Source organism: Telluria sp. BA11, assembly GCF_056680305.1.
In genome coordinates, this window is the sequence record NZ_CM155275.1 from 57,672 (window position 1) to 287,444 (window position 229,773).

The following is a 229,773-nucleotide window of genomic DNA, read 5'->3' on the forward strand; positions in this document are numbered from 1 at the left end:
GCGAAGATACCGAACACCACGCCACCGATAATCACGTTGTGGAAGTGTGCGATCAGGAACAGCGAGTTGTGCAGCACGAAGTCGGCCGCAGGAATCGCCAGCATCACGCCGGTCATGCCGCCGATGGTGAAGGTCAGCATGAACGAGATCGTCCACATCATTGGCAGTTCGAAGCGGATCTGGCCGCGGTACATCGTGAACAGCCAGTTGAACAGCTTCGCGCCGGTCGGGATCGAGATGATCATCGTCGTGATACCGAAGAACGCATTGACGCTGGCGCCCGAACCCATCGTGAAGAAGTGGTGCAGCCAGACCAGGTACGACAGCACCATGATGACGCAGGTCGCGTAGACCATCGAGGTGTAGCCGAACAGGCGCTTGCCGCAGAAGGTCGAGACCACTTCGGAGAAGATACCGAAGGCTGGCAGGATCAGGATGTAGACCTCGGGGTGACCCCAGATCCAGATCAGGTTCACGTACATCATCGCGTTGCCGCCACGGTCGTTCGTGAAGAACGCGGTGTCGAACAGGCGGTCCATGCCCAGCATGGCCAGCACGGCGGTCAGGATCGGGAAGGTCACGACGATCAGGATGTTGGTGGCGAGCGAAGTCCAGACGAAGACTGGCATCTTCATCAGGCCCATGCCCGGTGCGCGCATCTTGATGATGGTGACGATCAGGTTCACACCCGACAGCAAGGTACCCACACCCGCGATCTGCAATGACCAGATGTAATAGTCGACGCCTACCCCCGGACTGGCAAGGATGCCCGACAGCGGCGGATACGCGAGCCAGCCGGTACGTGCGAATTCACCGACGAACAGCGATGCCATGATCAGCACGGCGCCCATCGTGGTCATCCAGAACGAGAAGTTGTTCAGGAACGGGAATGCCACGTCGCGCGCACCGATCTGCAGTGGCACCACGTAGTTCATCAGGCCCGTCACGAACGGCATCGCCACGAAGAAGATCATGATCACGCCGTGGGCGGTGAAGACCTGGTCGTAGTGGTGCGGCGGCAGGAAGCCGGCGTTGTCGCCAAAGGCGAGCGCCTGCTGGGTACGCATCATCAGGGCGTCGGCGAAGCCGCGCAGCAGCATGACCAGACCGAGGATCATGTACATGATGCCGATTTTCTTGTGGTCGATACTGGTGATCCAGTCTTTCCACAAGGAGCCCCACAGGCGGAAGTAGGTCAGGATGCCCACGAGGGCAACACCGCCTACGATCACACCTGCGAAGGTAGCAAGCAGGATCGGCTCATGGAAGGGAATCGCGTCCCAGCCAAGCCGACCGAAGATAAACTTCGTCAAGTCGAAAGTGTCTTGCATGGTTACTTCTTCACAGTGTTAAAAGGGGCGACGCACATTTCCAGCGCCTCGGCCAGCATGGATTTGCCATCCTTCGGCAACTGGCGGATGGCCGCGGCCATTTCGTTGCGCTTGTGATCCTCGTGCATTTGCTGATTCATGCACATGGTGCCTTCAGCAACGCAGCGGTTCAGGATGCGGTTGAACAGCGCAGGCTCGACCTGTGCGTAATGGCGCACCGGCTCCTTGGCGGTCGGCTTTTCGAGCACCATGTAGTCAGCGCGATCGAGCACTTCGGTACCGGTCTTCATTTCCTTGACCCAGGTGTCGAAATCGGCCTGCGTCACGCCCTTGTAGGCAAACTTCATGTGCGAGAAACCGTCGCCGCTGAAGTTGGCCGACAGGCCGCGATAATCGCCGGTCTTGTTCAGCACCGCGTTCAGTTCCGTTTCCATGCCCGGCATCGCGTAGATCATGCCAGCCAGGGTCGGGATGTAGAACGTGTTCATCACGGTCGACGACGTGATCTTGAAGCGCACCGGCACGTCGATCGGGGTCACCAGGTGATTGACCGACGCAATGCCCTGTTCTGGATAAATGAACAGCCATTTCCAGTCCAGCGCCACCACTTGCACTTCAAGTGGCTTGACGGACGCAGCGAGCGGCCGGTTGGCGTCGATGCGGTCGAGCGGACGATACGGGTCGAGCTTGTGGGTACTGACCCAGGTAATCAGGCCCAGCACGATGATGATCAGGAGCGGTGCGCCCCAGATGATCAGTTCGAGCTTGGTCGAATGGTCCCAGTCAGGTTCGTAGGCCGCGTTGGCGCCCTTGCGGTAGCGCCAGGCGAACCAGACGACCAACAGCATCACCGGAATGATGATGATCAACATTAATAGAACCGATATTACGATCAGATCGGCCTGCTGCTTTGCTATATCGCCGGTGGGATTCATTACGACGGTATTGCAGCCAGCAAGCGCTGCAAGAAGAAGTAATGGCAGTCCGCGGCGGACAATTTGTGGAATCATGCTAGGTATCTAACGTTACATGGAGGGAGAGCATGCTACTGTACTGCCAACGGTCGTCAAAGAACATTGGACAGTTTGTCCCACCCTTTGCCATAATGCAATTTTAACAATAGTGTTACCCACAATAGTGGCGACCGCGACACGACTTTTGGAGAATTAACCATGCACAGCACTACCCACGGCAGCGACGACGCCGCTCCAATCACGAGCCCGAACAGCGGCGCACGCAATATCAACGCCCGCGACGAACACATTTCCCCCGGCGACATCGCCGTCGGCGTCATTGTCGGTCGTTCGGCGGAGTACTTCGAGTTCTTTGTGTATGCCATCGCTTCGGTGCTGGTGTTCCCGTCGATCTTCTTCCCGTTTGCCGATCGTCTCGAAGGTACACTGTACGCCTTTGTCATTTTCGCGTTCGCTTTCATCGCGCGTCCGTTCGGCACCCTGCTCTTCATGTGGATCCAGAAACGCTGGAGCCTCGACATGAAACTGCTGATCGCCCTGTTCATGATGGGTACCTGCACCGTCGTCATCGCCCTGCTCCCGAGCTACAGCGAAATCGGCGGCGCCGCCATCGTGATGCTGGCGCTGCTGCGCATCGGCCAGGGTATCGCCCAGGGCGGTTCGTGGGATGGTCTGCCGTCGCTGCTGGCGCTGTCCGCGCCTGAAGGCAAGCGCGGCTGGTACGCGATGCTGGGTCAGCTCAGCGCACCGCTTGGCTTCGTCATCGCCGCCGGCGTCTTCGCCTACCTGATCGGCAACCTGTCGCAGGAAGACTTCCTGACCTGGGGCTGGCGCTTCCCGTTCTTCGTCGCCTTCGCCATCAACGTCGTTGGCCTGTTCGCCCGCCTGCGCCTGGTCTCGACCACCGAATACGCACGCCTGCTTGACAGCAAGCACATGACGCCTGCCCCGGTTGGAGAACTGATGCGTAATCAGGGCACCAACATCGTCATCGGCGCCATGACCGCGCTGGCCAGCTACGCGCTGTTCCACCTGGTGACCGTGTTCCCGCTGTCGTGGATCCAGCTGTATGACACGCGTCCGGTCGAGTCGTTCCTGCTGGTCCAGATGGGCGGCGCCGCCCTGGCCGCACTGGGCATCCTTGCCTCGGGCTACATTGCCGACAAGGTCGGCCGCCGCACGACGCTCGGTACGCTGGCTGCACTGATCGCGCTGTTCTCGGTCTTCGTGCCATCGCTGATCGATGGCGGCACCGCTGGCCAGAATACCTTCATCCTGGTCGGCTTTACTCTGCTGGGCCTGTCGTATGGCCAGGCAGCGGGCGCCACGACGTCGAACTTCCAGAAGCAATTCCGCTACACCGGTGCGGCGCTGACGTCGGATCTGGCATGGCTGGTCGGCGCGGCGTTCGCCCCGCTGGTTGCCCTGGGTCTGTCGGCCAACTTCGGCCTGGGCTACGTCAGCCTGTACCTGCTGTCGGCAGCCGTGGCCACGCTGGCTGCGCTGAGCCTGAATCGCAAGCTGGAAATTCGTGACTGATCTGCCCCGCTCTTTTTGGCAGTGACAACGACGGCCCTTCGGGGCCGTTGTTGTTTTTGGCTGCGCGCACAGGACATGAACCGTTTAAGTTATTCAATACAACATTGCATTCCAACCAGCAATGTTTGCCGATGGTATTATCTTTCCATCTGGAATGTGTGCGCCTCGCCGGCCCGCGCTACAGTGACCTGTTCGCGCATCCATCGACGGATGGCGACGCTGGCGCACTGGCCCGACCGCTAACGCGCGTCCGGCCTGTCTGCCGCATGGCACGACATCACGGAGCCCAGCCCGGTCTCGGGACGTGGCCGTATTTCATCCTGTTCTCACGATCGCACAACCATGAATCTGCATCTGTCACTGCTGGCTGGCGCCTTTCTCGTCACGCAAGCGGCCGTCGCCGCCCCACCTGCCTGCTACAATTTTTCACCGGTCAATCAATTCAATGTCCAGGTCTCGGCCAGCTTCTGGAATCCGATCATCAGCTACGTGTCGGCCCGCAGCAAGGTCTGCATGAAGCTCAAACTGGGGCGCACCTCGGCCGACACGACCAGCTTCGTGCTGGCCCGCGAAGTCGATTTCGCGTTCACCAATCACCTGTTCAGCCCCGACCGGGAAAAGATGGGTTGGACCGTGTTCGGGCGCCGCAACTCGCCGCCGGTGCACGCGCAGATCGTGGTGCCGGTCGACTCGCCGATCAGGGACATCAAGGAACTGGCCGGCGCCGCCGTGAGTTTTCCGGGGCCCGAAGCACTGGTGGCCTACAAGGTCAATTATGCGCAGCTGCTGCGCGCCGACATCCCTATTAACGTCGTATTCGCCGGCAACCAGGACGCTGCGTTCACGCAGCTGTTCGCCGGCATGGTCAAGGCCGTCGGCGCCAATTCACAGCTGGTGGCCAACTGGCGCGGCCGCGAAGGCAGCGCGTTTCGCGTGCTGTGGACGTCGGCGCCGTTCAATGATCTTGCGCTGATGGCCTCGCCACGCGTGCCGGCGGACCAGGTACGCGCCGTCGCCAATGCCTTCCTCACGATGCACAACGACCCGGAAGGCAAGCGCGTGCTCGCCGAATCGGGCGCACTGATCCATGCCCCCGTGCCGCTGTCGTTCGTCGCCGCCAGCCAGGCCGACTACGCCAGCTACCGCACGTTCTACGCCGATGCGCCGGCCAGCCTCCGGTGACACTCCACGCCATGGTATTTGCTCCGCTGCGCCTGCTCAAGCGCGTCTTCCTGCCGCGCTCCCTGATGGGCCGTGTATTCGGCGTGTTCGCAGCCACGATGCTGCTCCTGCTGGTGGCTGGCCTGGGCATGTTCTACCGCTACCAGTACCTGCAGCATATTGAAGAGACGCAGGACAATGCGCTGATGCTGCTCGAGGCAGTGATCCAGCCGATCGAAGAAAGCGTCGTCATCGGCGATTACGACACGGTCAAGCGCACGCTGGGCAAGATGCTCGTCAAGTCACCGTTCCAGCGCGCCCAGTTCCTCGAAGTCGGTGGCGGTGCGATCAGCCTGGAGGCGCAGGCAAGCCAGCATGCAGCGCCGCCCGACTGGTTCACGGCGCTGATCGTCGAGCGGTTCTACGATGTCAACCGGGTCATCACGGTCGGTGGCAAGGACTATGGCGTCATACGCCTGTCGTTCGATGTGACCCGACTGGCAGCCCAGCTCTGGCAGCTCATCATCGAAACGGCGGCGGTCGCCCTGGTGCTGGCCTCGGCCAGCCTGCTCATGATGCGCGTGCTGCTGCGCCGCTGGCTGGACCGTCTCGGTGGCCTGCGCGCGTTTGAGCATGATGTCGCCGCGGGCCTGGTCACTGCCGAGGCGCCGCTGCACGACGATGCGCCGCTCGAGATCCAGGAAGCGATCCTGGCCGTGAACCGTGGCACCGCCAGCCTGCGCGTGCAGTATGGCGAGCGCATCGAGCTCCTGATGAATTCGCTCGTCCAGCACAAGAGCGCGATGGACCAGGCCGCGATCGTGTCCGAGATCGATGTTGACGGCCGCATCGCCGTCGTCAACGACCAGTTCATCGCCAACAGTGGCCTGTCCCGCGACGAGGTCGTTGGCCAACCCCTGGCACACCTGACCATCCCCGACCTGGCGCCGGCCTGGACACCCGGGCCGCACGTCTGGAAAGGCGACGTCACGATCGCCGGGCGCGACCGTACGCTGCAATGGCACCGCACGATCGTGCCGATGTTCGATGCGGGCGGCACGGTGCGCTATATCTGTATCGATATCGACATCACCGAGCGCAAGGCCTTCGAGCGCACGATCCTGGCCACGGCGCGGCGCGAGAACCTGATCGCCGAGCTGGGCCGCGTGGCCCTGACAGCCACCGACCTGCAGCACGTGTTCCGGGAGGCGATTCAGGCTGCTGCGGGCGGCCTGGACGCGCCGAGCGCAGCGCTGTTTTCACTGGAACCGGCGCCGATCGGGCGCTCACTGGTGATCCAGGCGGGTAGCGGCGCCCTGGCCTCGGCCACCGGCTTTGCCCTTGACTGCCCGCTGGGTCCGATGCCACAACAAGAGCCGGCCGACCTGCTGCGGCCGCTGTTCGCGACCGTCGGCGCTGCCTACCAGGTCCGCAGCAGCGTCGATGCCTGCGTGATTTGCACGGAAAGCCCGTTCGGCGTGCTGGGTGTGTTCACCGACGACGACCGCCAGTTCGGGCCGGACGACCGCAACTTCTTGCGCAGCATCGCGCACATCCTGGCCACCACGATCGAGCGCCACACGGCCCAGCAGCGCCTGACCTATCTGGCGCAATACGATGCGTTGACCGACCTGCCAAACCGGCGCTACCTGTCCGAATCGCTCGACCTGGCCATCGGCGCGGCCGCCGCGCAGGCACGCCGCGCCGGCGTCATGTTCATCGACCTCGACCATTTCAAGAAAGTCAACGACATGCTGGGGCATGGTGTCGGCGACCAGCTGCTGGTACTGGCCACCAAGCGCCTGCAAGCCTGTGCCCGGCCCGGCGATCTGGTGGCGCGGCTCGGTGGCGACGAATTCGCCCTGATCCTGCCCGACGTCGTGGAAGACGGCGACATCGCCACACTGTGCACCAGCATCATCGATGCGCTGGCGGCGCCCTTCCTGCTGCAGGGCCAGCAATTGTTTGTCTCGGCCAGCATCGGCATCGCACGCTACCCGGAAGACGGTGCCAATGCGGAGGCGCTGCTCAAAAGCGCCGATACGGCCATGTATGCGGCCAAACACAATGGCCGTGGCAATTTCCAGTTCTTCAGCGCGGCCATGCACGATGCAACCACCCAGCGCATCAAGCTCGAAGCCGAGCTGCACCAGGCGCTGGCGCGTGGCGAATTCCTGCTCCACTACCAGCCCAAGCTGGACCTTGCTACCGGCAGGACGAGCGGCTTCGAGGCTTTGCTGCGCTGGAACCACCCGCAGCGCGGCCTGGTGCCGCCGCTCGAATTCATCTCGGTCCTCGAAGACACGGGCCTGATCATCGCGGTCGGCGAATGGGTCGTGACGGAAGTCTGCCGCCAGCTTGGCGCCTGGCGCGCGGACGGCTTCCCCGTCGTGCCGGTCGCGATCAATCTGTCAGCGCGCCAGCTCGAGCAGGACGACCTGGCAGCAACGATCGAGCACATCGTGACCGCCAGCGGCATCGCGCCGGCACTGCTCGAGTTCGAGCTGACCGAATCGATGCTGATGGTGAACCCGGACGCCGCAGTGGCAATCCTGGGACGGATCAAGGCGCTGGGCATGCGCCTGTCCATCGACGATTTCGGCACAGGCTATTCGAGCCTCGCGTACCTGAAGCGCTTCCCGCTGGATGCGCTGAAGATCGACCGCACCTTCGTGCGCGACCTGCCGCATGACAGCGACGACGCCGCGATCACCCGCGCCGTCATCAATCTGGCGCACAGCCTGAATCTGAAGGTGGTGGCAGAAGGCGTGGAAAATCTCGAGCAGTTGTGCGAGCTAAAGCGCTTTGGCTGCGACGAAATCCAGGGCTATTATGTCGATCGGCCGCTGGTGCCAGCCCGCTGTTTCATTCGTGCTGACAGCGCGTCACCGATGGGAACGCAGCGCAACGCCGCACTGGTGATGTAATCGGGTGCATAGCGGCCTGCAGCAATGCGGGCGGGTTTTGGGCCAGCCGATCAGGCCAGCGCCGTATCGAGTACCGTCATCACAATGAACCCGATGACCAGCGCAATGCTGGCCTGGGTCCCATTCCCCGACTGGCGCGATTCGGGAATCACGTCGTTGACGATGACGAGCAGCATGGCGCCGGCAGCGGCGGCCAGCGCATACGGCAGCAGGCCGGCTGCGATCCCGATGAGCGCGACGCCGAACACGGCAGCGATCGGCTCGATCAGCCCGGATACGATGCCCATGCCCACCGCTGCAAGGCGACTGTAACCGACGGAATGCAGCGCCAGCGCCACGACCAGGCCCTCGGGCACGTCCTGGATCGATACACCGGTGGCCAGTGATGTGGCTTTTTCCAGGTCGATGCCAGCGAAGGCGACGCCAATGGCCAACCCTTCTGGCAGGTTATGCAGCGCGACGGCCCACACGAACAGCCACGCGCGCCGCAGCGAAACCTGGTCGGGATCGGTAGAAAGGATGCCGTCGGTATGAACCGCGCGGCTCATCAGGAGAATCGCGCCGGCGCCGGCCAGAATACCCGCGCCCACCATCAGGCTGGATTCCCAGCTGCCCGCCCCGGCCGACGAGGCTGCGTTCAGGGCCGGAATCACGAGAGAAAACGCAGTGGCGCCCAGCATGACACCAGCGCCGAAACCAAGGAATGAGTCGTAGGTGCGGCGAGAAAAATTCTGTGCAAACAAGACTGGCAACGTGCCAAGCGCAGTGGCCGCTGCCGCCGCACTACCGCCCAGCAAGGCGGCCAACATCTTCGGGTTGGCATTCATGAACTGCTCGATCATGCTGCCGATCAGGACAAACAGAACCAGGGTGCAAATACCGAAACCGATCGCGCGACGTGGGGTAAGCCAGCTCGGCATGCCACGGTGTGGTGGGGCTTTCTCGACTTGACTATCCATGCGGCTTCCTGATAACTGAATGCCGCCTGCCACAGATCATGCGGCAGGCGGCGTGGGCAGATGCTGTGCCTGTTGCTTGGGTCGTTTTGCTTACGTCGTTTTTTTGACGCTGGCCTTCTTTTTCTTGGCAATGCCGGTGTCGTCGAGCGGGCCGCCGCGCGAGGCCACGGTGGGCTCGCCCATTGCGTTTCCGCTACTGCCACCTATCGTACCACCGGATGCAGATTGCATCATGCCCAGTTCGGAACCGGTGCGCGGCATGGCCATTGGATCCGACAGCGTGCGCGCCGCCATCATTTCCAGCACGTCGATATCCTCCGTTGGCAGCGCCACTTCGGCGTCGCCCGCACCGCCATCGACGGCCATCTGCTTGTCGCGGTCACTGATGAAGTCCCAGTCGGCGCCCTGGTTCCACGCGCCGCGCACTTCGCCCTCGCCCTGCGACATATTGTAGTAGACGCTGGCAAACGCCGGCACGACGGGCATTTTCCCGGGCGGGAAGTTCGGCTCCATTGCGTACAGCGCTTTCTCGAACGACTTCATGTGCGCCACTTCACGCGTCATCAGGAAGCCCAGTGCTTCTTTGACGCCCGGGTCGTCGGTCAATGAAATCAGCCGCTCGTAGACGATTTTGGCGCGTGCTTCGGCGGCGATGTTCGAGCGCAGGTCGGCGCTTGGCTCGGTGATCGAGTCGATGTAGGCGGCCGTCCAAGGCACCCCGGCCGAATTCGTCAGCGGCACACCGGCGCCATACAGGACCTGCGTAATATGACTATCGTTACCGGCGCCGGTGATGCTGCGGTAGGTATCGGCTTCCATATCGACGCCCTCGGCCAGGCGGCCTTTGGCGCCCTTGTTGAGCATCGCAACGATGTTGCCGATGACTTCGAGGTGGCTGAGTTCTTCAGTGGCGATATCGAACAGCAGGTCCTTGCGGCCTGGATCGTCCTCGGCAACGGCCTGGGTGAAGTAGCGCATGGCGGCGGCAAGCTCGCCCTGCGGGCCGCCGAACTGTTCAAGCATGAGGTTCGCCAGGCCGGGATTGGGGCCGCTGACGCGGACGGTGTACTGCAAACGCTTATTGTGAGCAAACATGGATAGTGTCCTCGATAAGGTTGTTCATCCTTTCGGCACGCGTGGTGCGTGACCATCCAGGACGGGCCAGCGCCGGGACCGGCAGGCCAGTGGACACATGATCGCATGACAACTGTCGGTAGCTCGTCAGGGGTAATCCCGAGTTCGTGTAGGACTAATGTGACAAGTAGTTATTTCAATTCAACATGAATAGAGGGCTGGAAAAACTGCCTCGTGGTTCTGACCGATCTGGAACGGCACTGACACGACCTCGGCGCACAGGCCTACAGCCATTTGACAAGGACTCCTTCACGATGTTGATCAAACAACCACGAACGGGGGTACCACCATGTTTAACCTGAAACAACTGAGCCCAACCATCACCGACATGATCCGCTTCGATCACTCGCACGTCATGGTGACCTTCCATCAATACTCCAGCGACAAGAGCCCGACCGTCAAGAAGGCGCTGGCCGACACCATTTGCGATGCACTGGAAATCCATGCAACGCTGGAAGAAGAGATTTTCTATCCTGTGATGCGGCGTCAAGATGCGAAACAGCCGTTTATCCACGAGGCCGAACCGGAACATGACGAGATGCGCCGCCTGATCGCCCAGCTGCGCCGCACCAGCGGCGCTGATCCGCGCCACGATGATCTGGTCATGGAATTGATGCGCGACGTGATCCACCACGTGGCCGATGAAGAAACCCGCCTGCTGCCCGATGCCGAGAATATCCTGGGCAAGGCGCGCCTGTCGGAACTGGGCGCCGCGATGACGCGTCGGCGTCTGCAGCTCGTCGGGCCAAAGGCCGGCAAGCTGGCCAAGGAACATCTGGTCGGCTTCTCGGGCAGCAGCGCGGCGCTGGCCGTCGGCGTGGTTGGCGCCCTCATTGCCGCCTTCGCGCTGGCGCCAAAGACAACCTCGAACGACAAGTCGGCAGACGCATAACGCGCCGCCGACGTTGCGCAACAGCGCTCTCAAGCACCGTCCCCGGCAACGGCGACGGTGTTTTTTTTTGCGTTTTACAGGTCGGGATAAAACACGGGCATCGGGTCAAGGGTCGATTTCGCGCCGAGGTGCGCGCCGTTTTCCTTCAGCCAGGTATCGGCCGAGGCCACGCCAAGATCGTGCAAATGCTGCAGGAACGGCATCTCGGCGCTGAATTTGGCGGAAATGCCATGCGCCGCCAGATGCTCGTTACCGCTGATCAGGTGCAGGAACTTGGCGGCAGGCGTCGCCCCCGCACCGCGCATCTCATCCGTGGCGCTTCCCAAAAACTGCAGCGCGCTGACTTCACGAACGAAACTGATATTGAACGCGATCTCGTTGGCGCGATTGGCGATGTCGGCCACCGTGCGTGGCATGTCGGGACGCGCGATGGGATTGTTCTGGATGATCACGACGTCCGTTCCGTCGCCATGCGCCATCAGCGGCGCGAGCGGTGGATTAGCGACATAACTGCCATCCCAGTACATCTCGCCATCCACCTCGACTGCGGCGAACACGGTCGGCAGGCAGGCCGAGGCCAGCAGGCGCTGGACATCCATCTCGTCGCGCCGGAACAGCTTGCCCGTACCGGTGCGCACATTGGTCGCGGCAATGAACAGCTGCAGCTCTTCACAGGCGCGCACCCGTTCGAAGTCGATCGTCGCTGCGAGAAAGTGGCGTAGTGGATTGAGGGTCAGCGGCCCTTCGAGCGTTGGACCGGCCATGGCGCCTGCCATTTCCAGCAAGTGGTACACCGGCGAAAATGCCATCGTGAAGTGCGGCGCCATGCGGTCGAGCGGCGTGCGCTGCAATGGGCTCATGGATGCGGCCGTGCCGATCGCACGCCAGAATTTGTCGAGTGCCCGACGCGCACCTTCGCGGCCGCCGCCGCGTGCGTAGCCGTCTGCGACCACGACCGCATTGACCGCGCCGGCACTTGACCCGCTGAGCGCATCGATCTGCAACCCCGGCTCCTGCAGCAGGCGGTCAAGCACACCCCACCCGTAGGCGCCATAGCTGCCACCGCCCTGGATAGCCAGACTGATTGTTGTGTGGTCGGTCACGATCTGCTCCGTGGGTTGGTCAAAACGTTAGCGTAATCGGTGCGCCGATTGTGCGGCGCAGCGCAGACCGTCAGCCTACCCAGCGCGTCACGAGCGGCACCAGCCAGGGAGCAAGCAGCGCCGTCAACGCGCCATTCAGCCCCATCGCCAGCCCAGCGAACGCCCCCATTTCAGGACTGAGCTGGAAAGCACGCGCCGTGCCGATCCCGTGCGCGGCCAGCCCCATAGCGAACCCGCGCGCCGCGTCCGAGCGCACGCGCAGCCCATGAAACAGCCAGGTCGAGAATATGGCGCCAAAGATGCCCGTGCCAATCACCAGCGCGGCGGTCAGGGAAGGCAGGCCGCCCAGCCGCTGGGCCACGGCCATCGCAATGGGCGACGTGACCGACTTGGGCGCGAGCGTCGCGATCAGCGCGGGCGTGGCGCCCAGCCACTGCGCCACGACGACCACCGAGACAATGGCCGTCACGCAGCCAGCGAACAACGCTGCCGTCAGCGGCAGCCAGTGCTGGCGCAGGCGCGGCAGCTGGCGCACCAGCGGCACGGCCAGCGCCACGGTCGCGGGGCCGAGCAGGAAGTGGACGAACTGCGCGCCAGCAAAATACCGCTCGTACGACATGCCGGACAGGCTCAGGATGCCCACCACGATGGCAATCGCGATGGCGACCGGGTTGGCGATTGGCGCGCCCTTGCACCAGGCGCCGATACGCTGCGCGGCCAGATAGGCGCACAGTGTCATGGTCAGCCCCAGCAGGGGCGAGGCCGCCAGATAGACCCAGAACTGATGCAGGCCGGCGAAATCAGGCATCGTGATCTTTCGTCGGTTCACCTTTCATGCCGCGCAGCAGCAGGCCCGTGACGGCCAGCGCCAGCAGCGTGCTGACGACAACCGATGCAATAATCGCCAGCCAGTGACCACTGCCGCTGGCGGCAGCTACCACGATGCCCACGCCGGCCGGAACGAACAGCAGCGACAGGTGGGCCAGCAGCGCATTGGCCGCCTGTTCGACCAGCAACTGCAACTTGGGAAAGACGATCAGCGCAGCTACCAGCAGCAGCATGCCAGCCACGGGGCCGGGCAGCGGCAGGCGCAGCACGAACACGAGGCCCTCCCCCAGGCATTGGAACAACAACAGGACCGCAAACGCCGCCAGCATGCTTTCTCCTTTACGCAAGACGGCGGCCAGGGGCCGCCGCAAACACGCAGGATAGCAAATTACCGATCAAGCGGCGGTGGTTGCCTCGCTGGCGGCGCCGAGAGCGCCGCGCTTGACCTGGTCGCGCTCGATCGACTCGAACAGCGCCTTGAAGTTGCCTTCGCCGAAGCCGTCGTCGCCCTTGCGCTGGATGAATTCGAAGAACACGGGGCCCAGTTGCGCCACGCCGAAAATCTGCACCAACAGGCGTGCCTTGCCGTCCGTGACCGTGCCATCGAGCAGCAGGCCGCGCACCTTGAGCTGCTCGGCATCTTCGCCGTGGCCCGGGATGCGCTCGTCAAGCATTTCGTAATACGTCTCGGGCGGCGCCGTCATCAGCGGCACGCCGGCCGCGCGCAGGCTGTCGACCGTGGCGATCAGGTCGTCGCTCAGCAGTGCGATGTGCTGGATGCCTTCGCCGTTGAACTGCATCAGGAATTCCTCGATCTGGCCACCGCCCGCCTTGCCTTCTTCGTTCAGCGGGATGCGAATCATGCCGTCCGGCGCCGTCATTGCCTTCGAGGTCAGGCCCGTGTACTCGCCCTTGATGTCGAAGTAGCGGATCTCGCGGAAGTTGAACAGCTTCTCGTAGAAGCCGGCCCAGTACGACATGCGGCCGCGGTACACATTGTGCGTCAGGTGATCGATGATCTTCAGGCCGTGGCCTTCCGGGTTGCGCGGCGCGCCATCGATGAACTTGAAGTCGATGTCATAGATCGATTTGCCGATGGTGTCGCCTTCGTCGAAGCGGTCGATCAGGTACAGCGGCGCGCCGCCGATGCCGCGGATCGCCGGCAGGCGCAGCTCCATCGGGCCGGTCGGGATCTCGACCGCCTGCGCGCCCAGTTCCAGCGCCCTGGCATAAGCCTTGTGCGCATCGCGCACGCGAAACGCCATGCCGCAGGCCGACGGGCCGTGCTCGGCCGCGAAGTAGGCGGCGTAGCTTTTCGGCTCGTTGTTGATGATGAAGTTGATGCCGCCCTGGCGATACAGCGCAACGTCCTTCGAGCGGTGCACGGCCACCTTGGTGAAGCCCAGCGCCTCGAAAACGGGTTCGAGCACGCCCGGGGTTGGCGAAGCGAACTCGACGAACTCGAAGCCCATCAGGCCCATGGGATTGTCAAACAGGTCTGCCATTGTCTCTTCCTTTTATTCGTCCTACGTTGACGGTCATTCCGCGAACACGTCGGCCAGCAAACCGCGCAACCACACATTGCCCGGATCCTGGTTGAAGCGGCGGTGCCAAAAAATATTCGTTTGCAGCGGCGGCAGATCCAGCGGCGGCGTTGCCCATTCAAGTGCGAACGGCAGGCCGGCCCGTTCGGCCAGTTTTTGCGGCACCGTCACCACCAGGTCGCTCGAGCTGACGATGTACGGCACCGCCGTAAAGTGCGGCACCCGAAAGCGCGTCGTCGGCGCGATCCCGGCCCGGGCCAGCACCGCGTTCACCCGGTCGTACGGGCTGTCGGCCGCATCCACCAGCAAGTGCTCGGCCGCCGCGAAGCGTGCCAGCGTCAGCGCGCCCTTGCCCAGTGGATGGCCCTTGCGGAACATCGTCACGAACGGCTGGCGAAACAAATGCCGCTGGTACAGCGCATCGGACACATCCTCGAACGGGCCCACCGCCAGGTCGACCCGCCCGCCTTCCATTTCTTCCTTCAGCGTCGCCGCGCCCACGCGCACCGAGCTGAGTTCCACGTGCGGCGCCACCTGCCGGCAGCGCTCGATCAGCGTCGGCATGAAGTACACCTCGCCGACATCGGTCATCGCCAGCACGAAGCGGCGGCTGCTCGTGCCCGGCTCGAACCGGCTGCGCTGGTTCAGCGCCAGCGCCACCTGCGCCATCGCCGCCCCGATCGGTTCGGCCATCTGCGTCGCCAGCGGTGTGGGCTGCATGCCACTTGCCGTGCGCACGAACAGCTCGTCGCCAAAGGCGCGCCGCAATCGTGCCAGCGCATTGCTGACCGCCGACTGGCTCAGGCCAAGGCGGCGGGCAGCACTGGAAATCTGGCGCTCCCGGTAGACTTCCTGGAACACGGACAGCAGGTTCAGGTCGATGGTGCGAGGTTCGATCATGGGTTTTCAAGGTTGCCGGCGCATTGTCCATGCGCGGTGGTAGTGGAGGCCAGCAGTATTCATGGAATCAATAGTCTACATTTTTCTATTCATCTCGTAAAACCGGGCGGATTATTCTAGAGTGGCGCCATCGACCAATCGCACCACACCACCAGTTTCAGGAGACACCGCATGGCCCACCCGTCAGGTTACCTGTCCGGCTTCGGCAACGAATTTGCCACCGAAGCCATGCCCGGCGCGCTGCCGCAGCATCGCAATTCGCCGCAGCAAGTGGCGTATGGCCTGTATGCGGAGCAGTTGTCCGGCACCGCATTCACCGCGCCGCGCAGTCATAACCGGCGCTCGTGGCTGTACCGGATCCGCCCGGCCGCCGTGCATGGCAGCTTCGTGCCGCTGGACGCCCCACGCCTGGTCAGCCGTTTCGACAATGCCGCGCCGCCGAATCAGTTGCGCTGGAGTCCGCTGCCGATGCCGACGACCCCGACCGACTTCATCGATGGCTGGGTGACGATGGCGGGCAATGGCTCGGCCGAGGCCATGACAGGCTGCGCCGTGCACCTGTACGCGGCCAACCAGTCGATGGACGGTCGCTACTTCTACAATGCCGACGCCGAACTGCTGATCGTGCCCCAGCTGGGGCGCCTGCGCATCGCCACCGAACTGGGCGTGCTGGACGTCGAGCCGCAGGAAATCGCCGTGATTCCACGCGGCGTGCGCTTCCAGGTGACGCTGCCCGATGGCGAAGCGCGCGGCTACCTGTGCGAAAACTTCGGCGCTCTGCTGCAACTGCCCGATATGGGACCAATCGGCTCGAACGGCCTGGCCAATCCGCGCGACTTTCTGACGCCGGTGGCGCAGTACGAAGATATCGAAGGCGATTTCGAGCTGGTCACCAAATTCGGCGGGCGGCTATGGCGGGCACCGATTGGCCATTCGCCGCTGGACGTGGTGGCGTGGCACGGCAACTACGCGCCCTATAAATACGACCTGCGCCACTTCAACGCCATTGGTTCGATCAGCTATGACCACCCGGACCCGTCGATCTTCCTCGTGCTGCAAGCGCCATCGGATACGCCGGGCGTCGACACGCTCGACTTCGTCATCTTCCCGCCGCGCTGGCTGGTGGCCGAAGACACGTTCCGGCCGCCCTGGTTCCACCGCAATGTGGCCAGCGAGTTCATGGGCTTGATTCATGGGGCCTACGACGCCAAGGCCGACGGCTTCGTGCCGGGCGGCTCCAGCGTGCACAACTGCATGAGCGGGCACGGCCCGGACGCCGCGACCTTCGACAAGGCCAGCAGCGCGGACACACGTCAACCGCACAAGGTGGGCGACACGATGGCATTCATGTTCGAAACGCGCAATGTGCTGGTGCCCACCGAGCAGGCGCTGGCGTCACCGCAATTGCAGGGGGATTATCAGGGGTGCTGGGCCGGCATTACCAAGCGCTTTCGCGCCACGCCTTGAGAGGCCCCCGCCTGTCGTCAGGGAATGGTCCAGTCCAGGCCAAGCTTGCGGACCAGTAACAGCGTCAGGTAGCCCAGCACCGCGAGCAGGACCACGAAGATGAGGACGACTTTGGCGACGCCCAGCACCAGCGTGCGCCGGTCCATGCCGTTCTTTTTCTTGCCCTGGTCATAGTGCCATTTGATGGCGAAAAACATGCCCGTGCCGAGCACGAGCGCTTTGAACGTGAAAAAAACGATCGGGAACCATTCCATTTTTTGGGTATTTCCAAGCTGTGAGTAAAGCCAGTGGCCGCCAGAGTGCGCCAGGGCAGTCTGTCAGGATACTCCTTAAGCGCGCTGTTCATACCCGGACAAAATGTCCCAGTCGGGACCGATGGCACGGTCGATCATACGAGTACCCCGCCATCGTCCATGCTGTCCCCCACGTTTTTGTCATTTATGCCATGATTCCGCCGTACGCCATTGTGGCGGACCCGGCCACGGCCCGGAATGCCCGGCCATAGGCCTTCTGCTAGTCATGTCAGATATATTGATCATCCTCGTTCTGATCCTGCTGAACGGGGTGTTCGCGATGAGCGAACTGGCGCTCGTCTCCGCAAAACGCATGCGCCTCGAACGGCGCGCGCAGGAAGGCAGCCGCGGGGCGCGCAGCGCCATCGCACTGGCCGACAACCCGAGCCATTTTCTTTCCACCGTCCAGGTCGGCATCACGCTGATCGGCATCTTCACCGGTGCATTCGGTGAAGCCTCGCTCGTCACGCGCCTGCAGCCGCAGATCGAAATGGTGGGCTTCCTGGCCCCCTACGCTTACGAAATCTCGCTGTTCATCGTGGTGCTGGCCATCACGTTCGTGTCGATCGTGCTGGGCGAACTGGTCCCGAAACGCATCGCGATGCGCCATCCCGAGACGATGGCAACCCTGATCGCCCCGCCGCTGTCGGCCCTGTCGCTGATCATGTCGCCGTTCGTCAAGGTGCTGTCGCTGACGACCGAAGCGATCGTGCGCCTGTTCGGCATCCACGACGCCAAAGAAGAAGCGCCGACCGAAGAAGACATCACCGGCATGTTCAAGGAAGGCACCGACGCCGGCCTGTTCGAAAAGACCGAATACGACATCGTCTCGCGCGCGCTGCGCCTGGACGACCGGCATCTAAAAGCGCTGATGACGCCGCGCGTCGACCTGATCATGATCGACCTGGACGCCGAGCGCCGCGACACGCTCGAACTGATCGCCTGCCATACCTACAGCCGCTTCCCGGTCTACCGTGGCGACCGCGCCCAGATCCTCGGCTTCGTGAAGGTACGCGACCTGCTGGCCCAGTCGGTACGCCACGGCTCGCTCGAGGCGGTCAATATCGAACATGCGGTGCAGGACGTGCTGTTCGTGCCCGAGACCGTGGGCGCGATGGTGCTGCTCGAACTGTTCAAGAAAAACCGGGCCGAGCTGGCGCTGATCGTCGACGAGTACGGCGACATCCAGGGCATGGTTACACTGTCGGATGTCATGAGCGCGCTGGTGGGCGACGTCACCGTGAATGGCGAAGAAACCGATCCCGACGCCGTCCAGCGCCAGGATGGCAGCTGGCTGCTCGATGGCGGCGTGGATCTGGACCGCTTCCGCGACGTCTTCAACACCACCGAGCGCTTCCCGGACGAAGAACTGGGCGCATACCACACGCTGGCCGGCTTCGTGCTGTACCAGTTCGGATATATCCCGAAAGCGTCCGAGTCGTTCGACTGGAATGGCTACCGTATCGAAGTGGTCGACATGGATGGCAACCGGATCGACAAGCTCCTGATCGAGCAACTCGCGCTGCCCGACCCGGCGCCGGCCGAAGAATGACCCAGGCGCGCTGAAGCAGATGGACGCCATCCGGCTGGGGCCGCTGTACCTTCCGATCGCGGTCGCCCTGTCGCTGGCGGCGGTGCTGGCGGCCGTGCTCGTCGCAGAATGGTTCCGGCGCCGGCGCGGCATCGATCCGGGCGGCGCGCTGTGGTACATGATCGTGGCCGGCTTCGTCTCGGCCCGTCTCGTGTTTGTCCTGAAGCACCATACAATCTACCTGGCCGCGCCGCCCAGCGTGTTCGACATCCGTGACGGCGGCTTTGAAACGGTCGCCGGCCTGATCGCGGCCTGCGTGGTCGGGGCCGAGCTGACGCGCCGCCGGGCGGCACTGCGGCGGCCCGTGCTGGCCTGCATGCTGGCCGGCTGCGCGGTCTGGTTTGGCGGCACGCTGCTGAACCAGGCACTGACGCCGGCCCACACGCCCATGCCGGACGTGATGGTGCGCCAGCTTGACGGCCGTGAAGTCGCGCTGCGCAGCTTCGCGAACCGCCCTGTCGTGCTGAACCTCTGGGCCACCTGGTGTCCGCCCTGCCGGCGCGAGATGCCGGCCCTGATGGCGGCGCAGGCCAACCACCCGGAGATCGCGTTCGTGCTGGTCAACCAGGGCGAATCCGCCGCCACCGTGGCAGCGTACTTCGAGCGCGAGCGTCTGCCGGTACCAGCGCAGTCGAGCATGATCGTGCTGGACCCGGGCAGCCAAGCCGCCGCGCGCCTTGGCGCGGCCGGCATGCCGACGACGCTGTTCTACGATGCGGCGGGCCGTCTGCGCACGCGCCACGTGGGTGAACTCTCGCCGGCGACACTGGCCGACAAGCTGGCCGCGATCCGGCCCTGAGCCACGTTTGTGGTACAACAGGGCGCTACCGAGGAACCCATCATGCAACTCAATCCCATCCAGCTGTTCGACGCCGAGTCGTCCACCTTCACCTACATCCTGGCCGCGCCCGGCGCTGTCGACGCGGCCATCATCGATCCCGTCGACCGCCATTTCGAACGCGACCTGGCGCATCTCGAACGCCTTGGGCTGCGCCTGACGCACGTGTTCGAAGCGCACGCGCATGCCGATCACGTCACGTCGGCCGGCCGCCTGCGGGCGCACACGGGCGCGAAAGCCTGCGCGCCGGGCGGCTGCGGCATCGCGCCGGCAGAAATCCAGCTGCAGGACGGCGACCGCATCGCGTTTGCCGACGGCGAAGAACTTGCGGTGATCCACACGCCGGGCCACACGGCCGGCAGCATGTGCTACCTGTGGCGCGGCAACCTGTTCAGCGGCGACACGCTGCTGATCGGCGGTTGTGGCCGCACCGACTTTCAGGGTGGCAGCGCGGGCGACCTGTACGACAGTGTCACCGGCAAGCTGTTCACGCTCGATCCCGCCACGCGGGTGTGGCCCGGCCACGACTACAAGGGCCAATCGGTCTCGACCATCGGCTGGGAACGCGCGCACAATGCCCGCCTTGCCGGCCGCTCCCGCCCTGACTTCATCGCACTGATGGCCGCGCTCGACCTGCCACGGCCCGGCCTGATGGATGTCGCGGTACCGGCCAACCGCAACCTGGGACTGAGGCACGGCGTGTAGTTGCCATCGGCAAAAAAAAAGCGCGGCCGAGGCCGCGCCTGTCGAACCGTCACCCGATGAGTGACAGTTCTTGCTTCGGTGCTTAGTAACGCCAGGTCTTCTTTTGCGCGACCGGACGCTTCATGACCTTGGTCTGAAACTGTTTCCACAGCAGGCCCGCCAGGGCCATCATGATCATCTTGCGCATGCTTGTCTCCAGTGAGTGTCGGCGAATTGCCATCACCACCAGCATAGCGTGACAAGCAAAACCGTGGCGCGAGTTTGCCACGCCCCGCCAATGCAGTAGAATCCCTGTCTTTATAGCAAGATCAAGAAACCGACGATGGACGACGGGCACCACCAACTCAAGCGCGGGCTCAAGAACCGCCACATCCAGCTGATCGCCCTGGGCGGCGCCATCGGCACCGGTCTGTTCCTCGGCATCGCCTCGACCATCCAGATGGCCGGCCCGTCGGTGCTGCTCGGGTATGCCATCGCCGGCGCGGTCGCCTTCCTGATCATGCGCCAATTGGGCGAGATGATCGTCGACGAACCGGTGGCCGGCTCATTCAGTCACTTCGCCGACAAGTATTGCGGGCGCTGGGCGGGCTTCGTGTCGGGCTGGAATTACTGGGTCATGTACATCCTCGTCAGCCTCGCGGAACTGACGGCGCTGGGCATCTATATGCAGTACTGGTTCCCGGAACTGCCGACCTGGGTCTCGGCACTGGGATTCTTCGTCCTTGTCAACCTGCTCAGCCTGTTGAACGTGAAGGCGTTCGGCGAGCTGGAATTCTGGTTTGCCGTCATCAAGGTGGCGGCCGTGGTCGGCATGATCGTGTTCGGCCTGTACCTGTTGATCGGCGGCGGGGCCGGCCCCGAGGCGGGCGTGTCCAATCTGTGGCGCCACGGCGGCTTCTTCCCCAATGGCGTGGGCGGCCTGGCCATGGCCATGGCGGTGATCATGTTTTCGTTCGGCGGGCTGGAGCTGATTGGCATCACCGCCGCCGAAGCGGACGACCCGTCGCGCACGATTCCGCGCGCGACCAATAACGCGCTGTACCGAATCCTGATCTTCTACATCGGCGCGCTGGCCGTGCTCCTGATGCTGTTCCCATGGCAGAAAGTCGTCACCGGCGGCAGCCCGTTCGTGCTGATCTTCGCCGCGCTCGACAACGGCTGGGTCGCCAACGTCCTGAACCTGGTCGTGCTGACGGCCGCGCTGTCGGTCTACAACGGCTGCGTGTATGCCAACAGCCGCATGCTGTTCGGCCTGGCCGCGCAAGGCAATGCGCCGCGCGCGCTGATGCGCACCAATGCGCGCGGCGTGCCGCTCAATGCGCTGGCCGTGTCGGCCGTGGCCACCGGTTCAGCGATCCTGATCAATTACTTTCTGCCGGAAGAAGCGCTCGGCATGGTGATGAGCCTGGCCGTCGCTGCGCTCGTCATCAACTGGGCGATGATTTCGTGGAGCCACCTGCGCTTCCGGCGCAGCAAGGACCACGCGGGCGAGACGACGCTGTTTCGCAGCCCGTGGTTCCCGCTGTCGAATTACGTATGCCTGGCGTTCGTCGCCATCCTGCTCGTGATCATGGCGATCACGCCGGGGCTGCGCATCTCGGTGATCCTGATCCCGATCTGGCTGGCGCTGCTGGGCCTGGGGTTCTGGCTGCGCGAGCGGCGCGCCGCGTTGAAGGGATAAGAAGGGGTTCGCTGTGCCCTCGAGGGCCCAGCAACGCCTGTTGTGCTTGCACAGGAAGCCCTCCCGATGACAGGGAGTGTGGCGAAACTGGTATTTACAGCGCGCAGAAAAACTGTACAGTGATTGGCTGCTCTCCCCAGTAGTTCCATCGCTAAAGGACTGCCATGAACCAGCCTTTCAAGACGCGCTACGTCACGTATCTCACCGCACTCCTGCTGCTGATCCCGTTATCAGCCGCCGCCCAGGACGAGGCAGGCTTCTACGCCAGCGCTTACGGGGGCGTCCCCGCCGCGCCATCCACAAGCTTTTCCGAGTTCCGTCCTACCGGTCCTGGTGTAGGCGGCACGGCCAAGTTTGGTGGCGGTCTTGGCTTTGGCGCCGCCGTGGGGCGTCGCTTCGGTAACGGGTGGGCCGTCGAACTGGCGTTGGACGAACGTGGCAATTATCTCAGGCGCGTCGGTGGTGTCGAAGTCGATGGCAACATCTTTTCGGAACTGGTCCTCTTGAACGCGTACTACCGCTTCCCGGCCCGGGGTGCGTTACGTCCGTTCATCGGCGCCGGCCTGGGCTACGTCGTCGCGCTCGATATCGACGTTGACCGCAACGGGTCGGAGCAGGAGTATTCACGCGAAGGCGGCGTGGCAGTACAAGCCATCGTGGGCGCCGAATACAGCCTGTCTCCCCGCTGGCGCCTGAGCGGCGATGCCCGTTGGAGCAGCGTCGACAGCGGCACATTCAAGGCATCTAGTGCCGGCAATATGCTGATCGGCAAGCCGAAATATCGACCTGCCTCGCTCAATTTCGGCGTCACCTATCTGTTCTAAGCGGCCTGAGGCAAGTCCGACCGCCTTTCAGCGGCCTGCTTCGCTCGATGAATTTGCTGCATAGCATTTAAGCACCACCTTCCCGCTTCAGCAGGTTGGCGCTTCTGGGCCTGGGGTTCTGGCTGCGCGAGCGGCGCAGCCGGGGCCTTGTTGCGCCCGGCGCTGGCTGAGGGGAACCCGGGGCCTACGCTGCGCCCCTCTGGTCGGCACTTCGGTACACTCGGCTGCATCTACGTAGCCAGGCGCAATTATGTCGAAAATTGTCCTTGTCGGAGGTTCAGCCGGTGCGGTCAGCGCGCTTCAGGTCATCCTTCGATCACTGCCCGAAGATTTTCCTGCGGCCATTCTCGTTGTGCTCCACAGCGGGCCGGAGAAGAGCGTCGTTCCCCACATCCTGAACGGGTGTTCGGCGCTGCACGTTCGCCATGCGGTGGATGGCGAACCGATCATCGCCGGGCGTGTGCTGATTGCACCGCCCGATGAGCATCTGACCGTCGTCATGAAAGACGGCACGGCCTGCGCGCGGCTCATACATGGCCCAAAGGAAAACCACTGTCGCCCGGCCATCGATACCCTGTTCCGGTCGGCCGCAGCGGCAGTTCGGGACAATGCCATAGGCGTCGTGCTGAGCGGTCATCTCGACGACGGCACGGTCGGCTTACAGGCAATCAAGGCCGGGGGCGGCCTGGCCATCGTACAAGACCCGATCGAAGCCGAGATCATGGATATGCCGGCCAGTGCGCTTGAGCATGCGGACATCGACCGGGTTCTGCGCGCGGCCGAGATCGGCCCCGCGCTGGTCAAACTGGCTGGCAGCCACGCCAGGCCAGCCGGCACGCTTCCACGCAGCCTCGCATCGAGCCTGCCCGAATGGATCGATATCGAGAATCGGATCGTTGGCAGAGCCAGCGATATGGAAGATATCGAAAAGATCGGCAAGCCCTCGTCGATGACGTGTCCGGAATGTGCCGGCGCCCTGTGGGAAGTCACGACCAACGCCCCCGTACGGTATCGTTGTCACACCGGCCATTCGTATACTGCGAGGGTGCTGCAGATGCTGCAGCACGACGTCGTTGAAAACGCCATCTGGGCTGCGGTCCGGGCGCTGCATGAGCAGGAACGCCTGTTTATCAGGCTCGGTGAAACAGAACGCGGGGCAGACCGTGCGGTACAGGCCGCCGAGTACGAGGCCAGGGCGGCCCGCGCCAGAGCGCATTCCAAGACGCTGCGAGAGGTGATTTCATTGTGCTCGCTGACCGGCAAGGGCGAGGACGCCTGACAGACAATGCCTGGCCTACAGAAAAAATGACCTTGACCTTGATGTTGTAACTCACCGCTGGATGGCCCCGCGTCATGGGGAATCGATCGATTGCCATGGCATGGCATGGCAATCATTTGGCAGCATCGTTGCACAGACCAGTTGGAGAGCAAGTGAATACCAGAGAAGAAGATACACCTGTTCCACCGGCCGGTCTTTCCTCGGCGATCCGCTGCCTGCGTGAATGCGTGCTCGATCAGTGGCGCGCGCGAGTGACAACCGAGATCCCGGCAGCAGCATCGCTTGCCGAACCGGTGCTGGTCAATATGGTGCCTGAACTGTTCGAAAAAATTGCCGAAGCGTTGTCATGGGATCCGGCCTCATCGGCGATTGCCAAGACCAATCTTGCCAGTGCTCATGGGCGCGAGCGTGCGAACATGACGAATTATTCACCGTACGATGTTCTGCACGAGCTGCATATTTTTCGTGAAATACTCTTTTCCTTGACCAAAGAACATGGGCTGGAACTGAGCAAGCACGATGCAGAGGCAATCGGTCACACCATCGAGGCTGCAGCCCGTGAATCGGTGAGCGGCTTCAGTGAGGCCGACCGGGAAAAAAGTGTCGATTTCATTGCAACCCTGTCACACGATTTGCGAAATCCGCTGCATGTGGCCAACGCCAGCGCGCAGTTGATTCAACTGAAATCGACGGATCCCGGCATTCTCAATCTCGCGGCCCGCATCTGCAAGAAAATCGCCGAAGCCGACGCGATGATTCAAACCTTGCTCGATGCTTCGCTGCGGCAAGGGAGAATCAAGCTTAAGCTCAGTCCGGATCACTTCAACATGATGACGCTGATCGAAGAAGTGTGCGCCGACCTCCCCTTGCTCGGGCAGCGCATTCGCGTCATGGGCGAACCGGTGACCGGCTACTGGTGCCGGGCGTCAATGAAGCGGGTTCTTGAAAACCTGATCAGCAATGCGCAAAAATACGGCGATGCCGCCGAACCGATCACCCTCAGTACACGCCACGAACATGACTCTCTCGTCTTGTCGGTGCATAACAAAGGCACGCCGATTCCGTGGGCAGAAATGGACCGGCTGTTCAAACCTTACCAGCGGATGGAAGACACGAGCGTGAAGGGTTGGGGCCTTGGTCTGCCATTTGTTCAAAACGTCGTGGAGAGCCATGGCGGTACCGTCGTCATCGACAGTGATGTGGCCAGAGGCACGACATTTACCGTCAGCCTGCCGGTCGATGCACGTCACTACATCGACAATTAGCGCTGTGCTGAAACGCTGGCCTGCCGGCGCTGGCCAGGTAGCGCTTCGACGACCGGCACAGGGCCACGCATCGGTTCAATATTCCGGCCCTGTCGAACGTTAACGTACCGAATTGAAATGCTGCATCGCATTTCTGGCATGAACTTCCTGCGCAGCAAGCTGACACCTGACGCCCAGGCGGCTTCGCGCGCGCGACGCGCGCCCTTATGGTGCATAGCAATATGAAAATAACTCGCCGCAGTTGACGTAAACGTCAACTAGCACGTTATGATCTTCATGCTGCACAACACCTCACAAGGGAAGCACATATGAGCCAGAGCAATCCTCTGTCGCTGCACGTACCGGAGCCTACCGGCCGTCCGGGCTGCAAGACCGATTTTACGTACCTCCAGTTGACCCCTGCCGGCGCTGTCCGGCGCCCGCCCATCGATGTGGCCCCGCTCGAGACGAGCGACATGGCCCAGCAACTCATCCGCGTGCTCGACGAGCATGGCAACGCCGTCGGCCCTTGGGCCGAAGCGCCCGACCGCGAGCTGCTGCGCTTTGGCCTGCGCACGATGATGAAGACCCGTATTTTTGATGCGCGCATGGTCATCGCCCAGCGCCAGAAGAAAATGTCGTTCTACATGATCAGCCTTGGCGAAGAAGCGATCGGCACCGCCCATGCGCTCGCGCTGCAGGACGGCGACATGAATTTCCCGACCTACCGCCAGCAAAGCCTGTTGATGGCGCGCGAAGTGCCGTTGGTCGACATGATCTGCCAGCTGCTGTCGAACGAGCGCGATCCCCTCAAGGGCCGCCAGTTGCCGGTGATGTACTCGGTGCGCAGCGCCGGGTTCTTCACGATCTCGGGCAACCTCGCCACCCAGTACCCGCAAGCGGTTGGCTGGGCCATGGCCTCGGCCATCAAGGGCGACACCAAGATCGCATCGGCCTGGATCGGTGACGGCGCCACCGCCGAATCCGATTTCTCCACCGCCCTCACCTTTGCCCACGTATACCGCGCGCCGGTCATCCTCAACGTGGTCAACAACCAGTGGGCGATCTCGAGCTTCCAGGCGATTGCCGGCGGCGAGAGCGTGACCTTCGCCACCCGCGGCGTCGGCAGCGGCATTGCGTCCCTGCGCGTCGATGGCAATGATTTTCTGGCCGTACTGGCCGCCTCGCGCTGGGCCGCCGAACGGGCGCGCAGCAACCTGGGCCCGACGCTGATCGAATGGGTCACCTACCGCGCCGGCCCGCACTCGACGTCGGACGATCCCGCACGCTACCGTCCGGCCGACGATTACGCCCGCTTCCCGCTGGGCGACCCGATCGCCCGCCTGCGCCAGTACCTGACGAACCTGGGCTGGTGGTCGGACGAAGAGCACGACGCGACGCACACGGCGCTCGAAGCCGAGATCCTGGCCGCGCAAAAAGAAGCGGAGAGTTTCGGCATCCTGGGCGACGAGCGCGCACCGAGCGCTGCGACGATGTTCGAGGACGTTTATAAAGACATGCCGGAGCACCTGCGCCGTCAGCGTCAACAGCTGGGGGTATGAGCATGGCACGTGACGATTTACCAAAAGATGCGGCCACCGTGCCGATGACCATGATCCAGGCGCTGCGCTCGGCCATGGACGTGATGATGGAACGCGACGACAACGTGGTCGTCTACGGCCAGGACGTCGGCTACTTCGGCGGCGTGTTCCGGGTTACTGACGGCTTGCAGGCGAAGTACGGCAAATCGCGCGCGTTCGACGCGCCGATTTCCGAGGGCGGCATCGTCGGCACCGCGGTTGGCATGGCTGCGTATGGCCTGCGCCCGGTGGTCGAGATCCAGTTTGCCGATTATTTTTATCCGGCGACCGACCAGATCGTGTCCGAAGCCGCGCGCCTGCGCTACCGCTCGGCCGGCGAATTCACGGCCTCGATGGTGATCCGCATGCCTTGCGGCGGCGGCATCTATGGCGGCCAGACCCACAGCCAGAGCCCGGAAGCATTCTTCACCCACGTGTGCGGCCTGCGCACCGTGATGCCGTCGAACCCGTACGACGCCAAGGGTTTGCTCATCGCGTCGATCGAGAACGACGATCCGGTGATCTTCCTGGAACCGAAACGCCTGTACAACGGCCCGTTCGACGGCCACCATGACCGGCCTGTCGTGCCATGGTCGGGTCACCCGAAAGGCGACGTCCCCACCGGCTACTACACGGTCGAGCTGGACAAGGCGGCCATCGTCCGTCCCGGCAATGACGTCACCGTCATCGCCTACGGCACCATGGTCTGGGTGGCTGAAGCGGCCGCCCGTGAATCGGGCGTCGATGCCGAAGTGATCGACCTGCGCAGCATCTGGCCGCTCGACTTGGACACGCTCGTCAAGTCGGTGCAAAAGACCGGCCGCTGCGTCATCGTGCACGAGGCCACGCAGACGAGCGGCTTCGGCGCCGAACTGGCCGCGCTGATTCAGGAACACTGTTTCTACCAGCTGGAAGCGCCGATCGGGCGCGTGGCCGGCTGGGACACCCCGTATCCGCATGCGCAGGAGTGGGCTTATTTTCCGGGGCCCGACCGTGTCGGCGCGGCCCTGAAACGCGTGATGGAGGGTTGATCATGGGGATTCATGTCATCAAGATGCCGGACCTGGGTGAAGGCATCGCTGAAGTGGAAGTCGTGGCCTGGCACGTGCAGCCGGGCGACACGGTGCGCGAAGACCAGGTGCTGGCCGACGTCATGACCGACAAGGCGACGGTGGAAATTCCGTCACCGGTCGCCGGGACGATCACGAGCCTGGGCGGCGCGATCGGCCAATCGCTGGCCGTGGGCGCAGAACTGATCCGCCTCGAAGTGGCCGGCGCCGGCAACGTCAGCGCCGACAAGGCCCGCAAGGAGCCCGTGCAATCTGGCGCGGCCACCGCGCCGGCCGAAGAAGTGGCCGAACCGCAGCTCGAGGCCGTGGCGGCGCATGCGTCAGCCGCGCCAGCGCCGGCCGCTGCACCGGCAAAACCGACACCCGCTCCGGCAGCCAAGCCAGCGCCAGCCAGGTCCGGGGCCGGAGCCGGCGCACCACTGCGCGCCGACGGCGAAAAACCGCTGGCCCCGCCGGCCGTGCGCCAGCGCGCCTGGGATCTGGGCGTCGAGCTCCAGTTCGTGCCCGGTAGCGGGCCCGCAGGCCGCATCACGCACGCCGACCTGGATGCGCACGTGGCCGGCCGCCGCGGCGGCGCGGCCAATGGCGCGATGGACGAGCGCTATGCCGAACAGCACGGCGAACACGCGACGCAGATCATTGGCCTGCGCCGCAAGATCGCCGAGAAAATGCAGGAAGCCAAGCGCAACATCCCGCACTTCACCTACGTCGAAGAAGTCGATGTGACCGAACTCGAAGCGCTGCGCCTGCAACTCAATGCCCGCTATGGCCAGGAACGCGGCAAGCTCACGCTGCTGCCGCTCCTGATGCGCGCCGTGGTGCTGGCGCTGCGCAGCTATCCGATGATGAGCGCGCGCTACGACGACGAGGCCAATACCCTGACGACCTACGACGCGGCCCATATCGGTATTGCGGCGCAGACCGAATCGGGCCTGATGGTGCCGGTCGTGCGCCACGCCGAATCGCGCGATCCGTGGTCGAGCGCCGCCGAGATCGCGCGCCTGGCCGAAGCGGCCCGCAGCGGCAAGGCCACGCGCGACGAGCTGACCGGCTCGACGATCACGATCACGAGCCTGGGCGCGCTGGGCGGCATCGTCACGACGCCCGTCATCAACCGGCCCGAGGTCGCCATCGTCGGCGTGAACCGGATCGTCGACCGCCCGGTCATCCGTGACGGCGCGATGGTCGCGCGCAAGATGATGAACCTGTCATCCTCGTTCGACCACCGCGTCATCGACGGCATGGTGGCCGCCCAGTTCGTGCAGTCGATTCGGGGCTACCTCGAATTTCCTGCCACCCTGTTCGTGGAGTAAGCGATGGAGACGATCAATACGACACTGCTGATCATCGGCGGTGGCCCGGCCGGCTACGTAGCGGGCATCCGCGCCGGCCAGTTGGGCATCCCTACCGTCCTCGTCGAAGGCGCGCAACCGGGCGGCACCTGCCTGAACATCGGCTGCATTCCGTCGAAGGCGCTGATCCATGCGGCCGACGAATACGCCAAGACCGTGCACTACGCGGCGCAAACGTCGCCGCTGGGGATCAGGGTCGAGGCCCCCAGCATCGATCTCGACAAGACGGTGGCCTGGAAGGACGGCATCGTCAAGCGCCTGACGGGCGGCGTGGGCGCGCTGCTGAAGAAACAGGGCGTGCGCGTGGTGCGCGGCTGGGCGCGTGTCCTCGACGGCAAGACCGTCGAAGTGCAGCCGCATGAGGGCAGCGGGCAGGAGCCGGTGCGCATCCGCTGCGAACACATGCTGCTGGCGAGCGGATCGCACGCGGTCGAACTGCCGTTCATGCCGTTTGGCGGTCCGGTCATTTCGTCGACCGAGGCGCTGTCGCTGAGCGAAGTGCCGCGCCGCATGGTGGTGGTTGGCGCCGGTTATATCGGGCTGGAACTGGGTACGGCGTTTCGCAAGCTGGGCAGCCAGGTCACGGTCGTCGAGGCGGCCGAGCGCATCCTGCCAGCCTACGATGCCGATCTGGTCAAACCGGTTGCCAGTTCACTCGAGCGCCTCGGTGTCGAGGTACGCCTGGCGACGTCGGTGCTGGGCATGGAGGGAGAGCGGGTCAAGGTGCGCGACGCGTCCGGCGTGGAAGCCTATCTCGAGGCCGACCGGGTGCTGGTGGCCGTGGGCCGCAAGCCGGCAACCACCGGCTGGGGTCTCGAACACCTGATGCTCGACATGGACGGGCGCGCCGTGAAGGTCGACGAGCAATGCCGCACGTCGATGCGCAACGTCTGGGCGATCGGCGACCTGACCGGTGAACCGATGCTGGCGCACCGCGCGATGGCGCAGGGCGAGATGGTGGCCGAAATCATCGCCGGCAAGCGGCGCTGGTTCCATCCGGCGGCCATTCCGGCCGTCTGCTACACCGATCCCGAGATCGTCGTGGCCGGCATGTCCCCTGGCGAAGCGGCAGCGGCTGGCATCGATGCCATCAGCGCGAGCTTCCCGTTCAGCGCCAACGGGCGGGCGATGACGATCGAGAGCACCGACGGTTTTGTCCGCGTCGTCGCGCGCAAGGACAATCACCTGATCCTGGGCTGGCAGGCGGTGGGCGTCGGCGTGGCCGAACTGGCGGCGGGCTTCACGCAGTCGATCGAACTGGGGGCACAACTGGAAGATGTGGCAAGAACGATCCACGCCCATCCTACCCTCGGTGAAGCGGTGCAGGAAGCAGCGCTGCGCGCGCTGGGCCACGCACTGCATATCTGATGCAGGCGCCGTCCCGCACAGGGATGGCGCTTCTGCCCGGCTTTCCTTTTATTGACGGTGACTGGTTACGCGCTGCTGGCTGGCGCGACGCGCGGCCGCTTGGACAGTGCTGTGCCAAGGCGCAGCGCTGCCGCGACTGCCTCGTCGATCGGCGGCTTGTAGTCGCACGCGATCCAGCGCATCGCAATATGGATCACGCCGCCAATGACGCCTGCCTGCAGTAACTCGTCGTCCAGCAAATCCGGCGCGACGAGACGCGTGACAGCCAACCCGAATTCATGGAGCGATTCATCGAAGGTACGGTCCACCGCAGCACTCACGCCACGGATTTCGACGAGAAATACCCGTGCTGAACGGGGATCGCGCTGGATCGAAGAGAAATAAGCGTGGAGCATGGCTCGCGAGCGGGCAATCCTGCCGCCGCGCGCCGATTCCCCGGCAAGCAACACTCTTTCACGAACCAGATCGGTGATGAAAGTGTAGCTGGCGATCAAGAGCATTTCGCTGTTCGCGAACGATTCGTAGAAGTAGCGCTCGGTGAGACCCGCGGCATCGCAGACCGCCTTGACGGTCGCATTATGATAGCCGCGCTCACCATACACACTGATGGCGCCGGCAATGAGGCGGTTACGCCGGTCGGCGCGACGCTGCTCCGGCGTCTGTCCGCGATAGGAGCGAGTGTTTGAAAGCTCTTGAGTCATTGCAACATTCTGACACATTATCACTAATAATGATGACAATCTGCCATGTCAGTCATTGCAACTGGGTCAAGGGCGTGACACTCCCACGGGCATCCGATGTTCTCCCGCGGACAGCAGGGAATTGACGCACCTGCTGTTCAATTTCTCTATGCAAACAGGGTAATGGCACCGCGCCCGATGGGCAAATCTGAGCCGGATCGAATCGAAGGCGCCAGCAGTTGGCATCATGCTCTCGGTTGTGGCCAAACACCGTTATCTGGCAGACAAGGTGACCAGATCCATTCTAGTCCACCCGCGCCACGCCGGCGAGCCTTAATGGAGATCTCGCGTGGCGCCGGCGAACGCTGCAACGCGATTCGCCAGCACAGCAGCAGGTCAGTGCTTATTTGTTGTCCGCCCCTTTGCCAGCGCGGTCGCTGTTTCCGGCAGCGGCGGCCTGACTGCCTTGCGTGCCATTCTCATCGGTCTTTCCCTGGAAACCTTCATCGGTCTGCTCTTCGGTCGAGCCGCCTGCGAGCAGATCATCGGTGCGACCAAGCTGTTGCAACCCGCCGCCCGCCGTTTCGTTCTCGCTTTCGCTATTCGTACCCGGCGCTGCCTGCTTGCTGCCGCTGCCGGCGACGTCGCCGGTCGAACCGGCACCCATGGTTGCCACACTTGTCGTGCCGGTGGTGATCTGGTCCCAGTTACGGCCCTTGACGTCCTGATCCTTGTTGTCGTTATCGATTGGCATGCGGTACTCCTGATATGTGATGGATGCAGCCATCTTATGCCGATCGTGCGCCGCCGCCATAGGCGCGTGCGCCCGTTTGCTGTAGGACTGGGAGCGCACGGCATGCATCATCGAGGCCATATGGCAATCAGCACCACTACCGAGTTGCAGTTTTGCCGCACGGCAACATTTCTTCAGCGTGTCGCGGTATACTGCGACGAACCTCATGCCCGGCGCCGCCCGTGCAGGCGTGGTTTGCGCATTCCATCATCAGCAGTCCGGTATCCGGCACTCCACCACCGATTTTCAGGATCATCCCCATGAAGAACATACCTTTAGGCGCTCGCCTCGGGCTGGGCTTTGCCATTGTGCTGGCGCTGCTCGTTGCACTGAGCGCGACCGCCCTCACCCGCATGGACGAAGCAGGCAGCAAGACCCACCGCCTCGTCAACACCAGCATGAAGAACCAGCGCAATATCGCCGAATGGCGTCGCAATATCGAAGTCAACACCGCGATCAACGAAACCGTTTACCACGCGCCCGATGCGGCGGTCCTCGACGTCATCGCCGCCCGTCGCGCTGCGATCACCGCGCGCTCGAACGAACTGCAGCAGGAGATTGACGCGGCACTTGCCAACCCGGGCGTGCGCGAACAGTTCAAGACCGTCAAGGCAGAGCGCCTGGCGTATATGGCCGCGCGCGATGCGCTGTTTGCGGCCAAGCGCGCGGGCGACCAGGCCCGGCTTGACGACGTCTACCGCACCCGCGTGACACCGCAGACGGACTCGTACCTGGCAACGGTACGCAAGTTCGCCGACATGCAAAGCGCGGCCACGAGTGTCATTGCAACGACCATCCTCGATTCGTACGCCAGAACCAGGGTCATCCTGTTCACGCTCGCCGGTGCTGCCCTGCTGCTGGGCATTGGCTGCGCCTGGTGGATCACCCGCTCGATCACTCAGCCGCTGCGCAGCGCGGTCGCGGTGGCCGAGCGCGTTGCCGCGGGCGACCTGACCAGCCGCATCGAGACAGGCCGGCGCGACGAAGTCGGCCAGTTGCTCGATGCGCTGGGCCGCATGAACGGCAACCTCGCCGGTATCGTCGGGCAGGTACGCGACGGCACCGCGACGATCGCGCACGTCTCGGGCGACATCGCCAGCGGCAACCAGGACCTGTCGGCCCGCACCGAGCAGCAAGCCGGCTCGCTCGAAGAAACGGCTGCTTCGATGGAAGAACTGACGTCGACCGTCCGCCAGAATACCGAACACGCCCACCGCGCCAACAGCCTGGCCGCCACTGCTGCCGGCGTGGCCGGTGACGGCGGACGCATCGTGGGCGACGTGATCGGCACGATGGGGCGCATCGACGCCTCGTCGCAGCGCATCGTCGACATCATCGGCGTCATCGACGGCATTGCATTCCAGACGAATATCCTGGCGCTCAATGCGGCCGTCGAGGCAGCCCGCGCCGGCGAGCAGGGTCGCGGCTTCGCGGTCGTTGCCGGCGAAGTGCGTACGCTGGCCCAGCGGTCGGCAGCCGCGGCCCGGGAAATCAAGGGGCTGATTGACGATTCGGTTGCCCAGGTACGCGAAGGCACGCGTCAGGTCGACCTGGCCGGCACGACCATGCAGCAGATCGTGCACAGCATCGGCCAGGTCACGGTGATCGTGAGCGAGATCGCCGCCGCCAGCGAAGAGCAGAGCGCCGGCATCGAGCAGGTCAATACCGCGCTGGTCGAGATGGACCGCGTCACGCAGCAAAACGCCGCCCTCGTCGAAGAAGCCGCAGCGGCGGCCGACGCGATGCGCGAGCAGGCCAGCCAGCTCGCGTCGGTCGTGGCCACGTTCCGCCTCGAACCGGCCACGGCGCGCGGCGTGCGTCTGGCGCCGCCGGCGTCCCGTCTCGCTTTGGCAGCCTGAGCCGCTGCTAGAATGCCCGGCTGACGGGATCACGGGAAGGGACAGGCATGGGTATCGGTGTGTTGTGCGGTTTGCTGGCTGGCGCCATGTGGGGCATCGTGTTCGTTGCGCCGGCCTATCTGGCCGCGTTCACGCCGCTGCAACTGACCGTCGGGCGCTATCTGGCCTACGGCGCCATCGCCCTCGTGCTCCTGGGCCCGCGCCTGCGCGCCCTCCTCGCCAGTTTGTCCCGGGCCGACCTGTACGCGCTCGCGCGCCATGCGCTGGCCGGCAACCTCGTGTATTACGTGCTGCTGGCGTACGGCGTGCAGTATGCGGGCGTCGCGCCCACCTCGCTGATCGTCGGCATGGTGCCGCTGGTGGTCACGTTGCTCGGTCGCCATGACCACGGCGCCGTGCCGCTGCGGCGCATGCTGGCCCCGCTGCTGCTGGTCGCAGTTGGCATCGCCTGCATCAACATCGACACCTTCATGCATGCGCCGCCCGCAGCATCCGGCATCGCCATCGCCGGCGGTGTGCTGTGCGCCACCGGCGCCTTGCTGTGCTGGAGCTGGTACGCGCTCGACAATGCGCGCTACCTGAAGAACAACCCGCGTTTTGGCAGCGGCGAATGGTCGGCGCTGTACGGCCTGGCCACGGGCGTGCTGTCCCTGGCGCTCGCACCGTTCGCGTTCTGGGATGCCGGCGGGCCAGTGGCCGGCGAGCGCGACTGGACCGTATTCTGGGCCTGCAACGCTTTGCTGGCGCTGGGCGCATCGGTCATCGGCAACCATTTCTGGAACGTGGCGAGCCGCCGCGTGCCCGTCACGCTGACAGGCCAGCTGATCCTGTTCGAAACGCTGTTCGCGCTGCTGTATGGCTGCATCTATCGCGGCGCCGGACCACGGCCGCTCGAACTGGCGGCAATCGCGCTGATGATCGCCGGCGTGGCCTGGTCGGTCAGGCTGCACGGCGCCGTTGGGAATGACAAAATCATCAGTCCTGGTGCCGAGCTTCATTGACGGATTACTCAGTCAACACGCTGACCGTTGCGTACAGGTGTCATTTTTGTTCAATTAACTTCCCGGGACTATTTCGCCTCGGGATGTACTGCTAGACTCTCGGGCGTGGAATTGCTCAGCGCAATTAAATTTGCCACAAAGAACAACATTGGACATGCGTTGCCCAGGACGGGCACGTATCCGTCCCACCGGGAGTCGTATCAATGAAAGCAACACCAGTCCGCCCAGCGCACACGCTGCTGGCCGCGGCCGTATCCAGTATCGTCTGCAGTATCGCCAGCGCGCAAACCGCGCCCACCCTGCACAGTGGCCAGGACAGCGGCCAGGCCGTGCCGGAAGTCGTCGTCACCGCCCAGCGCACCGAATCCCTGGCGTCCCGTACGCCGCTTGCGATCAGCGTCCTGTCCGGCGAGCAGTTGCGCGACCTGGGCGCCGACGGCGCTGCCACCATCGGCCCGCGCCTGCCGAATGTCTACATCGACCAGGCGTTCTCGGGCCTGCGCCTGACGATCCGCGGCATCAGCAACAGCGACACCACCGACAAGGGCGACCCGTCGGCCGCCTTCATGCTCGACGGCGTGTATATCGCACGGCCTGCCGGCCAGAGCGGCAATTTCCTCGACGTCGACCGCATCGAAGTGCTGCGCGGCCCACAGGGCACGCTGTATGGCCGCAACACGACTGCCGGCCTGGTCAACGTGATCTCGAACCTGCCGACCGACCGTTTCGAGGGCGCCGTCGGGTTCGAAGCAGGCACCTATGACCGGCGCAAGATCGACGGCGTGATCAACGTGCCGGTGAACGACATGCTGGCGCTGCGCGCTGCCGTGAGCAAGCTGACGCATGACCCTTACCTGAATAACGGCCAGGGCACGCTGCTGCGCCCCGGCATGGACCAGGACGACCGTGACGCGCGCCTCAGCGCGAAACTCGCACTGGGCCGCGACGCCACGCTGGTGCTGCGCTACGATCATGGCCAGGCCAAAGGCAATAACGACCGCTTCGTGCCGGACACGAATTTTTATACCGGCGTATCCAGCGGCAAACCCGCATACCGCGACAGCACGACCGACGAACGCCTGACCAACAGCTTCCGCCCGCCGAACATGACGCCCGTGCAGGGCTGGCAAGACCGCGTGGCCCAGGGCTGGTCCGCCGACCTGCGCTGGGATCTCGGTCCCGCGACACTGTATTACCTGGGCGCGCGCCGCAAGCTGGACCAGGAACTGCGCCAGAACTACTACTACCGCGTGGCCCCGCAGCTCGCCCTTGGCGTGATCAACAACTACGACGGCCACAACGAGCAGGATTCGCACGAACTGCGCCTGGCGACCAATGGCGCCGGCCCGCTCAGCGCCCAGGGCGGCTTGTACTACTTCAGCGAAACGTCCGACACATCGTATGCGTTCCAGGGCCTGCAGGCGGTCGGCTTGCCGCCGTACTACGCGTTTCCGCTCGTGACCGAAGCGCGCAGCCGCGCCGTGTTCGGCCAGCTGACCTGGCGCGTGATCGACGGCCTGCGCCTGACTGCCGGCGCGCGCCGCACCGAGGACGACAAGGACCGCGTCGGCTCCACCGATTTCCGGCAAGGCCCCGTGTTCAACGCCGCGACTGACCGGCGCCTGCTCAACGCGGCCGAATTGCACACCGCGCGCACGACCTGGCGTCTGGGCCTTGACTACGACCTGCTGCCCACGACGCTGCTGTATGGCAGCCTGGCCACCGGCTACAAGGCGGGCGGCTTCAACGATGGCTGCATCGCCGGCACCACTGCGCTGGGCATCGCGTGCCCGGCGGCGGTCGCCGTGCCGGAGAGCGCGCTGTACTACCAGCCGGAAGAACTGCGCGCGTACGAAGCCGGCGTCAAGTCGCGCCTGTGGGGTGGCCGCGTCACCGTCAACGCCGCCGCCTTCGTGTACGACTACACGAATCTGCAACTGAGTGGCACCGCCATCGTCTCGGGCGCCCCGCGCATCCTGACCGGCAATGCCGGCGTCGCCCGCTCGCGCGGCCTGGAACTCGACGGCGACATCCGCGTCGGCAGCAACGGGCGCCTTGGCTACAGTGCCACCGCGCTCGACGCACACTACGTGTCGTACAACCCGACGCCCACTGTGTCATGGGCCGGCCGCAAGCTCGATCGGGCGCCGAGCCATGTCTATACGCTCGGCTACGAGCACCGCTTCGGCGTGTTTGGCGGGCAGCTGCATGCGGGGCTGTTCTCGCGCCGCAGCGCCGAGTATGTGATCACCATCCCGAGCCAGCTGCTCGAATACCGGATTCCCGCGCACACGACCACGGATGCCACGCTGCGCTACGCCCCGGCCGGCGGCACCTGGAGCCTGCTGGCGCGCGTGCGCAACCTGGAAAATTCGGTGCGCCCGTCGCTGATCGACAGCTTCGGCATGACCACGCCGACGGCGCCGCGCACGGCCGACGTGCGCCTCGATCTGCGCTTCTGATCCACCGCTGGAACCCTGCCTCCCCTTACCTCACGAGGAACGCCGATGGATCGCATTGCACCCGGGTTGCTCTGTCCAACGCTGCGCGCCGACCCGCCCGCCGATGACACCGTCGCGCGGATGCTGGCCGGCGCCAGCGGGCCGGGCGAGCTGTCGGCGCGCATCGCGCAGATCAACGGCGAACTGGCACGCTGGCAAACCAATGGCGCGCTGGCGGCCTGGCAGCCCGGGCCCGGTCTCGATCCCCGCGCGGCCGAGGCGTTGACCGATTACCTGGCCACCTGCCAGCATTTGCCGGCGTGGACCGACCGGGCGGCCACCGCGCGCGCCGAGACGCTGTTCATGGACATGAGCATGCTCTCGTGCACGCTGCTGTTCTGCGCCAGCCTGCCCGAATGCTATGTGCTGCCCGACCTGTCGGCGGTGCTGCACGCGGCCGGCCAGCTCGAGGCGCACACCGATTACCGCGTGCGCTCCACGGCCGCCATGATCTTCCCGGTCATGCTGGCCGGCGGCCTGACCACGCCTGGCGGTGGCGGCGTGGCCCAGGCGCTCAAGGTGCGCCTGATTCATGCCACCATTCGTTATCTGATCCTGCGCGGCACGCCGAATGACGCCGTGGACGCCCCACCGGTGCCGCCACTGGCGCCGGCTGGCGGCGGCATCCATCACACGCTGTACGCGCACGGCTGGGACACGTCCGTCAACGGCCTGCCATGCAATCAGGAAGAACTGGCCTATACGCTGCTCACGTTCAGCTACGTGTTCGTGCGGGGCCTGCGCACGCTGCGCCTCGCGCTGCCCCCGCAGGATGAAGAAGCCTACCTGCACACCTGGAACGTGCTGGGCCACGTGCTGGGCATCGAACAGGGCTTGATGGCGACGACGATGGCGCAGGCGCAGCACGATTTCGAGGCCATGCAGGCGCGCGCCCGCCTGCTGGTACGCAGCCCCGATCCGCGCCCGCTGCTGGCGGCGGACCTGATGAAGGCGATGGAAAACGAGATCCCGATCCGGCTGCTGAAACCCGTGCCGACCCTGCTCACGCGCCTGCTGTGCAAGGGCGACGCCAGGCGCGTTTTGGGCCTGGACGCCCGCGTGCCACTGCTGGCGCGGGCCGTGTTCGCGCTCGGGCTGGCAGCCGTGCGCTGCATCGACGCCGTGGCGCGTGTGTTCGTGCCCGGCTTTTCGCTCAGCCGCATGCTCACGCGCGCGCTGGGCCAGCGTTTGGTGACGCATTTCCTGCTCGACCTGACCCGGCCGCTGCGCCTGCCCGACGCGCTGCTCAATGACGTCAACGACGCCGCCACCGCCTGGCGCACGGACCCGAAGGCGTCGCACTGGATGCGTCGCCTGGAAGCGCGCCTGGCCGGGCGCACGCCATCACGCCCGGCTCAGCCCCTGTAACCAGGGCATCGGCGTCATGGCCAAGCCCCGGACGTGCAAAAAAGTTACACCCAAGAATCACAATGCTGTTGCTTGCAGGGACGACCTGCTAGACTGTCAATATCGCAACATCCCCCGTCAACACACGGGCGCCGACGTCATTTCGACCAAACAGTTTGCGCCTCGCACCGATGAATCCGAAGATGATGCCCACGCCTGCTGTCTCGTCCCGTCTTGCTGCAGGTCTCGGCGGCGCCGCCCTGCTGGCGCTGCTGCTGCGCGGCTGGAACGCCGGCACACAGTTGCTGGTGGCCAGTTCGGTGCTGATGTTCATGGCATGCCTGGCCAGCGCAGCGCGTGTGCTTGGCGTGCGTCCAGCCATCTACCTGGTGCTGATTGCGCTGCCGATCGGCTGGTTTGCCGAAGAAATGGGCGCCAGCTACGGCTGGTTCTTCGGCAGTTACCACTACACGCCGGTCCTCGGCCCGCAACTGGGCAGTGTGCCCGTGGTCATTCCGCTGATGTGGTTTGCTCTGTCGTACATCGGCTATGTGATGGCCAACCTGATCGTCTGGCAGGTTCCGGCCGATGGCACAACGTCGATCCGCCGCAGCATCGTCATGGCCTGTCTTGCCGCGCTGATCGTGACTGTCTACGACCTGGGCGTCGATCCCTACATGGTCTACAAGCTCAAGGCCTGGATCATGGCGCAGGACGGTGGCGGGTGGTTCGGCGAGACACTGCAGGGCTTCGCCGGCTGGATGCTGGTGGCGTTCTGCATCGTTCTGCTGTTCCGCCTGCTGTTGCGCCGGGCCTCGTTTCCCGCGGCGCCGTCCGCGCACGTGCGCGATGTCCTGGTCCCGCTCGGTCTGTACGGTGCCTTGATGCTGTTTGAAGCCACCCAAGGGGTGCCTGTCGAAACCCGCACCATCGCCCTGTTCGTGATGGGCATGCCGCTGTTTTGCGCTGCGTGCGGGCTGTATCGCTGGCAGCTGCTGCCTGCCTTTGCAGTCGGGAGTGCGGCATGACGCACTGGATGAGGCGCGGCGCATGCGCGGTGATGGCGTCCTTTGCTCGCCTGGCAGCGCTGCTCGTGCTGGGCCTGCTGGGTCTGCTGCACACTGCGCCCGCCATGGCCCAGACCTTGCAACTCACGCGCGACGCCAACGTCGTCGATGCCTGGCCGGCCGTGACGACCCTGACCGATCCGGCCAACGCGCTTGACGCACCTGCCGCACTGGCCGCCGGCGCGCGCTTTACCCGGCCAGCGACCGCCGACGCCAGTCTTGGCATGCTGCCGGGGACAACCTGGGTCCGGATCCCGATTGCGGTGGCGCGCGACGCCACCAATGGCTGGGTGATGCAGATCGACTTCGCACTGCTCGACGAGGTCGACGTCTGGGTAAAATTCCCGAACGGCTTGCGCAAGATCGCCAGCGTCGGGCGCATGCAGCAGCAGTCGGGCGATGCGCTCAAGGGCCGCGTGCCCGCCGCCGTGCTGCGCCTGACGCCGGGCACGGACTACACCGTGCTGCTGCGCGTGAAGACGGTGGGCCCGAAGATCCTGCCGATCAGCTTCAGGCAGCCTGACGCCGTGCTGTCGGCCGAACTGGGCGAGCAGCTGATGCAGGGCATCCTGCTGGGCCTGCGCCTGACGCTGATCCTGTACGCGCTGGGCCAGTGGTATTCGCTACGCGAGCCGCTGTTCGGCAAGTACGCGCTGCTGGCCACCGGCGTCACGCTGTATTCGGCCGCCTGGTTCGGCATCGCCGGCCAGTACCTCTACCCGGGCAATGCCTGGCTGCTCGAACACGGCGCGGGCCTGGCCTCGATCATGGCCTCGTGCGGCGCCTACCTGTTCGTCGAGCAATCGCTCGCGCGGCCTGGCCAGGACCGCATCTTCAGCCGCATGATGAAGACGCTGGCCGCGCTGTGCCTGGTCACCGCGATCGGTTTCGCTGCCGGCGTCATCAACCACAAATTCCTGGTCCTGATCGTCGGCACGCTGGGCATCATGCCGATGCTGCTCGGCCTGCCCGGCGCTTACCGGCGCGCGCGGGCTGGCGACGCGGTCGGTATTTACTTTTTGGCCGGCTGGGCGGTGGCATTCGCGGCCGCATTCGTCACCGCGCAGCTCATCAACGGCAAGCTCCCGGCGAACTTCTGGACCATGCACGCGCTGGTCTTTGGCAGCACCTTCGACATGCTGGTGTTCATGCGCATCCTGGCGCTGCGCATCGAGGCGATGCAACAGGCGATGCTGCGCGCCGAAGCCAGCACGCGCATGAAATCGGAATTTCTGGCCAATATGAGCCATGAAATCCGCACCCCGATGAACGCCATCATCGGCATGAGCCGGCTGGCCCTGATGAGCGAGCCGGCGCCGCTGCTGCGCAATTACCTGAGCAAGATCCTGGGCGCCAGCGAGCACCTGATGGGGATCATCAACGACATCCTCGACTTTTCCCGCATCGAGGCGGGCAAGCTGCAGGTGGAAGCGGTGCCGTTCGACCTCGACGAGATGCTCGATCATCTGGCGAGCCTGACCGGCGTGAAGACCGACGCCAAGGGCATCGAGCTGATCTTCCGCATCGGCCCCGGCGTGCCACAGCGCCTGATCGGCGACCCGCTGCGCCTCGGCCAGATCCTGATCAACCTGACCGGCAATGCCGTCAAGTTCACCGAGCGCGGTGAAATCGTGGTGGCCGTCGAAGCGCAGCAGGCCGACGACAGCAACATCGTGCTGGCCTTTACGGTCAGCGACACCGGTATCGGCATGACGCCCGAACAGCTCGCGCGCCTCTTTGTTTCGTTCAGCCAGGCCGACAGCTCGACCACGCGCAAATACGGCGGCACGGGCCTGGGCCTGTCAATCTCGCGCCAGCTGGTCGAACTGATGGGCGGCGAGATCACGGCGCGCAGCACGCCGCACGTCGGCAGCAGCTTTACCTTTACCGTGCGGCTGGGGATCGCCGAAGGGTATGCCGCCGCCAGCGCGGTGCGCAAGGCGCTCCTGCTGGACGTGCGCGCACTGGTGGTCGACGACAGCGCCACCGCGCGCGGCGCGCTGGCCGAAATGCTCGCCAGCCTGGGCGTGCACGCCGATATGGCCGCGTCGGGCGAAGAGTGCCTCGCGCTGCTGGCGCAGGCCGCGCGCGACCGGAACCCCTACCAGATCGTGCTGATGGACTACCTGATGCCGGGCCTGGACGGCATGCAGACCATCCACCGCATTCACCGCCACGCCGAGGAACAGGGCGACATGACGCCGCCGCCGGCGATCCTGATGATCTCGGCCTGCACGCGCGAGACCGTGATGCACGAGCAAGGGCAAAGTGAGCTGCCGATCGACGCGTTCCTGCACAAGCCGGTCGGCCCGGCGCTGCTGTACCACAGCCTGTTGCAGGTGCTGCACCCGCAACTGGGCGCCGTCGAGACGGTCGACAACTACCTGCCGGCCCTGGCCGACCTGCCGCGCCTGGATGGCGCGCGTATCCTGCTGGCCGAGGACAACGACAACAACCGCGAAGTCGCCCTCGACTTCATGGCCGCCGCGCGCATGCAGGTCGATGTCGCCTTCAATGGCGTGGACGCGGTGCGCATGGCGCTGGCCGGGGACTATGACCTGGTCCTGATGGACATCCAGATGCCCGAGATGGATGGCTTGACGGCCACGCGCGAGATCCGGCTCGACCCGCGCCTGCGCGCGTTGCCGATCGTGGCCATGACGGCGCACGCGCTGCCCAGCGACCGCGCGCTGAGCCGCCTGGCCGGCATGAACGACCATGTGACCAAGCCGATCGACCCTGACCTGCTGTTTTGCACGCTGCTCAAATGGATCGATCCGGCACGCCTGGCAGGCCGCGTGGCGCCGCCCGCCATGCGGCACGCCCCGTCCACGGTGCAGCAATCGTCCGGCCGGCCGCTGCCGGCAGTGCCGGGCATCGACTGGCGCATGGCGCTGGAGAATGTGAATGGCCAGCGCAGCCGTCTGGAAAAGCGCGCCGGCAGCTTCATCCGCGAATACGCCAGCGCCCCGCGCATCCTGCGCGAAGCGCTGCAGGCGGGCGACCACCCGCGCCTGCAAGCGCTGGCGCACAACCTGAAGTCGAGCGCCGCCTACGTGGGTGCGTTTGAACTGAGCAGCGCGGCCGCGCGTCTCGAGCAGGATCTGCGCGCCGGCCAGTTCGACCGCGTCGGCATCCAGGTGCCGGCCCTCGTGAATGCGGCCGACACGGTATTGTCCGGCCTGGCCCAGATGGCAGCGCTGGCATTGCCGACAGCGGGCGATCCGGAAGCGCTGTCGCTGGTGATCGCGCGCCTGGACGGCTACCTGCGTACCGACGACGCGCGCGCCGAAGACGCCCTGGCGCAGCTCGATGCGCTGCTGGGCGCCGGGACCCACGCCGATCCCGTCGAACAGGCACTGGGCGCCGTACGGCGCGCTGTGGCCGAGATCGAGTATGCGGCGGCGCTGGGGCCGCTGGCGGCCCTGGGCGCACAACTCGATCTCAGCCTGGAAGGCAGCCAATGAATATCGATCAGTCGCAGAAAGTGCTGGTGGCCGACGACGACGCCATCAACCGCGAAGTGCTGGGCGAACTGCTCAAGCCCGACTATACGGTGCTGCTGGCCCGTAACGGCGCCCAGACCCTGGAACGCGCCGGGCGCCACCTGCCCGACCTGATCCTGCTCGACGTGATGATGCCGGACATGGACGGTTACGAGGTATTGCGCCGGCTGCGCGGCGATCCGCAGACGGCGCACATCGCCATCATCTTCATCTCCGGCCTGGACCGGCCCGAAGACGAAGCCAATGGCCTCAAGATGGGCGCGTCGGACTACATCGTCAAGCCGTTCAACCAGACCGTCGTGATGGCGCGCGTGGCACTGCACCTGCAGGTCGTGCGCCAGCGCCGGATGCTCGAGCGTCTCGCCAATATCGACGGCCTGACCGAACTGGCCAACCGGCGGCGCTTCGACGAAGTGTATGAGCAGGAATGGCAGCGCGCCTGCCAGAGCGGGCTGCCACTGTCGCTGGCCCTGCTCGACATCGACGCCTTCAAGCAGTTCAACGACCGGTATGGCCACCCGGCGGGCGACCGCGCGCTGCGCTCGGTGGCGCGCACCGCCGGCGCGGCCATGCACCGGCCGGGGGACCTGGCGGCGCGCTATGGCGGCGAAGAACTGCTGCTCCTGATGCCCGAGACCGATGCCCAGTCCGCGCATGCGGTGGCCGAAGCGCTGCGCGCAGCCATTGCCGGCCTGGCGATCCCGCACGAAGCATCGAGCGTTGCACCGGTGCTGACCGTCAGCATCGGCGGCGCCACGTTCGACCCGGCCGGCAACGAACAACCGTTCGAACTGTTCGAAGCGGCCGACGCCCAGCTCTATCGCGCCAAGCAGGCCGGGCGCGATCAGGTGTGGTGGCGCGCGCTGGCGCTGGTGGCGGCGTCCGCCTAGCCGGCAAGCCGGCCTGGCCTGGCCTGGCCAGCAGCCATGAACGGTTCAGGTCTTGCTACGCGACTTGAATGTCACCACGCGGTACAGATACCAGCCGAGCAGGCCGATCAGGACTGCCTTCGATACCGGATCGACATACTCGGCCACGCGCTCGTACTGGCTCTCGAGTGCATAGCCGGCGCCGGTCAGGATGCCGGTCCAGATCAGCGAACCGATCGTCGAGAACAACAGGAACTGGCCCATCGACATCTTGGCCAGGCCGGCCGGCACCGAAATCAGCGTGCGGATCGCCGGAATCAACCGCCCCAGCAGGACCACTTTCTTGCCGTGCTTTTCGAAGGCGTCCATCGCATGCTCGATGTCGCCGTGGGTGACGGTCATCCAGCGCGCGTGCTTGTCGGCGAAGGCTTCAAGCCGCTCCTTGCCATACACCCTGCCGGCGTAATACCAGGGCAAAGCGCCTGCTACCGATCCGGCGGTGCCGGCCAGCAGCACGCCGATCACGTTCAGGTCACCGCGCGCAGCGACAAATCCGGCAAACGGCATGATCAGCTCGGATGGAATCGGAGGAAAAATGTTTTCCAGCGCCATCAGCGCGAAGACGCCGAGATAGCCGCTCTTTTGCATGAACTCGGTGATGAACTCGAACACGGGACGTACTCCATATGATTGGGCAGCCCGTACGATACCAATTTTCAAAACCAGGCATCTGTTCTGCTGCGCACGCATGGCGCGCGCGCCAGCCAACCATGGCGACAGAATCAGACTGCTATTTTCGCCCCGGGGGCTTGGTGGCACCCGCGCTTGCCGCTACCATGGCTGAATACCGATTCCAGGATGCCTACTTGCTCAAGCTCAGCCTCGACGCCCTTCAGATCATCGACACCATCGCCCGTCGCGGCTCGTTCGCGGGCGCGGCCAAGGAATTGTTTCGCGTGCCGTCCACCATCTCGTACACGGTGTCCAAGCTCGAGGACGACCTGGGCGTGCGCCTGTTCGACCGATTCGGGCCGAAGGTCACGCTGACGCCGGCGGGCCAGGCGTTGCTCAAGGACGGGCGCTACCTGCTGCGCGCTGCCGGCGACCTGGAGTCGCGCGTGCGGCGTGTGGCCTCGGGCTGGGAAACGGACTTTGCGATCGGAATGGATTCGGTGCTGGGCGCGGGTGGCCTGCAGCCGGACATTGAAGACTTTTACCAGGTCGCCGACCACACGCGCCTGCGCATCGTGCGCGAGTCGCTGGGTGGCACCTGGGACGCCCTGCTCGACCGCCGCGTCGACCTGCTCGTGGGCGCCGCCGGCGACGGGCCGTCAGGCGGCGGCTACACGGCTGAACCGATCGGCACGAGCAGCTTCGTGTTTGCGGTCGCGCCGCACCACCCGCTGGCAGCGCTGGATCACGCGCTCGACAAGGCCGATCTGCTGCCGTACCGGGCGATCACGGTGTCGGATTCGGCGCGCGTGCTGGGCGCGCGCACCGTGGGCATCCTGTTCGGACAGGCCACGCTGGCCGTGCCCGACATGCGCACCAAGTACGAATTCCAGGTACAGGGGCTGGGCTTTGGCTTTTTGCCCGAGGCCTGGGCCAGGCCGGCCATCGCGCGTGGTCAGCTCATTGAAAAACAGGTGGTGGAACCCAAGCCCGACGAAACCTTTTATCTGGCCTGGCGCAGCACCGAGGATGGCGCGGCGCTCACCTGGTGGATCGACCGGATGCGCACGAGTTCACCGTTCGCGCGCATGACCGCCGATCCCTGTGCGGCCTTGTAAACGACACACACGACACGCCGCCCCCGGCTGGGGCGGCGTTGCTGCCATGCTGCCTGCGCGTGTTACTGCGGCAGATCGAACACCAGGACTTCGGCCGCTTCGGCCTGGCCCAGCGTCACCGCAGATTCACCGGTGATCTTCAGCGCGTCGCCACCGCTCAGTGCTACGCCGTTCACCGTGATCTGGCCACGAATCACGTGGACATAGGCCTGGCGGCCATCGGCCAGCGCATGGGTCGCCCCATCGGCGCCGTTGAAGATGCCGGCATAAATCGACGCATCCTGGCGGATCGAGACCGAACCATCGCGGCCGTCGTTCGACGCCACCACGCGCAGCTTGCCGGTCTTCGAGGCCGTGTCGAAGTGCTTTTCTTCGTAGCGCGGTTCGGCGCCGATCTCGTTCGGCTCGATCCAGATCTGCAGGAAGTGCACGCCTTCGGTTTTCGAACCATTGAACTCACTGTGCACGACGCCCGTCCCGGCGCTCATGACCTGCACGTCGCCGTAGCGCAGCACCGAGCCGTTGCCCATGCTGTCCTTGTGCGCCAGGGCGCCTTCGAGCACATACGAGATGATTTCCATATTGCGGTGACCGTGCGAATCGAAGCCGCGGCCTGCCTCTACATGGTCATCATTGATGACGCGCAGCGGGCCAAAACCCATGTGTTTCGGATCGTGGTAGTGGCCGAACGAAAACGAGTGCTGCGAGTTCAGCCAGCCAAAACTGGCGCCACCACGTTCATTGCTTTTACGGACGTTCAACATCATGTGCTCCTTTCGTGATTGGATCATCGAGCTGCTCGAATCTTGATGCCGTTGCGGGCATTTACTGATTCGCGCTTTGTTCTCGATGCGATGACGCTATTATGCGCGCCACCGGCCATGATGAAAAACGAGTTATCTATCGCCCTATGATCGATATTTTCGATTATCCAATCTGCGTCTCGGGCTGGATCGAACTCATAGCGGCAATCAAGCGGCTGGCCCGCCACGGCCAGCCGCCCGACGTTTGACGCCCGATGCCGCGGATCAGAACTTCACGGCCGCGCGCGCATAGTAGTAACCGCCGTTGATGCCATACGGCGAAAAGCCCGGGTAGATCGTCACCGCACCGTTGTCCAGATTGGCGCGCTGCTCCGCCAGCGTCAGCGCGTTGACCTTGTCCGGGTACTCGTTGAACAGGTTGTTCGCACCCAGCGACAGGCTCCAGGCCTTGCTGATCTGGTAGCTCACTTCCAGATCGGTCAACAGGCTGGCCTTGATCCGGTTTTCGCGGTACACCGCGCCGTCGGTCGAGAACTGTTCGGACGATTTGCCGAAGTAGTTCTCGCGCAGGTTCACGGTCCAGTCACCCATGCGCCACAGGCCGCCCAGATTCACCCGCACCTTGGGCGAGGCCGTTTCCAGATGCGAGATCGCGGTGGCGTCGAGGAGCGTCTGCGCACCCAGCTGCGTTGGTGCCTGGTTGATCTTGATGACCTCGACCTTGTTGTAATTGGCCGCTGCCGACCAGTCCACGCGCCCGTATGCGCCGTAGTTGCTGCTCAGGGTGGCGACGATTTCGGCGCCGCGGCTGCGGGTGTTGACCGCATTGGTGAAGATGTTGATACCGGTTTGCACGACGGTCGGGTCGAGCACATTGCCATTGGCCAGGATCGCCGCCGTGACGGCCGGCGAATTGATCGCGCCGCCCGAACCGTACAGCGAGCCGCTGCCGACAATGCGGTCGCGGATCGTGATCTGGTAGGCGTCCAGCGTGACGGACATGCCGGCCACCGGATTAAGCACCAGGCCCGCGCTGATATTGGTCGATGCTTCGGGCTTCAGGCCGTCGATGCCCACCAGGCGCGCGCCCGGCGAATTCGGCGCCAGTTGCACGAAGGCGCTGCGTGGCGACACGTTGGTGGCCGAATAGAACGATTCGGCCAGCGTCGGCGCGCGAAAGCCGTTGCTGTAGGTGGCGCGCACGGCCACGTCCGGCGTGAAGTCGTAGCGACTGGTGAGTTTGCCGACCTTGGCGTTGCCGAAGTCGCTGAAATCCTCGAAGCGTCCGGCGATGTCGACCGTCCAGCCGGTCACGGGCTGCACGGCGATATTCGCGTAGACCGCCTTGTTGTTGCGGCTGTGTTTTCCGGCGTCGGTCAGCGAGAAGCCCGGGAACGATTGCGCCCCTTCCTTGTAGCGCGATGCGGCGTCTCCGGCAACGATTGCGTAGGTGTCGCGGCGATGCTCGAGGCCCAGCGCCAGCGTCAGCGGCGTGGCCATGCCGGCGTCGAACTCGCGCCGCAGGTCGAGGTTGTTGGTCCACTGGCTGGCCTGGAACTCACCGGCCTTGAAGGACAGCGGTGTCGCGCCCGTATCGGCGAACAACGACACATTGGCCGAATTGGCCACGCCCAGCTTGGCCACGTCCTTGCCGTAGGTGCTCGACAGATCCCAGTTCCAGTTGCCGAACACCTTGCCCTTGATGCCGAACGTGAACGCATAGTCTTCTTCGTCGAACGTCTCCTGCGGGCTGAAACCCAGCGGGTAGATCGCGGGCAGGCGGTTGGGCATGCGGTAGTTCTCGAAGGCGCGCGCTTCCTTCTTGCCGTAGGTGGCAAAGCTGTACAGCTCGGTGTCGCCGCCCAGGTCCACGCCGAAGTTGGCGGCGAAGATGTGCTGGCGGTACTGGGCGTCGCCCTGGATCTTGTTCAGGTACGGGTAGCCGGGCGCATTGACGAGCGACGGCATCGCCGCCATCGTGGCCGGATCGACGACGCGCGGATCGATCCCGCCGCGCTGCGAGAAGCCGTGGTATTTCGTTTCCGCCGTCAGCGACAGCCAGGCATCGGTGAACGGGGTCAGGCCGATATTGGCCATGCCGTCGCCCGTGTGCCCGCCACCGTCCATGTAGCCGCCGCCACTGACGTTGGCGCTGCCGCCACGGTAATTGGACTTGAGGATGATGTTGATGACGCCGGCGATGGCGTCGGTGCCGTATTGCGCGGCCGCGCCGTCCTGCAGCACTTCGACGCGTTCGATCGCCGCCACCGGAATGAAATTCAGGTCGGCTGCGGCGCCGCCCTGAAAGGCGCCGGCCAGCACGGCCAGGTTGGCGGTGCCGTGGCGGCGCTTGCCGTTGACCAGCACCAGCGTGTTGTTCGGGGACAGGCCGCGCAGGCGCGCCGACAGCGTCATCGCCGCCATGTCGCTGCCGAAGGCCTGGGCATTGAGCGACGGCAGGTTCTGGGCCAGGGCCTGGATCAGGTCGGGCTGGCCGGTGCGGGCCAGCGACGACGCGTCGAGCACCTGGATCGGCGAAGCGCTGTCCTCGACCGTCAGGCCGGCTGCGCGCGTGCCCGTGACGATCACGACGCCGGTACTGGCGATCGCGGGGGCATCGGGCGCGACCGCCGCCGCCGCCGCGGTGTCGACAACTGAGTCGACAGCGGGATCGACCGCCTTGTCGGCGGCGTGGGCCGCCACGCCCCACGACAGCAAAGCGGCTGCGACACTGGTATGAATGATGGTCTTGTACATGGTGGTTCCCTGGTTGGCGTGATCTGTTATAGGTATGGTTGGCGTGGCCCGGCACGGGCCGCGCCGCTTACTTCTTTGCTGCCACGACTTCGATTTCCACGAGCCAGCCGGGATTGCTCAGGCCCGCCACCTGCATCACCGCGCGCGCCGGCAGGTTGGGCTGCGTACCGCCGAAGAACTGGGTGTAGCCGGCCATGAAGCCGGTGACGTCGGCGCGCCCTTTCTGCGCGGGATCGCCCACCAGAAACACCTGCATCTTGACGACGTCGCCCATGCCCAACCCCATGCCGGCGAGGATCTCCCTGATCTTCTGCAGCACGCCGACCGTCTGCGTTTTGGTATCGCCAAAAGCCGCGATGGTGTCGGGCCCGGCGGCCTTGTCGACGATGGGCGGCACCTGGCCGCTGATGAAGTGGATCGTCGCGCCGGGCGGCACCGACACGGCCAGGGCAATGGGAAAATCCGAGTTCGGGATCTTGTGGCGCACGATGTCCGTGGCTGTGGCGCTGGCGATGGCCGGCGCCAGCAGCAGCGCGGCGGCCAGGCATGAGGTGGAGCGGAAAGCGGCAAATGTCATTGGATCGTCTTTCATGGGCATGGGAAGGAAAAGAAAGGAAAGGAAGAGCCTCAGTGCTTGTTGCCGAAGCGGCTGTCGCCCGCCGGTGCGACCTGCAGCGCCGCGCGCCGCATGGCGACCTCGGCGCCGGCGATCGGCGGCGCGCGGTTGCCCCAACTGCTGCGCGCATAGGTCAGGACGGCAGCGATATCGGCATCATCCAGGCTGGTACTGAAATCGGGCATGCCCCCGCGCCCCTTGAGCAGCACCTCGGCCACGGCGTCGGCCGGCCCGATGGCAACCGGGCTGGCGACGAGCGCCGGGAACGCGCCGGGAATGCCGCGCCCATTGGCCTGGTGGCAGGCCGCGCAGTTCCTGGCAAACAGGGTCTTGCCGTCGGCCGGTGCGGGAGCCTGGGCCTGGACAGCGCCAGCCCATAGAACGGCGCTTGCCAGCGCAAGGATCGGGGTCTTCATGCGCTGGCCCTCCGGTGCAGCGCTTCGACCTGCTGCCATGCCGATTCGATGGCGCCGGCTTGCCAGCCCGTCAGGTAGCTCAGGTGTTCACCGGCCAGCAGCACCCGGCGCTCGCCATCGAGCAGGATCGGGTAGGCGCTCTTGCGCGCGGCGTCGGTCCATTCGGCCCAGCCGCCCAGGCTGTACTGCACGCGATGCCAGGCAACCGAGAAGCTGCTTTCGTAACTTGCGCGGTAGGCAGGAAAGATCTTTTCGCCGGCTGCGAGTGCGAACTCGGTCCGTTCGCTAGGGGTCATCCCGCTCACTTCAATGGCGTCGAGCGCGTAGTGGTAGTAGCCCAGCACGACACCCTTTTTCTGCTGCCAGCCACCGGACGGCAGCGAGATCGTGTTGATCCCTTTCAGGTCGGTAAGCACGTGGCCGCCGTAGATATGGTCGTCTTCTTCCCAGAAGCGGCGCTTCATCTGCAGGCCGATCTTGCCGACCGGCGCGTAGGGGACGGCCTTGATCGCGGCCTTGAATCCGTCGGAGAAATCGGTGTCGATCATGCGCAGCACCGACAGCGGCACCGTGCACAGGCAATAATCGGCCGTGACGCGCGAGAGCGCGCCGCTGGCCGTGTCGCGCACGTCGATCGTGACCTTGTCGTCGCCCTGGCGGATGCGCTGGACTTCGGCGTGGTAGCGGATGCGGCCGCCCAGCCGGCTTGCGAAGGCGCGCGGGATCGCGTCCATGCCGCCGACCGGCTGGAACATCGTGGCGTGCATCGGGAACTCCTGCACGGCGCTGTAGACCTTGCCGACCCGGGCGGCCAGCAGATCGTGAAACGCCAGCGGATCGGACGGCGTGCCGGCGCCCGGCACCAGCCCCGCGCCGGGGTTGGTGGCAAAGCCACGGCCGCTGCGCCCCTTGTAGGCCAGGTCGCCCGCGTCCAGCGCCCCTTCGCGCTTGAGGTAATCGAGCAGCAGGCGCTGGTCGTCGCCGGTCAGTTGCGTGTCGAGCGCGTGGCCGGTGACCGACTTGGCCAGCAGCTCGGCGACGTGGCCGCGCATGTCGGCCTTGATCTGGGCGCCGCGCAGGCGCTGCTTCGACAGCGGCCCGCCATCCTCGAGGTACACATACGCATGGTCATTCTCGTTGACCATCACTTCGAGCGGCACCTTGAACTGGCGCGCATAGTAAAGCGTGGACTGGTGATCCAGCGGGATGCGCCACGGGCCGTGGTTGATGTACTGGCCCGCGTCGAAGCGGCACTGCTGGGCCTCGCCGCCCAGTTCGTGCAGCTTGAAATCCTTGCGCGCGGTCTGGCAGCGCCCCCCTGCGTAGGGCCGCGCTTCGAGTACCTGGACCTCGTAGCCCAGCTTGCCCAGTTCATAGGCTGCCGTCAGGCCGGCCAGACCGGCGCCCAGCACGACGACTTTCTTCCCCTTGCCAGAGCCAGCGAGTACAGGTGGCGTCGTGGTCCGGGAAGCGATCCCCATGCCCCAGGCATTCATCGAACCCATCAACAGCGCCGAACCGCCAACGGCGGCGGCGCGGTACAAGAACTCACGTCGGGTCAGCGACGGTGTCAAACGTTTCATTTCTACCTCCACTTGGCGTTACTGAAAGACCTTGCAACTAGTGGTCTATCAGCAATACCTGTGCCAAGTGGGCGGTACAATCGTCAATACGCCTCGAATTAAAATAAAGTACAGCGGTAGCTTTACCGAACGTAAGCCTGACGTAAGCGTCTTTATGCAAACAAGATTCAGGGCTGACGCTTCTTCGTACGTATTGACAAAGGTGACGCGCTTCGCCCGATGCCGGGCGCATGCTGCGTCGAGACTTTATTTTTTCTGACCCGTTCGGGATCGTGCACGGACGGCGTAGCAACGCCGCGCACGCGCCGCGAGCATGCCAAATCGACATTGCACCGTTGTGGCGTAACGACGCACTTCAATGGGTGCGGTCAACGCCGTCGCGTTCCAGCCAGTAGTTGAACTGGCCATAGCTGGGAATGGCGCCGGGCGGGCAATCGGCGAAGTGGTCACGCAGCATCTGGCGATACGCGGCCGGCCGCGAAAAGCGCGGATGGGTAGCGGCAAAGTGCGCAGCAGCGGCCAGGAATAACGCCCGCAGCGCGGTGTCGGTGTTGGTGCCCGCGTTGGCGCTGCTCGTTGCACCATTGCGCGGGCGGCCGCGCTTGACACCGGCGCTGGCCACCCGCGTCTTGCCACGCGCACCGGAGTTGGCGTAATCGGGCAGCAGCGCGTCGATCGTCTGGCCCCGCTCCCAGTAGCGGCGCAGGTAGCGCATGAGGCTGGCGACGGAGATCCCGTGGGCGCGACTGTAGGCGCTGAGCAGAGCCCCGCGCGGACGCGGCAGATAGAGTTGCGGCAGGTCGCGATGCAGCGCGCTCACCGCATCCCACGCCTTCATCTGCAGCAGGTGGTGCTTGCCGGATGGGGCGTCGACGCGCGGTGCGCGGCAAGGGTCAGTGAGCAGCAACCGGGCACGCCGGGTCGACACGTCCGCTACCAGCACGTGCAGCGGCGTGCTGCGTGGTGTGGCGCTCGGACGGCGCAGCGCAAAGGTATAGGCCACGGAATCTGCCACGTCGATCCAGAGAATCCGCACCAGATGGCCGGGAGGATCGAGGTATTCGATGACATCGTTGTGCAAGAACATCGGCCGCTCCTGGCGTTGAGTTCATTGCTTATATGCAAAGAACGCGCCAGGTACGGTCAGGGCGGCCGGGACTGGGGCCGCCAATGGGTCATTTCTGCGCCAAGATCCATTTCGCCAGGACCTTGGCATCGGCTTCTGTCACTTGTGGATTGGCCGGCATCGGGATCGGGCCCCAGGTACCGCTGCTGCCTTTCTGGATCTTCTGGATGAGGCGCGCTTCGGCGCCGGCATCTTTTGCATACTTGGCCGCGACATCCTTGTAGGCCGGGCCGACCAGCTTGGTGCCGACGGCGTGGCAGGCCATGCAGGCCTTGGCCTTGGCCAGGTCGGCGTTCGCGTGGGCGGCGGGAATGGCGGCGACGGCAACGGTCGCTGCCAGGGTCAGGGTCAGGTACTTCTTCATGATGCTCCAGTGGCTGGGTTGATCGTAAGGCGCAGGCGCCTTGGGCGGGCACCGCCTGACATCATAGCGGGAAACCCCAGTGGCATGGGCAGCACGGCATTGCATGAACAGCATCCGACACGCCCGTCATGAAATTTGAATGGGAATGATTCGCATTAACCATTAGAATGGCGCCATTCTGCGATCTTTGCCTCGTTTTACGTCTTTACGCAGAGCTTTGTTTCAAATTATAAAAAGGATGCCTGAACAATGACTGACCGTTTGCCTGCCCTCCAATTTGCCCGCACCGTATTGAGCCTGGCCATCGGCGCGCTGCCGCTTGCCGCTGTTGCCGGTGTTGCCGCTAATGCGATTGCTGACGATTTGCCGGCGACCATGCCGACCGTGGTCGTGACCGCGGCCGGCTTCGAGCAGACGATCCGTGAAGCGCCCGCCTCGATCACGGTGCTGACCCGTGAACAGCTGCAGAAAGAGCGCTTCGGCAACCTGGCGCAGGCGCTCGAGAGCGTGGAAGGCATCGACGTGGGCGCGGCCGGCGACAAGACCGGCGGCATGAACATCAGCATCCGGGGCATGCCAAGCGACTACACGCTGATCCTGATCGACGGCCGGCGCCAGAACGCGGCCGGCAACGTTACGCCAAATGGCTTCGGCGGCACCTCGACCAGCTTCATGCCGCCTGTCAGCGCCATCGAGCGCATCGAAGTCATCCGCGGTCCGATGTCGACGCTGTATGGCTCGGACGCCATGGGCGGCGTGATCAACATCATCACGCGCAAGGTCGGCAAGCGCTGGGCCGGTTCGGTGGCAGCCGACTACACGCTGCAGGAAGACAGCCAATTCGGTGACGTCAAGGGCGCCAAGTTCTACCTGAGCGGTCCGCTCAAGACCGATGTGCTGGGACTCTCGCTGCGCGGCAGCACCCTGCGCCGCGACGAAGCCAGCATTGCGTATGACGGGATCAACCCGGCCCGGCCACTCACGCAGAACGCCAACCCCGTCAAGCAGCAGATCGACAACGTCGGCGCGCGGCTGGCGTTCACCCCCAACCGCAACCACGAACTGGTGCTCGACGCCGACAGGACGCGCCAGACGTATGACAACACGCGCGGCCAGCTTGGCACGCTGGGCACGGGCGGCTATGGGCCGCAACAGAAATACAACCGCGAGCAAACCACGCTGTCGTACAAGGCGCGCCTGCCGTTCGGCACCTGGGACAGCAGCTATATGGTGAACAACACGGAAACCATCGGCCGCACGATTCCGCCGGGTACGCCGGGCGCAGTCCCCGGCACGCCCCGCACGCTGGAAGTCGAGAGCAAGGTCTTCGACACGAAGCTCCTGCTGCCATGGGGCACGCACCTGACCACGATCGGCGCCCAGCACTGGGATGCGGAGATGATCGACGGCGTCGCGCCGCAAGCGTTCGCGTTCACGCAAAAAGCCCTGTTCGTGGAAGACGAGTGGCGCCTGCACGACCGGGTTTCGCTCACAATCGGTGCGCGCTACGACGACCACAGCATCTTCGGTGGCCAGACGAGCCCACGTGGCTACCTGGTCTGGAGCGCCTCGCCCCGCTGGACCGTCAAGGGCGGCGTGAGCAAGGGCTACAAGACCCCGCGCGTCGAGCAGCTCACCCCCGGCATCAACGGCTTCGGTGGCCAGGGCACGATCCCGCTCGTGGGCAGCCCGAACCTGCAACCCGAAACCAGCGTCACCACCGAACTGGGTGCCTACTTCGACGATGGCGCCGGCTGGACCGCGAACGCCACGCTCTTCAACAACGACTTCAAGGACAAGATCACCAGCGGTACTGGCCTGATTAATTGCACCTACCGCCCGGCACTCAACCGGCCGGGCTGCGTCAGCTTCGGCAACTGGCCGAACGTCGACGCCTTCGGCCAGTCGATCAACGTCGACGAGGCCGTCACGCGCGGTGTCGAACTTGCCACGCGCTTCCCGCTCGCCGCCGGCTGGGCCGCCAGCGCCAACTACACGTACACCGACAGCGAACAGGAAAGCGGCGAAAATGCCGGCAAGCCGCTGTCCGACACACCGAAGCACGCGTTCAATGCGCGCCTGACCTGGGACGTGTCGCCAGACTGGAACACGTGGCTGCGCGCCGAATACCGCAGCGAGCGCTTCCGCGATCCGGGGACGTCGGCCGCCACCCGCGCGGCGCGGGACGCGCTGGGCGACTTCAAAGGTTATACGATGCTGCACCTTGGCACCAGCTACCAGGTCACGCCAGCCATCACGCTCAATGCCGCGATCTACAATCTGCTGGACAAGGACTTCATCGACTACCGGCCGTATCGCGCAACGCCAGCGGCCGCGCCGACCTACAGCAGCGTCTACGTCAACAACCTCGACGGGCGCCGCCTGTGGCTGTCGATGAACGTGGACTTCTGAGCGGCGGGTGAACCGGCGTCAGGCATCCGCCAGGCGCAGGTCGGGGTCGGCCTCGAACACACCGGCCAGCCAGCTGGCAAACGCCTGCAGGCGCGGATTGGCGATGCGCCCGCGCGGATACAGCAGGGAGACGGGCATCGGCGTCGGGCACATGGCGGGCAGCACGACGGCCAGCGCGCCCTGCGCCACGTGCGTGCGCACCTGGTAGCGGGCCAGTTGCGCCAGTCCCAGCCCCTGCAGCGCGCACAGCAGGTTGGCCTCGGCATCGTTGACGGCGATGCCGCCATCGATGGCCACCCGGACCACGCTACCCGCGCCCTCTTCCTTCTCTTGATCGGCGAGCGTCCACTCGAATGCACGGCCGGTCTTGCCCGAGAAATGCACGATCGCATCATGCTGGCCCAATGCATCGACCGTTTCAGGCGTGCCCCGTTCCGCCAGATAGCCGGGCGTGGCGGCGATCACGAAGCGCATCAGGCCGATCCGGCGCGCGACCAGGCTCGAATCGGGCAAGTCGCCCACGCGCAACGCGCAATCGATGCCTTCGGCGGTCAGGTCGACCAGGCGGTCGCCCAGGCTGATCGTCAGGTCAAGCGCCGGAAACGCCTGGCGAAACTCACCGATGTGCGGCAGCACGATGGCGCGCCCGAGCGCGCCCGGCAGGTCAATGCGCAACCTGCCCTGCATGCGCCCGGCGTGCTCGCCCAGAAAGTCGGCTTCGGCATCGTCGATGGCGGCCAGGATGGCATTGCAGTGGGCGTAGTAGCGCTCACCCTCGGGCGTCAGCGACAGCCGGCGCGTCGTGCGCTGCAGCAGTTGCGCGCCCAGATAACGTTCGAGATTCTGCAGCGTCGCCGTGAGCGACGCACGCGGCAGGTCGAGCGACTCGGCAGCGCGCGTGAAACTGTTCGCTTCGACGATGCGCACGAACGTCTGCATCGCTTTCACCTTGTCCATGATTGTTCATATAAAGTGAATGGTATAAGCGCATTATGCCCTGATTATCTTCGCCGGCGAACTGGCTACCATGGGGTCATTCCCTCATTCACTCCCATGGAGTTCGCCATGAACACCCCCAGGTCATCATCCATCTCGTCCGGCATGGTCATGCTGCTGGCCGCTGCAGCCGGCATCATCGTCGCCAACCTTTATTATGCGCAACCACTCGTCGGCCCGATTGGCGCCGCGCTGGGCCTGCCGCCCGCGGCGGCCGGACTGATCGTGACACTGACCCAGATCGGCTACACGCTGGGCCTCCTGTTCATCGTGCCGCTGGGCGACCTGGTGGAAAACCGGCGCCTGATCGTCACCGGTCTTCTTGTCACGAGCGCTGCCTTGCTGGTCGCGGCCACCGCAACCACGGCGTGGGCATTCCTGCTGGCCGCGCTGACCATCGGCCTGGGCGCCGTGGTGGCCCAGGTGCTGGTGCCGTTTGCCGCGCACCTGGCGCCGGAAGCCACGCGTGGCCAGATTGTCGGCAAGGTGGTCAGCGGCCTGCTGCTGGGGATCATGGTGGCGCGGCCGGTGGCGAGCGTGCTGGCTGGCCTGGGCAGCTGGCACACCGTGTTCGGGATCGCCGCCGCGCTGGTGGCACTACTGGCCGTGGTGTTGCGGTTGAAGCTGCCGCTGCGCCAGCCAACGGCGACACAACCGTACCGGCGCCTGATCGGCTCGCTATGGCCGTTGCTGGCCACGACCGTGGTGCTGCGCCGGCGCGCGCTGTATCACGCCGGCCTGTTCGGCGCCTTCAGCCTGTTCTGGACCGTGGCGCCGCAGGCGCTGGCCGGCCCCGCCTTCGGCCTCACGCAAAATGGCATCGCGCTGTTTGCCCTGGTCGGCATGGCCGGCGCGGTGGCCTCGCCTGTCGCCGGGCGCCTGGCCGATGCTGGCCACACGCTGAAAGCCACTGCCGCCGCCCTGGTCGTCGGCGCGCTGAGCTTCTTGCTGCCCCTGTTTGCACCGTCGTCAAAACCGGTTGCGCTTGGCTTGCTGGCCGTGGCCGCCATCGCCCTCGATGCTGCCGTGGCCGCCAACCTGGTGCTGGGCCAGCGCGCGCTGTTCGCGCTGGGCGCGGACATGCGCAGCCGCCTGAACGGCCTGTACTTCGCGCTGTTCTTTGCCGGTGGTGCGGTCGGTTCCGCGCTGGGCGGCTGGGTGTATGCCGCACATGGCTGGCACGCGGCGCTGCTGGTCGGGATGCTGCTGCCGGCGCTGACGCTGCCGGTCTGGCTCCACGAAGCCACCGAGGATGCGGCCGCACGCCAGAGCGCCTAGACCACGCGCCGGATTAAGATATGTTTTAATCAACCTTTATCCTGATCCGGAGTACGCAATGCACACGAACGACCAAGCGGCGACGCCGACCAAAGCCGAACTGGACGAAGCCGCGCTCAACATGGCGCGCAATATGTTCCAGTACGCGCGCTCGGGCGATGCCGACCATCTCGCCGCCTTCCTGTCGCGCGGCCTGCCGCCGAACCTGCGCAACGAAAAAGGCGACAGCCTCTTGATGCTGGCCAGCTACCACTGCCACCTGGACGCGACGCGGGTCTTGCTCGAGCACGGCGCCGATCCGCACCTGATCAACGATGCGGGGCAAACGCCGTTGCACGGCGCCGCATTCAAGGGCGACCTGGCAGTCACGACGCTGTTGCTCGACAAGGGCGCACTGCCGGACTTCGCCGGCCCGTCCGGCCGCACGGCGCTGATGTTCGCCGCGATGTTCAACCGGGTCGCCATCGCCGAACTGCTGATGGAACGCGGCGCCGACCCGGCGGCGCGCGACGCGTCGGGCGTGACTGCGTACGACGCGGCGCTGAAGATGGGCGCAGCCGACACCGCCGCCCTCCTGGCGCCGGCGAACTGACGGCGCTGCCCGTGCGTCAGGCGATGCTGCGCGCCGGCCGCTGACGGCGGCGCGCGAACCAGGCTGCCACCAAGCCAAGGCCGACGATGGCGCCCGTGGCCGGCTCCGGCACCTCGATCGTTTCCTGCGCAGCAGCCACCAGCATGCCGCTGGCGCCGCTGCAGTCGGGGTACTGCCAACCGCAGCCAAACGGTTCGTCACTGTTGGCGGCCACCACGCTGAACAGCGCGCCCTGGCTCTCCATCTGGAAATCGGAATTGCCGTCCGAGGCAAAGATACTGCCGCCGAGAAGTCCACCCGCCAGGAATGTCAGGTCCATCACGATGTAGTCGTAATAATTGCGCGGCGGGGTGCGGTAGTCGTAGTCGATCAGGTTGTGCTGGCCACCGATGTACGGGTCGTCAAACCAGTAGCGCAGGGACAGCAAACTCGACTGCGGATCGAGGCATGGCGGACCGATGTCGCATTCGTTGTGGATATCCAGTGACAACCGGCCGGCGGTGACAGCCTCATCGGAGAATGCCAGTTCCAGGTTGAGGCCGGTCGGCATCGAGCTGGAGGCACTCACTTGCTGCCAGCTGTAGGTGACTGCGGCTTGCGCCGGCATCGCCAGGGCGGCGGCCAGCAGTAAGGCGACGGGGGCAATGCGCGTCATCGATGATCTCCTCGGAAAGTTCCTACAATACGTCAGCAAGAATTACGCCCGTGGATTTAATGCCAGCATCCCATTGATTCTAAACAACATTCATGATCGGTGGTTCGTCTGCGCAGACGAGGTGTCAAATTCGTCGACACAACATGTCACCGTTGCGATGCTCTGCACTGTTGCTGCGGTGACCTCATGTGTCAGCCCCTGCGCCCGGCACATCCCCTATAATCGTGAGCGCCCTGACGCCAGGGCGCAATTTTCAACTACCCGAAAGTCCCGATGAAAGCCCTGTCCCTGCCCGTCCTCATGGTTGCCCTGCTGACTGCCAGCGGCACTGCACTTGCCGACGATGCCGCGCTGCTCAAATGCCGTACCCTGAGCGACATACCGGCGCGCGTGGCCTGCTACGACGCGATTCCGGTCGGCGCCGCCGGTCCCGCCGTTGCGCCTGCGCCAGCACGCACGCCTGAGCAGAATTTCGGCCTTGAAGCAGTCAAGCAGCGCGAAGCGCAGCCGGCATCGATCCGCAGCACGGTCGTGGGCGACTTCGATGGCTGGGGCCCCGGCTCGCAGATCCGCCTGGCCAATGGGCAGGTCTGGCGCGTCATCGACGGCAGCGACGCCGTCCTGCCGCGCACGAAAGATGCGGCGGTGACCATCGAACGCAATGTGTTTGGCACGCTGTTCCTGAAAGTCGATGGCGGTAACAGCTCGGCCAAGGTGCGCCGGGTGCAATAAAGGTCAGGCGGGCGTACGCACCATGTACAGCGCGCCGGGCGGATAGGTATGCAGACCGGCGTCGTGGGTTGATGCAGCGCGCCAGCCCAGCGCGTGCCAGAAGCGCTCGCTGTCCTGCACCGACACCAGAGCCGCATGCGCCAGTCCCAGCGTGCGCGCCAGGTGCAATGCTTCGTCGACCAGTGCGTGCGCCAGGCCACGCCCCAGCGCACACGGCGCGATTGCCAGGTCGTGCAGGTACAGCGTGTCCGGCCGCTGCGCTACGTTAAACGGTGCGTTCAGATCCGTCACCAGCCCGATGCGCGACGGATAGGCGAACAGGTAACCGCGCACGATGCTCTCGTGAATGCCAACCATGCAGGTGCCGTGCGCCGCCGCCATCCGGGCCGCGACGACCGCAGCCGGCTCCTGCATCGGGGCCGGATAGCAGGCGGCCTGGATACGCAACACGGCATCGAGATCGGTGGGCAGCATTGGACGAAGGGAGATCGACATGAGAGATGGTCGGGCGAAAAAAACGCGCATCGTAGCATGCGCTTGACGCCCGTCGTGGCATCGCGCATTCTAGCTGTCTTGACAACATCGCCTCATCACCGACAGGAACAAGCATGCGCAGCACCAGCGAAGCCACGCCGCCAACACGCCCCGAATACATTCTCCACGCCAGCTGCCCGGCCGGCATCGGCATTGTCGCCGCCGTGGCGACCTTCCTGGCCGAACGCGATTGCTATATTTGCGCACTCGAACAGTTCGACGACGATTCAACTGCACGCTTCTTCATGCGCGCCGTGTTTCGCCAGCAGGACAAGTCGCCGACCATCGACACGATCCGCGCAGAATTCGACAGCACGGTCGCCACGCGCCTGGACATGGGCTGGAAAATCTACGATCCGCTCGACCCGGTGCGCACCGTGATCATGGTCTCGAAGACCGATCACTGCCTGGACGACCTGCTGTACCGCCGCCGCACGGGCGAACTCAATCTGTCGATCACGGCGGTCGTGTCGAATCACCTCGACCTGCGCCCGATGGTCGAGCGCGAAGGCATCCGCTTCATCTTCCTGCCGGTGACAAAGGACAACAAGGCGCAGCAAGAGGCGCGCCTGCTGGAAATCGTCGACGAGACCGACTCCGAACTCGTGGTCCTGGCGCGCTACATGCAGATCCTGTCGGATGGGCTGGCGCGCCGCCTGGCCGGCAAGTGCATCAATATCCATCACTCGTTTTTGCCCGGCTTCAAGGGCGCCAAGCCGTATCAGCAGGCATTCGACCGGGGCGTCAAGCTGATCGGCGCAACGGCCCATTACGCGACGCCCGATCTGGACGAAGGCCCGATCATCGAACAGGTGCTCACGCGCGTGGATCACAACTACCGCGTCGACCAGCTCACCCGCGTGGGGCGCGACAATGAATGCCTGGCGCTGGCCACGGCCGTCAAGTTCCATATCGAGCGCCGCGTGTTCGTGGATGGCAACAAGACTGTTGTGTTCCGCGGGCCGTAATGACATTGGCAACAACGTTGACTTATACTTAATATAAGTGCGTCATCTAACCGTCGCAAATGTAACAGGACGTTATGTTCATACCTTCTCACAGAGGGGAAGAACATGGAACATCAACAGCAGCATCCGGTGCGCCTGCGCATCAACGGCCAGGACCGGGAATTCAACGTCGAATCGTGGGTAACGCTGCTTGACCTGCTGCGCGAGCGCGCAGGCATGACCGGCACCAAGAAGGGCTGCGATCAGGGCCAGTGCGGCGCCTGCACCGTGCTCGTGGACGGCAAGCGGATCAACTCGTGCCTGACGCTGGCCGTCATGCAGGACGGTCGCGAAATCACCACCGTCGAAGGCCTGGCCACCGGCGAAGACCTGCATCCGCTGCAGCAGGCGTTCATCGACTGCGACGCGTTCCAGTGCGGCTACTGTACGCCGGGCCAGCTGTGTTCGGCCGTGGGCCTGATCAACGAAGGCCAGGCCACCTCGCGCGACGACGTGCGTGAGCTCATGAGCGGCAACCTGTGCCGCTGCGGGGCGTACCCGCAGATCGCCGATGCGGTCGTGAAGGTTCTCGACATGCGCGACACGAAAAAAACCACCGAAGGCTTCACGACCGGGGCGGTGCTGTCATGAACCCGTTCGCCTTTACCCAAGCCACGGACGTCGACGCGGCGCTGGCCGCCCTGCTCGACCCTGACACCCGCCCGATCGCCGGCGGCACCAATCTGCTCGACCTGATGAAGGAAAGCGTGATGAAGCCGTCACGCCTGGTCGACATCAACAACCTCGGCCTGGACCAGGTTGAGGAAAAGGACGGCGGTCTGCTGCTTGGCGCCCTCGCCCGCAACGCGGACACGGCCTATAACCCGGTGGTGCGCGAGCGCTATCCGCTGCTGTCGTCGGCGATCCTGGCCGGCGCCTCGCCGCAACTGCGCAATATGGCGTCCAACGGCGGCAACCTGATGCAGCGCACCCGCTGCGTCTACTTCTACGACGTCGGCACCGCCTGCAACAAGCGTGAACCCGGCACCGGCTGCCCGGCGCGCGAAGGCCTGAACCGCCAGCTGGCAATTCTGGGCACCAGCGAAAGCTGCATCGCCACCCACCCGTCGGACATGTGCGTCGCCCTGCGCGCGCTCGACGCAACCGTGCACGTGCGCTCGATGAGCGGCGCGCGCGAAATCCCGTTCGCCGACTTCCACCGCCTGCCAGGCGACACGCCCCAGATCGACAACACGCTGCAGCCGGGCGAGATGATCACCCACATCACCGTGCCCGGAGCCGACCGCTTCATCGACCACAGCGCCTACATCAAGGTGCGCGACCGCCTGTCGTACGCGTTTGCGCTGGTGTCCGTCGCTGCTGCGCTGGACCTCGATGCCGACGGCACGATCCGCGCGGCGCGCATCGCGCTTGGCGGCGTGGCCCACAAGCCGTGGCGTGTCGAAGCAGCCGAACAAGCGCTCGTCGGCCAGGCGGTCGGCGAAGCAGCCTTCCTGCAGGCCGCCGAAACGATCCTGCAAGGCGCCCAGGGCTTCGGCCAAAACGATTTCAAGCTGCCGCTGGCGCGCAACGCCATCGTGCAAGCCTTGACCACCGCTGCGCGTGGCACCGACCATGCGCGCGGACTCGATGCACAAGGAGAACAAGCATGACCGACCTGATTCCAGAACTGCGCGCACCGAGCGCGCCGGCCGGCACCGGCCGTGTGAAAAGCGGCATGCAGGTCTCGCGCATTGATGGCCGCGCCAAGGTGACCGGCGAGGCGCAATACGCTGCCGAATACTTCGCTCCCGACCTGGCCTATGGCGTGGTCGTGAGCGGCACCGTGGCCAAGGGCCGCATCACCAGCATCGACACGGCCGAGGCGCTAGCCGTTGCGGGCGTGCTGTCCGTGATGACGCACGAGAACCGCCCCAAGATGCGCTCGTTCGACCTGGCGTGGAAAGACATGACGGCTCCGGCCGGCTCGCCATTCCGCCCTCTGTTCTCGGACGAGATTTTCTACAGCGGCCAGCCGGTGGCGCTGGTGCTGGCCGAAACCTTCGAAGCGGCGCGCTACGCCGCATCGCTGGTGCGCGTGCACTACGATGTCGATGCGCACGAAACCAATCTGCTCGAAAGCCTGGACCAGGCTTACGAGCCGCGCAAGATGAAGGCCGGCTTCGTGCCGCCAAGCTCGATCGGCGACGGTGAAAAGGCGTTCGAGGCAGCCGAAGTACGGGTCGACTCGCAGTACTACAACGGCGTCGAGCACCACAATCCGATGGAGATGTTCGCCTCGACCGTGATTCGCGCTGAAAACGGCCACCTGACCATCTACGACAAGACGCAAAGCTCGCAGAACAGCCGCTGGTATGTCTCGCACGGCTTTGGCCTGTCGAGCGACGAGGTCACGGTGCGCAACCCGTACGTGGGCGGCGCCTTCGGTTCCGGCCTGCGTCCGCAATACCAGCTGCCGCTGGCCGTGATGGGCGCGCTGCAGCTCGAGCGTTCGGTGCGTGTCGTGCTGACGCGCCAGCAGATGTTCAGCTTCGGCCACCGTCCGGAAACCTGGCACCGCATCCGTCTGGGCGCCGCGCCGGACGGCACGCTCAAGGCGATCTGGCACGAAGCGATCCAGGAAACCTCGCGTCTCGAAGATTACGTCGAAGTGATCGTCAACTGGTCGGGGCAGCTGTATGCGTGCAGCGACATCAAGCTCGGCTACCAGGTGGTTGCAAACGACCGCTTCACGCCGCTGGACATGCGCGCCCCGGGCGCCGCCCACGGCGTGCACGCCATGGAAGTGGCGATGGACGAGCTGGCCTACAAACTCAAGATGGATCCGCTGGCGCTGCGCCTGAAGAACTACACCGAGATCTCGCCGATCGAGGACAAGCCATTTTCGAGCAAGGAACTGCGCGAGTGCTACCGCCAGGGCGCCGAGCGCTTCGGCTGGGACAAGCGTCCAATCGAGCCACGCTCGATGCAGGACGGCGACGAGCTGGTGGGCTGGGGCATGGCAACTGGCATCTGGGATGCCCTGGTCATGGTAGCGCGCGTGAGCGCCGTGATGCACAGCAATGGCCGCCTGGTCGTGAGCAGTGCGGCCACCGATATCGGCACCGGCACCTATACCGTGATGTCGATGATTGCCGCCGAGGCCATGGGCTTGCCGATGGAGCTGGTGACCTTCCAGCTGGGCGACTCGACGCTGCCGATGGCGCCGATCGAGGGTGGTTCGTCGCACGTGGCCACCGTGGGCTCCGGCGTGTTCGGAGCCTGTGAAAAGCTCAAGAAGTCCCTGCTGAAGATGGCGGTGAAGATGCCTGATTCGCCACTGGCCAAGGCACGCATGCGCGACGTCGAATTCGGCGACGGCGCAGTCTTCCTGAAAACCGATCCGTCGCGCCGCGTGGAGCTCACCCAGGCGCTGGCCAATGCAGGCGTCGACCAGGTGGAAGAAAAATACTTCATGACGCCGCAGATGCTCAAACAGCGCAAGTACGCGCGCGCCGTGCACTCGGCCGTGTTCTGCGAAGTGCGCGTCAACGAAAAGCTCGGCATGGTGCGCGTCACGCGCGTGGTCAGCGCGATTGCAGCCGGCCGCATCATCAGTGGCAAGACAGCCGCCAGCCAGATCAGCGGCGCGGTCGTCTGGGGCATCAGCCAGGCACTGCATGAAGAAACCCATACCGATCACAAGTACGGGCGCTTCATGAACCACAATTTCGCCGAATACCACGTGGCGGCCAATGCCGACATCCACGACATCGACGTGATCTTTGTCGAAGAGGACGACCGCATCGTGAGCAAGCAGCTGGGCGCCAAGGGTGTGGGCGAGATCGGCATCGTGGGCGTGGCGGCGGCGGTCTCGAACGCCATCTTCCATGCCACCGGTACGCGCCTGCGCACGACGCCGATGACGCCGGCGAAGTTGCTCCTTGGCGACCGGGAACTCCCGGTGCAGCCGCCGGTCTGACAGTACGGCGCTGCAGCGACCAAAAACGCCATCTTCGGATGGCGTTTTTTGTTTTCGGATTTGCGTTTTCTCGCTATTCGTTTTTGCTGAAAAGAGCGTCATGCAAACCACATACGTGTTTCCACGTAGTTGCACAACAATATGTTTGCTGGTAAAACATCTGGTGCGTAAGACAACGCCGCAAGGGAGCACGGCACAGAAATAGTGCCGGTTGCCAAACCAAACCAAAAAGAGATACGAGGACGACACCATGAAGCTCAAGATGCTGTGCGCAGCCGCCTGCCTGACCGCTTTCGGCACGGGCCTGGCCCATGCCCAGGCCTACCCGACCAAGACCATCACCATGATCGTGCCGTTCGCGGCCGGCGGCCCGACCGACACCGTCGCGCGTCTCGTGGCGCAGTCGATGGGCAACACGCTCAAGCAGCAGATCATCGTCGAAAACGTCGGCGGTGCCGGTGGCACGATCGGCGCCGCGCGCGCCGCCAAGGCCGCGCCTGACGGCTACACGCTGTTCCTGCACCACATCGGTCAATCGACCGCGCCGGCGCTGTACCGCAAGCTGCCGTACGACGCGATCACCAGCTTCGAGCCGATCGGTCTGATCACCGACGTGCCAATGACCGTCGTCGCCAAATCGAACTTCCCGGCCAAGGACATGAAAGAGCTGATCACGTACGTGAAAGCCAACAAGGACAAGGTCACCTACGCGCACGCCGGCCTGGGTTCGGCATCGCACCTGTGCGGCATGCTGCTGCAGACCGCAATGGGCGTCGAACTGACCACCGTGCCGTACAAGGGCACCGGCCCGGCGATGAACGACCTGCTGGGCGGCCAGGTGGACTTCATGTGCGACCAGACCACCAACACCACCAGCCAGATCAAGGGCGGCAAAATCAAGGCCTACGGCGTGACGACCAAGACCCCGGTCGCCTCGCTGCCGAACCTGCCGACGCTGGACAAGGCTGGCCTGCCAGGCTTCGAAGTCGGTGTCTGGCACGGCCTGTACGCGCCAAAAGGCACGCCGAAGCCAACCGTCGACGCGCTGTCGAACGCTCTGCGCACCGCACTGCGTGATCCGAACGTGGTCAAGCGCTTCGCCGACCTGGGCACCGAGCCGGTCCCGACCAACCAGGCCACGCCGGAAGCGCTGCGCACGCACCTGAAGCAGCAGATCGACCTGTGGGGCCCGATCATCAAGAAAGCCGGCGCCTTCGCCGACTGATGCCCTGTTGACGACCTCGCGCCGCACCGGCCTGTCCGGCTGCGGTGCGGCGTTGTCGCATCTGGAGCCCGCCCGGCGTCGTTGTCATCGTCGTTGCGCGGGCTGCATCTGTGATCTGCATTCACGCTTTTCGAACCACTGCATCTGCATCTGCATCACCGCATCTGCCACACCATAAAGGGGACCACCACCGTGCCAGCATTTATCCGCCATCCGAAAGACTTTTGGAGTGGCATTGTCTTTCTATTCTTCGGTCTGAGCGCCGTGTACATCGGCCAGGAGTACGAAATGGGCAGTGCCGGCCGCATGGGTCCGGCCTACTTCCCGATCGTGCTGGGCGCCCTGCTCTCGCTGATCGGCGTTGCCTCGTTCGTGCGCTCGTTCTTCCGTCCCGGTGAGGCGATCGGCCGCATCTATTATCGCGAACTGATCATCGTGCTGGCCGCCGTGCTGCTGTTCGGCTTCCTGGTGCGCAATGCGGGCCTGGTGCCTGCGGGCTTCCTGCTGATCCTGATCAGCTCGTACGCCAGCGATAAATTCGAATTGAAGAAGTCACTCGCGCTGGCCGTGGGCATGACGTTGTTTGCAGTTGGTCTGTTCGTCAAGCTGCTTGGCTTGCCGATGCCGATCATTGGCCCTTGGCTCGGTGGGAATTAAATCATATGGAAATTTTCAGTAACCTCGCACTGGGCCTCGAGACGGCCCTGTCCATGCAAAACCTGTTCTACTGCCTGGTCGGCGTGTTTGTCGGCACCGCAGTGGGCGTTCTGCCGGGCCTTGGCCCGATCGCCACCATCGCCATGCTGCTGCCGGCCACGTTCGGCCTGCCACCAGAATCGGCGCTGATCATGCTGGCCGGTATCTACTACGGCGCGCAATACGGTGGCTCGACCACCGCCATCCTGGTCAATCTGCCTGGCGAATCCTCGTCGGTGGTGACCGCACTGGACGGCTACCAGATGGCGCGCAACGGCCAGGCCGGCAAGGCGCTGGCCACTGCGGCGATCTCGTCGTTCTTCGCCGGTACCGTTGCCACGGTCCTGCTGGCCCTGGCCGCGCCGCCACTGGCCGATCTGGCACTCGAATTCGGCCCGGCCGAATACTTCTCGCTGATGGTGCTGGGCCTGGTAGCGTCGGTCGTTCTGGCCAGCGGCTCGCTGCTCAAGGCCATTGGCATGGTGCTGCTCGGCCTGCTGCTGGGCGTGGTCGGTACCGACGTCAACTCAGGTTCGGCGCGCTACACCTTCGACATGCCGGAGCTGGCTGACGGCATCAACTTCGTCATCGTCGCGATGGGCATGTTCGGTATTGGCGAAATCATCCGCAATCTCGAGCACAACGAAGACCGCAATCTGGTGATGAAGAAAGTCACCGGACTGATGCTCAACAAGGAAGACTTCAAGCGCATCATGTGGCCGGTCATCCGCGGCACGGGCCTGGGCTCGCTGCTGGGCATCCTGCCGGGCGGTGGCGCAATGCTGGCCTCGTTCGCGTCGTACTCGCTCGAGAAGAAAGTGTCGAAGAACTCGGCCAACTTCGGCAAAGGCGCCATCGAAGGCGTTGCGGCGCCGGAAGCGGCCAACAACGCCGGCGCGCAGACCTCGTTCATCCCGATGCTGACGCTGGGCATTCCGTCGAACCCAGTGATGGCGCTGATGATCGGCGCGATGATCATCCAGGGCATCCAGCCTGGTCCTGCCGTCATGACCGAGCAGCCTGGCCTGTTCTGGGGCCTGATCGTCTCGATGTGGGTCGGTAACCTGTTCCTCGTCGTGCTGAACCTGCCGATGATCGGCATCTGGGTGCGCATGATCATGGTGCCGTACCAGATGCTGTATCCGGCCATCCTGATGTTCTGCGCGATCGGCGTGTTCAGCTTGAACAACAGTACCTTCGACGTCTATCTGATGGCGCTGTTCGGTCTGCTCGGCTACCTGTGCGCCAAGCTCGAACTGGAGCCCGCGCCAATGCTGCTCGGCTTCATCATCGGCCCGATGATGGAAGAATACCTGCGCCGCGCCCTGCTGCTCTCGCGCGCCGACCCAATGGTATTCATCGAGCGCCCGATCTCGGGCGTGATGCTGGGTCTGGCCGCCGCCGCAATGATCGTCGTGCTGCTGCCATCGCTGCGCAAGAAACGCGAAGAAGCCTTCCAGGAAGACTAAGGCGCCAAGCCAACGTCAACCCGCATTATCCGCACCATCCGCGCCGCCCGGCGCCGGCCTCAAGGCCGGCCCGGGCGGTCGCCGTTTACGCGCGAGAAAACGCCCCCACCCCATCCACCAGATACTGAACAATTAGGGTCAGAGTCGACTTATTGGGCAATTCCTCAATGTTGTCAAACAATTCGACTCCGACCCCAATTGGAAAGCAAGCGCCGCGCGGAATGCTGCCTGAAGGCATTGCACACGGGCCATGTAGAGAAGTTTATTGCTCAATAATTCGACTCTGACCCTAATTGAGTCTTCGTGCTGAGCTGTGGCGATGCGGTGCGATTATTCGCGGCGTTCGGTGTGCAGGGGGAGGAGGACGGTGAAGGTGCTGCCCTGGCCGTCGCCGGGGCTGTGGGCGGTGACGGTGCCGTCGTGGGCTTCGACCAGGTTCTTGACGAGGGCCAGGCCCAGGCCGAGGCCGCCGCCGGTGCGGTCGGCTGAGCGTTCGGCCTGGACGTAGAGGTCGAACAGGCGCGGCATCAGGTCGGGCGCGATGCCCATGCCGTTGTCAGTGATCCGCAGGGCTGCCATCCTGCCCCGTTTTTCCAGGGCGACGTGGATGATGCCGCCACTGTCCGTGTAGCGAATCGCATTGGTGAGCAGATTGCTGGCCACCTGGATCAGGCGCGTGCGGTCGCCCAGCACCAGTAGGCTGGGTACGCCCGCTGCCTGCTCGATGCGATGCCGTTTCTGGTTTGCGGCCGACTGCACCTGCTCGAGCGCGGCAGCGATCACGTCCGCCAGCTCCACCGGCGCTTTTTCCAGTTGCACCAGGCCGCGGCTCACGCGCGAGACGTCCAGCAGATCCTCGACCAGCCGGCTCATGTGCGTGACCTGGCGCCGGATCAGTTCACCCATCTGGTTGGCGCGCTGCGACGTGACGGCCTCGGGCAGCAGCATGCTCGCTGCCATGGCGGCGGCCGACAGCGGCCCGCGCAATTCGTGGCTCAGTGTGGCAAGAAATTCGTCCTTGCTGCGATCGGCTTTCTGCAGCGCGGCAGCCTTGTCGTCCAGCAGATCATTCAGGGCTTCGATATTGCGGTTGCGCTCTTCGAGGCGGGTCGAGACGAGTTGCAGTTCTTCCTGCCGCGCCTGCAGCGCGCTGAGTGCGTCGGCCAGTTCACGGTTCTGGTGGCGCGCTTCCGACAAGGCCGCGTGATTGGGCAGCGTCTCGAACTGCGCCACGAGCGGGCCGAACCCGTCAGCGCTGATGAACCCGGCGCTGGCAGGAAAGCGCTTGCCGACCGTGATCCGGGTGCCGGATGGCCCGCTGGCGATATCAAATTGGTCCATCAGCCGGCGCGCCGACAGGATGCCGACACCCATGCCGGATGTCGACCGGTATGCGCCCGACAAGACGTGCCCGACATCGGCGATGCCGGGTCCGCGGTCGACAAACGTGATGGAAAGATGCTGCGGCGCCATTGCGCCTTCGGCCACGAAGGAGACCGAACCGGCGCCGGCATAGTTGAAGATATTGCGCGCCAGTTCGGACACGACCGTGCCGATACGGGCCTGATCGACGGAACCGAACCCGCAGGCACCGGCGATCTGGCGCGCACGCTGGCGCGCGGCGATCACGTCGAATTCGGTATCGACATTGAGCGTCAGGATGGCCTGCGTCATGCGCGCTGGGGAAAGATCATGGTGTCACTCTACAGAGATAAGTGGCATCTGAAGAGTGCAGAGGCCGGTGGCGGGCAGCATTATACCCCGCCACGACGGCGCATTATCCTACAAATTGTTACACCTGATCCCGCCGCAACGCGACACTGCCAATTACACGCCCACCATCGAGACGGCCTTCGTGTTGAGATACGATTCCAGCGCTTCCGGTCCGCCTTCCGAGCCATAGCCCGAATCCTTGATGCCGCCAAATGGCAGCTCGGCGCTCGGCGTGGCAGGCTGGTTAATCCACAACATTCCCACTTCGACACGGTTCATCAGCAGATGCGCGTTCTTGATCGAGCGCGTGAATGCGTAACCCGCCAGGCCATACGGCAAACGATTGGCTTCCGCAATCATGTCTTCCAGGCTGTCGAAGCCGCGGATGCCGGCGATCGGGCCGAACGGCTCGTCGTTGAACATGCTGGCATCCAGTGGCACGTCGGCCAGGATGGTCGGTGCGAAGAAGTTGCCGCTGGTGCCCACGCGCTCACCGCCCGTTGCCACCGTGGCGCCGCGAGTGCGCGCATCGTCGACCACCTTAGCCATCGCATCCAGACGGCGCGCGTTGGCCAGAGGCCCGAGCGTCGTGCCATCGGCCATGCCGTCGCCCAGCTTGAGGCTTTCGGCGTGCTGCACGAGCGCGCGCGTGAACTCGGCCTTGACCGCGTTATGCACGAGGAAGCGGGTCGGAGAGATGCAGACCTGGCCGGCATTGCGGAACTTGGCCGCGCCCGCCGCCTTGACGGCCAGCGCCACGTCGGCATCCTCGGCGATGATGACCGGCGCATGGCCACCCAGCTCCATCGTCGCGCGCTTCATGTGCGCGCCGGCCAGCGCGGCCAGCTGCTTGCCCACTGGCGTCGAGCCGGTGAAAGTGACCTTGCGGATGATCGGGCTCGGAATCAGGTAACCCGAAATCTCGGCAGGGTCGCCAAACACCAGGCCGACGACGCCCGGCGGCAGGCCGGCATCGACGAAGCACTGCAGCAGCGCCGCTGGCGAAGCCGGCGTTTCTTCCGGCGCCTTGCACAGGAACGAGCAGCCGGTCGTGAGCGCTGCCGCGAGCTTGCGCACGATCTGGTTGATCGGGAAGTTCCAGGGTGTGAACGCGGCGACCGGGCCGACCGGCTCTTTCAGCACGAGCTGCTGCGCGGCCGGATTGCGCGACGGGACGATGCGGCCATACACGCGCATGCCCTCGGCGGCGAACCAGTCGATGATCTCGGCGCCGGCCAGGGCCTCGCCCTTGGCTTCGGCCAGCGGCTTGCCCTGCTCCTGCGTCAGCAGGCGCGCGATGTCGCCAGCGCGCTCGCGCAGCAGCGTCGCGGCGCGGCGCATGATCGCGGCGCGTTCGGCGGCAGGCACGGCGCGCCAGGTCTCGAAGCCCTTCTGGGCGGCGGCCAGCGCGCGATCGAGGTCGGCGATGCTGGCGTGGGCAACCTTGCCGATCGGCTGGCCGGTGGCCGGATTGATCACGGGAATGGTCTTGCCGCCGCTGGCATCGTGCCATTCGTTGGCGATGAGGAGACGGGTATCGGGGTAGCTGGAAGTCGTCATGGTAAGTGGTCCTGTGGTAAGGACGACAATCTTACCGTGGATGGCGACTCCCTGCAGAGGACCCCACCGCTTCGACGGCGCCCGCCTCGGCCATCGAACGGATGCGCGCGGCCATCGCCTCCATCGAAAACGGCTTGGTCAGCACCGCCATCCCCGGATCGAGATAGCCGTTGTTGAGCACCGCATTCTCCGCGTAGCCGGTGATGAACAAGACCTGCAGCCCGGGCCGGCCCGCGCGCCCAGCGTCGGCCATCTGGCGTCCGTTCATGCCGCCGGGCAGCCCCACGTCCGTGACCAGCAGGTCGATCCGCGCATCCGATTGCAGCATCTTGAGTCCCGCCGCGCTGTCGGCGGCCTCGATCCAGCCAAAGCCGAGATCCTGCAGGATGTCGATGACGAGCATGCGCACGGTCGGCTCATCGTCGACAACCAGCACGGTCGCCACCTGCCCCGACTGCGTCAGCGCGGTGGGCGCCGCGACGTCAGGCTCCAGCTCGGTAGCACCAGCGCCGTAATGCCGCGGCAGATAGATGCTCACGGTGGTGCCCTGCCCCACTTCGGAATAGATCCGGACCTGGCCGCCCGACTGCTGCGCGAACCCATAGATCATCGACAGCCCGAGGCCCGTCCCCTGGCCGATCGGCTTGGTCGTGAAGAAGGGCTCGAACGCGCGCGCCACGACGTCCGGCGCCATCCCCACACCCGTGTCGCTGACGGACAAGGCCAGGTACTGGCCCTGCGCCATGTTCTGCTGGCGCGCGACGCGCTCGTCGATCCACTTGTTGGCCGTTTCGACCGTGATGCTGCCACCATCGGGCATGGCGTCACGCGCATTGATGCACAGGTTCAGCAGCGCATTTTCGAGCTGCGACGCGTCGACCAGCGCCGGCCAGGCATCGGCAACGCACACCACCTCGATCCGCACGGCCGGCCCCACCGTGCGCTGGACCAGCTCCTGCATGTCGGTAACGAGCCGGTTCACGTTCGTCGGTTTGGGCATCAAGGTTTGCTGGCGCGAAAACGCCAGCAGGCGATGGGTCAGGGCCGCGGCCCGCTTGGACGCGCCAAGCGCCGTCGCAATGTAGCGGTCGAACTCGTTGTAGCGGCCCTGCTGCATGCGCATCTGCATCAGCTGCAGCGCACCGGAAATACCGGCCAGCAGATTGTTGAAATCGTGCGCCAGGCCACCGGTCAGCTGGCCGACCGCTTCCATTTTCTGGCTCTGGCGCAGGGCATTCTGCATCGCCTCGAGTTCGGCCAGTTGCTCCTGGTCACGCGTGATGTCGCGGCCCACCGCGTTGATCATCGCATCGTGTGCACGCGTGGACCACGAGATCCAGCGGTAACTGCCATCCCGATGGCGGTAGCGGTTGTCGAACCGTTGATGGCCGATCCCCTCCGACAACTCGCGCGCCCCGGCAATCGTATGCGCCATGTCATCCGGATGAATCAGGTCGAACAGATTCGATCCGACCAGCTCGTGCTCGCGCCAGCCCAGCACGGACGACCAGGCCGGATTGGACGCCGTGATCACCCCATCGAACGTACAGCGCAGCATAATGTCCGACGACAGCGTCCACAGCGCATTGCGATCCTGCGCCCGCTCCGCCACCTGGCGCTCGAGATCGAGCAGTATCCGCTTGCGCTGGTCGATGTCGTCGAACACCATAATGATGCCGGCCTGCGCGCCGGCACTGTCGATCAGCGGAACGGCGCTGACAGCGACCCAGGTTTCCGCGCCGTCCGCTGCGCGCCGCAAGAATTCGTCGCCTGGCGTGACGAGCTCGCCCCGCAATGCGCGCGCACTCGGATAGTCGTCGGGCGCCAGCAAGCGACCTTGCGCATCGAACCCGCGCCAGTGTTCCCAGGCGCGCTGCAGGCCATGCGCTGGCGAGAAATCGGGGACAAAGGTCCGGAATACGGGGTTGTTCAGGATGGCTTGCCCATCCATGTCGAACAGGCAGATACCCACTGGCAGGTGCTCGATGACGGTGGCGAGCCGGCTGGCCGCCTCCCTGCGCGCCACGATCTCCTGCTCCAGCGTGATATTGCGCTTGATGAGCTGGGTCTGCGCGGCATCGCGCTCTCTGGCGGCAATGACGCCGGCCGTCGTTTCAGTGGCGATATTGAGAAGGCCAGCAATGTGGCCCTCGCTGCGCAGCGGGCTGTACGCGAACGACCACCACGTCTCTTCTTCGTAGCCACTGCGCGTCATGACCAGCGGTAGATCGGTAAAACTCACCGCTTCGCCGGCCATCACGCGCGCCACCAGCGGACCGATATCGTCCCATATTTCCGACCAGACGTCGGGCAACGGTCGCCCCAGCGCGCCTGGATGGCGTTTGCCGAGAAACGGCACGTACGCCGCGTTGTAGAGCAACGTCTGCTCCGGGCCCCAGGTGGCGCACATCGCCACCGGCGTTGCCAGCATCATGCCGAAGACGGCTTCGAGTGCCGCGGGCCAGGCTGCGCGCGCACCCAGTGGGGTCCCGCTCCAGTCGAATGCCGCGATGTCGGCGTGCGCCGCGTTCACGCCCCTTCCTCAGTGACACGTGCCAGGGTGAGGGGCGCTGGGCGACGGTTGACGAGCATGTAATGACCTTGGCGCATGTAAATATGTAGTGTGAAGCGACATCAATGACCACCGGAATTTTTGCACAATTTGGTGGTTCGCGTTGGACCGTTACGCTCAGCAGTACCGCCGACGCAACGGCGCGACAGGGGACGGCACGCATCAATTTGTTAATCATGCGACAATTCGCCACCGAATTTTCCGGCTGTATGTACCAAGACCCTTTCAAGAGAGTGCCGCCCATGTCACCGCCCAAGCCACGCCACGGTTCCCCGCTGTTATTGCTCCCGATCGCGCTGATCATCATCGCGCTGGCCGTCCTCTTCGCCTGGATTGGCGGCTGGTTCGGCAACAAGAACGTCACGCCGCAGACGATGGTCAATACCGCCGAAGCCTCCGGCACACAGCAACCAGGCGTGCGCCGTGCGCATGCCAAGGGCATCTGCATCGTCGGCACCTTCGCACCGACGCCCGCCGCCGCGCAGCTGTCCACGGCGCGCGTGTTTTCGCAGCCATCAACGCCCGTCCTCGGCCGCTTTTCCAGCCCTGGCAACGACCCGCATTCGCCCGACAACAAGGCGGCCGTGCGCGGCATGGCGCTGCAGCTGAAAACGGACGACGGCCAGGAATGGCGTATGGCGATGAACAGCTTCCCGTTCTTTGCCGCATCCACCCCCGAAGCCTTTCAGGCGCTGAACGCTGCCCGCCTGCCCGACCCGGCGACCGGCAAACCGGATCCGGCCAAGATGGACGCCGTGCTGGCTGCCCATCCGGAAATCAAGAAATTCATGGCGTGGTCCAAGAGTGCGCCCACGCCCGACAGCCTGGCCAACACGCGCTTTAACGGCGTCAATGCGTTTCGCCTGACAAATGCTGCCGGCGCGACGCGCGCCGTGCGCTGGTCGATGCGCCCGCACACGCCGTTCGTGGCGGCCGACCCGGAGCAGCTGAAAACCGCCGACCGCGATTTCCTGGCGGCCGACCTTGATCGCCGTCTGGCGGCCGGCCCGCTGAAATGGGACATGGTCATGCAATTCGCCGAACCGGGCGACCCGATCGAAGACCCATCCAAAGCCTGGCCGGAGACGCGGCCCGAAACGCTCGCCGGCACGCTGACGCTCGTGCGCGCAGAGCCGCAAGTCGCCGGCCCATGCCTCAATCTGAACTTCGATCCGCTGATCCTGCCGAAGGGGATTGCAGGCACCGACGATCCCGTGCTGCATGCCCGTTCGTCGATCTACTCGGTCTCGTTCAACCGCCGCGAGCGTGAAATCAGCACGGGCAACCTCCACACCGGGAGCGTACGATGAACCGTCCACGCCACTTCAACCTGCTGGCCCGCGTACTCCACTGGTCGATGGCCGTCGCGATCCTGGCGATGCTGTTCGTCGGCGCTGCCATGGTGGTGTCGCTGCGCCACCGCGAATTCCTGCTCGACCTGCACCGCCCGCTGGGCCTGGCAATCCTGCTGCTGGCAATCGTGCGTCTCGTGAATCGCTTGCTGAACGCACCACCGCCACTCCCGGCCGATCTGCCACGCATCCAGGTGTGGGCGGCCACCGCGTCGCACTGGGCGCTGTACGCGCTGATGCTGGCCATGCCGCTGATCGGCTGGGCCATGCTGTCGGCCGGCGGCTATCCGATCGTGCTGTTCGACGGCGTGAACCTGCCAGCGATCCTGCCGCACAGCCCCGCGATATACGGCTTCCTGCGTCCGCTGCACGGTGTGCTTGCGTATGTGCTGTTCTTCACGATCCTGGCGCACCTGGGCGCGGCGCTCTACCACGCGTGGGTCCGGCGTGACGAGGTGTTCGGGCAAATGGCAAAGGGCGACTGAGTTATCGGTGCAGCACCGCACCGAGCCCGGGGAGCTCGCCACGTATCGTATTGACTCCATCTGCAGCAGGCGCACGGGCGCCGCGCTGCGGATTCACTTTTCAAGCGAGACGTTCATGCAAAAATACACAGCAGCCATCGTGGGTGGCTTGATCGCAGGCGTGGTCACGACGGCCGTCATGGTCGCAGGCCGCAAATCCGGCGTGCTCACCAAAACGCTCGACCGGGATGCGGTCGACTGGATTGACGACGTGACGGGCTCGCGCGCCGTCATCGGCGACGCCGGCACCAGCGCCGTGGAATTCGTCAATCACCTGGGCGCCTCGGCCGCATTTGCCGCCGCCGTCCCCAAGCTGCGCGAACTGGCCCCAAGCCTGTCGCCGGCCGCCATCGGCACGCTGTACGGCACGGCGCTGTACGCCGTGAACATCGGCGCCATCGCGCCGGTCCTGGGCATTACCGAGGGTGAAGTCCAGGCCGGCCCGCGCAAGGCTGGCGAGCGCTGGGCGATCCACGTGCTGCAAGCCGTCGTCACCGCCGTCCTGGCCGACCGTTTCACCGGTCCTTCGCGTCGTCGTTGATCCGGCTGGACGCGGCACACGTCCTGCGTCCTCAGTCGAAGCGGCGCTGCAACACCAGCAGCGCCGCGCCACCCAGCCCCACCCACATCACGATCCAGAACAGGTCCTGACCTGCCAGCAGGCCGGCTTGCCGTGCCAGCTCGGCCCCGCCGTCGGCCAGCCTTGATGATTTTTCGGCCAGGCGCGACGCATGCAGCGCCGTGCGCTCCTGCAGCCCGATATTGGTCATGCCCACGCCCAGCGCAAGGCCTGCCTGCCCCAGCATGTTTTTAAGTTGCTGGGCATTCGAAAACACCACATTGTCCGCCTGCAGCTCCTTGAACGCGTGGATCGCCGTCGTCGCCATCCCCAGCGTCAGAAAGCCGCCGAACAGGCCAAGCCAGAAGATCACCGCGTCCCACGCATAGGCGCGCGGGTCGAGCGTCGCGAAGCGCCAGCCGAGCAAGGCCAGCATCAGAAAGCCGGTGACGAAAAACTTGGTCGGATGCGGGCGCCGCTTGACCAGTTCGAGCATCACGAAGAACGCGATGACCATGGCCAGCAACCCCGTTCCCTGCAGTTCGCCGGCCTGCTCCAATCCGACGCCAAGGCCCTTCTGCACCACCTGCGGCAGCAGCGTGTTGACCATGCCGAGCATCGCGTAACAGACGCTGAAGATGACGAGGCCCAGGCGATAGCGCGGGCTGCGCAGCACGGCCAGGTGCAGGAACGGCGCACTGCGGCGCGCATGCAGCAACCCGAACGCAGCCAGCAGCGCGAGCCCCAGCACCAGGTGCGCCAGCAGCGATGCGCGTTCGCCATGCCAGTCATACGTCAGGTGCTGCAACGCGTACAGCGTGATGGCCGCGCCGGCCGCCAGCAGCATCGCATCGATGGCATGCATGCGCGATGGCGACCCGCCGGAGGCGCGATCGAGCGTGACGGCGTCCTGCGGCATCCAGCGCGCGGCGATCAGCGCGCCAAGGGTCGCGAGCGCGGCCAGCACCAGAAACATCCCGCCCCACGCTTCGTGGCCCAGCATCTTCGCGGCCACCCAGGGCCCGAGCGCCAGCCCGCCCGACAACGCTGCGCCATACGCGGCAATGCCCTGCAGGCGCTGCGGCGATGGCGGGATCAGGTTGACCATCATGCGCGAGACTGTCATGAACACGCCGCCGCCCAGCGCCATCAGCAGGCGGCCGCCGGCAAAGCCGGCCACGCTGGCGCTCGTGGCGCACACCCACGCACCGAGCAGGTAGAACAGCACGGCGCCCAGCAGGTAGTTGCGCCAGCCGAGGCGCTGCAGCAGCACGGTCATCTGCGAAATCGCCAGCACCGCCACCGCGGCGTACAGCGCCGAGACCGTCGCGTACTCTTCGGGCGAGGCGCCGATATGGCCCATGATCGCGGGCGCAGCCAGCACCGTCATCCCGGTCGACAGAAATTCGATCAGGTTGAACACGAAGATGGCGCCCAGCAGCGCCGGGCGCGGCGTCGGGCTGCCGGCGATTGCGTTCAACGCGCCACCACGGCCGCTGGCGCGCCAAGCGCGCGGCGGATCGCCGCGTCGGCGCCAGCCGACTCCGCCTCGAACACGACGGTCTCGTACGAATGGCGCACCGCACCAGCCTGCAGCAGGCTCGGACCATCCGCGCGGCTGGTATCGATCGCGACGTGCATCGACAGGCCCAGGCGCAGCGGGTGGCGCGCCAGCTCCTGCGCGTCGAGCGCGATGCGCACCGGCACCCGCTGCACGACCTTGATCCAGTTGCCGGTCGCGTTCTGCGCCGGCACGGCGGCAAACGCGCTGCCGGTACCGGCTTCCTGACCGACCACGCGGCCGTGAAACACGACGTCGGCGCCGTACACGTCCGACGTCACGGCCACCGGCTGGCCGATGCGCACGTCCTTCAGCTGCGTCTCTTTCAGGTTGGCCGTGACCCACATCTGGTCGAGCGGGACGATTGCCATCAGCGGCGCGCCTTGCGCCACGCGCTGGCCGATCTGCACATTGCGCCGGGCGACAATGCCGCCCACCGGCGCGGCCAGCGTCGTGCGGGCCAGGCCCAGTGACGCGTCGCGCACGCCGGCAATCGACGACAGCACGTCCGGATGCTGCTCGAGCGTCGTGCCGTCGACCAGCGCCCGCGCCGCATCCACCTGCTGGCGCGCGGCGTTCAAGGCAGCGCGGGCGGCGCCCACGGCATCGTCGGCGTGACGGATGTCTTCGCCCGACACGGCGCCCGTATCGGCCAGCTGACGGCGGCGCGCCAGATCGCTCTCTGCCCTGGCCAGGTCGGACTCACGCTGCACGACAGTTGAGCGCAATTGCCCGACGCCGGCCAGTTGCGAGCGCACCTGGCGCGCCGACCTGGCCAGCGCCGCTTCGGCGCGGTCCAGCGCCAGCCGGGCGTCGACGTCATTGAGCTGGACCAGCACCTCGCCCGGCCGCACGAAATCCGTGTTGTCCGCTGCGATGCGCGTGACGGTGCCCGCGACCTGCGGCGTGACGTGCACCAGATTGCCCTCCACGTAAGCGTCTTCGGTCTGCTGGCTGTCCCAGCCGATGCCCAGCACCCCGGGCGAGGACCAGGCAATGCCGGCGGCAGCGGCCAGCACGGCGGCGCAAAGGCCAAGCGCCAGCTTGCGCCGGCTTTGCGGCGCCTGATTGGTTTGTTCAGTCATGGGATGATTCCAACGTTCTCAATGGATGGCGGCCTGAAAGCCTCCGCCGAGCGCCCGCACGAGATGCACGTCCAGCGTGTAGGCACGGGCCGCGAGGTCGGCCTGGCCACGGCGCTGCGCGACGACCTGGGTTTCGGCAATCAAGACCTGCACGAAGTTGCCCAGGCCCGCGCGGTAGCGCTGCTCGGCCAGCGCATAGGCTTCTTCGGCCGCGCCAAGCGCCGCGTCCTGCTCGCGCCGGCGTTCGCCCAGCCAGCGCAGCGACGTCAGTTGCGCACTCACGTCACGCAGCGCTTCGAGCACGGCGCCGTTGTACTGCGCGACGGCGAGATCGTAGTCGGCGTTGCGCGCCGCCAGATTGCTGCGCAGGCGCCCGCCGTCCAGCAGCGGCAAGGTCACGAGCGGACCGGCCGCAAACGTGCGGCTGCCCCCCTGCACCAGCCGGTCGAAGCCCAGGCTGGCCAGGCCACCCGAGACAGTCAGGTTCACGGTCGGATAGAACTGCGCTTTGGCGACGTCGATGTCGCCGCTGGCCGCTTCGACCTGCCAGCGCAGCGCCACCAGCTCCGGCCGGCGCCCGAGCAGCGCGGCGGGTATATCCGCCGGCACGCCCGGTGGCCGGGCCGGCGCCAGGTGCGGCCGCGCGATCGTCGCACCGGCATCCTGCCCCTGCCCGCTCAGGGCCGCAAGCTGGCCGCGCGTCAAAGCCAGCGCTTCGTCGAGCGCCGCGATCTCGCCGCGCGCCGCCGGCACGCCGATCTCGGCCTGCCGGAGCTCCGCTCGGCTGTCCAGTTGCGCCGCCACGCGCTGGCGCACCAGGTCAGCGATGCGGGTACGCTGGCGCAGCTCCTGTTCGGCCAGGTCGCGCCGCGTGTACAGGTGGTCCAGCTGCAGATAGGCTTGCACGACGGCGCCGGCAACGGCCAGACGCGCTGCCTGCGCTTCGGCCTGGCGTGCATTCACACGCCCGGCGGCAGCGGCCACGCCAGCTGCGTTCTTGCCCCAGAAATCCAGGTCGTAGCCGAGGCTGACGCCGAGGTCGTTCGCCCACTGCCAGCTGCCTGCAAGGGGTTTCGGTACGCTGCCGTTGTCGCTGTAGCGCTGGCGCACTGGATGCGCCGTGGCGCTGGCCTGCGGCGCCAGTGCAGCGGCCGCCAGGCCTTCAAGGGCGGCCGCCTGGCGCACGCGCGCCAGTGCGGCAGCAATCGTGGGGCTGGCCTCGCGCGCCCTGTCGACCAGTTGGTCGAGCTGCGGGTCGCCGTAGGCGCGCCACCAGTCCTGTGCGGGCCAGGGTGCAGGTGCAGATGTCGACAGCGCACGCATGGAATGTGCCGCCGCGTCGACATTCAGGCGCGCGGGCGTGGGCTGCGGCCCCATCGACACGCAGCCAGTCAGTAACAGGACCGCACCGCCCAGGGCCAGGCGGCATGCGCCCCGGCCCGACGTGCGTGTGGGTTGAAGCATGGTGTGCCTCGGCTTTTTCGGGAAGGCCGAAGCTTACGCGGCGCCGCCCGTGCCGGCCATGCCGCCAGGTGCATGCAGGTCATGCAGATTCTGCATGACCTGCATGCACCTGCTGCCTCAGGCGTCTGCGGATGCCGGGTCCGACGCCGTCAGCGTGGAGCGCACGAACGCGCGCAGCCACACATTGGCAGGATCGCGATGACTGCGCTCGTGCCAGTACAGCGCCAGATGCACGGGCGGCAGGTCGATCGGCAGGCGCGCCAGCACGAGGCCCAGGTCGCGCGCCAGCGGCCGGGCCAGGCGCAGCGGAATGGTGGCAATGGCGTCGGTATGCAGCGCGATGTGGGCCGCCGAGGTGTAACTGGGCACGTGACACAGGATGCGCGACGGTGCAAGCAGCGTCTCCAGCTTGCGCGTGACGGCCCCGTTGTGCTGGCTCGTCTGCTCCATCTCGATCAGCACGTGCCGGTGCGTCAGGTAGGCATCGCGATCGAGCTGGCCGGCGCACGGATGCCCGGCCCGCATCACGCACGCGTACTCGTCGGTCCAGAGCTTGCGCCGGCGAATATTGTTGACCAGTTGCGGGAAGCGGCCGATGGCCAGGTCAATGTGACCGCGTTCGAGCTGCGCCTCGATCGCACCGGGGTCGATGTGCACGCTGCGCAGTTGCAGGCCGCTGGCCCCATCTTCCAGGCGCGCCAGCCCGGCCAGCAACTGCGGCAGGATGTTCACGACGGCGCCGTCGACCATGTACAGGCCGAATGAGCGCTGCGCGGTGAGCGGATCGAAGACAGCAGGACCGCTGTCGAGTTCGCGTGCGGCGTCGAGCACGGCAGCGATCGGACCGGCCAGTTCCAGCGCGCGCGTCGTCGCGACCATGCGCTGGCCGGTGCGCACGAACAGCGGGTCGTCGAAGTGGGTACGCAAGCGGGCCAGCGCGCGGCTGACCGTGGGCTGGCTCATGCCAAGCAGTTCGGCGGTGCGGGTAAGGCTGCCCTCGCGCAGCAGGCTGTCGAGGATCAGTAACTGGGACAGGTCGGGAATCACGGCCGCATCATAGCACCGGGCCTGTGCGACGTGATTCCCCGTGGCTGGCTTAACCGCCCAGCACCTTGCGCAGCGTGCGCGACAGGTCTTCGGCCGAGAACTTGGCGACGTAGGCGTCGGCGCGCACGTTCTTGACGTGTTCCTCGTTGGTGGTGCCCGACAGCGACGAGTGGATCACCACCGGCAGGTTGCCGAAGCGCTGGCTCGACTTGATGTTGCGGGTCAGCGTGAAGCCATCCATCTCCGGCATCTCGAGGTCGGTCAGCACCATCGCGACGCGGTCGTAGACCGTACGGCCTTCGGCTTCGGCGGCAGTGGCAATCGCCCCCAGCTGATCCCAGGCTTCCTTGCCGCTCTTGGTCATGATGAACGGCAGACCCATCGCATCCAGACCCTGCTCGATCAGTGCGCGGGCGACGACCGAATCGTCGGCCGCCAGGATGACGCTTCCCGGCTTGATCGAGATCTTGTTGCCGACGGCCTGCGACAGGTCCTGGCGGTCCTGTTCCGGATTCAGACGGCGCAGGATGGTTTCCACGTCGAGCACCTGGGCCAGACGAGCCGGCTGGCCCTCGGCTTCCGGCAGGCGGGCAATGCTCGTGACCATGCCGGTGCCGGCGGTATTCTCGGCCGTCATCACCTGGCTCCAGTCGAGGCGCACGATTTCTTCGACGCTCTCGACGGCAAACGCCTGCGTGGTGCGCGCAAATTCGGTCACCAGCATGATGTTCAGACCCGTCTTGGGCGTGACACCGGTGATGCCCGGCAGGTCGAGCACCTGGATGATGTGGCCACGCAGGTTGACCACGCCCAGCACGTGCTGCGGGGCGCCGGCGACGGCAGTAATTTCAGGCATCGCCACGATCTCGCGGATCTTGAAGACGTTAATCCCGAACAGTTCGTTATGATTGCCCTCTGCATCGCCGCCGAGGCGAAACAGCAGCAATTCGAACTTGTTCGTCCCCGTCAGGTTGCTGCGCTCATCGACTTCTTGTTGTACCGATTTCATGGCTGATCCTGTCAAAATAGTGCTGTCCGGAAATCATTGTAGACGGGCTGCAGGTCCTTGGGCCATTACAGACCGAAAGCGTCGCAGATTTAGCGCCGGCCGGTGCAAAAAAACCACGAATTGTCACACCCGCCGTTCCGGACCGCCATACAGTCGCTCGCCGTCCGGTGGCCATGTGGCGAAGAATACACCCGAACCTGTGCGCATGCGCCCCCAGTCACCGCGCCTGCGATCACGCGCAACCGAGCACCGCTAGCGGACTGCCCACACCGGACAACGCAGTATTGACAGGAGATTTAGAACAGCGCCAGTATCGTCTGGAGGCGGATCAGGGATGGCGATTGCAGCACCCATTAGCGAACTCGTTGGTGGAAGGGACAACGCATGCATCTATATGGCAAATTCACCGTGTCAGCACTTGCCGCGACGCTCACGCTGTCCTCATGCGCCCAGCGACCGGCAGCTGTCGCTGGGCCGGCGGGATGGACCATACCGTGGCCAAACACGTTGACGCCCCTCGGCGACGGGTATCCAGCATCCGGTGCGCCCTGTCGGCGCGTCGGTGAAAGCGCGGCCACCATCGATTTCCTTGACCACACCACCATTCTCATCGGGTGCCCGACGCAAGACGACGCGATACAGCTCGGCGGCAAAGTGATCGCGACCGTCGACGGCATCACGCTGGTGTCGATACCGCTGCGCCCATGACAAGTGTATCCGGAGGCCCCATGCCGCATGCTCTTTTCGCTGCACTGTACACCATCTCCCTGCTGCTGGCAGCGCCCGCCACTGCGCAACAACAGACCGATGTCGTGTTTGCCCCTGGCCGCCATACCGTCACCCTGACCGGCGCGATCAAGGGGGATGCCGACCACGGCTACCTGGTCGCGGCGCGCGCAGGACAGATGCTGACGGTGGATTTCAAGCCGACCAATGCATCGGCGTACATCAACGTCATTGCGCCGGACAGCACCGGCGAAGCGCTGTTCGTGGGCTCCTCAAGCGGCAACCACTTCGCCGCGCCGGTGCCGGCCGACGGATCGTATCGTGTGCTGGTCTATCTGATGCGCAATGCCGCGCGCCGCAACGAGGTCGCCCGTTACACGCTGCGCATCGATCTTCGCGATGCGTCAGCAGCCGTCATGTCAGCCGCCAGCATGCCAGCCGCCACTGCGCCGTCCGCTGGCGACGCGCTGGTTCCCGGCACCCCCTACCACGCGACAGCAGACATCACCTGCACGACGTCGGCCGGCAGCAGGCCCGGCCCCTGCAAGGCAGGTGTCATTCGTCGCGCGGGCGGCACCACGACCATCGAGCTCACCACGCCCGACGGGGGCCACCGACGCATTTTCTTTAAAAATGGGCAGGCAACGGGCAGCGATGCCGCCGCCGGCCTGGATGTGCGACGACAAGGCGACCTCCAGATCATCCGGATCGGCGCCATCGAAGTCTATCGGGTCCCGGACGCGTTCGTCGTCGGCGGGTAAGCGCGCCGGCCATCGCAGCGTGCCTCAGTGTGCTTCACTGTGCTTCACTAAGCTTCACTGAGCTTCACTGAGCCACCGCCAGCGACTGCCAACCACTGTGGGAGAAGCGACATGAAACACATACTCCGTACTCTGTTCGCCTTGGCACTGACGTTCTGCTCGGGGTCGTGGGCGCTGGCCGCCCCCGCCGCAAAGGCCGCTATCGGTCAATGGGGTGTCGACACGGCCGGCCTGTCGACCACGGTGCAACCGGGCGACGACTTCTACCGCTATGTGAATGCCGGGTGGCTCAAGACCGCCACGGCCCCGCCCGGTCTGCCTGCCATCGACTCCTTCGTCGAAGTCTATTTGTCCACCGAACAACGCGTGGCCGGCATCGTCGCACAGGCGCGCGAAACGACGGGGGCGCCCGGCAGCCCCGAGCAGCTGATCGGCGACTTCCACCGCTCGCATGCCAACCGGGAGCGCCGCGACGCGCTGGGCATCACGCCGATTGCCAGCACGCTCTCGATCATCGCAGGCACCACCGACAAACGGGATCTGGCCCGGATCATGGCCTATCCCTGGATCGACGGCTTCTTTCCGGCCGGCCCCATGACCGATGCGGCCGTCCCGACGCGGCAGATTGCGGCGCTCGGCGTCGGTGGTCTGACCATGCCGTCGCGCGACTACTACCTGACCGAGGCCGAGCCGTATATCGGTCACCGCAAGGCCCTGCTCGACTACATCGCCGGGAGTTTTCGCCGCGCCGGTTTTGCCGACGCCGATGCCCGCGCCAGCAAGGTGCTGGCGCTGGAAACCGCGATCGCCAGGCGACACTGGACCGTGGCGCAGCGCCGTGACGTGGTCCGGATGAACCGTGTCATGACGCCAGGCGAACTGAAGAAATACGCGCCCGGCTTCCCCTGGGACACGTATCTGGCAGAACTGCAGTACAACAAGCAGCCCAAGTTCAAGGTCACCACCGATACGGCAGTGCGTGACCTGGCCCGGCTGTTCGCCGCCACGCCAGCCGCCGATCTCCAGACCTTCCTCGTCTTCAAGACGCTCGATGCATGGGCCGATTCGCTGTCGGAACCGTGGGTGCAGGCGCATTTCGATTTCCACAGCAAGCGGCTGCAGGATACGCCCCAGCGGCGGCCGCCCGAACTCGAAAGCATCATGGCGGTGGGTTCCGCGCTGGGCGAAGAGATCGGGCGTATCTACGTCGCCCAGTATTTCGGGGCCGCGGAACGCGCGCAGGTCGAAGAGATGGTGACCTATCTGCGCGCCACCTACCGCGACCGTATCAGCAAGCTCGACTGGATGGATGCGCCAACCCGCGCCGCGGCGCTGAACAAACTCGACAAGGTCACGCGCTACATCGGTTATCCCGAACGCTGGCATGACCGTTCAAACGTCCGCATTGCCGCCGACGACCTCGTGGGAAACTACCGCCGGCTGTTCGACTGGATGCGCGCCGATGACCTGCAAAAGCTGAATGAACCGACACGAAATTGGGAGTTTCCCTACAGCCCCCAGGAAATCAATGCGGGCTACACGCCATCGGCCAATTCCATCACGTTCCCTGCCGGGATACTCCAGCCGCCCTTTTTCGATCCGAACGCTGACGCAGCAGTGAACTTCGGTTCGATCGCGGCCGTCATCGGCCATGAATTCGGCCATGGGTTCGATGACCAGGGCAGTCGCTCTGACGGCGACGGGAAGCTGCGCGAATGGTGGTCAAAGGCGTCGCGCCGCCAATTCGAAAAGCGCACGCAAGATCTGGCCGTCCAGTTTGACGGGTACGAGGTGCTTCCCGGCCTGAAGATCAACGGCCGCCAGAACCTGGGCGAAAATATCGGCGACCTGGGCGGCCTGTCGGTTGCCTACGCGGCCTACCGCAGTTTCGTGCAAGAGAAACAGGGCGGCAATGCACCGATTCTCGATGGCTACACCGGCGACCAGCGCTTTTTCCTCGCCTGGGCACAACTCTGGCGCAACATCACGAGCGAGGGTGAAACACGCCGCCGCACGCTGGCCGACCCGCACAGCCCTGGCGAGTTCCGCGTCAATGGCATCGTGCGCAATATCGACGCCTGGTACAAGGCATTCAATATCAAGCCAGCCGACAAGCTGTATCTCGCGCCGGAAAAACGGGTGAAGATATGGTGAGCCGGATCTGGTGAACCGGATCTGGTGAACTACCCGATGCACTGGCTTTCTTTGACAGATGATTCCCGGGAGATCGCTGATGACGAAAACGATGAAGCAGCTTGTCGTGGCATGCGTGGCATTGGCCACTGCCGTGACGCCAACAGTGTCCATAGCCGCCAGCGCCGACGCCCTGCGCGATCTGGTAGGCGCCCGCGCTGCAGGTGGCGAGAGCGAACTCGAATCGAGGGGCTGGGTGTCGATCACCGGCCACCAGTCGGGCAGCGCTTCGTATACTTATTGGTGGAATGCCTCGCGCAAGCAGTGCGTGATGGTCAGGACCAGCGATGGCCGGTTCGCGGCAATCTCCGACGTGGCCAACGGCGACTGCAACCAGAAAGGTGACAGTAACAATGCGGCAGTCGCGATCGGCGCCGTCGGCGCCATCGCGCTCATCGCTGCGCTCGCGTCGCACAAGTCAGGTCACCACGACAATGGCCAGCACTACTCGGACCGGGAGCAGGAAGCCGATTACGAGCGCGGTCACAACGATGGCATGTACAACCAGCCGTACCACAATTATTCACGCACGGATGCCTACAGCGCCGGCTACGAAAGCGGCGTCCGGCAACGCGGCCAGAATTCATCCTACCGTGACGATCACCGCTGGGGCGGCGGTTATGCGCCGTCAGTGGATGTGTCCGACCTGAACGGCGCCCGCGCTTCGGGCGCCGAGAACAGCCTTGAGTCGCGCGGGTTCATCCGCGTCGATGGTTTCCAGTCGGGCGGCGATGGCAAAGGCACGATCTGGTGGAATGGCCGTACCCGACAGTGCCTTCAGGCCATCACCGTGGATGGCCGCGTCGACAGCCTGTCCGATATCGGCAGCCATCGGCGTTGTCGTTGAGGGTGCGGGGGCATCGGCATGGTTGCAGCACCTAGAACAACGCGCCCTGCCCACTGGTCAGATGGCGCGTGAGGTTTGCAAAACTGTCTCCCAAAAACGGCAGGATCGCGTCCGCGATGGGCTCGAGCTGGCGCGTCAGGTAATGCTCGTAATCGATCGGCGAGCGGCGCAGTTCCAGCGGCTCGGGCCCATCGTGCGTCATCACGTAACGGATCCAGCCGCCCTTGCGGTACAGCGCGTGGCGGCCATTACGCAGGTGGTGTTCGTCGGCCATGCGCGCCGCGCGCACGTGCGGAGGCACATTGCGTTCGTAGTCGTCCAGCGCCCGCCGCAGGCGCTTGCGGTACACCAGGTCGTCATCGCACTCGCCACGCAGCATCCGCGCCACCAGCTCGCGCACGAAGTCCTCGTACGGTTCGCCCTTGAAGATCCGTTCGTACAGGCCTTGCTGGAACTGCTGCGCCAGCGGCGTCCAGTCGCTGCGCACCGTTTCCAGGCCCTTGTAGACCATCTCGTCACCACCTTCAGGCGTGGTGGCCAGGCCGGCGTAGCGCTTCTTGCTGCCCTCGTCCGAACCGCGCACGGTGGGCATCAGGAAGCGCCGGAAGTGCACGTCGTATTCCAGTTCGAGCGCGCTCTCGATGCCCAGTTCATCTGCCAGATGCGTCTTCCACCAGCCGTTGACATGCTCCACCAGCGTGCGCCCGATGCGGCGCGCATCGTCTTCGGTATGCGCTCTGCCCAGCCAGACGAAGGTCGAATCGGTATCGCCGTAGATGACCTGGTAGCCCTGTTCTTCGATCAGCGCGCGCGTGCGGTGCATGATGTCGTGGCCGCGCATCGTGATCGACGACGCCAGGCGCGGGTCGAAAAAGCGGCAGCCCGTCGTACCGAGCACACCGTAGAAGGCATTCATGATGATCTTGAGCGCCTGCGACAGCGGCGCATTCTGCGCCTTCTTGGCCGCTTCCCTGCCAGCCCAGACTTGCGTGACGATGTTCGGCAGGCAGTGCCGGGTGCGCGAAAAGCGCCCGCCCCGGTAGCCGGGCACCGTGGTCTCTTCGGGCTCGCGCAGGCCCTCGATCAGGCCCAGCGGGTCGATCAGGAAGGTGCGGATGATCGACGGGTACAGGCTTTTGTAGTCCAGCACCAGCACCGAGTCATACAGGCCCGAGCGTGAATCCATCACGAAGCCACCCGGGCTGTCGGCGCCCTCGACGTCGCCGATATTCGGCGCCACCCGGCCCTGGCGGTGCAGCAGCGGCATGTACAGGTGCTCGAACGCGGCCACCGAACCGCCGCTGCGATCGGCCGCCAGCCCCGTCACGCTGGCCCGCTCGAGCAGGAAGTCCAGCAGCCGGGTCTTGTCGAAGATGCGGGTGACCAGCTCGCAATCCATGACGTTGTAATAGGCCAGCGCCGGCTTGTCCTCGTTGAACATGCGGTCGATTTCGGCCATGCGGTCATGCGGATTGTCGATCGCCTTGCCAACGCCCAGCAGCGTGCGCGAGACGTTTTCAAGGCTGAACGACGGGAAGGTCCAGGTGGCCGAATGCAGCGCATCGATACCATCGATGACGAGGCGCCCGGCGATGCAGATGAAGTAGTGTTCCTGACCGCTACCTTTACCACCGCCTTTGCCACCAGCTTCGCGCCACTCGATCGCGCTGCCGTCGCGCCCCAGCCGCAGCGGACGCTTCATGCCCTCGGCATGGCGCTGCAGCACGCGCATGTCGAACTGGATCACGTTCCAGCCGATGATCGCGTCGGGGTCGTGCTGCACGAACCACGCTTCCATGCGATCGAGCAGTTCGCGCCGCGTGGCGCAGTAGGCGAGATCGTAATCGCGCGGGCCATCGATGCCATTCGGTGGTCCCAGCATGTACACCTGGCGCTGCCCGCAGCCTTCGAGCGCGATCGAACGCAGCTCGCCCTGGAACGTGGTCTCGATATCGAGCGACACGGTGCGGATGGTCGGTCGATAGCCGGGCGCGGGCTTCATCACGCCATCGACCAGCAACTGCGGATTGCCCTCCACCGGCTGACCTGCAAACACGACGGGCGCGGTGATGAAACGCTCCATCAGGTAGCGCTCGGGCGGGCGCACGTCGGCCTCGAACACGTCCAGGCCATGCTGGCGCAGGCGCCGCTCGATCTGCATCAGCTGGCGGTATTTGCGGCAGTACAGGCCGGCGACGGGCCGGTGTTGAAAATCGAGCAGGTCGAGCGGGCGCAATTCCCAGCCCCGTTCATCCTGCAGCAGCTGTTCGACCGTGCCGCGCTGCGCTTCGGGAATGAAGGCGACCGGGGTCTGCACAGGAATGCGCACGCAGCGCGGCCCGGCGTCGGTCGCGAGCCAGAACTCGACTTCGCAGCCGGCAGGCGTGTCGCGCCAGTGGCGCGTCAGCAGAAAGCCGGTGCTGTCCGACGCCGCATCGTCCATGTCAGCGATAGCGTTCCAGCTCGGCCTCGGAAAAGCCGGCCGCACGGCGCCCTTCAATATTGAATGGGCCCTTGAGCACGGGCGCCTTGTAGCGCACGGTGAGTTCGTCGTAGGTGGCGATCGGCTCGAGGCCGCGTGCCAGGCACAGTTCGAGGTACCAGCGGTTGCCGATTTCGACGTGCCCCACTTCGTCGACCAGCAGGCGGTCGAGGATCAGCGCCGCAGCCAGGTCGCCCGCCTGTGCGATCTTCTTGCGCAGCGGCGGGATCGCGTCCAGGCCGCGCGCTTCGAGCGTGCGCGGCACCAGCGCCATGCGCGCCAGCACGTCGTCACTGGTCTTGGCGACCATTTCCCACAGGCTGTCGTGGCCCGGGAAGTCGCCATAGGCGTAACCGAGCGTGCCCAGATGGTTACTGAGCATCGTGAAGTGCAGCGCCTCTTCGTCGGCCACCAGCAACCAGTCGAGATAGTATTGCTCGGGCATCCCGTCGAAGCGCCACAGGGCATCAAGCGCCAGATTGACGGCATTGAACTCGATGTGCGCCAGCGCGTGGACCAGCATCGCGCGCCCTTCCGGCGTGCCCATCGAGCGGCGGCCCACCTGCAGCGGCGGCACCAGTTCAGGGCGCAGCGGACGGCCAGGGATGCCGGGCGGCGCCGTCATGACGGCCTGAGTGTCGATGGCGACCTGGCCGGCCTTGCTCGCAGCAGACAGCGCGGCGACCGCCCTGGCTTTGGCGGCGGGGTCGGCGTCGAGCAGTGCGTGCAGCGCGGCGGCGCGGAGTTCCATGGTGTGGCCTAGCAAATCGAGAGCAGCATTTTACTCAATCTACCGTCGTTGATGGTTCCCAATTCATCCGCAACCATGGTTTGGGATACTCCACATCGAGAAACTGCCGGGACATCTACAACATATGCGCTTCTGTCTCTACATTGTCCTGATCGCAGCCTTGCTCGCCGGCTGTCGCGATTCTGTCGAAGACCAGGCAAACAAGCTCGGTGACCGTGAGCTTACAACGGATGTCTGGGCCACGGCCTCTAGCTTGCAGCGCGGAGAGATGACGGCATCGCTGCTAAAGAAACATGATTTGAAGCGGGCGAACGGCAGTGACATCGTGGCACTGCTTGGCCGCCCTACTGGCTACTACGACGATGACACCAACCCTGCATACGTCGTCGGGCCAGCAACCGTCGAGAGCGTGTATACAAAAGGCTATTTGCTGGTGTTTGAAACCGACAAGGACAACGGCAAGGTCGAGCGCATATTCTTCGTGCCGGCCGTCGCGTGATGTCGCAGCGCCAATCCCGCTACATCTGTCTGAACAGATGCGCATACACCGGACTGACACGCGGCTTTTCGGGCCGGCCGCGCAACGTCAGCATCACCTTGCCCAGATCATCCCGCACCGCACTGGTCACGCATCCCATATTGACCACCGTGCTGCGGCTCACCTGGCGAAACTGCGCGCTGTCGAGCTGCGGAAGCAATTCCTTCAGCGGCACCCGGATCAGCGCTTCGGCGTCCGCGGTGACCACATTGACATACTTGTCGATTGCCTGGAAGTACACGACGTCGGGCACCGGAATCATGCGCACCGCGTTGCCGACCGCCGCCCGGATCGTCGTCAGGCGCTCGCCTGGTGCAGCGCGTGGCGCCAGCGCCTGCAACTGCCCGAGCAACTGGCCCAGTGCATCCGGCGCCAGCGCCGTGCGCGCGGCCAGCGCCCCACGCAGGCGTTCCACGGTCTTGCCCAGCCGCGCGCTGCTGACCGGCTTGAGCACGTAGTCGAACGCCGCGTGCTCGAATGCCTGCACCGCGTAGTCATCAAACGCGGTGACGAACACGATGTGCGGAAACGGCGCCGGTCCCTCCCAGCGCTCGGCCAGTTCTTCGGCCACTTCCAGACCGCTCTGGCCCGGCATGCGGATGTCCAGGAACAGCACGTCCGGTCGCAGCGCCAGGGCCTGCTCCACAGCGACCACGCCGTTGGGTGCGGTCGCGACGATGTCGAGGCCGTGCCACAGGCCCTGCAGTGTCCTGGCCAGCGTGGCGGCCAGGATCGGTTCATCTTCGGCAATCAGTGCACGGGTCATTGTTCGAACTCCAGAGGCAGGGTCAATCGGGCCAGCGTACCTTGCGGCTGCGCCGGATTCAAGGTCATCGATGCGCGCTCACCATACAGGGCGTCGAGTCGTTCACGCGTCGTGGCCACGCCGACGCCGCTGCCACGCCGCGCATGCGCGTTGCCAAGCCCCAGGCCGGTATCCCGAACGTCGAGCACCAGGCTGTCGCCTTCGATCGCCGCGCTGATGGTGATCTCGCCGCCATCGATCTTCGGCTCCACGCCGTGCACGATCGCGTTCTCGACCAGGGGCTGCAACAGCATCGTGGGCAGGCGCGCGGTGCGCAGCGCCGGCGGCAGGTCGAGCCGGTAGCGCAGCCGTTCACCCATGCGCACGCCCATCAGGCCCAGGTACGCCCCCATTGCGGCAAATTCCTGTTCGAGCGTCGTGGTCTCGCTGCGCGATACGCTCAGCGTGGCGCGCAGATACTGGATCAGCTGGTCGAGCATGTCGCTGGCCCGCGCCGGGTCGAGCGCGATCAGCCCCTGCAGATTGGCCAGCGTATTGAACAGCATGTGCGGCTCGATCTGCGCCTGCAGCAGGCGCAGCTGCGCCTGCAACGCTTGCCGCTCGATGATCTGCGCGCGCAGGTGCGCCTCGGCCTGCTCTTCCTGGGCACGCCGCATCCGTTCGCGGTTCCTGATCAGCACGACCATCAGTGTCGTGCCCAGGAAGGTGAAGATGATCATGCTGATGCGGTCCACGCTCGGATATTCCGCCAGCGTCGGCGTACGTATGCCGAGCAACAGCCCGGCCGTGTACAGGCCGGTGAAATGGGCAACTGGCGCTGCCAGCACCGCCAGCACGCCGAACATCGCCCATTCGCGCAGGCGCCAGACCGGCCGCTTGATGAACAGCAGGCGCCCGCCATACACGATCGTGAAGGCCACGATGCCGATCAGGACCGACACCAGCATGTTTTCGAGGAAGCGCCCCGTGACCAGACTGATGAAACACGCCAGCAGCACGCTGATGCCGATCGACAGCGGCAAATCGGTCAGCAGGCGTCGCAGGCGCGCACGTCGTTGCTGGTGGATCGGCGGGGAGAGGCTGGCCATGCGGACTCGCTTCAAAAAATAACGGTAATTAGCACAGGGACAGTCCATTGTGCCGAGACGGCGTGCCAGCGGCAAGAGGCGGCGCGACGAACTGGCGTAAGGCGGGAGTGAACCCGGCCCCACAGAGCGCGATGGCCCGATTCGCTAGCGTGCCCATCATTCCATTCCGCAAATTCATTTATGCTGGCCGCATCCATCCACGACGCTATAAGGACGCCATGCACCAGTTATTCTCGCCATTCAAGCTCGCTTCTCTTTCCCTCGTCAACCGTATCGTGATGGCGCCCCTGACCCGGGCGCGTGCGCCGGACGACGTCGCCACTGAAACCGTGGCGCTGTACTACACCCAGCGCGCCACCGCTGGCCTGATCGTCAGCGAAGGCACGCCCATTTCCCGCGAAGGCCAGGGTTACCTGTTCAATCCCGGCATCTACACCCCGGCGCAGATCGCCGGCTGGCGCCTGACGACCCAATCCGTGCACGCCGTCGGCGCAAAGATGTTCGCGCAGCTCTGGCACGTGGGCCGCGTGTCGCACCCGAGCATTCAGACCGATGGCATCGATCCGGTCAGCGCCAGCTCGAAAACCGCGCAAGGCGCCATGGCCTACGGTGTCAAGGATGACGGCACGCCGGGCATGGTGGCCACCACCCAACCGCGCCAGCTTGCGACCGGCGAGGTGGCGCGCGTGGTGCAGGATTTTGCCAACGCCGCCGCCAATGCCATCGAGGCCGGTTTCGACGGGGTCGAGATCCACGGCGCCAATGGCTATCTGCTGGAGCAGTTCCTCAACCCGCTGGTCAATGACCGCGACGACGAGTACGGCGCGGCCACGATGGACAACCGCCTGCGCTTTGCCCTGGCCGTCGTCGACGCTGTCGTTGCCCGCATTGGCCGCGAACGCGTGGGCATCCGCCTGTCGCCCTACGGCCGCCTGTTCGACATGCCGCTGTACGACGACATCGACGCAACCTATACGGCGCTGGTCGCCGCGCTGGGCGAACGCCGCATCGCCTATGTCCACATCATGGACCAATCCGGCTACGGCATGGGCGACAAGGCGTCTGGACCAACCGTCTCCGACAAGATCCAGGACTTGCTGCGCGCCTTCCGGCCCACGCTGCCCGACACTGCACTGATCCTGGCTGGCGGCATGACGCGCGAACGCGCCGACAAGATGATCGACGATGGCGTGATCGACCTGGCCGCGTTCGGCCAGATGTTCATCTCGAACCCCGACCTGGTGGCGCGCCTGCGCCACGGCTGGCCACTGGCCGAGCCGGACCGCAGCACGTACTACGGTGGCGACGCCAGGGGCTATATCGATTACCCGCCGTACGCTGCCCAAGGCTGATCGCATGGTGGGCTGAAACGGGATGCGCCATCGCGGCGCTCTCACCGGGTGGATGCACATATCACGGTTGACCCAATTCCCCCCACCATGTCATATTGCCATCCTCATCAATCCACGGAAGTCCTCGCATGCGTCACCTTGCCTCCGCGCTGTCCATTTCCATCGCCCTCGCCCTGACCGGGTGCGCCACCTCGGCCCAAGGGCCGCAGGCTTCAGGGCGCGATGCGCTGACCTCCAGCATCTCGGCCGACTCGCTGCGCGGCCACCTGTCGTTCCTGTCCTCCGACCTGCTCGAAGGGCGCGGCACACCGTCGCGCGGTGTTGACCTGGCAGCCGAATACATCGCGGCGCAGTTCCGCCGCGCGGGGCTCGAGGCAGTTGGCGACGACGGTTACTTCCAGACCGCGAACTGGCAATACGCCAAGCGCAGCCCGCAGGACATCGCCTTGACCGTGACGGTCGGCGGCAAGACCATGACCCTTGACGGCACGGGCGTATCGGCCAACTTCGTCGATCCAGTCACGCTGGCGCGCACCCCTGCCGTCTTCATGACCTGGCAGGCGGCGCTGGACGATCCGGACAAGGCCAATGGCAAGGTACTGGTCGTACCGGCCGCTGCGATCCCCGGCGCGGGCGCCGCGCTGCAAGCCAAGCTGAAAAGCAAGCCGGCGCTGATCGTGCTGATCGACCGCGAACGCCGTCAGGCCCGCACACAGGGCGGCTGGCTGATCGACCCGGGCGTGGCAGTGACAAAAGGCGGCGCGCCGGTCGTGCTGGTGCATGCGGCCGATGCCGCGACCGCACTCGAACAGGGCGGCGCCACCGTCGCCGCGAAGATCGTCGCACCCGAGATCGCGCCGACCAAGCTGCGCAACGTGATCGGCGTGCTGCGCGGTTCGGACCCGGCCCTGAAAAGCACCTACGTGATGCTCAGCGCGCACTACGACCACCTGGGCATCCGCGATGGCGAGATCTTCAACGGCGCCAACGACGATGGCAGCGGCACCGTCTCGGTCATCGAGATCGCCGCGAGCATGGCGGCGCAAAAGGAACGCCCGCGCCGCAGCATCGTGTTCGTCGCGCTGTTCGGCGAAGAACTGGGTCTGCTCGGCTCGCGCTACTATGCAAAGCATCCCGTGTTCCCGCTGAAGGACACCGTGATGAACCTGAACCTCGAGCAGCTTGGCCGCACCGACGACAGCGAAGGCCCGCAACTGCGTTCGGCCACGATGACCGGCTTTGACTATTCGACCGTGGGCACGACGCTGCAACGCGCAGGCGAGCAGACCGGCATCCGCTTCTGGAAGCACCCGACCAACAGCGACCGCTATTTTGCACGCAGCGACAACCAGGCGCTGGCCGATGCCGGCGTGCCGGCCCATACGCTGTGCGTGGCGTTCGGCTTCCCCGATTACCACGGCAAGGACGACACCTGGGACAAGGTCGACTACGACAACCTGGCCAGCGTGAACCGCATGATCGCCGTGGCGCTGCAGGACATCGCCAACGATCCGGTCAAGCCGGCGTGGACGGCCGTGCCCAACGCAGCCAAGTACCGCGCCGCGGCGGCGGCACTGCAAGCGCCGAAGTAACGCTGACCGATGATGGTGACCCGGTGAAGCTGGCCAGCCTGTCGCTCCGTCCGACTGGCAGCGCCGCGCCGCAGGCGGTCGAGCGACTCGTGCTCGTGGCCGGCGCGGGGATCGATGGCGACCGCCACCGCGACCCGGCTTCACCGCGCCAGCTGCTGCTGGCGAGCAGCGCGACCTATGCTGATTTGAATCTCGCTCCCCACGCGCTGCGCGAGAACCTGCTGTTCGATACCCCCATCGACGCCCTGCCCTCCGGCACCGTGCTGCAGATCGGGGACGGGGCGCAGCTACGCCTGATGTTCGCATGCGAAGCATGCGGCCGGCTCGACCTGCACGGCGCGCACGTCGCCGCCAGGATTGGCGCCCGACGTGGCGTGCTGGCGCGCGTCGTGCAAGGCGGTGTAATCCGTGCCGGGGATACCGTACGCGACCTGGGCCCATTGCTGCCCGCGTGGTCAGATGACTGGCACGAACGCGTGGCCCAGGTGATCGACGCAATGCCGCCCGACACCGTGATCGACTACGCGCTACTGGCGCGCCTGGCCGGCATCCAGTCGACCTACTGCCGCGCGTTCCCACGCTTCTTGGCGTCACTTGGGCCGGCGTATGCGGCCCGGGCTGTTCCGGCGCGGACCATCTCGCCCTTGCCGCGCTGGGATGGCCACGGCTTGTTCGACGCCGTCATGCCGACGCCCGTTTCGGTGCAGCCGTCGCCGCCGGCGTCGCCTTCGGCTTGAGCCGCGCCACACCCAGGATCACCAGCGCCAACCCGCCCAACTGGAATACTGACAACGGCTCTCCCAGCAGCAGCCACGAAGCGAACACCGTCAGTACCGGGCCGAGATTGCCGATCGCCGCCGTCCGGGATGCGCCGAGGCGGGCAATCGCCAGCGACAGCCAATAGATCGGCACCACGGTCGATACGACGGCCATCAGGCTGCTATTGAGCCAGACCGCTGGCGGCAGCGTCGTGAGGGCGGCGCGATTGCCGGCCAGCGCGAAATGCAGCAGGACGAACAAGCACGATGCGCTGCCTGCCAGGCCTGCCAGGCGCATCGCGCCGATCCGCTTGACGACAGCGCCGGTGCCGACGAAGTACAGCGCGTACGCTACGGCACTGGCAAAGACCCATGCAGCACCGGTCAGGAGCTCGCCGCTCATGCCGGTCACGTGCAGGTCGTGGATGAAGCCGACGCCGAGGCCCAGGTAACAGATGCCCAGCGCCTGCAAGGTACGGCTCGACGGGTACTGCTTGGTGAGACAGACCTGGAACAACAGCACCAGCGTCGGGTACAGGTACAGGATCAGACGTTCCAGCCCGGCCGTGATGGTTTCGAGGCCGTAGAAATCGAACAGGCTCGCCAGGTAATAGCCGAAGAAACCCAGGGTTGCGATGTGCAGCCAGTCCTTCGGCGTCAACCGCGCTGCCTGCGGATCGCGCGCCATCCAGGCCAGGCCCAGGAACAGCGGCAGTGCAAAACCCATGCGCAGCGCCAGCATGGTCAATGCATCCACCGGCGCGGCTGCGTAGCCCAGCTTGACGAACACCGCCTTCATGCTCATTCCCGTGGCGGCCAGAATCGCATACAGCCGGCCGTCCTGCGCCCAGCGGCGCACCCGTGTCCAATCACTCATCGTCGTCGCAGCCGTTGTCACCACATCCTCAAGACCTTATTCTGCCGCGAAACAAGACGGGCTAGAATGCGCCAATACTGAACCAGGCCTTCGCCGAACGAGAAACCCCATGCACATCGACCTGACCGACCTTCGCCTGTTACTGGCCATCGAGGCCGCTGGCAGCCTGAGCAAAGCCGCCGAACGCTTCCCCATCGCCCTGTCCGCGGCCAGCAACCGCCTGCGCGGGTTCGAGCAGGACACCGGCATTGTCGTATTCACTCGCTCGGCGGCCGGCATGACGCCCACGCCCTCAGGGCGCTTCATCCTCGAACGGGCCGCGCGCATCGTCAATGAAACGGAGCAGTTGCGCGAGACCGTGCGCGACCTGCGCGGCGGGCGCCGCACGTCGGTGCACCTGGCCGGCACCACAGTGGCGATCAGCACCTTCCTGCCAGCGGCCCTTGGCGAGTTTCTGGCCGATTACCCTGAAGTCGATCTGCAACTGGACGAACGTGCCAGCCGCGATATCGTGGCGGCGGTACGTGCCGGCGAGATCGAGCTGGGCATTTTCGATGGGAACGTGGCGACCGGCGAGATGATCTCGCTGCCGTTTCGCAGCGATCGCCTGGTGCTGCTGGTGCCGGCCGGCCATGCGCTGGCGCAGCGCGCGACGATGAAGCTGCGGGACGCTTTCGAATACGCGTTCGTGTGCCTGCCGCCGGAACGACCGATGCAGCATTTTATTGAAGCGCGGGCGGTCCACAATGGCCGGCCGTTGAAGGTGCGGGTACGGGCGCCGAGCTTCGACGCCATCGCCCAGCTGGTGGCACGGGATGTCGGCATCGCCATGCTGCCCGAGGTGGCCGCCATCCGCTTTGCCCGCGAACTGTCCGTCGCCATCGTCGCGCTGGACGACGCATGGGCAAACCGGGAACTTCGCGTCTGTGTCGCCGATCCCACATCATTGTCGCCACACGCTGAATTGTTGTTAAGTTATCTAGCGCACAGCCGATGAGTTTCGGAAATGTTTTAATACGTTTGTCGCGCACGATTGCGGTCGGGGCGTGAGTCAAAGAATTAGCAGCTGGTGTAAGCTAAACGACAACATTTAATTTTAAGGAGCACCCCATGAAAACCACGATTACCATTTCTGCCCTGATGCTGAGCGTCGCGATGCTGGCCGGTTGCAACAAAAACGACAATATGGGCCCTGCACAGGAAGCCGGCGCTGCCGTCGACAACGCAGGCGCAACCGTCGCTCAAGAGTCGAAAGAAGCCGTCGCCGCTGCTGATGCAGCTGCTGAACGCGCTGGCGACAAGCTGGAAGTTGCAGCTGACAAAGCTGAAGCCAATCTGGACGCTGCTGGTCAGCGTATCGACGCCGCTACTGACCGTGCCGGTGCACGTATCGAAGCTGCTGGCGCCGAAGTGCGTCAGGAAAGCCGCGAAGCTGCTGCTGCCGCTAAAGAAGCCACCAGCGACGCAACCGCTGCTGCTGGCCGTAGCGTCGAGCGCGCTGGCGAAAAAATGCAGGACGCTTCGAAGTAATTCATCTGAATTAGTTCGATCAGCAGTCGTGTAATGCGCAAGCCGCGACCCGGGCAACCGGTGTCGCGGCTTGTTCACATTCAGCCGTTCAAACGGGGAATGGCGTCTCGGCGATCCCCTGCACGCCCGGTCGCAGGATGACGACCGAACCGGCGTCGCCACCAGGATTGCCTGTCCCTGCCGGATCGATCGACGTCACGAGCAGCAGATCCAATGCCGGGCCGCCAAATGCGCACATCGACGGCTTGGCCATCGGCAGCGCAATTTCACGATCGAGCTTGCCTTGCGGCGTGAAGCGCTGCACCACACCGCCATCGTTGGCGCAGCTCCAGTAGCAGCCATCGACGTCGACCGCCGCCCCGTCGGGCCGGCCCCGTTGCCCCGTCAGGTCGAGAAATACGCGTTGGTTGCTCGGCAGGCCGGCATCGGGATCGTAATCGTAGGCCCACACGAGGCGCCGCTGCGGATGCGAATCCGACAGGTACATCGTGCGGCCATCGGGAGACCAGGCCAAGCCATTTTGCGTCAGCAGGTTCCGAACGACAGGCCCATGCAGGCCTTCAGCGGTGCTGTAGCGATACAGCCCGCCCACCGCGCGCGCGGCGCCCATGTCCATGAACATGGTGCCGCTCCAGAACCGGCCCTGGCGGTCGCAGCGCCCGTCGTTGAAACGCATGCCCACGCCCAGTTCCGCCTCAGGTGGCGCGGCCAGGCGGCGTGCATCGACCGTTCCATCGGCCCCCAGCGTCAGGCGAAACACGCCCGTTTCCATGCCGGCGATCAGGCCGCCGTTGCTGTCCGCGGCAATGCAGGCCACCATTTCAGGCGCCGTCCAGTGCTGCAAAGCGCCGCTGGCATGGTCGCTGCGCCAGATGCGGCGCGCAGGGATGTCGACCCAGTACCAGGCAGCCTGCTCCGCATGCCACAGCGGGCTCTCACCGGTGGCGCAATGCACGTCCCCGACGCGTTCGACTTCAGCCGACATCGATTACAACCCCTTGATTTCACGGTGCTGCGGCACCAGCATTTTCATGACTGTCCACGCCACCAGATAGGCCACGGCGCAGATCGAGAACATGATCATATACCCGGTCTGCAGCTGGCCGAGCGCGCCGTAATGGTCGAACAGCCAGCCACCGAGCTTGGTGAGCAGCACGCCGCCCAGGCCACCGGCCATGCCGCCGATGCCGACGACCGAGCCCACGCTGTGTTTCGGGAACATGTCCGAAACGGTCGTAAACAGGTTGGCCGACCAGGCCTGGTGCGCCGAGGCGCCAACGCCGATCAGGATCACCGGCACCCAGAAGCCCAGGTACCCGAGCGGTTGCGCCAGCAGCACGACCAGCGGGCACAGGGCGATGATCAGCATGGCTTTCATGCGGCCATGATAGATGTCGGCGCCCCGGTTCAGGAACCAGGTCGGCAACCAGCCGCCGCCGATGCTGCCTACCATCGTCATGCTGTACAGCACCGCGAGCGGGATGATCATGTCGGTGGCCGACATGCCGTATTGCGCCGACATGTATTTGGGGAGCCAGAACAGGAAGAACCACCAGACGCCGTCGGTCATGAATTTGCCGAACGCGAAGGCCCAGGTCTGACGGTAACCCAGCAGCTTGAACCACGAGCCCTTGACCGGCTTGCCGGTGGGCGCCGCCACCACGCCGGCGTCGCTGTTGATGTAGGCCAGTTCAGCCGCCTTCAGGCGTGGCTGGCGTTCCGGTGCATCGTACAGCCAGATCCAGAGGCCCATCCACAGGAAGCCAATGCCGCCGATGACGATGAACGCCGACTGCCAGCCCCAGTGCGCAGCGATCAGCGGCACGGTCAGTGGCGCCAGGATCGCGCCGACATTGGCGCCCGAATTGAAGATGCCGGTGGCGAACGAGCGCTCGCGTTTCGGGAAGTATTCGGCGGTGGCCTTGATCGCTGCCGGGAAGTTACCGGCTTCGCCGATGGCCAATACCGCGCGGCCGATCATGAAACCGGCCACCGCCACGGGCACCACGGCCAGGCCGATGCTGGTGAATACCGTGTTGACCGCTTCGCCGATGCCGATTGCGTACGCGTGGCCGATGGCGCCCAGCGACCAGACGACGATCGCCAGCACGTAGGCACGCTTGGTGCCCATGCGGTCGATCACGCGGCCGGCAAACAGCATCGAGATCGCATACACGAACTGGAAGGTCGCCGTGATGTTGGCGTAGTCGGTGTTCGTCCAGTTGAACTGCTCGGTGAGCACCGGTGCGAGCAGGCTCAGGACCTGGCGGTCCAGGTAATTGATGGTGGTGGCAAAGAACAGCAGCGCGCAGATCGTCCAGCGATATCTGCCCACCACCGACTGCGCCGGTGTTACGTCGATGACTTGCTGATTCATGATGATCAGTTCTTTTCAAGTTGGGTGACAGCCGGCGTCTCCTCCGGCTGGTGCTGCATCAGTCCTGGTACGTTACTTCCCCCCGGCTGCCTGCAACGCGCCGTCCTGCAGGCGTGCCAGGCCCAGCGGGTTGTCGTCGCGCAGTGCCTCGGGCAGCAGGCTGCCCGGTACGTTCTGGTAGCACACCGGCCGCAGGAAGCGGTCGATCGCGCTGGCGCCAACGGACGTCGTACGGCTGTCGCTCGTGGCCGGGAACGGGCCGCCGTGCACCATTGCATGCGCGACTTCGACGCCGGTCGGGAAGCCGTTGAACAGCACGCGGCCTGCTTTGCGCTCCACGATCGGCAGCAGCGCAGCAGCCAGATCGAGGTCGCCTTCGCGTGCATGGACCGTGACGGTCAGCTGCCCGTGCAGGTGTTCGGCTGCCTGCAACATTTGGGCGGCGTCGGTAAAGCGCACCAGCACCGCGCACGGACCGAACACCTCGTCTTCGAGCGCCGGGTTGCCCATGTACGTGGCGGCGTCGCACACATACAGCGCAGCCTGCGCAGCGCAGCCGCTGCCTTCGGTCGTGCCTTGCGCGACCAGTTGCAGGCCGTCGACGGCACCGAAGGCGGTCACGCCTTTCGTGTAGGCCTCGTGGATGCCGGCGGTGAGCATCGTGCCGGCGCCCTTGGCGCCCAGCGCCGCAGCGCTCGCATCTACGAAGGCATCCAGTTCGGCGCCGGCCAGGGCGAACACGAGGCCCGGGTTGGTGCAGAACTGGCCGACGCCGAGCGTCAGCGAATCGACGAAGCCCTGGGCCAGCGTCGCGCCGCCGGCCTGCAATGCAGCGGGCAGCAGGAACACGGGATTCACGCTGCTCATTTCGGCGTACACGGGAATCGGTTCGGCACGCGCGGCCGCGGTGCGCAGCAGCGCCAGGCCACCCTGGCGCGAGCCGGTAAAGCCCACAGCCTTGATCGCCGGATGGGCCACGAGCTGCTGGCCGACCGTGCGGCCGTCGCCGAACAGCATCGAGAACACGCCCTCCGGCAGGCCGCTGGCCTTGACGGCGCGCTGCACGGCGCGTCCGACCAGCTCGGACGTGCCGGGGTGGGCGCCATGCGCCTTGACCACGACCGGGCAACCGGCGGCCAGCGCCGACGCCGTATCGCCGCCCGCGACCGAGAACGCCAGTGGGAAGTTACTGGCGCCGAACACGACGACCGGACCGAGGCCGATTTTGCGCAGGCGCAGATCGGGCCGCGGCGGCGTGCGCTCCGGCATGGCGCTGTCGATGGTCGCGTCCATGAAATACCCGTCGCGCACGACTTTGGCAAACAGGCGCAGTTGGGTGACGGTGCGCATGCGCTCACCTTCCAGGCGCGCCTGCGGCAGGCCCGTTTCCAGTTGCGCGCGCTCGATCAGCTCGGGGCCGATCGCCAGGATTTCTTCGGCCACCATCTCGAGGAACGCAGCGCGCGCCTCGAGCGGCAGCGCGCGGTACGGGTCGAACGCTTGCGCGGCCAGCGTGCAGGCGCGCTCGACATCGTCAGGCGTCGCCTGGCCAAAGGCCGGCTCGAGATTCGTGCGGGTGGCCGGGTTGAAGCCGAACACCTCGCCGCCCGTGCCGCGCAGGCACGACTGGCCAATGATCATTTCACCGAGGATGGTCATGATCAGATGGCTCCCTGCTTCTGGATCAGCGCCAGCAGCATCGCGTCTTCTTCGGCCGTCAGATCAGTCAGCGGTGGCCGCACGGGGCCCGCGCCATGGCCGACCAGGCGTGCACCGGCCTTGATGATCGAGACGGCATAGCCGGCCTTGCGGTTGCGGATCTCCAGGTACGGCAGGAAGAATTCGTCGATCAGGCGGTTGGTGGTGGCGGTGTCGCCGGCAGCGGTGGCGTGATAGAAGTCCATCGCCAGTTGCGGCACGAAGTTGAACACGGCCGACGAATACACCGGGGTGCCCAGCGCCTTGTAGGCGCCGGCATAGACTTCGGCGGTTGGCAGGCCACCCAGATAGCTGAAGCGGTCGCCCATGCGGCGCCAGATCGAGACCATCAGTTCGATGTCGCCGATGCCGTCCTTGAAGCCGATCAGGTTCGGGCAACGGTCGGCCAGCTTGGCCAGCGAATCCGGGGTCAAGCGGCAGGCTGCGCGGTTGTAGACGACGACGCCGATCTGCACGGAGCGGCACACCGCTTCGACGTGCGCGACCAGGCCGTCCTGGCTGGCTTCGGTCAGGTAGTGTGGCAGCAGCAGCAGGCCCTTGGCGCCCTGGCGCTCGGCTTCCTGTGCGTGGGCGATGGCGGTGCGGGTCGGACCACCGCAGCCGGCCAGGATCGGCACCACGCCGGCGCAGGTATCGACCGCCGTCTTGATGATCTGGCCGTATTCTTCACCGTTGAGCGAAAAGTATTCGCCCGTGCCGCCGGCAGCAAACAGCGCGGTCGCGCCGAACGGCGCGAGCCACTCGAGGCGCGCGGCGTAGCCCGCAGGGTTGAAATCGCCTTGGGCGTCGAAGTCGGTGATCGGGAAGGAAAGCAGGCCGTGCGACAGGGTTTGCTTGAGTTCCAGGGGATGCATGCGAAAGTCTCCGTTCAGTGTGTTTGTGTTGACGACTAGGTTGTAAGTCATCGTACAACTGAAATGGTTTAGCCCGCAAGCAAAATATTGCTGGCTCAGCCGATTGCATTTTCCAGACGGCGCTGTGCCTGCACCAGACGTTCACGGCTGTTGGACAAATGGGTGCGCATCGCGGCGCGCGCGGCTTCCGGGTCGCGCCGCTCGATCGCGCGGAAGATATCGTCGTGTTCGCGGCTGACGCGCTCGAGGAAATCGGCGGGCTTGTCCTGCTCGAGCCCGGGTGTGTTCAAGCGCGCGCGCGGGATGATGGCGTTGCCCAGCTGGGCCAGGATATCGACGAAATACCGGTTGCCGGTGGCCTGGGCGATGAGCAGGTGGAAGCGTTTGTCGGCCTCCACCGCCGAGATGCCTTCGGCCATCGCCTGCTGCATTTCATCCAGCGCGCCAGCCAGCTCGCGCACCTGTTCTTCACTGCGACGACTGGCTGCCAGCCCTGCCGTTTCAGTCTCGACGCCGATGCGCAATTCAAGAATCGCCAGCACGTCGCGCAGCGTCAGGATGTGTTCGGCATCAAGCCCCAGGCCCGTCTGCGGGCGCTCCAGTACGAAGGTCCCGATGCCGTGCCGGGTCTGCACCAGGCCGGATGCCTGCAGGTGTGAAATCGCCTCGCGCACGACGGTGCGGCTGACGCCATGCTGCGCCATCAGGGACGACTCGGTCGGCAGCTTGTCGCCGGGCTTGAGGATGCCCTGCTTGACCGCTGCGCCGACCTGTTCGATCACGCCCTGGGCGAGATTGCGCTGCCTGCGCTGCGTGGGGACCATGGCTGCTCGCTTCAAATAAGGACTGGATGGGCGCGATTATACCAACAACACCGCACGCCGAACTTAGATGTCAGACATCTTATGACCAGTCATCCTTTCTTCGCAGTATTGGTAGGTCCGCCTTGCGGGATTGGTCTGGCCAAATTAGAATCACGGGACGATTCCCTCCACCCGGCAACGCTGCCGGGAGCGCCTGCCCCCGATGAAAAAACTACCCGCGTCCACCGAGCCAAACCAGCCCGAACCACGACTGTATCGCGTGGTCGCCGCCCGCATCCAGGAGCTGATCCGCGACGACAAGATCCAGCCCGGCACGCGCCTGCCTGCCGAGCGTGAACTGGCTGCCAAGCTGGAAGTGAGCCGTGCATCGCTGCGCGAAGCGCTGATCGTGCTCGAGCTGTCGGGCATCGTCGAGGTGCGTGGCGGCTCCGGCGTGTATGTCAGTGAAAAGGCGGTGGCACCCGCCGAGGTGCCCGAAGAAGGCCCGGGACCGTTCGAGGTGCTCGCTGCGCGCCGCATGATCGAATCCGAGATCGCTGCCCTCGCCGCCAAGAATGCCACTGACCGCGACATCGACGCGATCCTCAAGGCCGTCGAAGAGATGGAGCGCCAGCACGACGACCGCGCCAGCAACGAACATGCCGACCGCAACTTCCACCTCGCGCTGGCCCGTGCTACCGGCAACACGGCAATGGTGGGCGTGATCGAATACCTGTGGGCCCAGCGCGGCAGCCTGTGGCACAAGCTGAAAGAACACTTCCAGACCGAAGAGCTGCGCAAGCAGACGCTGCTCGACCACCGCAACATCCTGGCCGCGATTGCGTCGCACGACGCCAGCGGCGCCCGCGCCGCCATGCGCGCGCACCTCGAACGCGTGACGCGCACGTTCTCGCGCGGCTAGATCTCATTTACCTCGCAGGATCAAATGGCCTGACCGCTTGCTTAATTGGTCAGGCCAAAATAGAATCGGCAAACTTTGTGGAGTTTGCCCATGCTGCTTGATCGCGCCCTTCCCTGTCTGCTCATTTGCGCTGCTGCCAGCGCCCACGCCGCGTCTGCAGCGGCGCCGCCAGTGCGGATCATCCTCGTCGGCGACTCCACCATGGCCAGCAGCACGGGCTATGGCGACGCGCTGTGCGCCCGCTTCTCGCCCGAGACCGCATGCATCAATCTGGCGCGGGGCGGACGCAGTTCCGGCAGCTTTCGTGCCGAAGGCCGCTGGGATGAGGTCGAGGCGCTGCTGCGCGCACCGGCCGGCTTTAACGCCACGTATGTCCTGATCCAGTTCGGTCACAACGACCAGCCGGGCAAGCCGGGACGATCGACCGATCTCGTACACGAATTTCCCGCGAACCTGGCACGTTATGTGAACGAGGCGCGTGCGCTTGGCGCCGTGCCCGTGCTGGTGACGCCGCTGACGCGCCGCAGTTTCCGCGGCGGCTGGGTACAGGACGACCTGGCGCCGTGGTCGGCAGCCGTGCGCCGCGTCGCCACCGCCACGGAGGCACCGCTGGTCGACCTGAACCGGCTGTCGATGGCCGATGTGCAGGCCATCGGACCAGCACGCGCGGACGCACTGGCCAGGGCTGGTGCCAACTTCGACCATACGCATCTGGGGCCAGCGGGCGCTGCGCGTGTCGCGGCCACGATGACGGGCGCGCTGCTGCGGGCGGCACCACCCCTGGCGCGCGTACTCGGGAGCGCACGATGAGCGCCGCGGTTGCCGCACTCGCGCTCGCGCTGGCCGGCGCCGGCACCATCACTGACACCATGACTGCGCGGCAGCATGCGCCGGACGACGGCTGGGCCGCGCAGGAGGGCGGCACGCGTGGCGGCGCGCTGGCTGCACCCGCCAACGTCTACACCGTGCGCACCGCAGCGCAACTGCGCGACGCGCTTCGCGATATAACGTCGACTCCGGCGCCAGCACGTATTGTGCGCGTGGCCGCAGCGATCGACATGAGCGAAGGCCGGCCATTCGCCGACAGCCAGGACCAGGCGCGCCGCAGCGTCGTTCGCATCCCGGCCAATACCACGCTGCTGGGCGTCGTTCCGGGCGCCGGCTTCGTCAATGCGAGCCTGGTCATCTCCGGCGTGTCGCAAGTCATCGTGCGTAACCTGGCGCTGCGCAATCCGTGCGATATCGCGCCACGCTGGGACCCGCAGGATGGCGCCAGGGGCAACTGGAATTCGCAGTACGACGCCATCAGCGTGACGAATGCGCACCACGTCTGGATCGACCACAACCGCTTCACCGATGCACCGGTTACGGACGACACGCAACCGGTTGAAAACGGCATGCCGAAGCAGTGCCACGACGGCGCGCTCGATATCACGAGCGCATCGGACTTCGTCAGCGTCACCTACAACCACTTCGCCCTGCACGAAAAGAACACGCTGGTGGGCGGCGCCGATCGCGCGACGGGCGACCGCAGCCACCTGCGCGTGACGTTCAAGGGCAATCTGTTCGAGAATGTCAGCGAGCGCGCGCCGCGTGTGCGCTATGGCCAGGTCCACCTGCTGAACAACTACCACGTGGGCGACCGCGCCCATCCGGCTTACCCGCATGGTTACAGCGTCGGTATTGCGCACGAAGCGCACGTCATCTCGCATGCGAATGCGTATGCAATCGCGGGCGCCGCCAAGTGCGGGCACGTGGTGCGCGATCCCGGCGGCAGCCTGGCCAGCAGTCGCGGCGTGTATGCCGATACTGGCTCGCTGCTGAATGGGCAGCCGCTCGCTGACTGCGGCTTCGGGGGCGACGTCGGCTGGCGCGTGCCCTACTCGTTCGCGCCACTGCCTGCGGCCGACGTCGCGCAGCATGTACTGGCGCACGCCGGCCCGCGCGTCCCCGACGCCGGCGACGGCGTGGTCGACGTCAAGCTGGTCGTGAAGAACGAAGCGGCGCCTTTCACGCTCAAGGCACGCCAGGACGCCAACGGCCGCTGGCAGGGCGCCAGCATCGCGCTGGTCGACGGCGGCGCGGCGCTGCAGATTGCGCTGCTCGAAGGGACTGGCGCAACCACGGTGCGGTTGAAACAAGTGCGGCGGCGCGCGCCGCTGGCGGGGCAGCCGGTCGTGCTGCGCTTTGCCAGCCAGGCCGGCGAGGTGTCGCTGTGGCTCGATGGCGAGCGGGTGACGTCGGCGCGGATCGCGCCGGTGCCGGCCGAGCAAGGGGCAGCATGGGACGCTGCGCAGCACACGGTGCTCGACGTGCGTGACGGCCCGGCGGCGCTGCCAGCGGCGGGCGTCCGGCTGAAACTCGCGACGACCTCGCTGGCGCTGCAGGCTGGTGACCCGGCGCAACCCATCGCGGTCTCGGGGCACGACTTGCGCGCAGCCTCGTCCGATCCGCAGGTCGCCACGGTCGAACTGCGGGATGGCGCCGTGTACGTGACGCCGCGGCAGCCCGGCCGGTCAACCATCACCGTGACCGGCGGACCGTGGCAGCAAGCGGCGTTCGAGGCCCATGTCGGCGCCCCGTCGCATGTGCCGGCGCGCACGCTGCTTCCGCAAGCAACGCTGCAGCCTGCGCACGCCGAACGCGGCGTGCCGCCGGACACGCCCATCCGCCTGACATTCAGGCACGCGCCGGTATTGAGCGGCACCGGCAGCGTGCGTGTCGTGCGGCGCCACGATGGTGCACTGGTTGCATTGGTCCGGCCTGGCGAGACGGTCCTGACGCTTGGCCCGGCCGGTCGCCACCGCGTCGTGCGCCATCACGCCATCGACATCGAGGGCAACACGCTGCGCGTCCGTCTGCCGCAGCAGCTCGCCACCGATACCGACTACGACGTGCTGGTCGATGCGGCGCTGCTGCGCGACCGCCGTTTCAAAGGCGCACGCTGGACCTTTCGCACGACGCCCTATCGCCCGGTTGGCGACAGCGTGACCGTCGACGACGATGGCCGCGCCGATTTTCGCACCGTCCAGGGCGCGCTGGACCACGTGATGACACTGCCGCGCACCAGGCCGGTGACGGTCAATGTCCGCGATGGCGTATATCCCGAGCTGCTTTATCTGCAGGGCAAGGACAACGTGATGCTGCGCGGGCAAAGCCGTGAAGCGACCATCATCCGCGCGGCGAACAGTGAAGCGCGCAATCCGGGCTCCGGCGCCGGCCAGGACGCGGGCAGCACTGGCATCGGTGGCGGACGCGCGCTGTTCCTGGTCCAGGACAGCGACCTGCTCGAGATCCGCGACATCGCGCTGCATAACACGACGCGGCGCAGCGCTGACCCGTCAGCGCAGGCCGAAGCCCTCTTCTTCAGCAACGACAAGGGCCGGCTGATCGTGCGCAATGCCCATTTGACGAGCGAGCAGGATACGATCCAGCTGACCGGCCATGCGTGGATCTACCGTTCGCTCATCGAAGGCAACGTCGACTTCATCTGGGGGTACAACCGCGCCGCGCTGTTCGAAGAAAGCGAACTGCGCAGCGTCGGCGACAGCGCAGCCCCGACCCAGGGCGGCTATCTGGTGCAGGCCCGCACCGTCGCCCGTGACGACCCCGGCTTCGTGTTCCTGCGCTCGCGCCTCACCTCAGGTAGTGGACCGGCCGGCAACCTGCCGCCGCCGGGCAGCACGTATCTGGCCCGTTCGCCCGGCACCCCGCACACCTGGGACAACGTCGCCTTCATCGGCTGCACGATCGGCGCCCACGTCGCCCGCAGCGCGTGGCTGCGCGACCCGCCGCCGAACCCGGTGCAAGGCACTGCGCGTGCCGGCTGGCGCGAAGCGGGCAATACGTTCGCCAACGGCGCGGTGGCGGAACTTGGCGGATACGAGATGGACGAGCACGAAGCGCGACAACTGGCCAACCGGGGCGCCGTATTCTCGGGATTCAATGAGGGTGAAGGATGGGATCCGAAGCCCTGAGCGGGCGAGTGCATTTCAGCGACACCTGGCGACGCTGCAAGCGCTCTCATTTCGCCAGGCAGAATGGTTGGTTCGCCTCTCAAAACCCTGTGTACCGGTTTCGACACGTTTTGCGCCTGAGTGCGCCAAGACTTGGCCCGGGCGCGAATACCTGTTGACACTGCCAAACGGAAAAACCTACAGTTTCATTATTGAAGATCTGGTTCCGCAAAGAGAAACCCGCTTCATGGATCTGTCGTTGGCCATTGTGGTGGCTGGCGACGAGCCGGCACCATCACAATAATGGAGACAGCCCGAGTGAAGAAACACATCATCGCAATGGCAGCGCTATGCGCCTGCGTATCAGCCGCACCGACCGCGTCCGCGCAATCGGCGATTACCCTTTACGGCATCATCGATGCCGGCCTGACCCGCCTGACCAACGACGGCCCGCAAGGCGACCAGACCAAGGTCGATACCGGCCAGATGCAGGTATCGCGCTGGGGCATCAAGGGCCAGGAAGACCTGGGCGGTGGCATGAAGGCGCGCTTCGGCCTGGAAGGCACGCTGCTCAATGACACGGGCGGCGCCGGCACCGTCTTCGGCACCCCATCCGGCTCCAGCCTGTTCGACCGCGAAGCCACGGTCGGTATCGTCACCAACTACGGCGCGATCGACATCGGCCGCCAGAACATCGTCGGCATCATGTCGGTCGGCATGGCCGATCCGCTGGGCCTGGGCTTTGCCTCCAGCAGCCCGAACGTGCTGTTCTCGGCAATGAACAACGCGGCCGTGTACGGGCCCTATGGCGCCAACAACGGCGGCACGGCCCTGCGCCAGAACAACTCGGTCAAGTACACGTCACCCGTGTTCAAGGGCCTGAGTTTCGCCGTGATGCGCGCTTTCGGCGAGCAGGCGGGCAACGCGCAGAAAAGTTCGTACCAGGGCGGCGCGCTGCTGTACAACACCGGCAAGCTGGCCGTTGCCGGCGCCTATGCGCGCATGAAGAACATCACTGACACCGACCTGCTCACGTCGCACGCGTATGGCATCAAGTACGCGTTCCCGGGGGTGACGCTCAAGTCGACCTATTCGTGGAATGAACTGCGCAGCACTGGCCGCAAGATCGCGGTGCTCGGCGTCGGCGCCGATGTGCCGGTGGCGCCGGCCTTCCTGGTCACGGCCGCGGCCTACCAGGTCAAGCGCTCGGGCGACCTGAAGGACGATGCACAGCAATTCATCCTGATCGGCCGCTACCTGATGAGCAAGCGCACGACGGGCTATGTCTCGGTGGGCCACGCCGCGACCGACAGCATCGTCAAGAGTGACCAGATCAACCTGGCCCAGAACTTCGTGGCGGTCGGCAGCGACTCGGCCAACCGGTTCACGATGGGCATCATGCACATGTTCTGATGACGACACACGACGACGCGCATTCCGTACCACCCTCCGCCCCGCCCGGCTTTGAACGCCTCAACCGCGGGGGGCCTTACATGGCCAATCTGGGCGAGCTGTATTGCCGCAAGGGTGAGGCCGAGCGCGAAGGCGAGATCGTGTTCGCGATGCGCATCGAGGACAAGCACACCAATATGCGCGGCATCGCGCATGGCGGGATGCTGGCCAGTCTGGCCGATTCCGCACTTGGTCTCGGCTTGACGCTGTATTGCGAAGGGCGCCAGTCGTTCGTGACCGTCAACCTGAGCACCGATTTCATCGACGCGGCCAGGCCCGGCGACTGGGTCGAAGCGCATGTCGAGGTGCAGAAACTGGGCAAGCGGATGGCGTTTGCCAACTGCTTCCTGCAGGTCGGCGCGCGCCGGATCCTGCGCGCCAGCGGCGTGTTTGCGGTGATGAACGCGTTGAATCCTGACCAGCTGACGGCCGGATATTGAGCGCCGCCTGATTACGACTCGAGGCGCCGGGCAACCTCGATCAGGCGCGGGCGCACTTCATCGAGCAGGAAGGCGGTCGACACGCTCGACGAGGGGCCGCCGCAATTGATCGACATGATCTGGCTACCACCGATCGGCATGAAGCCGACCGCGATCCCGTTGACGTCCTTCTGCCAGTCGCCGAACGACGTCGTGCAGCGATACGTCTCGTAGTCGCTCAAGCCCTTGGCAAGACCGGTGCGCATGGCTTCGAACGCAGTTTCGTCCAGCTCCAGCGACCGGCTCAGGATATCCCTGCGTTCATTCTCGGCGGCCCGGGCCAGATAGGCACGGCCGATCGCCGATGTCGCCAGCGGCATGCGCGAGCCGACCTGCAGCGCCAGCGCCAGCGCCGCGCTGCTGCGGCACACTTCCACATAAATCATCGACAGCCGGTCCCGCATCGCGATCGACACGGTGGTGCCGGAGAATTCGGCCAGCTCCTGCATCATCGGGCGCGCCAGTTGGCGGATATCGAGCCGGGCCAGCATGGCGCTGCCCAGGCCGAGCGTGGCGCTGCCGAGCGTGTAACGCCCGCCGGGTTCCTGCGCCAGGTAGCCGAGCGTAGTCAGCGTGTAGGTAATCCGGGTGACCGTGGACTTGGGCAAGCCGCAGCGCTCGGCAATCTGCTGATTGCTCAGCCCCTTGTCGGCTGAGCGAAAGCAGGCCAGGACCTCAAGGCCGCGCGCCAGCGCCGTGATGAAGTAGCGCTCTTCGGCGCCACGCGGCGCCTCGGCCGCATCATGCGCCTGGACATCATCAGGAAGGGTGTCGCTCACTGGCATGGGAAGGCCCTGGATAAGAATGGTGGTCAAATTCCATTCTAATCCAGTTCATTTCGCCATGCAAAACCAGCAGGCAGTATCGATGCGTATTGACGTTGTTAAACGACACCGCGCTCGCGCAAGCCGGCCAGTGTCTCGGTCGACAGGCCGAGCAACTCGTGCAGCACGTCGTCCGTCCCCTCGCCCAGGCACGGCGGCGCGCTGCGTATCGGCAGGCGCTCACCGTCGAAGCGATAAGGCGAGGCCAGTACAGAAACGCTACCCACTTCAGGATGCGGCATTTTCTTGACCAGGCCGCCCTGCTGAGCACGGGTCGACGTCAATGCTTCATGCAGTCCCGCGACCTCGCCACACGGAATACCGACCCGGCTCATACACGCAAGCAGGTCGCTGCGCGTACGCTGCGCCAGTTCGCGCTTGATCTCGGGCATCAGTTCGTCGCGGTGCTGCGTGCGTGCCAGGTTGGTCTTGAAACGCTCATCCAGCGCGATGTCTGGCCGCGCGATCACGTCGTTGCAAAAGCGCACGAACTGGCTGTTATTGCCCACTGCAACGACCAGTGGACCATCCTTTGCCTCATACACGCCATACGGCATGATCGACGGATGCGCATTACCGTAACGCGGCGGATCGTTCCCGCGCAGCAGCGCTTCCAGGCCGTAGTAGGCGGTGATCATCAGGCCGCAGTCGAACAATGCCATGCCGATGTGGCGGCCCTTGCCCGTCTTCTCGCGTTCGTACAGCGCCGCCAGCACGCCCTGCGCCGCGTACATCCCCGTCATCATGTCGACTGCGGCGACGCCAAATTTCAACGGCGGCTGCGTCGGTTCACCATTGAGCGCCATCAGGCCCGATTCGCCCTGGATCACCAGGTCGTAGCCGGGCCGCGCAGCTTCCGGGCCGGTGCGGTCGTAACCCGTGATCGAGCAGTAGATCAGGCCCGGCTGCTCGTCCTTCAGGGCGTCGTAGCCCAGGCCAAGGCGTTCGATGTCGCCGAACTTGAAGTTCTGGATCACGATGTCGCTCTTGCGGATCAGATCCCGGGCGATGGCTTGGGCCTCGGGGGTTTTGAGGTCGAGGCACACCGAACGCTTGTTGCGGTTGACGCTATTGAAGTACGCGGTTTCGGTGGCGCCGATGCGCATGCCCCAGTCGCGCGTGTCGTCGCCGCGCTCCGGATGCTCCACCTTGATCACTTCGGCGCCCAGGTCGCCCAGCACCATCGCGCACCACGGCCCGGCCAGCACGCGCGAGAAATCCAGTACGCGCACGCCGGACAGAGGCAAAGCAGATTTGTCAGTCATAACACTCCAGATACCCGGCCTCTCCAGGAGAGCCGGCAAACGTCATTCTTGTGGCCGATCCGTGGCTGCAGCGCCCCGCAGCGCCGCGAAAGCGGGCGCGCGCTTGTCAAAGAAGGCCGCAATGCCTTCCTGCGCTTCGTCGTCGCCCTGCGACTGCACCATCAGCGCGGCTTCCAGGTCGAGCTGCGCGGCCAGGCTTGCGGCCCCGGCATTCTCGCACAGCACCTTGATGCGCCCGTTGGCATTGACTGGCCCGGCGGCCACGCGCGCCGCCAGAGCCAGCGCCTCGGCCAGCGCCTGCCCCGGCGCGGCCAAACGGTTGACCGCGCCCAGCGCATGGAGGCGCGCGGCCGGCAGGCGCTCGCCCAGCAGGCATAGCTCGGTCAGCAACTGGCGCGACATGCAGCGCGACAGAAACGCCGTCGCGCCGCCATCGGGGCTCAGGCCAACCTTGACATACGCCATCGAAAAGAACGCATCGTCGGCCGCGACCACCATATCGCACGCCAGCGCCAGGGACAGGCCCGCGCCGGCCGCCCCGCCCTCGACCGCGGCAATCACCGGCTTCGGGCAGGCGCGCAGCGAGCGCACCAGGTGGTGCAGGCGCTCGACCTTTGCGCGCCGCTCGTCCGGCGCCAGCGCGCGGCGCGTGGCCAGCTGGCGCAAGTCGCCACCGGCGCAGAAAAAGTCGCCGTCGCCGACCAGCACGATGGCGCCAATGGCCGGGTCCTGCGCCGCCTGTTCGAGCGCGGCCGGCAGCGCGTCGTACAGCGCCGGGGTGATCGCATTCTTCGCCGCCGGATTGCTGTTGACGAGAATGCGCACCGCACCGTCCGTGCGCATCACGATGCCAGGGGCAGTCATGCGGCTGCGGTCTCGCTGGTTTCAGTAGACTCGCGCCCGAGGGCAATGTAGCGCGCCAGGTGATGGTCTTCGTCGCCCAGCTGATGATCGATCATCACCAGTCGCTTGGCGTAGTGCGCCAGCGGCAGCTCCCAGGTCATGCCGATACCGCCGTGCAGCTGAATGCATTCTTCCGCCACCAGCGTGCCGATCCGGCCAATGCTGGCTTTCGCCGCCGACAGGCTGCGCTCACGCGTGATGCGGTCGGCGTCCAGGGCAGACGCGGCATTGATCACCGCCGAGCGGGCCTGCTCGATCTCGAGCAGCAGGTCGGCCATGCGGTGCTGCAGCGCCTGGAAACTACCGATCACGACGCCGAACTGCTTGCGCGTGCGCAGGTAGTCGAGGGTCGCTTCCTTGGCCGCTTCCATCGCGCCCAGCGCTTCCGCGCACAGCGCCAGCACGCCGCGGCCCACGGCGCGCTCGAGCGCCGCAAAACCCTGGCCCGGCTCACCGAGCAGCGCGTCAGCGCCGACCTTCACGCCGCTGAAGGTCAGCTCGGCCACACGGCCGCCGTCCATCGTCGGTGAGCCCACCATCGACAGGCCGGCCGCATCGCCAGGGACCAGGAACAGCGAAATACCCGCTTCGTCATCGACCGCGCCCGCGGTGCGCGCCGACACGACGATCCACTGAGCCTGTTCAGCGTTGGCCACGACGGCCTTGGCACCGTCGATTACCCAGCCATCGCCGTCGCGGCGCGCGCTCGTCGCAACGCGCGCCAGTTCGTAATGCGCGCCCGGTTCGTCGTGGGCAAACGCGGCGATGACTGACGCATCGGCGATGCTTGCCAATACCTCTTTTTGCGCATCGCTGCCAGCTGCCGCAATGGCTTCGGCCGCCAGCACGGCGCTGCCCAGCAGCGGCTCGAGCACCAGGCCACGGCCCAGCGCCTCGAACACGACCGCGATGTCAAAACCGGCCCCACCGAAGCCGCCGTCTTCTTCACGCAGCAGCATGCCCACCACACCCAGTTCGGCGAACTGCTGCCACATGGCGTTGGAAAAGCCTTCTGGCGAGGCGGCGATCTTGTGCCGCGCTTCGATGTGATATTGCTGGGCGATGAAGCGGTTCAGGCTATCGGCCAGCATGCGCCGTTCTTCTGTATGTTCGAAGTTCATGTCGCTTGCCCTTACAGTCCGAGGATCATCTTGGAGATGATGTTTTTCTGGATCTCGTTGGAGCCGCCGAAGATCGACAGCTTGCGGTTGTTGAAGTATTGCGCCGACGCCGCGACCGCAAAATCTGGCCCGAAGCTTGGGCCATCATTGGCCGCATCGAGCATGTCCTGCGTGAACGGCCGCGCATACACGCCCATCGCGCGCCGCGTCAGCGCATTGATCTCCTGGCGGATCTCGGTGCCCCGAATCTTGAGCATCGAGCTCTCCGCACCGGGCACGCCACCGCCAGCCACCGCCGCGATCACGCGCAGATTGGTGGTCTTCATGTTTTCCAGGTCGATCTCGACAAGCGCCAGGCGGCGCGCGAAGCCCGGATCGTCGGCCAGCGGCTTGCCGCCGCGCGTCTGCTCCTGCGCGATGCGCTTCAGGCGCGCCAGCGCCGCCATCGAGAAGCCGACCCCGGCGATATTCGTGCGCTCATAGGTCAGCAGGTATTTGGCGCAGGTCCAGCCGCGATGCTCTTCACCGACCAGGTTCTGCACCGGCACCCGCACATCGGTGAAGAACACTTCGTTCACTTCGCGCTCGCCATCGAGCAGTGTGATGGGCCGCACGTCCACGCCCGGTGACTGCATGTCGATCAGCAGGAAGCTGATGCCCTCCTGCTTCTTGGCGCCCGCATCGGTGCGCACCAGACAGAAAATCATGTTGGCGTGCTGGCCGAGCGTGGTCCAGGTCTTCTGGCCATTGACGATGTAATGCTCGCCCTCGGCGTCCACACCGCGCACGGCGCTGCACTTGACCGCCGCCAGGTCAGAACCGGCGCCCGGCTCCGAATACCCCTGGCACCACCAGTCCGAGCCATCCAGGATGCGCGGCAGCCAGTAGTCCTTCTGCGCCTGGTTGCCGTACTTGATCAGGACCGGGCCCAGCATGTTCACGCCGAACGGCACGATGCGCGGCGTATTGGCCAGCGCGCACTCGGTCTCGAAGATGAATTTTTCAATGGCGTCCCAGCCCGGGCCGCCGTATGCTTCCGGCCAGTGATTCGCCAGCCAGCCGCGCTCATTCAGGATCGCATGCCAGCGCTCCATGTCGGCCTTCGACAGGTGCTTGCCATTGGCGACCTTGCTTGAGAGGTCCTGCGGCAGCTTCTCGGCCAGGAATGCCCGTACCTCGTCGCGAAAGCGCTCTTGCTCAGGGGTGAAATGTAAATCCATGATGATCCTTTAGAAAATCTCGAACAGGCCTGCAGCGCCCATGCCGCCGGCGATGCACATCGTGACCACGGCGTACTTCGCGCCGCGGCGCCGGCCTTCAATCAGAATGTGGCCAGCCAGGCGCGCGCCCGTCATGCCGAACGGATGGCCGATCGATATCGCGCCACCGTCGACGTTCAGGCGCTCGTCGGGGATGCCGAGTTGCTGCTGGCAGTAGATCGCCTGCGAGGCAAACGCTTCGTTCAGCTCCCACAGGTCGATGTCGTCCACCGTCAGGCCGAAGCGCTTCAAGAGCTTGGGCACCGCGAACACGGGGCCGATGCCCATTTCATCCGGCTCGCAGCCCGCCACCGCCATGCCACGGAAGGCGCCCAGCGGGGTCAAGCCGAGGCGCTCGGCTTCTTTTGCTTCCATCATCACGCAGGCCGACGCGCCATCGGACAGCTGCGACGCATTGCCGGCGGTGACGAATTTACCTTCGCCCATGACCGGCGCCAGCTTGGCCAGGCCTTCATAGGTGGTGCCGCGCCGGTTGCAGGTGTCTTCGGCGATCGTGACTTCACGGTGGCTGACTTCCTTCGTCTCCTTGTCGGTGACGGCCATGGTCGTGGTGCAGGCGACAATCTCGTCGCTGTAGCGGCCGGCCAGCTGCGCCGCCTCGGTCTTGCGCTGGGACTCGAACGAGAAGCGGTCCTGCGCTTCGCGGCTGATGTTGTAGCGCGCGGCGACGATGTCGGCGGTGTCGATCATCGGCAGATACAGGTCCGGCTTGTGTTCCAGGATCCACGGGTCGATCCCGCTGTCGCCGCTGTCGCGGCTGCGGATGTGCGAGATGCTTTCCACGCCCCCGGCGATGATGGCCGGCGCGCCGTCGACGATGATGCGGCCGGCGCCGATGGCGATCGCCTGCAGGCCCGAGGCGCAGAAGCGGTTGACCGTGGTGCCGGCGATCGTGATCGGCAGGCCGGCGCGGATCACGCTCTGGCGCGCGACGTTGCGGCCAGTGGTGCCTTCCGGGTAGCCGCAACCAAGAATCGCATCCTCGATCATGGCCGGATCGATACCGGCGCGCTCGACGGCGGCGCGCACGGCAAACGCGGCCAGCTGGGCGCCGGGGGTGATATTGAATTCGCCGCGGTGCGCTTTGGTGAGCGGGGTACGGGCGGTTGAAACGATGACAGCTTCGCGCATGGCGAGTCTCCTGACAAATTGATGGCGATAGGGTCTACGCGGATTGATTCAGGCTGGCAAAATTGGCGCCCTTGTCGACCAGCTCGACCAGCAGCGGCGACGGCTGCCAGGACAGCGGGTCTTCCTTGGCAAACTCGCGGATGTCGGCCAGGATCGTGGGCAGGCCGACCGTGTCGGCATAGTGCATCGGGCCGCCGCGGTAGCGCGGGAAGCCGTAGCCGTGCACGAACGTCACGTCCACATCGAGTGGCCGCAGGGCGATCTTCTGGTGCACGACATTGGCGCCCTCGTTGATCATCGCGGCCAGGTAGCGGCGCACGATCTCGGCGTCGCTGAAGCTGCGCGGCGCTTTACCTGACAGTGCACCGGCGCGTTCACGTTCCGCATCGATGATGGCCTCGACTTCGGGGTCGGGCGTGCCGACACGGGCGCCGTCCGGATACAGGTAATAGCCACGCCCTGTCTTCTGGCCGAACCAGCCCCGTTCGCACAGGCGGTCGGCAATCTGAACGTAGCGCGCACGCGGGTCACGCGTGGGCGCGCGCCGCTTGCGGGTGGCCCAGCCGATGTCGCCACCGGCCAGGTCCGAGACCTGGAACGGGCCCATCGGGTAGCCGAAGTCACGCAGTGCCTTGTCGATCTGGTAGGGCGATGCGCCGTCTTCCATCATCGCGTGCGCGGCCTGGCCGTACACGGCGAGGATGCGGTTGCCGATGAAACCGTCGCACACACCGGCACGCACCGGCACCTTGCGCAGCTTCTTGGCCAGGTCGAAGGCGGTGGCGACCACGTCGTCGGACACCTTGGCCGGTACCACAATCTCGAGCAGCTTCATGATGTTCGCCGGCGAGAAGAAGTGCAGGCCGACGACGTCCTGCGGGCGCGAGATGGCCGCCGCGATCTCGTCGATGTCGAGGTAGGACGTATTGGTGGCCAGCACGGCGCCGGGTTTGCAGACGCGATCGAGTTCGGCAAACACGGCGTGTTTCACGGCCATGTCCTCGAACACCGCTTCGATCACGAGATCGGCCTGGGCCAGCGCGTCGTACGACGTGCTGCCATTGAAGCGCGCCATGGTGGCGTCTTTGGCGTCCGGCGTGATGCGGCCCTTGGCGATCAGGCCGTCATATACCTTCTCGACATGCTTGCGGCCACGCGCCAGCGCCTCGTCGTCGCGCTCGATCATCGTGACCGGCAAGCCGGCATCGAGGACGGCAACGGCGATGCCGGCGCCCATCGTGCCGCCACCAACGACGCCGATGCGCTCGATCGGACGTGGCTTCGCACTGCGCGTCTCGGGCGCCCTGGCGGTTTCGCGCTCGGCGAAGAAGGCATGCACCAGCCCGGCGCGCTGCGGGCTGTCGAGGCATTCGAGGAACAGCTTGCGCTCCAGCGCCTGGCCGTCGTCAAACGGCAGCTCGAGCGCGCCCTGCACTGCATCGACGATTTTCAGGGGCGAGAACAGGCCGCGTGATTTTTTGGCCGTCTCGGCGCGTGCGCTGTCGATCGCGGCGCGCTGGGCTGCCGTGTCGGCGAGCTGCTTGGCGTCACGGGTGCGGCGCACCGGCGCCCCGCCCTGCACCAGCTCCTGCGCATACGCCAGGCCGGCTGCGAGCGGATCGGCGCCATCCACCACCCGGTCGACCAGGCCCAGTTTTGCCGCTTCGGCCGCGCCCACGTGGCGACCGCTCAGCATCAGGTCGAGCGCTGCCGCGGCGCCGATCAGGCGCGGTGTGCGTTGGGTGCCGCCTGCGCCCGGCAGCAGGCCAAGCGCCACTTCGGGCAAACCCAGTTTTGCTGCCGGCAGCGCCAGGCGGTAGTGCGCCGCCAGCGCGATCTCGAGTCCGCCGCCGAGCGCCGCGCCGTGGATGACGGCGATGACCGGTTTGCTGCAGGCTTCGATACCGTTGCAGACGTCGGGCAGGAACGGCGCCATTGGCGGCTTGCCAAATTCGCGGATATCCGCGCCGCCGATGAAGGTCTTGCCACTGCCGACGATCAGCACGGCCTTGACCGCAGCGTCGGCCCCGGCTGCGTCGATCGCCGCGGTCAGGCCGCGCCGGACATCGACGCCGAGCGCATTAACGGGAGGATTGTCGATAGTGACGACAAGAATGTCGCCGTGCATGGCACGAGCGACCGGGCCAGTTGCGCCGGTGTGCATGAGCTGTCTCCTTGATTTTATGTCGGATGCTACATCGGTTCGCTATGCGAAACCGTGTTTTGCATTTCTTGTTGCGATCAACGATAACCGATTTTTCGCGAAAATGTAAACGACTTCACGGTGCCGCTTTTGCGGGAAAAACCGGAAGATCCAGTGATTCGCTCTGCGAAATGTATCGAATTACCGTAATTACTCATACTAGGTGTTTCGCTCTGCGAACGACCATTTCACAAAAACTGTTGACACTCCCGTTTTCGGTATGTGAATATCCGACTCAAGCCCAGCCGGAGATGCCGGGCATAGGAGACAAGAATGGACTCGATCCAGTCACTGGAAGACCCTTTGCTGGCGACACCTGCCACCGCGCAAGCGCTACCGGAAGGGTTACCACAAGCGCCGCAGGACGACGCACCCGACGAAGACAACGGCAAAGACCGCCAGTTCGTCACGGCCCTGGCGCGCGGCCTGGAAATTCTGCGCTGCTTCCGCCCCGGCGAGGCGTATCTCACCAATAGCGAGATGGCCAAACGCACCGGCATGCCCAAGCCGACGATTTCACGCCTGACCTATACGCTGACCAAACTCGGCTATCTGACCTATTCGGCCGACCAGGGCCGTTACCAGCTCGGCGCACCGGTGCTGGCGCTCGGCTACACCCTGCTCGCCAATCTCGACGTGCGCAAACTGGCCCGGCCGGCCATGCAGGAACTGGCTGAATACGCCCAATGTAGCGTGGCGATCGGCATCCGCGACCGCCTGCACATGGTGTATGTCGAGGCTTGCCGTGGCAGCGCTGCGGTGACGCTGCGGCGCGATGCCGGTTCGCGCATCCCGCTGGCCACCACCGCGATGGGCAAGGCGTATCTGTGCGGCTTGCCGCAAACCGACCGCGATTTTTTGATGGACCATATCCGCCTGACGGCCGACACCAACTGGCCCAAGATCAAGACCGACATCGAACAGGGCTTCAAGGATTACCAGGACCGCGGCTTTGTCCTGTCGTCCGGCCTGTGGGATGCCAACATCAGCGCAGTCGGCGTGCCGCTGCTTGACCAGGACATCGCCCGGACGATGGCATTCAATTGCGGCGGCCCGGCCTTTTTGCTGCCCTACGAAAAACTGGTCGAGGACCTCGGTCCGCGCCTGGTGCAACTGGTGCGCAACGTGGAAATCAGCATGGGCCGGCATATCGGCTAGCGGTGCCGTGGTACCGGCAATCAAGGAGCGACGCCGCCCATGCGGTGAGGCCCCCGGCTTGCCGTCGTTTTTGACTATTCCTACATTCACTAAAAAATAACGGAGACATGATGAAGGCAAACAAGATCGTCCTCGCCATCCTGGCACTGGGCACCGTCGGCAGCATCAACCTGGCCAGTGCCGAAGAATTTCTGGTCGGCGTGCAGATTCCGCTGACCGGGCCGCTGGCCCGCGTCGGACTGGGCACCCAGGAAGGCATCCGCGTCGCGGCTGAGGTCTTCAACAAGACCAACGGCAAGCACACCATCAAACTGATCACGGTCGACGACGAATCGGCGCCGGCCAAGGCCGTGGCTGCAGTGGAAAAACTGGCCAGCCAGAACGTGGTCGCCATCACGGGCGGCTACGCGTCCAACAATATCTCGCCCGCGTCGGATGCCGCCGGCAAACTGGGGCTGGCCTACGTCACCTCGGGCGGCGTCGACGATGGCCTGGTCAATGCCGGGCGCAAGAATTTCTTCCGCATCAATAATACCCAGGGTTACCAGAAGGCCCTCGTCGGTCTGCTCACCGACCTGAGCGTCAAGTCGGTCTCGATCATCTATTCGACCAAGGATGCGACCCACGGCCTGGCCGCAGACGTCGAGAAAACGCTGAAAGCCAAGGGCGTCAAAGTCGTCACGCACGCGTTCGACCCGCTGATCACCGACTTCAAGCCGATCATCAACAAGGTGAAACTGCGCGACCGCTCCGAATTCATCGTCATGGTCGGCTACGAAAACGACTACGTCGGCATCCTGCGCGCCGCGCGGGTCCTCAAGCCAAGCATCAAGGGCGTCGCCGGCGTGTGGTCGCTGGCAACGCCAAAGATGGCGGCCGATTTCCCGGACCTGATGCCAAACGTGTACGGCACTGCCGTACTGCCATTCCCGGTGCAGTTCTCGACCGAAGAAGGCAAGCGCTTTGCCGACGGCTACAAGGCGCTGCTGAACAAGGACCCGGATTACCTGGGCCAGTTCGGCTACGTCCAGTCGATGCTGCTGTTTGAAGCAATTGCGCGCGCCGCCGACAAGGGCACGCTGAAAAAAGGCGGCGTAATCGAAGAAATGCGCAAGACCGATCGCCAGACCCTGATCGGCCGGGTGCAGTTCGATGCCCGGGGCGACAACCCGAACTTCACGCAGCGCATGGGCCAGCACCAGGGCAAGAAAGTCGAACTGGTGTGGCCGAAAGAATCGGCCACCGCCAAGCCGGTGTACCCGGGCCTGCCCTGGTAATGCTGTGAGCGCATGAGTGAGCGCATGAGCGAGACGGGCAGGATCCCCCTGCCCGCGTGAATAATCGATTGGATGCAGAAATGACGGACTTGATTCTACAAGCCGTGTATTCCGGGTTGTTGCAGGGCGGCTCCTACGCCCTGATTGCACTGGGACTGGCGCTCGTGTTTGGCGCCATGAACGTGATCAACCTGGCGCACGGTGAACTGGTACTGCTGGCGGCCTACATTGCCTACACGGTCGAATCGCAACTCGGCTGGAATCCGCTGGCCGCGATTCCCGCCGCCGTGATCATCGTGACCATCACCTCGAGCCTGCTGTATTTCCTGGTCAGCCGGGTGACGGTGCACCGCGAAATCAATTCGCTGACCCTGACCTTCGGCGTCGGCGTGATCCTCACCAACCTGGTCCTGATGATCTGGAGCGCCGACGTGCGCACCACGAGCTCGACCTGGATGCAGGAAGCCTTCATCGTCGGCGAGCTCTACAGCATGCGCAGCGAAGTGCTGTTCTTTGGCGTGAGCCTCGTGCTGATCGTGGCGCTGTGGTGGTGGCTGTCGCGCAGCTGGTATGGCCGCGCCGTGCGCGCCGTGTCGAGCAACCGCGACGCGGCCAAGCTGATGGGGATCAACCCTGGCCGCACCGAGCTGGTGTCGTTCATCGTGGCCGGCATCCTGGCCGCCTTTGCCGGTGTTGCCCTGTTCAGTTATGGCGTCGTCACGCCGGGCTACGGCAGCGTACTGACCGTGAAAGCGTTCATCATCACCGTGCTGGCGGGCCTCGGCTCGATCCCTGGCGTGCTGATCGGCGCAATCCTGCTGGGCGTGGCCGAATCGCTGACGATCACGCTGGCCAGTTCGGCGCTGCAAGAGCTGGCTGGCATGGGCCTGTTCCTGGTGGTGCTGTTCGTGATGCCCAATGGCCTGTTTGGTGTGGCACGGAGGCGCGGATGAAACTCAACAAACTCCTCATCGCCACGCTGGTGGCGACGTACCTCGTGGTGCCATTCGCGCTGGGCGGCAACAGCTATGTCATGAGCCTGGTCATCGCCTCGCTGATCATTGGCGGCGTCGCGCTGTCGTGGGCGCTGCTGGGCAACCTGGGCGGCATGGTGAGCTTCGGCCATGCGGCGTTCTTTGGCGTGGGCGCCTATACGTCGGCCGTGCTGACGATGCAGTACAACGTGCCGGTCTTCATCGGCCTGGTGCTTGGCGGCGTCGGTGCGGTGCTGTCGGCGGTCCTGATGCTGCCCGTCCTGCGCCTGCGCGGTCCCTACTTTGCGCTGGCAATCCTGGCGTACGCGCACATCTTCCGCATCGTTGCGACCGAATGGACGTCAGTCACGAACGGCGCTGGCGGCATTGCCAGGATCCCGGCCCTGCCGACCGTGTTCGATTACAATTTCGGCAGCCACACCGGCAATTACCTCGTGATCCTGACGATGGTGCTGCTGTTTGCCTGGGCCTATGACGTCATCCGCCGCAGCCCGCACGGCCTGGCCCTGCGCGCCATGCACGACAGCGAGGATGCGACGCGCGTGGTGGGCGTCAACAACACGCTGCTCAAGGGCCTGATGCTGCTGGTGTCGGCCTTCATGTGCGGCGCCGTGGGCGCCTTCAATGCGCACTACATCAACTTCCTCGAACCGGATTACGCCTTCAGTGCGGTGTGGGTGACGATCCCGATCGTCGCGGCGATCTTTGGCGGCTACCGTACCATCACCGGCCCGCTGATCGGCGCCGTCGTGGTGTACCTGGTCGACCAGTTATTCATCAAGAACTTCATGCCCACCGGACACCAGTTGGTTCTTGGTGTGGTGCTGGTCGTGATGATCATCGCGAGCCCGGATGGCCTGCTGGGCATGATCCGCCGGGCGCTAAGGAAAAAACATGCTGCAACTTGAAAACGTCACCGTCCGCTTCGGCGGCCTCACGGCGGTCAACGATGTCACGCTGGCCGTCGGCACGGGGGATCTGGTGGGCCTGGTCGGCGCCAATGGCGCCGGCAAGACCACACTGTTCAATGCCATTTCGGGGCTGGTGCGCCCGACCACGGGCCGCATCCTGTTCAATGGCGCCGATGTGCTCAAGGCGCCGATGTACCAGCGTGCGCGCATGGGCATCGGACGTACCTTCCAGATCCCGCAGCCGATGCACGAGCTGACCGTGCGCCAGAACCTGGAAGTCGCGCAGCGCTTCGGCACCGGTTCGGTCGACAAACGCCGCATCGACGAGATCCTGGACTTCACCAACCTGGCTGCCAAGGCCGGGCGCGATGCATCGAGCGGCCTGGCGCTGACCGAGCTGAAGGCGCTCGAAGTGGCCAAGGCGCTTTCGACAAATCCAAAACTGCTGCTGCTCGACGAAGTACTGGCCGGCCTGGAAACCAGTGGCAAGCGCAACTTCATGAACATGCTCAAGGACCTGCACGCCAAATTCTCGGTCGGGATCCTGATCATCGAGCACGACATCGAGACCATCAGCAATCTGTGCCAGCGGGTGGCGGTGCTGAACTTCGGCGGCATGATCGCCGAAGGTACGCCGGCCGAGGTGTTCAACAACCCGGCCGTCATCAAGAGCTATACCGGAGGCGAGGTCGACCATGCTTGAAATCCAGAACGTCCGCGCCGGTTATGGCGCGATCAATGTGCTGTGGGATTTGTCGCTCAGCATCGCACCAGGCAAGCTGACCACGATCATCGGCCAGAACGGCGCCGGCAAGACCACGCTGCTGCGCGCCATGATGGGCTTGATCCCCGTGTCGCAAGGCACAATTACGCTCGACGGCAAGCCGCTCAACGGCACCCCGACCTGGGACATGCACAAAGTCTCGATGGCGATGATTCCCGAAGGCCGCATGGTGTTTCGCGACATGACGGTCGAAGAAAACCTGATGATGGGCGCTTTTGCGCCGCAGCACCGGGCGCACGCGGCGCGCAACCTGGAGCGCTCGTTCGAGATGTTCCCGCGGCTGCGCGAGCGGCGTCGCCAGATGGCCGGTTCGCTGTCGGGCGGTGAAGCGCAGATGCTGGCCATGGCGCGCGGCCTGATGAGCGACCCAAAGGTCCTGATCATCGATGAGCCATCGCTGGGCCTGGCGCCGGTGATGGTCAATGAACTGTTTGCGATCCTCAAACGGCTCAAGGACGATGGCCGCACGATGATCCTGGTCGAGCAGAACACCCACCGCGCAGTGGGCGTGGCCGACCACGTCTACCTGATGCAAAGCGGAAAAGTGGTGCTGTCGCAGGCGGCGAGCGAAGTCAGCCTCGAGCACCTGCACGGGCTGTATTTTTCGCGCGAGACCGGGGCCACGGCATGAATCTGACTGAACAATACGGCCCACGCGAGGCGATGGAATACGACGTCGTGGTCGTCGGCGGCGGGCCTGCCGGCCTGTCGGCGGCGATCCGCCTGAAACAGCTGGCGCTTGATAAAGGCCAGGAAGTCACCGTCTGCGTGCTGGAAAAAGGCGGCGAGCTGGGCGCCCACATCCTGTCCGGCGCGGTGATGGACCCGCGCGCGATCAACGAACTGATCCCCGACTGGAAAGAAAAAGGCGCGCCGCTCAATACGGCCGTGACTGAAGACCGCGTCCTGTTCCTGAGCGAAACCAAATCGTATGCGACCCCGGCCTTTGCCATTCCGCCGGCACTGGCCAATCACGGCAACTACGTGATTTCGCTGGCCAATGTGGTGCGCTGGCTGGGCCAGCAAGCCGAAGCGCTGGGCGTGGAAATCTTCCCGGGCTTCCCAGCCGCCGAAATCCTGTACAACGAAGACGGCTCGGTCAAGGGCGTTGCGACCGGCAATATGGGAATGAAGCGCGATGGCGAGCCGGGTCCCGAATTCCAGCTAGGCATGGAGCTGCATGCCAAATACACGTTCTTCGCCGAAGGCTCGCGCGGCCACCTGGGCCGCCAGCTGATGGCGAAGTATGAGCTGAACAAGGGCAAGGATCCGCAGACCTACGGCATCGGCATCAAGGAGTTGTGGGAAATCGATCCGCCCAGGCACCAGCCGGGCCTGGTGATCCACACGGCCGGCTGGCCGCTGCCGAACGACACGTATGGCGGCTCGTTCCTCTACCACCTGGAAAACAACCAGGTTGCAGTCGGCTATGTGGTCGGGTTGTCGTACCAGAATCCGTACCTTTCGCCGTATGAAGAATTCCAGCGCTATAAAACGCACCCGGCGATTCGCGGCTTCTTCGAAGGCGGCAAGCGCATCTCGTACGGCGCGCGTTCGATTACCGCCGGCGGCCTCCAATCGCTGCCAAAAACCGTGTTCCCGGGCGGCGCGCTGATCGGCTGTGATGCGGGCTTTTTGAACACCAGCCGCATCAAGGGCAGCCACACTGCAATCAAGACCGGCATGCTGGCGGCCGAGGCGGCGTTTGCCGCGCTGGGCGAAGGCCGCACGGGCGACGAGTTGACGAGCTTCCCTGCGGCATTTGAAAAATCATGGCTGCACGAAGAGCTGCACGTGGCGCGCAATTTCAAGCCGTGGATGAGCAAGGGCCTCGTGCTGGGCACGATCATGACGGGCATTGACCAGATCGTGTTCCGTGGCAAGGCGCCGTGGACGCTGCACCACAAGCACGCCGATCACGAATGCCTGAAGCCGGCGGCGCAGTTCAAGCCGATCGTCTATCCGAAGCCGGATGGCAAGCTGACCTTCGACAAGCTATCGTCGGTGTTCATCTCGAACACCAACCACCGCGAAGACGAGCCGATCCACCTGACGTTGAAGGACCCGAGCGTGCCCGTGGAAGTGAATCTGGCGAAATACGCGGGCCCCGAGCAGCGTTACTGTCCGGCCGGGGTATACGAATACGTCAAGCGCGAAGACGGCGGCGACCGTCTGCAGATCAATGCCCAGAACTGCGTCCACTGCAAGACCTGCGACATCAAGGACCCGACCCAGAACATCGTCTGGGTGACGCCCGAAGGCGGCGGCGGCCCGAACTATCCGAATATGTAACGACTATTTTAGAGAAGAGATCATCATGACAACCAAAGCCGCTTTCCACTGGGATGACCCACTGCTGATCAACAGCCAGCTGACGGACGAAGAGCGCATGGTGCGCGACGCCAGCGCTGCCTATTGCCAGGACAAGCTGCGTCCGCGCGTGCTCGAAGCGTTTCGTCACGAGTCGATGGACGTATCGATCTTCCGCGAGATGGGCGAGCTGGGCCTGCTCGGCCCGACCATTCCGGAACAATACGGTGGCCCGGCGCTGAACTACGTCGCCTACGGCCTGATCGCGCGTGAAGTCGAGCGCGTCGATTCGGGCTACCGCTCGATGATGAGCGTGCAGTCGTCGCTCGTGATGGTGCCGATCTTCGAATTCGGCAACGAAGCGACCAAGCAGAAATACCTGCCCAAATTGGCCACCGGCGAATGGATCGGCTGCTTCGGCTTGACCGAGCCGAACCACGGCTCCGACCCCGGCGCGATGATTTCGCGCGCCCGCAAGGTCGAGGGTGGTTACAGCCTCTCTGGCGCGAAAATGTGGATCACCAATTCGCCCGTGGCCGACGTCTTCGTCGTGTGGGCGAAGGACGACGAAGGCGCGATCCGCGGCTTCGTGCTCGAAAAAGGCTGGAAGGGTTTGTCGGCCCCGGCGATCCACGGCAAGTTCGGTCTGCGCGCGTCGGTCACCGGCGAAATCGTCATGGACAATGTGTTCTGCCCCGAAGAAAACGCGTTCCCCGACGTGCGCGGCCTGAAAGGCCCGTTCACCTGCCTGAATTCGGCCCGCTACGGCATCGCGTGGGGCGCACTGGGTGCGGCGGAAGATTGCTGGCACACGGCGCGCCAGTACACGATGGACCGCCAGCAGTTCGGCAAGCCGCTCGCGGCCAACCAGCTGGTGCAAAAGAAGCTGGCCGACATGCAGACCGAGATCACGCTCGGCCTGCAGGGCTGCCTGCGCCTGGGCCGCATGAAGGACGAAGGCACGGCGGCGCCGGAAATCACGTCGATCATGAAGCGCAACTCGTGCGGCAAGTCGCTCGACATCGCCCGCGTGGCGCGCGACATGCTGGGTGGGAATGGCATTTCGGACGAGTTCGGTATCATCCGCCACATGGTCAATCTGGAGGTGGTCAACACCTACGAGGGCACGCATGACATCCATGCGCTGATCCTTGGCCGCGCACAGACCGGCATTGCGGCGTTCTGACCGTCGCAATCATTGCGTATTTGTAGGGTGGACGGCATAGCCGTCCACGCGTCCACTACTATGCCAGCGCCAGCGGCGCCGCGCGGCCACCTTTGACTGCCAGCGGCCCGGCAGTGTGATCCAGCTTGAACACCGCCAGCGCCTCCGACAACTGCGCCGTCTGATCCGTCAGCGACGTCGCAGCGGCCGATGCTTCCTCGACCAGCGCCGAGTTCTGCTGCGTCATCTGGTCCATGTCGCTGATCGCCAGGCCAATCTGCTCGATGCCTTCGCTCTGGCGCTGACCGGCGTCGCTGATGTCGCCCATGATCGTCTGCACGCGGCGCACCGCAGCCACGATCTGTTCCATCGTGGTACCGGCCTGATCGACCAGCGCGCTGCCCGCATCGACCTTGGACACCGAGTCGCCAATCAATTCCTTGATTTCCTTGGCTGCGGTGGCGCTGCGCTGCGCGAGGTTGCGCACTTCGGACGCCACGACTGCAAAACCGCGGCCCTGCTCACCTGCCCGCGCCGCCTCGACTGCGGCGTTCAGCGCCAGGATATTGGTCTGGAACGCGATGCCATCGATCACGGAAATGATCTCGACGATCTTGGTGGCCGACGTGTTAATGGCGCTCATGGTCAACACCACATTGCCCACCACTTCGCCGCCGCGCGTGGCGATGTCGCTGGCCGAGACCACCAGGTCCTTCGCCTGGTTGGCATTGGCGGCATTGGCGCGCACGGTATCGGTCAAGGCTTCCATCGCACGCGTCGTGTTCTCGAGGCGACCAGCCTGGAGTTCGGTGCGGCTGGCCAGGTCGGCGTTGCCGCTGGCGATATCGCCACTGGCCGACGCGATCGTGTCCGCCGACGTCTTGATGCCGGCGACCATATTGGCCAGGCGATCGCGCATGTCGGACAGCGCGGCCAGCAAGCTGCTGTTGTCGCCTGGCTCGATGCGGATTGCCATCGACAGATTGCCATCGGCGACCATGCGGGCAATGTCGCGCGCATATTCGGGTTCGCCGCCCAGTTGCTGCCAGATCGTGCGCACCATGAACCATGAGACGGCGATCAGCACGGCAATCACGATCAGGCCGGTGACGATGGTAACCGTCAGGACATTCGTCACGCTGGTTTCGCTGCGCGTGATGCCAGCCTTGAATTGCTGCTGCGCTTGTTCATTGACCTTGGCGACGTCGGTATTGAGTGTCGCAAGCGTCGACTGCATGCGCGTCACGACCGCCTGCGGATCGCCCTGCTCCATGTCGAGCATGATCCTGGCGGCGGAAACCGCCGGTGCATAATACTGTTCGAATTCTTTGCTGAGGCGCTCGCCGGTTGGCCCCATCCCGTCGATCTTGCCGAAGCTGGCCAGCTTGGCCCGCACCTTGTCGGCCTGTTCGCCAACCTGCGTCAGGCGCGCCTTGTCGCCTTCGCTGACGGCGTCGCGCAAGCCATTGGTGACCGCCTCGATGTCGCCCGCCAGTTCCTTGCTGATGTCGAGCGCCGGGTAATCCACGCTTTCAGTCGTGTGGATCGACGTGAGTGCCTTGTTGGCGATGCCGGCACTGACGGCGACCCCAAGGGTAAAGATGATGGCCGAGATGATCGGCAGTGCCCAGATCCTGCGTTTGATACTCATGCTGCCTGCTCCTGAAGTCAAAACCCGCCGCACGCGCGGCGGGGTACCGATAAATGATCAGGAACCGGCGTAGACCACTTTGACCGACGCGTCGACCGCGCTCTTGTCGATATAGCCAATCGCTTTCGGGTCGGCTGCAACGGCTTTCTTGACGCCGGCGTTGTCGCCGACTTCCTTCGGCATCGTGGCCTTGCCGGTGAAGACCAGCTTCGACCAGAGTGCCTTGATCTGCGACGGATCCTTGTCCGTGACCTTCTTGTAGAACTCGGCGCGCGCCGGCGCATTTTCCGCCTGGTCGACCGGGGTCATGGCGGTCGATTTACCCAGGAAGAACTGGGACACCTGGTCCTTGGTCAGCGACGACTCGGCGGCTTTCGCATTGACGACGACGACGACTTCGGCAGCGGCTGGCAGCGCGAGCAATAGTGCGCTCAGGATCACGCTTGCTTTGAACAATTGATTCATTGGTGAATCCTTAGAACACGAAGTCAAGCGCGACGGCGCCGACGGTCACCGGGCCCTTGAAGCCGGGCTGGACGTTGATGAACTGGCCGTTACCTTGCGGCTTGATGCGATCGACCTGGACCTTCAGCGCGGCCGAGGTCGTGAAGTCCCAGCGCACACCGATGCTGTCGGTGGTCTGGCTCGTGCCATCGATGGCCGTGGTCAGCGTGTTCATCAGGCCCGACAGCGCCGCCAGCGTTGGCGCGCATGCGAACGAGGCACCCGCTGGGCAGTTCGCAGGGATGGTGTTGGTCACACCCTTCGACATGATCTTGGCGTGGGTGTAGTACGGCAGGAACTTGCCGAAGCGGTAACCGCCCATCACGTAAAACGACTTGGACGAGCCCAGGAACGAATCCGGCATCTTGCGCTTGGCGTATTCGGTCAGGACGACGATATTCTTCCAGTCCATGGAAAGACCAGCGGACGTGAACGTGTACTTGCGGTCCTTGGTGTTGAGCAGTACGCCCATGTCGGCCACTTGCGGGATGTTGAAGGCGGCAGCGGTGTTGTTGAACGTGATCACGGCGGCGTCCAGTTGCGCGCTTTCCGACGACAGCTTGGTGCCGCTACGGCCCACGCGCACGATGAACGGGCCATGTTCGGCCGTCAGGTTCAGCGCGTACTGGTTGCGGGATTCGGCGGTAGGGCCGCCCGAGGTCTTGAACTCGCTGCGGCCGTAGGCGGCGGTTGCCGTGACGGTCGTGTCGGCGTACTGCTGCTGCCAGGTGATGTCGGCGCCGTCGATGTTATTGAGCGGCATCTGCGAATACAGCTCCTGCGGCGGACGCAGGAAGGTGTTGGCGTAGCCGACGTTGCGGTATTCCGAAATCATGAAGGCCGGCATGGCCATGCGGCCGACGCGGATGCTCAGGTCGTCCGACAGTTTGGCCTTGACGAAGGCCCACGACAATTCGGCGCCGAAGCTGTCTTCGCCATCCTTGCGCACCAGACCCTGGCCGGTGACTGACAACCAGCTGTTGACGGTATAGTCGGCCTGCAGGCCGAGATTCGAATCGACGCCGGTGCGTGGATCCTTCTTGACACCCGACGACTGGTTCGAACGGGCGAACTCGGCCTGGTCGGTGTCGGAAAACGTGAGAGCGCCAGTACCGAAACCGCTGATACGAACGGCGTTACTATCCTGAGCAAAGGCAGATGCGACGGCGAATGGCAAAGCGAGTGCCACCACGATGTTACGTGTTTTCATAAATTCCTGGGGATTACAATTGAAGTGGTTTGTTGAATGCAAAAAGCGGCGACTAGGCCTGCGCCGAATCGCATTTTCTGAGGCAATTGTATCCATCAGGAAACTGTTGCAGCAATGAAAATTCACAGAAAGTCACATTTTGTGTTCGATATGTGTGATTTTGTTGTGAACTTCTAACGCATTATTGCAATTACCTTACTTCGGGCGTTGCACCCGGTGAGAGCTCAGGATCCTGTGCGGCCCGAACAGGCCCGCAATGCTTGTCCTGGCGTGCAGGCTGCCAATCTGGCCAACCTGTGTAGCGGTCGAACGAAGGTGGCGCCGGACCGCGACAGATCGCGCGCGGCCGGCACCGCCATGTACTGACAGTCTTTCAGAACTTCGTTCTGACACCTACGACGAGACGCCTGCCAGGCAAGGGCGCGATATCCTTGAGCACTGAGGTCGACAAACGGATATCGTCATTCAGCAGATTCTTCGCCAGTACGAACCAGGTCAGGTCAACGCCCTGCACGCGCTGCGTGTAAGACAGGTTGGCGTCGAGCTGGTTGTAAGCCGGGGTGTCCTGCAGCTCGTTGGCGGCCAGGCGATCCTGCCCGCGCGCATGGACCAGCGACAGGCCGCCGCGCCACGCGCCCTCGCGGTAGCCGACGCTGGCGCCGATACGGTCTGCCGGCTGCAGCGGCAGGTTGCCGCCGCCGTCACCAAGCTCGCCGCGTGAGGTATCGCCGAACAGCCGGCCCGACCAGCCGGCACCGGTCTGGTTATAGGTCAGCTCGGCTTCCGCACCATGAATGCGGGCACGGCGCTGCTCGAAGGTCCGGGTGCGCAATTCATCACCCGGATTGCCTTCCTCGTCGACCAGATCGCCGCCGATGCGGCCGAAGATGTAGTTGTCGATGTTGTTGCGGAACAGGTTGGTTTTCCAGCGCACCAGGCCCGTGTTCTTTTGCAGCGTCAGTTCGACGTTGCGCGAGGTTTCCTTGTCGAAGTCGGGATTGCCGATGTCAAAGGTGGCGGTTGCATCGTGCGGTCCGGCCGAGTACAGCTCTTCGATGGCAGGTGCACGCTGCGCATAGGACAGCGTTGCCCCCACGCTGTAGCCCGGCATGAAAGGCCAGGCCGCGCCCACCGAACCGGAGCCGAGGTCAAAGGTGCGCTGCCTGCCGCTCACCGGCTCGCGCTTGACGTTTTCGTAGCGCGCGCCGGCGCTCAGGCGCAGCGGACCGGCATCGCCCTCTTCCACCATGAACAAAGCCGTCGTCTTCGAATGGGTGAGCGGCACGGTGTCCGGCCCGCCTTCGGCATTGAGCGCCGAGAAGTGGGTGTTCTCGGTCTGGGCACCAACGGTGCCGCGCAGGCCGGCAATGGCCTCGTGCGTGAGTTCCAGCCGCGTTTCCAGCGAGCGGTTATTGAAGATCACCTCGGGGCCATCCTCGCCCAGCTCGGCGTGCTCATAGTCGGTATAGCCGGCCTTGAAGCGCAGCGATTCAATGCCGCGCGCCGGCTGCCTGAGCATGCTGTCGAAGTCGTAGCGGTCCTGCTTCTGGTCGATGCGCGAACCTTCGTCACTTGGAATACCGTACAGGTTGCTCAGGTGCGACGCCGACACACCGGCGTAGCCCCAGGCATCCACCCACGAGGCGCCAGCGCCGAGGTTTTTTTCGCGCGTGTCCGAGTGCGGCAGGCGGCGCATCGCCGAGTCGGGGTCCTGCAGGACCCGGCGATCCGGAATGCGGTAATCGCCGGTGTCGCGCCAGTTGCCATCGACGTGCAGGGCAATCTTGCCACTGGCGGCGTCCGCACTGCCAGAGACATTCTTGCCATTGTCGACCGTGCTGTAGCGGGTCTCGACCTGGCCTGTCGGCGCGGCTTCGAGCCGGGTCGGGATGCGCTCGTTGACGACATTGACCAGGCCGCCAATCGCGCCGGAGCCGTACAGCAGCGCCGCCGGGCCGCGCAGGATCTCGATCTGGCGCGCGACCGCGCCTTCGGCAGATACCGCATGGTCGTTCGACAGACCCGACACGTCCGACACTGACATGCCGTTTTCCAGCATTTTCACCCGCGAACCTTCCAGGCCGCGAATGATGGGGCGCGATGCGCCGGCGCCGAACGCCGACGCGGAGACACCGAGCTCCTGGGACAGCGTCTCGCCGAGCGAACTGCCCGCCTTGTCGCGCAACTCGTCCCCGGCCAGCACCTTCGCCGGGGTCAGGATCTGGTCGTTTTCACTGTTGCGAAATGGCGAGGCAGTGACGATCACCTGCGGGGTGTCGTCCCCGGGTGCGGATTGGGCGTGGGCGGGCAGATTGCAGGCGAGCAGGATGGCGCTGGCGAGCAGCGTACGTTGAATATTCATGGATACAACCTCGAGCAAAATGGGTGCGAACGGCATTGCCACGGCGGCGCCACGGCAATGCATCGATGACAGCGGATCGAATCAGTTCGCCCGAGGGGGGCCGCGTGGCAGGCACGCGCGGACGGGCTGCGCCCGCACAAGGTCGGCGCCAAGCGCCAGTGGACCGGCCACGGCCGTTTGCGGTACATGGCCCAGGTATTGCGGCAGCGGCAATCCGACATCCAACTGGGCGTCGGCAGCGCATTCGGCGCAGAACTCCTGCAGCGCCGGTGCGTCCGGCTGACCGCCCGCTTGCTGCATGACATGGCGCTGCTGCGCGCTATGCCAGTGCGACAGCCCATGCGCCAGCGCCATCTGCTGCGAGACGAGCAATAACAGCGATAGCAGGCAATGAAGAATGGAACGTGGCATGCGCGGGGAATGGCGGTTGACCGGCGCATTCTACGTGATGCAGGTCGATTGCGACAGCAATCGTCCAAGACAAGACCACATGCCCCTGATAACCAAGGGAAGGCGCTCAGGGCTTCTGCGCCGTGAGGGTGATCTCCTGCACCTTCGGCTCGCGCTCGGGTGTCAATGTAAAGCCGACGTTCACAACACCGCGCTCGCCGATGAGCGCAAACGTACCGCGCAAGGCATTTTCAGCGGCGATCGGCCCGACCGAGGTTACCTTGCCAATCGCGCTCAGCGTTGTACGCGCGTGGGCCATCCACTCGTCGCGCGAGCGATCCAGGAAAAGGTTGTCGGCGGCGATCGCGTTGCCCAAACCTTCGTCCCACGACTGCACCAGTTGCGCGACCTGCCGGTGGCGCGTCGCCAGGATGGCCGACACGGGCACCGGCTGTGGACCAAGACCGCCCTGCTCGATCAGCATCGCGAGTGCCTTGCCGGTGCGGCCATACACCGGACCGTAACGCAGGTTGGTGAAGGCAAAGACACCGACGCCATGCGCGGGCGCAAAATAGAACTGGCTGCCAAACCCCGGCAAGCCGCCCGAGTGACCGGTGATCACCACATCGCGGCTATCACGCTGCGTGTCAAGGCCGTAGCCGTAGAAGCTCACGTCGGGATTGCGTGTTTTTCCATCTAGCATGGTTGCGTTGGCGGACAATCCGGTGAAGACATGCGGCTGTTGCATCTCGCGCACCGACGCCCGGCGCAGCGGGCCCCGCTCCGGTCCGCTGCGGGCTGGCCACGCATCGAGGTGGAATGCCACGTAGCGTGCGAAGTCGTCGGCAGTGGTGATCAAGCCGCCCATGGCGGCGCCATCGCCGTCAGGCAGGATTGGTTCGGGCTCCCACCGATCGCGATCCCACCGGTATCCCAACGCAAGCTTACCCGGCGCCGCCTGTGTGTATTCCCAGCGTGTGCTGGTCATGCCCAGCGGCTGCAGGATCTCGCGCGTGACGTAATCCTGAAAGCGCATGCCGGACACCTTGCTGACCACCTTGCCCAGCATGATGTAGCCGAGGTTGCTGTATTCGAAGCCCTGACCGGGCGTGGTGGAAAACGACAGGCCGCCGGCAATCAGCTGTTCGAGCCTGCGACTGGACAACGCCATCTGGCGGTCGCCCCAGGGGTTGTCTTCGGGCAGCCCGGTGGTCATGGTCATCAGATGCCGAATCGTCACTGCCGGCGAGTCGGAGGTCGGCAGCGTGACGTCGCGCAGTTCGGGCAGATAATCGGCAACCGGATCGTCAAGGCGCAGCTTGCCACCGTCACGCAACTTCAGCACCGCCATCGCCACGAAGCTCTTGGTCATGGAGGCGATACGAAATTCAGTGGCGCTGCTCGCAGCGATCTTGCGCTCGACGTCGGCCAGGCCGAGCGCCCGCACATGCACGAGCTTGCCGTCCAGGACCACGCCGTAGACCAGGCCCGGGAGATGCTCTCTGACAGCGAGCGCCGCGTACATGCGGTCGATCTCGGGAAGCAGCGCGGTGACGCGTTCAGGCCGGCCGGGGGCCGGCGTCTGCGCCTGACCGTTGGCGGCGGTAACGGTGAAAAACGTGAACACCACGACGGACAAGATACGGCAGTAACAGCGTTGCATGCCTGGTTCCTCTGGAAAGCGATAGCTGGTGAAAAGGTCGACTAGTCCGATTGCGGCGCGCGATTTGCCCGCGCCCGTGATTGGCGGGTCTGTTCGATCCGTGCACGCACGGCATCCGCCGTTATTTCTCGCTCGTAGCAGATCGGTGCGTAACCGCCCTGCCGGCTCCAGGCGCTTCGTCCACCGCAGGCACTGCCATTTCGCGTCACATTGTAAGGACAAGGGCAGCGGCCAGGATACGACGCGATGGACTCTTCGATGATCTGGCGCTTGACCGTCTGCTCCCGCGCTTGGGCCGCCTCCTCACCATGCGCCGGCACACCGAACGCCAAAGCGACGCTGATTACAGCGCAGCAGAGCCTGAATGTCATGAACCTTACCCACAATGTTTGCCGCACAATGGCGCCCGCTGTCACTATAGCGACGATTTCTGCGAGAAAAAACGCGCTTTGTAACGATGCACGCCACTCGCATTGCGACATCACCCGCCAGGCGACCCACCAAACACGCGCTCCATAAAATCGGTCATCGCGGCAATACCAAGAATGGCGCAATACTAATTGCAGTACTCATATTGAAATTTTTCACCCGCTTGTCAGCTCACCGCGCTGTTTATTAATCTTTTTCAGATACGACCATCCTCGACTCCTGCCTAATTTTACGGAGAAAATCTGCAACAAAAGACTGAATCGTTTTACCCCAAATTCCGTTATGCCCATCAATAATTGACGAGTTAGTTTTGGCAACTAAAAACGGGGATGTTGCTCGATCATCGGCCCTCGTCCGCTCCAGGCAAACATTATTGCTGCAAAAATGACTATACCAATTATCCTCGTATTCGGATGAAAATTTGGACTCCGAAGAAATTTTTATTTCGTGGGTTGTGTAGTTTGTATAATTTCCTAAAGTGATTTTTTCTCGCTCATGCCATCGGGTACCTATCAACTGTCCGAGAGGAAAGGCGAAGCGCGTTGCATAGTCGTTTTCGGTGGCTATGGATAATAAGATCGGCTGCTGGCGCTGATGAAACTTTTCTTGCCAGCGTCGGGTTGAGTCGAATGCAGTATATCTAGCTGCATCAAAGGCCGGATTGAGCAATATAGTGAAGTCAAGAACACCTTTAAAAGGCTTATATATTCCGAAACGTTCACCAGGATGATGGGTCTGAAGTTCATGAAGTATTATTGGAGATGCAGCACTAAATAGAATTCGTGCTCCAAAGCTATGACCAATGCCTACTATAAAGTCATCATCATTTTTTCGCTGACGTCGGACATTTTCAACTGCGCTAAGAAACTTCGAGAAGTTCCCTCCTATGCTAACTCGGTCGGCAGCGCCTTTTCTTCCCCAGAAAGTCAGATTATCAAATATTGGGAGCGGAATGGATTGACCCGGCCAGGATACATAAATTCCTACAACATCAGTGTTTTCGGCCCCTTTATCAGACATATTCTTAATCCAAGAGGTGAAATTCTTAAGATCGCTATCGCTCTCTTCAGCATTATGTTTCCACCCATGTACATAAATCACAACGAACTTCGAATTTTTGTCCTTAGCTATCCTTTGATTTCCACCACGAATTTCGAAAATCGCATCGCTCCATTGACAACGATCATGGAGTTCTCCCTCTTCAGTAAATTCAATAACCTTCACAATCGGACTTTTTGAGGGGCGGGGTTCAGATTCTGGATCGAAGTGTTCTCGCGAAGCTCGATCGATAGCACCGTTATATGGACACTCCTTTCTATCATCCGCGGTTAACTTTCCATGTTGGCATCCGCTTAAAGAAAGCCAAATCAGTACGCCAATTATCAGACGAAAAGAGATTTTCATTCTAGTTAATCCTATCCGATGGCAACGGGTGCGGAATTATGACTACACTATAATTCCGAAATGTATTTACATTCGATCAAGTAAGAAATCTACCATACGGCCATTGAAATTAAAAGAATTTTCTTTAAAATAAAAATGAAATGGACAGGTATCCAACGTCGCACTGAAAAAATAGGGTGCATCGAACTTGCGTGTGAAATTTAGTATCTCACGTTAACATCTACGCGCTCACTGGCATTTGCACGGATGCAGCACTGGCAGACAGGAAGATTCATCTAGAATCTCCTGATAGACGACATCACAAGACGCATATGACATCACCCGCCAGGCACCCCACCAAACACGCGCTCCATAAAATCGGTCATCGCATCGACCGTTGGCGTGACCCACGGATCGAACAACCAGAATGAATGCGGCGTACCAGGCAACGCGACCATCTCGGCAACAACACCGTGCTCGTGCAGCTTTGCCGTCATCGCTTCGCGGCCGACCGAAAACCGCGGCACGCTGCTCACGATGAACAACACCGGCGGACTCGCCCTGCTCACGTGGTTGATCGGCGAGGCCTGCTGCCAGAGCGCCGGCTGCTCGGCGTAGCGCCCGCCAAACCAGGCACCGGCGGCGGACGGGTTCTTGCTCGGATCGTCTTCGTGGCGCAGTGCTTCTTCGCTCGTGAAATCCGACAGCCCGTCGATATTGATGACCGCCTGCACGGCGCCCTGGCTCGTCATGCCGACCAATGCAGCAATCTGCCCGCCAGCCGAACCGCCCGCGATCACCATCCGGTCTACGTCGGCGCCGTGGACATCGGGATGCGCGTGCAGCCAGCGCAATGCCTCTTTGACGTCATCAATCGCCGCCGGATAGCGCGCCTGACCCGACAAGCGATAGCTGACCGTGGCCGCCGCGTAGCCGCGCGCGGCCAGCCTTGCTGCCAGCGGCGCCATCTCGCTACGGTCGCCACTGCGCCAGCCGCCGCCATGCACCAGCACGACCAGTGGCGCCGCCTGGTCGCGCGGCCCCGGAGAATACAGGTCGAGCGCCAGCGACAATTCGCCCCGGCGCGCGTAGACGATGTCCTTGCGCACCCGGACCGGCGCCGGCGCCGTGCTGCTGGCGATGCGGATGTCGGGATAGGCGGCGACGAGCTTGCGGTACGTGGTATCGGCGTTGTACGGCTGGGCGGTAGCGATGTTGACGGCGCCGGCGACCGGCAACAGCAGCCAGATCGCCAGCGGCCAGCGTGTCACAGCGACTCGCCCCGGAAGATGACCGAGCGGCTCACACTGGCGCCGGGCGCCAGCACGGTCAGGCCAGGGTAGCCCGGCATGTTGTGGGCGTTGATCGGATGGTCGACCGGCTCGAAGCAGAAGAAATCGCGGCCCGGTGGTGCGTAAAGGATGAAGTAATCCATCGCCGCCTCGATCGAAAGGCCCACGCCCCGCCCCGGCCAGCGCACGCGCGCGACACCGTCCCAGCCGGCGAACGCGTTGTCGACGGCCTCTTTTGGCAGCGGTGCGAATGTGCGGTAGTCCCAGTGCGCAGGTACGGCGCGCCGGCTCGACGGCAGCTTGTCGGCGCCCGACAGCCAGACCGCATCGGCGCGCGCCTGCAGCTGCGCGCCGCCCGGGTCGGGCAACCATGGATGCAGACCCAGTCCGAATGGCAGCGCCACAGCGCCGGCATTGCGCACGGTGAGTTCGACGATCAGTGCGTCGCCATCGAGTGTGTAGCGCAGCGTGGCGTCATACGCGAGCGGCGCGAATTCGTGGCGGGTCAGGCGCAGCAGGATCGAATCGAAGGTCAGCGATTGCACGTCCCATGGCTGCTGCCAGCCATCGCCGTGAATCGCGACCTTCTCGCCCGGGCGGTTCGGCGTCGGCACATACTGCTTGCCGTCGTAGTCGAAGCCGGACGACGCGATCCGGTTCGACCACGGCACCAGCGGGAAGCAGGCCAGTTGGCCCGGCTGCGGCACGTCCGAAAAGTCCGGCGGCAGGCCGCGCAGCAGTGGCACCGGTTGTGCGCCGCGCAGCCAGTCCAGGCGCGCGAGGCTGCCGCCGATCTGCGGCACGATCTCGGCCGCCAGGCTGTGGTTGCGCAGGACGAGACGTTGCAGCATAGGGCGCGCCGCCTGCATCAGTATTGCGGGCCGTCGAGCAGGAATTTACCGCCCTGGAAGATCGTCGTCACATCGTCCGGGGCCGGGAATTCGGCCGAATCCGGGAACAGGTGCGCAAAGGTGCGCGAACTGTCCTTGGGCTTGAAGCCCAGGTGCGCGACCAACCGGTTGTCCCACCAGACGCTGTCGTTGTCCGACATGCCGTAGACGATCGTGTGGCCCACGCGCGGCGCAAACAGCGCGCAGCGCAGCAGCTCGGTCAGGTCGTCATACGACAGATAGGTACTCATCATGCGCTTGTTGGCCGGCTCCGGGAAGCTCGATCCGATCCGCACGCACACCGTCTCGATGCCGAAGCGGTCGTAGTAATAGCGCGACATCTGCTCGCCGAACACCTTCGACAGACCGTAGTAGCTGTCCGGGCGGGTCGGCGAATTCGCGTCGAGCATCTCGGTCGTGCGGTGGTAGCCGATCGCATGGTTCGAGCTGGCAAAGATTACGCGCTTGGTGCCGGCCTTGTGCAGCGCCTCGTACAGGTTGGCCACGCCCAGGATATTGGCCTGCATGATCGGCTCGAACGGCTTTTCAGTAGAGACGCCGCCAAAGTGCAGCACGGCGTCCACGCCCTCGAGCAGCTTGATCACCGCTTCACGGTCGGCCAGGTCGCACTGGACGATCTCTTCGCCTTCGCGGGCTTCGCCCATGTCGACGACATCCGACAGCCGCACTACGTCGGCCCACGGCTTGATGCGATCGCGCAGCACCTTGCCCAGGCCGCCGGCCGCGCCGGTCAGCAGGATGCGTTTGAATGGCTTGCCCACTTTGTTCTCAACTTCGGTCATGCACGGTCTCCTGAATGTTTCTATCTGTAGATTACGTCACCGGCGCCGGATTGAACAGCGCCAGCGAATTGTGCAGCTTCCACTGTTCGGCCCAGGTCTGGCGCCCGCTGGCGACGTCGAGGATCAGGCGAAAGAGTTCCCAGCCCACGTCCTCGATACTCGCTTCGCCGGTGGCGATGCGGCCGGCGTCGACATCCATCAGGTCGTGCCAGCGGCGTGCCAGTTCGGAGCGCGTCGCCATCTTGATCACGGGGACCGCGGCCAGGCCGTACGGCGTGCCGCGCCCCGTGGTAAACACGTGGACGTTCATGCCGGCGGCCATCTGCAGCGTACCGCAAATGAAGTCGCTGGCCGGCGTGGCCGCGTAGATCAGGCCTTTCTGCTTCAGTTTGTCGCCGGGCGAGAGCACGCCGGTAATCGCCGTGCTGCCCGACTTGACGATCGAGCCCATCGCCTTTTCGACGATGTTCGACAGCCCGCCCTTCTTGTTGCCGGGCGTGGTATTCGCGCTGCGGTCGACGCCGCCGCGCACCAGGTAATCGTCATACCACTGCATCTCGCGCACCATCGCTGCGGCCACTTCGGGCGTGGCGGCGCGCGCCGTCAACTGGTCGATCCCGTCGCGCACCTCGGTCACTTCCGAGAACATCACGGCCGCGCCGGCGCGCACCAGCAGGTCGGTCGCAAAGCCGACGGCCGGGTTGGCGGTCACGCCGGAGAACGCGTCGCTGCCGCCGCACTGCACGCCCACCACCAGTTCGGACGCCGGACAGGTGGTGCGCTGGCGGGCATTGAGCGCTTCCAGGTGGCGCTGCGCAGTAGCCATCAGGTTGTCGATCATCGACATGAACCCGACGTGCTGCGCGTCCTGCAGGCACACGACCGACGGTTCGGCGGCGCCGATCGGGATCGAGCCGGCCGGGAACAGGCGCGTTGGCGGCAGCTTCTCGCAGCCAAGGCTCACGACCATGACGTTGTCGCCAAAATTCGGGTTCTTCGACAGGTTGCGCAGCGTGCGGATCGGGATCTCCGCGCCCGGCGCATCGATCGCCACGCCGCAGCCGTAATTGTGTTCGAGCGAGACCACGTCGTCGACGTTCGGATAGCGCGGCAGCAGTTCGGCCCGGATGCGCTTGACGGCATGTTCGATCACGCCCGACACGCACTGCACGGTGCTGGTCACGGCCAGCACGTTGCGGGTGCCGACCGACCCGTCGCGATTGCGAAAGCCCTCGAAGGTGTAACCCTCGAGTGGCGGGAAGGCGGCGACCGCGTGCGTTCCCACCGGCAGGTCGTCGAGTGAGCGCGCGGCCGGCATGTGCAGCACCTTTTCCGAGATCCAGCTGCCGCGCGGGATCGCGCCATTGGCGTACCCGATCGTCACGCCGTAGCGGATCACCGCGTCGCCGTCGAGCAGGTCGACCAGCGCGACCTTGTGCCCCTGCGGGACGCCCTCCACCAGCACCAGCCCGTCCGCAAGGACGGTGCCGGCCGGCAGGCCACCGTCGTTGGCGACGATCGCCACATTGTCGCTGGCTTGCATGCGGATAGTACGAGGGACGAGCTGGTTCATTGGTCTGCCTTATCTGGAAGTTCCGAGAAAGTATGCCATACAAAATCGAAAAGTGGCTAGTCCACCTTGCGATTTTGGTCTGACCAAATTAGAATGGCCTGACCAAAAGAGCGCTACCTGCACCACCAAGACACAGGTAAACACATAAGTGAAAATCACGATGCCGATTGGAGACAAATGAAACTGCATCTGCAACGCCCCTTGCTTGCAGCCCTGCTGGGCTGCGCGTTGATATCCTCGTGCGCGCTGGCGCAGGGCCCGTACCGCAATCCCGACAACACGAATCTGGGCGACGCCGGCGAAGGCACCTACCCGATCCCCTATAAAAAGCCGGTGGTGGCCGAAGTCACCGCGCAGTTACAGGCCATCCGCGCCTTCATGGACCGCGCGACGCCAACCCGCATCGTCAGCAAGCGCACCGGCCAGCCGATCACCGACCTGAAAAAGCCGAGCGCCGACGCGATCTTCGAAAAGAGCGCCGGCGACTATGGCATTCAGGTCTACGAGATGGGCGTGGTGCATTCGGGCCTGCTCAAGGCTGCCGAGGTCACCAAGGACCCGGGCTTTATCGCCATGACCAAGCGCCACTTCGCTTTCTTTGCCGAGACGCTTCCGTACTTTCGCGCGCAGGAACAGCAGTTCAAGCTCGAACGGGCCAACAGCTTCTCGCGCTTTCTCGATCCCCGCTCGCTAGACGACGCCGGCTCGATGTGCGCCGCCCTGATCCGCGCGCGCGCCGCCAGGGTCGGACCGGACCTCAAGCCCATGATCGACACCTGCAGCGACTGGGTCGCCAAACGCCAGTTCCGGCTGGACGACGGCACGATGGCCCGCAAGCGTCCGCAGGAGGTCTCGCTGTGGGCTGACGACATGTACATGAGCATCCCGGCGCTGGCCGAGATGGGCCGGCTGACGGGCGAGCGCGCGTATTTCGACGACGCGGTGAATAACGTGATGGGCATGTCGAGCCGCATGTTCAATCCCCAGCTTGGCCTGTACACGCACGGCTGGCATGCGAACCACCCGGACGCGCCGCGCTTCTACTGGGCGCGCGCCAATGGCTGGGCGGTACTGGCGATGTCCGACCTGCTCGACGTGCTGCCGAAAGACCATCCCGGCTACCCGAAAGTGCTGGCACAGCTGCGCGCTTCGCTCAAGGGCATCGCCGAACTGCAAAGCGGCAGCGGCCTGTGGCACCAGATGATCGACCGCAACGACTCGTATCTGGAGACGTCGGCCAGCGCGATCTTCACCTATGTGTTCGCGCACGCGGTCAACCAGGGCTGGGTCAGCCCGACAACCTACGGCTCGATCGCGCAAGCCGGCTGGAACGCGCTGTCCACCCGCATCACGGCGCTGGGTCAGGTGGAAGGCACGTGCGTGGGCACGACGCTGGCCGGCGACATGGTCTATTACTACCACCGCCCGACGAGCGTGGATGCGCTGCACGGCTACGGCCCGATGCTGCTGGCCGGCGCCGAGATCATCCGCCTGGTGACAAACCCCGCGTTCGAGGTGCAGCACAAGGTGCGCACGTACCACTACATGCCCAAGGGCGGGCAGACCGACTACCGCGAACACCACTGACCTCGGAGTGACTGACATGAACCGACTCGTACTCGCCGCGCTGCTCATCCCCGCAGTGGCCGCGCCGCTGGCGCACGCCCATGCGGACAGCATCCGCGTGACCGTCGAACAAGACCTGGCCATTGCCCGCCCTTCCGAGACCATCTCGATCCCGTGGAAGGACGTCAACGCCGCGCTGCCCGGCGCGATGGTGCAGAAAATCGCGGTGAAGGATGCGCGTGGCCGCGTGCTGCCGCACCAGGTGACGAATATCGCGCCACAGGCCAAGGACCCGAAGAACGAAGGCGTCGCTTACGGTGAGCTGCTGTTCCAGCACAGCTTTGCCGCCGGCGAAAAGAGCGCCGGCTTTACCATCGAGCGCATTGACGGCGTCGCCCCGCCATTCCCGATCAAGACCTTCGCGCGCCAGGTGCCCGAGCGGCTGGACGACTTCGCGTGGGAAAACGACAAGATCGCCCACCGCACCTACGGGCCGGCGCTGGCTGCGCCCGCCCCGCCTGGCGTGGTCAAGGAAGTCCTGGTCACGAGCGGCCTGGATATCTGGTTCAAGCGCGTCGATTATCCGATCGTCGACCGCTGGTACAACAAGGGCCACGACCACTATCACAAGGACCAGGGCGAAGGCATGGACATGTACAACGTCGGCAAGTCGCGCGGCGCCGGTGGCACCGGCGTCTGGAGCGGCGCGACCTTGTACCCGGGTGTGAACTACGCGAACTTCAAGATCCTGGCCAATGGCCCGATCCGCACGGTGTTCGAGCTGCACTACGCGCCGTGGGACGCGAGCGGGCGCCAGGTCAGCGAAGTCAAACGCTTCACGGTCGACGCCGGCCACTGGTTCGACCGCATTGACAGCACCTTCACCGCCAGCGGCGACGGCCCGTTGATGGTCGCCGTGGGCCTGAACAAGACGCCGGGCGACAAGGGTCAGTCCCCGAAGATCGCCACCACGCGTGAAGGCAAGGTGCTGCTGCAGTGGGTCGAGCAGACCACCAACGATGCCTTCGGCACCGCGATTGTGCTGCCAAACGCCGAAGGCTTCGCCCAGGACGCGCTCAATGAGCTGATCGTGGCCAAGGCCATACCGGGCCAGCCGCTGCGCTACTACGCAGGCGCCGCCTGGCGCCGCGCCGGCGAGATCACCAGCCGCGAACAATGGCAAGACCAGGCAGCGGCCGTCGCCGCGCGCGACGCCAACCCGGTGCGTGTGACGGTCGCGCCCGCCAAAGGAGACTGACGATGGCATTTCATCCCACACGCCGCGCGCTGCTGCGCACCGTGCCAGCGGCCTCGCTGCTGCTCTCAGGCGTCAAGCCAGCCCTCGCCGCCGCTACCGTTGCTGCAACTGCACCGCCCGACCCGTGGCAGCGCGCCAACGACATCATCGCCCGCTTCGCCACGCCACTGGTGTTTCGCAAGGAAGACTTCGACGTCACCGCCTACGGCGCCAAGCCGGCCGCGCTGATGGAGGTGCCGGGCCAGGTCGCCTCGCTCGTCGATGGCATGCTCGACACGCCGGCGCCCGGCTCGCCGGACTGCTATCCGGCCATCGCGGCTGCGATTGCCGCCTGCCATGCCAAGGGCGGTGGGCGCGTGGTGATCCCGAAAGGCGAGTGGTATTGCGCCGGGCCGATCGTGCTGCGCTCGAACGTCCACGTGCACCTGGCCGCCGGCGCACGCGTGCACTTCTCGGCCAACCCCGAGCACTACGCGCGTCACGGCGCGCATGACTGCGGCGCCAACGGCAAGCTGGTGCTGTCGCGCTGGCAGGGCAACGACTGCCTGAATTATTCGCCGATGGTGTACGCGATCGACCAGCAGAATATCGCCCTCACCGGCGAAGACTGGACCAGCATCCTCAATGGCCAGGGCGGCGTGCCGTTCGAGCCGGGCTTCGCGCAGCAACCCGAATGCTGGTGGGACTGGAAGGGGCGCGGCAAACCGGTACGGACCCGCACCGAAGTGGCCGCGAATCCGGCCAACGCCCCGCTCGACCGCGTCGTTCCCGGTATTGACCCAAGGCTGCAGGCAAGCATCCAGGGTAGTGACGACCGCTGGCAAACCGACTCGCGCTACCTGCCGGCGCTGTCCGAGGCCGGTGTGCCGGTCGAACGGCGCGTGTTCGGCCACGGGCACTTTCTGCGCCCGTGCATGATCGAGCTGATTGGCTGCAGCAAGGTGCTGCTGCAGGGCTACCAGGTCAATGCCGCGCCGTTCTGGCTGCACCACCCGGTCAATTGCAGAGACCTTGTGATCCGCCGCGTGAACATGGAAAGCCTGGGCCCGAACAGCGACGGCTTCGATCCGGAAGCTTGCGACGGCGTGCTGGTCGACGAGTGCCACTTCAATAATGGCGACGATTGCATTGCCATCAAGGCCGGCAAGAACCGCGACACGCAGCATGGCCCGACGCGCAATATCGTCATCCAGCGCTGCGTGATGAACAGCGGCCATGGCGGCGTCACGCTCGGCAGCGAGATGGCCGGCGGGATCGAGCACGTCTACGCGCAGCAGCTCGATTTTCGCAATACCCATTGGAAGGACGATCCGCTGAACACGGCGATCCGGCTCAAGACGAACATGAACCGGGGCGGCTTTCTGCGCCATCTGTACGTGCGCGACGTGACGCTGCCCAATGGCGTGGCGCTCGAACCGGGGCTGTACAAGCCACTGGCCGGCGCGCATGAACTCAAGCAGCCGGTCGCCTCGAGCGCCGGTGCGATCATCACGATCGACTGCGATTACGTGCCGGGCGACGACACGATGCGCAGTCGTCCGCCGCAGGTGTCGGACATCGACATCCGCAATGTGCGCGCCAGGAATGTCGCGACGGACAAGGGTCAATTCTCGTGCTACCAGGCGTTCGTGCTGCTCGGCCCCGTGGCGTCGAGCTTCAACGGCAAGCCCGGCACACCGATACCGCCGATCGCGCGCGTACGCATCAGCGATTCGGACTTCGGCACACCCGCCAACACGAGCCAGCCGTGGTTCGTGCACAACGCTGTCGACATCACGCTAGACAACGTCACAATTGCGGGCAAGCGATACAAGCAGGTCTTGCACAAAAAGACCTGACTCGCAACAGGTCAGGCCAGATGAAAAATATTTTTCAATTGGCCTGACCAAAATTGCCAGTTGTGACATAGAATTCAAAAACTGGCCTGACCAGATTAAACAATGCAGCGCCGGTGGACCAACCGATGTCCACCCCGATAAAAACGCATGGAGACAGCATGAACCAACACCCGCACCGCGCATCGCTGCGCAAACTCACCCTGTGCCTGCTCGGCACAGCCTCGGTATCGGCCATGTCGCTGGGCCCCGCCTTCGCGCAGGAAGTGGCCGCGTCACCAACGGGCACAGGCGCAGCGCAAACGGTGGTCGTCACGGGCCTGCGCGCCTCGCTCGAAAGTGCCCTGAACGCCAAGCGCCAGGAAAACGGCATCGTCGACGTCATCAAGTCGGAAGACATGGGCAAGTTCCCTGACACGAACCTGGCCGAATCGCTGCAGCGCGTGCCGGGCGTCGTCATCGACCGCGATGCAGGTGAAGGCCGTTCGATCACGGTGCGCGGTCTGGGCCAGGACTTCACCCGCGTGCGCATCAACGGCATCGAGGGCCTGGCCACCACCGGCGGCACCGACAGCTCGGGCGGCACCAACCGTGGCCGCGGCTTCGACTTCAACGTGTTTGCGTCTGAACTGTTCAGCGCCCTGACGGTGCGCAAGAGCTCCTCGGCCGACGTCGACGAAGGCTCGCTTGGCGCCACCGTCGACCTGCAGACGCTGCGCCCGTTCGACCTGAAAGGCTTCAACGCCACGGTCGCCCTCAAGGGCAAGTACAACGACGGCTCGGAGAAGACCGATCCGCGCGCGGCCTTCATGATTTCGGACACGTTCTTCGACCGCAAGGTCGGCGTGCTGGTCTCGGGCGCATTCTCGAAACGCCGTGTGCTGGAAGACGGTTTCAGCACCGTGCGCTGGGATAACGGCCCGTCGTCCGGCGGCTGGTGCGCACCGCAAGGCGCTGCCGCCGCCAACCCGGCAAACTCCACCGCGACCACCTGCGGCCCGGCCGCACAGGGCGTCGCGCGTCTGCCGAACACCCCGGAAAACCAGGCCGCCTACAACGCCGCCAGCAGCCCGGACGACTTCCATCCGCGCCTGCCACGCTATGGCCGCCTGACCCACGACCAGGATCGCCTGGGCCTGACCGCATCGGTGCAATGGCGCCCGCAGCGCGGCACGCTGCTCACGTTCGACATGCTGTACTCGAAGCTCGACGCCACGCGCCAGGAAGACTTCCTGGAAGCGACCTCGTTCAGCCGCAGCGCCAGCCAGGGCGGCAAGCCGCAAATGAGCGTCGTGCAGGCCGAGTACGCGCCGAACGGCTCTCTTCTGTACGGCAAATACAATGGCGTCGACATCCGCTCCGAGCAGCGCTTCGACGAACTGAAGACCACCTTCACGCAGCCGACGCTGACGCTCGAACACAAGATCACCGACACGCTGAGCATGAGCGCCCGCTATGGCCGCGCCAATTCGAAGTTCCGCAATCCGGTGCAGACCACGGTCACGCTCGACGCGCTGAACGTCGACGGCTACACGCTCGACTTCCGCAACGACGACCGCCGCCCGGTCATCGGCTATCCGTTCGACCCGATGGGCAACCGTCTGGGCCTCGTCGGCGTACCGCAGGTGGCCAGCGGTACCCAGCCGTCGACGGTACCCAACACCACGACCAGCGAGATCCGCACCCGTCCGCAAGGCACCGACAACGTCAACAACGTCGGCCAGTTCGACCTGGCGTGGGAAGCCAGTGACATCTTCACGATCAAGGGTGGCGTCAACAGCAAGAAGTACAGCTCGGACACCTACGAGTTCCGGCGCGTGAACCAGAACGACACGATCTTCGCACCGCCCGCAGGCGCCACCGGCCTGACGTCCAACCTGACCGGCTTTGGCAGCAACCTGGGCCTGCCAGCCGGGAATCCGACCGGCTGGGTTGTGCCGAACCTGCAGGCGATCGCCGCTGCCTACGACATCTACTGCAACTGCATCAAGAGCGGTCCTGCAGGCGGCCCGGGCGACTTCCGGCTGTCGTCGATCGAGAACGGCAATGCGCGCGGTAACAACCGCTCGGTCACCGAAAAGAGCGACGGCCTGTACCTGATGGGCGAGTTCCGCTACGACCTGTGGAACATCCCGGTGCGCGGCAACGTCGGCGTGCGCCACGTGAAGACCGACCTGTCGACGACCGGCTACCAGGCCGCCGGCGGTGGCACCGCGGTCACGGTCGACCACGACTACAAGGACACGCTGCCATCGTTCAACCTGGCCGCGAACATCACCGACGAATTCATCGTGCGCGTCGGCGCCGCGAAGGTCATGACACGGCCGCAACTGGGGTTCCTGTCGCCGGGCGGCAGCATCGCGACCACGGGCAACCTGTCGATCAACACGGGCAACCCGTTCCTCAAGCCGTTCCGCGCCAAGACCTTCGACACCAGCTTCGAGTACTACTTCAAGAACAAGGCGTTCGTCGGCGTGGGCCTGTTCCAGAAGAACATCGACACCTACATCCAGAGCCTGCGTACCAACGTGGCGTTCCGCGATTCGGGCCTGCCGCTGTCGCTGCTGCCGGCGAACTTCACGGGGGAAGAAGTGTTTGCGCTGACCACCCCGGTCAATACCGACGGCGGCAAGCTGAAAGGCTTCGAGATCAACTACCAGCAGCCGTTCACGTTCCTGCCTGGCTGGGGCAAGAACTTCGGCACGCTGCTGAACTACACCCGGGTCTCGTCGAAGATCGAATACCTGGTCTCGCCGACCAGCGACGCGCGCATCACGGACGATCTGCTGAACCTGTCGCCGAAGGCATGGAACGCCACGCTGTTCTATGACGACGGCAAGTTCAGCGCGCGTGTCTCGGCCGCCCAGCGCTCGGGCTTCGTGACCCGCGTGCCGGGCCAGAACAACAACGACGTCGAAGGCAAGAATGAAACGCTCAACGTCGACCTGTCGTTCTCGTACAAGGTCAACGACAAGCTCGAGTTCACGCTCGAAGGCGTCAACCTGACCAACGAAGAGAGCGACCAGTTCATCAGCCGGGCGCGCAACAGCGTCGTCGTCAACAACGTCACGGGCCGCGAATATCTGTTCGGGCTGCGTTACAAGTTCTGACCGAACGCGTCCTTGCGTCCTTGGGCCCGCGCTTGCGCGGGCTTTTTTTCGTCCGCGTCCGGCATGCCCCGGCGGCACGCCGGGCGTCCGCCTGGCCTCAGGTACGCTACAATCTACGGCCCGCGACGCACGCGATTTTCTCCAACCTGCCAGCGAAAGACCCATGAGCACCTCGACCGAGATTGACAACGGCCTCCCCCTCGACATGACCATCTTCGGCGGGATGGGCGACCTTGCCATGCGCAAGCTGCTGCCCGCCCTGTACATGGCCTACCTGCACGGCAACCTGCCGGCATCGACCCGCATCCTGTCGACCGGCCGCCAGGACTATGACCGCGCGGCCTATCTCGCCTTCATCGAAGAGCATTCGCGCTCGTTCATCAGCGGCGACAACTTCAACGAGAAAAGCTGGGCCGGTTTCCTGGACCTGCTGGTCTACGTGAAGGTCGACGTCGCTGAGGCGCCGGTCTTCGACACGCTGCGCGACGTCTCGCGCGACGGCGCCCAGCGCGTGTTCTATCTCGCCACCGCGCCATCGCTGTTCACGATGATCTGCGACAAGCTCGCCGCCACCGGTCTGGTCGACGCCAACGCGCGAGTCGTGCTCGAGAAACCGCTGGGCCGCGACCTGGCCTCGGCCGTCGAGATCAACGAGGCGGTCGGCAAGCATTTCGCCGAATCCCAGATCTACCGCATCGACCACTACCTGGGCAAAGAGACCGTGCAGAACCTGATGGTGCTGCGCTTCGGGAACTCGATCCTGGAACCGCTGTGGCGCGCGCCGAACATCGCCAGCGTGCAGATCACGGTGGCCGAGGAAGTCGGCGTGGGCAGCCGCGCGGGCTTCTACGACAGCGCCGGCGCGATGCGCGACATGGTGCAGAACCACCTTATGCAGCTGCTGTGCATCGTGGCGATGGAGCCGCCAACCTCGCTGTCGCCCGACGCCGTGCGCGACGAAAAGCTCAAGGTGCTGCGCTCGCTGCGCCGCATGGGTCTGGCCGACATTGCACGTGACACCGTGCGCGGCCAGTATTCGCGTGGCGTGAGCGGCAACCAGGAAGCCAAGGGCTATCACGAAGAAAGCAACGTGCCGGCCGACAGCCACACCGAGACCTTCGTCGCCCTGCGCGCCCACATCGATACCTGGCGCTGGTCGAAGGTGCCGTTCTATCTGCGCACCGGCAAGCGCATGGCGCGCCGCTCGTCGAAAATCGTCATCGAATTCGCCAATCCGCCGTTCCCGCTGTTCCCCGAAACGCCGGGCGGCGTGGCCAATCGCCTCGTCATCGAGCTGCAGCCCGAAGAAGCGATCAAGCTGCAGATCTTCGCCAAGCAGCCGGGCAGCGGCATGCTGATGCAGCAGGTCGCACTGAACCTCGATCTGCAGTCGGCATTCGCGCAGCGCCGCGCCGAAGCCTACGAGCGTCTTTTGATCGACGTCGTGCGCGGTCGCCTGACGCACTTCATGCGCCGCGATGAACTCGAGGCGGCGTGGGAATGGGTCGAGCCGATCATCAACGGCTGGGAGACCTTGGGCGAAAAGCCGCATGCGTATGCGGCCGGTTCGTGGGGGCCGCCGGAATCGTTCGCGCTGCTGGCGCGCGACGGCTTCGGCTGGGTCGAGTAAGCGACTCGACCGACCTGCCGGCGCGGCCTCAGGCCGCGCCGGCTTCCAGATTGGCGCGTACGCGCGCCAGCAACGCCATCAACTGGGCCTGCTCGGCCCCGTCCAGCCCTGCCAGGGCAATCTTTCCCAATGCGCCGCTTTGCCGGCGCAGTTCCTCAGACACCGCCTGCCCTGCACTGCTCAATGTCAGCCGTGTACTGCGCCGGTCGGCTTCGTCGGCTGTCGCATCGAGCATCCCCGCATCGCGCAAGCCCTTGATCAGGCGCGCAACCTGCGCCTTGTCGCGGCCCGAGTGCGCGACCAGGTCGCTCTGCGTCGCGCCGGGATGACGGCCAAAGAACCGCAACACCTTGATTTCCATGTGCGCCAGCTCGTGCGAACCTGACTGCACACCAGCGCGCAGGCCGCGCATCTGCTGCGAACGATACAGGTGCACGATCGCGTGCATGATCTCGAGCGGATCTTCGCCGCCTTTTTGGTTGACTCTATCAACTTCTTTTTGCATAATGGTGGACGTTATCAACTAATTGATGGAGTGTAGCATGAGTGAAAACCGCATCCCCACGATCGAACGCGTGCGCCACGACCTGAAACTGCGCGAGGTCACCGTGGCGCGCATCAACCGCGTCAGCCCCGGCTTTGCCAGCATCACCTTCCAGGGCGAGGCGCTGGCGGACTTCACGTCGCTGTCGTTCGACGACCACGTCAAGTTCATGTTCAACGATGCCAGTGGCGAACAGGTACGACGCGACTACACACCGCGCCGGGTCGACACCGACGCCCGCGAAATCGACATTGAATTTGCGCTGCACGGCCATGGCGGCGCGGCCGAGTGGGCGCGCAATGCGACCATCGGTCAGCGCGCGATCATCGGCGGGCCGCGCGGCTCGATGATCCTGCCGCTGGCGATGGACTGGCATCTGCTGATCGGCGACGACAGCGCCCTGCCGGCCGTGACGCGCCGGCTCGAAGAATTGCCGGCAGACGCCCGCGTCGACGCGGTGCTGCTGGTGGGCGCCGCGGACCGCCGCGCGTTTGCTACCCGCACCGATGCCCGCATCCACTGGGTCGACAGCGACGATGCGCTGTTGCAGGTGCTGAAGGCGTTGCCGTTGCAGCCGGGCGCCGGGCTGGCCTGGGGTGGCGGCGAAGCGGCGCTGATGGCGCGTGTGCGCCAGGTGCTGGTCGAGACGGGCATGCCACGCCAGGCCGCCAAAGTATCGGCCTACTGGAAGCGCGGCGTGGCCGACCATCACGAGCGCCTGGACTGACAGGGCAGCCGCTCAGCGCGGATAGGTGAACCCGGTGGCGATATCCATCGGCACCAGGCGTTTGCCATCACGCACCATCAGGCGGTCGGGCGGCTCGTCGCCGGCCAGTGCGCCCGGGGTATTCAGCAGGCCTTCGCCCTGGCGCACGAGCGGGTCGCTGCGTTCGTAGACGTTGCGGCAACCGGTGGCCTTCAATAGCGCCTGCACGACCGGCACCTTCCACATGTCGACACCGGCAGCGTTGAACTGGCAGATCAGGTAACCGTCTGCACCACCATACTGATGCACCTGCAGGCCCGGCAAGCCGTCCTTTTCACCATCGATCAAGCCAATCAGCGCCTGCGGATCGGCAATGCGCAAAGCCGCGGCGCGCTTGTCGATTGCGGCCTGGACCCGACGCTTGATCATCGCGTGATCGACCGGTTCGTCTTCGCGCAACGACCACATGCGCCCGACGATCTGCGACTTGGCGTTGTAGGCGGCGCGGCCGATGAACTGGCGCGTCGACGTTTGCACGATGGCGGTGATGCCCGGCTTGTTGCGTTCGTGGCCCTTGCCGTCGACTTTTTCGACGGCCGACAGGTAGATCCACGGGTCGCCGGCGAGCAGGGCTTTTTCCTTGCCCTGCTTGATGGTGATGATGAGCATGTGTGACTTTCGTTTGCAGGACGGGGATGATACAGCAATCGCGCCCCATTACCGCCCTTGAATAACGACCTCAGTCCACCGGGGTTGGCAGCGGCTCGCCGGCGAAGTGTGCCCGCAGATTGGCCACCGCCAGCGCGCCCATCGCGCGCCGCGCTTCGACCGTGAAGCTGCCCACGTGCGGCGTGAGCACGACATTGTCCAGCGCCAGCAGCGCCTCCGGCACCTGCGGTTCGTTCTCGAACACGTCCAGGCCCGCAGCGCCCAGCCGGCCATCCTGCAGCGCTGCCACCAGCGCCGCTTCATCGACCACGGTACCGCGCGCGATGTTGATCAGGGTGCCTTCCGGGCCCAGCGCCTCGAGGATCTCGCGGTCGATCATGCCCTGCGTGTCGGCGCCGCCCGGCATGCACAGCACGAGCATGTCGCTCTCCTGTGCCAGCGCGAGAAGCGTCGCACTGCGCTGCGCGGGCGCCGGCCCGGGGCTGCGCTGGTAGTAACGGATCTGCAGCCCGAAGCCCTCAAGGCGCGCGGCGACCGCCTGGCCGATGCGCCCGAACCCGACGATGCCGGCGACCTTGCCCTTCAGTGCGCGTGCCTGCACGTGCCCCAGGGGCGCCTTGGCCAGCCAGTCGCCGGCGCGCACGTAGCGATCGAGCACTGGCAGGCGGCGCACCGTCGACAGCAGCAGCAACACGGCGAAATCGGCCACGTCGTCGGTCAGCACGTCGGGCGTGTTGGTCACGTGAATGCCCTTCCCGGCCAGCAGCGACAGCGGCACGGCATCGACGCCCACGCCGTGCACCGTCACGATTTCCAGACGCGGCAGCTGCGCCGCCAGCGCTGGCGTAACACCAACCGTGCCGGTGGTGAGCACGCCGCGGATGCTGCCGGCGACCGCGTCGAATGCGGCGTCGCCGGCCTGCGGGATCGCCTTCATGAAGTGACAGTCGAAGGCTTGCGTTACCTGTTCGCGCACGTCGTCCGACCAGACGCTGCCCAATACGAGAATGCTCGGTTTCATCGTTCAACACCCTGCCGTTTCGCCGTGGAAGATGGGCCGAGTATGCCAGAGGCGCGGCTTGCCGGGCGCGGCGCAGGGTAGAATGCCGGGCTTTGCCACTGCATGAACGCCGCCGTGCACAGTCTCCCAGTCAATCCGCCAAGCCAGCGTATCGCGTCGATCGACGTCGTGCGCGGTCTCGTCATGCTGATCATGACGCTCGATCACGTCCGCGAAACCTTCTATCTGCAGCACCAGGTCAGCGACCCGATGGATGTCGCGACCACCGACCCGGCCTTGTTCTTTTCACGCCTGGCCGCGCACTTCTGCGCGCCGATGTTCGTGTTCCTGACCGGCCTGTCGGCCTGGCTGTACGCCAATCCGGCGAGCGGTCCGCGCAGCGCGACGGGGTTTCTGGCCAAACGCGGCGCGTTCCTGATCCTGCTCGAAATCGTCGTCATCAACTTCGCCTGGACCGGCACCTTCACGCCACACACCGTGTATCTGCAGGTGATGTGGGCGATCGGCCTGTCGATGCTGGCGCTGGCCCTGCTGCACCGTCTGCCCCTGCTGCTGCTGGCGGCCATCGGCGCGGCGATCGTGGCCGGCCACAATGGGCTGGCCGGCGTGGCGTTCGCGCCGGACACCTGGGCCGCGAGCGCCTGGACGATCCTCGAACAGCGCGGCAACCTGATGCACGATCCGGTGCGGGTGCGCATCAGCTATCCGCTGCTGGCGTGGATCGGCGTGATCCTGCTCGGTTACGCCTGCGGCCCGCTGTATGCGCGCAGCATGCCCGTTGCGCAGCGCCGGCGCTGGCTAATGGTGGCCGGCGCGGCCAGCCTGCTGCTGCTCGCGCTGCTGCGCACCTGGAACGTGTATGGCGAGCCGCTGCCGTGGGCGCCGCACGAGACGCTGCTGCGCAGCGCGATGTCGTGGCTGAATTTCACGAAGTACCCGCCATCACTGGACTTTCTGCTGCTCACGCTCGGCGTGGGCCTGCTGGTGCTGGCCTGGATCGAGCGCATCGACGCCGGCTGGGTACGGGTCGCGGCCGTCTTCGGTGGCGCGCCGCTGTTCTTTTATATCGCGCACCTGTATCTGTTGCTGGTGGCGCAGCGCGTGGCCGCGTTCGTGCTGGATATGCCGCGCGTCGATGTCGGGCATGTCTGGCAGGTATGGCTCGGCTCGGTCTTGCTGGCGCTGCTGCTGTACTGGCCAACGCAGCGGTTTGGCCGCTACAAGCGCGAGAGCGGCAAGGCCTGGGTCAAGTACCTGTAGCCACCGGCTGCAATGTCGGTGTGGTCATTGCCGTCGCGGCCCGGGTGGTAGCGAGCGCAAACCCCAGGGCGATTCCTGCACGCCGCGATTGGCGCAGATCGCCAGAGCAGGTAAAGTGCCATGGTCGCCACTTCGATGGGATCGCCATGTACGCCAGCAACTGGACTACCCTGGGGCCGCAGCAGGTACAAGCCCTCAGAAATATGGACCGCAGCCGCCAGGAGCGTGGCCGGCAACTCGAGCAGGCCGGTCACGGCCCGCAGGAAACGCCGTTTTCGGTCATCCTGGCCGAGACAGGCCTGCAACTGCGCCGCTACGAACCTGCCGCCGCCGGCGGGCCGGCCGTTTTGTTGGTGCCGGCGCCGATCAAGCGCGCCTATATCTGGGACCTGGCGCCCGACATCAGCGTCGTACAGCGCTGGCAGGAGCGCGGCTACCGCGTCTACCTGGCCGAATGGCTGCCGATGCCCGACGGCGACCCGGCCGTCGGCCTGGCCGACTATGGCGACCGCATGCTGTCGAGCTGCCAGCGCGCCATCCAGGCCGATAGCGGCGAAGCCAGCCTGACAGTGGTGGGCCACTCGCTCGGCGGCATCCTCGCCGCGATTTACAGCGCCATGCATCCCGAGCACGTGACGGCCACCGTGCTGCTCGAATCGCCGCTGGGCTTCGGGCACGGCGCCTCGTGCTTCGCGCCGCTGGTCAAGGCCACGCCCGATGCGCGCCAGATTGCCGACACCTTCCGTCACGTGCCGGGCGCCTTCCTCAACCTGATGAGTGCGATGGCCGAGCCGCAGGCCTTCGGCTGGGAGCGCGCGACCGACCGCTGGCTGTCGCTGTTCGACCCCAAAGCGCTGGCCACGCACATGCAGGTCGAGCGCTGGAGCCATGACGAATTCCCCTTGCCCGGCAAGCTGTTCGTCGACATCGTCGAGTCGCTCTACCGCAACGATGACTTCATGGGCGGCCGGCTCGTCATCAACGGCCGCACGATCGGCCCGGCCGACCTGCGCTCGCCATTGATCAGCGTCGTCGATTTTCGCAGCAAGGTGATTCCGCCGGCCGCGATGGTGCCATTCCACGAGGCGACCTCGAGCGCGCGCAAGCAGGTGCTGCAATACCACGGCGACATCGGCGTGAACCTGCAACACGTCGGCGTGCTCGCCGGGCGCAACGCGCATGCGACGCTGTGGCCCACCATCTTCGACTGGCTCGGCGCGCCCGCGTCGAACGGTTGAGCAATGATCAGCGGCGCAGCCTGCGCCGCTGATCCCCTGTTGCCCCCATCCCCGTCAGGCAAGTCCATCCAGGTTGAAGCGCCACGTTCCGCTTGGCAATCGCGCGCCGCCGTCCAGTCGCCGTCCACTATTATTTGATGAACAGCGGGTGCGCAGCCGCCTGTCGGCAGCACTGGATACGACCAACCACGCAAGGCGCGCCCTGAGCCGCCGGGCAACTTCCTGACATATCCACCATGGATGCCATCGAAGCTGAATGCGTTGTTTCATCACGTGCCGGCACCCGTCCCCGGCCGACGATCGGCCTGCGTGAAGCGGTGGCCGTCATCGTCGGCGTGGTCATCGGCGCCGGCATTTTCAAGGCGCCATCCCTGGTCGCCAGTCTCAGCGGCGGCGCCACGCAGATGTTCACATTGTGGGTGCTGGGCGGCGTCCTGTCGCTGATCGGTGCGCTCTGCTATGCCGAGTTGACGACCACCTACCCGCACGCTGGCGGCGACTACCACTACCTGCAGCGCGCATTCGGCCGCCCGGTCGCCTTTCTGTTTGGCTGGGCCCGCTTCTCCGTCATCACGACCGGCTCGATCGCGCTGCTTGCCTTCGTGTTCGGCGACTACATGCAGCAGGCAGTGCCCCTCACGTTCCTGCCTGGCGACTGGGGCAGCACGGCGTACGCGGTGGCGGTCATCGCCGGCTTGTCGCTGCTGAACCTGCGTGGTATCCGCACCGGCGCCGGCGCCCAGACCCTCCTGACCATCACCGAGATCCTGGGCCTGCTCGTGATCGTCGGCGCGGCCGCCCTGTTTGCCGATCCGGCGCCGGCGCGCAGCGCTGCCGCAGCTTCTGCTGCAGTGCCAGAAGTCGCCGCGCTCGGCATGGCAATGGTCTTTGTGCTGCTGACCTATGGCGGCTGGAACGAGGCCGCCTACATCAGCGCCGAACTGCGCGGCGGCCCGCGCAATATGGTGCTCGCGCTGACGCTGGGCATCGTGGTCATCACCGTCCTGTATCTGCTGGTGACGTGGGCCTACTGGGCCGTGCTGGGCCTGGAAGGCATGGCCGCATCCCAGGCCGTGGCGGCCGATGTCATGAAGACCGTGTTCGGCGCGCCCGGCGAGAAGATCATGGCGGTGCTCGTCGCGGTTTCGGCCCTCACCTCGATCAACGCCACGATGATCGTCGGCGCCCGCACCAGTTATGCCGTGGGGCTGGACTGGAACAAGCTCGGCCGCCTCGCAACCTGGGATCACGAACGCGGCACGCCGACCGTGGCCATGGCGGTGCAATGCATCGCCGCGCTGGCGCTGGTCGGTTTGGGCGCCGCGCTGGGCAGCGGGTTCAAGGCCATGGTCGAATTCACGGCGCCCGTGTTCTGGCTGTTCTTCCTGCTCACCGGCCTGTCGCTGTTCGTGCTGCGCCGGCGCGAGCCGCAGATGCCACGTCCGTTCAGGGTCCCTCTGTATCCGGTACTGCCGCTGCTGTTCTGCGCCAGTTGCGCTTATATGCTCTGGTCCAGCCTGTCGTACGTGTACAGCCAGTCGCTCGGCGGCCTGAATGCGGCATGGATCGGTGTCGCAGTGCTGGCCTGCGGCGCCCTGCTGCTGCTCGTATTGCGTTCGCGGCACGATCGGCCGGCTACCTGACCAACCCACCTGCCCGAAGGAGATGCTCCGATGACCCCGCACCCCCGCCGTCGTACGATCCTGCTGTCCGCCTCTGCCGCCACCGGCCTGATGATGCTGCCGTTCGGGCGCGTACTGGCCCAGATCACGGCCGCCATGCCCCGCCTCGATGTCCCGTACGTGCCGACGCCGCAGCAAGTCGTCGACAAGATGCTCGACCTGGCCAGGGTCGGCAAGAACGACACGCTGTTCGACCTTGGCTGCGGCGACGGACGCATCGTCGTGACGGCCGCAAAAGCGCGAGGTGCACGTGGCACCGGCATCGACATCGATCCGGTCCGCATCGCCGAGGCAATCGAAAACGCGAAAAAGGCGGGGGTGTCCGACCGCGCCAAATTTCGTGTCGGCGACCTGTTCAAGACGGATTTCTCGACTGCCACTGTCGTAACGCTGTACCTGCTGCCCAACATCAACGCGAAGCTGCGCCCGCAATTGTGGAAGCAACTGAAGGTCGGCACGCGCGTGGTCTCGCATGCCTTCGATATGGGCGCCGAATGGCCTGCCGAAAAAACGGTCGAGGTCGATGGTCGAACCATTTACTACTGGACGGTGACCGAGGCGAACAAGCGCGCGGTGGCTTGAACCAGCACGGCCGCTGCGATATCCAACGCGGTCACCCATCATTCTCCAGCCTGATGAACAGTCGCCCGGCACCATGCCGGGCGAACTCATTATATTTCCCATTAACAAGTTGACACTCTTAGATGAGAATGGTTATCATTCCCATCTTTTGGCGATCTGACCACACCCGTCCACCAAAACCGGGTACCGGTCTTGTGTCCCAACCACGAACAACAGGATAAACAGATGGATAAGCTGGTCTGCCCTACCGGGCGTCTTCACGTGAAAACACTGACGCTGTGCGTGAGCCTCGCGCTCCCGTTCGTTGCCCAGGCCCAGTCCACCGACGCGGGCACCACGTCGATGCCGCAGGTGCAAGTGCAGGCGCAGAAGCTGGGCGACGCGGTCGGCTCGTACACGATCGGCCGCACCCGCACCGCCACGCCACTGGACATGTCGCTGCGCGACACACCGCAATCGGTCTCGGTCATCACGCAGCAGCGCATCGAAGACCAGGGTCTGCTCACCATCACCGACGTCGCCAACAACGTCACCGGCGTCTCGGTCAACCAGTACGAAACCCACCGTGCGAGTTTCACGGCCCGCGGTTTCGAAGTCACCAATCTGCAAATCGACAACATCCCGACCACCTGGGACGCCGCCTGGAGCGCCGGCGAAGTGCTGGGCAGCCTGGCCCTGTACGACCGCGTCGAAGTCGTGCGCGGCGCCACCGGCCTGATGACCGGCGCCGGCACGCCATCGGCCGCCCTGAACCTGGTGCGCAAGCGTGCCTTCAGCAAGAAGCTGGACGGCACGATCGAGGCCACCGTCGGCCGCTGGGACAAGCGCCGCATCATGGCCGATGTCTCGACGCCTTTGAACGCGTCGGGCAGCATCCGTGGCCGCGCCGTGGCCGAGTACAGCGCCGGCGACAGCTGGGTGCAGTACCTCGAAAACAAGGATCGCACCATCTACGCCACCGTCGAAGCCGACATCGGCCGCGACGGCACCTTCTCGACCGGTTTCTCGCGCCAGAAAATGAACCCGCGCGGCTCGATGTGGGGCGGCCTGCCATACCGCTACAGCGATGGCGCGATCATCGACTGGGACCGCTCAAAAACCACCGGCACCCCGTGGACCGGCTATGAAAACCAGTACGACAATTTCTTCGCCGATTACGAACACCGCTTTGCCAACGGCTGGAACCTGCGCCTGACCTACACCGATGCCACCCGCGACGGCGACTCGCACCTGCTGTACCTGTCGGGCGTGCCGGATCGCGTGACGGGTTCTGGCCTGGGGGCATTTGCCGGCTCCTACGTCATCCAGACGAAGCAGAAAGATCTTGGCGCGCACGCCAGCGGCCCCTTCTCGGCGTTCGGACGCCAGCATGAAGCCGCGTTCGGCTACCTGCATGCCAAGACCGACTTCCACTCGAACAACCGCCTGGCAAGCTTCGCGGGCGAACCTGACGGTGCTGCACCAGCCGTCCGCGATTTCAACAACTGGAATCCGGCGTCATACCCCGCCCCGGTCTGGGGCCAGCAGGCCCGCTACGAGACCAGCGCAACGAAGCAGCAAGGCCTGTACGGCATGGCGCGCTTCTCGGTCACCAACGATCTCAAGGCAATCATCGGCGCGCGCGTGACCAACTACGAAAAGCAAGGCGGCGGCCAATGGCAAGACCCGTACTCGCTCAATTACGACAACGAGATCACGCCCTACGCCGGCCTTGTGTTCGACCTGAACGACACCTACTCGCTGTATGCCAGCCACACGAGCATCTTCGAGCCGCAAAACCTGAGGGACCTGGCGGGCAACCTGCTGGACCCGATCGAAGGCAAGGCCAACGAAGCCGGCATCAAGGGCGAGTTCTTCGACCGCCGCGTCAACGCCTCACTGGCCGTGTTCCATCTGAAGCAGGACAACCTGGGCCAGGCCGCCGGCCGCATCGACCGCGATGGTGCGGCCGGCCCGCTGCTCGAAGAAAGCTATTACCGCGCCGCCCAGGGCGCCACCAGCAAGGGGATCGAGCTGGATGTGTCGGGCGAGATCGTCTCGGGCCTGAACGCCAGCATCGGCTACGCGATCTTCCGCGCCAAGGATGCAACGGGCGTCGACTTCAACTCGATCTATCCACGCAAAACGCTGCGCGCATTTGCCAGCTATCGCCTGCCTGGCCAGTGGAACAAGCTGACCGTCGGCGGCGGCGTGAACTGGGAAGGGAGCACCTACACGATCGACGGCACCGTCGCCCCGGGAATCGACGGCCGCATGGAACAGGAATCCTACGCGCTGGTCAACCTGATGGCGCGCTATGAGTTCAACAAGCAGTTGTCGGCTCAGCTGAACGTCAACAATGCGACCGACAAGAAAACGTTCGCAATGTTCGCCGCCTACAACCAGTTCACGTACGGCGCACCGCGCAACACATCGCTGACGCTGCGCTACCGCTTCTGATGGGGTGACGCGGCAAAGCCCTCTGTCGTGGGCCTGGCCATGAACCTGACGCCGTCAGCGTGTGGCCATGGCCCCGACCGCATTGAGCCAGGCGCAATGTTCCGAGGCGGCGAACCCTTTCAGGAAAGCGCGCCGCACCGAGCCTGCTGCGATGCAGGCCGAGACCTGCTTCGAATGGCGTTCTGCCCCGCTCAGTTTGCGCACCCAGCTGCGAAACGGGATCAATCCCTCGGCCGTGCGCTGCAGTGCGCCCACCGCCTGGTCCTGGACCAGTGACGAGGCGCGGCGCATCACGGACGGATCGGCAGGCGACACCGGCGCGTCGAGGTCGGCGCCGAGCACCTCATCGAGCTCGCGGATTTCCAGCGAGATCGCCACGCAGTTCTGGCTGACCGGTACCTGGTACGGATGTTCCCGGGCGGCCAGCAAAATGGCTGGAATATCCTCTTGCGCGACGTTCAGGTCGGTCAGTGGCATGGTCGCTGCTGTCCCGATCCGGTTTGCGGTCGACGACGCGCAACCGGCCAGCACCATCAGCAGGATCGGCACGACCAGCGTGGGAATGGCGGCGAACTTGCGGGGTAAGGACCTACGATACGTGGTCATGGGTGGACTATTTCTGAGAGGAAAGGAAGTCAACTCTACCGAGTACGGCGCAGCCCGCCAGTACGCACATCAATCGTGCGCAGTAAAATGAACGACAATTGTCAAATCAGGAGTCACACATGAAACGAACTGCACTCGTCGTTGGTGTCACCGGTATTGGCGGCAACCACGCTGCCCGCGAATTGCTGGCGCAAGGCTGGGATGTCGTAGGCCTGTCGCGCCGCGCACCGCGCGATCTGCCGCAGGTGCGCCACATCGCCGCCGACCTGCTCGACCCTGCCGCGCTCGGCGCTGCGTTGAAGGACGTTGCCCCGACCCACGTCTTCATCACGACCTGGATGCGCCAGGATACCGAAGCCGAGAACATCCGCGTCAACGCTGCGCTCGTGCGCAACCTGCTGGATGCACTGTCGTCGCACAAGAGCGTGCGCCATGTCGCCCTGGTCACGGGCCTGAAGCATTACCTGGGGCCGTTCGAAGCGTACGCCAGTTCGGGCACGCTGCCCGACACGCCGCTGCGCGAATCGCAGCCGCGCCTGCCGCTCGAGAATTTCTATTATGCGCAGGAAGACGAGGTCTATGCGGCGGCCGAGCGCGACCGCTTCACCTGGACCATCCACCGGCCGCACACCGTCATCGGCCTGGCCGTCGGCAATGCGATGAACCTGGGCACCACGCTGGCCGTGTACGCGACAATCTGCAAGGAGACGGGCCGCCCGTTCCAGTTCCCCGGGTCAGCCGCGCAGTGGAATGGCATGTCCGATGTGACCGATGCCCGGATGCTGGCCAAGCAGCTGGTCTGGGCCGCCGATACCGACGCGTCGCGCAACGAGGCCTTCAATATCGTCAATGGCGACGTGTTCCGCTGGAGCTGGTTGTGGCCAAAACTGGCCGCGTTCTTCGGCGTCGAGGCGGCCGGTTTCAATGGCACGGTGCAACCACTCGAAGCGGCGATGGCAAACGATGCGCCGGTGTGGCGTGACATCGCGGCGCGCCACGGCCTGGTGGAAGCCGATCTGGATCGCCTGGCCTCGGCCTGGCATACCGACCTCGATCTGGGCCGGCCGCTTGAAGTCATGACGGACATGAGCAACAGCCGCCGCCTTGGCTTCACGGCCTATCAGGCGACCGACGCGTCGTTCTTCGACCTGTTTGAACGCCTGCGCGCAGAACGTCTGATCCCATAATCCACTAGGCAGGTGCGGCCCGTGCTGTCACGGCCGCACCTTGATGCCATGTTCAGGCGACAGCGGCAAGACGCAGCGGCGCAGCAGCACGCGCGGGCCGCTCTTGCCGGCCCGTGTCGCTACCGGCGCTGGAAAGCCGGAACTGGCCCACCAGGCTGGCCAGGCCTGATGCCTGCGCCTGCAGTTCCTGCGAGGCGGCCGAGGCTTCTTCAACGAGCGCGGTGTTCTGCTGGGTCATGCCATCCATTTCGCCGATTGCGTTGCTCACTTCGCCCAGGCCGACACTCTGCTCGGCGCTGGCAATCGAAATGTCGCCCATGATTTCGGTCACGCGTTGCACGCTCTCCATCAGGGTCTGCATGGTGCTGCCTGCACGCTGGACCAGTTCAGAACCCGTGTCCACTTTACCAACCGAGTCTTCGATCAGGACCTTGATTTCCTTGGCGGCGCTCGCCGAACGCTGCGCCAGGTTGCGTACTTCGCTGGCCACGACGGCAAACCCTCGCCCTTGTTCGCCTGCGCGGGCTGCTTCCACGGCGGCGTTGAGCGCCAGGATATTCGTCTGGAAGGCGATGCCGTCGATGACCGAAATGATGTCGACGATGCGCTTGGATGACGTATTGATCGACGCCATCGTGTCCGTCACCTGAAGCATGACGGCGCCGCCTTCCTGCGAGACCGAAGACGCAGACTGCGCGAACGTGTTGGCCTGCCTTGCATTGTTCGCGTTTTGCTGGACGGTCGTGGTCAGCTCTTCCATGGCAGATGCAATGCGTTCCAGTGAAGAGGCCTGTACCTCGGTGCGTGAGGCCAGATCGCAGCTGCCCTCGGCGATTTCGGACGAGGCACTCGCAATCGCATCGGTTCCATGGCGCACCTTGCCGACGATCGACGCGAGGCTGTCGCGCATGGTTTTTACCGAGAACAGCAGGCTCGTGCTGTCACCGCTGCGAACATCTACGTTCGTGGCGAGGTCGCCCGAGGCAATCAGGTTGGCAATCTGGGCGGTATAAGCAGGCTCGCCACCGAGCTGCTTAAGGAGCAGGCGCTTAATGGCGGTCGATATCACGACGCTGAACACGAACGCAGTCAGGGTCAGACCGATCACCCAGTTACGAGCGGCAGCTTCAGCCTGTTCGGCCGATGCGTCGGCGTCAGCCACCTCGCGCTCGGCGTTGGCGACCAGTACCGCGATGTCTTTCACGATCTGCTGTCGTAGCGGGCTGCACTCCTCGACCAGGAATTTTCCAAATGCTTCCATCTGGCCCGCTTCACGGAACTTGCGTGGTTTTTCCAGTGCAGTGGCCATCGCCAGCAATCCTGTGCGCACCTTGTCGAACTGGGAGTCGCCGGCAAACGCCGGCGTCATGCCCTCGAGCGCGGCGAGATATACCTTCTTTTGCTGGTCGACCAGGTCGAGCTCGTTCCTGGCCTGCGCGTCGCTGGTGAAGACGTAGGCATTGCGCGCTGCCAGCCCGGTCTGCGCCAGTGCTTCGCGGGCGATGTACAGTGGCTTGAGGTGCTCCTGATTGACGCGATGCAGCTTCTGCGATGCGGTGTGAATTGTTGTCAGGCCAAAGATGGCGAATGAACCGAGTAACAACATCACTGCAGTGACCAGGCCAAACCCCAGTATGAGTTGGGTGCCGATTCTCAAGTTCTTGAATGCGTTCATGTTTGCCTCGGAAGGGTTTTTGCTCGTTGATGTCGACAGTGCGATAGCCATGTGCACTGAAGCCGGATGCGGTTTGACTGACAACGACAGAACGACGTTGCCTCGCATATCGGTTTATCAGAGCATGGAACGCAGCAGGTCGACCCGATATATTCTTGACAGGGCGTCATGAGCGAAGCGGTACCAACGCACGCTGACATGTTCAACTCATCACTGCGTCATTACAGGCTTCAGTGTAAGCAAAATTTCTCGGCAGAATGCCATGCGCTGCACATAAAGAATAGATCGTTGCCATGAAACAACATATAAATCGACTGCACCGCATGGCGTCATCTCGCATCTTCAACGGCGCCAATGCAGGCTGATGGCATGGCCACCGAGGGATGCCCGTAGCACCTTGTCATTTTTCCCAACGCAGCGTTTGAGCGCCGACCGCGGGCCGCTCGCCCAGGGCACAGAAGGATTCGGCCGCGACCAGCGCAGCGTCTGCAATGGGCGTTTTGCTCTACACTTCCTGTCGCCCCTTTGCACCAACGGCGCCGGCGCTTACTTCGCGCGCGTGGGCGACGGGCGTGCACCACCTCAACAACCTGGCATCATTCCGCGAATGGAGATCTGGAAAACATGAATTCAAGCATGCTCGGCCTTGCCACCACTTTCTCGCTCACCCTGCTCGCGTTCGCCGCCCCGGCGGCCGCAAACGCGCAGGCCAGCGCAACCGCGCCCGGCGGCCTGCCTTTCGACGTCAAGCCGGTCGGCACCTTCAACAATCCTTGGGCGATGGCATTTCTGCCTGACGGCAACGTGCTGGTAACGCAGAAGGAAGGGACGATGATCCTGTTCGATCCTGCCACCGGTAACAAGCGGACAGTGTCCGGCACACCCACCGTCAGCAGCAAGGGCCAGGGCGCGCTCATGGACATCGTCCCCGCTCCCGACTTCGCGGCCAGCAAAATGCTCTACTTCAGCTACTCCGAAGCGGGTAGCGGCGCCGACACCCGGGTGATGCTCGCGACTGCGACACTGGATGAGGCAGGCGGCGCACTCAAGGATACCAAGGTCATTTTCCGCGGCCAGGATGCGTCGACGGGCGGGCACGATTCGGGCCGTATTGGCTTCTCGCCGGATGGCAAGTACCTGTTCTTTACCAGTGGCGACCGCCAGCTGTTCGACCCGGCGCAAGACCCCAAGTCGACGCTCGGCAAGGTGCTGCGCCTGAACCTCGACGGCACGCCAGCATCTGGCAACCCGCTCGCGGCAAAGGGGTTCAACCCAGCCGTCTGGTCGTATGGTCACCGCAATCTGCTGGGCGTGGCCTTCGACCGGCAGGGGCGCTTGTGGGAAATGGAGATGGGACCGCGCCATGGCGACGAGATCAACCTGATCAAGCCAGGCCTTAACTATGGCTGGCCGAAAGCATCGAATGGCAGCCACTATGACGGCCGGGACATTCCTGACCACAAGCCTGGCGACGGCTTCGAAGCCCCGAAAGTGTCCTGGGATCCGGCCATCTCACCAGGGGGCCTTGCCTACTACGACGCGGACCTGTTCCCGAAGTGGAAAAATTCCCTCTTCATCACCGGCCTCTCGGGCAAGTCGCTGGACCGCATCGCGCTCGACGGCGAGAACGCGAAGAAGGTGGACCATTGGGACATGGGCGAACGCATCCGCGCCGTTCGCACCGGGCCGGACGGCGCAGTATGGCTGCTGGAGGACGGTCCGCGCGGCAAGCTCCTGATGCTGACACCGAAAAAGTAAGCCCGCAGCCACTGCGTGACGCGGGCCTGCCCGCTGTTGCGCTATGGGTTGTTCACGCAGGCCAGCGTGCCGCCGGCAACCTGGCTGCGCACGCCGGCCGAGATTGCTGCAGCCAGCTTGGCCAGCGCGGCCCGGTGCCCGGCCACCAGTGCCTCGTAACCCGGTCCCACGTTTTCCTGGAACACGCTGCGGCAGGTCTGCACTGAGCCGCCATCGACCTTGCGCACGTTCCAGACCGCGTCGATCAGGGCATAGCTGCCCTCCTTCGATTCGAAACGCTGGATGTTCGCGCCGATACGGTACAGCGTGCTGCCGGCCGGCGCCGGGTTGCGGTACACATCCACCCCCCCCAGATTGGCCGCGATCCCCAGCGACAGCCCGGTGGTGATTTCATCGGCCAGCGGACCGGCCCAGCGATGGTGCTCCATCAGCTCGATCTTGCCAGCCTCGCCCGCCACCATCAGTTGCGGACGCCGCACCTGCGCGGGAATCGTCACGGGGCGCATTTCAAAAAACAGCGGTGCGCTGGCCGTTGCCGGCGGCACGACCGTGGCGGCGCCGCCGCTGAGCGTATAGAACTGGTCGGTCGGCGTGCTGGAGCAGCCTGCCAGCAGCAGCGGGGCTGCCAGCGCTGCGCCAATCAGTGCGCGGCGCGCCTGGATAAACAGCGTCATTCTTTTTTCTCCTGAGGTTTGCCGCGAATGAGCGACTGCGGATTGCGTTCGAGGTAATCGGCCAGCGCATCGATCTTGGCCATCGTGTCGGTCACCGACTGCAGCGCCTTGCGCAGGTCGGACTGCAGCGGCGCATCTTGCGCCAGCACGCTTTCGGCGCTGGCGAAGGTGGCCTTGGCGGCATTGAGCGTCTGCTGCATCTCGGGCAGCACCTTGCCATCGATCCGTGCCAGCGTCGCGTTGGCCTGCACCAGCGTGCGGTTCAGGTTCACGCCGATCTCGTCGAATGGAATCTTGTCGAGTTTGCCCGCGATGCGCGAGATCTGGCTTTGCAGCTCATCGAGCTGGCCCGGCACCGTCGGCAATACCAGGAACTCGCCCTGCTCGGCGATCGTGGCCTTGCGCGCGTTGGGGAAGAAGTCGAGCGCGATATATAACTGGCCCGTCAGCAGATTGCCGTTGCGCAGCTGCGCGCGCAGGCCGCGGCCCACCATCGCGGTCAGGGCGCGCTGGCCACCGTCTTCGCGTTCCATCGCCGCCATGAAGCCTTTGCCCAAACGGCCCGGGTACAGGTCGACCGTGATCGGCATCGTGAATTTCTGGCGTTCGCGATCGAACTCGATGCCCACGGCGCGCACCTCACCCAGCGCCACGCCGCGGAAATCGACGACGGCGCCCGGCGACAGCCCGCGCAGCGACTGGTCGAAGTACAGCATGGCGGTGACTGCCGGCCCGTCGGGCGGGCGCAGCGCGGCGCTGCGGTCTTCGGACAACAGGAAACGCGTGCCGACCGGCGCCGGAGCCACCGGCTTGCGACCATCGACCGATTCGAAGGCGATGCCGCCGGTGGCCAGCGCCGCCAGCGATTGGGTGTTGAGTTTCAGGCCGCTCGCATCGAGCCGCAGGTCGACGCCGCTGGCATGCCACCAGCGTGTGTCCGGACCCACGAGGCCGATGTAGGGCTGCTCGACGAAGACCGACATGTCGATACCCTGCCCGGCCTTGTCCAGCGCCACCGACGCCACCTGGCCCACGCGCACGCGCTTGAAATACACGGGCGAACCGGGTGCCACCGAGCCGAGTGTCTCGGCATGCAGCTTGTATTCGCGCCCCTTCAGGCCAATCGGAATCGGCGGCGCCGTTTCCAGGCCCGTGAAACTGTTGGTCGTGTCTTCCTTCACGCCGGGCGCCGCGCCGATATAAGGACCGGACAACAGCGTCCCCAGGCCCGAGACGCCGCTGGCGCCGATCTGCGGCCGCACGACCCAGAAGCGCGAGTCGATGGCGGTGAAGCGGTCGGCCTCCTTGGCCATCTCGATCTTGGCGACGACGCGGTTGCCATCTTCGCCCAGCGTGACCGACACGACGCGGCCGATGTCGACGTCCTTGTACTTGACCTTGGTCTGGCCCGCCTCGAGTCCTTCGCCGCTGGAAAAGTACACGTAGACGGTCGCACCCTTGTTGGTGACCCAGCTGACCACCTGCCAGGCGCCAATCAGCGCGGCAAGCACGGGAATCATCCAGATCAGCGATGGCAGCCAGCGGCTGGGACGGTCGATGGCGGGCGAGGCCGCCAGCGGCGCCGATGGGCCCACGGGTGGTTCAGACGGGCTCGGCGGGTTGGCAGGTGCGTGCGCGCTGTCCTGGTCAGACATGTGGTTCTCCGTTCGATTCAATAGGGTCCCAGATCAGGCGCGGGTCGAACTGGTGGGATGCGACCATCGTCACGATCACCACGCAGCCAAACGCGATCGCGCCCGGTCCGGCCGTGATCACCACCAGCGCATCGAAGCGCACCAGCGCGACGGTCAGGGCAACCACGAAAATATCCAGCATCGACCAGCGGCCGACGAATTCAATGGCGCGATACGCGCGTGTGCGCGCCATCGGCGCCGTGCGCGAGCGCGCCTGGGCCGTGGCGTTGAGCCATGCCAGGGCAGCGAGCTTCGAGACCGGCACCACGATGCTGGCCACGAAGATGATGATGGCCAGGCCCTTCGACCCGGTGTTCCAGAACAGCACGACGCCGCTCATGATCGTGTCGCCCTCCGTGCCACCGATCGAGCGGGTGTACATCACGGGCAGCATATTGGCGGGAATATACAGCAGCGTGGCGGCCAGGAGCATGGCCCAGGTCCAGCCGACGCTGTTGGGAATACGGCGATGCAGGGCCGCGCTGCAGCGGGCGCAGCGATCGGTGCCGTCGCGTGACGGGCAAGTGTGATTCACGAGGCCACAGGCGCTGCACGAGACCAGCACCGAATCGGCTTCGGGAAGCGTGGTGGTCTGGCGCGCCGGGTCGGATTTGCGCAGTGGCGCCAGCCGGTCGGCCAGTGCCCACAGCGCTCTCGGTTCGTAGCGCATGACGAGCGCGCACAGGATCGTCAGCACGCCAAAGGCAAACAGGGCCGGATGCGGCTCCACGCGCGCCAGGCTCGTCATCTTGATCACGGTGATCAGGATGCCGATCATCAGCACCTCGGTCATTGCCCAGTGGCGTGCGCCCTGGACGGTGCGCAGCACGAGGTTGAAACCGGGAACGCGCACGCCCCGGGTCAGGCCGAGCGCTACATAAAACAGGGAACCGAGCTCGATGCCGGGGAAGATGATGGCGCAAAAGAAGACCATGGCCGCGATGACCTGGTCGCCCGCCCCCCACAGCACGGCCACGGCCTGGTACAGCGTGGCGCCCGACAGCATGCCACCCATCTCCAGCGTGACGATGGGGAACCACTGCGCCAGCAAAAACACGAACACGGCGCCCAGCGTCAGCGCAGCGAGCACCTCGGCCTGGCGCGCCGGGCTGCCCTTATGCCAGCGGTACAACTCATGCTGGCAGCGGTTGCAGCTGGCACGCTCGCAGGCAGCCAGTGGCCGCCAGTGATACAGGCTGCCACAGTCATGACACGCGACCAGTTGATCCGTTTTCACCCACTCCCCTTACACCAGTGCTTCTACACTAGGTATTATGACCGAGAGCAACTGAACGTGCAGTTCCAACGTGAGCGCAGTCCCGATCAGAAGCGGACCTTGACGTAGGCCGATGGGCCGGTCAGCTTGAGGTCGATGTCGGCGGTGCGCTCGCCATTGCGATGCAGGTCGATTTTCTGGATGCCGTAGTCGAGGACCAGGCCGATGTTCTTGTGCGGGAAGTATTCCACGCCGACGGCGCCGTTGTAGATATGGCCTTCGACGTTGCCGCCGTTCTTCTTCACGCCCGAGGCTTCCGCGTAGAAGCGGACCTGGTCGTTCAGCGCGTGGCGCCATGCCAGTTCGACGGTCGGGGCCCAGACGCTTTCGCTGGCCGACGCCGAACCGCTCCACGAATAGTTCTCCACTGGCGCGCTCGCGCTGACATTGGCCGACGCGGAACCGGAAATCTTGGCGCGCAGGTGGGCCGCCCCCAGGCCGACGCCGAAGACGTTCTTTTCCTTGCCGAACCAGAACTTGTACGACAGGCGCGCCAGCTCGATGCGCAGGTTGGCGTCGGCGCGCAGCGAACCGCTGACCGGACGGCCTTCATACACGGTGTTGCCATTCAAATCGGCGCCATAGCCTTCGTCGAAGCGGAAGTAATCGAACGAAATGCCGTGGCTGTCGCCGATCAGGACTTCGGCTTTTACGCGTGGCAACGTGACGTCGTCGATTTCTTCGTCCGGGGTGTCGACGCGACCGTAGCGGGTGTCGCCGCCCAGGTGGATTTCAGGTTGGGCGTAGAACGCGCCGGCAGAAATGCTGACGCGATCGAGCGCTGGCGACTGCTGCGCCTGCGCCATGCCTGCTGCGGCGGCGCCCAGCAGGATTGCGCCCTTGATTGCGCTGACGAGGGTGGTGTGGACGGACGGGGCAGCAGTGCGTGGTGCAGGACGGGACATACGTTCTCCGGATAATCAATTGATAGAAGTGCCCGCCAGACTGTGTCTCGACGCGGCAACAATTAATTATCGCAAGATGTTAGTTTGCCAACCCACACGATTGAACTGACTTTGTGGTCATTAAGCCACAAGGGAATGTCCCGCCATGCAAGTTGCATACTTGGCACACCACCCGCGTCATTACACGAACGCACCCGGTGCTTTCAGCGGCATGGTTTATCATCCAGAAACATTAACCTTTTTGCAAACGCAGCCAATGAAGCAATTTACCCTTCCGCAGAATTCCTTTCTGCTCCTGCTCACGATCGTCACGATCGCTTTCCTCTGGATTCTGTTGCCGTACTCTGGCGCCGTGTTCTGGGGCGTCGTGTTCGCCATCATCTTCGCGCCGCTGCAATCGAAATTGCTGCGGGCAACCAAGGGCAAGCCGACCATTGCCGCCCTGCTCTCGCTCCTGGTCATCGTGCTGATGGTGCTGCTGCCGCTGGCCATGATCACGGCGTCGCTGGTCGACCAGGTCGCCGGTATCTACACGATGGTCAGCAGCGGGCAGATCGATTTCGCCCACTACTTCGAGGTCGTGATGCGCGCTTTGCCGAACTGGGCCATTTCGATCCTCGAACGCTTCGAACTGACCAACCTGGCCTCGCTGCAGACCAAGATCACCGAATTTGCCGCGCAGATCAGCCAGGCCGCAGCCACGTATGCGCTCAATATCGGCCGCAACACGCTCGACTTCGTGGTCAGCATGACGATCATGCTGTACCTGCTGTTCTTCCTGCTGCGCGACGGCCGCATCCTGGCCGCGCGCATCCAGCGCGCCGTGCCGCTGAGCGTCGAATACAAGAGCCGTCTGTTCCAGAACTTCACGACGGTCATCCGCGCCACGGTCAAAGGCAATGTGCTGGTGGCGGTCGCGCAAGGCGCACTGGGCGGACTGATCTTCTGGATGCTGGACGTGTCCGGCCCGCTGCTGTGGGGCGTGGTGATGGCCTTCCTGTCACTGCTGCCGGCCATCGGCGCGGCACTGGTGTGGGGGCCGGTGGCGATCTATTTCCTGGTGACGGGCGCGATCTGGCAGGGCGTGGTGCTGGCCGCGTATGGCGTTCTGGTCATCGGTCTGGTCGACAATATCCTGCGCCCGATTCTGGTCGGCAAGGATACCAAGCTGCCCGATTACGTGATCCTGCTCTCGACGCTGGGCGGCATGGCGCTGTTCGGCCTGAACGGCTTTGTGATCGGACCGGTGATTGCGGCCCTGTTCATCGCGGCCTGGGATCTGTTCTGCCGCTCGGACGAATTCCAGGAAGAGTAACAGGAAGGGTTGCAGTAAAGGTAAGATACGCGCTTTGCTCCGGCCAGCATCACGTTGGCCGGGGTCCTGCCGCAACCTGATTTAACGAGAAATTCAATGTTCACTACCCTGCTCGACTGGTTCCTCCACCTGGACCGCCACCTCGCCGTACTGGCGGCCGAATACCAGTTGCTCGTCTACGTGCTGTTGTTTGCCGTGATCTTCGTCGAGACGGGCGTGGTCGTGATGCCATTCTTGCCCGGCGACTCGCTGCTGTTCGTCACCGGCGCGCTGGCGGCCAAAGGCATGCTGTCACTGGAAATGCTGATCCCGCTGCTGATCGTCGCAGCGGTAACCGGCGATATCCTCAACTTTGCCATTGGCAGTGCGTTTCGTGAACGTGTGAAGCGCGGTTACCGGTTCCGCCTCATCAAGGCCGAGCACATCGCGCATACCGAGCGCTTCTTCGAGCGCCATGGTCCCAAGACCATCGTGCTGGCGCGTTATGTGCCGATCGTCCGTACGCTCGCACCGTTCGTGGCGGCGCTGGGCAGCATGCGCTATGCCACCTTCCTCGCGTACAACGTCGCAGGCGGCACCCTGTGGGTCGTGTCGCTGACGGTTGCCGGCTATATCTTTGGCAATATCAAGTGGGTCAACGACAATCTGACTGCCGTCATCATGGGCATCATCGTGCTGTCGCTGGTGCCGGGCATCGTGGCCTGGCTGATGGAACGACACCGCGCGCGCCGTGCCGGCGGCCAGGTCTGACCTGACCACATTTGCTGCCAACCAAGCCGGGGAATATCCCCGGCCAGAAGGTCAGGAAGCGCAGACGGCCACTGGCAAGGCCATCGACACGGTGGTGCCCATTCCCGGCCCCGCGCTGCGCACGAAGATCGATCCGCCATGGGCTTCGCACACGCCCTTGGCAATCGTCAAGCCCAGGCCCGCACCGACGGGCGCGCGGCCCGGCGCCAGCGCACGGCGCTCGAATGGCTCGAAAATGTGCTGCAAGTCTTCCGCCGCAATGCCGGCCCCGCAGTCGATGACCTCGGCGCGCAGCACATTGCCTTCGATATAGACCCGCAGGCAGATTTCCTCGCCGTCCGGCGTGAACGCGCTGGCATTGCACAGCACGTTACCCAGTGCCTGCGCCACCCGCTCCGGATCGCAGCGCAACTCGGCATCAGGATTGTCGACCTCGACGATCAAGCGCTGATTGCGCGAGCGCACCAGCGTTTCCACCGCGTCCAGCGACAGGTTCACGATCTCATGCTTCGTGCAACGGCGCAGCTCGACCGGCAGCGTGTGCACGCAATCGACGCGTGACGCGTCCAGCAGATCGGCAATGAAACGCGCCAGCTGTTTGGTCTGGCGCTGGACGACACCGGCCATTTTCGCCACGCCCGGGTCCTTGTTGGCGCGCTGCAGGAGGCCAGCGATGCTCATGATGGGTGCCAGCGGGTTACGCAATTCGTGCGCAAGCATGGCCAGGAATTCTTCACGCGCGTGGGCAGCGTCGCGCTCCCGCTCTTGCAGCCGGCGCTGTTCGCTGATGTCGGTCAGGCAGCACAAAGCGCCCACGACGGCGCCATCGGCGTGGAATACCGGCTTCGCGTGCACGACAATACGGCGGGGCTGACCGTCGCGGCACACGGCGAGCAGTTCAGTAGGACACGGCGATGCCCCGGCGGCTGCCTGCGCCGCCGGGCTAGCCGTCTTGTCCAGCAACTGGCCATCCAGCGACCGGAGCGTTTCGAACCCATCCCAGCGCATGTCTTCCAGCAGCGGGCAGTCATCACCCCAGATCCGCTTTGCTGCAGCATTGACGTGGACCAGTGCGCCATTGGGAGAGCAGCAGTACGCGGGGCAAGGCATTTGCTCGATGGCCCACGAATAGGATTCGGGCCACCCATTATCCAGCTCGCTAAATTCGCCCTCGAGGGCCGTGTTCTCATTGTTCATGGTGCAAATGCGGAAAGAGCACCGCTATCAAAGTCTCAATCGACATTATCGAGGTTGCAACATTTGCACTGCGTAGGAGACTCACTACAGTTCTTGTCGGAGGCTGACGTGACCGGATGTCTACGCGCAAGCAAAGTTTTGATGCAGAGAGTCACGAATTCTCACCGGACGCAACAGACAACGAGCGTTGTCTTATATGAACAATGACACTTTATTTCAATAATGTAACTTTAGTTACTCTAGTCTCAACGTACTATTTGTCGGGCGTCGCCGTATTTGATACGAACTTGCGACACGCCGCCTCCCCCGCTGCGTTTATTTCAGTGGCTCCCTGGACAGGACGCTGCACACCCCAATCGACACCATTGCTTCCTGCAAAAGCGGGAATCCACCAACACAGGAACACGTCCATGCACGCCACCCAAGCCGGCTTCACATTTGGCATCGCCCGCCGCCTTTATTGCGGATTCTCGCTGATTGTCGCCATCCTGCTGGTGCTGTTGACGGTGTCATATACCAACTTTTCAAAACTTACCCAGGCAAATACCTGGAATACGCACACCTACACCGTACTCGCCGGCAGCCAGGACATGATGCAGAGTCTTCTCAACATGGAGACTGGAGAGCGTGGGTTTGCGCTGACCGGGATGGACGCTTCGCTCGAACCATATATTGCTGCCAAGGCAGCTTTCCAGCAAAGCCTCAACAGCGTCATGGCGCTGACGTCCGACAATGCGCAGCAGCAGACGCGCCTGCGTGCACTGCAGGATATGGAGTCACAGTGGCGCGCCGTCGCTGCCGAACCGGTCATCGCCTTGCGCCGCGAGGCAAACGGCAACCCCGCAGCCATGGATGCGGTGGTCCGCTTCGAGCAGACCGCCACAGGCAAGGCGCTGATGGACCGGATGCGCGCCACACTGGGCGAGCTGGCCCAGGCAGAACAAGTGCTGCTGGCCGAACGCTCCAGCGTGGCAGAGGCGCTGCACAGCGCGACCAACAGCGCACTGATCGGCGGCGGTGGCGTGGCCACCATCCTGTCGATCATGCTGGCCATCCTGCTGACGCGCATGGTCCTGCGCCCGCTGCGCGTCATTCTGGCCGCTACCGAAGATCTGCGCAGCGGCGACGGTGACCTTACCTACCGCCTGCCGGTCTTGCCCGCCGAATTCGGGCAGGTGGCACAGTCGTTGAATGGTTTTATCGAGAAGCTGCACGTGATCATCACCGATGTCCGCAAGGGAACCCAGTCAATCGCCGTGGCCAGCAGGGAAATCGCAGACGGCAATCTGGACTTGTCATCGCGCACTGAACAACAAGCCAGTTCGCTGGAAGAAACAGCATCGTCGATGGAAGAATTGACCTCGACCGTGCAACAGAATGCCGACATCGCACGGCAAGCCACCGGTCTGGCAACGAATGCCGCCAACGTCGCCATGCTCGGCAGCGGCGTGGTGGCCGAAGTGGTCTCGACCATGAGCGCCATCAGCGATTCGGCCCGAAAGATCGGCGACATCATCGGCGTGATCGATGGCATTGCGTTCCAGACCAATATCCTGGCACTCAATGCCGCAGTCGAAGCGGCCCGCGCCGGCGAACAGGGACGCGGATTTGCGGTCGTGGCATCGGAAGTGCGCAACCTGGCACACCGCTCGGCCACTGCGGCAAAAGAGATCAAGACGCTCATCAACGACTCGGTCCAGCGTGTGGAGACCGGAAGCCGCCTCGTTGGCGAGGCCGGCAAAACCATGGACGATATCGTCGTGAGCGTGCGCCGCGTGACCGATATCATGACCGAGATCAGCGCTGCCAGCAGCGAACAGGAAACCGGCATCAGGCAGATCAATACGGCGATCAACGAGATGGACAACGTCACACAGCAGAATGCCGCGCTGGTCGAAGAGGCGGCCGCCGCCTCGCAGTCGCTCCAGGAGCAGGCATTGCGCCTCGAAGTGGTGGTAGGTACCTTCAAGCTCGATGTCGCGCATGGCGCTGCCAGTGGAGCCGGGCCAAGGCAGGCACGATCGGATCAGGGCATCGGGGCGTTGCGCCTGGCGGACGCCTGACGCGGACTTGCCGGCCCGCTCTTTCTTGCACTGCAAGCGTCGCCGCCGCGCAACCGCCCTTGCCTGAGCGACGGTTGACCATGCAGGGGGCGGCGATGCGATGATGGCCTGTTGCCGGCTGCGAAGTGCTCGCTGCCGCTCTTGCCACAACCTCATCGGATCAGCCGCTGCCCCGCCAGTGTGCCTTGCACGCTTTCCTGCCAATTCTGAACTCTAAAACCGTCATGATGACATCTCTACCTATCGATCGAATACAACCGGGCGTCCGGCCAGAGGGCCACAGCGCACCGCAGCACGCCAGCGCATGGAAGGCCCACGGCATCTGGATGCCGGGCGTTGTCGTCATGCGCACGATCGGATTTCGTGCCAAGGCCGCGATCATCGCCGCCCTGTTCCTTCTACCGCTGGCCATGCTGGCGACCATCTACTTTTCACGGGCAGCGGACGACCTTGCATTTTCACGCAAGGAGATCGTCGGCGTTCATTACAACCGCACGATCTATCCGCTGATCGACCTGGCGCAGCAACTGCGTCGCGACACGCTCGTGTTGCAGGCCGACGGCGTGGCGCCGGCGTCGATGGCGGCGGTCAAGTCGGACCTGGCGACAGGCTACGCCAGGCTGGCCGCAGCCGAACAGGCCGAGGGCAAGACGCTGCAGACCAGCCAAGCTTATGGCGCAGCGCTGGCCGCCTACGCCAACGTGATGAATGTCACCGGGAGCGCCGCCGTGTTCCAGGCACACACAGCGCATGTGCAGGCGCTGGCCCATCTGATGGAAGTCGTCACCGACAATTCGAATCTGACCCTCGATCCGGAACTATCGACTTACTACCTGATGGATGCAAGCTTCGCGCGTATTCCTGACATCGCCGAGCGAACCGCGCAATTGCGCGGGCTCGGGATCGGGGTGCTGAGCGCAGGCAATGCGACGCCAGTGCAGCGGCGTGACCTGACGACCCATATCACGGTGGCGAAATTTCAGGCAAACAGCATGGCGACCGGCCTGGCGAAGATCAAGGGTGACGACACCCTGGTCACGCGTCTGGCCCTGGCGACGCCATCGGCAGCGACGACTGCGCTCTTCGAGTATGCCGAGCGCAACCTGACCGACGGCGTGTCTCTCGAGCCGGACACCGCAGGTGCGTTCCGCAACCTGGCCAACGGCGTGCTGGAAAAACAGTACGCGCTTGCAGGCCGCCTCATGACGGAGCTCGATGCCCTGCTGCAGGCACGCGTTGCCGCCATCACGCTCGAACGCGACGTGCTGCTGGGCGTGCTGGTGGTTGCGATACTGGGCGCGGCGTATTTCTTTTATGCGTTTTACCGGGTGACGAGCGGCGGTCTGACGCTGATCAGCCGCCATCTCAAGGAAATGGCGCGGGGAGACTTGCGCCGCATACCCGCGCGGCCATTGGGCAAGGATGAACCGGCAATGGTGATCCTCGACCTGCGTACCGCGTACGACGCGCTGCATACCCTGGTGCGCGCCGTCAGCCGCTCTGCCGATGAATTGCACGGCACCAGCAGCGAGATCGCGCAAGCGAGCCTGGACCTCTCGGCACGCAGCGAAGCGGCGGCGGCATCGCTTGAGCAGCAGGCAGCAGCCATGGAACAAATCGGCGCCACCGTCGGCGGTAACGCAGAGCGTGCCGGAACTGCCGAGCGCTTCGCGGCCGACAGTGCCAGCCTTGCCGCCGACGGCGGCAAGGTGATTTCCAGCGTGGTTACCACGATGCAGGAGATCCATGCCTCGTCGGCACAGATCAGCGACATCACCATCGTCATCGATGGTATCGCCTTCCAGACCAATATCCTTGCATTGAATGCGGCTATCGAAGCAGCACGCGCCGGCGAGACAGGTCGTGGTTTTTGCGGTGGTTGCATCGGAGGTGCGTACCCTGGCGCATCGCAGCGCGGCAGCGGCTGCAGAAATCAAGACCTTGATCGCAGCGTCGGTCTCCCAGATTGCTGGTGGAACCCATGTGGTGACGCAGGCCGGCGCCACGATGACGGTCGTTGTCGGCAATGCGCACAAAATGAGCGGCTACCTGAAAGACATTGCCACAGCATCGACGGAACAGGTACACGGCGTTAAACAGGTCAGTGCGGCGATCCATGAACTGGACGATCACACCCAGAGAAATGCCGCGTTGGTTGAAGAGACGTCAGCTGCATGCACAGCCTTGAAGCAGCAGGCTGACAGCCTGCAACACAGCATCGCAAAATTTCTTGCTTGAATACCAGGTATTCATCAGGGCCATCGAAAAGGCAAGGCGCAGTCAACGTTAAATAGAGACTAGCTTTGAACTGATGAGCAGTCCAATGGTCTGACCCCTGCCCCCAGCGTCAGGAGTCGAGCATGAAAGCGCCACGTTTCAAGAATTGGTTCGCAAAACTGCCTTCACTGAACGGGCCACAGCGCCGGCAAGTGCTCGATGCCCTGCATCCTGCAGCCGGGCTCGATCAGGTGGTTGCGCTCATCACTGATGTCAGAGCGCCCGGCCGCTGCTGCCCCAAATGCGGCAACGAGCGTTGCTATCGGCATGGTTTCGCCAACGACTTGCAGCGCTATCGTTGCTGTTCCTGTGGCCGCACCTTTAACGACCTCACCGGCACGCCGCTGGCGCGCCTCAGGCAAAAAGCCGAATGGCTCGCGTATTCGCAGGTGCTGCTCGACTCACTCACCGTGCGCAAGGCCGCAGATCGGGTCGGTGTACACCGCAATACGGCCTTTCGCTGGCGCCACCGCTTCCTGCATTGGGTCAAGCTCGACCGACCCGCGGCGCTTAACGGCATCGTCGAAGCTGACGAAACATTTCTGCTCGAGTCACAAAAAGGTTCGCGAACGCTCGATCGGCCACCGCGCCGCCGCGGCGGCCGCGCTGCCAAACGGGGTATTTCCAGTGAACTGGACTGCATCCTGGTCGCGCGCGACCGCGAGGGGCGCACGGCCGATGCCGTCACTGGCCGGGGTGCGCTCACGGCTGCGCAACTCGAACGCGACTTGCTGCCCAGGCTCGATCGGCAGGCGTTGCTGGTCAGTGACAGCCACGCTGCCTACCGCGCCTTTGCACGCAAGCACAGAATCGCGCACGAGACGGTCAACGTGCGCGCCGGGGTACGTGCGAGGCGGCTAGGCGATCTTGCCATCCATGTGCAGAACGTGAATGCCTACCACCAGCGTTTCAAGACCTGGCTACAGGGCTTTCGTGGCGTGGCGTCGCGCTACCTGCCCAATTACCTGGGCTGGCGCTGGGCGCTGGATGGTGAGCGGATTATGTCGTCAGAACAATTGCTTAGTATCGCTATCAGCGTCATCAACAGATAACGTTGATAGCGCCAAAGACAGCGCTGACAGCGCAACGAAAAACGCCCTGCATCAGGCAGGGCGTTGAATCGATACCGGGAATCGTCCCGGACGTGCAATCAGTGTGAGGCGATCAGTTCGACTTGGCGTGCGCAGCCAGGCGGCGGGCCACTGCTGGCGAGACCGCATCGGCGCCGCGGGTCATGCGGTACAACGCCCAGACATCGGCGCTGCCGGTGGTGCGGGTTGCGGCGCTTGGGGCTGCCTTGACTTCACGCACGAAATCGAATGCGGTGCTGAACACGGCGGCCAGTTGGGCAGCGAACGATGGGCGAAGGGACAAGGTGGTCATGATTTTCTTCCTGTGTGTTTGATCTGGTATGAAGCTAGTATGCGCTCTCTCAGATAGAAATCAAATTGCGATCCATGATAGTCGTCATTCACAAATCAACTATCTCGACAATCCCGTATTTGATCAACAACAGGAAACCAGGCGGTACCTGCGCAATGCCGGCACCGCCATGTATTGAGCGCAGGCCGTCTCAGACGCCCGCCAACGCAAGGCGTTCCGCCGGCGCTTCCCGGCTGCGCGCTGGTGCCTGATGGACGGCGCCAGCGCGCACGTCGGTCTTGAAGACACTGACGACATCGGCCAGGTGCGCAGCCTGCTCCTGCATCGAACCGGCGGCGGCAGCGGCTTGCTCGACCAGCGCAGCGTTCTGCTGCGTTGCCTGGTCCATCTCGGTGATGGCGGCATTGACTTGCTCGATGCCGGCGCTCTGTTCGTCGCTGGCATGCGAGATTTCGCTCATGATGCCGGTCACGAGGGAAATGCTCTGCACGATATTGGTCATCGTGGTCCCCGCACTGTCGACCAGACTGGTGCCAGCTTCGACTTTCTGTACCGAGTCGTCGATGAGGCCCTTGATTTCCTTGGCCGCAGCAGCCGAGCGATGCGCCAGGTTACGCACTTCGGTGGCAACGACGGCAAAGCCACGGCCCTGTTCACCGGCACGCGCCGCTTCCACGGCGGCATTCAGCGCCAGGATATTGGTCTGGAACGCGATGCTGTCGATGACACTGGTGATGTCGACGATCTTGCGCGACGACGCATTGATTTCACTCATCGTGCCGACCACTTGCGCAATCACGGCGCCGCCCTGTCCGGCAATGCTGGCCGCTTCGGACGCCATCGTGTTGGCGCGGCGGGCGTTGTCGGCATTCTGGCGCACGGTGGACGTGAGTTCTTCCATCGACGAAGCAGTTTCTTCCAGCGAACCGGCCTGCTGTTCGGTGCGACGCGACAGGTCCAGATTGCCGGCAGCGATTTCGGCCGAGGCAGTCGCGATGGTTTCAGTACCGGCCCGGACACGGGTCACGATACCGAGCAGGTTATCGTTCATTTTCTGCAAGGCCGCCATCAGCTGGCCGGTCTCGTCGCGGGTCGTGACGGTGAACTGGCTGCCCAGGTCGCCCGACGAGACGCGGTCGGCAACCGCCACCGCATCCTGGATCGGCCGCACGATCGAGCGGGTAATGAAGATGCCGAAGGAAACGCCGAGCACGATGGCGAGCGTTCCCAGGCCAATCAGGGTCGTACGCGCCGTGTCATACGCTGCAGCCGCATCGGCCACGAATTTTCCTGCCGAGTTTTGCTGGGCAACCGCAAGCTTGTTGATCGATTCGAGGTAGGCAAGGCTCGTCGGGCGCATCTGGGTGTCGAAGATGCGTCGTGCGCCTTCCGTGTCGCCGCCGTTCTTGGCAGCGAGCAGCGCGGTGCGTGCGGCCAGGTACGGCGCCCGGGCGGCCACCACTTCTTCGAGCTGAGCCTGCGACTTCGGGTTGCGCAAGCCGGCCTTGATCGTTTGCTGCAATTCGGTGGAGCGCACCGAACCCGCTGCAATACGGTCAGTGATGATCCTGACCTGCTCGGGCTCTGGCGTGCGGTACGCCATTTCCATCAGCGTGGTGTTGACTTCGATGATCTTGGACCACTCGGCCACGTTGCGCTGGTTCTTCATGCTGGTATTGACCACGCGATCGGTCGCATCTTTCATGTCGCCCATGCGACCGAGGGTAACAACGATCACGATGGCCATGAGGATCAGTACGGCCGCGTAGCTGAACGCCAGGCGCGTGCCTATTTTTAAGTTTTTCATCAACGGTTATCCGGGAGGGTGTGTGTGACCGGCGCCCTGCGTATGCAAAGGAACGCCGCATGGCAAAGATGCCCAAAAGAAATATCATCGCACATGCGACACCGTCGCGTGTTGCACACGGCCAACATCTTCGCCTAACAGAGCCGAATCTTCGCGTAGTGCACGTAAATACTTTCAACCTCAAACATGGTCGATTCAGCATGCATATGGCGCTGTTTGATCTTCTGCGCCTGTCGATCGGGCGGACTGCCGTGCAGCGCGGACCTGCGCGACCCTCTCAGTTACCGGCCACCGGAGTAATCGCGCGGAAAATCTGGATGACCGCCGGTCCCAGCAACACCACCAGCAATGCCGGAAAAATGCAGAAGATCAGCGGGAACAGCAGCTTGGTTGCAATCTGCGCCGCCTTCTCTTCCACCAGTTGCCGCCGCCGCGTGCGCAGTTGTTCCGATTGCACACGTAGCGCGGTGCCGACGCTGGTACCAAAGCGCTCGGCCTGGATCAGCATCTTGACGAGCGCATCCACGTCTTCCACGCCGGTGCGCAGCGCCAGATTGCGCAGCGCTTTTTCCTTGGCGCTGCCGGCGCGCAGTTCCAGCGTCACCAGTTGCAACTCGTCGGCCAGCACCGGACTTTTCAGGCCGATCTCATTGCCCACGCGGGCCAGCGCCGCATCCATCGCCAGACCCGCTTCAACGCAGACGGTCATCAGGTCGAGCGCATCGGGGAAGCCTTCGAAGATGTCGCGCTGGCGGTTGGCGACACGGCGCTTCAGGAGAAAGTCCGGCAGGTAGTAGCCGATGCTGGCCGCGCTCACCAGCAGCAGGAAGGTCAGCGCCAGAGGCCGGTCAGCCTGGTGCGGCAGCGCGATCCAGACCAGCAGTGGCAGGCCGATCGTCAGCACCGATTTGCCGGCGTGGTACAGCCCGGGAGCCGAGGGCGCGCGCCAGCCGGCATTGATGAAGCGCAGCCGCAATGGCGAGGATTCCCACCCGTCGGTCGGCACCGACAGCTTGGCCAGCGGCTCGGCGAAATCGGCCAGGCGCGCGCCCCAGCCGTCCCCGCGTCGGGTCTTGGGCATATCGCGCTCGTCCAGCGCCACCAGACGCGCCTTGACGGGATCGCGCGTCAGCAGCAGCAAGGCTGCCACCGCAATGCCGAACACCAGCAGGAACATCGCTGCCAGCATGAGAATGTTTGCCATGGTCATCGTGTCGTACTTTCGTTACATCCGGATGCGTACGATCTTGCGGATCGCCAGCACGCCAAAACCCATCATGCCGAGCGCCGCGCCGCTCAGCTGGCGCCCGATCGGATCGTTGACCAGCACACCCATTGTCTCGGGATTGGCCAGCGCCATCATGCCGCCGGCGCCAAACGGCAGCAGGCACAGCACCCAGGCCGAGATGCGACCCTCGGCCGACAGCACGCGCACCTGGCCGGCCAGCTTGTGACGATCGCGGATGATGCTCGAAATCGACGTCAGCAATTCAGTCAGGTTGCCGCCGCTCTCGCGCTGGATCAGCACGGCAACGACGAAGTACTGCAAATCCATGCTCGGCACGCGCTGCGCCAGGTTATTCAGTGCGTCGCTCATCGAGACGCCAAAGTTGACTTCATCGAATGCAGTCTTGAATTCTTCGCCCAGCGGTGCGCTCATTTCGTCGGCCACCAGTTTCAGCGCCGTCGGAAACGCGTGGCCGGCGCGCATCGCGCGGCTCATCATGTCGAGCGCTTCGGGCAGCTGGCGCTCGAAGCGCACCATGCGCGCATCGCGCGCGCGCGTCAGGCGCAGCAGCGGCAGCCACCCGGCAACGAGGGTGCAACCCATGAAGCCGAGCAAGGGCAGGCGCAGCAGCAACGCCGCCACGATCCCGCCAAACGCAAACGCTGCGCACACGGCCAGCAGCGACGCCACTTTCTGCGCACTGCCCGCCTGCAGCAGCATGCGGTCCAGCCGATACACGCCAGGCACGCGGCGCAGCAGCGGTTCAAGCTCCGGGTTGTCGGACAGGCGCCGTTCCTTGACGATGGTGACATCGAGTTCGCGCGTCTCGCGCCCGATCACGCTGCGCAGCCGGCGCGCGATGCGCTCGGCTTCCGGGTTGTTGTTCGCCTGCCAGGCCGTGTACACGCCCCATACCAGCAGCAGGACGGCGGCAAACACCAGCAGGATGAACAGGAGGAAGGTGGTATCCATGCCAGGGGTCCTAGCGCGGCTCGAAGATGTGCGGCGCGAGGTTCACGCCGAACGTGCGCAGGCGCTCGGCAAAGTGCGGCCGTACCCCGGTGGCGGTCGACTGCCCCAGCACCGTGCCATCGTCGGCCACGCCAGTCTGCCGGAACGTGAAGATCTCCTGCATCGTGATGACGTCGCCCTCCATGCCCGTCACTTCCGTGATCGACAGCACCTTGCGCTTGCCGTCGGTCAGGCGCGAGACCTGCACGACAACGCCCACGGCCGACGCGATCTGCTGGCGCATGGCCTTCGGCGGCAGGTTCGGCGCCGCCATGCTGATCATGTTTTCCAGACGCGTGAGCGCTTCGCGCGGCGTGTTCGCGTGCAGGGTCGCCATCGAGCCTTCGTGGCCGGTGTTCATCGCGCCCAGCATGTCCATCGCTTCTTCGCCACGCACCTCGCCCAGGATGATGCGGTCGGGGCGCATGCGCAGCGCGTTCTTGACCAGCGCGCGCTGGGTCACTTCGCCCTTGCCTTCGATATTCGCCGGCCGCGTTTCCAGGCGCACCACGTGCGGCTGCTGCAGCTGCAGTTCGGCCGCGTCTTCGACCGTCACGATGCGCTCGTTGTGGCTGATGAAGCCCGAGATCACATTGAGCATCGTCGTCTTGCCCGAGCCCGTGCCGCCCGAGATCACGATATTGACCTTGGCCTTGCCCAAGCCCTGCAGCACCTCGGCCATGTCGGCCGTCATGCTGCCATACGCGACCAGGTCGGCCAGGCGCAGCGGATCGGCCGAGAAGCGCCGAATGGACATCACGGCGCCATCGATCGCCAGCGGCGGGATGATCGCGTTCACGCGCGAGCCGTCCGGCAGGCGCGCATCGACCATCGGGCTCGATTCGTCGATGCGGCGGCCCACGCGCGAGACGATCTTGTCGATGATCTTCATCAGGTGCGCTTCGTCGGTGAAGGTCACGTCGGTCAGTTCGAGCTTGCCGCGCCGTTCGACGTAGACCTGCTTGTGCGTGTTGACCAGGATGTCCGAGACGGTCGGATCTTCCAGCAGCGGCTCGAGCGGGCCGAAGCCCAGCATCTCGTTCTGGATGTCGCGCGTGAGCATCTTGCGCTCGGCATCGTTGATGACGACCATCTCTTCTTCGAGCAGGCGCTCGACCAGGAGGCGCAGCTCTTGCCGGATCTGGTCGCCGTTCAGGCGCTGCATGCTTTCCAGGTCGATGCGGTCGAGCAGCGCTTCATGGATGCGGGCCTTGAGCTGGTGGTAGGCGCGGTTGTCGATCGGCCCGCCGCGCACGGCGGCGGCGCGTGGCGCCGGGGCGCCGCTGGTCACGCGCGTCGGTGCGCCCGCTATCGTGCTGGTGCTGCTGGCCAGGGCTGCGCTGCCGAGGCGTTCGCGCAGCGAGGCGGATGGGATCATGTTCATGTCGCTGGATTCCTTGGACAATTGGCGGGTCATGCGTCAGTCTTGCGGCGCTTGAACAGGCGCGCCATCACGCTGGCCGCCGCTTGCGGCGCCGCCTCGCCCGTCTGGCTGCGCGCCATCGTCATCAAGGCTGCGCTCAGCGGGCTGTCGGGCGCCAGGCGCGTGATCGGCACGCCCTGGTTGACCGATTTGGCCGCCGCATCGTAGTGGTTCGGCATCGTGCGCAGGTGCGTCGTGTCAAAGGCCTGCTCGAGATCCTTGAGCTTGATGTCGCTGTTGTTGTCGTGGCGGTTCACGACGATCTCGACCTTGTCGTTGCCATATTCGAGGTTGCGGAACACGTCGAGCAGGCGCTTGCCGTCGCGGATGTACGGCAGCGTCGTTTGCAGCACCGGGTAGATCGTGTCGGCATGGTCGAGCGCACGGATCGTCACCGGATCCAGGCTGCGCGCGACGTCGAGCACGATGAAATCGTATTGGCGGCGCGCCAGCTTGATGATCGCGTCGATGTGCTCCGGCTTGACGTCGCTGGCATGTGCCGGATCCGATGGTGCGGCCAGCACGCTGAAGTTCGGCGTCACGGCGACCATGCTCGACGACAAAAACGACGGATCGAGCCGGTGGATCTGGGTCGCGACATCCGACAGCGTGGCCAGTGGCTTGCTGTCCGACACAAACAGCGATGCGTCGCCGAACTGCAGATTCATGTCGATCATCGCCACGCGCTTCGTGCCGCCCGCCGACAGTGCATAGGCCAGGTTCGTGGCCAGAAAGGTTGCCCCGCTGCCGCCCTTGCAGGAAATAAAAGCCAGCACCTTGCCCTGCGCGGCGCCCTGGCTGCCGAACTTCTCGGCGATGTGGTCGACGGCCTTGGCCAGGTCTGCAGCGCCGGGCGCGGCCGGCAGCACTTCGCGCACGCCGGCGCGCATGGCGCGCAGCAGAAAGTCCTGCGACAGGTCGCCCGACAGCACGATGAACGCCATGCGCGGGAACAGGTGACCGAGCCGCTCGAGCTGGTCGAGGTCACCCTCGTCGGCGCGCGGCTGGTCGACCACCAGCAGGTCGGGGATGGCGTCGTCGCTCATTGTCGACAGGCGCGCCGGCGTTCCGGTGATCATGTCGACTTCGTCGCTGCCCGGGCGTGCGCGCAATTGGCGCGACAGCTCGATCAGATGGCGCTCGTCGCGCGATAGGACTGCGATTTTCATGATGATCTCTATTTGTTCGCGCCGAACAGCGTGCTGTCGACCTGGGGCGCGGGCGTGGCGAATGATCCCTGGTAGTTCTTGTAAGCGAGAACCGCGGTGCCGGCATCGCTCCCTGGGTGCCCCGGCATGCCCTCGGGAGCGATGATCTGGCTGGCCATGATGGCGCGCACGGTGTTGCCGGTGCCGGCGAGCGAACTGGTCGTGCAACCGCCCAGGAGCGACAGCATGCACGAGACGGCGAGAATGGAAGTAACGGTTTTCATGATCATTTCTCCGGTGCGGCAGAGGCGGCGGCGCCTTCAAGCTGGCCGCCAAGCAGGAATTCGGTGCGGGTCGGCTCGACGTACTCGTCGGTTGGCAATGCGGGCTGCGACTGCATCGGCTTGGCCAGGCGCGGCGTCACGATGAACACCAGTTCGGTGCGGTCACTCTGGAAGTCGCTGCTTCGGAACAGCGTGCCAAGCACCGGGACGTCGCCCAGGAACGGGAAGCGCCTGATGGTGCTGGTCACGTTATTGCGGATCAGGCCACCGATGGCGAAGCTCTGGCCATCCTGCAGCTGCACCGTGGTCGCTGCGCGCCGCGTCGTAAACGCTGGCAGGATCGCGGTTGCGCTGCTTGAACCGCCAGTGCTGATACCGATCCCTTCGCGATTGAGTTCCGACACTTCCGGCGCCACGCGCAGGTTGATGCGCCCGCCCGGCAGCACGGTCGGGGTGAACTTGACGGCCACGCCATACTCTTTTTCTTCCAGCGTGACCACGCCCGCCCCGCCCGCTGCATTCTGTGCAACCGGGATGAAGATCTTGCCGCCGGCAAGAAAACTTGCCTCCTGCCCGCTGATGGCCATGACGTTCGGCTCGGCAAGGATCTTGACCAGGCCGTCGCGCTTTTCACCATCGATGGTGAGTTCCTTGATGCCGGTGCCCACGGCGCTGACGGCGCCGGCGCCGCCACTGAGCAGGCTCGATACGGCGGCATAGGTCCAGTTGCCGTTGGTCTTCGAGAAACCCGCCTTGGCGCCCAGCTGGTCCACGAGCGACTTCGAGATTTCGGCGATTTTCACTTCCAGCATGACCTGCTGGGGTGCCGCGATCGACAGCATGTTCAATACTTTCGCTGCGGCGCCAGAGCCTGCAGCCGGTGCCGCCGCCGGTGCGCCGACGGACAGTGGCGACGGGCTGCCGGCGCCGCTGTCGGCCTGCTGGCCGGCGCTTTCCTGGAACGCCGTGGCCAGGTCCACCAGCTGGCTTGCCACGCCAACGTCGCTGACCATTCCCGACAGCACCACGGCATTGCCACTGGCGCCGATGCGGATATCGCGCTCATGCGGGAACAGCGCGTCGAACTGCGCGCGCAGCGCCGACGTATCGATGGCCACGTCCAGGTCGATCACGGTCGAGCGCTTGTCGCGGCCGGACACGATCAGGTTGGTACTGCCCACACTGCGCGCAACGATCACGACTTCGCTCGCGCCCGGGACCACGACGTTGGCCACTTTCGGGTCGCCCACCATGACCGCGCCGGCCGGCGTGCAGAAGCGCTTGAGGACGGATTTGCCGCGCATCAGCTGGAGCCGCTGATTTGCACCACCGCGCAGGTCGATGCAGTCGGCCGATGGTGCGACCGGTACGGCTGCGGTCACCTTGATGGCAGAGGCAGCCGGGGCAGCATGGGCGTCGAGCGTCAACGCGACGGCGCAGGCCAGCAGGGTCTTGTGAGTCAATGTGGTCATCACGAAATCTTCATTCAAAAGCTTTGCGAAGCGGCGTCCAGGCCGCGGATCACCAGGACACCGTCGCGCGGCGCGCTTGGCTGACGTGGTGCGGGAGATGCAGTACGCGGCGCTGGCTCACTCACCGGCGCCGGGGCCTTCGCCGACACGGCCGGCAGGCCAAGCACGGATTCACGCGTGGCGCCGGTCGTGTTGGCCGGTTGCGCTTCGGCCTGATTGCGCAGCACCAGCGACAGTGAACCGATCGAGCGGGCCAGGTCGAGCTTTTCGACTTCGTTTGGTGTGAGCTCGAGGGTCACGGCGTTGACGAGACGCGGCTTGTTGTCGTCCACGGCCGATTCCTGCGCCACGGCCAGCACCAGGATGCGCTCGAGCACGATCTTCGAGATCGAGCCGGTGTTCTGCGCCAGGTCGTTGTTGGTCGGTGCCAGGTTGACGAGAATGTCGACGTAGTTACCGGGCAGCGCGAAACCGGCCACGCCGACAATGTCATTGACGCCAACGGTCATGGCGCGCTTGCCGCTGGCCACGACCGCCGACAAGCCGCCCAGCGTGCCGGCCGGCGCCAGCTTCGATTCGAGCACCGGCTCGCCGCGTGCAATGTCGCCGCGGGCGATACGGCCCTCGAGCAGCTTCATATCGGTGATCGCGCCGGGCGGCAGTGCGCCGGCGGGCCAGTCGGCCAGCTGGAGGCTGGCCGGCAGGATGCGCGCGCCCTGCCCGATGTCGGCGGCGGCCACGACCACGCGGGTGCCGGCCGGACCCTGCTCGCCCATCCACTTGGCCGCCAGTACCACGGCGCCCAGCGCCAGCAGCAGTGCCACGCCAATGATCAGGATTGCTCTCGAATTACGCATGTTCATACTCCGTCGTGCCGCGTTCGCGGCGTTCTTGTGGTGCGGGCCGGCCGGGAGCGCCCGCGGCAAAGTAGTTGTCCCAGGCCCAGTCCAGGGTGGCGCGTGACAATGTGGGGGCACGGTCTTCGTAGCGTGCCAGGTCGCGCAGCTGGCGCATCAGGTCGCGCGGGTAGCAGGCCAGCAATGGCACGCCGCGCTCGCGGTGGCAGGCCAGCAGGTAGTCGAATGACGCGGCGTCGAATGCAACGCCGACGCTGTCGCAGGCCTGCTGAAACAGGCGCGTGTATTCGGCCTCGGACGCTGCCGGCACTTCGATCTTGTAGCCAAGCCGGCGCAGGAAAGCGCCGTCGGACAGGCGCTGTGGCACGAAGTTCGACGAGAACACGACGATCACGTCGAACGGCACCTGGAACGTGTGCCCCGTGTGCAGCGTCAGGTAGTCGACATTGCGGTCCATCGGCACGATCCAGCGGTTCATCAACGCTTCCGGCGTGCAGCGCTGGCGCCCCAGATCATCGATGATGAAAATGCCGTTGTTCGATTTGAGGTGCGGCGGCGCCTGGTACAGGCGGGTGTGCGGATCGAAACGCAGATCGAGCATGTCCAGCGTGAGTTCGCCCCCGGCCAGCGCGGCGGGACGGCGCACGCCGCGGACCCAGCGCATGTCGGGCGCGCTGCCGCGGTCCAGGCCCGGAAGTTCCACTGCGGTCTGTTCGGTCACGCAGTGCTGCACGTTATCGAAGAACGGAATCACTTCGCCATCGACCATCAGCGCATGTGGCACGTCGATCGTGCCGACCAGCAGATCGCGCAGGCGCTCTGCCAGGTAGGTCTTGCCGCTGCCAGCGGCGCCGTGCAGAAAAAGCGCGCGCCCCGAGTTCATGCCGGCGCCGATCTGGTCGAGCACGACCGGATTGACGACGACCCCATCGAAGGTCGCGCCCATCGCGCTGCGCGTCACCTGCATGTTTGCCACGCTGTGCGCCTTGACCTGGGCCACGTAGGCGGCCAGCGTAACGGGCGCCGGACCCGCATAGGCGTTGCGGCCCAGCGCAGCCTGGGCCCGCGCACGGCCCGCCTCGGTGAGGATGTAGCACAGGTCGGCGTCGGTGCCGCTGTTGCCGATGCGCGCCACTTCACACAGCTTCTCGGTGCGCAGGAACGCGATCAGCGGGTCGATGACGCTGACATTGAGCTTGGTGTGGCCGGCAAGTTCAGCCAGGCGCAGTTGACCGCGCTGGGCCAGCACCTTGCTCAGCAATTCGGCGAGGAACAGGAACGGCAAGCCGGTTTCCTCGACCGTGCGCGGCGCCCGGTCATTCGATGGGGCGAGCAAAGCGAGGCTCACAGCGGCATCTCCCCATGCACGTGCAGCCACAGCACACAGCACACGGTGGCGCTGGCAATCGCAATCGCATACGGCAGACGGCCGCTGGCTGCTTCCGGCGGTACCGTCGGCGCGGCGACCGTGCCGGCCAGCGCCGAGTACGTCGTGTGCAGCGCCATGTAATACGCGTTGGCGACCAGGCGGCGCAGGTTGCGCTGCCAGGCCGCGAAGCCCAGCGCCAGCACGCCGCCTGCCACCAGCGTCAGCAGGCCGACGGTGAGGATCTGGCCCGCGCCGACAAAAGCGCCGACCATGGCCAGCAGCTTGACGTCGCCGGCGCCCATCAGCTTCAGCGCGTACATAGGCAGCAGCAGCGCCAGACCAAGCGCACAGCCGCCAAGCGCAGACAGGATGCCAAGCCCGCCGACCGGGGTCGTATACAACCCTGCCCCTGCCGGCAGCAGCGCATGCAGCGCGAATGCGGCCAGCATGCCTGGAAACACGATGGCATTCGGGATGCGCCGCGCGCGCACGTCGGTGAAGACGGCAACGCCAAGCAAGACGAACAGCAGCAGGAGTGGCAGAGTTGACAAGGAAATCTCCGGGTAAAAAAAATCCGGCAGCGGGGCCACCCGTGCCGGATCGGGTCCGCCTTGGGGCGGACGGGACGTCAATTACTTCGGCGTCTTGTTGATCTTGCCTGCCAGGTTCGTGAACATGGTGCTGATGTTGCCACCCAGCAGGGTCACAGCGGTGATGATCACGCCGGCGATCAGCGATGCGATCAGTGCGTATTCAATGGCGGTTACGCCGTCTTCTTCTTTGATCAGGTTTTTGATGAAATTCATGGTGAATCCTTTCAGGGGTCTTGAAGCTTTAATGAGCAGGTTGGCTTTATGCGCTCGTCCATGCGGCCATCGCCGCGATGAAGCCGACGACTGCGAGCAGAACCGAGAGAACGACATACGACATGGCCGGATTGCTGCTGCTTTCATACTGCTGTTCCGGGTTGTCTTCTCTGTCGTGCACCGTTCGCTCCTGTTCGCTTGCCGCCGTACCGCATGTCACGATACGCAGCGCATGAACAGGATCTTACGGACCCGTGACTTCGGTGCCATCCGTCAAAACTACCTTTTTGAAAGGTACGTTGCGCCATGGCAACCTAGTACATTTGTCCTGGGTCGCGCGCCGGCGCATTCCGACGCGGGGAGAAAGGCAATGCCTCAGGAGAGGCCGTGCTTGGTGGCGTAGACGTACAACTCGAGGCGGTTGGCCACGTCCAGCTTCTGGTAGATGGTGGTGAGATGGTTGCGCAGCGTGCGCTCCGAGATGAACGCGCGTTCAGCCAGCTCCTTGTTCAGCGCGCCCTTGCCCTGCACGATCATGCCAATGACGTCGCGCTCGCGGGCTGTCAGCGTGCCGATACGTTCGGCCTCCGGATCGGCCTTTCGCGCCGGTGCCACCAGCTGACCCAGCAGCGCCTGCATCAGCGACTGGTCAAGCCACAGCTCGCCGTCGTGCACCTTGCGCACGGCCAGCAGCACGTCGTCGGTCGGCGCTTCCTTGCTGACCACGCCGCGCGCGCCGGCCTTCACGGCGGCGGCCAGCGTGCCCTGGTCGCGGTTCGCGCTCAGGATCACGACGCGCGTGCTGCCATTGGCGACCAGCGCGGGCAGAAAGTCGATGGAGCTGCTGCCTTTCAGGTCGAGGTCGAGCAGCACGATGTCGGGGTGCAGCGCGGCGCACAGGGCAGTGGCCTCCATGCCATCGCTGGCGCTGCCCACCAGCGTGAACGATGGGCCTTCGGCCTGGATCAGGCGCTCGAGACCCCACAGCATGGTCTTGTGGTCATCCACGAGCAGGATGCGGATGGTCATGGTTTCTCCATTACATTATGTCGATGCTGACTAGACCGGGATCCGGATGCGCAGGAGCGTCTGGCGCCCATCCGCTTCGACGCCCAGCGTGCCCCCCACCGCCGCCACGCGCTCGGCGATCGAGCGCGGCACGAAGGGTTTGGGCGCCACGGCGCCATCGGTTACCGGGTTGAAGATGTCGATCGCCAGCTGGCCGGCGGCGTCCTCGATCACGACGCCGGCCGTGCGCGCCCGCGTGTGCTTGCAGATATTGCTGATGCCTTCGGTGACGATCTGGAACACTTCGGCTGCCATGCGGTCGTTGGCCACGCCCTCGCCCTGCACCTCGAGCATCACGTCCAGGCCGTAGAAGGTTTGTACCTGGCGCAACTGGCGCCGCAGCGCCATCAGCAGTTCGGGTTCTTCCTGACGCCCGCTGCGAAAACGCTGGGCAAAGTCGCGCATGTCGCCGATCACGTCCGAGCACATTGCCAGCAGACGGTCGAGTTCGGGGGCCACGGCGCTGTCTTCTCCAGCGCTGTTGCGGATCGCTGCCACTGCATGGCGCAGGCCGATATACGGCTGGATCGTGCTGTCGTGCAGGTCGCGCGCGATGGTCTGACGTTCGCGAAATGCTGCTTCGGAAGCCAGCCGATCGAGCAGATCGATGGTTTCGATGACGGGAAACGCCTGCTGCACGATGTGCTTCAGGAACGTCGCATCGCCTCGGCGCAGGCGGCTGCCGGTGACGAAGATGCGACCACTGCCCTTGCGCAGCGGCAGCGATGCGCTGACGAAACCGTCGGCGTCGAGCAAATCGGCCACGTGGCCGCAAGCATCCATGTCCGTCTTGCACCACTCCTTTTCACCGGCGGCCAGGCGCACCGCACAGCCGCCGCGCGGCAGCAGGCGTACCAGCCCGGCGCCGGGGCCGCGGTACAGGGTCGCACCCGGTGCCAGCGCCAGCAGCGGCTGCACGTCCGCAGCGTCGGGCCGGCTGCGGCTGATCGGTCGGCCAGCCCTGGGGTGGTGGGCCGTATTGAGGATCCAGCGCTGATGGCTGTCCTGCATCAGCAAGGTGCAGGTATTGGCGCCGTAATAACGCAGGATCTTGTCCATCAGCGAATCGAGCGTCTGCTGCACGCCAAAACGCGGGTTGGACAGCCGGCTGACGTCACGCAGCAACGCCAGCCGGCGGCGCTGATCGACGGACAGGCCGCCCCAGAACGCGATCATGTAGCCCAGCGCAAGCATGAAGGTCGCGCGCAACAACAGGATATGAAACGACTGGAAGCCCTGCACCAGCACCACCGACAGGGTCACGATGCCGACCGCGCCCAGCGTCAGCTTGGCACCGGCATCGAACCCGTGGCGAAACGACGTGGCCAGGATGGCAAACAAGAAGAAAGAAAAGAATGGGCTGGTGCCCCCGCCGGTGGCCAGAACGATCAGCCCGTACCAGATGATGTCGATCCAGTAGACATTGGGGCCGTGCCAGAAACCCGCGCGGTAGCTCGCGATCACGAGCAATGTCAGGCTGTGCAGCACGTAGCCGGCGAGCACCAGCCAGGTCCACGGGCTGGATGCGACCACGCCATCGGGCCCGATATACAGGGTCAGCAGCGCCGACACCGACAGCAGCACACGCATCCCGAACACCATCCAGGCTTCGGCTTCAGGCGCAGCGGCCGATGGTCCGGCGACGCCGGGCGTGCGCCGCGCGGCGGCGATCAAACGACGGGTATTCGGGTACCAACTCATGTTGTTGCGCGCCGACAAACGCGTTGACTCCTCGCTAAAACGGTTACAAGGCGTGATTATTGCCCTGTAGAATCCTCGAAGTTTATCGCATACAACGTCCAAACCCCCTCACAGTTGCCTGAATATGTTGTTTAAGACACCCCAACGTCAATCTGGCGCCACACTCGTCGAGATGGCCATCATCGCGCCCGTGTTCATGCTGGTCCTCGTGGGGATTATCGAGCTGAGCATGATGTTCTTCGCCACGCTGACCATGCAATATGCGGTGCGTGAAGGCGCGCGCTTTGCCATTACCGGCCGCGCGAACGAGGGCGGGACCAGCACCGCCCAGCGCTACGCCACCGTCATCGCGACGATCCGCGACAACTCGCTGGGCATGTACGAGCGCATGAATTGCGTCGTGTCGGTCAACGGCAAGAGCTATGCAAGTACCAGCTACAGCAACACCATGTTTGGCGGCGCGGGCGAGATGGTGGTACTTCAGCTCGACTGCGCCTGGCCGGTGACGACGCCGTTGCTGTCAGCATTCTTTCCCGACGGCCAGAACAGCTTCGCCGTCGGCGCCACCATGCGAAACGAGTATTTCTGATGCGACCGATATCGTTTGCTACCGTCCGTCATGCACACCGCCAGCATGGCGTTGCCGCGGTCGAACTTGCCCTGCTGCTGCCGATGCTCGTCGTCCTGCTGCTGTGCGCCATCGATGGCGCGCGTGCATTGCAGGCCAATATCATCATCACCAATATCTCGCGTGAAGGCGCGAACATCCTGTCGCGCAGCGGCGCGGATCTGGACGACAGCAGCCAGGACACGATCAATGCGCTGATGGCCAGTGCCCCGCCGCTGAACGTCAATCAACTCGGAATGATGTACATCACCCGCGTGATGGGTGAGGTCACCAATGGCGTCTCGCGCAGTGTCGTGCTGGACCAGTACCGCTGGGACGATGCCGAGCGCGTCCAGGGGTTTCGCCGGAGCGGCTACGCCCCGCAGAGCAAGGTGTACGGCTGCAGCGCCTGGAGCGGCACCGGCAAATGTTCGAGCGTCAGCAGCGCTTCCCGCCCCACCACGTCGGTCATGACCGGCAAGCTCGACCCTGGCGAAGTCGTTTTCGTGGTCGAGACGTTCTATCGTTTCGACATGCTGGTCAGCGGATTTACCACCGGCCCCGATACCCTGCCCACGTTCGGGCCCGACCTGTATTCCATGAGTGTGTTCTGAGATGAATCCGAATCTTCCCCGTCAACGCGGTGCAATCGCCATCATGGTGGCCGTGTCGATGTTCGTGCTGCTCGCCGTCGTGGGCCTGTGTGTCGATGCCGGCCTGGCGTATCTGGTCAAGGCGCGCCTGAATGCGGCGGTGGATTCGGCAGCGCTGGCCGGCGCGCGCGCTGTCACGACCGGCAATAACCAGACCGAGCAGATCGCCAGCGCACGGGCGGCGGCCGCCGACTTCTTCGCCGCCAATATTCCCGACGACTATCTGTCGTCGTCGCCACGGATTACCAGCACCAGCGTGACCTTCAACGCCGGCCAGGCCACCATCGACGTCGTTGCCGAGGCGCCGATGCCGGTGTCGATCATGCAGATCATGAATTTCACGACACTGACACCGGTGGCGGCGGCGCAGACGATCCGGAATGACCTGGATATGGCGCTGGTGGTGGATACGTCGGGCTCACTGGTCGGTTCCGCAGCGACGGTCAGGGCATCCTCCAAAAGCTTCCTCAACAAGTTCAACGTGACGCAGGACCGGGTCGCACTGATTCACTTCGCCGCGGGTGTCGAAACGGACAATCCCATCAACCCACTGGCGCGTGGCTTCGATCGTACATCGATGAACAGCAAGATTACCGCATACAACTTCAAGGGAGGCACGTCTTCATTTGAAGGCATGTACAGGGCTCGTGAACAGCTCAACACCGTCCCGTTGGCAAATCGCTCAACGATGCGCGTCGTCGTCTTTTTCTCCGATGGCGCGCCCACATCGTTCGGCTCGTATCTCACGTTCAAGAATCAAGCCGATTGCAACCGGCCCGGGTCCGTGGACCGCGTATTGGAAGAAGGCGGCCTGGGTGATCTCAGCAGCAGTGAGCTCAAATATGTAAGCGAGGGGTGCAAAACCTGGAGAGGTAGTTATAGAAACGGAAACCTGCAGTCAGCAGTACGCAGCCTGCCTGATTGGTACAACGCACGCCCTGCGTCGTCCTACCGGGAATTTCCGATTGTGACAGATACACCGCGCTCAGTGACGGCTGACATCAGCACCCAATACCTCCTTGAGCGAAACGTCCTGCGGGCATCGCGTAACCTAGCGGAAAGCGTCGCTGAAAAAACCAGATCCGAAGGCATTTATGTGTTCACCCTCGGATTTGGCCCAGGCCTGAAAGAAGCATTTGCATCTGATACGAGTACCAATGGCGAAATGATTTTGAAGTGCATGGCCAATACGGCCGACGCGCTCCCACGCTGCAGGAAACCTGACCAACCGCTCGGCATGTACTGCTACGCCGCAACCGACAACGACCTGACGCCCTGCTTCTCGCGATTGGCCTGGGCCATTTTGCGCATCACCAAATAAATGCAAGGTGTAGCCCTATCGGCATGACGCCGGGTCGAAAGTGAGGGACGCGCGCGCAGCTTCAGTGCGCTGTGCGAAGGTGTATTCCCGGTTCGGCTGAGCGATCACCTGGCCACACGGACCAGGTCAACGCCGATTTACTGGCGTTCATCCGGGAGTAGTCGCGGCCATGCGCTAGAATCGCCCTCTTCGGTGCCGCGCGCACCAGCATTTGCAAGGTGGATTCACGTGTTTGCCGTTCTTGCCCTCGACATGGGGGCCGCCATGAAAACGCTGGTGCTCACGCTCGACCTGGTGGGCACCTTTGTGTTTGCGCTGTCCGGCGCCACCGCCGGCGTGCGGCGCCATCTCGACCTGTTCGGCGTGCTCGTGCTGTCGTTCGTGGCGTCCACCTCGGGCGGCATCGTGCGCGACCTCCTGATCGGCGCCACGCCGCCGGCTGCGTTTTCCGACTGGCGCTACCTCGGCGTGTCGCTGCTGGCGGGCGTGACGATCTTCTTCTGGCATCCATTCATCCACCGCGCGCGCAATCCGGTATTGCTGTTCGATGGCGCGGGCCTCGCGCTGTTTTGCGTGGCGGGCGCGCAGAAGGCACTCGTGTTCGGACTGGAACCCGTGATGGCTGCGCTGCTGGGCATGCTGACCGGTATCGGCGGCGGCGTCGCGCGTGACGTACTGCTGTCGAATGTGCCGGCCGTGTTCCGTTCGGATATCTACGCCGTCGCGGCGCTGGCCGGTGCGTCGGTGGTGGTGATCGGCGACGCCCTGCAGTGGCCTACGACACCGACCGCCTGCGTCGGCGCGGCCCTCTGCTTCGGCTTGCGCCTGGCGGCGATCCGCTATGGCTGGCACCTGCCGACGGCGCGCGGGATCGAGCCGCCGGACGCCAATGACCACCATCGCGACGGCCGCTGAATCCAAACGGGCAAATGCATGCACTACAATGGGGGCCAGCCACGCCCCCCATTGAATCGACATGAGCGCCACCGACCTGCCCTACCGTGCCACCCTGCCTGAAGCCCGCACCTGGCTCGAACAACAGACCGGGTCATCCTGGACCCTGGCACGCCTGCTCGAACATGCGGTCACGCCGTATGTCTGGCTCGACTACGACCCGGCCCACGCCGAGTTGTTCGGCGACGCCAATGGCGGTTATGCAGCGCCGATCTTCTTCCAAGACGACATCGCGCGCCTGATCGCCGGCAGCGACGATGTGTTGATGACGATGACCAAGGACGCCTACAAGATCGTCGCGCACCTGCCCGCGCCGGGTTTCAGGCGCCCGCTCGATGCGCTGCGATTCCAGAAAAAGGACCTGACGCAGCTGGTGGCCCGGCTGGAACGCGAGGCGCAGGCGGCCATGGCTGCAGCGGCCGCGCCGCCGCCGGAACCAAAAGCGCCGACCGAGTCAGCCTTCGGCATCAACAAGGCGCAGGTGCTGGAAGCGTTTGCTACACATGCGCGCATGGATCTGGGCGCGGCGCTCGACAATGCCATCGGCATCTTTGGCGACGACGGCGCGCGCGTGAAGGCCAGCGTGCGCAAGTCGAAGCGCAACGCAGTGTGGAACCCGGTGACGCTGGCGCTCGGCCTGCATGACCTCCACCGCGTACCACTGGGCCCGTTACGGCGCGCGTTCCAGACCCACGATTTTCTGCTGGACTGGGAAGACGACTGGGAACAGTCGCTGCGCCTGCTGGGCAAATAGCCCGGTCAGCGCGCGAGCAGGCGGCGCAGTTGCGCGGCCTGGTACGCGCCGAAGGTATCGCTGAACAGACAGCGGATCAGCGGATCGTCGACGACGTCGACGTCCAGCAGGTCACGCTCGGCATCGGCGTCGAACTGTGCGTCGTTGATCCGGATGTACATCGTCGTCAGTGACTCGCCCTGTTCCAGCGCGCCATACAGTCTGGCGGCCGGGATCTCCGTCGTCCAGCCGAGCGGGCCGGCCCCCGTCACAAGCGTGGCCACGTCGCCATCGAGCAGGTAATCGAAGACGCTCGCCTGGCCCAGGTGGTCATACACCGACAGCCGCCAGTAGCGCGGCCCGTCGAAGTAGCTTGATGCCGCCTCGACCTCGCCGTATTTGGCAGGCACACCCGCGCGGCAGTAATCCACGACGCGCGCCATCTGCGCTTCGCTCAGGGCCACAAAATGCTGTGCGATCGACGCCGTCGATGGCGGCGCCGCATTGCCTTCATAAACGTAGTCGACATCCTGCGGCCCCACGGGCATCAGCCACGCGAGCGGGGGCGCTGGCTGCAACGCCGCGCCGTCCAGGCGCACGGCGGCACCCGGATCGAGGCGCACGATCGATGCCGCCGGCAGCGCGGCGCTCACCTCGCGCGTAAACTGCACATAGGTGATCGGGAAGAACGCGCGGTTGTACCACGACCACGGCTCCTGCACGAACTGGCACGAACTGGGCACCACATAGCGCGGTTGCAGCGCCTGCAGCTGCGCAATCCACTCGGCTGGCAGTTCGGGCGGCGCGGCCACGGCGCGCGATGGCGTGAGCACCTCGATTTCGCGCATTGTCTGGAACGGCCACAGCACCATGTCCCACGGCCCCAGTTCGACCAGCTGCGCCAGCGTGTCATCGTCGATCCATGAATCGACGACATTGAGCACGTTCTGCCCGGCCGCCTGCACCTGGAACATCGAGTCGACATCGACATCCATCGCCTCACGCGGCGTGACGGTGAACGGGCCGACGGTCACCGGCGCGTTCAGGCGCAGCAGGTGCACGTGCGTGAAGCCCAGCTGGCGCACCATCTCGAACAGTTCCTCGAAGATGCAGTAGATGTACAGGGGCGTGGTGCGGTCCAGCAGATCGAGGCTGTCGAGCGAGCAGTGGTCATCATGGAAATGCGAGATGAAGACGGCGTCGAAATGCTGGCGGCGGATCGCCGCGACATCGAAGCGCACGTCCGGAAACGCATGGCAGTTGCGGCTGAACGGGTTCTCGAAGATCGTGTCGAAGGCAATCGTTGCGCCCTCGCACGCGAATACGTAACCCGCATGCAGGATGCGCGAAATGGTCAAGCCTGGCGTCGTCATTGGTCCCCCTTTGGAGGCGGCATTCTACAGGGCGCGCTCCGGGACGGCGCTTGTTGTCACCAAACCGAACCGCTACACTGCACCACCCCAGCGTTTCCGAAAGTAGCCGATGATCATGAGCCGCCCCGTCCCCCGCGCCCTCCTTGCCGTGTGCGCGTTGCTGGTCACTGCATGGGGCGCGCTGGCGCTATGGTTCCAGCTGCCGCAGCCCGGCGGCTACGCGGCGGTCGCACTCTGGTCGCTGGTCGGCCTGGCCGCCACCATTGCCATCGCACGCGGCCCCGGCAAATGGCCCGGTACCAAAGCGCTGGCCACCGGCGCCGTGGCGCTGGCCGTGCTGCTGGGCTGGTGGTGTTCGCTCACGCCATCGCACGAGCGCGTGTGGGCCGACGATGTGTCGCGCATGCTCGTCTCGCGCGTCGACGGCGATCGCCTCGTGCTGCACAACGTGCGCAACTTCGACTGGCGCACCGAGACCGACTACACGCCGCGCTGGGAGACCCGTGACTATGACCTGGCTGGCATCGTGTCGGCCGACCTGATCCTGTCGTACTGGATGGGACCACACATCGCCCACACGCTGGTGACGTTCGGCTTCAGGGACGGCAAACAGCTCGTGTTCTCGCTCGAAATCCGCAAGGAGCGCCACGAGACCTTCTCGGCGATCGGCGGCTTCTTTCGCCAGTTCGAGCAGGTGATCATCGCCTCGGACGAGCGTGACCTGATCCGCACGCGCAGCAATGCGCGCGGCGAGCAGGTCTACCTGTACCGCCTGCGCGCCACACCGGCGCAGCTGCGCGCCGTGCTGCTGGCGTACCTCGAACGCGCCGAAGCACTGCGTCGCCAGCCCGAGTTCTACAACACCCTCACCAGCAACTGCACAACGATCCTGTATGAACTGGCGCACCGGATTGCACCCGACCTGCCGCTCGACTATCGGCTGCTGGCATCGGGCCACTTCGCAGAATACGCTTACGACCAGAACGCACTGACGCCGGGCGTGCCGTACGCGGTGTTGCAGCAGCGCGGCCACATCAACGCGCGGGCGCGCCAGGCCGTTATCGACGGCAGCGATTTTTCGCGCGCGATCCGCGTCGGCGTACCCGGTATTCGCTGAGGACGATCGCGCCACCTCTCGCGATAGTTGCCGCAAGTCAAATCAGGCCCAAAGGCTTCCTCTAGTATCGGCAATGGTCGAACGCTGGAAGGAGGAAGCCATGGTTGTACGCTACAAGCGATTTCGCAGGTCGGCGCACGGCAGCGTCGCGGTCGAAATGGCGCTGATTCTGCCCTTGTTTCTGATCCTGCTGGCCGGACCGCTTTACATGGCGCGCGCGACCTGGTTTTACAGCGTGGGGCAGAAAGCGGCGCACGATGCCACGCGCTATATCGCGACCGCGTCGCAGGCTGAATTACGGACCGCTGGCGGCGGCTTCAACGAAGCACGCGTTCCGGCGATCGCCCGCTGGATCGCCCAACAGGAGCTGGGCGAACTGGTGCCGCTTACCGATGGCATTGCCATCATGATCCAATGCGATGGCGACTCATGCAGTACGGCGACGCCCACCAGGGTCCGCACGAGCGTTCAAATCGCGTTGCACGATCAGCTTCTCGGCGGCCTGACAATGGACTACCTGGGTTCTGCCGATATGATGATGACCAGCAAAGTCACGATGCGCTATGTCGCACAGTGACAATGCCGGTCCGGCGCGCCCGCGTCGGCAACACGCGCTCCACCCTGGCAAACAGACGGGCGTCATCAGCTGGATGTTCGCGTCTGCCATGTTCATCATCCTTGGATTTCTCGCGCTGGCCTTCGACCTGTCCCTCGTCACCCACCGCAAGATGGAACTCCAGAATGTCGCCGACACCGTTGCGTTGTCGGCCGCGCATGAACTTGACGGGACTGCGGCCGGCATTACCGCCGCCCTGGAAACCGCCTCGCAGCGCTTTTTGCAAGGGAGCGACAGATTCACCTACCACTACGGCAAGGCCACGATGGCCTGGTCGGATGATGCCGTGGAATTCGCCCGCAGCCCGTCCGGCCCGTGGCGACCGGTCGGCGATGCCATGACCAACCCTGAGGATCTGCTGTACGTGCAAGTCGATACGGCAGGGCTGGATACCGAGTACGGGACCGTCGCCACCCTGTTCCTCAGGACGTTCACGGACATCCCTGACACCTTCACCAGCGCCCGTGCCATCGCCGGCCGCTCTGCCATCAAGGTCACTCCGCTCGGCATCTGCGCCATGCGTGACGAAGCCCACCGCAACCATGGGGGGGAACTGGAAGAATTCGGGTTTCGCCGGGGCGTGGGCTATAACCTGCTGGACCTGAACCTGCCCGGCGCCACCGCCGGGCAGACCTTCATCGTCAATCCGGTTGCGCAGGCCACGCCCATCACTGACACAGCAACGCTGGCGCCATTCGTCTGTACCGGGACGATGGCCATGTCACGGCTGTCCGGTGGCACGGTCACGGTGTCGGCGTCGTTTCCGATCAATTCTCTCGCGCAGCAGCTCAATTCCCGCTTCGGCACCTACGGGACAGGCGCCAACGCCTGCGATGCGCGCACGGCGCCCGCCGACATCAATATCAAGGAATTCACCTTCAACAGCGGCGCCTCCTGGATGGGAGCAACGCCTGACGGGCAGTCAGCTACGCTGCTGGCGACAACAGAGCGCCGGTGGACGATTGCAGGCCCCGATACGGCGCCCGCCGGCACCCTGGCCGCGCAGTTCGGTCCGCTCTGGTCGTACGCAAAGGCGGTCCCGTATGCATCGTATGCGAGCACGGGTGCGCCGGAACCGGCAACCGGCTATGCAACCTATGACGTGACCAATTGGAGCACCCTGTACGCACCGGGTCAGCCAACCATCTCACTGACCACGCCCTATCCCGACAGCGCCGAGACACCGACGCCCTACTCCTACACGACCGGCACCCAATTTCACAAAGGACCACCGGCGAGTAACAAGAGTCTGGCCAACCGCCGCGTCCTGAATCTGCCCTTGCTCGCCTGCCCGATCACCGGGAGCGACGCCACGGTGCGTGGCATCGGCAAATTCTTCATGACCGTTCCCGCCACGCAGACCTCTCTGTACGGCGAGTTCGCAGGCCTGGCCACCGAGCAGTCCCTGGGCACCCGCATCGTCTTGTACCCCTGACGGATGGACCTGACATGACCCGCCAAACGCCAACGCGGCAACGTGGTGTCGCCGCAGTCGAATTCGCCGTGGTGGCCGTGATCTTTTTCACGCTCTTCTTCGGCATTGTCGACATCATCCGGGCACTCTATATCTGCAATATCCTGCAGGAGGTGACGCGGCGCGCGACGGCGCTGGCCGTTAACACTGACTTCTCCGATGCGACTGCGATGCTGAACGTGCGCACGCAGGCGGTGTTCCGCACGACACCCGGCATGCTTGCATTTGCAGACCCCATCTCCGACGCTCACGTCAGGATCGATTATCTGCACATCCCGGCGACATCGAATCCTGTCCCGATCGGGACAGGCTTGCCGGCAAGTCCCCAGCAAAACCGGATCAACTGCACGTCCAATCCCAATGCAGCAAACTGCATCCAGCTGGTCCGGGTGCGGATCTGTTTGCCTGGTGGCGCCAGCGATGTCTGCGATCCGGTGCCGTACCAACCCTTGGCGTCGTTCGTCCCGTTTTCATTCGGCCTTCCCAGCGCGACTACCATCGCCCGGGCCGAGACCCTGGGCATGCCGCCCGGCGTGCCAGTCCCGGTGGGCGGCAGCTAGCGTTTACAGGATGTCGGGCGCCGTGTCGCCTGCCACCCGGGAAATCGCAACCTTCGCGATGCGGCGCTCCTCGACCGCGACGACTTCATAGCGCCAGCCATCGAGCTCGACGGCCTGTCCCGGTTCGGGCATCGACGCGAAGCGCGCGAGCAGGAAGCCCGCCAGCGACGTGTAATCGTCATCGCCCACCAGGGAATCGGTCTCGAGCACCTGTTGCAGCTGGTGCAGATCGGCCGCGCCATCGGCTTCCCACAGGTCCGGGCCCAGCGGCCGGATCGCCAGTTGTTCGTCCTCGTCCGGGAATTCGCCGGCGATCGCCTCCAGGATATCCACCGGCGTGAGCAGGCCCTGGACGATGCCGAATTCATCCGTCACCAGCACGGGCTGGCCGTGTGCGCGCTTGAGCGTCTCCATCGCGCCCAGCACACCGGCCGTATCGGGCAGCAGGATCGGCGCGCGCACGATGCCGCCGTCGGCCGATGCGTCGATGCGCCCGTGCAGCATCAGCGCGCTGACCAGGTCCTTGGTGCGGGCGATGCCCACCAGCTGGTCCAGCTGGCCCCGACCGACCGGCATGCCACTGTGGGGCGACGCCTGCAACTGGCGCAGGATGGTGTCGGCGTCGTCGTCCAGGTCGACCCACGTGAGTTCCGAGCGCGGCGTCATGATCGAGCGGATCGACCGGTCGGCCAGCGCAAGCACGCCGCTGACCATATTGCGTTCCTCGGCACCGAACGCTTCCGGCTCGGTCACCGGTTCGTCCTGCGGTTCGGCATCGGCATCGACGTGCGCGCGCTTCTTGCCGCCCATCAGGCGCAGCACCGAATCGGCGGTGCGGTCGCGCAGTGGCACGCGCGCTTCCTGCTTCAGAAAATTGCGGCGTGCGAACTGGTTCAGCGCCTCGATCAGGATCGAGAAACCGATGGCGGCGTACAGATAGCCTTTCGGGATATGAAAGCCCAGGCCTTCGGCAACCAGCGACAGGCCGATCATCAAGAGGAAGCTCAGGCACAGCACGACGACGGTCGGATGCGCATTGACGAAACGCGTCAGTGGCTTGGAGGCCAGGATCATGACGCCGATCGAGATGATCACGGCTGCCATCATCACGTACAGGTTGTCGACCATGCCGACAGCGGTGATGACCGCATCGAGCGAGAACACGGCGTCGAGCACGACGATCTGCGCGACCACGGCGCCGAAGCCCGCATACACCCGCGACTTGGTCTGCACGTGCGTGATGCCTTCCATGCGTTCATGCAGTTCGACGGTGGCCTTGAACAGCAGGAACACGCCGCCCAGCAGCAGGATCAGGTCGCGGCCGGAAAACGCCATCGAGCCAAGCGCAAACAGCGGCGTCGTCAGCGTGACGAGCCACGAGACGATGGTGAGCAGGCCAAGGCGCATCAGCATGGCAAGGGACAGGCCAATCAGGCGCGCCTTGTCGCGCTGGTGCGGCGGCAGTTTGTCCGCCAGGATGGCGATGAAAATCAGGTTGTCGATGCCCAGGACGATTTCCAGGACAACGAGCGTGAGCAGACCCGCCCAGATGGTGGGGTCGAATAGCCATTCCATGTATTACCTCTTGTTTGAATCAATGTGAACGTGCCGCCGCGCGGGGGCGCAGCGAGGGTATGCCAAAAAATTGGCACAGGCAGGCGTCACACCGCGCGCGGTGGCTTGAACAAGGGGTGCCAGGACCTGCTGGCATGGGACAGGAATGGGGGTGCGAGCGCGCCGCCGCGCACATCGGCCAGGCGCAGCGAGAGCTCTTCGTTGATGGTGTCGTGTACGTCGGCGCCGGCCGGCGGTTCATCGGGATCGATGTCGCAGCTGGACTGGCAGTCGTAGTTGTCGGGCAGGTAGGCGTCGGCGAACACCGGCGCGGAGGTCAGCCCAACGAGCGGTTCGGACGCGATGACGCGCTGCGCTGGCTCGGGCGGCAGCATCGCGGATGCGGCCATGGCCAGGGCAAACATGTTCAGGGGGAGCAGCAGGATCAGGCAGATGACGAATAATCGTCTCATATACAAGAGGGAACTACCGCAGAGAAGCCGGCGACCCGATCATTTTAGCATGGCCCCGCGCACGCCATTCGTGCGCGCCGCACGCACGGCGGCCCTCTTGTACAATGGCCGCCACCTTACCCACCGGCCCCGCCGGGAAGCATCCGATGCACACATCTGCCCAGCGCATGAGCGCGCTGCTCGACTATCTCGTCGAGCAGGCCAAAGACATAGACCCTTCCGCGTTCACGCTCGCGAAAGTCACCGAATTCAAGAAAACCTTTACCGACCTGTCGACGCTGCCGTGGATCGAGTTCAACGTCGAGACCGAGCAGGATGACCTGTGGCTGCGCGTGCACCGGCTCGAGTCCACATCGCCGCCGCTGCTGGCCGATCCGGCGCTGGCGCCATACCTGCTGATCGGCGCCGACCCGTCCGGCAATCCGCCGGCGCTCAATGACGCCACGCTGGCAGATGCCCACCACGAAGATGCCGCCCAAGCCACCGATGACCAGGCGAAGCAGCGCGTTGAAGAACGCGATGCCGAGCGCCGCGCCCGCGCCGCGCAGGGGCTGGCTGCCTACCTGCCGCCATGGCAGGAATGGGCGGCGCGCGAGCGTCCGCGGCGCCAGGTGATCACGCTGTACGCGGACCTGTTCGCGCTGAAGGCACGGCTCGAATCCGAAGAAGCGGCGCGCCCGCTGGAACTGGTGTGGGGCATGGGCCTGTCGTCGTGGCAGATGCGCACCCCGGCGCCTGTCGACTTCCATTACCCGCTCATCACGCAGGCGCTGGAAATCGACATCGACCCGACCTCGCACGCCATCGGCCTGCGGCCCCGCCAGATCGACGCGCACCTGGAACTGGATGCGTTCGCGGCCTGCGGCGTGCCTGGCATCGGCGACGTCGAACGCGCGGCCCGCAGCCTGCTGGCCGCGCGCGGCGACAGCACGCTCTCGCCGTTCGCACCCGAGATGATCGAGCCGATCCTCAAGCTGATCGCCGGTCAGGTCAGCGCCGACGCGCGCTACGATATGGCCGCCACGCAGGCGCCGCCCCCTGGCGAGCGCCTCGTCGTCACGCACGGCTGGGTGATCTTCGCCCGGCCGCGCGCAACCCACTTCCTGATCGACGACATCGCGCGCCTGAAAGACCGCGTGGACGACGCCGAAGCCTTGCCGGACGGACCGCTGAGCCTTGTCACGCCACCCGGCAGCGCGGTGCTCGAGCATGAGCCGATTGCGTTTCGCGGCCTGTCCGGCGGCGCCGTCAACGCTGGCGAGCCGCGCGAGCTGTACTTCCCGCTGCCCTACAACCGCGAGCAGGAAACCATCGTCCAGCAACTGGAACGTTCGCCCGGCGTCACGGTCCAGGGTCCGCCCGGCACCGGCAAGACGCACACGATCGCCAATATCATCAGCCACTACCTGGCCTCGGGCAAACGCATCCTGGTCACGTCCAAGGGCGAGCCGGCGCTGAAGGTGTTGCAGGAAAAGATTCCGGAATCGATCCGGCCGCTGACCGTCGCCCTGCTCTCGGGCGACAAGGAAGGCATGCGCCAGTTCCAGGCGTCGATCGAAGCGATCATCCACACGCTGTCGCATCTGAACCCGCAGCTCGAGACCGAGGCGATTGCCGCATGCCGCGTCGCGCTCGACCGCGCGCACGCCGAAACCGCCGCCATCGACACCCGCATCGACGAGATCGCGCATGCCCAGCTGGCCGCCGTCAGTGTCGACGGCGTCGAGATGCGTGCGCAGAAGATGGCCGAACTGGTCATCGATGGCAAGGAGCGCTTTGGCTGGTTCGACGACGATTTGTCGCTGGCCCCGCACCACGCGCCGCCATTTGGCGATGAACAGGCGATGGGACTGCGCGAGGCGCGGCGCCGGCTTGGCGCGGATCTCGTGTACTGCAATGCGCGGCTGCCAGCAGCTGATGCCCTGCCATCGGCGCAGGCCATCGGCCGTCTGCACGACACGCTGCTGGCCATGCGCGACATCGAGCGCGACGAAGCCAGCGGCGCGCTGCCGCCGCTGCGCGCGACCACGCCCGACGTGTTTGCCGCCGCACAGGCCTTGCAGACGGCGCTGGCCGGTGCCATTGCCACCGCCGCCGAGGTCGAGGCCTCGGGCTTCGACTGGGCGCACGCCTTGCGCCTGAAATCCCGCCAGTCGCAGTTCGTCACCGAGCGCGGCGCATTCGAGGCGCTGCTCCCCGAGATGGATGCGCTGCTGCGCGCACGCGCCGAATTCATGCAGCGCCCCGTCACGGCGCCGACCGAAGCACTCGCCAATCCAAAAGCCGTCGACGCCATCAACCGCGCCGTCGAGACGGGCAAGCCATTCGGCCTGCTGTCGTTTGGCGGTGGCGACGTCAAGGGGCAGATCGCCGCGATCCGCGTGGCCGGCCTGGCGCCAGCCTCCAGCGACGACTGGGCCCACGTGCAGCGTTACGCCGCGCTGCAGAACCGTCTGCACTCGTTCGCCGTGCGCTGGAATGCGTTTGCGCCCGACCTGTCGCTGCCGGTCCTGGTGGCCGACGTGGCGCAACTGCGCGCCATCGAGCAGATCCTGACCACGGCCCGCGCCGCGCATGCCCAGGCAACCACGCACGACGTGCAATTACCTGGCCTGGCCCAGGCCGTGTTCAGCGAGCCGCCGACGAACGACCTGCTGGGCCGCGAGGCCGACCTGCTGCGCGTGCGCGACTACCTGGCGCGGCACCTGGCGCGCGCCAATCTCGAACAGGCCCGCACTGCCATGGCTGCGCTGCGTGGCTTGCTGGCCGGCGCCGATGGTCCCGTCGGCGTGCGTCTGCGTGACTTCGCCGGGCAGGTGCTGGGCACACCGGGCCTGACGGCCGATACGGTCAGCGCCGACTACGCTGCGCTGGTCGCGGAACTGCGCCGCATCGCCGCGCTGGCGCCCGACCTGGCCACCGCGCGCGACCTCGCCGAACAGGTCGCACAGCATGGCGCCGCGCGGCTGGCGACACGCTTGATGACCATCCCGGTTGACGCCCACGGCGACGACGCCGTATTCCCGGTGCGCTGGCGCGATGCCTGGACCTGGGCGCGCCTCAAGAGTTACCTCGACGGCATCGATGCCCGCGACGAGATGCTGGGCCTGGCCGAGCGCCGCCATGAACTCGAACGGGGCCTGGCGCGCCTGTACGAGCAGCTGGTGTCGAAATCGTCCTGGCTGGCCACGCGCCGCCTCGCCGGCCAGAACGTCCTGAGCGCGCTGGAAACCTACCGCACGTCGATGCGCAAACTGGGCAAGGGCACGGGCGTGAATGCGGGCCGCTACCGGCGCGACGCGCAGGAAGCGATGGTCAATGCGCAGGCCGCCGTGCCATGCTGGATCATGAGCCATGCCCGCGTGTCCGAAACGCTGCCAGCCACGCTCGGGGCGTTCGATCTCGTCATCGTCGACGAGGCCAGCCAGTCCGACCTGTGGGCGCTGCCGGCCGTCTTGCGCGGCAAGCAGCTCCTGGTGGTTGGCGACGACCGCCAGGTCTCGCCCGAAGCTGGCTTCGTCTCGGCCGCCAAAATCACCGACCTGCGCCGGCGCTTTCTGGCGGGCCAGCCATTCGAGGCGGTGCTCACGGCCGACATGTCGCTGTACGACATCGCCTCGACCGTGTTTGCCGCGTCGAAGGTCATGCTGCGCGAGCATTTCCGCAGCGTCGCGCCCATCATCGCCTACAGCAACCGCGTGTTCTACAAGGGCTTCATCCAGCCGCTGCGCATTCCCAAGGCGTCCGAGCGACTCGATCCGCCACTGGTCGACGTGTTCGTGGCCAACGGCTACCGTGAAAACAAGGGGCTGAACCGCCCCGAGGCCGAATTCATCGTGGCCGAAATCGACGCCATCCTGCGCGATCCGGCCTATGCCGGGCGCACGCTGGGCGTGGTGTCGCTGCTGGGGCCTGAACAGGCGCAGCTCATCGACAAGATGGTGCGCTCGCGCTGCGACATGGCCGAACTGGTCAAGCGCAACTTCGCCTGCGGCGACGCGCGCCTGTTCCAGGGCAGCGAGCGCGATATCATGTTCCTGTCGATGGTCGCCGACAGCAAGCAGCACCACGCGCTGTCCGGCGTGCAGTTCGACCAGCGCTTCAATGTCGCCGCCTCGCGCGCGCGCGACCGCATGTACCTCGTGCGCTCGGTGAAGCTCGAAGAACTGTCCACGCTCGACTTGCGGCGCACGCTGGTCGAGCATTTCGCCAAACCGCTCGAAGCCAATGAAGAAGCCACGAGCCTGATCGAACTGTGCGAATCAGGGTTCGAGCGCGATGTGTACACGGCGCTGTTCGATCGTGGCTACCGCGTCATTCCGCAAGTTCCGGCAGCCGGCTACCGCATCGATATGGTGGTGGAAGGTGCGCACGACCGGCGCCTGGCGATCGAGCTCGATGGCGACGACTTCCATGGACCGGACCGGTGGCAGGCCGACATGGGGCGCCAGCGCGTGCTCGAACGCGCCGGCTGGACCTTCTGGCGCTGCTTCGCGTCGACCTGGTCGCTGCAGCGCGCGACGATCCTGGCCGAGCTGCTGGCGCGCCTGGCGGCGATGGGCATCGAGCCGCTCGGGGCCATGGCGCGCACGCCACTGCTCGTCGAATACCGCGAGTGGGGACGGGACGCGCTTACCGAGGAAACGCCACCGTCACCACACAGCCTTGACCATCTGCCTTCCGGGCAATCATGACCGTGGCCCCGTGCTGGTCGGCGATCTGGCGCACGATGCTCAGGCCAAGGCCGGCGCCCGACTTGCCACCGGGCCGTAGCCGGTAATAGGGACGGAACACGTTTTCAGTTTCTTCGTCGGGCACCGGGTCGCCATCGTTCGACACGCGCAGCAGGCATTGGCCCTCGCTGCAGTCGATGGCCACGTCGATGTCGCCGCGCGCCAGGCCATGCCGGGACGCGTTCTCGATCAGGTTGCGCAGCAGTTGCTGCAGCCGGTATGGGTCGCCCTGCACGCTGCAATCGTGGGTGGCGGACAAGCCGAGTGACTGGCCACGCCGGTCGAGCAAGGGCTCCTGCAGTGCCATCACGTCGCGGCAGACTTCGGCGAGTGAGACCTGACGCTGCAACTGCATGTCGGTGCCGGACGCAAGCCGGCTGAAGGTCAGCAACTGCTCGGCCAGCTGCGTCGTGCGCTCGAGCGCGCCCACCGCCTCGCCGAGCGACGCGTCACACTCGGCCTGATTGGCCGCGCGCAGCGCGTTCTGCACATGCAGCTGCACCGCCGCGATCGGCGTGCGGATCTCGTGCGCCGCCGCATCGATGAATTGCTGCTCGCGCTCGAACGCGGCAGCCACCCGCTGCAACAGGCTGTTGAGTTCATCGACCACCGGCGCCAGCTCGCGTGGCAGATCCGGCAGTTCGACGGGCGCAAGCGACTCCGGCTCGCGCCGGGCAATGGCATCGGCCAGCGTGCGCAGCGGCGCCAGATTCGTCGCCAGCACAAGGTTGACCGCCAGCACCAGCAGGATGCCGCCGATGATGACGGGCGCCAGCACCGACGCGCCGAGCTGCTCGACCATCTCTTCACGCACCTCGTCCTTCTCGGCCACGACCACCCACACGTGGCCCGATTTGAGTGCAAACACCTGCCACAGGGTCTCGCCCAGCAGCTTGCTGGTATAGCCTGCCGCCAGGGGCCCGAGCGGCGCTTCCGGCGCCGACGCCGAGCGGGCCAGCAGGCGCCCGTCGGTGTTCCAGACCTGGAAGGCGATCTTGTGTTCGTACGGGTGGCCATACGGCGTTGCGCCGCCCGAGTGGCCGAGCCGCTGCGGAATCGGGACCACGATGGGCGCGCCGATGGTGGCGGTTTCCAGCTGGTGGGCGACCAGCGTTTCGAGCACGCGCGCCGAACTGGCCAGGCGCGCGCTGAAAAATTCTTCGGACTCGTAGCGGGCGAACCAGTGGGCGGCCAGCGAGATACCCCCGAGGATCAGGAGCATGCACGCCATCGTGCGCACGATCAGGCGCCGGCGGATCGAATAGCGGCGCCCGCTCATGCGGCCGCTCATGTGGGCAAATTCCCGATGCGGTAGCCAAGCCCGCGCACTGTCTTGATGAGGTCAGGGTCGGTCTTGCGCCGCACATGGTGCACGTAGACGTCGATGGCATTGCTGGCCACGCCCTCGCCCCAGCCATACAGCGACGCTTCGAGTTCGCTGCGGGTAAACACCTTGTTTGGCTGCTCGACGAGCCGCCGGAGCAGCATGAATTCGCGGTGCTGCAGATCGATCGGCTGGTTTTTCCAGCTGACCGCCATGCCTGCGAGATCCAGCGCCAGGTCGCCAAAGCGCAGCTGGTTGACCGACAGGCCGGCGCGGCGCCGCTCCAGTACCCGCACCCGCGCCAGCAATTCGTCGACATCGAACGGCTTGATCAGGTAATCGTCGGCGCCCAGGTCGAGCGCGACGATCCGGTCGCGCACCGCATCGCGCGCCGACAGCACCAGCACCGGCACGGCGTTGCCGGCGCGCCGCACCCGTGCCAGCACGTCGATGCCGTCCAGGCGCGGCAGGCCGAGGTCGAGGATGGCCAGGTCGAACGCATTGTGTTCCAGCGCGGCGACCGCCGCCACGCCGTCGCCTACGTGCTCGACCGTGTAACAGGCACGCCCGAGGGCGAGCTTCAGGCCCGATGCCAGCGATTCGTCATCTTCGACAAGTAGTATTCGCATCCCGCGCGTCTCCAGCAGCTTGTTATTTGCGCTTGGCCGCGACCTGCGCGAGCAACGCTTCGGCTTCGGCCCGCCGCCCTGCATCGGCCAGCTTGCGGCCGGGCCGCGCCGGCGCCTGCAGCGCCTTGCGCAGGCAGCGCTCGGCGCCGGCAAAGTCGCCCTGACGATACAAGAAGTCGCCCAGGAAGAAGTTGGCGTCGATGCCGTCCGGGTTCAGCGCCAGCCCTTGCTGCAGGTACTCGCGCGCCTTGTCCTTGTCGCCAAAGCCGATCGGCCACCCCGGCACCTGATAATACAGGCTCCCGAGGCTCGTGTACGCAGAACCGCCCAACGCCTTCGGGTCGGCCTGCAGCGCCGCTTCGAAATCCTTCTTCGCCGTCTTGGCCAGGCCAAGCGCGCCCAGACCGCCCTTGGCGCCGGCGTGACTGGCCACGACAATGCCATGCCAGATCAGCACGCCGGCGCTGTCGGGATAGCGCGACAGCACCGTGTCCGCTTCGGCGCTCAGCGCCTCGAATGCGCGCTCCTGCCCACCGGCGGGCGCGCCGTACTTCACTTGTTCCCAGCGTTGTTGCAGCGTAGTGACGGCGTCGTCGGCAGGCGCGGCCAGGGCGGCGTTGAAGGCCGCCATGCCCAATACGAATGTGGTGAGTGTGCGATGCACTATTTTCATGATGACCTCGGTTGTGCGCGCCGGACAGGCGCCGGCATGTGTTTGCGAATGACAGGCAACTGGCCACGGATGGCCCGGTCGGGCAAGGCGGGCAGCAGGTGGTTGAGCAGGACCAGCAGCGCTTCCTTCAGCCCCGGCTTGTGCTCCCACGCCGAGCCTTCGATGAACGCGCACAGCTGGCGCGCCACATCGGCCGGCTCGTCCAGCGGCACGCCCATCTCGGCGTTCATCGCCTCGACCGGACCGGCATTGATCGGCGTGCGGGTCGCGCGCGGGATGAAGTGCCGCACCTCGACCCCGGTATCGGCCAGCTCGCGCCGCAGCGCCTGCGTGAAACCGCGCAGGCCGGCCTTGCTGGCGCAGTAGCCGGCAAACCCGGGGTAGCCCAGATAGCCAAACAGCGAGCCGACATTGATCACCTGCGCGCTCGATGCGTTGCGCAGCTGGGGCAGCAGACGCTGCGTGAGCAGCATCGGCGCGAGCAGGTTCACCTCGAGCAGGTTGCGCAGCGCCGCCGGATCCTGGCTCTGGAACGCATGGAAGTCATTGATGCCGGCATTGTTGATCAACAGATTGACACCACCAAGCTCGCTCGCCGCCGCGGCTACGGCGTCGAGCGTGGCCGCCTGCGTGGCGTCGCCCACGACGATCCGCACGAGATGCGGGCCAAGCCTTGCACGCAGCGTTTCGAGGACGCCACGGTTACGGCCGACGAGCACCATCGCCGTGCAGTACGGTGCCAGGGCCACCGCAAGCGCCTGGCCGATGCCCCCGCTCGCGCCGGTCAGGACCAGCCGCCATTTCATGTGCGCCATGCTAGACCCCGGCCAGGCTGGCACTGCGCTGCGGCAGGCTGCGGAAGATGTCGCCGTACAGGCGATACATCATGCGCGCACTGTGGATGATCGCCTCGCGGTCGGCGGCACGCTCGACCCGGTTCATCAGGCTCACGAAGAACGCGACATGGGCCAGGTCGAGACTGCCGTGCGACGTCAGGTAGCTGAACGCGGCATCCGGCAGATCCAGGCGCAGCTGGATGGTCTGCGCGGCCTGCGTGGCCAGCGCGGTGCTGGTGCCTTCCAGCACATGCACCATGCCGAAGAAGCCAAGCGGGTTGCCGCGGTCGATGCCGTGGTAGGCGTAGGCCACCATCAGTTCGGTCGCCGGCAGCGGCCGCGACTCGCGCGCCAGCTTCGGGTCGCCACCACAGGCGGCGATATCGGACAGGATCCACTCCTCGTGGCCGATTTCTTCTTCGATGTATTCGGCGATGGCCTGGCGCAGCCACGCCTGCTCGTCACCCAGCCGGCTGCCGCACGCCATCATCAAAGGGACCGTGTGCTTCACGTGGTGATACGCCTGCGTCAGGAAGGCCACGTACTGGGCCAGATCGATGTCCCCCGTCAGTGCCTGCTGTATCAGCGGCGTACCAAGCAGTTGCTGGCGCTGGGGTTCGGTGTGCTGGCACAGGATGTCGTAAAACTGCATACATTGCTCCTTCAGGACTGGTAAATTTGTTCGATGTGCGCCGCGCAGCGCAAGCGCGCCGTCTCGCGCCGCAGGCGTCCGTTGACGGTCGCGGTGCCATCGGCTTCGCTGAACGGCGCGGTACGGAACCACGCGCCGATGCGCGCATAATCGGGCAACTCCTGGTTGACCAGTTCGACGGCGGCGTCGATCACCGCATCCGGCGCATCCGCCTGCAGCGGCACGATGGCTGCCGCCAGGTAAGCGCGGGCGTCGCCGACCACCATCGCCTGGGCCATGACGCCCGTGCCGAGCAGCAGCGACTCGGGCCACTCGGGCGATACGTTGCGCCCGTAGGCGGTGACCAGCACATTGTTCTTGCGACCGTCGATGTACAGGTAGCCGTCGGCATCGAGATGGCCGATGTCGCCGGTGCCGAGCCAGGTTTCCTCGCCAGGCGTACAGGTTCCGGACGCCTGGCCCAGATAGCCCGCCATGACGCCGCCACCGACTTCGATCTCGCCGTCCGGCGCGATGCGCACGCTGCGATTGGGCAGCGGTTTGCCAGCGCTGCCGATCCGCGCCTGCCCCGGCAGATTGAGCGACACGACCGAGCCGCACTCCGACAGACCGTAGCCTTCGTACACGGGGAAACCCCTGGCCTGCGCCGCCTCGATCAGCGCCCTGGGTGTCCTGGCCCCGCCGACGGCGATGAACTTGAGACTGGCAATGCGTGGATCGTCCGGCCGGACCGCGGCCACCAGCGCCTGCAGCATCTGCGGCAACAGGATCACGCTCTCGGCACGCGTGGCGGCAATGGCAGCAAGACAGATACCGGGGTCGAACGACGCCGCGCCGCGCAGACCGGTCATGGCCAGCGGCAGGCTGATATTGAGCGCGCCCGACAGCATGGCCGTGTAGGTACCGGCGATGTTTTCAAGCAGGACCGACAGGGGCAGCAGATTCAGATGGCGCCGGATCTCCAGGCCGGCCAGCGCGTCGGCCAGCACCTGCGCCAGCGCCCACTGCTGGCTGGAACCCAGGCACACGCCTTTCGGTTGGGCGGTGGTACCCGACGTGAACGTCACTTTCTGCACGCCGGGCGGCACGGTGCCCGGCAACTTGGCGCCGGCATACAGTGACAAGGCGCCCGGCGTGGCGACCGCCGTGGTGTAACCCAGCGCGCCGGCCAGCGCCGCATCGACGCAGAACAGCCCATCGACGGCGGCCTGCGTCAGCGCGTGGCGCCATTGAGGCGGCGTGAAGAACGATGGCAGCGGCACCAGCGTCATGCCCGCCTCGTGCGCGGCCAGGTCGATGGCAATCCATTCAGGCCCGTTGTCGGCCAGGATCGCCAGCGCAGCGCCGGGACGGAACGTCGCGCGCAGCATCTGCGCCAGCGCCTCGACACGCTCGATCAGCACGCTGGCGCTCCAGCTGCCGTGCGCGCCTTCCAGCACGGCGCCGCTTGCGGGGAGATTAGCGCGCCAGTTGATCATGACCGAATCCAATGTTGCCGAACATGACTTGCGGATGGGTCGCGTAATAGCTGCCCCATGCCCCCTGCGCCTGCCCCAGGCGCGCCGGGTCGGCGTCCGCCAGCACCGACGGTGCCAGCCGCAGCCGTGCGAATGAATTGAGCAGTGCGCGCGTGGCGGTGAAGGTGACCCAGACCAGGCCCTGGCAATGCAGCTGGTGCGTCATGGCCACGATCAGGGCGCGCGCGGCGCCCGCATCGGTACTGGCCAGGTTGCCCACTTCGACGATGCTGCCGCGTGCGACCGGCCGGCCGGTGCGCGCGCCGATTTCGCTCTCGACGGAACCGTCCAGATAATGTTCGAGAAACAGCCGGCCCTCGACTGCCAGCGAATAACCGAGCGCCGCTACCCAGCGCCCGGCGCTGTCGCGGCGGCCAGCGAGCGTATGGCAGAAATGCTGCAGGGTGGCGCCGTAGACGCGGGCAAACTCGCCGGCGATGAAGGCTTCGAGCGATGCGCGTTCCGGATGGTCCGGCGCCACGAGTTCAAGAGTGCGCCCGGCCCCGGCTGCGGCGGGTGGCGTGGCGCTGGCGCGGGTAGCGCATGGCATGGTGGTCGACACTGGTCACTCCTTTTGTTGTTCCCATGGCGAAACTTATGGGGGCAACATTAAGGCCAGATTAATCGACGCGGGCAGTGCGGAGAGTCAGCGGGACAGTGCCCGTGGCCGATGCTTAGCGCCAGGCGCTGTCGGCACCGGCGTCGAAGACGAGAAAGCGCGACGGCCCATCCCTGAAATTATTATCCGAGGCGATCACCAGCGAACGGTGGCCATTGGCCAGCCTGGGCCCCCACGCCATCGCCTCATAATTATCGGACCACCCGGCAGGCAGCTGCGCATTGCCCAGCAACTGGCGCTTGACGGCCGGCCGCACGCCAGCGGCAATCGGCGCGTCCGGGTCGAGCGCGGTGGCGCCCTGCAGGTCGACGTCATACAGGCGCGCATCGAACGTGAAATCCTGCGCCGTCTGGCGGCCGGCGCGCTCGATCACCAGCAGGCGGCGCGGCCCGACGGCCAGGATCTCGGCAATGCCGTTTTCGCTGTAACCGCCCGGGCGGCCCGGCGGCAACACCGGCTCGAGCCGGTACGCGTACTGCGCCAGAATGCGGCCCTGCCGGTCCAGCAAGCTGAGCCGCGTGAATGCGCCCTCGCCCGGCGCCGACGCCTGGCCGTCCTGGATCAGCGCACCTTCCATCGCCAGCCACAGGTGCTGGCCATCGATACTGAAGCTCAGGCCCTCCGGCCCCGCATTGCTGCGCCCACCGGCTTCTTCATCGGGCTGGATCTGCAGCGCTGGAGGAAATGGCGGCGCGCCGAGGGGCGCGCCATCCATGCCGGTGCGGGCCAGCAGCATCGGCGAACGCGCGGCGCGATCGCCTTCGCCGGCAAACCAGAGACTGCGCTCGAGTGGATCGATGCGCAGCGTCTCCAGATCGGCCACCTGCCCGGGCTCGCCGCGCCGCGCATACGGCGCGCCGCCAGCCTGCACCAGCGGCTGCATGCCGGTGATCTGCACGCCCGCGACGCGTTGCGCGTCGTAGTCGATGCGGGCGCGGTAGAAACGCGTCGGGCCATGCACGCCCCGATCGTCGCTGATGATGAGCCATTCCCTGGCCACGCTGTCGTAATCGATGCCGGACAAGCCGCCGACGCGCGTCTCACTGACGCGCATGTCACCCGCCAGTTGCGCGGTGCCGATCAGGCGCAGGTTGGGAGAAGGCGTGCTGCAGGCTGTGAGCAGCAGCGCAGCAGAAATGGCGAAAAGCCGGCGAATGAAGGTCATGGCGGTTTGCGAAAAATTCCGGCGCACCCGCCGGCAAACGACCATTATCCCTCAAGCGCCGGCCCTTCCGCCAGCCTGCCCTGCCTTACATCCTGAAGCGCAGGCTCACGCCATACGTCGTCGGGTTGTAGCGGATATCGCGCGGCTGGTACTGCCCCAGCGAGCTTTCATACTTGATGCGCGTCAGGTTGATCGCGTCAAATTGCAGCGACACGTTGTCGTTGATCTCGTAGCCGATGCTCAGGTCGACGAAGGTCGCGGCCTTGACCACGCGGTCCTGGCCGAACGGCGCTTCGGCGATCTGCTCGACATAGTCGCCCCGGCGCGTGGCAGCCAGGCGGCCGGTGAAGCCGCTGCCTTCGTACAGCAGCGCAAAGTTGTAGCTCTGGCGCGAGACGCCGGTAAGCGCCGTCGTCGTGAACTGGTCGCTGTCGAACGCCGTGCGCGACTGGTTGTCGCCATCAATGTAGGTGGCGTTGAACTGCGCACCCAGGCCGCTCCAGGCGCCCGGCAAGAAGTCGGCAAACTTCTGAATGCCGAATTCGGCGCCGCGCAGGCGGCCCTTGCCCGAATTTTGCGGGCGCGTCACGCGATACAGCTGGCCGTCGATCGTTTCATCCTGCGTGAAGCTTTGCTGGTAGCCGTCGATATCGCGGTGGAACAGCGCGATCTGCGCATAGCCATTCTTCTTGAAGTAGTACTCCAGCGTGGCGTCGAGATTGGTCGATTTGGTCGGCTCCAGCAACGGGTTGCCGGCGCCCCCGCTGCCCGCCACGTTGACTGTCGGCGCAATCAGGGACAGCGACGGATTGAGCGCACCGAACTCGGGTCGCGTGATCGTCTTGCCGACCGACAGGTGCGATTGCAGGTTCTCGCGCCAGCCGATCGTCGCCGTGGCGCTTGGCAGCACATTGGTTTCCGACGTCGACTGGTCGATGTCGGTGATCACGTCGCCAATGCGGCTCTGGCCGCGCAGGTCGCGGTTCACGCGCACGACACGCACGCCGGCTTCGCTCTTGATGCCCACGCCGGCGATCTCATGGTCCCAGCGCCCCGCCGCATACAGCGTGACGTTCTGTTCTTTCTGGTCGAACGCGCGCGCCGGGTCTTCGGCAATGCGCCCGCTGGCCAGGCCATAGCCATTGCGCACCGCGTCAGCCTGGTCGATCAGGAAGTCAGCCGACGGCGCGCTCCAGGCGCCACCCAGGCGGTCCAGCCCCGGCACCAGGTGCTGGAATGCGGGGCCGAAGGCGCCGACCGGGGTCGGCCGCGCACCGGTAAAGTCGGCGTGCCCTTCGGCGCCGTGATAGCTCGCCTTGCGCGACGACAGGCGCACGCCGCCCAGCAGCGCCTTGAAGGCGCCGTCGCCCGCCATCCGGTAGACGGCGTCGGTGCGCCACTGCAGCTGGGTGCCGGCCTGCTCGTTCCAGTTCTGCACCATCCCGCGCAGCACATAGGCATTCGGGTCTTGCAGCACGTTGGCGTTGCCGCCCTTGCTGATGGCATTGAAGCCGCCATGGCCGTCGGCGCCATACGCATACACATTGGCGCTCACGCCAGGCGCCTGCTGGTCGACGATCAGCGTGTCGTTGACGAACTTCGAGCGCGTGTAGCCCACCTGCGACTCGACCGACAGCGGGCCCTCGAGGTACTTCAGGCCCAGGTTCAGGTAGTGCGTGGCGGTGCGTTCGTTCTGGCCCCAGGTGCTGGTGGCCGTGTATGGCTCCCAGTCGTTGGCGCCGCCGAACTGCGCGGCCGGCGCAGTCGCCGACAGGATCGGGCAGATGACGCCGAGCGACGTGGCGCAGCCATTGGCTTGCTGGCCCAGCGTCACGCCGGTCAGGCGCGGCGCCGAACCGACGTTCGAAAACGCGTAGTTGACGGCGTTGCGACCCTGGTAACCCATGCCCAGATATTGTGCGGTGGCCGTCGTGCGCGGATTGATCTTCCACTGGAAGGCGCCGTGCACGCTCTGGCGTTCGCGTGCGCCCTGATTGTAGGTGCCACCGATATGCGGCAGCTGGCCCAGCACCTCGCCGGGCGCGAGCGGTGCAAATGGCGCCGACTCGCCCAGGCGCGTGGCACTGCCATCGGGGCGCACCGAAAACACGTTCGACGGACGGTCGTTGTACTGCACCGGATAGGCCCAGTTGTCGCGGTTGACTGCGACGTCGAACAGCGCGCCCATCTCGCCGACATCGGTGTCCCAGCGGTTGCTGACCAAAAAGCCGCCGCCCGGGCTGTGCTTGTCGGCCGTATTGCCGCTGCCGTTGATCTGGTTGACGCGGTCTTCGACGTAGCCTGTGGCCACGAAGCCCTTGGCGTCGAACGGTGCGCGCAGGCGGATATTCACGGCGCCAGCGATGCCGCCCTCGAACTGGTTCGCGGTGGCCGATTTGTAGACTTCCATGCCGCCGATCGACTGCACCGGCAAATCCTGGTACGCCAGGCGGCGGCCGGCAGCGGTAAAGATCTCGTTGCCGTCGAGAGTCGTGGCGACGTCGGGCAAGCCGCGGATGGTGACGTTGCTGGTCTCGCCGCGATCGCGCCCGACCTGCACGCCCGCGACGCGCTGCAGCGCATCGCCCGCATGACGGTCGGGGAACTTGCCGATGTCGTCGGCGTTGATCGCATCGACCACCTGCGCTGCATCGCGCTTGATGTCCTCGGCCGAGCGCAGGCTCTGGCGCAGGCCCGTGACCTTGATGACGGTGGGCGCGGCCGGGGCGGCATCAGCAGGTGCGTCCGGCGCTTGGGGGACGGGCGCCTGGGGTGCCGGGGCCGGTGAGTCGGTGACGGCCTGCGCGAAGGCTGGCGCGCCATACGAGGACAGCAGCATGATGGCGGCACATACCGGCGTGAGGTTCAAACGGCGCATTCGTTCTCCTGAAGTCTGCATGGATCGGGCGTGCCGCGACCGGCGGCGCCTGAAATGTGTCTTCATAACGCAGCATGATGCCATCCAGTTGACATAAATACACCGGAAAAATGTTTCCCTCGAATTGCCTCGTCGGCGAAATGTGAGAATGTGCGAATAACTGACGCACGGCGCTGACTATACTTGGCGAATATGTACTTACGTCCGCTATCGTTGTCATCTTCCGAGAATCGCGTCCTGGGCATCGGCCTCGCCATGCTCCTGCACGCCGCCTTGCTGGCCGCATGGCAGGCAAGCCGCCAACGAGCGCCCGACGACGAGCGACAGGCGGTCTTCACACAGTGGATCCAGGTGCCTGACAGCAGGCCGCAGCCTGCCACACGCGATGTCCCCGCTCCCGTAGAACGCAGGCGCGCAACTGTCGCTGCACCAGCCGCCCGGGCTGGCCAAGCGATAGCGTCGGGCATCGAACAGCCAAGCGCCGGGCCGGACGTTGCTGTGCCAGCCGTTGGTATTGACGTGACGCCTGCTGAAGGGGGCGCGCGACTGAGCGTCGAGCAAGCCCTGCGCGAAGCGGGCGCCATCGAGCGCACGTTGCGCAAGAGCAGCAAGGCGTATATCGTCGCGCCACCGGACAGCCCGCAGATCCGCATGGCCCGCGGGTTTGCCGAGGCGGCGGAGGTCACGCCGGGCCGCTGGTACGAAGCGCCCAAGATTGTTGAACTCGTCAATGACGGCGGCGACGGCGCGCGACGCACGCGCGTCGTCACGGCTGGCGGCATCTACTGCATCACCGAGCGCTCCCCGGCAACGAGCATCGACATGATCGAAAAATTCGGCAAGCAGAGGATCACGAACTGCGGGCATGAACACGAGCAGCCTGTCAATGCCCAGGAATGGCGTACCGCGCGCGATTGACGCTGACCGGGCCGCGGGTCAAGCCGACTTCTTGATGTCCTCGAGCGACTTGCCGGCGGCAAGCCATGCCTTGACCCAGGCCGGTTGACGGCCACGACCGCTCCATTGCTGGGCAGGATCATCGGGATTGGTGTAGCTGACGGCGGCGGCGGTCGGCTTTCCTGGTACCGGCGCTTTGATCGCCAGCACCTGTTTCTCGGTCAGGCCGGCGTTGCGGGCGATGTGGAGGATCTGTTCGCGCGCCTTGCTGATGCTAAGGAAATGGTGGGTTTTGAGAGCATCGTTGACCTGTTCTTCAAGTGCGCGAAGTTTGGCCAGCGAATATTTGGAGAGGTCTTGCATGGTTGCAGGTTGCTTTAAGGTGAATGAAAACAGCACCCTAACATGCCGGGCCACCTGTTGGCGATCCGATCGGATGGTGTTTCGGCGTTCTTACTGGAGGCGCACCGCCACATCGAACAGCCACGTCCGGCGAATTTCCACCACATCGTACTGGCGCGCCAGCGCCGGCGGGAACGGTCCATACGGCGCGTGACTGGCAATGATCTGGCGGATTGCCTCGTCCACCGCAGGCACGCCACTCGAGGTCACGAACGTCACCCGCTCCACCGAACCGTCGCTGCGCACGGCCACGGTCACGAGGGGCTGCCGGTGCGGCTGCCTGACGATATCGCGCACGGCGCTCAAACTCATGTTCAGCTCGATCTTGCGACCCATGGCTTCCGCGTACGCCACGAGGTCGGCGTTGGCATCGGCGCGGCCCAGCAGCCAGCCGCGACGCTGTCCGCTGGCGGCCTCACGCTGCGCGGCTTCCTGGTTCAACTGCCGGCCGATCGCGCGCAGGCGCTCTTCACGCTGCGCTTCCTGCGCGGTTTGCACGAGCGCCGCTGGCGCTTGTGGCAACTGTGCGAGGCGTGCTGCTTCCTGCTTGATTGCGTCCTGGCGTGCGGCTTCCTGGCGTGCGACTTCATGGCGTGCGGCTTCCTGACGTGCTGCTTCCTGACGTGCTGCTTCCTGTTGCGCCAGTCTCGCCTGCTCCTGGCGGGCTGCTTCAACACGTGCGGCATCGAGCCGTGCCTGCTCCTGACGTGCCGCTTCGCGCTTGGTCTGCTCCTGTCTGGCGATTTCTGCACGGGCAGCCTCACGCTGGGCCGCCGCATCGCGGTTGGCTTCCTCGATGCGCTGTGCATCGGCACGTTCGGCGTCGCGTTGCGCCGCCTCGGCACTGGCCAGTGCTTCCCGCGCGGCTTGCTCACGTGCCTGTGCCTTTGCTTGTGCTTGCGCTTGTGCCTGTGCTTGTGCCTGTGCCTGTGCCTGTGCCTGTGCCTGTGCCTGTGCCTGTGCCGCCAGCTCGGCAGTCCGCTGCTGTTCGGCCACCACGGCTGCCGCTGCGCGCGCAGCCTCGCGCTGGACCACCTGTTGGCGCACGCGTTCTTCCTCGATCGCCGTCTCCCGCTTGTCGTCATCGAGTGCGATGATGCGCGCCCCGGCCGCGTCGTCGTCCTGTGGCGTCGGCGCTGGCGCTGGCTGGACCCTGGTGACCGGCGCTTGCGGCACGGAGGGCGCAGGCGCGGTTGCTGCTGGTGCGGCCGGCAGCGTCGGCTGACTCGCGACGACCGGGACTTCTGCGTTCGCCGTGAGTGCGGGCGGCGGCGCTGGCGCTGTGGCTGGTGCCGCGGCTGGCGCCGGCGCCAGCCTGACATTCAGCTCAGTCGCCGCCAGGCGCCGCTCTTCCCACGGCATGCGCAATCCTGGAAGCCCGAACACATCGCCCTCAAGCGGAATGCTCAGCAGCAGAGCGTGGATCACCAGGGATAGCAGCAGTGCCAGGCGCATTCGCCAGGAAAAAGCAGGCGTGTCGGAAGAGGTTCTCACATTGTCGGGTCGGTCGGGGTCGGCGTGATGGAGGCGAGTTGCCAATGGTGCAATATCAGCGGCGATGCTATCACACCGCTGCCGCCGTTGCCACGCGCCCTGAACCCGACCGACCTGTGGCACTATCGCTGCTAATGCCAGCGTCGTGCAGCGCAATTGCCCGCTATTGACCCTACAAGCGAAGGACCGCCTTCATGCCCCGGATATCCCACGTCGTCGGCACCAAAACGTATTGGTTTGCCGATCTGCGCGACCTGCTGGCCAAGGCCACGCCCGCGCGCTCGGGCGACCATCTCGCCGGTATCGCCGCAGGGAGCGCCGAGGAGCGCGTCGCCGCGCAAATGGCGCTGGCCGACCTGCCCTTGCGCACTTTCCTGAACGACGCCGTCGTGCCGTACGAAACCGATGAAGTCACGCGCCTGATCATCGACAGCCACGACGCTGCCGCGTTCGCGCCAATCCGCCACCTGACCGTGGGGAGTTTCCGGGAGTGGCTGCTGGGCGACGCGGTCGACGGCGCCATGCTGGCGCGCGTCGCCTCTGGCATCACGCCCGAGATGGCGGCGGCCGTATCGAAGATCATGCGCATCCAGGATCTGGTGCTGGTAGCACGCAAGTGCCGCGTGATCACCCGCTTTCGCAACACGATCGGCCTGGCCGGCACGCTGTCGACGCGCCTGCAGCCGAACCACCCGCTCGACGACCTGTCGGGCATCGCGGCCAGCCTGTTCGATGGCCTGATGCATGGCAGCGGTGACGCGGTCATCGGCATCAATCCGGCCACAGACAATGTCGCGCAGGTGGTCAAGCTCGTCACGATGCTGGACGATATCATCAGCCGCTACGACATCCCCACCCAGTCATGCGTGCTGACGCACGTGACCAATACGATCGAGGCGATCGGGCGCGGCGCGCCGGTTGACCTCGTATTTCAGTCGATCGCCGGCACGCAGGCAGCCAACGCCAGCTTCGGCATCGACCTGGCGCTGCTCGGCGAAGCCCGCGCCGCTGCCCTGTCGCTGGGCCGCGGGACGGTGGGCAACAACGTCATGTATTTCGAGACCGGCCAGGGCAGCGCGCTGTCGGCCAATGCCAACCACGGCGTCGACCAGCAAACCTGCGAGGCCCGCGCGTATGCCGTGGCGCGCGCATTCGAGCCGCTGCTGGTCAACACCGTGGTGGGCTTCATGGGGCCGGAATACCTGTACGACGGCAAGCAGATCATCCGCGCCGGCCTGGAAGACCATTTCTGCGCCAAGCTGCTGGGCCTGCCGATGGGGTGCGACGTCTGCTATACCAACCACGCCGAAGCCGACCAGGACGACATGGACGTGCTGCTGACGATGCTGGGCACGGCCGGCTGCACCTTCGTGATGGGCATTCCGGGCGGGGACGACATCATGCTCAATTATCAGACGACGTCCTTCCACGACGCGCTGTATGCGCGCCGCGCGCTCGGCCTGCAGCCGGCGCCCGAATTCGATGCGTGGTTGCGCGCGATGGGTATTTTCAAGGGCGCGGGCCAGGTCGAGCTGGGGCGGACCGTGCCCCCGGCATTCCAGCGCGCGCTGCTGCAGTCATCCTGAGGTTGCCTTCATGTCCGATTCGATTGATGACCCCATTGCCGGCGCCGCACCCTGGCAAACCTTGCGCCAGTTCACCGACGCCCGCATTGCGCTGGGCGCTGCCGGCATCAGCCAGCCGACAGGCGCGCAGCTCGACTTTCAGCTCGCGCATGCGCGGGCGCGCGACGCCGTGCATCTTCCGCTCGACATTGATGCGCTCAAGCCAGCATTGCAGGCAGCGTGGCCGCACGCCGGCCCGCCCCTCCTGCTGCACAGCGCGGCTGCGAATCGCAACGTCTATCTGCAGCGGCCGGATCTGGGGCGGCGGCTCGATGCGCCATCACGCGCACTTCTGAACAATAGTGACGACGGCAACCGCCGCTGCGACCTGGCCATCGTCGTGGCGGATGGTCTGTCGTCACACGCGATCGCGCAGAATGCCGCGCCCTTCCTCGCAGCGCTGCATCTGCAGCTGGCCGCCGAGGCGTGGACGCTGGCGCCGCTGGCGATCGTCCAGCAAGGCCGCGTGGCCGTGGGTGATGAAGTCGGTGAATTGCTGCGGGCGAAGCTGGTCGTCGTACTGATTGGAGAACGGCCGGGCCTGAGCGCTCCGGACAGCATGGGCATCTACATGACCTGGGCGCCACGCGTCGGCCTGACGGATGAGCGTCGCAACTGCATCTCGAACGTCAGGCCGGCGGGGTTGGGTTATATCCAAGCCGCCGCCAGGCTGCATTATCTGCTTGGGCAGGCGCAGCGACGGCAGCTGAGCGGCGTGGCACTCAAGGACGAGACGATGCAGGATGACGTGCTGCCGGGCGGCGGCGGGCCGGCGTTCCTGCTGTGATTACGATACTTCGTCGAACTGGAATTACCCGCCCGCCCCTTCACCTTGATTTCTAGCTTCCGTGACAGGCTGCTTTTGGTCGATTCCCGCCCTTGGTGACAGTTGGCGATTTTTGCGCATTGCCGGCCTGATATGCTGAGCTGAACGACCGGGTTCGCCCAGAAACGGAGGCCGACGCCCTGCAATGTTGCGGTAACGTGCCGCCCCGTAGCTGTACTTATGGAAAGAACCAATGCAGCCATATCGCCTTGCATCGATTGTGATCCCATCCCTTCTGGCAATGGTGCTGTTAAATGCACTGCCTGCCAGCGCCGGCCTTGTTCCCGGTGCCTGCAGCGGGCGCGCGCTCAAGTGGGAATGCGTCGGCAGCCTCGAACTCGTCAACGCGAAAGAAACGACGCGTATCCGCTTCTATGACGACGACCACACCTTGGTCGAAGTAGCCCAACCGACAACGACCCAACGTATGCTGGTCACGCCTGGGGGAGTTTGGTATCAGGGGATGCCGCTGGGGCAAGGCACAGTTCCCCATCCATTCCGGAACCTGCCAGAGGCTGCTATCCTACCGATCAAGCTGCTGGAAATGGCATTCCCGGATGGTCCTGACACGGTGCCCCAACAGGAAACCACGCAAGAAATCAAATTGGGTGATGAGCGGATCAGTATCAGTGCAATACGTGCCATTGATGGCACGGTCCGGTTTAAGGTCAGCGAACGCGGCCAGCAGTTGGGACATGGAACGTATCGCGCAGGCGAACTGCCGCTACCGCCCAGTGGATTCGACCTCACACAATGGACGCGCGGCGAGCTACCCCAGATGCTGCGCTTAAATCCCGCGCAGTAGGCCAACTCAAGGACCATCTTCCTTACCACGAGCATTCATATTTTGTTAACTATGGTGCTCACTGAGATTTCGAAGGTGGCGTTTTCCAAAATCAAGCTAGCTGCGTGTTCAGCAAGGTCCAACGCGGATAAGCTCCATGGCGGACTCCTTATTGCCAAATCTGGCACTAAGGTGCCCTCAGGGATGGGAATCGTCCATCCCGTTGCTTGTCGAGTCGAAAGGTGCAGGAGACTGAGCGGCCAAGATCGGCCAGCAGCCGGTACTTGCAACGGCTCGCATTGCATTTGTAGAACTAGAAATGAATAGTGGAGAATGCACATGCACGGCACAAGCCCGGACACGATGTATCCGACGAGTGGTTTCCCCAGATCTGCTTTCTTGAAGACGTCGTTACCCTTCCAAACATCGAAATCGGCGACTTCACGTATTACGATGATCCTCGCTAGAACGGTCGGGTTCGACCAAAGCAGTTAGTGTGAAACCGCACCTGTGGCCTTTTGACCTTTACCAACCTACAAATCAGATGTCCAATACGAGCGTACGAACTGAGATCGCCGAGCTTGAACAATTTGGCCCGCTGCCGTCAGAGGATGACGCGGACGTTAGCCAGCTCGCCAGGATCGAAGCGCTTTACCGAGCCATTAGAGGCGGACATCAGCTTTTGGGCTGAGAACCGCCCAGGGTCCGAAGCTGCCGGTCGCGATCACGATCCCAGGGCCAGTTGCAGCTGTCAGCAGAATCAACCGGGCCTGGCCCGGCACCGCAGCACCCCGCGTCACGTCTATTTTCGCAAGTCCCACTTACGGTAGACAGCAACGCGAACCGCCCGTCACCAGCTCAGCGGGCTGCCGCTTTCGCCCGCGCTGCGTGCAGCTTCTTGTAGCTGTCGATCAGGCGGTGAT

Annotated in this window: 193 protein-coding genes and 1 pseudogene (2 of these 194 running past the window's edge); 95 read left to right on the plus strand and 99 right to left on the minus strand. The window is 64.8% G+C overall.

All coding sequences use genetic code 11. The features are described 5' to 3' along the window. Together cyoB and cyoA are read right to left on the minus strand one after the other, a co-directional pair. Positions 1 to 1,331, minus strand: partial view of a cytochrome o ubiquinol oxidase subunit I gene (gene cyoB / locus AC1MGT_RS00275; protein ID WP_499502370.1) — the 5' portion only. Its footprint begins 679 nt before the window's first position; the window shows 1,331 of its 2,010 coding nt (coding positions 1–1,331); the start codon lies at positions 1,329 to 1,331; its stop codon lies off the left edge, out of view. A gap of 2 nt (positions 1,332 to 1,333) precedes the next feature. Next, the gene (gene cyoA, locus AC1MGT_RS00280; protein WP_183552478.1) at positions 1,334 to 2,341 is read right to left on the minus strand and encodes a ubiquinol oxidase subunit II; all 1,008 of its coding nucleotides are present in this window, start codon (positions 2,339 to 2,341) and stop codon (positions 1,334 to 1,336) included. Between the two features lie 162 nt (positions 2,342 to 2,503). Between cyoA and AC1MGT_RS00285 the strand changes: the two genes are divergently transcribed. The 3 genes from AC1MGT_RS00285 to AC1MGT_RS00295 all read left to right on the plus strand — a co-directional run bounded on the left by AC1MGT_RS00285 (position 2,504) and on the right by AC1MGT_RS00295 (position 7,932). Further along, a complete protein-coding gene (locus AC1MGT_RS00285) occupies positions 2,504 to 3,844 on the plus strand; it encodes an MFS transporter (protein ID WP_499502371.1) in 1,341 nt (446 codons plus the stop codon). A gap of 342 nt (positions 3,845 to 4,186) precedes the next feature. Beyond that, positions 4,187 to 5,026 carry a phosphate/phosphite/phosphonate ABC transporter substrate-binding protein gene (locus AC1MGT_RS00290; protein ID WP_499502372.1) on the plus strand — a complete coding sequence of 280 codons (840 nt, stop codon included), beginning with the start codon at positions 4,187 to 4,189 and terminating at the stop codon, positions 5,024 to 5,026. An 11-nt stretch (positions 5,027 to 5,037) separates the two neighbouring features. Further along, positions 5,038 to 7,932 carry a putative bifunctional diguanylate cyclase/phosphodiesterase gene (locus AC1MGT_RS00295; RefSeq protein WP_499502373.1) on the plus strand — a complete coding sequence of 965 codons (2,895 nt, stop codon included), beginning with the start codon at positions 5,038 to 5,040 and terminating at the stop codon, positions 7,930 to 7,932. A gap of 50 nt (positions 7,933 to 7,982) precedes the next feature. Here the strand turns inward: AC1MGT_RS00295 and AC1MGT_RS00300 are convergent, their stop codons facing one another. Together AC1MGT_RS00300 and AC1MGT_RS00305 are read right to left on the minus strand one after the other, a co-directional pair. After that, positions 7,983 to 8,891 carry a ZIP family metal transporter gene (locus AC1MGT_RS00300; protein ID WP_499502374.1) on the minus strand — a complete coding sequence of 303 codons (909 nt, stop codon included), beginning with the start codon at positions 8,889 to 8,891 and terminating at the stop codon, positions 7,983 to 7,985. 90 nt (positions 8,892 to 8,981) lie between these two features. Then, positions 8,982 to 9,986 carry a manganese catalase family protein gene (locus AC1MGT_RS00305; RefSeq protein WP_499502375.1) on the minus strand — a complete coding sequence of 335 codons (1,005 nt, stop codon included), beginning with the start codon at positions 9,984 to 9,986 and terminating at the stop codon, positions 8,982 to 8,984. Positions 9,987 to 10,314: 328 nt separating this feature from the next. Here AC1MGT_RS00305 and AC1MGT_RS00310 point away from each other — a divergent pair, with 328 nt between their 5' ends. After that, the gene (locus tag AC1MGT_RS00310; RefSeq protein WP_499502376.1) at positions 10,315 to 10,917 is read left to right on the plus strand and encodes a hemerythrin domain-containing protein; all 603 of its coding nucleotides are present in this window, start codon (positions 10,315 to 10,317) and stop codon (positions 10,915 to 10,917) included. A gap of 74 nt (positions 10,918 to 10,991) precedes the next feature. Here AC1MGT_RS00310 and AC1MGT_RS00315 read toward each other — a convergent pair whose 3' ends face one another. The 5 genes from AC1MGT_RS00315 to AC1MGT_RS00335 all read right to left on the minus strand — a co-directional run bounded on the left by AC1MGT_RS00315 (position 10,992) and on the right by AC1MGT_RS00335 (position 15,292). Beyond that, positions 10,992 to 12,020 (minus strand): patatin-like phospholipase family protein, encoded by a 1,029-nt coding sequence (locus AC1MGT_RS00315; RefSeq protein ID WP_499502377.1) that lies wholly within the window; start codon positions 12,018 to 12,020, stop codon positions 10,992 to 10,994. 70 nt (positions 12,021 to 12,090) lie between these two features. Then, positions 12,091 to 12,828, minus strand: a complete 738-nt coding sequence (locus AC1MGT_RS00320) for an LrgB family protein (RefSeq protein WP_499502378.1) — start codon at positions 12,826 to 12,828, stop codon at positions 12,091 to 12,093. Further along, complete coding sequence (locus AC1MGT_RS00325; RefSeq protein ID WP_499502379.1) at positions 12,821 to 13,177, minus strand: CidA/LrgA family protein; 357 nt, start codon at positions 13,175 to 13,177, stop codon at positions 12,821 to 12,823. Before AC1MGT_RS00325 ends, AC1MGT_RS00320 begins: the two co-directional genes overlap by 8 nt. A 66-nt stretch (positions 13,178 to 13,243) precedes the next feature. Further along, complete coding sequence (gene hppD, locus AC1MGT_RS00330) at positions 13,244 to 14,353, minus strand: 4-hydroxyphenylpyruvate dioxygenase (protein ID WP_499502380.1); 1,110 nt, start codon at positions 14,351 to 14,353, stop codon at positions 13,244 to 13,246. A gap of 33 nt (positions 14,354 to 14,386) precedes the next feature. Beyond that, positions 14,387 to 15,292: a LysR family transcriptional regulator gene (locus AC1MGT_RS00335; RefSeq protein ID WP_499502381.1), complete on the minus strand. Its 906-nt coding sequence runs from the start codon at positions 15,290 to 15,292 to the stop codon at positions 14,387 to 14,389. Between the two features lie 171 nt (positions 15,293 to 15,463). Here AC1MGT_RS00335 and hmgA point away from each other — a divergent pair, with 171 nt between their 5' ends. Continuing rightward, positions 15,464 to 16,759, plus strand: a complete 1,296-nt coding sequence (gene hmgA, locus AC1MGT_RS00340) for a homogentisate 1,2-dioxygenase (protein WP_499502382.1) — start codon at positions 15,464 to 15,466, stop codon at positions 16,757 to 16,759. A 17-nt stretch (positions 16,760 to 16,776) separates the two neighbouring features. On the opposite strand, the gene AC1MGT_RS00345 is transcribed toward hmgA, so the two are convergent. After that, a complete protein-coding gene (locus AC1MGT_RS00345) occupies positions 16,777 to 17,013 on the minus strand; it encodes a hypothetical protein (protein WP_499502384.1) in 237 nt (78 codons plus the stop codon). Between the two features lie 265 nt (positions 17,014 to 17,278). On the opposite strand from AC1MGT_RS00345, the gene AC1MGT_RS00350 reads away from it, so the two are divergent. The 11 genes from AC1MGT_RS00350 (at position 17,279) to lpdA (ending at position 30,584) form a co-directional block, all read left to right on the plus strand. Continuing rightward, positions 17,279 to 18,604 (plus strand): hemolysin family protein, encoded by a 1,326-nt coding sequence (locus tag AC1MGT_RS00350; RefSeq protein WP_499502386.1) that lies wholly within the window; start codon positions 17,279 to 17,281, stop codon positions 18,602 to 18,604. 19 nt (positions 18,605 to 18,623) lie between these two features. Continuing rightward, a complete protein-coding gene (locus AC1MGT_RS00355; protein WP_499502388.1) occupies positions 18,624 to 19,442 on the plus strand; it encodes a TlpA family protein disulfide reductase in 819 nt (272 codons plus the stop codon). Between the two features lie 42 nt (positions 19,443 to 19,484). Continuing rightward, the gene (locus AC1MGT_RS00360) at positions 19,485 to 20,186 is read left to right on the plus strand and encodes an MBL fold metallo-hydrolase (RefSeq protein WP_499502389.1); all 702 of its coding nucleotides are present in this window, start codon (positions 19,485 to 19,487) and stop codon (positions 20,184 to 20,186) included. 322 nt (positions 20,187 to 20,508) lie between these two features. Beyond that, a complete protein-coding gene (locus AC1MGT_RS00365) occupies positions 20,509 to 21,867 on the plus strand; it encodes an amino acid permease (protein ID WP_499502390.1) in 1,359 nt (452 codons plus the stop codon). A 164-nt stretch (positions 21,868 to 22,031) separates the two neighbouring features. Next, positions 22,032 to 22,691: an outer membrane beta-barrel protein gene (locus AC1MGT_RS00370; RefSeq protein ID WP_499502392.1), complete on the plus strand. Its 660-nt coding sequence runs from the start codon at positions 22,032 to 22,034 to the stop codon at positions 22,689 to 22,691. 250 nt (positions 22,692 to 22,941) lie between these two features. Next, complete coding sequence (locus AC1MGT_RS00375; protein WP_499502394.1) at positions 22,942 to 23,970, plus strand: chemotaxis protein CheB; 1,029 nt, start codon at positions 22,942 to 22,944, stop codon at positions 23,968 to 23,970. Positions 23,971 to 24,122: 152 nt separating this feature from the next. After that, positions 24,123 to 25,235: a sensor histidine kinase gene (locus AC1MGT_RS00380; RefSeq protein ID WP_499502396.1), complete on the plus strand. Its 1,113-nt coding sequence runs from the start codon at positions 24,123 to 24,125 to the stop codon at positions 25,233 to 25,235. A 308-nt stretch (positions 25,236 to 25,543) separates the two neighbouring features. Further along, positions 25,544 to 26,776 carry a 3-methyl-2-oxobutanoate dehydrogenase (2-methylpropanoyl-transferring) subunit alpha gene (locus tag AC1MGT_RS00385; RefSeq protein WP_183552559.1) on the plus strand — a complete coding sequence of 411 codons (1,233 nt, stop codon included), beginning with the start codon at positions 25,544 to 25,546 and terminating at the stop codon, positions 26,774 to 26,776. A gap of 2 nt (positions 26,777 to 26,778) precedes the next feature. Further along, complete coding sequence (locus AC1MGT_RS00390) at positions 26,779 to 27,825, plus strand: alpha-ketoacid dehydrogenase subunit beta (RefSeq protein WP_229424618.1); 1,047 nt, start codon at positions 26,779 to 26,781, stop codon at positions 27,823 to 27,825. Between the two features lie 2 nt (positions 27,826 to 27,827). Next, positions 27,828 to 29,177, plus strand: a complete 1,350-nt coding sequence (locus AC1MGT_RS00395) for a dihydrolipoamide acetyltransferase family protein (protein WP_499502398.1) — start codon at positions 27,828 to 27,830, stop codon at positions 29,175 to 29,177. 3 nt (positions 29,178 to 29,180) lie between these two features. Beyond that, positions 29,181 to 30,584, plus strand: a complete 1,404-nt coding sequence (lpdA, locus tag AC1MGT_RS00400) for a dihydrolipoyl dehydrogenase (RefSeq protein ID WP_499502400.1) — start codon at positions 29,181 to 29,183, stop codon at positions 30,582 to 30,584. 65 nt (positions 30,585 to 30,649) lie between these two features. Here lpdA and AC1MGT_RS00405 read toward each other — a convergent pair whose 3' ends face one another. Both AC1MGT_RS00405 and AC1MGT_RS00410 read right to left on the minus strand, forming a co-directional pair. Next, positions 30,650 to 31,285 (minus strand): TetR/AcrR family transcriptional regulator, encoded by a 636-nt coding sequence (locus tag AC1MGT_RS00405; protein WP_332531997.1) that lies wholly within the window; start codon positions 31,283 to 31,285, stop codon positions 30,650 to 30,652. A 382-nt stretch (positions 31,286 to 31,667) separates the two neighbouring features. Continuing rightward, positions 31,668 to 32,225 (minus strand): hypothetical protein, encoded by a 558-nt coding sequence (locus tag AC1MGT_RS00410; RefSeq protein ID WP_499502402.1) that lies wholly within the window; start codon positions 32,223 to 32,225, stop codon positions 31,668 to 31,670. 92 nt (positions 32,226 to 32,317) lie between these two features. On the opposite strand from AC1MGT_RS00410, the gene AC1MGT_RS00415 reads away from it, so the two are divergent. From AC1MGT_RS00415 to AC1MGT_RS00445, 7 genes are all read left to right on the plus strand, one after another. Further along, positions 32,318 to 33,916, plus strand: a complete 1,599-nt coding sequence (locus tag AC1MGT_RS00415) for a methyl-accepting chemotaxis protein (protein WP_499502404.1) — start codon at positions 32,318 to 32,320, stop codon at positions 33,914 to 33,916. Between the two features lie 47 nt (positions 33,917 to 33,963). After that, positions 33,964 to 34,917, plus strand: coding sequence for a DMT family transporter (locus AC1MGT_RS00420; RefSeq protein ID WP_499502406.1), 954 nt, complete (start codon positions 33,964 to 33,966; stop codon positions 34,915 to 34,917). Between the two features lie 203 nt (positions 34,918 to 35,120). Then, a complete protein-coding gene (locus AC1MGT_RS00425; protein ID WP_499502408.1) occupies positions 35,121 to 37,379 on the plus strand; it encodes a TonB-dependent receptor in 2,259 nt (752 codons plus the stop codon). Between the two features lie 45 nt (positions 37,380 to 37,424). Next, complete coding sequence (locus AC1MGT_RS00430) at positions 37,425 to 38,786, plus strand: oxygenase MpaB family protein (RefSeq protein ID WP_499502409.1); 1,362 nt, start codon at positions 37,425 to 37,427, stop codon at positions 38,784 to 38,786. A 182-nt stretch (positions 38,787 to 38,968) separates the two neighbouring features. Then, complete coding sequence (locus AC1MGT_RS00435; protein ID WP_499502410.1) at positions 38,969 to 39,793, plus strand: carotenoid biosynthesis protein; 825 nt, start codon at positions 38,969 to 38,971, stop codon at positions 39,791 to 39,793. Further along, entirely contained in the window at positions 39,790 to 43,299 is a 3,510-nt protein-coding gene (locus AC1MGT_RS00440) for a hybrid sensor histidine kinase/response regulator (protein WP_499502411.1), read from the plus strand. Before AC1MGT_RS00435 ends, AC1MGT_RS00440 begins: the two co-directional genes overlap by 4 nt. Further along, positions 43,296 to 44,228 carry a diguanylate cyclase domain-containing protein gene (locus AC1MGT_RS00445; RefSeq protein ID WP_499502412.1) on the plus strand — a complete coding sequence of 311 codons (933 nt, stop codon included), beginning with the start codon at positions 43,296 to 43,298 and terminating at the stop codon, positions 44,226 to 44,228. Before AC1MGT_RS00440 ends, AC1MGT_RS00445 begins: the two co-directional genes overlap by 4 nt. 45 nt (positions 44,229 to 44,273) lie before the next feature. On the opposite strand, the gene AC1MGT_RS00450 is transcribed toward AC1MGT_RS00445, so the two are convergent. Beyond that, positions 44,274 to 44,879: a DedA family protein gene (locus AC1MGT_RS00450; RefSeq protein ID WP_499502413.1), complete on the minus strand. Its 606-nt coding sequence runs from the start codon at positions 44,877 to 44,879 to the stop codon at positions 44,274 to 44,276. A 194-nt stretch (positions 44,880 to 45,073) separates the two neighbouring features. Between AC1MGT_RS00450 and AC1MGT_RS00455 the strand changes: the two genes are divergently transcribed. Further along, positions 45,074 to 45,997, plus strand: coding sequence for a LysR substrate-binding domain-containing protein (locus AC1MGT_RS00455; RefSeq protein WP_499504357.1), 924 nt, complete (start codon positions 45,074 to 45,076; stop codon positions 45,995 to 45,997). A gap of 62 nt (positions 45,998 to 46,059) precedes the next feature. Here AC1MGT_RS00455 and AC1MGT_RS00460 read toward each other — a convergent pair whose 3' ends face one another. Then, a complete protein-coding gene (locus tag AC1MGT_RS00460) occupies positions 46,060 to 46,761 on the minus strand; it encodes a pirin family protein (RefSeq protein WP_499504358.1) in 702 nt (233 codons plus the stop codon). Between the two features lie 101 nt (positions 46,762 to 46,862). Between AC1MGT_RS00460 and AC1MGT_RS00465 the strand changes: the two genes are divergently transcribed. Continuing rightward, positions 46,863 to 47,009 (plus strand): hypothetical protein, encoded by a 147-nt coding sequence (locus AC1MGT_RS00465; RefSeq protein ID WP_499502414.1) that lies wholly within the window; start codon positions 46,863 to 46,865, stop codon positions 47,007 to 47,009. Between the two features lie 16 nt (positions 47,010 to 47,025). On the opposite strand, the gene AC1MGT_RS00470 is transcribed toward AC1MGT_RS00465, so the two are convergent. The 6 genes from AC1MGT_RS00470 to AC1MGT_RS00495 all read right to left on the minus strand — a co-directional run bounded on the left by AC1MGT_RS00470 (position 47,026) and on the right by AC1MGT_RS00495 (position 53,623). After that, the gene (locus AC1MGT_RS00470) at positions 47,026 to 49,518 is read right to left on the minus strand and encodes a TonB-dependent receptor plug domain-containing protein (protein WP_499502415.1); all 2,493 of its coding nucleotides are present in this window, start codon (positions 49,516 to 49,518) and stop codon (positions 47,026 to 47,028) included. Positions 49,519 to 49,585: 67 nt separating this feature from the next. Continuing rightward, the gene (locus AC1MGT_RS00475) at positions 49,586 to 50,095 is read right to left on the minus strand and encodes a RidA family protein (protein WP_499502416.1); all 510 of its coding nucleotides are present in this window, start codon (positions 50,093 to 50,095) and stop codon (positions 49,586 to 49,588) included. 50 nt (positions 50,096 to 50,145) lie between these two features. Then, positions 50,146 to 50,550, minus strand: a complete 405-nt coding sequence (locus tag AC1MGT_RS00480) for a c-type cytochrome (RefSeq protein ID WP_499502417.1) — start codon at positions 50,548 to 50,550, stop codon at positions 50,146 to 50,148. Further along, positions 50,547 to 52,133: a flavin monoamine oxidase family protein gene (locus tag AC1MGT_RS00485; RefSeq protein ID WP_499502418.1), complete on the minus strand. Its 1,587-nt coding sequence runs from the start codon at positions 52,131 to 52,133 to the stop codon at positions 50,547 to 50,549. Before AC1MGT_RS00485 ends, AC1MGT_RS00480 begins: the two co-directional genes overlap by 4 nt. Positions 52,134 to 52,488: 355 nt before the next feature. Next, positions 52,489 to 53,220, minus strand: coding sequence for a hypothetical protein (locus AC1MGT_RS00490; protein WP_499502420.1), 732 nt, complete (start codon positions 53,218 to 53,220; stop codon positions 52,489 to 52,491). An 88-nt stretch (positions 53,221 to 53,308) separates the two neighbouring features. Next, complete coding sequence (locus AC1MGT_RS00495; RefSeq protein ID WP_332531982.1) at positions 53,309 to 53,623, minus strand: c-type cytochrome; 315 nt, start codon at positions 53,621 to 53,623, stop codon at positions 53,309 to 53,311. Positions 53,624 to 53,872: 249 nt separating this feature from the next. On the opposite strand from AC1MGT_RS00495, the gene AC1MGT_RS00500 reads away from it, so the two are divergent. Continuing rightward, the gene (locus AC1MGT_RS00500; protein WP_499502421.1) at positions 53,873 to 56,035 is read left to right on the plus strand and encodes a TonB-dependent receptor domain-containing protein; all 2,163 of its coding nucleotides are present in this window, start codon (positions 53,873 to 53,875) and stop codon (positions 56,033 to 56,035) included. An 18-nt stretch (positions 56,036 to 56,053) separates the two neighbouring features. Here the strand turns inward: AC1MGT_RS00500 and AC1MGT_RS00505 are convergent, their stop codons facing one another. Continuing rightward, positions 56,054 to 56,992, minus strand: a complete 939-nt coding sequence (locus tag AC1MGT_RS00505; protein ID WP_499502422.1) for a LysR family transcriptional regulator — start codon at positions 56,990 to 56,992, stop codon at positions 56,054 to 56,056. Positions 56,993 to 57,100: 108 nt separating this feature from the next. Between AC1MGT_RS00505 and AC1MGT_RS00510 the strand changes: the two genes are divergently transcribed. Beyond that, positions 57,101 to 58,309: an MFS transporter gene (locus tag AC1MGT_RS00510; protein WP_499502423.1), complete on the plus strand. Its 1,209-nt coding sequence runs from the start codon at positions 57,101 to 57,103 to the stop codon at positions 58,307 to 58,309. A 58-nt stretch (positions 58,310 to 58,367) separates the two neighbouring features. Continuing rightward, on the plus strand, positions 58,368 to 58,901 hold the full coding sequence (locus AC1MGT_RS00515; RefSeq protein ID WP_499502424.1) for an ankyrin repeat domain-containing protein: 534 nt from the start codon (positions 58,368 to 58,370) through the stop codon (positions 58,899 to 58,901). Between the two features lie 16 nt (positions 58,902 to 58,917). On the opposite strand, the gene AC1MGT_RS00520 is transcribed toward AC1MGT_RS00515, so the two are convergent. After that, a complete protein-coding gene (locus tag AC1MGT_RS00520; protein WP_499502425.1) occupies positions 58,918 to 59,556 on the minus strand; it encodes a PEP-CTERM sorting domain-containing protein in 639 nt (212 codons plus the stop codon). A 273-nt stretch (positions 59,557 to 59,829) separates the two neighbouring features. Here AC1MGT_RS00520 and AC1MGT_RS00525 point away from each other — a divergent pair, with 273 nt between their 5' ends. Then, on the plus strand, positions 59,830 to 60,288 hold the full coding sequence (locus tag AC1MGT_RS00525) for a hypothetical protein (protein ID WP_499502426.1): 459 nt from the start codon (positions 59,830 to 59,832) through the stop codon (positions 60,286 to 60,288). A 3-nt stretch (positions 60,289 to 60,291) separates the two neighbouring features. Here the strand turns inward: AC1MGT_RS00525 and AC1MGT_RS00530 are convergent, their stop codons facing one another. Beyond that, positions 60,292 to 60,783 (minus strand): GNAT family N-acetyltransferase, encoded by a 492-nt coding sequence (locus tag AC1MGT_RS00530; RefSeq protein WP_499502427.1) that lies wholly within the window; start codon positions 60,781 to 60,783, stop codon positions 60,292 to 60,294. 113 nt (positions 60,784 to 60,896) lie between these two features. Here AC1MGT_RS00530 and purU point away from each other — a divergent pair, with 113 nt between their 5' ends. The 7 genes from purU (at position 60,897) to AC1MGT_RS00565 (ending at position 69,141) form a co-directional block, all read left to right on the plus strand. Next, entirely contained in the window at positions 60,897 to 61,790 is an 894-nt protein-coding gene (gene purU / locus AC1MGT_RS00535; protein ID WP_499502428.1) for a formyltetrahydrofolate deformylase, read from the plus strand. Positions 61,791 to 61,895: 105 nt separating this feature from the next. Continuing rightward, positions 61,896 to 62,420, plus strand: coding sequence for a (2Fe-2S)-binding protein (locus tag AC1MGT_RS00540; RefSeq protein WP_499502429.1), 525 nt, complete (start codon positions 61,896 to 61,898; stop codon positions 62,418 to 62,420). Further along, the gene (locus AC1MGT_RS00545) at positions 62,417 to 63,442 is read left to right on the plus strand and encodes an FAD binding domain-containing protein (protein WP_499502430.1); all 1,026 of its coding nucleotides are present in this window, start codon (positions 62,417 to 62,419) and stop codon (positions 63,440 to 63,442) included. The genes AC1MGT_RS00540 and AC1MGT_RS00545 overlap by 4 nt, the downstream gene beginning before the upstream one ends. Beyond that, the gene (locus AC1MGT_RS00550) at positions 63,439 to 65,751 is read left to right on the plus strand and encodes a xanthine dehydrogenase family protein molybdopterin-binding subunit (protein ID WP_499502431.1); all 2,313 of its coding nucleotides are present in this window, start codon (positions 63,439 to 63,441) and stop codon (positions 65,749 to 65,751) included. The genes AC1MGT_RS00545 and AC1MGT_RS00550 overlap by 4 nt, the downstream gene beginning before the upstream one ends. A 250-nt stretch (positions 65,752 to 66,001) precedes the next feature. Beyond that, positions 66,002 to 66,976, plus strand: a complete 975-nt coding sequence (locus AC1MGT_RS00555; RefSeq protein WP_499502432.1) for a tripartite tricarboxylate transporter substrate binding protein BugD — start codon at positions 66,002 to 66,004, stop codon at positions 66,974 to 66,976. 192 nt (positions 66,977 to 67,168) lie between these two features. Beyond that, positions 67,169 to 67,633 carry a tripartite tricarboxylate transporter TctB family protein gene (locus tag AC1MGT_RS00560; RefSeq protein WP_332531781.1) on the plus strand — a complete coding sequence of 155 codons (465 nt, stop codon included), beginning with the start codon at positions 67,169 to 67,171 and terminating at the stop codon, positions 67,631 to 67,633. A gap of 5 nt (positions 67,634 to 67,638) precedes the next feature. Further along, positions 67,639 to 69,141 carry a tripartite tricarboxylate transporter permease gene (locus AC1MGT_RS00565; protein ID WP_332531780.1) on the plus strand — a complete coding sequence of 501 codons (1,503 nt, stop codon included), beginning with the start codon at positions 67,639 to 67,641 and terminating at the stop codon, positions 69,139 to 69,141. 330 nt (positions 69,142 to 69,471) lie between these two features. On the opposite strand, the gene AC1MGT_RS00570 is transcribed toward AC1MGT_RS00565, so the two are convergent. From AC1MGT_RS00570 to AC1MGT_RS00580, 3 genes are all read right to left on the minus strand, one after another. Beyond that, complete coding sequence (locus tag AC1MGT_RS00570) at positions 69,472 to 70,815, minus strand: ATP-binding protein (protein ID WP_499502433.1); 1,344 nt, start codon at positions 70,813 to 70,815, stop codon at positions 69,472 to 69,474. Between the two features lie 153 nt (positions 70,816 to 70,968). Beyond that, on the minus strand, positions 70,969 to 72,414 hold the full coding sequence (locus AC1MGT_RS00575) for an NAD-dependent succinate-semialdehyde dehydrogenase (RefSeq protein ID WP_499502434.1): 1,446 nt from the start codon (positions 72,412 to 72,414) through the stop codon (positions 70,969 to 70,971). 31 nt (positions 72,415 to 72,445) lie between these two features. After that, positions 72,446 to 74,947 (minus strand): PAS domain-containing hybrid sensor histidine kinase/response regulator family protein, encoded by a 2,502-nt coding sequence (locus AC1MGT_RS00580; RefSeq protein WP_499502435.1) that lies wholly within the window; start codon positions 74,945 to 74,947, stop codon positions 72,446 to 72,448. Between the two features lie 281 nt (positions 74,948 to 75,228). Here AC1MGT_RS00580 and AC1MGT_RS00585 point away from each other — a divergent pair, with 281 nt between their 5' ends. The 3 genes from AC1MGT_RS00585 to AC1MGT_RS00595 all read left to right on the plus strand — a co-directional run bounded on the left by AC1MGT_RS00585 (position 75,229) and on the right by AC1MGT_RS00595 (position 77,403). Then, positions 75,229 to 76,296 carry a catalase family peroxidase gene (locus AC1MGT_RS00585; RefSeq protein ID WP_499502436.1) on the plus strand — a complete coding sequence of 356 codons (1,068 nt, stop codon included), beginning with the start codon at positions 75,229 to 75,231 and terminating at the stop codon, positions 76,294 to 76,296. Then, entirely contained in the window at positions 76,293 to 76,823 is a 531-nt protein-coding gene (locus AC1MGT_RS00590) for a cytochrome b (protein ID WP_499502437.1), read from the plus strand. Before AC1MGT_RS00585 ends, AC1MGT_RS00590 begins: the two co-directional genes overlap by 4 nt. Before the next feature lie 115 nt (positions 76,824 to 76,938). Continuing rightward, positions 76,939 to 77,403 carry a hypothetical protein gene (locus AC1MGT_RS00595; protein WP_499502438.1) on the plus strand — a complete coding sequence of 155 codons (465 nt, stop codon included), beginning with the start codon at positions 76,939 to 76,941 and terminating at the stop codon, positions 77,401 to 77,403. A gap of 31 nt (positions 77,404 to 77,434) precedes the next feature. Here AC1MGT_RS00595 and AC1MGT_RS00600 read toward each other — a convergent pair whose 3' ends face one another. From AC1MGT_RS00600 to AC1MGT_RS00620, 5 genes are all read right to left on the minus strand, one after another. Next, positions 77,435 to 78,901 (minus strand): MFS transporter, encoded by a 1,467-nt coding sequence (locus tag AC1MGT_RS00600; RefSeq protein ID WP_499502439.1) that lies wholly within the window; start codon positions 78,899 to 78,901, stop codon positions 77,435 to 77,437. Continuing rightward, positions 78,898 to 80,067: an HlyD family secretion protein gene (locus tag AC1MGT_RS00605; protein WP_499502440.1), complete on the minus strand. Its 1,170-nt coding sequence runs from the start codon at positions 80,065 to 80,067 to the stop codon at positions 78,898 to 78,900. Before AC1MGT_RS00605 ends, AC1MGT_RS00600 begins: the two co-directional genes overlap by 4 nt. Positions 80,068 to 80,085: 18 nt before the next feature. Next, entirely contained in the window at positions 80,086 to 81,531 is a 1,446-nt protein-coding gene (locus AC1MGT_RS00610; protein ID WP_499502441.1) for an efflux transporter outer membrane subunit, read from the minus strand. 117 nt (positions 81,532 to 81,648) lie between these two features. Then, positions 81,649 to 82,578 carry a LysR family transcriptional regulator gene (locus tag AC1MGT_RS00615; RefSeq protein WP_499502442.1) on the minus strand — a complete coding sequence of 310 codons (930 nt, stop codon included), beginning with the start codon at positions 82,576 to 82,578 and terminating at the stop codon, positions 81,649 to 81,651. 49 nt (positions 82,579 to 82,627) lie between these two features. Continuing rightward, positions 82,628 to 83,587 carry a chemotaxis protein gene (locus AC1MGT_RS00620; protein ID WP_332531768.1) on the minus strand — a complete coding sequence of 320 codons (960 nt, stop codon included), beginning with the start codon at positions 83,585 to 83,587 and terminating at the stop codon, positions 82,628 to 82,630. A gap of 507 nt (positions 83,588 to 84,094) precedes the next feature. Between AC1MGT_RS00620 and AC1MGT_RS00625 the strand changes: the two genes are divergently transcribed. The 4 genes from AC1MGT_RS00625 (at position 84,095) to AC1MGT_RS00640 (ending at position 88,114) form a co-directional block, all read left to right on the plus strand. After that, positions 84,095 to 84,295: a hypothetical protein gene (locus tag AC1MGT_RS00625; protein ID WP_499502443.1), complete on the plus strand. Its 201-nt coding sequence runs from the start codon at positions 84,095 to 84,097 to the stop codon at positions 84,293 to 84,295. Positions 84,296 to 84,315: 20 nt separating this feature from the next. Beyond that, positions 84,316 to 85,074 carry a hypothetical protein gene (locus AC1MGT_RS00630; RefSeq protein WP_499502444.1) on the plus strand — a complete coding sequence of 253 codons (759 nt, stop codon included), beginning with the start codon at positions 84,316 to 84,318 and terminating at the stop codon, positions 85,072 to 85,074. Positions 85,075 to 85,185: 111 nt separating this feature from the next. Then, the gene (locus tag AC1MGT_RS00635; protein WP_499502445.1) at positions 85,186 to 87,228 is read left to right on the plus strand and encodes a M13 family metallopeptidase; all 2,043 of its coding nucleotides are present in this window, start codon (positions 85,186 to 85,188) and stop codon (positions 87,226 to 87,228) included. Between the two features lie 79 nt (positions 87,229 to 87,307). Beyond that, complete coding sequence (locus AC1MGT_RS00640; protein ID WP_499502446.1) at positions 87,308 to 88,114, plus strand: hypothetical protein; 807 nt, start codon at positions 87,308 to 87,310, stop codon at positions 88,112 to 88,114. A gap of 31 nt (positions 88,115 to 88,145) precedes the next feature. Here AC1MGT_RS00640 and AC1MGT_RS00645 read toward each other — a convergent pair whose 3' ends face one another. Next, complete coding sequence (locus AC1MGT_RS00645) at positions 88,146 to 90,557, minus strand: DNA polymerase II (RefSeq protein WP_499502447.1); 2,412 nt, start codon at positions 90,555 to 90,557, stop codon at positions 88,146 to 88,148. A gap of 1 nt (position 90,558) precedes the next feature. Beyond that, positions 90,559 to 91,347: a ferritin-like domain-containing protein gene (locus AC1MGT_RS00650; RefSeq protein ID WP_499502448.1), complete on the minus strand. Its 789-nt coding sequence runs from the start codon at positions 91,345 to 91,347 to the stop codon at positions 90,559 to 90,561. Between the two features lie 124 nt (positions 91,348 to 91,471). Here AC1MGT_RS00650 and AC1MGT_RS00655 point away from each other — a divergent pair, with 124 nt between their 5' ends. Beyond that, complete coding sequence (locus tag AC1MGT_RS00655) at positions 91,472 to 91,846, plus strand: hypothetical protein (protein ID WP_499502449.1); 375 nt, start codon at positions 91,472 to 91,474, stop codon at positions 91,844 to 91,846. A 19-nt stretch (positions 91,847 to 91,865) separates the two neighbouring features. Here AC1MGT_RS00655 and AC1MGT_RS00660 read toward each other — a convergent pair whose 3' ends face one another. Together AC1MGT_RS00660 and AC1MGT_RS00665 are read right to left on the minus strand one after the other, a co-directional pair. Beyond that, positions 91,866 to 92,651 (minus strand): LytR/AlgR family response regulator transcription factor, encoded by a 786-nt coding sequence (locus tag AC1MGT_RS00660; RefSeq protein ID WP_499502451.1) that lies wholly within the window; start codon positions 92,649 to 92,651, stop codon positions 91,866 to 91,868. Beyond that, entirely contained in the window at positions 92,648 to 93,739 is a 1,092-nt protein-coding gene (locus tag AC1MGT_RS00665; protein ID WP_499502453.1) for a sensor histidine kinase, read from the minus strand. Before AC1MGT_RS00665 ends, AC1MGT_RS00660 begins: the two co-directional genes overlap by 4 nt. 218 nt (positions 93,740 to 93,957) lie before the next feature. On the opposite strand from AC1MGT_RS00665, the gene AC1MGT_RS00670 reads away from it, so the two are divergent. The 3 genes from AC1MGT_RS00670 (at position 93,958) to AC1MGT_RS00680 (ending at position 97,420) form a co-directional block, all read left to right on the plus strand. After that, positions 93,958 to 95,091, plus strand: a complete 1,134-nt coding sequence (locus AC1MGT_RS00670; RefSeq protein ID WP_499502454.1) for an alkene reductase — start codon at positions 93,958 to 93,960, stop codon at positions 95,089 to 95,091. Positions 95,092 to 95,219: 128 nt separating this feature from the next. Continuing rightward, positions 95,220 to 96,683, plus strand: a complete 1,464-nt coding sequence (locus AC1MGT_RS00675; protein WP_499502455.1) for a M28 family peptidase — start codon at positions 95,220 to 95,222, stop codon at positions 96,681 to 96,683. Next, positions 96,617 to 97,420, plus strand: coding sequence for an MOSC domain-containing protein (locus tag AC1MGT_RS00680; RefSeq protein WP_499502456.1), 804 nt, complete (start codon positions 96,617 to 96,619; stop codon positions 97,418 to 97,420). Before AC1MGT_RS00675 ends, AC1MGT_RS00680 begins: the two co-directional genes overlap by 67 nt. On the opposite strand, the gene AC1MGT_RS00685 is transcribed toward AC1MGT_RS00680, so the two are convergent. Beyond that, positions 97,365 to 98,318 (minus strand): DMT family transporter, encoded by a 954-nt coding sequence (locus tag AC1MGT_RS00685; protein WP_499502457.1) that lies wholly within the window; start codon positions 98,316 to 98,318, stop codon positions 97,365 to 97,367. The genes AC1MGT_RS00680 and AC1MGT_RS00685 overlap by 56 nt on opposite strands. Positions 98,319 to 98,427: 109 nt before the next feature. Here AC1MGT_RS00685 and AC1MGT_RS00690 point away from each other — a divergent pair, with 109 nt between their 5' ends. Both AC1MGT_RS00690 and AC1MGT_RS00695 read left to right on the plus strand, forming a co-directional pair. After that, positions 98,428 to 99,315, plus strand: coding sequence for a LysR family transcriptional regulator (locus AC1MGT_RS00690; RefSeq protein ID WP_499502458.1), 888 nt, complete (start codon positions 98,428 to 98,430; stop codon positions 99,313 to 99,315). 113 nt (positions 99,316 to 99,428) lie between these two features. Continuing rightward, a complete protein-coding gene (locus AC1MGT_RS00695) occupies positions 99,429 to 99,848 on the plus strand; it encodes a hypothetical protein (RefSeq protein WP_499502460.1) in 420 nt (139 codons plus the stop codon). 88 nt (positions 99,849 to 99,936) lie between these two features. Here AC1MGT_RS00695 and AC1MGT_RS00700 read toward each other — a convergent pair whose 3' ends face one another. From AC1MGT_RS00700 to AC1MGT_RS00720, 5 genes are all read right to left on the minus strand, one after another. Beyond that, entirely contained in the window at positions 99,937 to 100,833 is an 897-nt protein-coding gene (locus AC1MGT_RS00700; RefSeq protein WP_499502461.1) for an SMP-30/gluconolactonase/LRE family protein, read from the minus strand. Between the two features lie 3 nt (positions 100,834 to 100,836). Then, positions 100,837 to 102,225, minus strand: coding sequence for an MFS transporter (locus tag AC1MGT_RS00705; RefSeq protein ID WP_499502462.1), 1,389 nt, complete (start codon positions 102,223 to 102,225; stop codon positions 100,837 to 100,839). Between the two features lie 72 nt (positions 102,226 to 102,297). Beyond that, the gene (locus tag AC1MGT_RS00710) at positions 102,298 to 103,884 is read right to left on the minus strand and encodes an aldehyde dehydrogenase (NADP(+)) (protein WP_499502463.1); all 1,587 of its coding nucleotides are present in this window, start codon (positions 103,882 to 103,884) and stop codon (positions 102,298 to 102,300) included. Positions 103,885 to 103,886: 2 nt separating this feature from the next. Continuing rightward, positions 103,887 to 104,798, minus strand: a complete 912-nt coding sequence (gene kdgD / locus AC1MGT_RS00715) for a 5-dehydro-4-deoxyglucarate dehydratase (RefSeq protein WP_332531749.1) — start codon at positions 104,796 to 104,798, stop codon at positions 103,887 to 103,889. A 95-nt stretch (positions 104,799 to 104,893) separates the two neighbouring features. Then, a complete protein-coding gene (locus tag AC1MGT_RS00720; protein WP_499502464.1) occupies positions 104,894 to 105,622 on the minus strand; it encodes a FadR/GntR family transcriptional regulator in 729 nt (242 codons plus the stop codon). A gap of 202 nt (positions 105,623 to 105,824) precedes the next feature. Here AC1MGT_RS00720 and AC1MGT_RS00725 point away from each other — a divergent pair, with 202 nt between their 5' ends. The 5 genes from AC1MGT_RS00725 to AC1MGT_RS00745 all read left to right on the plus strand — a co-directional run bounded on the left by AC1MGT_RS00725 (position 105,825) and on the right by AC1MGT_RS00745 (position 112,371). Continuing rightward, positions 105,825 to 106,523 (plus strand): FadR/GntR family transcriptional regulator, encoded by a 699-nt coding sequence (locus tag AC1MGT_RS00725; RefSeq protein ID WP_499502465.1) that lies wholly within the window; start codon positions 105,825 to 105,827, stop codon positions 106,521 to 106,523. 90 nt (positions 106,524 to 106,613) lie between these two features. Next, positions 106,614 to 107,333 (plus strand): rhamnogalacturonan acetylesterase, encoded by a 720-nt coding sequence (locus AC1MGT_RS00730; RefSeq protein WP_499502466.1) that lies wholly within the window; start codon positions 106,614 to 106,616, stop codon positions 107,331 to 107,333. Further along, the gene (locus AC1MGT_RS00735; protein ID WP_499502467.1) at positions 107,330 to 110,500 is read left to right on the plus strand and encodes a pectinesterase family protein; all 3,171 of its coding nucleotides are present in this window, start codon (positions 107,330 to 107,332) and stop codon (positions 110,498 to 110,500) included. Before AC1MGT_RS00730 ends, AC1MGT_RS00735 begins: the two co-directional genes overlap by 4 nt. A gap of 297 nt (positions 110,501 to 110,797) precedes the next feature. Next, on the plus strand, positions 110,798 to 111,892 hold the full coding sequence (locus tag AC1MGT_RS00740; protein WP_499502468.1) for a porin: 1,095 nt from the start codon (positions 110,798 to 110,800) through the stop codon (positions 111,890 to 111,892). Then, the gene (locus AC1MGT_RS00745) at positions 111,892 to 112,371 is read left to right on the plus strand and encodes a PaaI family thioesterase (RefSeq protein ID WP_499502469.1); all 480 of its coding nucleotides are present in this window, start codon (positions 111,892 to 111,894) and stop codon (positions 112,369 to 112,371) included. Before AC1MGT_RS00740 ends, AC1MGT_RS00745 begins: the two co-directional genes overlap by 1 nt. Before the next feature lie 11 nt (positions 112,372 to 112,382). On the opposite strand, the gene AC1MGT_RS00750 is transcribed toward AC1MGT_RS00745, so the two are convergent. The 7 genes from AC1MGT_RS00750 to AC1MGT_RS00780 form a co-directional block, all read right to left on the minus strand. Continuing rightward, entirely contained in the window at positions 112,383 to 113,195 is an 813-nt protein-coding gene (locus AC1MGT_RS00750; protein ID WP_499504359.1) for an IclR family transcriptional regulator, read from the minus strand. A gap of 98 nt (positions 113,196 to 113,293) precedes the next feature. Further along, a complete protein-coding gene (locus AC1MGT_RS00755) occupies positions 113,294 to 114,499 on the minus strand; it encodes a CaiB/BaiF CoA transferase family protein (RefSeq protein ID WP_499502470.1) in 1,206 nt (401 codons plus the stop codon). A gap of 42 nt (positions 114,500 to 114,541) precedes the next feature. Then, on the minus strand, positions 114,542 to 115,363 hold the full coding sequence (locus AC1MGT_RS00760) for an oxepin-CoA hydrolase, alternative type (protein WP_499502471.1): 822 nt from the start codon (positions 115,361 to 115,363) through the stop codon (positions 114,542 to 114,544). Further along, positions 115,360 to 116,523 (minus strand): acyl-CoA dehydrogenase family protein, encoded by a 1,164-nt coding sequence (locus AC1MGT_RS00765; RefSeq protein ID WP_499502472.1) that lies wholly within the window; start codon positions 116,521 to 116,523, stop codon positions 115,360 to 115,362. The genes AC1MGT_RS00760 and AC1MGT_RS00765 overlap by 4 nt, the downstream gene beginning before the upstream one ends. Before the next feature lie 11 nt (positions 116,524 to 116,534). Further along, on the minus strand, positions 116,535 to 117,743 hold the full coding sequence (locus AC1MGT_RS00770; RefSeq protein WP_499502473.1) for an acyl-CoA dehydrogenase family protein: 1,209 nt from the start codon (positions 117,741 to 117,743) through the stop codon (positions 116,535 to 116,537). A 9-nt stretch (positions 117,744 to 117,752) separates the two neighbouring features. Continuing rightward, positions 117,753 to 118,934, minus strand: coding sequence for an acetyl-CoA C-acyltransferase (locus AC1MGT_RS00775; RefSeq protein ID WP_499502474.1), 1,182 nt, complete (start codon positions 118,932 to 118,934; stop codon positions 117,753 to 117,755). A gap of 34 nt (positions 118,935 to 118,968) precedes the next feature. Beyond that, positions 118,969 to 121,098 (minus strand): 3-hydroxyacyl-CoA dehydrogenase NAD-binding domain-containing protein, encoded by a 2,130-nt coding sequence (locus AC1MGT_RS00780; RefSeq protein WP_499502475.1) that lies wholly within the window; start codon positions 121,096 to 121,098, stop codon positions 118,969 to 118,971. A 312-nt stretch (positions 121,099 to 121,410) separates the two neighbouring features. Here AC1MGT_RS00780 and AC1MGT_RS00785 point away from each other — a divergent pair, with 312 nt between their 5' ends. The 8 genes from AC1MGT_RS00785 to AC1MGT_RS00820 all read left to right on the plus strand — a co-directional run bounded on the left by AC1MGT_RS00785 (position 121,411) and on the right by AC1MGT_RS00820 (position 129,758). Continuing rightward, on the plus strand, positions 121,411 to 122,295 hold the full coding sequence (locus tag AC1MGT_RS00785; protein WP_258834309.1) for an IclR family transcriptional regulator: 885 nt from the start codon (positions 121,411 to 121,413) through the stop codon (positions 122,293 to 122,295). A 107-nt stretch (positions 122,296 to 122,402) separates the two neighbouring features. After that, a complete protein-coding gene (locus AC1MGT_RS00790; RefSeq protein WP_499502476.1) occupies positions 122,403 to 123,572 on the plus strand; it encodes an ABC transporter substrate-binding protein in 1,170 nt (389 codons plus the stop codon). An 80-nt stretch (positions 123,573 to 123,652) separates the two neighbouring features. Further along, positions 123,653 to 124,525 (plus strand): branched-chain amino acid ABC transporter permease, encoded by an 873-nt coding sequence (locus AC1MGT_RS00795; RefSeq protein ID WP_183552711.1) that lies wholly within the window; start codon positions 123,653 to 123,655, stop codon positions 124,523 to 124,525. Continuing rightward, positions 124,522 to 125,475, plus strand: a complete 954-nt coding sequence (locus AC1MGT_RS00800) for a branched-chain amino acid ABC transporter permease (protein ID WP_499502477.1) — start codon at positions 124,522 to 124,524, stop codon at positions 125,473 to 125,475. The genes AC1MGT_RS00795 and AC1MGT_RS00800 overlap by 4 nt, the downstream gene beginning before the upstream one ends. Next, complete coding sequence (locus tag AC1MGT_RS00805; RefSeq protein WP_183552713.1) at positions 125,462 to 126,181, plus strand: ABC transporter ATP-binding protein; 720 nt, start codon at positions 125,462 to 125,464, stop codon at positions 126,179 to 126,181. Before AC1MGT_RS00800 ends, AC1MGT_RS00805 begins: the two co-directional genes overlap by 14 nt. Further along, positions 126,174 to 126,893, plus strand: a complete 720-nt coding sequence (locus tag AC1MGT_RS00810; RefSeq protein WP_499502478.1) for an ABC transporter ATP-binding protein — start codon at positions 126,174 to 126,176, stop codon at positions 126,891 to 126,893. Before AC1MGT_RS00805 ends, AC1MGT_RS00810 begins: the two co-directional genes overlap by 8 nt. Positions 126,894 to 126,925: 32 nt before the next feature. Further along, a complete protein-coding gene (locus AC1MGT_RS00815) occupies positions 126,926 to 128,554 on the plus strand; it encodes an electron transfer flavoprotein-ubiquinone oxidoreductase (protein WP_499504360.1) in 1,629 nt (542 codons plus the stop codon). Positions 128,555 to 128,579: 25 nt separating this feature from the next. Next, positions 128,580 to 129,758 carry an acyl-CoA dehydrogenase gene (locus tag AC1MGT_RS00820; RefSeq protein ID WP_499502479.1) on the plus strand — a complete coding sequence of 393 codons (1,179 nt, stop codon included), beginning with the start codon at positions 128,580 to 128,582 and terminating at the stop codon, positions 129,756 to 129,758. Positions 129,759 to 129,816: 58 nt separating this feature from the next. On the opposite strand, the gene AC1MGT_RS00825 is transcribed toward AC1MGT_RS00820, so the two are convergent. From AC1MGT_RS00825 to garD, 11 genes are all read right to left on the minus strand, one after another. Continuing rightward, positions 129,817 to 131,388 carry a methyl-accepting chemotaxis protein gene (locus AC1MGT_RS00825; protein ID WP_499502480.1) on the minus strand — a complete coding sequence of 524 codons (1,572 nt, stop codon included), beginning with the start codon at positions 131,386 to 131,388 and terminating at the stop codon, positions 129,817 to 129,819. Positions 131,389 to 131,445: 57 nt separating this feature from the next. Further along, positions 131,446 to 131,853, minus strand: a complete 408-nt coding sequence (locus AC1MGT_RS00830) for a hypothetical protein (RefSeq protein WP_499502481.1) — start codon at positions 131,851 to 131,853, stop codon at positions 131,446 to 131,448. Between the two features lie 10 nt (positions 131,854 to 131,863). Then, entirely contained in the window at positions 131,864 to 133,102 is a 1,239-nt protein-coding gene (locus tag AC1MGT_RS00835) for a porin (protein WP_499502482.1), read from the minus strand. Between the two features lie 373 nt (positions 133,103 to 133,475). Continuing rightward, the gene (locus AC1MGT_RS00840) at positions 133,476 to 135,464 is read right to left on the minus strand and encodes a TonB-dependent receptor (RefSeq protein WP_499502484.1); all 1,989 of its coding nucleotides are present in this window, start codon (positions 135,462 to 135,464) and stop codon (positions 133,476 to 133,478) included. Between the two features lie 81 nt (positions 135,465 to 135,545). Further along, positions 135,546 to 135,875, minus strand: a complete 330-nt coding sequence (locus tag AC1MGT_RS00845; protein WP_499502486.1) for a hypothetical protein — start codon at positions 135,873 to 135,875, stop codon at positions 135,546 to 135,548. A 106-nt stretch (positions 135,876 to 135,981) separates the two neighbouring features. Further along, a complete protein-coding gene (locus AC1MGT_RS00850) occupies positions 135,982 to 137,517 on the minus strand; it encodes a serine hydrolase domain-containing protein (protein ID WP_499502488.1) in 1,536 nt (511 codons plus the stop codon). 615 nt (positions 137,518 to 138,132) lie between these two features. Then, the gene (locus AC1MGT_RS00855; RefSeq protein ID WP_499502490.1) at positions 138,133 to 139,350 is read right to left on the minus strand and encodes a hypothetical protein; all 1,218 of its coding nucleotides are present in this window, start codon (positions 139,348 to 139,350) and stop codon (positions 138,133 to 138,135) included. 317 nt (positions 139,351 to 139,667) lie between these two features. After that, positions 139,668 to 140,600 carry an alpha/beta hydrolase fold domain-containing protein gene (locus AC1MGT_RS00860; protein WP_499502492.1) on the minus strand — a complete coding sequence of 311 codons (933 nt, stop codon included), beginning with the start codon at positions 140,598 to 140,600 and terminating at the stop codon, positions 139,668 to 139,670. Continuing rightward, positions 140,597 to 141,472 (minus strand): aldose 1-epimerase, encoded by an 876-nt coding sequence (locus AC1MGT_RS00865; protein ID WP_499502493.1) that lies wholly within the window; start codon positions 141,470 to 141,472, stop codon positions 140,597 to 140,599. The genes AC1MGT_RS00860 and AC1MGT_RS00865 overlap by 4 nt, the downstream gene beginning before the upstream one ends. Positions 141,473 to 141,489: 17 nt before the next feature. After that, positions 141,490 to 142,314, minus strand: a complete 825-nt coding sequence (locus AC1MGT_RS00870; RefSeq protein WP_499502494.1) for an NAD-dependent epimerase/dehydratase family protein — start codon at positions 142,312 to 142,314, stop codon at positions 141,490 to 141,492. Between the two features lie 31 nt (positions 142,315 to 142,345). Then, the gene (garD, locus tag AC1MGT_RS00875) at positions 142,346 to 143,887 is read right to left on the minus strand and encodes a galactarate dehydratase (protein ID WP_499502496.1); all 1,542 of its coding nucleotides are present in this window, start codon (positions 143,885 to 143,887) and stop codon (positions 142,346 to 142,348) included. A 177-nt stretch (positions 143,888 to 144,064) separates the two neighbouring features. Between garD and AC1MGT_RS00880 the strand changes: the two genes are divergently transcribed. The 5 genes from AC1MGT_RS00880 (at position 144,065) to zwf (ending at position 153,286) form a co-directional block, all read left to right on the plus strand. After that, the gene (locus tag AC1MGT_RS00880) at positions 144,065 to 145,474 is read left to right on the plus strand and encodes a glycoside hydrolase family 88/105 protein (RefSeq protein WP_499502497.1); all 1,410 of its coding nucleotides are present in this window, start codon (positions 144,065 to 144,067) and stop codon (positions 145,472 to 145,474) included. A gap of 16 nt (positions 145,475 to 145,490) precedes the next feature. Further along, positions 145,491 to 146,711 (plus strand): BT3233 family polysaccharide utilization protein, encoded by a 1,221-nt coding sequence (locus tag AC1MGT_RS00885; RefSeq protein WP_499502498.1) that lies wholly within the window; start codon positions 145,491 to 145,493, stop codon positions 146,709 to 146,711. 2 nt (positions 146,712 to 146,713) lie between these two features. Further along, a complete protein-coding gene (locus AC1MGT_RS00890; RefSeq protein ID WP_499502499.1) occupies positions 146,714 to 148,549 on the plus strand; it encodes a glycoside hydrolase family 28 protein in 1,836 nt (611 codons plus the stop codon). Between the two features lie 158 nt (positions 148,550 to 148,707). Then, positions 148,708 to 151,656: a TonB-dependent receptor gene (locus tag AC1MGT_RS00895; protein WP_499502500.1), complete on the plus strand. Its 2,949-nt coding sequence runs from the start codon at positions 148,708 to 148,710 to the stop codon at positions 151,654 to 151,656. 163 nt (positions 151,657 to 151,819) lie between these two features. Beyond that, on the plus strand, positions 151,820 to 153,286 hold the full coding sequence (zwf, locus tag AC1MGT_RS00900) for a glucose-6-phosphate dehydrogenase (protein ID WP_258834341.1): 1,467 nt from the start codon (positions 151,820 to 151,822) through the stop codon (positions 153,284 to 153,286). A 28-nt stretch (positions 153,287 to 153,314) separates the two neighbouring features. Here zwf and AC1MGT_RS00905 read toward each other — a convergent pair whose 3' ends face one another. Further along, positions 153,315 to 153,791, minus strand: coding sequence for a MarR family winged helix-turn-helix transcriptional regulator (locus AC1MGT_RS00905; RefSeq protein ID WP_499502501.1), 477 nt, complete (start codon positions 153,789 to 153,791; stop codon positions 153,315 to 153,317). A 37-nt stretch (positions 153,792 to 153,828) separates the two neighbouring features. Between AC1MGT_RS00905 and AC1MGT_RS00910 the strand changes: the two genes are divergently transcribed. Continuing rightward, on the plus strand, positions 153,829 to 154,557 hold the full coding sequence (locus AC1MGT_RS00910; protein ID WP_499502502.1) for a siderophore-interacting protein: 729 nt from the start codon (positions 153,829 to 153,831) through the stop codon (positions 154,555 to 154,557). Between the two features lie 12 nt (positions 154,558 to 154,569). Here the strand turns inward: AC1MGT_RS00910 and AC1MGT_RS00915 are convergent, their stop codons facing one another. Continuing rightward, positions 154,570 to 155,205: a class I SAM-dependent rRNA methyltransferase gene (locus tag AC1MGT_RS00915; protein WP_482898937.1), complete on the minus strand. Its 636-nt coding sequence runs from the start codon at positions 155,203 to 155,205 to the stop codon at positions 154,570 to 154,572. A gap of 70 nt (positions 155,206 to 155,275) precedes the next feature. Continuing rightward, entirely contained in the window at positions 155,276 to 156,226 is a 951-nt protein-coding gene (locus AC1MGT_RS00920; RefSeq protein ID WP_499502503.1) for a 2-hydroxyacid dehydrogenase, read from the minus strand. Between the two features lie 114 nt (positions 156,227 to 156,340). Between AC1MGT_RS00920 and AC1MGT_RS00925 the strand changes: the two genes are divergently transcribed. From AC1MGT_RS00925 to AC1MGT_RS00945, 5 genes are all read left to right on the plus strand, one after another. Then, positions 156,341 to 157,486: an acetyltransferase domain-containing protein gene (locus AC1MGT_RS00925; RefSeq protein ID WP_499502505.1), complete on the plus strand. Its 1,146-nt coding sequence runs from the start codon at positions 156,341 to 156,343 to the stop codon at positions 157,484 to 157,486. A gap of 146 nt (positions 157,487 to 157,632) precedes the next feature. Then, positions 157,633 to 158,724 carry an alpha/beta fold hydrolase gene (locus tag AC1MGT_RS00930; RefSeq protein WP_499502507.1) on the plus strand — a complete coding sequence of 364 codons (1,092 nt, stop codon included), beginning with the start codon at positions 157,633 to 157,635 and terminating at the stop codon, positions 158,722 to 158,724. Positions 158,725 to 158,960: 236 nt separating this feature from the next. Then, positions 158,961 to 160,367 carry an APC family permease gene (locus AC1MGT_RS00935; protein WP_499502508.1) on the plus strand — a complete coding sequence of 469 codons (1,407 nt, stop codon included), beginning with the start codon at positions 158,961 to 158,963 and terminating at the stop codon, positions 160,365 to 160,367. 30 nt (positions 160,368 to 160,397) lie between these two features. Next, positions 160,398 to 160,988 (plus strand): SAM-dependent methyltransferase, encoded by a 591-nt coding sequence (locus AC1MGT_RS00940; RefSeq protein WP_499502509.1) that lies wholly within the window; start codon positions 160,398 to 160,400, stop codon positions 160,986 to 160,988. 225 nt (positions 160,989 to 161,213) lie between these two features. Continuing rightward, positions 161,214 to 163,427, plus strand: a complete 2,214-nt coding sequence (locus tag AC1MGT_RS00945) for a TonB-dependent siderophore receptor (protein ID WP_499502510.1) — start codon at positions 161,214 to 161,216, stop codon at positions 163,425 to 163,427. 54 nt (positions 163,428 to 163,481) lie between these two features. On the opposite strand, the gene AC1MGT_RS00950 is transcribed toward AC1MGT_RS00945, so the two are convergent. Beyond that, positions 163,482 to 164,033: a hypothetical protein gene (locus AC1MGT_RS00950; RefSeq protein WP_499502511.1), complete on the minus strand. Its 552-nt coding sequence runs from the start codon at positions 164,031 to 164,033 to the stop codon at positions 163,482 to 163,484. Between the two features lie 119 nt (positions 164,034 to 164,152). Here AC1MGT_RS00950 and AC1MGT_RS00955 point away from each other — a divergent pair, with 119 nt between their 5' ends. Further along, positions 164,153 to 165,220 (plus strand): SDR family oxidoreductase, encoded by a 1,068-nt coding sequence (locus AC1MGT_RS00955; RefSeq protein WP_499502512.1) that lies wholly within the window; start codon positions 164,153 to 164,155, stop codon positions 165,218 to 165,220. 52 nt (positions 165,221 to 165,272) lie between these two features. Here AC1MGT_RS00955 and AC1MGT_RS00960 read toward each other — a convergent pair whose 3' ends face one another. Beyond that, positions 165,273 to 166,895 carry a methyl-accepting chemotaxis protein gene (locus AC1MGT_RS00960; RefSeq protein WP_499502514.1) on the minus strand — a complete coding sequence of 541 codons (1,623 nt, stop codon included), beginning with the start codon at positions 166,893 to 166,895 and terminating at the stop codon, positions 165,273 to 165,275. Between the two features lie 624 nt (positions 166,896 to 167,519). Between AC1MGT_RS00960 and AC1MGT_RS00965 the strand changes: the two genes are divergently transcribed. Beyond that, positions 167,520 to 168,653 carry a PQQ-dependent sugar dehydrogenase gene (locus tag AC1MGT_RS00965; protein WP_499502516.1) on the plus strand — a complete coding sequence of 378 codons (1,134 nt, stop codon included), beginning with the start codon at positions 167,520 to 167,522 and terminating at the stop codon, positions 168,651 to 168,653. Positions 168,654 to 168,694: 41 nt separating this feature from the next. Here the strand turns inward: AC1MGT_RS00965 and AC1MGT_RS00970 are convergent, their stop codons facing one another. The 4 genes from AC1MGT_RS00970 to AC1MGT_RS00985 all read right to left on the minus strand — a co-directional run bounded on the left by AC1MGT_RS00970 (position 168,695) and on the right by AC1MGT_RS00985 (position 173,202). After that, complete coding sequence (locus tag AC1MGT_RS00970) at positions 168,695 to 169,327, minus strand: PqiC family protein (RefSeq protein WP_499502517.1); 633 nt, start codon at positions 169,325 to 169,327, stop codon at positions 168,695 to 168,697. After that, positions 169,324 to 170,982 (minus strand): PqiB family protein, encoded by a 1,659-nt coding sequence (locus AC1MGT_RS00975; RefSeq protein ID WP_499502518.1) that lies wholly within the window; start codon positions 170,980 to 170,982, stop codon positions 169,324 to 169,326. The genes AC1MGT_RS00970 and AC1MGT_RS00975 overlap by 4 nt, the downstream gene beginning before the upstream one ends. Next, positions 170,975 to 172,258, minus strand: coding sequence for a paraquat-inducible protein A (locus AC1MGT_RS00980; protein WP_499502519.1), 1,284 nt, complete (start codon positions 172,256 to 172,258; stop codon positions 170,975 to 170,977). Before AC1MGT_RS00980 ends, AC1MGT_RS00975 begins: the two co-directional genes overlap by 8 nt. Before the next feature lie 86 nt (positions 172,259 to 172,344). Next, complete coding sequence (locus AC1MGT_RS00985) at positions 172,345 to 173,202, minus strand: hypothetical protein (RefSeq protein WP_499502521.1); 858 nt, start codon at positions 173,200 to 173,202, stop codon at positions 172,345 to 172,347. A gap of 256 nt (positions 173,203 to 173,458) precedes the next feature. Here AC1MGT_RS00985 and AC1MGT_RS00990 point away from each other — a divergent pair, with 256 nt between their 5' ends. Next, positions 173,459 to 174,517, plus strand: coding sequence for an AI-2E family transporter (locus tag AC1MGT_RS00990; RefSeq protein ID WP_499502523.1), 1,059 nt, complete (start codon positions 173,459 to 173,461; stop codon positions 174,515 to 174,517). A 96-nt stretch (positions 174,518 to 174,613) separates the two neighbouring features. Continuing rightward, positions 174,614 to 175,267 carry a VTT domain-containing protein gene (locus AC1MGT_RS00995; RefSeq protein WP_499502525.1) on the plus strand — a complete coding sequence of 218 codons (654 nt, stop codon included), beginning with the start codon at positions 174,614 to 174,616 and terminating at the stop codon, positions 175,265 to 175,267. Positions 175,268 to 175,318: 51 nt separating this feature from the next. On the opposite strand, the gene AC1MGT_RS01000 is transcribed toward AC1MGT_RS00995, so the two are convergent. Continuing rightward, positions 175,319 to 176,464 carry a PAS domain-containing sensor histidine kinase gene (locus AC1MGT_RS01000; RefSeq protein ID WP_499502527.1) on the minus strand — a complete coding sequence of 382 codons (1,146 nt, stop codon included), beginning with the start codon at positions 176,462 to 176,464 and terminating at the stop codon, positions 175,319 to 175,321. Between the two features lie 410 nt (positions 176,465 to 176,874). Here AC1MGT_RS01000 and AC1MGT_RS01005 point away from each other — a divergent pair, with 410 nt between their 5' ends. From AC1MGT_RS01005 to AC1MGT_RS01020, 4 genes and pseudogenes are all read left to right on the plus strand, one after another. Then, on the plus strand, positions 176,875 to 178,527 hold the full coding sequence (locus AC1MGT_RS01005) for a methyl-accepting chemotaxis protein (RefSeq protein ID WP_499502529.1): 1,653 nt from the start codon (positions 176,875 to 176,877) through the stop codon (positions 178,525 to 178,527). Positions 178,528 to 180,134: 1,607 nt separating this feature from the next. Further along, positions 180,135 to 180,383: pseudogene (locus AC1MGT_RS01010) on the plus strand (methyl-accepting chemotaxis protein); the annotation flags it as partial. Beyond that, the gene (locus tag AC1MGT_RS01015) at positions 180,352 to 180,765 is read left to right on the plus strand and encodes a methyl-accepting chemotaxis protein (protein WP_499502531.1); all 414 of its coding nucleotides are present in this window, start codon (positions 180,352 to 180,354) and stop codon (positions 180,763 to 180,765) included. The pseudogene AC1MGT_RS01010 and the gene AC1MGT_RS01015, both read left to right, overlap by 32 nt. Positions 180,766 to 180,887: 122 nt before the next feature. Then, positions 180,888 to 181,856 (plus strand): IS1595 family transposase, encoded by a 969-nt coding sequence (locus AC1MGT_RS01020; protein ID WP_499502532.1) that lies wholly within the window; start codon positions 180,888 to 180,890, stop codon positions 181,854 to 181,856. Between the two features lie 112 nt (positions 181,857 to 181,968). On the opposite strand, the gene AC1MGT_RS01025 is transcribed toward AC1MGT_RS01020, so the two are convergent. The 15 genes from AC1MGT_RS01025 to AC1MGT_RS01095 all read right to left on the minus strand — a co-directional run bounded on the left by AC1MGT_RS01025 (position 181,969) and on the right by AC1MGT_RS01095 (position 196,361). Further along, on the minus strand, positions 181,969 to 182,187 hold the full coding sequence (locus AC1MGT_RS01025; RefSeq protein ID WP_332531694.1) for a hypothetical protein: 219 nt from the start codon (positions 182,185 to 182,187) through the stop codon (positions 181,969 to 181,971). Positions 182,188 to 182,377: 190 nt separating this feature from the next. Next, on the minus strand, positions 182,378 to 183,994 hold the full coding sequence (locus AC1MGT_RS01030; RefSeq protein WP_499502534.1) for a methyl-accepting chemotaxis protein: 1,617 nt from the start codon (positions 183,992 to 183,994) through the stop codon (positions 182,378 to 182,380). 277 nt (positions 183,995 to 184,271) lie between these two features. Continuing rightward, positions 184,272 to 185,204 (minus strand): type II secretion system F family protein, encoded by a 933-nt coding sequence (locus AC1MGT_RS01035; RefSeq protein ID WP_499502536.1) that lies wholly within the window; start codon positions 185,202 to 185,204, stop codon positions 184,272 to 184,274. A 15-nt stretch (positions 185,205 to 185,219) separates the two neighbouring features. Beyond that, a complete protein-coding gene (locus AC1MGT_RS01040) occupies positions 185,220 to 186,194 on the minus strand; it encodes a type II secretion system F family protein (RefSeq protein WP_499502537.1) in 975 nt (324 codons plus the stop codon). A 10-nt stretch (positions 186,195 to 186,204) separates the two neighbouring features. Next, entirely contained in the window at positions 186,205 to 187,617 is a 1,413-nt protein-coding gene (locus AC1MGT_RS01045; protein ID WP_499502539.1) for a TadA family conjugal transfer-associated ATPase, read from the minus strand. A gap of 29 nt (positions 187,618 to 187,646) precedes the next feature. After that, positions 187,647 to 188,825 (minus strand): CpaE/TadZ family protein, encoded by a 1,179-nt coding sequence (locus AC1MGT_RS01050; protein WP_499502540.1) that lies wholly within the window; start codon positions 188,823 to 188,825, stop codon positions 187,647 to 187,649. Between the two features lie 8 nt (positions 188,826 to 188,833). After that, positions 188,834 to 189,088 carry a hypothetical protein gene (locus AC1MGT_RS01055; protein WP_499502541.1) on the minus strand — a complete coding sequence of 85 codons (255 nt, stop codon included), beginning with the start codon at positions 189,086 to 189,088 and terminating at the stop codon, positions 188,834 to 188,836. Positions 189,089 to 189,090: 2 nt separating this feature from the next. Next, positions 189,091 to 190,560 carry a type II and III secretion system protein family protein gene (locus tag AC1MGT_RS01060; protein ID WP_499502542.1) on the minus strand — a complete coding sequence of 490 codons (1,470 nt, stop codon included), beginning with the start codon at positions 190,558 to 190,560 and terminating at the stop codon, positions 189,091 to 189,093. Between the two features lie 14 nt (positions 190,561 to 190,574). Continuing rightward, positions 190,575 to 191,417, minus strand: coding sequence for a Flp pilus assembly protein CpaB (gene cpaB, locus AC1MGT_RS01065; RefSeq protein WP_499502544.1), 843 nt, complete (start codon positions 191,415 to 191,417; stop codon positions 190,575 to 190,577). Continuing rightward, positions 191,410 to 192,765, minus strand: a complete 1,356-nt coding sequence (locus tag AC1MGT_RS01070) for a DUF8689 domain-containing protein (protein ID WP_499502545.1) — start codon at positions 192,763 to 192,765, stop codon at positions 191,410 to 191,412. Before AC1MGT_RS01070 ends, cpaB begins: the two co-directional genes overlap by 8 nt. Then, complete coding sequence (locus tag AC1MGT_RS01075) at positions 192,762 to 193,337, minus strand: A24 family peptidase (protein WP_499502547.1); 576 nt, start codon at positions 193,335 to 193,337, stop codon at positions 192,762 to 192,764. The genes AC1MGT_RS01070 and AC1MGT_RS01075 overlap by 4 nt, the downstream gene beginning before the upstream one ends. A gap of 81 nt (positions 193,338 to 193,418) precedes the next feature. Continuing rightward, positions 193,419 to 193,592: a Flp family type IVb pilin gene (locus tag AC1MGT_RS01080; protein ID WP_482898964.1), complete on the minus strand. Its 174-nt coding sequence runs from the start codon at positions 193,590 to 193,592 to the stop codon at positions 193,419 to 193,421. Between the two features lie 46 nt (positions 193,593 to 193,638). Beyond that, entirely contained in the window at positions 193,639 to 193,773 is a 135-nt protein-coding gene (locus tag AC1MGT_RS01085) for a hypothetical protein (protein ID WP_499502549.1), read from the minus strand. A gap of 194 nt (positions 193,774 to 193,967) precedes the next feature. Next, entirely contained in the window at positions 193,968 to 194,621 is a 654-nt protein-coding gene (locus AC1MGT_RS01090) for a response regulator (protein ID WP_499502551.1), read from the minus strand. Between the two features lie 30 nt (positions 194,622 to 194,651). Then, positions 194,652 to 196,361: a sensor histidine kinase gene (locus AC1MGT_RS01095; protein ID WP_499502553.1), complete on the minus strand. Its 1,710-nt coding sequence runs from the start codon at positions 196,359 to 196,361 to the stop codon at positions 194,652 to 194,654. Between the two features lie 124 nt (positions 196,362 to 196,485). Here AC1MGT_RS01095 and AC1MGT_RS01100 point away from each other — a divergent pair, with 124 nt between their 5' ends. The 5 genes from AC1MGT_RS01100 (at position 196,486) to AC1MGT_RS01120 (ending at position 200,650) form a co-directional block, all read left to right on the plus strand. Beyond that, positions 196,486 to 196,950, plus strand: a complete 465-nt coding sequence (locus AC1MGT_RS01100) for a TadE/TadG family type IV pilus assembly protein (protein WP_499502555.1) — start codon at positions 196,486 to 196,488, stop codon at positions 196,948 to 196,950. Then, a complete protein-coding gene (locus AC1MGT_RS01105) occupies positions 196,950 to 197,582 on the plus strand; it encodes a TadE/TadG family type IV pilus assembly protein (RefSeq protein WP_499502557.1) in 633 nt (210 codons plus the stop codon). The genes AC1MGT_RS01100 and AC1MGT_RS01105 overlap by 1 nt, the downstream gene beginning before the upstream one ends. A 1-nt stretch (position 197,583) precedes the next feature. Beyond that, complete coding sequence (locus tag AC1MGT_RS01110; RefSeq protein WP_499502559.1) at positions 197,584 to 198,942, plus strand: VWA domain-containing protein; 1,359 nt, start codon at positions 197,584 to 197,586, stop codon at positions 198,940 to 198,942. Positions 198,943 to 199,170: 228 nt separating this feature from the next. Then, positions 199,171 to 199,857, plus strand: a complete 687-nt coding sequence (locus AC1MGT_RS01115) for a trimeric intracellular cation channel family protein (RefSeq protein ID WP_499502561.1) — start codon at positions 199,171 to 199,173, stop codon at positions 199,855 to 199,857. Positions 199,858 to 199,918: 61 nt separating this feature from the next. Then, positions 199,919 to 200,650, plus strand: a complete 732-nt coding sequence (locus AC1MGT_RS01120) for a hypothetical protein (protein ID WP_499502562.1) — start codon at positions 199,919 to 199,921, stop codon at positions 200,648 to 200,650. A gap of 5 nt (positions 200,651 to 200,655) precedes the next feature. Here AC1MGT_RS01120 and AC1MGT_RS01125 read toward each other — a convergent pair whose 3' ends face one another. Continuing rightward, on the minus strand, positions 200,656 to 202,002 hold the full coding sequence (locus tag AC1MGT_RS01125) for an MBL fold metallo-hydrolase (RefSeq protein ID WP_499502564.1): 1,347 nt from the start codon (positions 202,000 to 202,002) through the stop codon (positions 200,656 to 200,658). A 115-nt stretch (positions 202,003 to 202,117) separates the two neighbouring features. Between AC1MGT_RS01125 and AC1MGT_RS01130 the strand changes: the two genes are divergently transcribed. The 4 genes from AC1MGT_RS01130 to AC1MGT_RS01145 all read left to right on the plus strand — a co-directional run bounded on the left by AC1MGT_RS01130 (position 202,118) and on the right by AC1MGT_RS01145 (position 205,769). Beyond that, on the plus strand, positions 202,118 to 203,119 hold the full coding sequence (locus tag AC1MGT_RS01130; RefSeq protein ID WP_499502566.1) for an Lnb N-terminal periplasmic domain-containing protein: 1,002 nt from the start codon (positions 202,118 to 202,120) through the stop codon (positions 203,117 to 203,119). A gap of 100 nt (positions 203,120 to 203,219) precedes the next feature. Further along, entirely contained in the window at positions 203,220 to 203,696 is a 477-nt protein-coding gene (locus AC1MGT_RS01135) for a TadE/TadG family type IV pilus assembly protein (protein WP_499502568.1), read from the plus strand. Then, the gene (locus AC1MGT_RS01140) at positions 203,683 to 205,170 is read left to right on the plus strand and encodes a pilus assembly protein TadG-related protein (protein WP_499502570.1); all 1,488 of its coding nucleotides are present in this window, start codon (positions 203,683 to 203,685) and stop codon (positions 205,168 to 205,170) included. Before AC1MGT_RS01135 ends, AC1MGT_RS01140 begins: the two co-directional genes overlap by 14 nt. A gap of 14 nt (positions 205,171 to 205,184) precedes the next feature. Then, a complete protein-coding gene (locus tag AC1MGT_RS01145; RefSeq protein WP_499502572.1) occupies positions 205,185 to 205,769 on the plus strand; it encodes a TadE/TadG family type IV pilus assembly protein in 585 nt (194 codons plus the stop codon). Between the two features lie 3 nt (positions 205,770 to 205,772). Here the strand turns inward: AC1MGT_RS01145 and AC1MGT_RS01150 are convergent, their stop codons facing one another. Continuing rightward, a complete protein-coding gene (locus AC1MGT_RS01150; protein ID WP_499502573.1) occupies positions 205,773 to 207,344 on the minus strand; it encodes a TerC family protein in 1,572 nt (523 codons plus the stop codon). 86 nt (positions 207,345 to 207,430) lie between these two features. Then, complete coding sequence (locus AC1MGT_RS01155; protein WP_499502575.1) at positions 207,431 to 207,796, minus strand: hypothetical protein; 366 nt, start codon at positions 207,794 to 207,796, stop codon at positions 207,431 to 207,433. 146 nt (positions 207,797 to 207,942) lie between these two features. Here AC1MGT_RS01155 and AC1MGT_RS01160 point away from each other — a divergent pair, with 146 nt between their 5' ends. Further along, on the plus strand, positions 207,943 to 212,490 hold the full coding sequence (locus AC1MGT_RS01160; RefSeq protein WP_499502576.1) for a PDDEXK-like endonuclease domain-containing protein: 4,548 nt from the start codon (positions 207,943 to 207,945) through the stop codon (positions 212,488 to 212,490). Here AC1MGT_RS01160 and AC1MGT_RS01165 read toward each other — a convergent pair. The 9 genes from AC1MGT_RS01165 to AC1MGT_RS01205 form a co-directional block, all read right to left on the minus strand. Further along, the gene (locus tag AC1MGT_RS01165; protein WP_499502577.1) at positions 212,429 to 213,820 is read right to left on the minus strand and encodes a sensor histidine kinase; all 1,392 of its coding nucleotides are present in this window, start codon (positions 213,818 to 213,820) and stop codon (positions 212,429 to 212,431) included. The genes AC1MGT_RS01160 and AC1MGT_RS01165 overlap by 62 nt on opposite strands. Further along, positions 213,817 to 214,482: a response regulator transcription factor gene (locus tag AC1MGT_RS01170; RefSeq protein ID WP_499502579.1), complete on the minus strand. Its 666-nt coding sequence runs from the start codon at positions 214,480 to 214,482 to the stop codon at positions 213,817 to 213,819. The genes AC1MGT_RS01165 and AC1MGT_RS01170 overlap by 4 nt, the downstream gene beginning before the upstream one ends. A gap of 22 nt (positions 214,483 to 214,504) precedes the next feature. Then, a complete protein-coding gene (locus tag AC1MGT_RS01175) occupies positions 214,505 to 215,155 on the minus strand; it encodes a tetratricopeptide repeat protein (RefSeq protein WP_499502580.1) in 651 nt (216 codons plus the stop codon). Further along, positions 215,152 to 215,970: an SDR family oxidoreductase gene (locus tag AC1MGT_RS01180; protein WP_499502582.1), complete on the minus strand. Its 819-nt coding sequence runs from the start codon at positions 215,968 to 215,970 to the stop codon at positions 215,152 to 215,154. Before AC1MGT_RS01180 ends, AC1MGT_RS01175 begins: the two co-directional genes overlap by 4 nt. 1 nt (position 215,971) lies before the next feature. Next, positions 215,972 to 216,643: an iron-containing redox enzyme family protein gene (locus tag AC1MGT_RS01185; RefSeq protein ID WP_499502584.1), complete on the minus strand. Its 672-nt coding sequence runs from the start codon at positions 216,641 to 216,643 to the stop codon at positions 215,972 to 215,974. 11 nt (positions 216,644 to 216,654) lie between these two features. After that, positions 216,655 to 218,121 carry an AMP-binding protein gene (locus AC1MGT_RS01190; RefSeq protein ID WP_499502586.1) on the minus strand — a complete coding sequence of 489 codons (1,467 nt, stop codon included), beginning with the start codon at positions 218,119 to 218,121 and terminating at the stop codon, positions 216,655 to 216,657. Then, complete coding sequence (locus AC1MGT_RS01195; protein WP_499502588.1) at positions 218,102 to 218,722, minus strand: thermostable hemolysin; 621 nt, start codon at positions 218,720 to 218,722, stop codon at positions 218,102 to 218,104. The genes AC1MGT_RS01190 and AC1MGT_RS01195 overlap by 20 nt, the downstream gene beginning before the upstream one ends. 112 nt (positions 218,723 to 218,834) lie before the next feature. After that, positions 218,835 to 219,944 (minus strand): esterase-like activity of phytase family protein, encoded by a 1,110-nt coding sequence (locus AC1MGT_RS01200; protein ID WP_499502590.1) that lies wholly within the window; start codon positions 219,942 to 219,944, stop codon positions 218,835 to 218,837. Positions 219,945 to 220,029: 85 nt separating this feature from the next. Further along, positions 220,030 to 222,822 (minus strand): TonB-dependent receptor, encoded by a 2,793-nt coding sequence (locus tag AC1MGT_RS01205; RefSeq protein WP_499502592.1) that lies wholly within the window; start codon positions 222,820 to 222,822, stop codon positions 220,030 to 220,032. Between the two features lie 519 nt (positions 222,823 to 223,341). On the opposite strand from AC1MGT_RS01205, the gene AC1MGT_RS01210 reads away from it, so the two are divergent. Further along, positions 223,342 to 223,740 (plus strand): hypothetical protein, encoded by a 399-nt coding sequence (locus tag AC1MGT_RS01210; RefSeq protein WP_499502593.1) that lies wholly within the window; start codon positions 223,342 to 223,344, stop codon positions 223,738 to 223,740. 18 nt (positions 223,741 to 223,758) lie between these two features. Here the strand turns inward: AC1MGT_RS01210 and AC1MGT_RS01215 are convergent, their stop codons facing one another. Together AC1MGT_RS01215 and AC1MGT_RS01220 are read right to left on the minus strand one after the other, a co-directional pair. Next, entirely contained in the window at positions 223,759 to 224,118 is a 360-nt protein-coding gene (locus AC1MGT_RS01215; RefSeq protein WP_499502605.1) for an H-NS histone family protein, read from the minus strand. Between the two features lie 54 nt (positions 224,119 to 224,172). Then, entirely contained in the window at positions 224,173 to 225,576 is a 1,404-nt protein-coding gene (locus tag AC1MGT_RS01220; RefSeq protein ID WP_499502608.1) for a TonB C-terminal domain-containing protein, read from the minus strand. A gap of 233 nt (positions 225,577 to 225,809) precedes the next feature. Here AC1MGT_RS01220 and AC1MGT_RS01225 point away from each other — a divergent pair, with 233 nt between their 5' ends. From AC1MGT_RS01225 to AC1MGT_RS01235, 3 genes are all read left to right on the plus strand, one after another. After that, positions 225,810 to 227,201, plus strand: coding sequence for an ethanolamine ammonia-lyase subunit EutB (locus tag AC1MGT_RS01225; RefSeq protein ID WP_499502611.1), 1,392 nt, complete (start codon positions 225,810 to 225,812; stop codon positions 227,199 to 227,201). Positions 227,202 to 227,211: 10 nt separating this feature from the next. After that, positions 227,212 to 228,027, plus strand: a complete 816-nt coding sequence (gene eutC / locus AC1MGT_RS01230) for an ethanolamine ammonia-lyase subunit EutC (protein ID WP_499502613.1) — start codon at positions 227,212 to 227,214, stop codon at positions 228,025 to 228,027. A gap of 232 nt (positions 228,028 to 228,259) precedes the next feature. Further along, positions 228,260 to 228,871 (plus strand): hypothetical protein, encoded by a 612-nt coding sequence (locus AC1MGT_RS01235; RefSeq protein WP_499502615.1) that lies wholly within the window; start codon positions 228,260 to 228,262, stop codon positions 228,869 to 228,871. Between the two features lie 837 nt (positions 228,872 to 229,708). On the opposite strand, the gene AC1MGT_RS01240 is transcribed toward AC1MGT_RS01235, so the two are convergent. Beyond that, positions 229,709 to 229,773: the 3' end of an OsmC domain/YcaO domain-containing protein gene (locus AC1MGT_RS01240; RefSeq protein ID WP_499502617.1), read on the minus strand. Its footprint extends 2,134 nt past the window's final position; only the last 65 of its 2,199 coding nucleotides appear in the window; its start codon lies off the right edge, out of view; the stop codon is at positions 229,709 to 229,711.

What these genes read in the sequence shown, in the direction of transcription:
- AC1MGT_RS00385 (WP_183552559.1), top strand. Translation starts at nt 25,544, where the DNA reads ATGAGCCAGAGCAATCCTCTGTCGCTGCACGTACCGGAGCCTACCGGC.
- AC1MGT_RS00880 (WP_499502497.1), top strand. Translation starts at nt 144,065, where the DNA reads ATGAAACTGCATCTGCAACGCCCCTTGCTTGCAGCCCTGCTGGGCTGC.
- AC1MGT_RS00930 (WP_499502507.1), top strand. Translation starts at nt 157,633, where the DNA reads ATGTACGCCAGCAACTGGACTACCCTGGGGCCGCAGCAGGTACAAGCC.
- AC1MGT_RS00960 (WP_499502514.1), bottom strand. Translation starts at nt 166,895, where the DNA reads ATGAACGCATTCAAGAACTTGAGAATCGGCACCCAACTCATACTGGGG.
- AC1MGT_RS00770 (WP_499502473.1), bottom strand. Translation starts at nt 117,743, where the DNA reads ATGGATTTACATTTCACCCCTGAGCAAGAGCGCTTTCGCGACGAGGTA.
- AC1MGT_RS01005 (WP_499502529.1), top strand. Translation starts at nt 176,875, where the DNA reads ATGCACGCCACCCAAGCCGGCTTCACATTTGGCATCGCCCGCCGCCTT.
- cpaB (WP_499502544.1), bottom strand. Translation starts at nt 191,417, where the DNA reads ATGCGTAATTCGAGAGCAATCCTGATCATTGGCGTGGCACTGCTGCTG.
- AC1MGT_RS00295 (WP_499502373.1), top strand. Translation starts at nt 5,038, where the DNA reads ATGGTATTTGCTCCGCTGCGCCTGCTCAAGCGCGTCTTCCTGCCGCGC.
- AC1MGT_RS01080 (WP_482898964.1), bottom strand. Translation starts at nt 193,592, where the DNA reads ATGAATTTCATCAAAAACCTGATCAAAGAAGAAGACGGCGTAACCGCC.
- AC1MGT_RS00935 (WP_499502508.1), top strand. Translation starts at nt 158,961, where the DNA reads ATGGATGCCATCGAAGCTGAATGCGTTGTTTCATCACGTGCCGGCACC.
- AC1MGT_RS00285 (WP_499502371.1), top strand. Translation starts at nt 2,504, where the DNA reads ATGCACAGCACTACCCACGGCAGCGACGACGCCGCTCCAATCACGAGC.
- AC1MGT_RS01220 (WP_499502608.1), bottom strand. Translation starts at nt 225,576, where the DNA reads ATGCGCCTGGCACTGCTGCTATCCCTGGTGATCCACGCTCTGCTGCTG.
- AC1MGT_RS00605 (WP_499502440.1), bottom strand. Translation starts at nt 80,067, where the DNA reads ATGACTGAACAAACCAATCAGGCGCCGCAAAGCCGGCGCAAGCTGGCG.
- AC1MGT_RS00750 (WP_499504359.1), bottom strand. Translation starts at nt 113,195, where the DNA reads ATGCCAGTGAGCGACACCCTTCCTGATGATGTCCAGGCGCATGATGCG.
- AC1MGT_RS00485 (WP_499502418.1), bottom strand. Translation starts at nt 52,133, where the DNA reads ATGAAACGTTTGACACCGTCGCTGACCCGACGTGAGTTCTTGTACCGC.
- AC1MGT_RS00470 (WP_499502415.1), bottom strand. Translation starts at nt 49,518, where the DNA reads ATGTACAAGACCATCATTCATACCAGTGTCGCAGCCGCTTTGCTGTCG.
- AC1MGT_RS00735 (WP_499502467.1), top strand. Translation starts at nt 107,330, where the DNA reads ATGAGCGCCGCGGTTGCCGCACTCGCGCTCGCGCTGGCCGGCGCCGGC.
- AC1MGT_RS00685 (WP_499502457.1), bottom strand. Translation starts at nt 98,318, where the DNA reads ATGAGTGATTGGACACGGGTGCGCCGCTGGGCGCAGGACGGCCGGCTG.
- AC1MGT_RS00515 (WP_499502424.1), top strand. Translation starts at nt 58,368, where the DNA reads ATGCACACGAACGACCAAGCGGCGACGCCGACCAAAGCCGAACTGGAC.
- AC1MGT_RS01185 (WP_499502584.1), bottom strand. Translation starts at nt 216,643, where the DNA reads ATGCAGTTTTACGACATCCTGTGCCAGCACACCGAACCCCAGCGCCAG.
- AC1MGT_RS00555 (WP_499502432.1), top strand. Translation starts at nt 66,002, where the DNA reads ATGAAGCTCAAGATGCTGTGCGCAGCCGCCTGCCTGACCGCTTTCGGC.
- AC1MGT_RS00855 (WP_499502490.1), bottom strand. Translation starts at nt 139,350, where the DNA reads ATGAAAATCTCTTTTCGTCTGATAATTGGCGTACTGATTTGGCTTTCT.
- AC1MGT_RS00970 (WP_499502517.1), bottom strand. Translation starts at nt 169,327, where the DNA reads ATGACGCTGTTTATCCAGGCGCGCCGCGCACTGATTGGCGCAGCGCTG.
- AC1MGT_RS00475 (WP_499502416.1), bottom strand. Translation starts at nt 50,095, where the DNA reads ATGACATTTGCCGCTTTCCGCTCCACCTCATGCCTGGCCGCCGCGCTG.
- AC1MGT_RS00540 (WP_499502429.1), top strand. Translation starts at nt 61,896, where the DNA reads ATGGAACATCAACAGCAGCATCCGGTGCGCCTGCGCATCAACGGCCAG.
- AC1MGT_RS00665 (WP_499502453.1), bottom strand. Translation starts at nt 93,739, where the DNA reads ATGGCCAGCCTCTCCCCGCCGATCCACCAGCAACGACGTGCGCGCCTG.
- AC1MGT_RS00670 (WP_499502454.1), top strand. Translation starts at nt 93,958, where the DNA reads ATGCACCAGTTATTCTCGCCATTCAAGCTCGCTTCTCTTTCCCTCGTC.
- AC1MGT_RS00765 (WP_499502472.1), bottom strand. Translation starts at nt 116,523, where the DNA reads ATGAACTTCGAACATACAGAAGAACGGCGCATGCTGGCCGATAGCCTG.
- AC1MGT_RS01110 (WP_499502559.1), top strand. Translation starts at nt 197,584, where the DNA reads ATGAATCCGAATCTTCCCCGTCAACGCGGTGCAATCGCCATCATGGTG.
- AC1MGT_RS00745 (WP_499502469.1), top strand. Translation starts at nt 111,892, where the DNA reads ATGACGACACACGACGACGCGCATTCCGTACCACCCTCCGCCCCGCCC.
- AC1MGT_RS00585 (WP_499502436.1), top strand. Translation starts at nt 75,229, where the DNA reads ATGTCACCGCCCAAGCCACGCCACGGTTCCCCGCTGTTATTGCTCCCG.
- AC1MGT_RS01105 (WP_499502557.1), top strand. Translation starts at nt 196,950, where the DNA reads ATGCGACCGATATCGTTTGCTACCGTCCGTCATGCACACCGCCAGCAT.
- AC1MGT_RS00440 (WP_499502411.1), top strand. Translation starts at nt 39,790, where the DNA reads ATGACGCACTGGATGAGGCGCGGCGCATGCGCGGTGATGGCGTCCTTT.
- AC1MGT_RS00370 (WP_499502392.1), top strand. Translation starts at nt 22,032, where the DNA reads ATGAACCAGCCTTTCAAGACGCGCTACGTCACGTATCTCACCGCACTC.
- AC1MGT_RS00955 (WP_499502512.1), top strand. Translation starts at nt 164,153, where the DNA reads ATGAAACGAACTGCACTCGTCGTTGGTGTCACCGGTATTGGCGGCAAC.
- AC1MGT_RS00675 (WP_499502455.1), top strand. Translation starts at nt 95,220, where the DNA reads ATGCGTCACCTTGCCTCCGCGCTGTCCATTTCCATCGCCCTCGCCCTG.
- AC1MGT_RS00350 (WP_499502386.1), top strand. Translation starts at nt 17,279, where the DNA reads ATGTCAGATATATTGATCATCCTCGTTCTGATCCTGCTGAACGGGGTG.
- AC1MGT_RS00800 (WP_499502477.1), top strand. Translation starts at nt 124,522, where the DNA reads ATGAAACTCAACAAACTCCTCATCGCCACGCTGGTGGCGACGTACCTC.
- AC1MGT_RS00755 (WP_499502470.1), bottom strand. Translation starts at nt 114,499, where the DNA reads ATGACTGACAAATCTGCTTTGCCTCTGTCCGGCGTGCGCGTACTGGAT.
- AC1MGT_RS01130 (WP_499502566.1), top strand. Translation starts at nt 202,118, where the DNA reads ATGAGCCGCCCCGTCCCCCGCGCCCTCCTTGCCGTGTGCGCGTTGCTG.
- AC1MGT_RS00530 (WP_499502427.1), bottom strand. Translation starts at nt 60,783, where the DNA reads ATGTCGATCTCCCTTCGTCCAATGCTGCCCACCGATCTCGATGCCGTG.
- AC1MGT_RS00795 (WP_183552711.1), top strand. Translation starts at nt 123,653, where the DNA reads ATGACGGACTTGATTCTACAAGCCGTGTATTCCGGGTTGTTGCAGGGC.
- AC1MGT_RS00985 (WP_499502521.1), bottom strand. Translation starts at nt 173,202, where the DNA reads ATGTCCCGTCCTGCACCACGCACTGCTGCCCCGTCCGTCCACACCACC.
- AC1MGT_RS01175 (WP_499502580.1), bottom strand. Translation starts at nt 215,155, where the DNA reads ATGAAAATAGTGCATCGCACACTCACCACATTCGTATTGGGCATGGCG.
- AC1MGT_RS00395 (WP_499502398.1), top strand. Translation starts at nt 27,828, where the DNA reads ATGGGGATTCATGTCATCAAGATGCCGGACCTGGGTGAAGGCATCGCT.
- AC1MGT_RS01095 (WP_499502553.1), bottom strand. Translation starts at nt 196,361, where the DNA reads ATGAGTTGGTACCCGAATACCCGTCGTTTGATCGCCGCCGCGCGGCGC.
- lpdA (WP_499502400.1), top strand. Translation starts at nt 29,181, where the DNA reads ATGGAGACGATCAATACGACACTGCTGATCATCGGCGGTGGCCCGGCC.
- kdgD (WP_332531749.1), bottom strand. Translation starts at nt 104,798, where the DNA reads ATGCATCCCCTGGAACTCAAGCAAACCCTGTCGCACGGCCTGCTTTCC.
- AC1MGT_RS00940 (WP_499502509.1), top strand. Translation starts at nt 160,398, where the DNA reads ATGACCCCGCACCCCCGCCGTCGTACGATCCTGCTGTCCGCCTCTGCC.
- AC1MGT_RS00910 (WP_499502502.1), top strand. Translation starts at nt 153,829, where the DNA reads ATGAGTGAAAACCGCATCCCCACGATCGAACGCGTGCGCCACGACCTG.
- AC1MGT_RS00610 (WP_499502441.1), bottom strand. Translation starts at nt 81,531, where the DNA reads ATGCTTCAACCCACACGCACGTCGGGCCGGGGCGCATGCCGCCTGGCC.
- AC1MGT_RS00570 (WP_499502433.1), bottom strand. Translation starts at nt 70,815, where the DNA reads ATGACGCAGGCCATCCTGACGCTCAATGTCGATACCGAATTCGACGTG.
- AC1MGT_RS00595 (WP_499502438.1), top strand. Translation starts at nt 76,939, where the DNA reads ATGCAAAAATACACAGCAGCCATCGTGGGTGGCTTGATCGCAGGCGTG.
- AC1MGT_RS00420 (WP_499502406.1), top strand. Translation starts at nt 33,964, where the DNA reads ATGGGTATCGGTGTGTTGTGCGGTTTGCTGGCTGGCGCCATGTGGGGC.
- AC1MGT_RS00430 (WP_499502409.1), top strand. Translation starts at nt 37,425, where the DNA reads ATGGATCGCATTGCACCCGGGTTGCTCTGTCCAACGCTGCGCGCCGAC.
- AC1MGT_RS00500 (WP_499502421.1), top strand. Translation starts at nt 53,873, where the DNA reads ATGACTGACCGTTTGCCTGCCCTCCAATTTGCCCGCACCGTATTGAGC.
- AC1MGT_RS00650 (WP_499502448.1), bottom strand. Translation starts at nt 91,347, where the DNA reads ATGGAACTCCGCGCCGCCGCGCTGCACGCACTGCTCGACGCCGACCCC.
- AC1MGT_RS00810 (WP_499502478.1), top strand. Translation starts at nt 126,174, where the DNA reads ATGCTTGAAATCCAGAACGTCCGCGCCGGTTATGGCGCGATCAATGTG.
- AC1MGT_RS01170 (WP_499502579.1), bottom strand. Translation starts at nt 214,482, where the DNA reads ATGCGAATACTACTTGTCGAAGATGACGAATCGCTGGCATCGGGCCTG.
- AC1MGT_RS00410 (WP_499502402.1), bottom strand. Translation starts at nt 32,225, where the DNA reads ATGAGGTTCGTCGCAGTATACCGCGACACGCTGAAGAAATGTTGCCGT.
- AC1MGT_RS00730 (WP_499502466.1), top strand. Translation starts at nt 106,614, where the DNA reads ATGCTGCTTGATCGCGCCCTTCCCTGTCTGCTCATTTGCGCTGCTGCC.
- AC1MGT_RS00645 (WP_499502447.1), bottom strand. Translation starts at nt 90,557, where the DNA reads ATGGACGATGCGGCGTCGGACAGCACCGGCTTTCTGCTGACGCGCCAC.
- AC1MGT_RS01165 (WP_499502577.1), bottom strand. Translation starts at nt 213,820, where the DNA reads ATGAGCGGCCGCATGAGCGGGCGCCGCTATTCGATCCGCCGGCGCCTG.
- AC1MGT_RS00805 (WP_183552713.1), top strand. Translation starts at nt 125,462, where the DNA reads ATGCTGCAACTTGAAAACGTCACCGTCCGCTTCGGCGGCCTCACGGCG.
- AC1MGT_RS01050 (WP_499502540.1), bottom strand. Translation starts at nt 188,825, where the DNA reads ATGAAAATCGCAGTCCTATCGCGCGACGAGCGCCATCTGATCGAGCTG.
- AC1MGT_RS00290 (WP_499502372.1), top strand. Translation starts at nt 4,187, where the DNA reads ATGAATCTGCATCTGTCACTGCTGGCTGGCGCCTTTCTCGTCACGCAA.
- AC1MGT_RS00870 (WP_499502494.1), bottom strand. Translation starts at nt 142,314, where the DNA reads ATGACCGAAGTTGAGAACAAAGTGGGCAAGCCATTCAAACGCATCCTG.
- AC1MGT_RS01235 (WP_499502615.1), top strand. Translation starts at nt 228,260, where the DNA reads ATGCAGCCATATCGCCTTGCATCGATTGTGATCCCATCCCTTCTGGCA.
- AC1MGT_RS00495 (WP_332531982.1), bottom strand. Translation starts at nt 53,623, where the DNA reads ATGAAGAAGTACCTGACCCTGACCCTGGCAGCGACCGTTGCCGTCGCC.
- AC1MGT_RS01160 (WP_499502576.1), top strand. Translation starts at nt 207,943, where the DNA reads ATGCACACATCTGCCCAGCGCATGAGCGCGCTGCTCGACTATCTCGTC.
- AC1MGT_RS00710 (WP_499502463.1), bottom strand. Translation starts at nt 103,884, where the DNA reads ATGACCATCCTCGGTGAAATGATCATTGGCCAGTCGTGCCTGCGCGGC.
- AC1MGT_RS00375 (WP_499502394.1), top strand. Translation starts at nt 22,942, where the DNA reads ATGTCGAAAATTGTCCTTGTCGGAGGTTCAGCCGGTGCGGTCAGCGCG.
- AC1MGT_RS01205 (WP_499502592.1), bottom strand. Translation starts at nt 222,822, where the DNA reads ATGCGCCGTTTGAACCTCACGCCGGTATGTGCCGCCATCATGCTGCTG.
- AC1MGT_RS00725 (WP_499502465.1), top strand. Translation starts at nt 105,825, where the DNA reads ATGAAAAAACTACCCGCGTCCACCGAGCCAAACCAGCCCGAACCACGA.
- AC1MGT_RS00720 (WP_499502464.1), bottom strand. Translation starts at nt 105,622, where the DNA reads ATGGTCCCCACGCAGCGCAGGCAGCGCAATCTCGCCCAGGGCGTGATC.
- hmgA (WP_499502382.1), top strand. Translation starts at nt 15,464, where the DNA reads ATGGCCCACCCGTCAGGTTACCTGTCCGGCTTCGGCAACGAATTTGCC.
- AC1MGT_RS00920 (WP_499502503.1), bottom strand. Translation starts at nt 156,226, where the DNA reads ATGAAACCGAGCATTCTCGTATTGGGCAGCGTCTGGTCGGACGACGTG.
- AC1MGT_RS00655 (WP_499502449.1), top strand. Translation starts at nt 91,472, where the DNA reads ATGCGCTTCTGTCTCTACATTGTCCTGATCGCAGCCTTGCTCGCCGGC.
- AC1MGT_RS01125 (WP_499502564.1), bottom strand. Translation starts at nt 202,002, where the DNA reads ATGACGACGCCAGGCTTGACCATTTCGCGCATCCTGCATGCGGGTTAC.
- AC1MGT_RS00775 (WP_499502474.1), bottom strand. Translation starts at nt 118,934, where the DNA reads ATGCGCGAAGCTGTCATCGTTTCAACCGCCCGTACCCCGCTCACCAAA.
- AC1MGT_RS00465 (WP_499502414.1), top strand. Translation starts at nt 46,863, where the DNA reads ATGCGCGCCACCGGCCATGATGAAAAACGAGTTATCTATCGCCCTATG.
- zwf (WP_258834341.1), top strand. Translation starts at nt 151,820, where the DNA reads ATGAGCACCTCGACCGAGATTGACAACGGCCTCCCCCTCGACATGACC.
- AC1MGT_RS00915 (WP_482898937.1), bottom strand. Translation starts at nt 155,205, where the DNA reads ATGCTCATCATCACCATCAAGCAGGGCAAGGAAAAAGCCCTGCTCGCC.
- AC1MGT_RS00425 (WP_499502408.1), top strand. Translation starts at nt 35,121, where the DNA reads ATGAAAGCAACACCAGTCCGCCCAGCGCACACGCTGCTGGCCGCGGCC.
- AC1MGT_RS01190 (WP_499502586.1), bottom strand. Translation starts at nt 218,121, where the DNA reads ATGATCAACTGGCGCGCTAATCTCCCCGCAAGCGGCGCCGTGCTGGAA.
- AC1MGT_RS00445 (WP_499502412.1), top strand. Translation starts at nt 43,296, where the DNA reads ATGAATATCGATCAGTCGCAGAAAGTGCTGGTGGCCGACGACGACGCC.
- AC1MGT_RS00345 (WP_499502384.1), bottom strand. Translation starts at nt 17,013, where the DNA reads ATGGAATGGTTCCCGATCGTTTTTTTCACGTTCAAAGCGCTCGTGCTC.
- AC1MGT_RS01150 (WP_499502573.1), bottom strand. Translation starts at nt 207,344, where the DNA reads ATGGAATGGCTATTCGACCCCACCATCTGGGCGGGTCTGCTCACGCTC.
- AC1MGT_RS00300 (WP_499502374.1), bottom strand. Translation starts at nt 8,891, where the DNA reads ATGGATAGTCAAGTCGAGAAAGCCCCACCACACCGTGGCATGCCGAGC.
- AC1MGT_RS00565 (WP_332531780.1), top strand. Translation starts at nt 67,639, where the DNA reads ATGGAAATTTTCAGTAACCTCGCACTGGGCCTCGAGACGGCCCTGTCC.
- AC1MGT_RS00510 (WP_499502423.1), top strand. Translation starts at nt 57,101, where the DNA reads ATGAACACCCCCAGGTCATCATCCATCTCGTCCGGCATGGTCATGCTG.
- AC1MGT_RS01100 (WP_499502555.1), top strand. Translation starts at nt 196,486, where the DNA reads ATGTTGTTTAAGACACCCCAACGTCAATCTGGCGCCACACTCGTCGAG.
- AC1MGT_RS00845 (WP_499502486.1), bottom strand. Translation starts at nt 135,875, where the DNA reads ATGCCACGTTCCATTCTTCATTGCCTGCTATCGCTGTTATTGCTCGTC.
- AC1MGT_RS00490 (WP_499502420.1), bottom strand. Translation starts at nt 53,220, where the DNA reads ATGTTCTTGCACAACGATGTCATCGAATACCTCGATCCTCCCGGCCAT.
- AC1MGT_RS00320 (WP_499502378.1), bottom strand. Translation starts at nt 12,828, where the DNA reads ATGCCTGATTTCGCCGGCCTGCATCAGTTCTGGGTCTATCTGGCGGCC.
- AC1MGT_RS00435 (WP_499502410.1), top strand. Translation starts at nt 38,969, where the DNA reads ATGATGCCCACGCCTGCTGTCTCGTCCCGTCTTGCTGCAGGTCTCGGC.
- AC1MGT_RS00590 (WP_499502437.1), top strand. Translation starts at nt 76,293, where the DNA reads ATGAACCGTCCACGCCACTTCAACCTGCTGGCCCGCGTACTCCACTGG.
- AC1MGT_RS00305 (WP_499502375.1), bottom strand. Translation starts at nt 9,986, where the DNA reads ATGTTTGCTCACAATAAGCGTTTGCAGTACACCGTCCGCGTCAGCGGC.
- AC1MGT_RS00620 (WP_332531768.1), bottom strand. Translation starts at nt 83,587, where the DNA reads ATGAAATCGGTACAACAAGAAGTCGATGAGCGCAGCAACCTGACGGGG.
- purU (WP_499502428.1), top strand. Translation starts at nt 60,897, where the DNA reads ATGCGCAGCACCAGCGAAGCCACGCCGCCAACACGCCCCGAATACATT.
- AC1MGT_RS00825 (WP_499502480.1), bottom strand. Translation starts at nt 131,388, where the DNA reads ATGAGTATCAAACGCAGGATCTGGGCACTGCCGATCATCTCGGCCATC.
- eutC (WP_499502613.1), top strand. Translation starts at nt 227,212, where the DNA reads ATGTCCGATTCGATTGATGACCCCATTGCCGGCGCCGCACCCTGGCAA.
- cyoA (WP_183552478.1), bottom strand. Translation starts at nt 2,341, where the DNA reads ATGATTCCACAAATTGTCCGCCGCGGACTGCCATTACTTCTTCTTGCA.
- AC1MGT_RS00830 (WP_499502481.1), bottom strand. Translation starts at nt 131,853, where the DNA reads ATGAATCAATTGTTCAAAGCAAGCGTGATCCTGAGCGCACTATTGCTC.
- AC1MGT_RS01135 (WP_499502568.1), top strand. Translation starts at nt 203,220, where the DNA reads ATGGTTGTACGCTACAAGCGATTTCGCAGGTCGGCGCACGGCAGCGTC.
- AC1MGT_RS00525 (WP_499502426.1), top strand. Translation starts at nt 59,830, where the DNA reads ATGAAAGCCCTGTCCCTGCCCGTCCTCATGGTTGCCCTGCTGACTGCC.
- AC1MGT_RS00840 (WP_499502484.1), bottom strand. Translation starts at nt 135,464, where the DNA reads ATGAATATTCAACGTACGCTGCTCGCCAGCGCCATCCTGCTCGCCTGC.
- AC1MGT_RS00325 (WP_499502379.1), bottom strand. Translation starts at nt 13,177, where the DNA reads ATGCTGGCGGCGTTTGCGGTCCTGTTGTTGTTCCAATGCCTGGGGGAG.
- AC1MGT_RS01040 (WP_499502537.1), bottom strand. Translation starts at nt 186,194, where the DNA reads ATGGATACCACCTTCCTCCTGTTCATCCTGCTGGTGTTTGCCGCCGTC.
- AC1MGT_RS00975 (WP_499502518.1), bottom strand. Translation starts at nt 170,982, where the DNA reads ATGTCTGACCAGGACAGCGCGCACGCACCTGCCAACCCGCCGAGCCCG.
- AC1MGT_RS00545 (WP_499502430.1), top strand. Translation starts at nt 62,417, where the DNA reads ATGAACCCGTTCGCCTTTACCCAAGCCACGGACGTCGACGCGGCGCTG.
- AC1MGT_RS00905 (WP_499502501.1), bottom strand. Translation starts at nt 153,791, where the DNA reads ATGCAAAAAGAAGTTGATAGAGTCAACCAAAAAGGCGGCGAAGATCCG.
- AC1MGT_RS00660 (WP_499502451.1), bottom strand. Translation starts at nt 92,651, where the DNA reads ATGACCCGTGCACTGATTGCCGAAGATGAACCGATCCTGGCCGCCACG.
- garD (WP_499502496.1), bottom strand. Translation starts at nt 143,887, where the DNA reads ATGAACCAGCTCGTCCCTCGTACTATCCGCATGCAAGCCAGCGACAAT.
- AC1MGT_RS00790 (WP_499502476.1), top strand. Translation starts at nt 122,403, where the DNA reads ATGATGAAGGCAAACAAGATCGTCCTCGCCATCCTGGCACTGGGCACC.
- AC1MGT_RS01090 (WP_499502551.1), bottom strand. Translation starts at nt 194,621, where the DNA reads ATGACCATCCGCATCCTGCTCGTGGATGACCACAAGACCATGCTGTGG.
- AC1MGT_RS00780 (WP_499502475.1), bottom strand. Translation starts at nt 121,098, where the DNA reads ATGCACACCGGCGCAACTGGCCCGGTCGCTCGTGCCATGCACGGCGAC.
- AC1MGT_RS01000 (WP_499502527.1), bottom strand. Translation starts at nt 176,464, where the DNA reads ATGAACAATGAGAACACGGCCCTCGAGGGCGAATTTAGCGAGCTGGAT.
- AC1MGT_RS01055 (WP_499502541.1), bottom strand. Translation starts at nt 189,088, where the DNA reads ATGAAAACCGTTACTTCCATTCTCGCCGTCTCGTGCATGCTGTCGCTC.
- AC1MGT_RS00705 (WP_499502462.1), bottom strand. Translation starts at nt 102,225, where the DNA reads ATGAATCAGCAAGTCATCGACGTAACACCGGCGCAGTCGGTGGTGGGC.
- AC1MGT_RS00815 (WP_499504360.1), top strand. Translation starts at nt 126,926, where the DNA reads ATGGAATACGACGTCGTGGTCGTCGGCGGCGGGCCTGCCGGCCTGTCG.
- AC1MGT_RS01140 (WP_499502570.1), top strand. Translation starts at nt 203,683, where the DNA reads ATGTCGCACAGTGACAATGCCGGTCCGGCGCGCCCGCGTCGGCAACAC.
- AC1MGT_RS01180 (WP_499502582.1), bottom strand. Translation starts at nt 215,970, where the DNA reads ATGGCGCACATGAAATGGCGGCTGGTCCTGACCGGCGCGAGCGGGGGC.
- AC1MGT_RS01155 (WP_499502575.1), bottom strand. Translation starts at nt 207,796, where the DNA reads ATGAGACGATTATTCGTCATCTGCCTGATCCTGCTGCTCCCCCTGAAC.
- AC1MGT_RS00785 (WP_258834309.1), top strand. Translation starts at nt 121,411, where the DNA reads ATGGACTCGATCCAGTCACTGGAAGACCCTTTGCTGGCGACACCTGCC.
- AC1MGT_RS00360 (WP_499502389.1), top strand. Translation starts at nt 19,485, where the DNA reads ATGCAACTCAATCCCATCCAGCTGTTCGACGCCGAGTCGTCCACCTTC.
- AC1MGT_RS01020 (WP_499502532.1), top strand. Translation starts at nt 180,888, where the DNA reads ATGAAAGCGCCACGTTTCAAGAATTGGTTCGCAAAACTGCCTTCACTG.
- AC1MGT_RS00630 (WP_499502444.1), top strand. Translation starts at nt 84,316, where the DNA reads ATGCCGCATGCTCTTTTCGCTGCACTGTACACCATCTCCCTGCTGCTG.
- AC1MGT_RS00950 (WP_499502511.1), bottom strand. Translation starts at nt 164,033, where the DNA reads ATGACCACGTATCGTAGGTCCTTACCCCGCAAGTTCGCCGCCATTCCC.
- AC1MGT_RS01225 (WP_499502611.1), top strand. Translation starts at nt 225,810, where the DNA reads ATGCCCCGGATATCCCACGTCGTCGGCACCAAAACGTATTGGTTTGCC.
- AC1MGT_RS00520 (WP_499502425.1), bottom strand. Translation starts at nt 59,556, where the DNA reads ATGACGCGCATTGCCCCCGTCGCCTTACTGCTGGCCGCCGCCCTGGCG.
- AC1MGT_RS01120 (WP_499502562.1), top strand. Translation starts at nt 199,919, where the DNA reads ATGAGCGCCACCGACCTGCCCTACCGTGCCACCCTGCCTGAAGCCCGC.
- AC1MGT_RS00355 (WP_499502388.1), top strand. Translation starts at nt 18,624, where the DNA reads ATGGACGCCATCCGGCTGGGGCCGCTGTACCTTCCGATCGCGGTCGCC.
- AC1MGT_RS00550 (WP_499502431.1), top strand. Translation starts at nt 63,439, where the DNA reads ATGACCGACCTGATTCCAGAACTGCGCGCACCGAGCGCGCCGGCCGGC.
- AC1MGT_RS00700 (WP_499502461.1), bottom strand. Translation starts at nt 100,833, where the DNA reads ATGTCGGCTGAAGTCGAACGCGTCGGGGACGTGCATTGCGCCACCGGT.
- AC1MGT_RS01145 (WP_499502572.1), top strand. Translation starts at nt 205,185, where the DNA reads ATGACCCGCCAAACGCCAACGCGGCAACGTGGTGTCGCCGCAGTCGAA.
- AC1MGT_RS00505 (WP_499502422.1), bottom strand. Translation starts at nt 56,992, where the DNA reads ATGGACAAGGTGAAAGCGATGCAGACGTTCGTGCGCATCGTCGAAGCG.
- AC1MGT_RS01200 (WP_499502590.1), bottom strand. Translation starts at nt 219,944, where the DNA reads ATGACCTTCATTCGCCGGCTTTTCGCCATTTCTGCTGCGCTGCTGCTC.
- AC1MGT_RS00865 (WP_499502493.1), bottom strand. Translation starts at nt 141,472, where the DNA reads ATGCTGCAACGTCTCGTCCTGCGCAACCACAGCCTGGCGGCCGAGATC.
- AC1MGT_RS00365 (WP_499502390.1), top strand. Translation starts at nt 20,509, where the DNA reads ATGGACGACGGGCACCACCAACTCAAGCGCGGGCTCAAGAACCGCCAC.
- AC1MGT_RS00390 (WP_229424618.1), top strand. Translation starts at nt 26,779, where the DNA reads ATGGCACGTGACGATTTACCAAAAGATGCGGCCACCGTGCCGATGACC.
- AC1MGT_RS00635 (WP_499502445.1), top strand. Translation starts at nt 85,186, where the DNA reads ATGAAACACATACTCCGTACTCTGTTCGCCTTGGCACTGACGTTCTGC.
- AC1MGT_RS00945 (WP_499502510.1), top strand. Translation starts at nt 161,214, where the DNA reads ATGGATAAGCTGGTCTGCCCTACCGGGCGTCTTCACGTGAAAACACTG.
- AC1MGT_RS00310 (WP_499502376.1), top strand. Translation starts at nt 10,315, where the DNA reads ATGTTTAACCTGAAACAACTGAGCCCAACCATCACCGACATGATCCGC.
- AC1MGT_RS00640 (WP_499502446.1), top strand. Translation starts at nt 87,308, where the DNA reads ATGACGAAAACGATGAAGCAGCTTGTCGTGGCATGCGTGGCATTGGCC.
- AC1MGT_RS00995 (WP_499502525.1), top strand. Translation starts at nt 174,614, where the DNA reads ATGTTCACTACCCTGCTCGACTGGTTCCTCCACCTGGACCGCCACCTC.
- AC1MGT_RS01025 (WP_332531694.1), bottom strand. Translation starts at nt 182,187, where the DNA reads ATGACCACCTTGTCCCTTCGCCCATCGTTCGCTGCCCAACTGGCCGCC.
- AC1MGT_RS00480 (WP_499502417.1), bottom strand. Translation starts at nt 50,550, where the DNA reads ATGAAGACCCCGATCCTTGCGCTGGCAAGCGCCGTTCTATGGGCTGGC.
- AC1MGT_RS01015 (WP_499502531.1), top strand. Translation starts at nt 180,352, where the DNA reads ATGCGGCTATCGAAGCAGCACGCGCCGGCGAGACAGGTCGTGGTTTTT.
- AC1MGT_RS00575 (WP_499502434.1), bottom strand. Translation starts at nt 72,414, where the DNA reads ATGACGACTTCCAGCTACCCCGATACCCGTCTCCTCATCGCCAACGAA.
- AC1MGT_RS01035 (WP_499502536.1), bottom strand. Translation starts at nt 185,204, where the DNA reads ATGACCATGGCAAACATTCTCATGCTGGCAGCGATGTTCCTGCTGGTG.
- AC1MGT_RS00820 (WP_499502479.1), top strand. Translation starts at nt 128,580, where the DNA reads ATGACAACCAAAGCCGCTTTCCACTGGGATGACCCACTGCTGATCAAC.
- AC1MGT_RS00850 (WP_499502488.1), bottom strand. Translation starts at nt 137,517, where the DNA reads ATGCAACGCTGTTACTGCCGTATCTTGTCCGTCGTGGTGTTCACGTTT.
- AC1MGT_RS01060 (WP_499502542.1), bottom strand. Translation starts at nt 190,560, where the DNA reads ATGACCACATTGACTCACAAGACCCTGCTGGCCTGCGCCGTCGCGTTG.
- AC1MGT_RS00405 (WP_332531997.1), bottom strand. Translation starts at nt 31,285, where the DNA reads ATGACTCAAGAGCTTTCAAACACTCGCTCCTATCGCGGACAGACGCCG.
- AC1MGT_RS00695 (WP_499502460.1), top strand. Translation starts at nt 99,429, where the DNA reads ATGAAAACCACGATTACCATTTCTGCCCTGATGCTGAGCGTCGCGATG.
- AC1MGT_RS00965 (WP_499502516.1), top strand. Translation starts at nt 167,520, where the DNA reads ATGAATTCAAGCATGCTCGGCCTTGCCACCACTTTCTCGCTCACCCTG.
- AC1MGT_RS00895 (WP_499502500.1), top strand. Translation starts at nt 148,708, where the DNA reads ATGAACCAACACCCGCACCGCGCATCGCTGCGCAAACTCACCCTGTGC.
- AC1MGT_RS00335 (WP_499502381.1), bottom strand. Translation starts at nt 15,292, where the DNA reads ATGATCGAACCTCGCACCATCGACCTGAACCTGCTGTCCGTGTTCCAG.
- AC1MGT_RS00760 (WP_499502471.1), bottom strand. Translation starts at nt 115,363, where the DNA reads ATGACTGCCCCTGGCATCGTGATGCGCACGGACGGTGCGGTGCGCATT.
- AC1MGT_RS01045 (WP_499502539.1), bottom strand. Translation starts at nt 187,617, where the DNA reads ATGAACATGATCCCATCCGCCTCGCTGCGCGAACGCCTCGGCAGCGCA.
- AC1MGT_RS00460 (WP_499504358.1), bottom strand. Translation starts at nt 46,761, where the DNA reads ATGTTGAACGTCCGTAAAAGCAATGAACGTGGTGGCGCCAGTTTTGGC.
- AC1MGT_RS00890 (WP_499502499.1), top strand. Translation starts at nt 146,714, where the DNA reads ATGGCATTTCATCCCACACGCCGCGCGCTGCTGCGCACCGTGCCAGCG.
- AC1MGT_RS00990 (WP_499502523.1), top strand. Translation starts at nt 173,459, where the DNA reads ATGAAGCAATTTACCCTTCCGCAGAATTCCTTTCTGCTCCTGCTCACG.
- AC1MGT_RS00415 (WP_499502404.1), top strand. Translation starts at nt 32,318, where the DNA reads ATGAAGAACATACCTTTAGGCGCTCGCCTCGGGCTGGGCTTTGCCATT.
- hppD (WP_499502380.1), bottom strand. Translation starts at nt 14,353, where the DNA reads ATGGCAGACCTGTTTGACAATCCCATGGGCCTGATGGGCTTCGAGTTC.
- AC1MGT_RS00835 (WP_499502482.1), bottom strand. Translation starts at nt 133,102, where the DNA reads ATGAAAACACGTAACATCGTGGTGGCACTCGCTTTGCCATTCGCCGTC.
- AC1MGT_RS01030 (WP_499502534.1), bottom strand. Translation starts at nt 183,994, where the DNA reads ATGAAAAACTTAAAAATAGGCACGCGCCTGGCGTTCAGCTACGCGGCC.
- AC1MGT_RS00690 (WP_499502458.1), top strand. Translation starts at nt 98,428, where the DNA reads ATGCACATCGACCTGACCGACCTTCGCCTGTTACTGGCCATCGAGGCC.
- AC1MGT_RS00885 (WP_499502498.1), top strand. Translation starts at nt 145,491, where the DNA reads ATGAACCGACTCGTACTCGCCGCGCTGCTCATCCCCGCAGTGGCCGCG.